Here is a 230,686-nt window from a genome sequence, read left to right as displayed (position 1 = left end):
TAACTCAAATAGAAGCCCGAAAGAATCCCCTTCGCCAGAAAATCTGTCCGATTATGCCGGAGTCGATTTGTCGTTTTTAAAAAGGGAATTTGGCCGTAAGACTATTTAAAAGATGGAAATTAAAAGAGTTGCCTCCAGTTCAGATGAAACTAGGGCAACTCTTTTGATTGTTTAGAAATTTTAATGCAAATCCGTGTTTTCACGGACTGTTCGATTCAACCGACATTAAATGTACTGGATCAAGAGATAAATTTATAAAAGTATTTTGGGAAGCGTACTCGGTCAAAACCCTTGATTATTCAGTAATTTATAGAAATACGGGATAGCACTAATTGCGCCCACAGGCTTAAAAATTAAACGAAGGGATTCTGATAAATCTATTAATTGCGCGTCGCAAAAAAACTAAATCTTGGATAAAATAAAAAAGAAAAATACAGAGCAGTAGGACGGCCTCATTCAACCTAGAGGTGATTTATCATCAAAAATGCCAGTATTCCCGCTAAAGGGGAAATGACAGTTTTTGTAGAGTGCGGTGAAATTGAGTTGAGTGATGGTGATGGACTTTTCAGAGAATATAACAAGGGGTGGAATGACGAAGACTGATCAAGGAAAGCAAAACTCTGCTTTGCAGTTACAGAGTAGATTGCTCATTTATTCGGCTTTGGGAGCACTGGGGATTGGTGCGAGTGTGGCGATCGCCAGTATTATGCCCCTGTCAGAACGACTCAAACAAGCTGAGGAACGCAATCTGGAATTTGCGGCCCAAACTCGTACCCTGGCGATCGAAGAATTCCTCTTAAGAACCCAGGATATTGGCGGACAAATTTCCAGTCGTACCCGGGCGCGGAATCAGTTAGCAGCGTATAATCAAGGGCAAGTTAAACGGAATGAATTAGTACAAGTTTCTACAGCTATTTTAACTGATGCCCTCAATCAATCCGAGGACATTAAAGGGATTATGCGCTTTGATGCCAAGGGGCAACCCGTTACTCAAATTGGATTAGCAATTCCCGAGGAATTTTGGCAAGTCATGCCTTCTGAAGGGAACCCCACGGTGTTTATGGGTCCCGTAGATATCGCTGGAATTTCTTATTTAATCGTGGGAACGTTGATTAACAATCAAACAGCCCAGGTAATTGGTAGAGATTTAGTGTTATTTGAAGTCTCTCGATTAGAAAGAATCATCCAAAATTATTCGGGACTGGGAGCAACGGGAGAGATTATTTTAGGAACGGTTAAAAATGGGAAAGTGCAACGATTTTTTCAGACCCGAAATAACACAAATCGCATCTCTATGGCGGTGGAAAATGCTATAAAAATGGCGGTTGGGGGAGAAGCGGGATTGATGCAATCTGACGCAATGAGCGATATTCCCGAAGTGATTGCCTTTAATCCGATCGCCCTCGCCAATTGGGGGTTAGCGGTGAAAATGGATCGGCAGGAACTCTATCAACCTGTGCAAAAACAGATTCTTGATACAGGGATTGCCATTGCCATTCTCACGCTGTTGGGAACGGGAGGGATGGTGATATTGCTTCGTCCTTTGACGAATAAAGCGATCGTTCAAACCGATGAGTTGGAACAACAAATCCAGGAAAAATCGGCTTTATTACAGGTAAAAACTGCGGCATTGCAAACCGAACAGCGTCAACGGAGAGCAGTTGAGGAAGCGTTACAGCAAATGAATGAATTAAAAGCTTCTTCGCGACAAGTTGCTGAAGCCTGTGCGACGGCCAATTTTGGGGTTCAAGATGCGCAAACGATCGCCACCGCAGGAACGCGATCGGTTGCGCGCACCTTGGAGGGAATGACGACGCTCAAAGACAATGTAGAAGCGATCGCCCTCCAAATTGACCATCTCCATGAAGGGGCCCGTCAGATTGGCACGATCGCCTCCCTGGTAGGAAGTTTAGCCGATCAAACCAATATGTTAGCCCTGAATGCCGCCGTTGAAGCCGTCCGTGCCGGAGATCGGGGAAAAGGCTTTTCTGTGATTGCTACAGAAATTCGCAAACTCGCCGATCGCTCTCGCCAAAGTGCGGATAAAATTAATATTTTATTAGAGGATATCCAAAGCTCAGTTGTGGCAACATCCAAAGCCACGGCAGAAGGAACAAAAACGGTCCAGGTCAATTTTGAAATCGTCCAAGAAACAGCCGTTTCCTTAACCGGAGTGCTCCAAGCGATCGAGGAAGTGACCACCAGTGCTCAGGAAATTTCCCTCGCCACCCACGAACAAGCCGTTGCTATTCAACAACTGGTGGCGGCGATCGATCTAATTCAAACTTAAAGTTGAGGGATTTTATCCCTCAGTGACCCCCCCAGGAGCAACTCCTCCTTGGGATTAATCCATCCAAGTGAGGTCCGTTGTCGAAAACGGCGGGAAAGTGGTTTGATCGGCCGTCGTCGGACGAGAGATTCTCATGGGTAAATTTTTCGGGTTGGACGCAGGCTGTTTTTGTTGAAGGTGAGTCAACTCTTTGAGGGCTTTTTCATTCGCTGCCGCCAGTTGAATGGCTGATTTTTTGGTCTCCTCTAATTCGGCACGAACTTTAGAAAGTTGCTGAACCTCTTGAGTGAGTTGTTGATTGACTTTTTTTTGTTTCTCCAACTCAGCGGTTAACTTCGTTTGGGCCGTTTTTTCCTGTTCAGCAAGTTGTTTTACAGTGCTTAATTCTGACTCTAGTTGTTTCACTTGAGTTTTTTGGTCCTGCAATTGCTGCTGCAAATTTGCATTAAGGCGACCAAATTCTTCATTACGCTGCTCGGCTTGATTGAGCTGACCCTCTAAATTTTGGATCAGACTGCGATATTGCTCCAATTCTGATTGAACCTCAGCCAGGGTACGATCCAAAGCACCATCTTTGTCCCGTGCTTCCTGTAATGCCGCTTGCAACTCAGTCACCGTAGTTTGTAACTCCGAACCGGGACTTTCTCCAGTCCCCTCAATCAGTTCCATTTGACTATTTTCCGCCAATTCTACTTCCGAATCGGTGGTTTTTTGCGCTTCATTTCTGATTAAATCGGCAATTTTTTTTCTAGGCATCAGTTTCTCCAATCACGCTGTAATTCATCAGCTACGCGACGATAATCCGCCTGAGCTTCTTTTGCATTTTTGCCACGCCATTGGGCGATCGCCACTCCATCGAGGGCCGCCCGTTCATGGGCTTTAAAGGTCCGAATAAACGCATGGCAGGTGGGGATTCCTTCTTCCATCAGCGTGTTTTGAGCCTCCAGCGCCTCCCCCAAGGACCGGGAATCCACCCGAGTCAGAACCACTCGATGCGCCACCGCCACAGGGACGATCGCCTCGCGCACGGTTTCAATGAGCGCCGCTAAATCCATCGGCGCAGGGGGAGTCGGCAACAGCACATAATCCGCCGCATTTGCTACCGCTGCTAACGCCTGCGATCGCAATGCTGGAGGAGTATCCACCACAATTAAATCGTAACCTTGAACCTGGCGTAATTGACTCAAGAGACTCGGATCCGTCTCCTGCGCCAGATCGAAAGCAAAGCCTTTTTTGCTACGCTGAACCCACCACGTTGCTGAAGCTTGAGGGTCAGCATCCACGAGAAGGATGCGCTGTTGCTCGGCAAACGTAGCAGCGAGATTGACTGAAGTCGTGGTTTTCCCTACCCCCCCCTTGCCATTAATAATTGCAAGGATTCGGGTTGCGGGAAGGTCCGGGGTTGCAGATGACGGTTTTGACAAAACGACGATTCCTCAAAAGCGCAAAGAGGCGATCGCTTTTACTATACCCCTTGATGCACCCCAAATTCATGACAGTTTGTAACAGACTGGAGGCCCTATGTCTCCAAATTGCCAATCCTATAGAATAATACTCCCATCTCCCCTATCTCCCAATTCTCCCCCATCCCCCAATTCTTCCAATTCTCCCTACTCAGAACCGAACCATGCGATCGCAACCCAACTCACCCCCCCTCGGCGCTCAACGAGATTGGATTTGGCGCGGATATCAAATCCGTTACACCTACATCCGATCGCCTCAAGCGAAAGCGAATGCCATCCCCTTAATTTTCCTACATGGATTTGGGTCTTCCTTGGGACAATGGCGGTTCAATTTAAGACCAATTAGCGAATATCATACCATTTACGCCTTAGACTTTTTAGGCTTTGGTGCTTCCGAAAAAGCCTCCGCCAATTATCGCGTCAGTTTATGGGCAGAATTAGTCTATGATTTTTGGCGGAGTTTCATTGCAAAACCCGCTGTTGTTGTCGGCCATTCGCTAGGTGCATTAATTGCTTTAACAACCGTAGCAACCTATCCCCAAATGGCCCAAGGATTAGTCATGCTCACCCTACCCGATCCGCAACCGAGACAACCCCCAGCTTGGGCGAGAGCGATCGAGCAATTTTTCTCGTCCCCCCTGCTATTATGGCCTTTATTTAAAATCGTCCGTCAACCGGGTTTATTACGGGTTGTTCTACAAAAAATCTATCAAAATCCTGGCTTGGTTGATGATGAATTAGTCGAACTCTTTGCTAACCCAGCCCGCGATCGGGGCGCATTACAAGTCTTTTATCGCCTCTCCCTCACCCGTAGCGATCCGGAATATAGTCCCATTCTCAAAGATTTGTTACCGGGATTAACACTCCCTATTTTATTACTTTGGGGAGAAGCGGACCGGATTGTTCCCTTTAGGAGTGCAATGCAAATGGCTAACTTAAATCCTAATATCCAATTGGTCACAATTCCCGATTCGGGTCATGTAGTTTATGATGAAAGTCCGGAATTTGTCAATCAAGCGATCGTCGATTGGGTAGAAAGAGCCATTGAATAAAAGAGAGCCAGAATAGACCGTTGACTTTCATTCGAGGCTCGATTCCGCCCACCCCTTTCAAAAACGCCAAGGGGCTTTTTAGGATTTTACCAAAGGGTTAATAATTCAAAGGGAAAGTAGTCAGTAATACCCACCGGATTGCTGCTAAAATCTCGGGGTTCTAAAAAAAGCAGGGCTTAAATTGTAATCCCCTCAACTCTGCTATAATCAGGGCTAACTTTAAACCAAGGAGGGCCTAGTGGGAAGAGGAAGACCGGGGGGAAACCCAGACTTTGGTAAATCACTCAGCTTTCGGACTGAGCGCAAAGAGCCGCTGAGTGCACTGATCACCATTCGCGTATCCGAACGCTTTCGCGATCGCATTAAACAAGACCCAAACTGGGCAGAAAAAGCGCGTCAAGTCCTAGCTGAAGCTTTTGGGATTGACTATGAACCCTTCCCCAAACCTTCAGAACAGTCTGACGTTTAGAACCGGGATAAGGAATTCTACTCTAAATTTTTATTCTACCGTTGCAGACCGCCAACAGCTATCAACCCAGAAGCTTGGGGTTTCTAAAAACACGAACCAGAAACCCCATTTTAGTTTTTCTGGGCTATTGTAAAAATGCGGACATTTCATCCATAATTTTCAGTGTATTAGGGTTTTAAATATTGTTATAAAAACCCTAGGGTAAAAGTGATTATTTTTTATAAAAATTCTAAATTATTATCAGTAACTTAACAACATTATTACAGATTTAGGATGCTCCAATTTGGCAGAGGTTTCCCCAGGAGTCTTCGCCCCTGTCAACCCGTCCATTTAGGTCCCCATTCCCGCGACTTTCTGGCCCATCCCCAGAGGAGAATCCAGTGGGGTCAGGAATGGTCAAAGGACCCGGGGAAGGAAGAAGGGGCCTAATTGGGATGGAGAGCGATCGCCCCAAAAAACCCGCTTCCCGTTCTAGGGCAGGAGTTTCAGCAGAGTTTGTCCAAAATTCCCACAACCGGCGGTTTGCTTTAGTAAAATAAGCATGACCTGTTGTCAGGAGCATTTCCCAACCCCAGTTGGCGAGCCCTGTGCCCACTTCTCCACTTAAAATCTCTGTATGCACTACCGATTGCCACAATTTAGCCGGAAATATTTTCTCTTGTATGGCATTCAAAAGATAAACCCGATTCCGTGATAGCTTGCGTATTTGGTCCAAACGGTTCCCATCCTCAAGATTTGCGCCCTCCTACTACAGAGGGGCGATCGCAATTGGAGTCGGCAATCATCTGACCCTCAGAATTCTGCTGACCTTACCCCCACTGCAATCAGGGTTTCCCGACACTTTTTCGGTAGGCATACATTTTCTATGAAAAGCGACCAATTCGATTTATTGCGCTCTAATGAACTCGAACCGCTGAATGGATTGCATCGCCCTTCAGCATCTCTCAGCGATGATTTATTATTAATTGAATGGTTAGAAAAAAATCCCGACTATGTGGGACTTGTTAAACGGTCCAGACGGCAAGGATGGTTTTGGAATTTATACTATTCCCTCAACCCTAAACCCCCCATTCTCTACATTTTAGGCTTTCTCCAAGCCAACCCCCGGCATTTTGATGGAGAAGCCTTTGTCCCCAGAGATGTCCGCCGAGATTCAGAAATTACCGCCGATATTGTCTCTGGTGCCACCTTAATTAATGCTATTACCAACTTTCCTATTCTGTTGTTTGCCTTTAAAGGGATAGGAAGTGTTTGGGTAGCCCCAGTCGCCGGTTTTATCTTAAACCTAATTCTCCTCAATTGGACCAACCTTGCCGGAACTGCCACCGCTGGAAACCGACCCGGTAAAAAATATTGGGCTCAGGTAGGGTTTGCCGGATTTTTACTCATGAGTATTCTGCAATCTTTCGTAGCGGGAATTGGTTCAGAACTCATTAACAACCGTCCCGCCTTAAGCTACAAACTGGCGGAAGAATTAATCGAAGAACATGACCGCAAAATTCGCCAAGTCGAACCCAATACCGACGCCTACGAACGCACCTTTGCTCAATGTCAGGAAAACCTCCAGCTTTTATCCCAAATTCCGCGTACCGATCCGCGTTGGGATTCTCTCTACGTCGAAACGAATGGGTCTGTAGCCGATCGCGAACGGGATTGGAGTCGGGTCCCGGAGGAAAACTTGCCCCTCTGTCAAAAAGCCGATCGCATCCGTAGCGAAACCTTTGCTGTTAGAGAGGACTGGGAAGAAAAGCTAAAAACTCGCAATGAACTCGGAAATGACCTGATTTTTCTCAACCGAGAATTACCCCTAATTTTTAGCCGATATTTTAATGAGTATGGGGAAATTACCTCGGGGGTTGAAGAAGTTCGCCTCGCCTCTAGTAACTTCTTCGGAAATCTAATTGCGCTCAATTTTTCCCGCCTAGGATTTTCGTTATTTTTCTTTTTCCTCTCGACAATTACGAGTCTAACCGCTTGTTATATCACCGTTGCTCATGCGCGGGGTAGAAACACCAAAATTTCTCATAATCCCGAGGTAGAAACTGCAGTAAGAGAGTGGTTAGAAATGATTCGACAAATGAATTTAAATCGCCACCGACCCAACCCCTCTAAAGAAGAACGGTATGAGGAACGCCTGATTGCTCGCTTTACCTCCCAATATCGTCAAACGGGGATTTGTGACTATCCGGTATTAGAAGGAATTGCCTATCGCGCTCATCAAGGTACTCTCTTTTTACCGGAACAACAACAATTGATTTCTGATGAAATTGACCGGACTTTGGATGATATCTACAAAGCTGTTTCCGCTTTAGAATACAAGTTCTGCGATTTACAGAAATTTGTCGCCATGAGTGACCCGGAAATCATGCAGAAGACTTTAAAGGTGGAAATGCTGATGAAGTCGGACCTGAAATTGCTATTTAAAGCCCTGCATTATTTATTGGACAAGGCCCATAAATATGCCGTCTCTAATTACGGCCAGTGGGAGTATTTAGAGAGTGATGATGCCGAAAAAGCCCGGAAATTAATCAAGCAAATTATCAAAATCCGGAAAGCGCTGAATAAAGAAGCTCATGTTAACTGGGTAATGAGCAAGCCGACGGAGTTTGGACGGAGTAGAGCTTGTCAGCGAGTCCGACAGAAATTAGATGTGTTGCCCGGATATTGTTATGAACTGGGTTACATTACGCAGCAAAAATTACTGGATAAAGTTGTGGTCAATCGTCCTTCAGTTTAAGCGAGGGGTTTTGACGTTTTGATCCGGATGAGTCGGTTGAGTTGATGTGGGTAACTCAACCGACTTTTTTCTCGGGAGAGAATTTTTTTAAGGCGCGATCGCACCTGGTAAAGAACTCCGATGAAATCCAATGGTTCCTGTTGACTTGCCAGTTTACAGACTGTCTGGATTAAGGGGATTTTTCCAGGTTATATCTTCTGGCGATCGCCCGGTGATGATTTGACCTAAATCCTGACAGCACAAGCTAATTTTGCTCTTGTTCGGGGAAATATCCAGGAAGACACCCCGACGGTGTAACAGTCACTTTAAATACTTCCACATCCCCTCCCCACTGTAGGACAATCACCCCCTACAGTCAAAGTATCAACGGTTGTCAAGATTTCATTCACCAACCGACTCTTATGAAACGAATTCTTCAGTCTGTTGTAACTCGGTCTGCTTTGTCCGTTGTGATGATCATCCCTGCACTCCTCTCCAGCAGTGCCGCTCATGCCGAAGGATTACAATCCCTCACCGGCAAGCAAGGAATGGCGGGTCACTATATCGGTGCGGGTCTCAGTGGCAACGTTCACAACTGGGATGAAGGACAAGGCAGTGAAAGCTATGGCGGTAACGTCCAAGGTCGTTATCAAGTTCCTAATTCTGCCTTATCCGTGCGCGGATCAGCCTTGATCAATAATAATGCGGCAGCATTGGTCCCGATGTTATCCCTCGATGTACCCGTGACGAATAACGCTAATTTATACTTTGGCGGCGGCTATTCCTTCATCACCGATCGCGGGGAACAAACGGCGCTGGGTAACCAAGATGCCTTAACGGTTGCCACGGGAGTGGAGGCAGTCCTTCAGGAAAACGTTGTTCTGTTTGGAGATGCCAAAGTCGCTTTTGATGCTTATCGAAATACAGATCAAGCCGCTTTTAGCCTGTTGGTGGGTGCGGGTTATCGCTTCTAATTGTTCTAATTTTGTCCCTATTTGGGCGGAGTGTGGTGTGACACTCGGTTAAATCGTCAGTGAGAAAGAGCAGTCGGGTGGGTTATACCTCCCCGACTGCTCTTTTTTGGACAATTTTTGCGATCAGAGCCCAAGCAGTTTATAAAAACCCACAGCCTAAAGGGTCTGGCGACAGGGACAAAGCCAGCGGACGCAGTGTCACAGAGAAATACTACTTTTGACAACCGGATTGGGTATTACTGGATTTTTACAGGAAATACCATTTTCCCGGTTTCTCATTTCTTCCTCTAGGTAGAGGAAATTTTATTATTTTTTATCAAAAATAAAGTCATTACTCACTAATTTTTAGCAAGTTTAAGAGATTTTTTAAGAATTTCAGGGACATTTTTTTATTGATTGTCTCTGCTGGCAGATTTTTTATCTACATCCCCGGAGCTTAACCATGTCTGAAACTAAACCCAAGCCCGTTGATTTTTCCAATGCTAAAGAACCGCCGAACTCTCTTGATTCTGCGGTGGATACAACGGCAGAAAATGCTAATTTGGACCCGAAATTTGATTTTTATAAACAACAGGACGCGCCGGACAAACAAAAGGGTACGATTTCGCCAGGGGAACGGATGATCCAGGAGACTTGGATGCGGGGAGGACGGTAAGACTATGAGGGGAGGAGGGGAAAGTTTGGGGAAGAATTGCGATCGCCGCTTGACTGGATGCTGAGTTAGATCACACCCATTTTTGGGGCGATCGCAGATTGTAGAAGTATCTAAACTTTACTCCTGATTAACTACCATGAACGGACAACAAACCCCCACAACTCACGAACCGATTCAGTCATCGGAAGAATTGGAAAAAGCCTTTCAAGAATTGGGTCGGGCCTTTACAGTTTATTGGGCCTGGAAAGCGACGGGTTTGCTCGATCGCCAGCCTTCGGACTCCAGATGTGATGATACCCCCCACCGGACCCCACCGGACCCTCCTGCTGGGGATTCGGGTTAACCCGCCAAAGGGCCGCAGGAACCTTAACTCGGCTCCCTCGGTACTCGCTGATGCTCCAAGAAGGGGTTGCTCACTTAGGCAACTCCTCTCTCCTCGATCGGGTTACTTTAAGCGCTTCAATGGAGGGGCATTGCCGTTGAAACGTGAGCGTCACTCTTCCCCTATCAAGAGAATCAACCCGAATGCAAAATTCCCAAGTAATCCTCCGAACCCCCTTAAAAAGCGGGGTTTTTTCAATTAGACAAGAACTCTAATGGTTTATAAAATGTAAATAAATATAACAGATTGACGTCAAAGCTGTCAAATTCGCTTATAACGATTCGCAAGGGTGTCCATCGAAGTTGAGCAATAAAAGGTAAAAAAGTTCATAATAGAGGCAATTCAAGCCCCGCCCTGTTTGTCTTGACCTCAAGACATTCCTAGGCGGGGTCTAGGCGGGTCTAAACAAATCATTATTCATGGGAAAATTCATCGGAAAAAAACGGTCCCTGACTACCCAGCTTACCGTCTCTGTCACGACTTTAACCCTTGTCGCGATGGCGACCATTACAGCGATCTCGATTTGGAGTCAGCAACAGACTCTCCGCAAACAACTCGAACAACAAGCCGATCAGTTACTAGAGGCAATCTCCATTAGTGTCGGCAATGCCGTGACGGGAGAAAATGAAGAGTTTCTGCAAACCCTCGTGGAAGAGAACCAGCGACGAGAAATCGCCCTTTCTACGCGGATTTATCAAACCGACGGACAAGTAATTGCCGAAGATTCTCCCCAGACGGAAGCCAGCCCAGAAGCGGACTCCTTTGTTCCACAACTGCTAGAGACCAATCGAACGCTATTTCGTTGGCAGGATAACCGTTTGATTGCGGGGAAAGCGGTTATCGTAGAAGGCAACCCAGTGGCTGCCCTGCGGATTGAGCTGTCTACGTCCCTGTTAGATCGACAAATGTTTGTAGCGATCGCCACGGGACTTCTAGCCATTCTGGTCACCGGGTTTGTGGCTGTGATTGTCGCTCGCAAGCTGGCCCAGTCGATCACCGGACCTTTGTATCAGTTGGGTTCGGCCACGGAAGGGATTGCCGAAGGGGACTTCACCCAAACCATTGAAATTCCTGCCTATGAGGAAATCGGTCTGCTGACTCACTCATTCAACACCATGAGCGATCGCCTCCGCGAGCTATTTGAAAACATGGCCGATCGCACGGCGGATCTGCATCAAAGCGAAGCTAAAAATGTAGCTTTGCTCATGGCAATTCCTGATTTAATGTTTGGATTCAGCGAAGATGGCACGTTTATTGATTACAAAGGAGGAAGAGGGGATACTATCTTAAAACCCCAAGGAGAATTGTTACAAAAAAGTGTGGAATTAGTTTTTCCACCGGAACTGGCGGATCTTTATTTAAAATATGTGAATAGCGCCTTACAAACTCGGGAGATTCAGGTTTTTGAATATGAGTGGTTTATCAACGGCAAGCGTCGCCATTTTGAAGCCCGGTTCGCGGTTTGTGGGCAAGATGAAGTGTTGGCGATTGTTCGGGATATTACCGAAGGTAAATTAGCTCAATTTGAATTGCAACAAGCTAAGGAAGCTGCCGAAGCGGCGAATTATGCCAAAAGTGTCTTCCTTGCCAATATGAGTCATGAACTGAGAACTCCTCTGAATGCCATTATTGGTTATACCGATTTGTTGGAGGAAGAGGCAGAAGAGTTAGGCTATGAAGATTTTATTTCCGACTTGGACAAAATCAGACAAGCTGGAAAAAATTTGATGGGAATTATCAGCGATGTTCTGGATATTTCCAAGTTAGAAGCGGGGAAAATGACGTTATGCTTAGAAACTTTTGATATTTCTACGTTACTGTTAGAAGTGCAAACGACCGTTTTGCCTTTAGTCCAGAAAAATGGCAATAGCTTGGAAATCCAATGCCCGCGCAATATGGGCAGTATGTATGCCGATCGCACCAAGGTTAAGCAGGTGTTGTTAAATCTGCTAAGTAATGCAGCCAAATTTACGGAATCCGGTACGATTTCCATGTCCGTGAAAAAGATTAGAAAGGAAAAACCCACCAAGGATGAGCCTACTTCCTCTCCGGTGATCTCGGCTTTGGACTCTTCCTCAGAATCGGAGGAAGTAAACGCCACTGAATATGCAATTTTTCGGGTAAAAGATACGGGAATTGGAATTACCCCAGAACAGAAGCAGCATATCTTTAAGGCATTCGCCCAAGCTGACCCCTCCACAACCCGTAAATATGGCGGGACGGGTTTGGGTTTGGCGATCGGTCAACGGTTTTGCAAGTTGATGGGGGGTAAGATTTTTGTAGATAGTCAGTCAGATACAGGCTCAACCTTCACCGTCTGTCTCCCCGTCATTGTCAAACCCCCCAAGAATGTAGCCTGGTCGGTAGAAAAGTATAATTAAGCTGAGGGGGTGTGGAAGCTAGAGCAAGGGAGTTGAGGGGAGAATCAGCCAGTCTTTTAGGGGGAGGGCAAGATTTGATCAAGGGCGAAAAAACCCCCGGTTTCCGGCTGTGCGATCGCCGTCGGTAACGATTCAGGTGCAGGGTCTTCAGTGTGATCGCTATTCTGGCGAGCGGTGCATCACCCCCATTCCTCCTGTGGATTTTACGGATGGACCCCTACCCTAAGTTTCCCCGGAGAGTTCTCCCCAGAAGGTTGCACCCGGTTTCCCTTCTATGCCAGAATTTTTAACCATTTCCTGGTATCAGATTTCAAGATTTGTAAGCAGACTTAAACTCTTTTTTAACGGCATAGCTTGAGTTTTTCTGCAATTTTTTCGGGGCCAGGAAAAAAAACTGTAACATTACGGAGGGATTGATCCCCTAGACATCGGGTCTAAGGGATTTGGTAGAATGAGCCAATAAGGTAAGTATTTTGCATCGGATGGACTTAAAAGGGCAGTCAATCTGATGGGATCCAGGGTAATCAGTGAGCAGAACTACTTGCCATCGCCCCAAAGTCAGAACGTCCAAGCTGACAGCAGATCCGGTTGATGAGCTAGGGCATCGGTACAGGATGAGATAAATGGGACAAGAAACCAGGTTTGTGGCCCAAAAAAAGTTACTCATGAGTAAAAATTTGGTGAACAAGCCCGCTTGTCTACCTCCCAGTTATAGATTCAGTTCAAGGCGCGTCTCCGGGGACCGTTTGCTTCGTCCAAACCAAACCGCCCTTTGTTGGGAAAAAACAGCGGTGGCGCTCAAACGCTCATTGAGTGGCGATCGCGCATCTATGCCCCTTTTGATTCAGGGACTCTCAATTAACCGAACCCCTATCCCTCCCCGAGGCCATAGGTCGGCGAGCATTTCATAATACCATTGAGTTCTTAATCTACCATCGCTGTGCCAACCCAAACCATAACCTCATGTTCAAAACCGACTTAAGAACAATCGCGCAGGTGAGTGCGATCGCCCCGGCGATCAAGTGGGGTTGTCCATCCGTACCCGCATCGTCCCAAAACCTCTCCCTATCCCGTATCACGAGGGTCCCGAGTACCACCGGCGATCGTCTCCTTCTCCTGGATCGAATCACCTCTCCCCACCTTGATAGACTCCACAGCCAGAAGGTCCAAGCTCAACTCCCCCAGTTTGCCGAAACTGTTCAACTTGAGAGATTGGCTCCGCCTCGATGTCAGGTCGAAATGCCGGAGTTATATGCAAGGCTAAACCCTAGGTAAGTGGCATGGTTATCTTTAACAGGAAAAAAGGTCTTTCCCTTGCCAGTAAACTAACGTTAGCCATGACCACGTTAGCCATTCTCACCGTGGGGAGCGTCACCGGGCTTTTCCTTCGCCGCACCCAACAAAATTTTCGCAGCGAACTCGAAAATCAAGCGGAGATCGTACTGACGACCTTAGCCGTGACCACTGCTCATGCACTCCAGAACCAACAGGGTGACTTTTTAGAAGAAATCCTAGAACAACTCGGCAATGAGCAAATTTTGGTTGTAGGCCGCATCTATGCGACGGATGGACGAATTGTAGCCAATATTTATAGTGATGATATTGGGCGCTACAATACTGAACCGGATGCCTTTGGCGTGATTCTGGTTAACAGTAACCAGACCGTTTTTGAATGGCAACGCGATCGCCTCATTGCAGGGAAAGCCGTCATCCGAGAAGACCAACTCCTCGGAGCCGTCAGTATTGGCCTCTCCACGGTCGAATTGTGGGAAAAAATGGCAGCAGTTCGCAATCAAGGGATCATCGCCGCCTTGAGCGCCTCCCTCGCAGGCACCCTCTTCGCCTTGTTGCTGGCGCGTTCCATCACCCGACCTCTACAGGAAATGACCGCAGCCACTGAGCGCCTTGCCGAAGGGGACCTAGATCAAACCATCGTCGTTGGCAGCCATGATGAACTATTTCTCTTGGCGGAATCCTTTAATAGCATGACCGAACAACTCAAAACCTCGATCGCCACCCTAGAGGAGCGTGCAGAAGCCCTGCACCAAAGTGAAGGCAAAAATCGCGCCCTTTTAGAAGCGATTCCAGATTTAATGTTGCAATTTAGTCAAGATGGCACCTTCATGGACTTTAAAGGCGGAAGGGGCGATACCCTCCTCCGACCTGCCGGAGACTTATTAACTCAAAATCTCGACAGTATTTTACCCCCAGGATTAGCCCGTCTCTATTTAAAATATGTCCATATTGCCCTAGAAACTAATGATATTCAGGTGTTTGAATATGATTGGTTTATTAATGAAACCCGCCGTTATTTTGAGGTCCGCATGGTGGTCAGCGGTCATCAACAAGTTTTGGCAATTATTCGAGATATTACGGGGAATAAGTTAACCCAATTAGAATTAGAACAGGCCAAAGAAGCGGCGGAAGCGGCGAGTCATGCTAAAAGTATGTTTTTAGCCACCATGAGTCATGAGTTGCGAACTCCCCTGAATGCGATTCTTGGCTATAGTGACTTGTTGCGAGATCAAGCTCAGGAAGATGGATTAGAGGAGTTTGTCTCAGATTTAGACCAAATTCATCAGTCAGGTTTGAATTTGCTCACAATTATTAGTGATATTCTGGATATTTCTAAAATTGAAGCCGGTCATACGAAGCTGTATTTAGAACGGTTTAATATGACCGCCCTGATTGCCGAAGTTCAAAGCAATACCCAAGTGTCAATTCTGAAAAATAGCAATCAATTAGAGGTTAAGTATGGAGATGACTTGGGGACGATGACTGCCGATCGCACCAAGGTAAAGCAGGTGCTACTCAATCTACTGAGTAATGCCGCTAAGTTTACCCATAATGGACAAATTACCTTTTCTGTAGACCGAATTGAGGCTGTTACTCCCAAGGGAGAACGGGACCCGAATCCCGATGCAGCTATCTTTGTCTTTACCGTGACTGATACCGGGATTGGTATGACACCCGAACAAATCGAGAAAATCTTTCAACCGTTTGTCCAAGCCGATGAGAAATATACTCGCAAATATGGCGGGACAGGTTTAGGGTTGGCGATCGGTCAAAATTTCTGTCACATGATGGGCGGTAGTATTACCGTAGAAAGTCAACCCGGAGTCGGGTCTAGTTTCACCTGCCACCTTCCCGCCGTAGTTCACAAACCCGAGGGGTGTTAGCTCAAACCGCACCCTTATGGCTTAAGGTTTTTGCTCTTCACCCATAAGGGTGTAGTAGGTTGCTGCTGGTATAGCCCTCTTCTGTCAATCTACTGGACAGTGAAAAGTTCTGTGAGATAATTAACTAGGGGCCTTCAACGGCCTAGTTCGTCTGTATATGGCTTGAAGCTTGAATGACTCTTTTACGCTGCGCTTATCTTAATAAAGACTTTTACCTAAGTATTTCTGCTTGGTTCTTAACTGGGATGCTCTGACCTAGTTCATAGTGTTTTTCAAACTATTAAAGTACATTTTGGGGGTCTAAATCCCCCTTGAAAAGGGGACTTAGGGGGAGCTTTTATAATTGGATTAGCTCAAAAACTGCTATATTATATCTCTTATCCCATCCCCTCCACCTTGAAGAGGAGGATTCAAAAATTAGAAAAAGGCTTAACCCAATGACGGGCGATCGCAGCATCTAATAGAACTCTGGCTACTGCAAACATTAAAATACTTTCAGTCGCCATCACTGCCACTGGAAACACACTATTCGGATTGCTTAATCCCACTTCAACTTGAGCCAATCCCCGTACTAATCCGAATGCAAATACCGCCCCAGATTTGAGGTGAGGATTAACATCATCCCGGATAATATAACGGTAAGTCACTCCAAACAAAAAACCTGCTACCCCCGCACTTACTGCACTCAACCATAACCGCTGCCATTCTGGGAAAATCGCCCAACTCTCAACCCCAGGAGATAACATCAACTGATTCCCCAAACTCGTCACCCCGAAGGCGACTGCTACGGAAAATCCTGCGATCGCCCCCGCCTTAATTGATTCAATCCGTTCCGTCATCAGTTCCATTTGTCCCTCTAGTCAATCCAGCATCACCTAATTCTGAGTTTATGAGATTTCTGGCAAATTTCCAAGCGATTCGCCGATTTTTAACCCACAACCTGTCCCGGTTTATGGGAACGAACACAGATAAAACCCGGCGATCGCATCAAATGTTCGTATCCCTCAGCATCCGCTATTTTAAAAGATTCTGTCGGCTGGGGTTCCAGAATTCTATCCAAACAAAATCCCGCCTGAATTAAGGGATTTAAAATTGCTTGTAACGGTCGTCGATAGGATTTAATAATCGGGTAAGGTTTACCAAACAAGCGCCATTCCATGACAAAATCTTCAATTTTGAAGTAATCTGCTGAGGTGACATTTTGGCTTTGACTATATATAAAATCTGCGGTGGGATGACCACAAGAAAAGACTAAAATTCCGTCGGACTTGAGGACCCGAAAGAACTCACAAAATACAGGATACCAGTCTAAAAGATAGTCTAACACTAAGGGACAAACTACTAAATCAAAGCTGCGATCGCCTGCAAAAGTTAGAGGCTGCTCCAAATCGGCACAATACACTTCAGCCGAATTTCCCACCCGTTGCCGAGTTATTTCCACCATTTTCGGTGTGACATCACAGGCGACTACCTCTGCACCGAGATCGAGTAACCATTGGGTGTAAATTCCCGGACCGCATCCCGCATCTAAGACGCGCAATCCTTGTACATTATTGGGCAATAAAGACAGGGTGGCGGGACGTTCATAATAGGCATTATGAGGTTTAGTTTCAATCGCTGCCGCATACCGTTCCGCAAAGTTTTGATAATTTTCTTTTCCTAAAGAGAGGGGTTGATTTTCACTCATGGTTAAAAGGGTTTCCCTAATGCGATCGCGCTAATGACCTCAACCAAATGGAGCATAAAAATGAGGAATGAACTATCACTCATAAAACAATGATTCATCCCTCATTTTTGATAGGTATCCGGTTAGGGAAAGTCATCGGTTTAAAGCCGCACTCTCCCTACGTCAAGTCTGACAATTTACAAAACCTTATGAGTGTACTCGTGTTGCTTAACGTTATCTTCAGTGCGAACAATGTTATCGGAATTCAGAACCCGCTTGCGATCGACTGAATAGTTCAAATCGCGATAAGTTGCCCCCAGGGCGATCGCCTCGCAAGCTTGAGGACGATGTTGATAGGTACGAACTGTCGAAATCGCCCGTTCTATAAAATCATCACAGAATTGAGCATCAGCGGGAAACTCGGCCAACAGTTTCGGTTGATCCCCCTCCAACACTGCACCCAGAGTAGTGGCACAAGCCATTTCATAAGAGGTCGGAATTCCCTTAAGAATCGCTTCTAAAGCGGCAGAAGGGATCGGTTCTACAATTTTGACCTGATGGACTTCCCCATCTTCTTTGAGAAAACAAGTTGCCAAACCAACGACTAAATAATCTTCGGTTGAGACATCAGGCGCGTTCGAGTAAGGAGTTGCAACGGACATGATTTATTACCAACAATTCAAGGACACGCACTATTGGCTTGCATTTTAGCAAGAATTGTGGACCACTCCTATTTCCTGCCTATTCTCGTGTCACGGTGGAGCCATGACACGAGAAAGGTTATAGAATAGGTTCCAACTCCCGCAACCCCTGAACATCGATCGCGGCAAGATGCTCATAGGCGGCGTCAATCACCCGTTTCCCGCGTAAAAAGCCCGTACTTGCCCCGGGACAGATATAGTGCAAGCTATCGGGTGTAAATCGCTCTTGCAGCGCTTTAAGGGACTGAATTTGGCGAGTCCAGTGAAACGTTTTAGAGGTTCGCAAGGGTATGGGTTCTCCCTGCGCGTTTGGTAGTAAATGCCGCCCCACAAATAGGACCCCACCATGACCCCCATAATATAAACAGGAGGACCCTGGTGAATGACCGGGCGTCCAAATTCCCTGACAATGGGGACTCAGGTTACAATCTTTCTCAAACGTCTGTAGGGTCAATTCGGGCAGTAAATAGGCTTCCCATTCTTGAATCACTACTTGACAGCCCGTTGCTTTTTGAATTTCCTTGACTTTGGAAATCCCCCCCCGATGGCTCAAAAATAGCCACTGCACGCCGCCTTGCTGAGTCAGGAATTCCGCTGTCGATTCATCCCAGGGGGGACAATCTACCAGGATATTGGCGTTGTTTTCTACAATAAGATAAGCTGTCGCGCCTAGGGTCTCTCGATTGGGAGAAAAGGCAAAAATATTATCAAAGACAGCCCGTGGTTGTTTGGGCATAGCATGATTCTCTGGTTTCTGCTTCTAGGATTCATTACATACATTATTCTGCGGCAGCGTGTGGCACACCTGACGCGCACTCCGGTTTGGGTGTTATGGTTGGCATTAATGGCCCCTGCATTCCTGTGGATGACTTGGTTAATCATTCATGGCGATCGCACTCCCTTACCCACTGAAGTTGCTCTCGGTTCCTTTGTGGTATCGCCCCTGATTTACTGGATCCTGTTTTTCTGGGGTCGCCGGGATCTTCCCCCTCCCTTAGAACAGGATTCACCGGGTGAGCCCGCCCCAGAATCTGCCGGAATCAAAGCGGTATCTCGCCTACGCCCTCCCGCCAGTGCCCAGGAATTACGGGCGCTGAATGATGGAGAAGAACAGCAACTGCGGGAATGCTTTGATTGGACGGTTTATGCCTTGCATCAGATTGATTACCGTCCGCAAGCGGTGATTTGTCGGGGTCAGTTGCGATCGCCCCCGGAGTCCGCCTATCACAAAATTCGGGCCAAAATAGAAGATAAATTCGGCGATCGCTTCTTAATTATTTTTCAGGAAGATTTAAAAGGTCAACCCTTTTTTATCCTCGTTCCCAATCCCGGACAAACCCCATCTCCCGAGGACTTAAATAAACCTCTAATCGCCCTATCCCTAGCCGCGATTACCCTGTTTACCACCAGCTTGTTCGGGACGGAACTGGCTGGGTTTTCTCTGGATCAAGTCCAATCCAATCCGAGTATATTGTTCCAGGGGCTACCCTACGCCGTCGCCCTGATGGTTATTCTCGGCATTCACGAATCGGGTCACTACTTGACCGCAGTTTTTTATAAAATCAAGACAACCCTGCCTTATTTTATTCCCTTCCCCTTTTTGTTAGGAACCTTCGGGGCGTTCATCCAAATTCGATCGCCCATGCCGAATCGAAAAGTCTTATTTGATATCAGCATCGCCGGTCCCCTGGCTGGATTCGTCGTCACCCTACCCCTCCTATGCTGGGGATTGGTTCATTCCACCGTGGTCCCCATGCCAGAGAACGCCGGAATGTTCCAAATCACTGCCCTTGACCCCAAAAGTTCCCTCATTCTTACCCTGTTGAGTAAACTCACCCTGGGATCACAACTCACCCTCACCAGTGCCATTCACTTACATCCCGTTGCCGTTGCCGGATACATTGGGTTAATCGCCACTGCCTTAAACCTGATTCCCGTGGGTCAATTGGATGGGGGACATATCATTCATGCCATGTTTGGGCAGGTGAAAGCCGCCCAAATTAGCCAAATTACCCGGTTTGCCTTCCTCGGACTCTCGTTGGTGCAACGCGGATGGATTATTTGGGCGATTCTGTTATTCTTCATGCCGATTGTGGATTCCCCGGCCCTGAATGATGTTAGCGAACTGGATAATCGCCGAGATATCTGGGGGTTACTAGCGATCGCCCTGTTATTAGCGATCGTCTTACCCGCACCCCGACTGATCACCCAGTGGTTAAATATAATTTGAAGCGCCTAGCCTCATTTCCCCTTGTTCAGGGGTGCGATCGCCCTATTGCCCAATCTCAGGAGTTCTCAGCGTGTTTATGAACGACCAACAACCCGTTACAGTCATTGGTGCCGGACTTGCAGGCACTGAAGCCGCGTGGCAAATCGCCCGCGCTGGGGTCCCCGTCGTCCTCTATGAAATGCGACCCGTGCAAATGACCCCCGCCCATCATACCGGGGAATTTGCAGAACTGGTATGCAGCAACTCCTTTGGGGCCAAAGCCAGCGATCGGGCAGCCGGATTACTTCATGAAGAACTACGCCAACTCGGGTCCCTCGTCATCGGCACCGCCGATCGCCATCAAGTCCCTGCCGGTGGTGCCCTCGCCGTCGATCGCGGCGTCTTCAGCCATGAACTTACCGAAACCCTTGCCAATCATCCCTTAATCGACCTCCGTCGCGAAGAAGCCCCGGCGATTCCCCAAGATGGCATCGTCGTCCTCACCACCGGACCCCTCACCACCCCCGCCCTCGCCGCCGACTTACAGCGCTTCACCGGCATGGAATACATGAGCTTTTTTGATGCCGCCAGTCCCATCGTTGTTGGCGACTCCATCAATTTAGATATCGCCTTCCGCGCCTCCCGGTATGACAAAGGGGACGCTGACTATATCAATTGTCCTATGAACAAAGAACAATACCTGCATTTTTGGCAGGAATTGTGCAAAGCCGAACAAGCAGAATTAAAAGACTTTGACCGAGAAACTTCCAAGTTTTTTGAAGCCTGTTTACCCATTGAAGAAATGGCAAAACGGGGAGAAGATACCATGCGCTACGGTCCCGTAAAACCCGTGGGATTAAGTGACCCCCGCTGCGAAAATCGGCCTTATGCCGTGGTGCAATTGCGCCAAGAAGACAAAGCCGGACAACTTTGGAACATGGTCGGATTTCAAACTAATTTACGCTGGGGAGAACAAAAGCGAGTTTTTCAGTTAATTCCAGGCTTGGAAAATGCCGAATTTGTCCGCATGGGAGTGATGCACCGGAATACTTTTATTAATTCCCCCCAATTGTTAGACCGCACCTTACAATTTAAAACGCGATCGACCCTCCTAGCGGCAGGACAACTCACCGGCACCGAAGGCTATACCGCTGCCACTGCTGGAGGCTGGTTAGCGGGAACCAATGCGGCGCGCGTAGCACTAGGATTAAAACCCGTGTGGCTACCTTATACAACCATGATGGGGGCCTTGTTTTCCTTTATCAGTTCCGCGTCTCCTAAACACTTCCAACCCATGCCGCCCAACTTCGGAATTTTGCCGCCGTTTCCGCAAAAAATCAAGAGTAAACCGGAACGCTACGGCAAATATCGCGATCGCTCCTTATCTCACTTAGTAAGTTGGCGCACCCGTTTAGATGTGAAAATCCCTGCCCTGACTCCATAATCCTTAGTCCTATGGGGAGGAGCTTTTTTACGCTCAGGGGGATTTTTCTCATATTAACGCTCACCTCCGGTCCCCTCCCCTTGGCAAGGGGAGGGCTAGGGTGGGGTCTTCTTGACGCCCTGAAGCGCGTCAAGAAGAAAGAGGTTGAACCAGCCAGGTGATTAAGCCGGAAACAGTGCGTGATGTGGCTCAAGCCACATCACGCGGACCCCACCCTAGCCCTCCCCTTGCCAAGGGGAGGGGACCGGAGATGCAGTTAATAGTTTTGTAAGTATCTCCCCTATCCTCCCCATCCTCCCCATCCTCCCCATCCTCCCCATCTCCCCCATCTCCCCTATCTCCCCTATCCTAAAACGCTACCTCAGCTAACCCCAAATATCTGACTCCTGCTGGAGTTAACTCAAACCGACAGGGCAAAATTTCCAATCCCTTGGAAACTGCTTCTCGTAATAACTTGCCATAGAGCGGATCGGCGGTATCTCCCGGGCCAAAAACCTCACAATCTCCACGACTAATAAAAAATAACGCCACTGCCCTTGCCGAGTGAGTCTCTATCACATCTACTAACTCTAACAAATGTTTGTGACCTCGGGTGGTGATGGCATCGGGAAATAAGGCTTTTTCTCCCTGGGCCCAAGTGACATTTTTTACCTCCAAATAGATCGGTGTTGTTCCTTCGGTGCCGGTGAGAACAAAATCTACTCGACTTTTGCGATCGCGTCCATAAACCACTTCCGGTTTGATGGTTTCATACGCACCCAATCCCGGAAACAGGTGCTCTGCCAATGCTAATTTAATGACTTGATTGGGTAAACTGGTATTCACACCCACCCATATAGTCGGATTTTCTTCCGCTGCCACTAATTCCAAACTATAGGGCAGCTTGCGCTTGAGATTGGCACTCAAAGAGACCATTACCCGACTTCCCGGGGCGGATAAGCCCAACATTTTACCCGGATTCGCACAATGTGCCGTAATTTCTTCGCCACTATCTAGTTTGATATCAGCTAGAAAGCGTTTATACCGCTTGAGTAACGTACCGGGAAATAAAGACGGATAGGTGTAAACGAACTCGCTCATGGCTGCAATGGAGACTCCGATGTGAACGAACCAGTTTATCAGAAAGAGGCACGAAGGCTGAATCTATAAGGATCTACAAGGAGAGTGTTGAAGAGGGAAAGAACCCAGGATGCGATCGCCCTCGCGAATCCCAGTTAAGTCAACATCAACGAATCTTGATTTTTAGAACGGTTTTAAAAGCAAAAACCAGATAAAGTGAACTGGGAGAACAAAATTCCCTCGGGTTAAAAGACCTAGATTAATCAGGTTTCAGGACGATCGCCCTGGGGACAAAATTGAGGAGAGTAAACGACACAAGCATTCCAGGGAAATGATAGAACCGTAAACCAAACAAACCGCTTGCAACCTTCTTGCCAAACCGATGCAGTTAGTAAATAAGATTGGGATTGAGAATCTACGGGGAGACCTATTTGGTGGTATTACCGCCGCGATCGTTGCCCTACCCCTCGCCTTAGCCTTTGGAGTCGCCTCTGGTGCGGGGGCCATTGCGGGACTCTATGGCGCAATTATCCTCGGTTTCTTTGCCGCCCTCTTTGGGGGGACACCGGCCCAAGTTTCGGGCCCCACGGGTCCGATGACGGTGATTATCACGACTGTCATTGCCTCCCTGGTGGGACGTAACCCGGATACGGGGTTAGCAATGGCATTTACCGTCGTCATCATCGGGGGACTGTTTCAAATTCTGTTCGGGTTCTTGAAACTGGGACAGTACCTCACCCTGATGTCTTACACGGTCATTTCTGGATTTATGTCTGGGATTGGGGTGATTGTGATTTTGCTGCAACTGCCGCCTCTGCTGGGCTATAAAGGCGGGGGTAGTGTGTGGGGAATTCTGCAACAACTGCCCAGCTATCTGATGCAGCCGAATTTCTACGCTTTAGGGTTAGGAGTCCTAACCTTGGCGATCGTCACCCTGGCCCCCCCGCGCCTGAACCGAATTGTTCCGGCCCCCCTGCTGGCATTGGTGATCGGAACCGGAGTTTCGGTCCTGTTGATCAGCAATGGCGATGTCCCTCGCATCGGAGTGATTCCGACTGGATTACCCCACTTACAAATGCCCCTCTTTACGGTGAGCGAATTCAGGACAATGATGCGCTATGGGTTAATCCTGGGAATTCTGGGTTCCATTGACTCCCTTCTCACTTCCCTTGTCGCGGACAACATTAGCCAAATTCATCATGACTCGGATAAAGAACTGATTGGACAAGGGATTGGCAACTGTTTCTGCGGACTCTTTGGCGGATTACCTGGAGCCGGGGCCACGATGCGGACCGTCACCAATGTTCAGGCAGGGGGTCGCACGCCGCTTTCCGGGATTATTCATGCTGGAGTGTTGCTGATCATTACCTTGGGGGCGGGTCCTATCACCACGATGATTCCTCACGCGGTACTCGCGGGACTGCTGTTAAAAGTGGGTGTTGATATCATTGATTGGAGCTTTATCCGCCGGGCACCGCGCCTCTCACCTCGGGCAACAGGATTGATGACGTTGGTACTCGTCCTCACGGTGTTTGTGGATTTAGTAACGGCAGTGGTGGTGGGGGTATTTATCGCCAATCTGCTGACGATTAAGAAGTTTACTGATGTTCAGAGCGATCGCATGAGGGCAGTCAGTGACCCCACCTTGGCAATGGGCTTAAGTGAGGAAGAGAAGGAATTACTGGCTCAATGCCAAGGGGATATTTTACTGTTTCAATTGGGGGGACCCCTAAGTTTCGGCGCGGCTAAAACCTTTTCCCGACGGATTAGCATTCTCAAAAATTATCAGGCTTTAGTCTTGGATTTGAGCGAAGTCCCCACGATGGGAGTAACCGCAGCTTTAGCAATTGAAACCATGCTGATAGATTCCGAACAATGCGATCGCCAAGTGTTTGTTGTCGTCTCTCCCGGACAGCCCCGGCGACGTCTCGGTAAACTCAATCTGGAGCGATTTTCCTGCGTTCACCTCATAGAAAGTCGCCGCGATGCCTTACAATCTGCGGCTGATTTAGTCTCGAAACATTCCCGAATTTTATAAGAGAAATGGGGGGAATTGGTCTAAAAATAATTCCCCTATTTCTTGATAACAAATCTAAATTTTAATGACAAGAGACTTCCTCAACCCTTACAGCAAACTCTAGGATTTCCCTTGTTTTTTTAATATCCATTCCAACACAATGGGATTGACCACTTCGGGGGCTTCATCTTGGGGACAATGACCTAATCCCGGTAAGGGAATAAATTGGTCTACGGTGGGGATTTGGGCAAATTCTTGGCCGAGGGTGAGGGGTTCCCAGGGGTCATCGCTGCCCCAGAGGAGGAGGGCAGGGCAAGGTAAAAGAGGCAGTAAGTCTTCCGGTAAGGGGCCTTGCGAATAGCGGGTAAAGGCGACAAAAACATCTACGGCACCGGCATCCCGGGAGGGTCCGAGAATAATCTCGACGAGTTCATCGGTGACGGCATCTGCTCGCCGATAGGCTTGCAATAAAATGGAGCGGACTGTTTTTGCGGTGGCTAATCGGCTAAAAAAGAATTGAGCAATCCACTTGACAGATAATATTTTTTGTGCAATTGGTGGGCCGATGCGTTGATACCAGGGTTTCAGGGACCGTTTGCGATCGTGCAACAGGCGCAGGGAACAGTTAATCGCGACAATGCCTTGGGCGAGTTCCGGATGATCCACCGCAGCTTGCATGATGGCAATACAGCCAATGGAATTGCCTACGAAGAAGGCAGGACCTCGGACGATTTCGCGGCAAAAATCGGCGAGTTGTTCTCCCCAGGTTTCAAAGGTATAGGCGATCGCCTCCCCGGGAGTCGGTTTCGCGGAGTAGCCAAACCCAATCAAGTCAATGGCATAGACTCGACAACCTGTGGCTAAGTCTGGAATATTTTTGCGCCAGTGTCCGCAGGAGGCTCCAAATCCGTGGACGAGCACCACTGCCGGTCCCGCCTCTCCTTGCTGTTGGTAGCATATCGGAAACCCGCGCCAGGTCCAGGTTTGGAAGGGCAAGAGGGCGCTAGGGGAAGGCGGTGAAGGGTTGGAAGGAATCAGCGTCATGATGGGGGGAGAGAGGGAATTCAGGCCGATCGCCCCTGAATATCAAGAGGTCGGCTTAACATCAGGTTACAATTTTTTCCCGCTCTTAGAAGCATCAAAATATTGCACTTGGGAATTTACGACCGGCTCTTAAAGTGCATAAACTAAGGGTAGAGCAAGCATGAAATCCCAACTGGTCGGGAAGATGCTACGACCCGATTAGGCGCTCGCTATTGTTGAATTGCTCAGTCCATACCACAGAGAACTCAGTATTTATGGAAATGATAGGGACTGCTATCGGAAGCCATGCCCCGGATTTTGAATTGCCGGGAATAGACGATCGCGTTCACCACTTAGCCCGGTATTTGGAAGAGTATCGGGGAGTGGGCGTAATTTTCTTAAGCAATCACTGTCGTTATGTCCAATCCTATCTCGATCGCCTCAAACAGATCCAGATGGATTTTAACGGCAAGGGCTTTACCCTGATTGGCATTAACTCCAACGATGCCAGCCAATATCCTGAAGATAGCTTTGAACAAATGAAGTCCTTCGCCCAGGAAAAGGACCTCAATTTTCCCTATCTGCGGGATGCCACCCAGGATGTAGCCCATTGCTTTGGGGCCACAACGACCCCCGAGGTGTTTTTGCTGGATGGGGAGGGAATTCTGCGTTATCGAGGCGGAATTGATGAACAGCCCGATCGCCCCGAAGGGGTAAAGGTTGCCTATTTGAGAGAGGCGATCATATCCCTGCTATCCGGGGAAGCGATCGCCATCGAGTCTACCGAAGCAATCGGCAGTTCCATCAAATGGCATCAGAAAGGACCCTAAACCCGAACAGTCCCTGACTCCCCTTGCCGTCTAAGGGCCATAGACCCAAAACCGCCAAGATTAGACCCCTATCCCCAGCATTTCAGGGAGCCCCCAAACAACCCCGGGATGATTTCTGGTAGAATGCGTCGAAAAATGCCGACATCCTGCTATCTTATGGGGGAGGCAAATACAGTTGGGAAAAGAGTGAGCTGATGGGGAGAGTGTACCAGCGAGTCTTACTAAAGCTGAGTGGCGAAGCATTGATGGGCGAGCTAAATTATGGCATCGATCCCATCGTGGTTGAGCAAATCGCGCAACAGTTGGCAGATCTGATAGCTGATGGCGTAGAAGTGGCAGTCGTTGTCGGTGGCGGTAACATTTTTCGCGGAGTTAAAGGCGCAGCCGCTGGCATGGATCGGGCGACTGCGGACTACATCGGCATGATCGCCACGGTGATGAATGCCATGACTTTGCAGGATTCTCTCGAACGCATGGGCGTACAGACGCGGGTGCAAACCGCGATCGCCATGCAGGAAGTGGCTGAACCCTATATTCGTCGTCGTGCCATTCGCCACCTAGAAAAAAAACGGGTGGTTATTTTTGGGGCTGGATCGGGAAATCCCTTCTTTACCACGGATACCACCGCTGCCCTCAGAGCCGCCGAAATCAATGCTGAGGTGATTTTTAAGGCCACCAAAGTCGATGGGATTTATGATAGTGACCCCCATCTTAACCCGAATGCGAAACGGTATAATAGCCTGACTTATGGTCATGTTTTAACGCACGATTTACGGGTGATGGATAGTACCGCGATCGCCCTGTGCAAAGACAATAATATCCCTATCATAGTATTTGACCTATCGGTACCGGGTAACATCCGCCGAGCGGTCTTGGGAGAAAACGTCGGAACGATTGTGGGAGGTTTTTGTGAAGTTAGCTGAAGTAGAAGATCTGATGAAAAAAGCGGTTGAGGCAACTCAACGCTCTTTTAACACTATTCGCACCGGCAGAGCGAATACCTCTTTGCTGGATAAAATCATGGTTGAATATTACGGGTCACCCACCCCATTGAAATCGTTAGCAAGCATCAATACCCCCGATGCCAGTACGATTTCAATTCAACCGTTCGATCGCAACAGTTTGGCGATTATTGAAAAAGCGATTTTAACCTCGGATTTGGGCTTAACTCCGAACAATGATGGGGCAATTATTCGCTTGAATATTCCCCAGTTAACCAGCGATCGCCGTCAGGAACTGGTGAAAGTTGCCGGAAAATACGCCGAAGAAGGTAAAGTTGCCATTCGCAATGCTCGTCGGGATGGCATTGATTCCGTCCGCAAGCAGGAAAAAAATAGCGACATCTCCCAAGATGAGTCGAGAGCGTTGCAAGATGACATTCAAAAACTGACGGATAAATACGTCGCAAAAATCGATGAAGTGCTGGCGGCTAAGGAAAAAGACATCACTACTGTCTAATTTTTCTGACCGTTTTCTCAAGCCTAGCGAGTTTGTAATCAACTAAAAAACCCAGATAATTCTTCAGGTTATCTGGGTTTTTCTGCCATCTATTCGTTACAGTTTGTCAAGGAGTCCTGGCCTTTCCTCTGCCTGATGACAGAGGCGCGATCGCCCAGGGCGTGCCATAAAATCAATTCAATTGAGACGTGAAACTTCAATCATTATGTTCGACTGCATTATTGTAGGAGCGGGTCCCGCTGGCGGCAGTGCCGCCTATCATTTAGCAAAACGAGGCCGATCGGTTTTAGTCCTAGAAAAAGAATCTTTGCCGCGATATAAACCCTGTGGAGGCGGTGTCTCTCCCGCGATCGCTCAATGGTTTGACTTTGACTTTTCCCCGGCGATTTCGATGAAAGTCGATCGCCTACGCTATACCTGGCAGGGAGAGGACCCCGTAGAGGTCCAACTGGAAACTCCTGAACCGATGTGGATGGTCCGCCGGGATATCTTTGACCAATTTCTCATCGACCAAGCTAAACAACAAGGGGCCGAAGTTCGAGACAAGAGTGCAGTCACTCAAATTGCCTTCAAAGGCGATCGCTGGCAAGTCACCACCGCTACCGACACCCTAGAAGCAAAATATCTCATCGCCGCCGATGGAGCCAAAGGGCCAATGGCGAAAATGCTAGGCTTTAAAGAGCGCGATCGTCAACCTGCCGCCGCCGTTGAAATTACTTCCCCCAACCCCAATGCTCTGATTCAGTTTGATTTTGGCCGCCTCAAAAAAGGCTACATTTGGAACTTCCCCAAAGCCGATGGTTACAGCCTCAGCATTGCCAACTTACAAGGGGGCACCAAAGAAAAGCTGGATCAAATCTTAACCGAATATGCCCAAGCCAATGGGTTCCCCCTCTCCACCCAAGTGCATCAGGATTTTCTCTGCTTATGGGAAAAAGAGCAAAAACTCCACACCCAGAATGCCATCCTCGCCGGGGAAGCTGCCTGCGTCGTTGACCCCTTAACCGCTGAAGGAATTCGGCCCTCCATGTTTAGCGGCGTTAAAGCCGCAGAATCCATCGATGCCGCCCTCGCCGGTTCCAGCAATGCCTTAGAACAATACACCCAGGTGATGAATGAAGAATGGGGAGGGCAAATGGTTTGGGCTTCCCGCGTCTCCGGTTTGTTCTACAAAATTCCCAAAATTGCTTATAAAGTAGGGATTAAGCGTCCCAGTGCCACCCAGCGCATGGTAGAGGTATTGTGTGGAGAAACCAGTTACGCTGATATTGCCAATAAGGCGATCGACCGTCTCAAGAAAAACCTGATTCCTGGTTTCGGAGGCTAGTTAGGTTTAAACCCACTTCCTAAAGCCTGGGCATAGGATGAGATCCCCAGGACAAGAAACCGGGTTTCTGGCTGAGATTGGTGATGAATGGGCCAAACTTTTGTCCAAGAACCCGGTTGTCTTCCCCCTACTATACCGACACCCTCTATACCAAGTCTTGATAGCATCCTCTGCCCATGCCCGAGGGCGCTGCTTTCACCAGATAGATAATAGAATTAAGCAGGGGGAGCCGGGTTCAAGGGATTGAGATGAGGGGATATTGAGTAAATCTTTAAGATGTTTATGCGTAAATAAACTAAACTATAGAAATGACAATTTACTTTTACAAAGTTGACGAACCCTACGGCTGTTTTTCTAATTTTTCCCCCCACGGAATTCGTAGAAAGGGCCTGCATTGGCCGACAGTCGAGCATTATTATCAAGCTCATAAATTTATTGGGGTAGAGGATGAGTCGATTATTACGGAAATCCGGAATGCGCCGACTCCCGATGAAGCAGCCAAATTAGGACGCGATCCATCTCGGACTGTTCGCTCAAACTGGGATTGGGTCAAATTGGGGATTATGCGAGAAGCGGTATTAACAAAGTTTTTGACCCATTTAGATATCCAGGCTATTCTTCTGGCAACGGAGGACCTTACCATTGTTGAGGATTCCCCGACTGATTATTTCTGGGGCTGTGGTGCCGATCGCACGGGTCTAAATCATCTCGGGCAGATGTTGATGAGTGTCCGGGAAGAAATCCGAGGACGGCTTCAGGAGAAAGAGTCCAGTTAAGTAGGCAATTTGGGAACGCGGCGTTGATTGCCTCTGGGGGTTTTCCCCGATGCGAAAGGAAACTGTACACAACATATAAAAACCAGAGGGGAGCGATCGCCCCCAAGAGAGAAATTTGGGTTGGGGATAGCGGGAATTCGCTATCTGCCGATTTCCTGGTTTTTTCTCTCCGGGGGATTTGTTCCAATCCCGAATCCCAACTCAGCCCTCGCACAGGGCGGGTCATTATATACTCTACCCTAGAATTTTTGTCAATAGCCGGAACGAGCTGAAGGCACTATAAGTCATTCCAACTCTACACCCCTGGAATATATTAAGATTTTATTGATATCATGTTGACAAAGGCATCAAGATGGGGGTTTTGCCGCTCATACCCGCCACCGGGAGAACAGGAACTCAACCCTGACCAGTGTGCTAGAAACTCATACAGGGGAGTTTTAGCAAATGTCCATCCTCATCGATCACTAAGTCAGTAAAGACTAGAGCGGGTCAGCTACCGAAAGAGGAGGCATCTAACCCTGTCTCGTTCGAGCGGGGGATTAACCAACTGGCACTCATCAGGTGACGAAATAATTCGAGTGGGTGTAGAGGACTGGGATTTGTGCCGCTCAACCCTGTAATTTTTCGAGAGCCTTAAAATCTCATTTAGTGGAAGGAGGCTTTTGAACCTTCCCGAGGTCAAAACATCTGGATTGGAAGAAGGCGAATTTTTTATGACACTCAAAAATAATAATACAAATACCGCACAACCTGTCCAACAAAGACTCGATCGCGAAGTGTTGTTGCATCGAATGCTCAACCGAATTCGCCAATCTCTCGATTTAGAGGAAATTCTCACCGCTACGGCTGCTGAAATCCGGTCCCTCTTAGGAACCGATCGCGTCATGGTCTATCAATTCAATCCCGATAGTAGTGGGAAAGTGATTGCCGAGTCCATTCATGAAAATCGCCTTCCCTCCCTCAAAGGATTAAATTTTCCCGCCGATGATATTCCAGAACGCGCTAGAGAACGGTTTACCAAAGAACGAGTCTGTTCCATCGTCGATGTTGCCAAGCAGCAAATCGGGGTGAGTTCTCGGGAGTATGCCTCTGCCGACTCAGTAGGGGCGGGCCATAGCATCCGCTATCGGCCTGTAGATGAGTGTCATTTAACCTACCTGCGAGCAATGGGAATCAACTCCTCCTTAGTGGTCCCCATCCTCCATCATCAGGAACTCTGGGGTCTGATTGTCTCCCATCATGTCGAAACGCGCCCGATTGCAGAAGACGATTTGCAGTTGGTCCAACTTTTGGCGGATCAGGTATCGATCGCGATCGCCCAGGCTACCCTCCTCCAAGCGACCCAGCAGCAACAAGCCCGAGAAGCCACGATCAATCGGGTAGCCGCCTTACTTCACGCTCAACCCAGCATCGAGGTCCAAGCGGCACTCGAAGCCACCGTCAACGCCCTGAATGGATGTGGGGGTAGGCTCTACATCGGCGCGAAACACAATTCTATGATGGGTAACCTCGATAACTCGGTCAGTCAACTGTTTACCTTCGGGGAACAACCGCTTCCCGTTAAGTCTGAATTCTCTGACATCCTGGAAGAACACCCCCTCTGGAAAAACTGGATTGAAACCGCCCATTCCAGCCCCGATTTAGAACAATCTCAGGATGGTTCTGTCAGAGCGATTCCGGATATTTATAAACCCTTTCACATTAATGGGTTTACTTCCGATTTTCGCTCCACGCGGATCCGCAGTCTGCTGGTTATGCCCCTGTTTTATCGCCAACAAAATCTCGGGTATTTAACCATTTTTCGCAATGAAATCGAAACTGAAACCTTATGGGCGGGACGCTTTAATAGTAATCTCAAGCAATTAATGCCTCGGCAATCCTTCGAGGCGTGGCGGGAACGGAAAACTGGACAAGCTCAAGACTGGAAGCCGGAAGAACTTGAAATGGCCCGAGCGATCGGCAAGCATTTTTCAATGGCGATCGAGCAGTATTTACTCTACAAAGAAGTAAATTCCTTGAATGCCAACCTAGAGCAGCAGGTCCAAGAACGCACGGAGGAACTCCAACAGTCCTTAAAATTTACCCGCATCCTCAAACAAATCACGGATCAAATTCGCAGCACTTTAGATGTCAGTACCATTCTGCAAACCATCGCCCAGCGCGTGCGAAATTTACTGAATACCGATCGCGTGGTGATTTATCAGTTTAATGACAGTGGCACGGGAGAGGTTACGGTAGAAGATTTGCGGGAAGGTTGGCAATCGGTTCGCGGGGTGCGCTGTCCCGGATGTATTCCCTCGGATGTTTCTAACTTGTATTTAAAAGGCCGGATCCGGGCAATTGATAATGTGGCAACGGCGGAATTAAGTGACTGTCATCGGGAGTTTTTAGACAGCATTGAGGTCAAAGCTAATTTAATTGTCCCGATTCGCATGGGTTCAGATTTGTGGGGATTTTTAATTGCCCATGAGTGCGAACAACCGCGCCTGTGGCAAGAGCAAGAAATTGACCTGTTGCAACAACTAGCGGATCAGGCTGCCATTGCGATCGGTCAAGCGGAACTTTATCAACAAACTCAAGCGGCGGCGGCGAAAGCCCAAGCCCAAGCGGTGGAGTTAGAACAGGCGATCGAAGATTTGCAAAATGCTCAAACCCAACTGATTCAAGGGGAAAAAATGTCCAGCCTGGGACAGCTTGTGGCTGGAATTGCTCACGAAATTAATAATCCGGTTAACTTTATCTATGGCAATCTGAATCATGCCACCCAATATGCCGAGGATTTGTTAGAGTTGCAAAAACTCTACCAATATCATATCCCGGAACCTCCGTCAGAAATTCAGGAGTTTATTGAAGAAATTGATTTAGATTTTCTGATAGAAGATTTGCCCAAAATGTTGGCTTCCATGAAGGTTGGGGCGGACCGTATCCGGTCGATTGTGCTGAGTTTACGGAATTTCTCGCGCTTGGATCAAACGGATATGAAAGCGGTGGATATTCATGATGGGATTGATAGTACCTTGATGATTTTACACCACCGATTTAAACCCAAAGGCGATCGCCCCGGAATTGAAATTGTCAAAGAATATGGGCAACTACCGCCGGTGGAATGCTTTGCCGGACAGCTTAATCAGGTGTTTATGAATCTATTGAGCAATGCCATTGATGCTTTAGAGGACTGGGATAAAGAGCGATCGCCTCAAGAACGCCATCACCACCCCAGTCGGATTACAATTCGCACCACCCTGACGGGGGAGGATGAGAAAAAAAATGCGGCGATTTGTATTTTTGATAATGGTCCGGGCATTCCTGAACATCTGCGATCGCGCATTTTTGAACCCTTTTTTACCACAAAAGAGATTGGCAAGGGAACAGGAATGGGTCTTTCTATTAGTAAACAAATTGTGGTGGATAAACACGCCGGAACCTTTAACTGTATCTCGGAACCCGGTCAGGGGACTGAATTTTGGATTGAAATTCCGATTATTCAGGGCAAACCCGCTTTGACGCCGGAAATCGAGGTATCAAACCCCACCCATCTACCCTCTTCCCGATAGCTTCCTCAACCTGATGGCCGTTTTTCCTCAAGGTGGAGGGAGGGGGAATTTTAGTTTACCCTTCCCTCTGGAATGAGGGTTGAAGGCTGAGGTTTGATAGCATAATAAAAAGTTATCTTCCCAATCAAATGAATTGATAGTTTCATTGAGAACCACTCCCGGTAACGATTAACAACGATTAACCGAAAAAATCAGGGCAGACACACCGACTCAAAACAATTAGACCTCTTATAATAAGAAATAATCAGGGAAGTTTCGGGATATCAATTGGCCTCAGAATTAGTTCGCGCATCTACTCAATTCAATCCCTAAAGGAACAGTCAGCAGGGTGGAAGAGCAGAATACAGGATGGAGTATGAGCAATGGAACGTTTACTGAGAGTCACCGCGATAGAAATGGACGTCTCGAAGCGGGGAGGTTGTTTGATGAAGTCACACCGAAGAACAGCGATCGCCCAGGGTACAACGGAACAGTACACCACTTTATCTCGAGCGATCGCCCGCATTCGAGAATCCCTGGATTTAGAAAATCTCTTTCAAGCCACCGTAACGGATCTACGGCACTTATTAGATGTGGATCGGGTGGCGGTCTTTCGCTTATGGCCCGAAGATCAGGGGAGTTGGGGACAAATTATTGCCGAAGATGTGCGATCGCCAGCCTTAGCCGCTTTAGGGACCGAATTAGGCGATCGCAGCTTGGCGGAAGACTGTAATCCCTACTATCATCTCGGGGGTATTCATGTCATCCCGGATCTTTCCCAGTGTCCTCTCCCCCTGCACTATCAGGATTGTTTAACCCAATTACAGGTCAAATCTCACCTGTGCATTCCCCTCCATCAACAAGATAGGCTCTGGGGACTCCTCTGGGTCCATCAATGTTGCGGAAAGTGTCCTTGGGAACCCAGCGAAATTGAGTTTTTGCGCCTCATGGCTTCTCACTTGGGTCTAGCCCTTGAATGGGCGGAAGAACAGGGGAAATGCCAAGCCCAAACCTCACAATTAGCCCAGGCAGCTCGCCGAGAACGAGCCTTAGCCACAACTATTGAGAAAATCCGGCGATCGCTGGATATCCATACCCTCTTCCAGACCACTACCCAAGAAGTGCGCCAACTCCTAGAGGCCGATCGCGTCGGGGTCTATCGCTTCAAACCCGATTGGAGTGGCAACTTTGTCGCGGAAGCAGTTTCCCCCGGTTGGAATCCCCTCATGGGAAACCTGCCGGATATTGCAGATACTCACCTTCAGGAAACCCAAGGCGGACGCTACCGCGAGAATCAAGCCCTCGCCGTTCATGATATCTACAATGTAGGCCATGCTCAGTGTCACATTGAACTATTAGAAACATTTCAAGCCAAAGCTTATATTATTGTTCCCATCCTCGCCGGAGAAACTTTGTGGGGATTGCTGGCGGCTTACCAAAATTCCGGGCCTCGTCATTGGTATGAGTATGAGGTGGAGTTACTCAGTCAAATCGGCGCTCAGTTTGGAGTCGCCTTGCATCAAGCTGAACTGTTCGAGCAATTGAAGCATCAAAAGGAAGAACTCTCTCTCACGTTGCATAACTTACAACAGGCCCAAAGTCAACTGGTCCAAAGTGAAAAAATGGCGAGTCTCGGTCAGTTGGTGGCGGGAGTGGCCCATGAGATTAATAATCCAGTGAATTTTATTTATGGAAATCTCACTCACGTGACGGATTATACCCGAGATTTACTGGAATTAGTCGAACAGTACCAGGAACACTATCCTAATCCCCATGAGGCGATTCAAGAATTGAGTGAAACCATTGAAGCGGACTTTTTAAAAGAAGATTTGCCGAAGATTTTAGCTTCCATGAAAGTGGGAGTGGAACGGATTCGGGGGATTGTTTTATCGTTACGAAACTTCTCCCGCTTGGATCAATCGGAGAAAAAACAGGTGAACCTTCATGAAGGGATTGATAGTACCTTATTAATTTTGCAACATCGCCTCAAGTCTAAGGGGGATCGGGCGGCCATTCATTTGATTAAAGAGTATGAGGAATTGCCCTTGGTGGAGTGTTATGCGGCACAAATCAATCAGGTTTTTATGAATATTTTGAGTAATGCGATCGATGCATTGGAAATGAGCGATCGCCACCGGACTCCGGAAGAGATTCGTGCCAATGCCAGTTGGATTAAAATTAGTAGTGAATGGGTAGAGAAGGATGCCTCTACTATCAGTCTAGGCGATCGCCCTTCTAATAGTCACAAGAAGCCAGACTTGACCCAGGAAAGCAGCGTAGTGATTCGGATTGGCGATAATGGTCCGGGAATTTCTGATGAAGTGCGATCGCGAATTTTTGATCCATTTTTTACCACGAAACCCGTCGGGTCTGGAACGGGTTTGGGCTTATCCATTAGCTATCAAATCGTAGTCGAAAAACATGGGGGTTCTTTGACCTGTCTTTCCCAACCCGGACAAGGGACCGAGTTCCGAATTGAAATCCCGATTCAGCCGCTGGCGATGACATCTCAGGCGGCATAATCTCCCGGTTCAGCCTCGATCTGCTCTGAAAGCCTCGGTTTAGTCGCAAGGGGAACCCCTGCGGCCTAAAGCCAGCGCTTCAGTCTTGATTGTATTTTATATACACAAAGCGGGTTTAATGTCAATCGCATCCTCTCGGATTTTTACCGAGCTTGGAAAAGTTATCCTCCAAATTAATTCGTAAAAATTTCTCAATAAAAATACATGATTCTTGATGTTAGAATTTTTCGGCTCAATTTTCTAGGGTTTTACTGCGATCGGCAAAATTAATCGTTCCAAATATCCGCTGAGTTGCCTAAAATTAGAATATAGACCGGCACGGGTGAACAGGGCATCGTCCCTAGAGAGGACCGCAACCACCCACCCCCAGACAGAAAGCCGCTTAACGGAACTGACCGGGACAGCAAACTAAAGACCCCATCCCATCACAAGGAGTATTGTCTGATGGTAGTATCTACCAACAAAAAACCGGCTGCCAACTTAGAAGCGAATCGTCAGCAAAAGCAGCCCCCAAAGCACAACCACTATGGCTTTCAGGATTTCTTTTCATTTCACCCCGATACCGGGATTGTCACCGACTGGAATGAGGGCCGAAATACCTTTACCAGTGAAGACTTTATTATTGGCTTAGTCGAAGGGTTAGAAGAAGAAGTCGGCAGTGCTGCCTCGGTGATTATGTACACCATTGGCTGCGAATGGGGGACCAAAGATGCCGAATTTTTCAAAAAGTGGTTTGAGAAAGAATATCAGCGGGATATCCGCCAAGCGAACCTCATGTTCCTCTTAGAAACCTGGTGGTGGCCCTTTACCGCCCAAGGGTGGGGACGTTGGGAAGTCGATCTGAGCGATCGCAAGCATGGATTTATGTTTATCAACCTCTTTGATTCTGCCGTCGCTCGCACCCTCGGCGATGTCGGCAAACCCGTCTGCTACATCTATGCCGGGCTCTTCGCCGGATTCTTCACCTGCTTGGTCAACAAACAGTTAAGCTGCATCGAACTGCAATGTTACTCAATGGGTGAAACCTATTGTAAATTTTTACTCGGCAGTCAGGATCGCATCGATGCCGCTGCCTTCTGGCAAAATGAAGGAGCCACTGCGAGGGATATTCAACAACGGTTAGAAGCCGGAGAACGCTTGCGATGAATAACGGCAAATCGTTATTACAACTTTCTGTCCAAGAGTATTTTAGTCAATGTAACTGGCAAGGACAACCCCTAACCCAAGGTTCTAACGGACAGCCAACCGACCCCGCCTCCCGGTGGACCTTGGTCGTTGCGGATTATTTCCGTCTCCTGCCTTGGGAAAGAGCCCCAGAAGTCGGTTCCTTTCCCAAACCTTCACCCTCTGCCGGGACCGCCTCCTCATCACAAGAGGAAGTAACCCTGATTGATTTACTCGAAGCCTTTTAGGTCTTTCCCCCGTGACTGAAGTTACAACTCCAAACCCCGACTTCAGTCACACTTCAGAAACAGCTTTTCTGAAAATTATCCCATCCTCAAATTCAGGTCAGAAGACAACCATGCACCCCGAGATTGCGCGACTGCTGGAGCAAGCTGAACAGCGTTATTTACAGACCAATGAACTCGAACTCTTTCGACGCTATGCGGTCTCCTTAGCGAGACGCATGGAGGCTTATGAAATCCTTCGAGACAAAGAAGAACAGATTTTTCAACCCGTCGCCGATCGCCTGGTTGCCGCCTTTCCTGATGAACGCCAGGACCTCCTAGAGCGTGCCCTTAAACATTGGCTGTTAATTAGTCGCTACTGCGGGACTGCGATGTTATTAAGTGACCCCGACTTTCTCGCCTTACGCCTGAAAGATTGGATGACGGGTTTAGTGCAAACACACCAAACTCAAACCATCGAACGCAAACTGTACGAGTTATTACTTCAAGGGGTCAAAGCCGAACTCTCCGATAAACACTTTCCCCTGATTCAACCCTTATTTGACAAAGCCAAAGCGATGTTATTGGAGGAAACTCAACCTCAGTAGTCCAGCCTTCAATTCATCGAACATATATCCCCAACCGCAAATTCCTAAGCATAACCCTATGATTTCTATTTCCAATCTGCTGAAAGAACAACAACTCCCGGGCAATTATTTTGCCTATGACGTCTATGTGAAAGGTGACTTAGAACTCGGACTCCTAGAAAATCGCCGAGGCGATCGCCTCCTTGCTATCCCCGAAACCTTAATTTCTGCCATCTATAGCGGACTCGAACATGAAACCGGATCCGCCGCCCGCCTCGTCCTCTTCAACTGCGGTAAATGGTGGGGAAAAAACTTTTATGTGAGATTTTGCGAAGAAATTTCGGATTACTATGGAAAACCCATCTCCCAAATGGAAATGGTGCAATTCATTCAATGCTTTCAACAATTTTGGAAAACAATGGGTTGGGGAAGTTTTGACTTAAATCAAGACCATTATCAAGATGGATTCTTGATCATCCTTGCTAAAAATTCCCCCTACGCCGACCAAGCCCCAAAGTGGAATCGCCCTGTCTGCTTTTTAGAAGCTGGAATATTAACCTCATTTTTCAGCCAATTAACAGGTAGAGACCTCCTCTGCCTCCAAACCACCTGTGAATCATTAGGGTCCGACAGCAACCGCTTCATCCTCGGCTTAAGCGATCGCATCAAACCCGCAGAACCCTGGGTCCTAGAAGGCCAAGACCACGAAACCATCCTCCAAAACCTCTGCAAACCCCCTCAATAACTGCGCTATTCATAGTAAAAATTTTAGTCGTTTCCTTTTTGTCCACCTTACTACTGAAGTCTTGACGTTGAATAAAGTCCTATTCTGGCTGTAAAAAGATGCCTAATCCGTTGTGGATGCGAGGGATGATGCGGGGGGGATGTTCTAGGAGTTGACCGCCTAGGAATAGGGTGGTGGAACCGCCTCCGTCTAGGTTGAGGGCGTTGACAGACCCTAACTGTTGCATGATTTGAGCCATTTCGGTGAGGGTGGGTCCAGGTCCGTTGGTGCGGTGGTGAACGATCGCAATCACTAAGCGGCCATCCTCCGTTTGACCGATCGCACTTCGGGAGGCTTTTCCTTCAATAAAGTTTTGATTGAATTGTTCCGCCTCCGGATCTAGCACAATCCAATTATTATTAAGTAAGACAGGTCCCGCCCCTAAAATGTGAGGGTAAACATCAAAATAGGAGGGGACGGTGACCCGATTAATTAGGACGGAGGTGCCGAGGGGAAGTTTAGGTAAGGCGGATGCGAAGGAGCGTAAAGTAAGTAAAAACCCAGTTTCGGGGATGGCAAAGGTATTTTCTCCGGCTTTTTCTGCTTGCAGGTGTTGGGTAACTTTGCCCCCCTCCACGACGACGATGATTTCGTTATCAATTAAGGTTGTATAGCTGTCTCCCCACTCTGGGGTATAGCGAGAAATTCCGGCTTTGACATAGCCACTATTTAAATATAAAATAGGTAAGGCTTCTCCTTGGGCTGTTGTGAGAGTTTCCTCTAAGCTGAGACGCCCGATAGTCGCGCTTCCGGAATCATTCCAGGCGATCGCCCCTCGGTTGAGAATGGGACTGGATAACCAGCGTCCATCTTCGCGGATGGCACCCAAGGGGAGTTGATTGTTGCGATTGAAAAATCCCCCGTTAATGGCAGCATGGGCACCGAGGCGACTGGCAATTTGACTGAGTTCGGCAATTCCGGGTAAACCGGGATTAGCGGTAATTGGTTTGAGAAACGTGCTGGAGGCGTTGCGATGGTTGAGTTCTAACCAGACGACGGGAAAACGGCTGTCGGCAACTTCGATGAGTTGTTGTCGCCATCGGACTCCGGATGCCCAGAGGATGTTACGCTCACTAACTACATCCGGTTGAATGTCAATCATTAAGCGGTTAGGATCGCGATCGGTCCAGACTCGGGGTCGCCACATCTGGGGAATCTGGAATCGTAATGTAGTGCGATCGCCGCTTGTCTCCATTAATCCGGCAAATCCAGTCTGTCCCAAGGTTAAAGCAATGGTTCTTTCCCCTGGGGAATCCGTCTGGGTTGTGAGATTTTCCTTAGCGATCGCCCTGGTATTGAGGAGTTCCTCGGTGAGAGTGGCATCCAGGGTAATTACAAATTCTTGTAGTGGCAAGGTAGGAGGACGATCGCCTTGCACGCCATCGGGATTTGGATCTTCGTCTTGCGGAGTCGGTTCAATCGGCGTAGAAGAAACCGTAAACAAAGGAGTACCCTTGAGGTCCAGAACGATGCGATCGCCCCAGGGTTGTTCTTCTTGTTCAATCCCTTCCACCGTCGCCCCCGGTGAGGTTACTTCCAAGATTTGTCCCGCTTCTCGCAACTGCCACCCCACTTGCTCTGCCAAAGGCGTAATATCCAGATATCGTCTGCCTTGACTCCAGACTACAGGTAGGTTCAACGGTTGCAATTCCGGGTCGGAAAACCAACGCACAGGCTGAATTCGGGCATCATCGGTATTTAAAAACTCTACCCCCATCTGTTGCATCAGGTCCGTCTCCGTAAACCCGTAGCGAATTTGGGTCGGGTTCCCATCTGGGGACCAGGCAATCCAACTCAGCGATCGCCCTTGTCCATTCCAACTCAGTTCCCTCCCCTGGCGAATTAGGCGGTGGCGATCGCCCTGTGCCACTGTAGAGACCCCTTTTTCTAAGTCAGAACTCGTTGACATCTCCTCGGGACCGGAGGAAGAAAGCACAGGGGTAGTATTTCCAACTGCGGACCCCATGAGAGACAGGGCGAGACCCAAGAACAAAGAAACCGCCAACCCCCGACCCATTTTCCGGGGGTTGCCGGGAATGGAAGATAGGGAGTCCGGAAGTTGAATTAAGCGATCGCCTTCTCTCCCAGGACGGAATAAGGACAGCAGCATGATTTCAGGGTGTTTGCGAACCACAGTTATCCTCGACAAGTAGATCCCTCGAATAGGAATTGACTCAATCCCCAATTATAGCCCCCTCGTTTCTTAGAGATGGAACGGTTAGAAACCGGATTTCTGGAGAAACGGGTTGCTGACTTGGCAACCCATTGGGTACAGAAACCTCGTTTCGGGTCCGGGTTATCTCATCCGGTCCCCATACCCGAGGTAGATTCAAACCCACCCCTGTAAAGAGAAGAAGCAGGCTATTTCTACATCATCGGATCACTGTGAACCCCTTAAACACCTAATTTATCTATTTTGCGATCGCACCTGGGGCGCTGCTGCGGCCCCATAGTTGACCCGGCAACCAATATTAAACAAACTGGAACCACATTCCAACGGCACTACCTGCCCTTGCAACATCGCACTGCAACTGACATATCCATCATTATTGGTATCCTGAATCATGCATTCAATGGGGGTCGCATTGGCACTAGAGGCCCAGGATTTCATTCCCATCTCGGCTAAGGTATGGTGCCAAAAGAACAGGAATGAGAATAAACCTAGGACTGCGAGTCCGACCACGGATCCAATCAGCCCAAATTTGAGCCGCCAATCCCCTAACAGTCTTTGGAACACATTGGGGGCAACGGGTTGCACCTCAGTGGGGTTAGTATTATTTTCTATTTGTGGTTCTTGCATAGTTGTTTCCGACAGGTTTTGCTCAATTGTCTCAATTTTATCGTGGGTTCTCAGGAAAAACCCTCCCCCCATCTCAGTGAAATGTCAAAAATACCGAAGATAATGACTGAAGTCGTTACTACAAACGAAAATCAACCCTCTCCCCCGGTTCGTCGTAACGACTTTAGTCCTCTCCCCTCCCCAACCACCGAAACGCCCGTCGCAATTCTGCCATACCATTCCTGTCATACCAGCGACCATGAGCGAGAATAATTTTATCCGGTTCCCAAGCCAACATCTGCTTAAACCCGATATGGGCTAAATCTTTCCGCCCCAAAAATGTCAGTTGCAAGTCAAACGGTGTTTTACCATCGGGGTCAACAATTCCCCCCAACCGTACCAACATTTTATACGATTTGGGTACTTTGTGTAATTCAAAATTTTCAATTAAATCGGTGAGGATTAAAGTGCGACTCCGGCGGTGAAAAAAGACCACTTCATCCATAAAGCGACTCCCCCGAACAATCACCTGATCCAGGTCATCTTTCCACTCAGGGGGTACTTCATCGCGCAAATCCGCATCAAATCTCACTTGAATGTGCTGCTGTGCCGCTCGTTCTCGCACCCCTGGGGAAGCCCAGGCGGTGGCTTCTGGATAGAGTTTGGCCCAACTTCCTATGTGAGCATAATGAATTTTATTGGGAGAAATCAGATAACGCAGGGGACCGATCGCATCGATTTCAGCCTGTAAACCCTCCGTCATGGCGATCGGGGAATGACACCATAAATCGCCATTCTGGAGACGCACTAGAGTCATCCGAGTGGGGAAGGGAATAGAATTGCCATACATCGCCATTTTAACAATGGGTCCATCAGCAATCCAGATATTTTCATGTACGGGTTTCAGGGTACTAATCGGTTCATACAGGGCAAAATCTGTCTGATTCATCTTCTAAAATAGGCGTCAGTCCTGTTGGTTTGGAAAGCTTGCTTAAAATTAGGGGGTTCAAGCGGGGGAAACGGGATTTATCGGAGTTGAATCTCAGCCCCAATTACCCGAGTGTCATCTAATTGGTTACCTACGACCCTTAAAGTTGGCGCTTGGGCGGTGTTATGAATATCATACCGCTGATTGTTTTTAAAAGTATTTTTGCCCGAAACCGTGTCGGTTCCTAAATCCGGCTGGGATTCCCCGATCGCCACCAATCCATCCCGGCTGTTGTTGGAAATTGTATTGTCTCGCAAAATCGGACGGGAAGAATGAGAAATCACTAACCCATCAATATTATTCAAAATCTGATTATTTACCACTAAGGGAGTAGAATTTCCCCCGATCGCCAAGCCAAAGCCGGTATTTTCTATTACATTATCTCGAATTTCTCCCCCGGCTTCATGGGTGAGAGAAATCCCATTACCGCCATTTTCAAAAATGCGGTTATTTTCAATTACCGGCGTTCCCGTTCCCGTGATAAATATTCCTTCGCGGCCACTTTTTGTCGCGGTACTATTGCGAATTTTGGAATGAGTGGATTCCACCCAAATTCCCGTTCCCGATTGATGAGGATTAGTGACGGTAACTCCCGCGATTTCCGTGCGATCGCCCGGGAGAAGGGTGACTTTTTGCTTCCCCCAAGTCGGACTAAGGTAATCGCCGCCTCCGATAATTGTCACCCCTTCCCCCTGCTGTCTTTCATTACCTCGGAGGGTCACTCCCGGTTTGATTTTCAACGGGAAGGTTTCCCCAGTCTCTTCACTATATTCCCCCGGCGCTAATTGGATCACCGTCCCCGGAGAGGATTGGGATAAGGCATAGGCGATCGTCCGGAAGGGTTGGGTTTCTCGCTCTCCTGCGGAAGGGGTATCAGTTCCCTGAGTTGAGTCTACATAAAGAATCTGCTTAAATGCCGGAGTGCGTTTGGGAAACGAGGCAGATTGTCTGCCAATGGAAGGATTTTCTATCTCCGGTCCTTCATTGGGCTTAACGATGAAAATACAGCCACTTAGAGACAATGCAAATAAGGCGAGGGCGATAGGTTTGACTCGATTCAACATTTTTCTTTACTTTTCCTTAAACGATTAATCAAAAATTTCAATTGACCCGATAAGCGGGGGTTATAATCTGGACTATTTTAAGAGATAAAAAGTTGCTTTCAGTGGCACTTAAGGGAGCTTTAACACGTCTGGAAAATCGGAAGGGCAAGACGAGGAAACCCGAGGGGAATCCCTAATGGCACAATCCTAGCATCAAAAAAGCGCCTGACCTTTTAGCCGTGATGGCGATCGCCCGAGCCTGTGTTGCAAATCACAGAACATTTCCGACGGCGATCGCAAGTTGAATTAGATCTCGATCGCCTAACACTCTTTAAAAAAGCTTCATAATAAAACTATGAATTGAAGGAATAAAATGCTATGCATCCCTCCATTAAACTTCTTCCCCATGCAATTTCCGAACTGATGGCTCAAGTGAGCGCCACCCGCAAAATTACCCTAGCCGATCGCTATGGATTGATGGCAGCTATCTTAGAAGAATCTCTGGAGGAGGAAGATAGATTCTCCATTGATCGACTTCTGCGGGCTTTACGGCGAGGGCGACTCCAAATCGTTGATGAAATTTCTTCTTTGCTCTGTAGTGGGTGAGGGTAGGCGATCGCCATCTAGCATTCTTGCCCTTTCCCGTTGCGGGTCATCTACCCTATCAAGTTTTAGCCTGAAACCCATCACCCCTCCGTTTATTCCACTGCTTTTTCTAACAGTTGAATTATTCCTTGATTCGCATCAATTTCCACCTCAACTCCCACAGGAATCGTAAATTTATCTTTAATATGACCGATCGCTGACCCATACCAAGCCGGAATTCCCAGGGGTCGGATCCAATCCGATAACACTTGGTTTAAAGTCAACGAAGGTTCATCGCCTTCCCCCGCTTCACAGCGAGTACATTCAGCAAAAATAAATCCCGAAATTTTATCGAGAATTCCTGCTAATTTTAATTGCGTTAACATTCGGTCGACCCGATAAATATCTTCCCCTATTTCTTCGACAAATAAAATTTTATTCTCCCAATCCGGTAAATAAGCCGACCCGACCAGTGCGCTTAAAACCGATAAATTTCCTCCCACTAATTGACCTCGGGCTTTACCTCCTGTGATGGTTTGGGGACGAGTCGAGGGAGGATTTTGCATCCGCACGGGTTCGGCATCTAGTAACAGGCGTTGAACGTAATTGATTGAAAATGGATTCCAAGCTGACGTTGCAACGGGACCATGAAAGGTAATAATGCCACTGCGAGCATAAATCGCCAGTAATAACGAAGTAATGTCACTGTAGCCCATAATAATTTTGGGGTTTGCGCGGATAAGTTCATAGTTTAATAAGGGCAAAATCCGACTACATCCCCAACCCCCGCGCATGGTTAAAAGGGCTTGAACCGAGCGATCGGCAAACATGGCATTTACATCCGCAGCGCGATCGGTATCTTGACCCGCGAGATAGCCATATTGATCGAGTAAATGGGGTGCTAACTTGACATTTAAACCCAAAGCCCGTAATTCTTTACGAGCATAATCGATATCTTCTTGTTCAATCGGACTAGAAGGATTAATCAAACCCACTGTATCCCCAACTTTTAGACGCGGGGGTTTTAGGATAGAGGGAGAGTTAGCAGTAGCAATTGTCGAACCGGGGATCGCAGAGGCGATCGCACTCAGTCCGCAGAGTGTGAGAAAATGACGGCGATTCCAAAACACTTAAAAATCCGCTCAGTTTTATAGAAGGAAAACAGATCCTGTTTATTATAAAGGATTGCGATCGCCTTCAGGGTTCAGGGTCCTTTGACCCTCGTTCCCCATCGTGATTGGCGGCTTTTTCGTGCCGGGGGACTTCAAAAATTCCGATGATAAACCACCGACTTTACCCCTTGGATCCCTCGCATATCGGGGCTAAACCCTGGGATTTTAGTACCCTTGACAGCAGCGAATGCTTGAAAATTGCGCTTTACTCTTGTCAATCATCCAGTTTCCGATTATCCTATTTTAGCTTTGAGCAATTTAAGGTAGAATAACAAGGAGGTCTCTGGGTGAATAAGTCAGTTTTTACAGAAAAATATACGCGGTTTCGGCGACTCCTAATCGAGATTCGCCAATCGAGTAAGTTAACCCAGGTGCAAGTCGCTCAACGACTGCATAAACCCCAGTCTTTCGTCTCGAAGTACGAACGTGGGGAACGCCGTTTAGATGTGGTCGAGTTTCTGGAGGTTGCCAAAGCACTAGAGGTTAATCCCTCAGAGTTGCTGACACAACTTGATCGCCCAACCGTAGAGCAAGGTTCCACAAACCTCAGTGAATTTTGAAAGCCGCGATCGGGCAGTCGCCGGACCTTAAATGAGTCACTTGTTCAATCTCTAGTCAAGTTTTCAGGGATTTGAACATCAGGAACTTTTTAAGCATAGCGATTCGGGAATGAGGCGGGGTGAAGCACAGAGGCAGCCCCAATTCCACCGGATTCTATAGAACAAGACTGAACGGCGATCGCACTTAACCTCTGCACAATCCTCACTCATTCTATAAAAGACAGAGGCGATTTTATGTTAAACCCGATTAAAAGAGTAGTTCTTCCTTCTGGAATAAAAAAATCTTACATTCTTTTATTTTTAATCCTATTTTTGAGCATATTTTCTTCTTACTCTTGTATTAATGGCTTGTGGATAGACCGGGAAATGTGCGGCGTTTGGCTGGAGGAGCTTTCTATCAACTTAATTGCTGAAGTGGCAGGAATATTACTGGTTCTATTTTCGGTCAATAAAGCGGTTAGAGAGGGGCGGGAGAAAGAAAAAAATAAATTCAAAGAAATTGCTTTTAGACAATTAAAATTTACCATTAGAAAACAAATTTATTTATTTTTTGAAATCCTGAAGGCTTCAACCCCCCAAAAACCCGACAAAGCCTATAAAAAATTAGACGATTTATTTGATGAGACATATTTTCGGGAAGTTCAAAACTTAGATCTATTAACAATGGCTCCAGTTTTAACCCCAGCCGGAGAACCGATGGACTGGCTCGATTACCTCGTTTATGAAAGCCTAAACCTCCGCAGTTCCCTCGGGCGAGTCGTCGATCGCTATGCCTTTTACTTAGAATCAGAGGTCGTTGATTTAATGGAAGAAATGACCGATGCCAGCTTTATTCGCTTCCTCACCTCCCTGTGGGAAGCGAAACGCTTAAACGGATTAACTTCTAAGGGAGATTTATTGTTTGCCTGTGAGGATATGTTCCGCGAGTATGCCGATTCTTTAGTGAAGTTAGTTCAATTTTACAATGAAAACGTCACTGGCGATCGGCAAATTATTATTGATGAGCAGCAATGGCAAGAATGGTGGAACCATAAAGGTAGACCCCAGTTAGGAGATAGCCGCATCAAAATCGAGATTCAGTAATGGGATTGCGATCGCCTCTTAACTCCCCCATCTACAAAACCTAGGGGGTATCCGTTGTAACCCTAGTCACCACAAAATCAGGGGTAGAGGAGTGGATTTGAGCAGATGCCGTGAGTAAACCGTCCTCTCGATGTCATCGGGTACTGATGCGCTGGCTTCCCAATGTAGGACCTGCTTTACTCTTGAGCAACGGATTAGGACCAGATATCCAATTTTTGGTCCTAATTAGGGACGGATAACCCAGAGTTTAAGGGGCGATCGCACCCAATGGAGTCAAAGTCATGGTGTTGACTCCAGTCCGTATCTAAGTTAGCCGTTAAAATCTGCGGCAAGTTTTTCATCGGGTTAAAATTGATACAACTTCACTTTTTTTCTGCAACTATAACTAATAGATGTCGTAGCGTTCAGGTTAGTGATATGGCCGGAGTCCTCAAGCTCGATATCCGAGAAAGTATTGAAGAACTTAAAAGCCTTCTGGCTAAACAAACCACAGCGAGAGGTCGGGAAAGAGTGCAGGCTTTATATTTATTAAAAATCGGCCAAATTAAAACCCTCAAAGAGCTTTCTATTTTATTAGGACGAGATACCGCGACTATTTATCGATGGTTTCAAAAATACAAAACCCACGGCTTACCCGGAATGCTGTCTATTAAAAAAGGCCAAGGCCGAAAACCAGCAATTCCCCCGAATACTATTGAACGATTAAGACAAAAACTCCAAGGACCTGAACGATTTAACAGTTATGGAGAAGTTAAGCGATGGCTTAAGGAAGAATGTGGGGTGGAAGCTTCCTATAAAGTCGTGCATGAAACGGTCCGTTACAAACTGAAATTTAAACTCAAACCCCAGCGCAAAAAACGCATGAAGGTATTGAATTAAAGGGATAGTTGGACCCGATTTTTATCCAAGTGACTGGCGGAGGGATGGTCGGATTATCCCTTGCCAGTCCGGGGATTTTTATCCCGTTTTAGGTGTTACCCTTCTGAATTCATCCCGGCTATAAATCCACGTCGGGCGTGCGATCGCATATTATCTTCATGGAGTTCCATCAAACAAACTAACTCATCTCCCTTCCCATAGTCCGGATTGCGGTCTAAAAAGTAGCGGACATCAGGTTTATCTTCATATCCCTCTTTAATATCCGCCCAACTTCCGCGCAGATGTCCTCGGGAGATGGGAAATCGAATGAGTCCGGTTTCTGGGTCATAATCTTGCCCAAATTTTTTCTCAGCTAAATAATCCATAAGCCGTTGTATTTCGGGAGGCGTCGGATACCGATAGGTCGGATAAAATTGATGAGCAAATAAGGGTAAATATCGATAAGTTCGGTAGCCTTTAACAATTAGAAACCAATATAAAGGGACTGTAGGCGCTTGAGCTTTAATTTGACCCGCTAATCGACACCACGCTAGAGGGAGCGTTTGTTCGCCCCAATAGTCGCGATGCACAATGGTATCCCCTGAAAAAATAGCTCGTTTAGCTTGTTCTTCAAACTGAAATTCCCAAAGCGCCACTGTAGAAAACCCCTGCAATCTTTTTTCGGCATCCCACAAGGCAATCACATAATTTTTATGATTCAAATCTTCATGAAAAATCTCGGGGCTGGTACTTTCATAATAAAGTTCATATAAGTCATACATCGTCTGGCGTAGTTTTGCATCGAGATGATGTTGGCAGATAATTTCTGCAACTAGCTTGCTCATAAGGGAGTGATTCAATAAACGATAGAAAAATAAAGCGAAAAAGCTGGGCAACTGTAGCCGGAAAAATTTAGAGTTACCTTTGATCGAGAAAGAGGCTTAATCTCCTTCAGAATGCACCCTATAAGTTTATCAAAAACCCTGGGATATGCTGGAATAGCGCGGGATAGCCGGTAAAACCCGGGGTGCGATCGCCTCCTGACTTCTCCTGGCTAGGGGACCCACTGGAAAAGGATTCCCCAAACCGGACTCCAGAGATAAGAGTAGCTGGGGAAGTTTTGGGCAAACGGCTACTCCCCTGACTCGGATTTAGGGATACAATTTAAAAGCAGCATGGAAGCCCTTAGCTTTTGCCAGAGTAGATATTCGGAATCAGGATGTGATCCACGGGGGTAGAACCCCGAAAAAGCAAAGTTGAACCGTTTCAAGGGAAGGAAAAAATCGGGCAACCCTTACCCTGAAAGAACTTGATAGAATAGTTAAAAGTTCCAGATATTGAAAAAGGGTTCAAATTGGATCAAAACGGACAAATCAGGGTGACACTGAAGAAGTTGAAAATTCAGAACTTGAAACGTCAATGAAACGGGTCGCACTACTAATCGGAATTAGTCAACATGAAGCGGGAGAGGACGAAGACCCTGGTCTACCCCCCCTGCCTACAGCGAAACAGGATGTATCCGCGATCGCCCAAGTATTGCAGCATCCCGAACAGGGCGGTTTTGCCCCTGCCGATGTCCAACAACTCATCGATCCCGACCTGCAAAGTATCCGCTGTGGCTTGGAGGTCCTGTTGCGCGATCGCCAACCCGAGGACTTGGTATTGCTGTATTTTTCCGGTCATGCGATCGCCGACTCCACGGGATCCCTGTATTTTGCCACCAAGAACACGACCTGTAAACACCTCACGAATACAGCGATCGCCGCAGAATTCTTGCAGGCACTCTTGTACACCAGCGTCGCCCAGCAACAAATTATCATCCTAGATTGCTATTTCAGTGGCGGGACTGGCTTGGTCGATGTCAAACAGCAATTGGGAGGGTATGGCAAAGCCATTCTCACGGCCTCCACCACCTTTCAATCCCTGAACCGTTGGGGCGATCGCATCGCGCATCCTAATCCCGCCATCAACTGTCTGGACTATTCCGCCAAACAGCATCATTTAGGACTCTCCATCTACACCGGCTATTTTATCGAAGGCATCGAAACCGGGGCCGGGGATCTGAATCGAGATGGTACAATTTCCCTGGAAGAATTGCACCACTATGCCAGTCAAAAAGTGCAAATCCTTGCTCCCGCCTTGCAACCGGCGATCTACGCACTCCCGGAAATCGGTGCAGTCGCCCTCGGGAAAGCCCCCAAAGATAACCCTCGCCTGACCTACCAATTAGCCGTCGAAAATTTTCTCGGACGCAGTGGCGGCACTCTTTCCTTACTCAGCCTCCGTAGCCTAGAAATTCGCCGAGAAAGCCTCGGTATTTCCGCCACCGATGCCCTAATCCTTCAAGAAAATGCCCTCAAACCCTATCGGCACTACAAAACTAAATTACAACTTTATAAAACCGTCGTTAGATCCGTGATGCAGCTTCAGGACCTCCCCCTGAGTCCCGAAATCGAGCAAGATTTGCAACATTTACGCCGGGATATCCTCGGCTTGGGCGATCTCGATGTCCGGGTCATTGAAGAACCTCTGTATCCCTCAGAACTGGAGAAAAGTTTTCCGACTTTGATGGTTGCCTGGGCGAGTATAACTCTCATCCTAGTTTTCGGCAGTTATTCTATATATAAGTACCTGACCAACCCAGTTCCCTCCCCCGCCATCTCGACCTGGCTGGAAGCGATCCCGATCCCTTCCTTTTCCCGGACGACTCCTGACCCCAGTCCCGAACCGGAACCGGAATCCCCAACTCAATCAGAAACTAAACCGGGGCGACCCCAGAACAAAAGAGTCAGACCTTTACCACCGCGTCCCCAGGCCGTCCCCTTTCAGGTCCCAACTCAGGACCCTATGGTACTCACGGGTCATGTCGGCCCGGTTCAGGGACTGGCAATCGACCCCCAAGGCCAACTCTTGATTAGTGGAAGTTGGGACAATACCCTGAATATTTGGGATTTAGAAACTGGGGTAGTCCGAGAGACCCTGAGATCCGAAAGCCCGAGTGTGATTCGAGATGTGGCCCTTGACCCCTATAGCCAACGCATTGCCAGTGCCCGGGATGACGGAACCATCGAGATTTGGCAACTCGATCGCCAAGGGTCGGATCTGAATGTAGCTTTAGAACAGCGCATTGCGGCTCATTTTGGGCCGGTTTACGCGATCGCCATCAGTCCCGACGGACTCACCCTAGCGAGTGGGTCTCAAGATAATACGATTAAAATTTGGGCTATAGAAACCGGGGATCTCCTCCATACCCTCACGGATCATCAAGGACCCGTGCGATCGCTTGCCATCACTCCTGATGGACAAACCCTGATTAGTGGTGCCGGAGATGCCACCATTAAAATTTGGAACCTGGAAACCGGAGAGTTGCAAAATACCCTCACGGATCATACGCGTTTAGTCCGAGGACTGGCGATCGCCCCCGATGGCAAAACCCTCGCCTCGGCCAGTTGGGACCGCACCCTGAAAATTTGGGATCTCACAACCGGCGAGTTACGCAATACCCTGATCGGGCATACCGATTCAGTCGTTTCTGTGGCAATTAGTCCCGACGGTTCCACCCTCGTCAGTGGCAGCGATGATGACACGATTAAACTTTGGGATTTGACCACCGGGGAAGAACGCGCTACCTTCACCAATCACCGCAGTGATGTTTTTTCCCTCGTCTTTAGTCTGAATGGCAAAACCCTCGTTTCTGCCAGTTGGGATCAAACTATCCAAGTCTGGCGATCGCCCTAAAAATAACAGAAAGCTCATACCCATCCGGTTGTTCAAAGTCGGTTTCTTTCTTAGCCTGCGTAGGCGGGCTGATACACAAAATAGATTTTTGAACTCCGGATTTGGTATGAGATGCTCCTAATCCTCTTCTATTTTCTCTCGATTTGAATCGTATTGGCGGCTAAAATTTGCTTGAATTCATTCATATCCTCTGGGGTAAAACTTCTTTTAGGCAGCGTATAAGAAGCCTTGAGTTTATGAAGAATAAAAAACACCTGGTTGGATTCAAGCACCTGCTGTACTGCACTCCATTCAATTTCGCTTTTCATCACCGCATTTTTGTAACTGAATCCTGAATCTTCTATTTGAACAAAAACAGGCTCTTTTAAAAACGGTGCAACTTTCCACATAAACCAAGTCATGGCTTTGTGCCAAACTCTAAGATTGCAGAACAGAACAAAACCGGCAGAAATCAACAAGGATTGGTCTACCCTTTTTAAAAAATAAATATCATTATTAATTAAAGCATAAACTTTTAAAAATGCCAAAAACCCAAATAATATCAGGAGAATGTAAGTCAGTAAAATTCCCAGATACCGCAAATAGGGCTTGGATTGGGTATAAATCATCAGGCTTTCTTCAAAATCTTGACGCTTTAACGTAAATTCCAGGGAAATTGCCATAAATTCACTTGATTAATGAGATAAAATTGAGGGGGTAAAGATAGACAAAAGACTCCTCAATCGATGCCTTAACTAAGCCTCAACCTTCAAGAGTCCTTCTTAAGCCAGTGGGAAGATTTTTCTAGTGTAGATCATCGGACTATAAAAAATTAGTCAGGGGTCATGGGTCGATAGAGTATTCACCCCCGTAAATTACAAATGACCAATCACCAATCACCAATGACTAATCCCTAATGACCGTGGGGAATAAGGGAGACACACCATAGATTAAAATTAATCAAACACTCATTAATAACAACATCAGGAGACATTGACCTTGGCTACACTTGGGGTTAATATTGACCACATTGCCACCATTCGACAAGCACGGGGGACCGTAGAACCGGATCCCGTAGCAGCAGCCACCTTAGTCGAACTTGCCGGTGCCGATGGGATTACGGTGCATTTGCGTGAAGACCGCAGACATATTCAAGACCGTGACGTTCGTCTGTTGCGTGAAACCGTCCGGACCCATTTAAACCTAGAAATGGCGGCGACGGACGAAATGGTAAAAATTGCTCTGGATATTAAACCTGATTATGTGACCTTGGTTCCGGAACGACGAGAAGAACTGACCACGGAAGGCGGACTGGATGTCGCTGGACAACGCGATCGCATGGAAGGAGTGGTAGATACCTTACAATCAGCAGGAATTCCCGTCAGTTTATTTATTGATGCCGATCGCGCTCAAATTGACGCCTCAGTTCAAGTCAAAGCGCAATTTATTGAACTGCATACCGGACAATATGCAGAAGCCAAAACCGAAGCCGAACGCGATCGAGAATTAGCGATTTTAAGCGAAGGTTGTAACCAGGCTATCTCTTCCGGGTTGCGTGTTAATGCCGGACATGGACTGACTTATTGGAACGTTTATCCCATCGCCCATCTATTAGGAATGGAAGAACTGAATATCGGTCATACCATTATCGCACGCGCTGTTTTAGTCGGATTAGAACGGGCGGTTCGAGAAATGAAACAAGCCATGCAAGGCCATTAATCAACCCTAGAAAACAAGCAATTTTAGGGGATTTTCCGAGATAAAGAGTAGAGATTGGGATGAAATTTGAGGGGATAATCTAATCGAGGCAAGGGGGAAAAACCCTCAGCGATCGCCCGGGGTCCGGATCCGACCTCTCACCGAACCCCGGGGATAATTTTGAGAAACTTTAGCCAGAAAATCCTCTAAGTTTAAGGTTCGGCATTGATTTTTGTTCCGCGTGAGTTACTTTAATGTTGTACGATACTCGATCGAGACTTGTACAAGCCAACAACCACCATGCAAACTTATCACTACGTTCTAGCAAGCCAAAAATTCTTATTAGAGGAAGAACCGTTTGAAGAGGTACTCAAAGAACGGACTAGACATTACCACGAAACCGAAAAAGAGATTGATTTTTGGCAAGTGAAGCAACCCGCCTTTCTGGAAGCGCCAGAAATGGCCGAAGTGAAAGCCAAATGTCCTCAACCGTCCGTAGCGGTGATTTCGACTAATCCGCAATTTATCACCTGGTTAAAATTGCGTCTGGAATATGTGCTGACCGGCCAATTTCAGGCCCCTTCTGCGTCGATTCCCGATCCATTAGCCTCCCAAGGGAGTTAAGGAATCCATTAAACTGCCTGATTAATACTTGGAGAGAGACCCGGGATCATAAACTATGCGGCTATCCCTAAGAACCTGTTTGAAGCGATCGCACTCCTGGTTGAGTCCAGCCTTCCTCGCCCTGAGTGGGTTAACCCTGTGCGCCCCTTATGGTCATGCTCAACCGACCTATCCAGCCTGTCAACCCCCCCTCCCAGACGAGTATCTGGTCCTGGTCCCAACGGCAACCCTGACGACTCAGGAAGAGATTCGGCGATTGCTTCCCGGGGCGATCGAAACCACGGTTTGTAACTATGTGAATGAAACCGTCACCCGTCTTGGGGGGTTTGGAAATGCGGACCAGGCCCAAGAATGGGCGCAGTATGTCAATTCTCAAGTTGGAATTGCCGCTTATGTCGTCCGTCCTGTCGGTGTGGCGGCTACCCCCAGTCCTCTCCCGGTCATGCCCTCAGCAGGGGCCTACAATCCGCAACCCCTGGGAAACGGTTATGCCGTCTTGGTGGATTTTTTCAGCAATCCCCAAGTTGCTGGGGAGTTGTGGCAAATCTTGAGAAGCGATATCGGCTTAGTATCCTATGGACAACGGCCTTATCTGTTAGCTGAAGTGACCCGTGAACAAGACAAGGCCAATCAGATTTTGCAAACCCTGAGCGATCGCGGTTTTTTTGCAACCGTTGTGGATGGCAGTAACGTGATTTTATTAGACAACGCCGTTCGCTTGGACTAATGCACGCCCCGGTCCCTTCCCCCAGACATCGGGGAGGGAACCGGACGTGCCTCAAACGGGTTTAATCCGCCCCATCGGTTCGGTTTATTCAATAGGTTTGACCTGCAATATAGGCAATACAAACCCCTAAAATTGCCCCGACAATCACCTGAAACGGAGTGTGACCGAGGAGTTCCTTCAAACGGGCTTCATTTAACTCGTGGTCATCACTAAAAAACTCATCCACAATTTGGTTGAGAATCCGTGCTTGCTTTCCCGCCGCTTGTCGGACTCCGGCGGCATCATACATCACGATTACCGCAAAAATTGTTGCCAGCGCAAACTCGGTACTATTCCAACCTGCCGTTTGTCCGATGCCCGTTGCTAACGCAGTTACCAAGGCAGAATGAGCACTGGGCATTCCGCCGGTTTCCACCAGAATGCGAAAATTAAACTTGCGATTTCTCGCCAATTCGATCGCTAACTTCGCTGATTGAGCGATCAAACAAGCTAGAGTTGCAACCAGCAGCACGCGGTTGTCGATGATATTGCCGATCTCCTGCATGGTGTTTTACGCCTTTTAATTATTGCGGTTGGTGATAAAATCCGCGAGGGTCAGAAGAGGTATCGCTTTCGTGCCAAAACTTGCCAGTTCTGCCTTAGCTTGCTCAATTAACGCTTGAGCCTGCCGAGTCGATTCTTCTAATCCCCAAATACTGGGATAAGTCGCCTTTTGCGCCTGCAAGTCTTTTCCGGCGGTTTTGCCCAACTCTTCCTGAGTCTTGGTAATATCGAGAATATCATCAATGATCTGAAAGGCTAACCCAATGTTTTGGGCATAGCGCGAGAGTTTTTGCAAATCTTCATCCGAAGCGCCTCCCAGAATAGCCCCACAGACTACACAGGCTTCGAGTAACGCCCCAGTTTTATGGGTATGGATAAAATGGAGAGTTTCTACCGTGGTATCTAGCTTGCCTTCGCATTGGATATCGACAACTTGACCCCCAACCACGCCATCAGCACCAAACGCATGAGCTAAGTGAGCGATCGCCTTTAAAACCCGAGGTGCCGGAACATTCTGAGTCTGGGTTGCCACCACTTCAAAGGCATACACCAACAACCCATCCCCGGCCAAAATCGCGATATCATCCCCGTAAACCTTATGATTCGTCAGCTTACCCCGACGGTAATCATCATTATCCATCGCCGGAAGGTCATCATGGATTAAGGACATGGTATGCACCATCTCCAAAGCGCAAGCGGTTGGCATCGCCATATCCACCGTACCCCCCACCAGTTCACAACTGGCTAAACACAAAATTGGACGCAGACGCTTACCACCCGCCAACAGGGAATAGCGCATCGCCTCATAAATTGTTTCCGGGGGCTTGATCGGCAGAGATTGGTCCAGTGCGGCTTCTACCAAAGCCTGCCGTTCCCCTAAATACGTTGATAAATCAAATTCGGATTGTGTCCTTACGGAATCCGTATCATTGGTTAAAACCATCCCTTCCTTCCTCGTACTTGTCTTATGAGCTGACGATTCCACCGCTGGAGGCGGTTGGTGTTGATGATGAGCTTACGCTGCTTTTGACCCCCGTTACAAGTGATCTAGGCGACGGACCCTAAACCGGGTAACCGGGGTAACTTTGGCCGCTTGCACTGCCTTGAGTCTCAACCTATTGTAAGGGTTTGAGGTATTTTTCCCACTGGAATTTTTGAGAAAAAAGATACGCGGAAAGCGGGAGTTCTGATAGGCTAATTTTTAATCAACCCCTCAAAACCCCCGCTTTCAAAATCTCGTTTTTACCCGAGTCCCAACCGCCGAATATAACTTTCTACCGTATTTTGCAGCAGGAGTGTGACCGTCATCGGTCCCACCCCTCCTGGAACTGGGGTAATAAATCCGGCAACATGGGTGGCTGAATCATAGTTCACATCTCCAGTTAGTCTAGATTTCCCTTCATAATCGGTGACTCGGTTGATGCCAACATCGATAACAACGGCACCGGGTTTGACCATATCACCAGTGATCAGTTCCGGACGTCCGACGGCGACGACTAGGATATCTGCATTGCGGGTAATTGCACCTAAATCCGGCGATCGCGAATGCGCCATTGTGACGGTGGCATCCGCTGCCAATAACATTAAGGCGATCGGTTTCCCCACTAGGATACTGCGCCCGACAATTGTCGCCTGTTTGCCTTTGGGATCAATCCCATACTCTCTGAGTAGGGCCATCACCCCAGCCGGAGTGCAACTACATAATCCCGGTTCCCCGCGCATCAACCGTCCCAAATTCACCGGGTGCAATCCATCCACATCTTTATCGGGATGGATATGATTAATGGCAGCAACCATATCCAGATGGTTCGGTAAGGGGAGTTGCACCAAAATTCCATCTACGCGATCATCTTCGTTGAGTTCGGCGATCGCCTCCATTAATTCTTCTTGAGTCGTTTCCTTGGGGAAATGCCGTCCGTATGAGGCGATTCCAACTTTCCCACAGGACCGTTCCTTATTACGAACATAAGCAGCAGAGGCAGGATTATCCCCCACCATCAGAACCGCCAACCCAGGTGGGCGACTGGCTTTCTGTACTAACGCCTCCACCTGCGATCGCAGTTGGCCTTGAATCTTTTCAGCGACGGCTTTCCCGTCTATGATAACGGCTGTTTTGGTCATGGTTAGGCTTGGGAGTTGCTCGAACACTCCGGCTACAGCGGTGAATATTGCTTTCTTGATTGTCTCATAGTCTGGATCGGGGAGATGGGGAGGTTGGGGGAGATGGGGGAGATGGGGAGGTTGGGGGAGATGGGGGAGATGGGGAGGTTGGGGGAGATGGGGAGGATGGGGGAGATGGGGAGGATGGGGAGGATGGGGAGGATGGGGGAGATGGGGGAGATGTTCGTAGTAACGACTGAAGTTGTTCTTTTCCTTTTCATAGCCCAAGAAATCTTGCATCGCACTAACTAGCAGGGTTTTAAAACCCTGCTAGTCTGCAAGACTTTTTAATTTTTATTAATCCACGCCCTCAATCGGTGCAAATCCTTGCCGCTGGACGTTTTCGCTTACATGACGGGGTTCTAAAAATTGTAACAGGTAATCCGGTCCTCCTGCTTTAGAACCCACCCCAGACAGCTTAAATCCACCAAAAGGCTGCCGCGCCACGATCGCCCCGGTAATGCCTCGGTTAATATAGAGATTGCCTACTTCAAACTCAGCGTATGCGCGTTCAATATGAGAAGGAGTCCGGGAATATAACCCGCCCGTTAGGGCAAAATTTGTCCCATTGGCAATCTCTAACGCTTCATCGAAATCTTTAGCGCGAATCACCGATAATACGGGACCAAAAATCTCTTCTTGGGCGATCGCAGCATCGGGTTTCACATTACTAAAAATCGTCGGTCCAATAAAATACCCTGTCTCAGGAACCGCCATTTCTAGGACTAATTCCGCCTCGGCTTTTCCTTTGGCAATATAACCTTGAATGCGATCGCGCGCATTGGCATCAATCACAGGTCCAACTTGGGTACTCGGTTCCTCTGCTACCCCAACATTCAGCGATCGCGTGGCTTCTACTAACCGATTCACAAAGGTTTCATAGACGGGTTCTAACACAATTACCCGTGAACAAGCGGAACATTTCTGTCCACTGTATCCAAATGCTGATTGCACTACCCCTGCCACTGCTGGATCGAGGTCCGCACTTTCATCGACAATCACGGCATTTTTGCCACCCATTTCGGCAATTACCTTTTTCAGGTGTTTTTGTCCCGGTTGCAAAATCGCCGCTTCGGCATAAATTTGACAGCCAACTTCTTGGGATCCGGTAAACACAATGGTATTGACATCCGGATGTTTCACTAAATGAGAACCCACGCTTGAACCTTTACAGGGAATATATTGAAAAACTCCCGATGGAATTCCCGCTTCCACTAAAATTTCTGCAAATTTAGCCGCGATTACCGATGAAACTTCCGCCGGTTTTAACAAGGTGCAATTTCCAGCAACTAACGAAGCAACTGTCATCCCAACGGGAATGGCAAAGGGGAAATTCCAGGGAGAAATAACAACGGTAATTCCCCGGGGTTGATAATGATAGCGGTTGGTTTCTCCGGCGACATCGTAATTCACCCCGCTATTGAGTCGTTCCATTTCATCGGCATAGTAACGACAAAAATCAATTCCTTCGGAGATTTCTGCATCACATTCCCGTAAGGGTTTGCCGACTTCTAATACCATCCAAGCGGATAATTCATGGCGGCGTTTTTCCATTAACTCTCCGGCTTTGCGAAGCAAGTTTGCCCGATCGCCTGCGGGGGTGGTACGCCATTGAGTTAAGGCGGATTTTGCAGCAGCGATCGCCTGATCCGCTTGTTCCACAGACATTAACCCAATTTTGCCAATTACTTCGCTGGGATTGGAGGGATTAACAGAGTTTACGGTATTCGGTGCATTAACGCGATCGCCATTAATTAAAGGCAAATAAATTTTACCCAATTGTTGACGAACCGAGGCTAAAGCGGCTGCTGCTTCTTGCCGTTCTTTGGTATCCGCAAAATCGCGATCGGGTGCAGCATTGGGTAAGGCTTTATTGTGAATAGCGATCGCCTCATCTCCGTTCGCTTGCGGGGGTCCGATTAAAGTTTCAATTGGGCGATCTTCCTGACTTTGCCGTACAAATGAACTATTTGCGGTATTTTCCAACAAGCGGCGAATGAGATATGCCATCCCGGGAAGTAAATCCCCATAAGGACAATAAACGCGCACTCGATATCCTTGTTGCACTAAGGCTTTTGCGAGTTTATCTCCCATCCCGTAAAGCACTTGCATTTCAAAGCGACGGCGCGGGATATTCAGAGTTTGGGCAATGGCGATCGCATGGGCTTGCGATCGGACATTATGAGACCCGATTGCGGCATACAAATAGTCATGATTTTCTAGCAGCAATTCGGTCATTTGTTCAAAATTAACATCGGTTGCTGCTTTGTCGTTATAAACAGGTTGCGGCCAATGTTTTTGAATTGCTTTAATGGTTTCCTGGTCCCAATACGCCCCTTTAACCAGACGTACCGTAACCGGATTTCCCCGTTCTTTCGCCCAGTCAATCAAGCCTTGCAAATCTTGTTTGCTATCGCGTAAATAAGCTTGCAAGGTAACTCCGATATCTGTGCGACTGCGGAATTCTTCTTCCATTAGCAATCGCTTGAGAATGGACAGGGTGAGGTCTTTATAATGATACTGTTCCATATCAAAATGGACCGCTGCCCCGACTGTTTTAGCGTGACGCAGGAGGGTCCGAATGCGATCGATAACCCGCGCTTCACTGCCCTCAGCATCAATCGGGTCAAATTGGGAATAAAATGCCGTTAATTTGACAGAAACCTGCACTTGGGGAATAGTTTCCCCATCCGCTTCATCAATTTGAGGAACTTTAGACCATTTCTTAGCTACATCGGTAAGCTGAGTCATCAAATCTAGGTAGCGTTCCAGATAAGATTGTGCCTCTGCTTCCGTAATTACCGCTTCCCCAAGCAAGTCCATTGTAAACGCCATTTTGTCTTTTCGCAGACGTTCAATGGTTTTGAGGGCTTGCTTAATATTTTCCCCAGAAATGTATTTTTGCGCCAAGGTTTCTACAGCCGTAGATACGGTGGTGGCTGCAATTTGACCCGGAACTGAGTCCCCTCCACTAAACCCAATCAGTTTTTTAAGGGTGTCAGGGAGTTCAACTTCTTCGACGGTTAAATATTCTTGTAAGTGACGGGCAATTTCTGGTTTGCTTCGTAATGCGGGGAGACAGTCAATAAAGCGAAATAGCTGGACCCGTAAACCGGGGTTGCTCATCGCCCAATCGAGTATTTTATCATCCCAACGCATTTGGTCTTGCAATTGGGCAAAAAACGAGCGCTTTTCCTGAGTTGCCGCCAGGAGTTGCTTGGCAATTTCTTGAGTTTTGGCTTCGTAGGTTGTGTTTTTGGACGCTTGTACTACCACGGCTGACTTTACCCTTTTTTGAGGCTAGATGATGGGTCAGGTCTCCGACGCGATCGCGCCTTTGACTGCCAAACTCAATATTATAGCTTTTTTTGAAGTTTTCTTCAAGAAAAATTCCAGTTGAAAGATGAATGTTTCTAGCATTTCTACTCAGGTTAGTAACGAATTTTAGCCCGATTTCATGCAATAAATTCGTGATAATTTTTGAAGATTGAAGATTATTTTTTGCAGTCCCCTAGCAAGGGACCAGAAACCGGGTTTCTTGCGGAGTTTTTGCTAATTATCACAAAGGGTAGGAAAAAACCCGGTTTTTTCAACTTGTTAGGAGGACCAAAAACCGGGTTTCTTGCGGAGTTTTTGCTAAGTGTCACAAAGGGTAGGAAGAAACCCGGTTTCTTAACTGGGTACGGGACTAAGAACCTTAAAATTCTTTGAAAGGGAGTGATTTTGTAAGAGGTTACCCCCCATATTCAAAAAGAATTTCATTGCGTTGCACGGCATCTAAATGTCCTTGACTAGAATATCCGTTAAACAGGTTGTGGACTGCTGACGGAGGAAGGAGAGTGGTATGCCAGGTCTGCAAAAATTGGGTTAAGAGTTTATCTTGTTCTTGTCGAAATCCTTCTAAATAATTGCCTCGATTGAGAATCGCAAAACAAATCCAGCCTTTATCTTGGGTGGGGAGGATTCCAGCAAGGGCGCTGACATCCCATAAAGTGCCAGTTTTCACAACTGCACCGCCTGGAATCTCTCGGTAGTCCATTGTTCCGCCATCTCGACCCGCGACGGGAAAAAGGTCACTTAAATTGAGGTTTTGCGGTTGTAAAAGTTGTTGAATTGCCATAAACATTCCACAAGCCGCCCGGGGAGAAATTTGGTTTTCTTGTCCTAAACCGGACCCATTAATCAGTTGAATTTCTGATAGGGGAACTCCGGCAGCTTCTGAGGAAAGTTTCCGAACTTGGTTGACACCGCCCAAGGCATCAGCTAACATTTGGGCCATGACATTGTTGCTATAAATATTCATTTGTTGCAACAGATCACGCAAGGGCAAGGACCGATGGCGGACTAAGAGGGTTTGGTTGGAAATGGGTTGGGAGGCGATCGCAATTTGTCCGGCGATCGCCACCTGGGGTTTCGGCGTCCCCGGTGCCATTTGCCAATAGGCATGGGCCGCCTCCTCAGTCCAGAGACTCTCATTGATTGCCTCTCGCAACATTTCAGCACTCACCTCGGGATTCTCATAAAAATTCATCGAAAAGTTGCCGGTAATAATTAAATTACCCGTCACTTGACGAATTCCCATTTGATTGAGGGTATTTCCCAGGACGATCGCCTCTTCCCAAATAAAAAAGGGGTCATCTCCTCCCGTGACAATCAAATCCCCTTGCAAGACCCCATCCACAATTTTACCCTTGGTCCCAATCAGGATTTCAAATTGGTGATCAATATCCCAAGTTAATAAAGCAGCTAAAGAGGTGGCGACTTTCGTAATTGAAGCAGCAGGGAGGGGAACAGTCCCCTGGTGATTGGCGAGGAGTTGATGACTCGATTGCACCCAGACCCCTTGACCTTCAGCCGGGAGGCCCTTGGTGACCAATCCCTGCAAGTATTGCTGTACCTGTTGTTCGGTGGGTGGATCGCCGATTTCCGCCAGAACATGGCCGGGAATCGCGGGTCCTAGGACTAACTCCACGGCATTTTCCCGAGGGAGTTTTAGCCCCGTCATATCCAACCACACCGAGAGCAAACCGGAACTAAGTAAATCCAGCATTACCACAAATTCGTAAAGCGTTCTTTATCCTTTTTACAAGGTTTTGTACGCGATACCCTAAAAAGACGCCTGAAATCATGGGGGCGATCGCCACCGGATTAAAACCCAGATTTCGCTTCTAAACTAGGATTTCTAAAGCTGCACCCCGTAGCCCCTTGCCCCCAGGAATCCCCTGAAAAAAAATTATCCCCAGAAACGATTCAGAAGAGTTATGCGATGGTTTAAGGCTTCTGGTAAAATTTGTAAGGTTTCTATGACTTCGATCAATGGGATCTTCACGGGCACGGATCGCTATAGATGCTATGGGCGGGGATAATGCCCCTGCAGCAATCGTTACGGGTGCGCTTCAAGCCGCCTCTGAGTTGGACGTAGATGTTATTTTGGTCGGCGATCCTGAAAAGATCGACTCCTGCATCAAAGAACATCAAAAAGACGCCAATTTCCCCAATCTGAATCAGGTGGAAATTATTCCGGCTGATGAAGTGGTGGAAATGCACGAGGAGCCTTTAAGCGCTTTAAAACGGAAGCGCAATGCTTCCATTCGAGTGGCTATGGAATTGGTGAAGAAAAACCAAGCTCAGGCCATTGTTTCAGCAGGGCACTCCGGTGCGGCAATGGCAGCGGCCCTATTACATTTGGGGCGGCTGCCCGGAATTGACCGGCCAGCTATTGGTGCCATTTTTCCGACTATTGTTCCCAATAAATCCGTTCTGATTTTGGATGTAGGGGCGAATGTGGACTGTCGTCCCAAGTTCCTGGAACAGTTTGCGGTAATGGGAACGATTTACAGCCAATACGTTTTGGGGGTAGACGAACCCAAGGTCGGACTCCTCAATATCGGGGAAGAACCCTCCAAGGGCAACGATCAGGCCGTTCGCACCCATCAGATGTTGGTTGACAATCCACTGGTTCCCTTTTTTGGGAATGCGGAGGGTCGCGACATTCTGTCGGGTAACTTTGATGTCATCGTCTGTGATGGCTTTGTCGGCAATGTCGTCTTGAAGTTCGCTGAAGGGCTTGGGGAAATTGTTTTAAACATTCTCAAAGAAGAGTTGACCCAGGGCATCATGGGGAAAATGGGGGTTACCCTGTTAAAACCGAGTCTGAAACGGTTTAAGCAACGGGTTGATCACGTCGAACGGGGTGGGGGCTTATTATTGGGAGTAGCCGGAATTTGCATTATTACGCATGGGAGTTCCCAAGGCCCCACGGTTTATAATGCGATTCGCTTGGCAAAGGATGCGATCGATCACAATGTGCTTGATCGGATGCAGTCTCAGTTTGAATCCCAAAAGCAGCTCACGACAGTACCCGAACCGACGGCTGAAAGTTGATGGCTGAACGTTGAGGGCACCGATCCGGCTGCGATCGCGCCTTTGGATACTCTAAACAACCGCGTATGACTCAAGAACCGACCGAGGGAGAATCAGTTTGAAAGAAATAGGGGTAGGCATTGCAATTACAGGAAGCGGTTCAGCGACTCCAGCGAACGTCCTAGACAATCAAGCGCTGTGTCAGATGGTGGAGACTTCCGATGAGTGGATTGAGTCTCGCACGGGAATTCAGGCCCGACGGGTGGCTTCTGTGACAGAATCCCTCACGGAATTGGCGACTCAGGCGGCATTCAAGGCAGTCGCCATGTCGGGTCTCCAACCCACGGACCTGGATTTGATTGTTCTGGCGACTTCGACGGCAGATGACCTGTTTGGGAGTGCTTCCAAAATTCAGGCCAATCTAGGTGCAACTCGGGCCGTCGCCTTCGACCTCACCGCTGCCTGTTCTGGGTTTCTGTTTGGGATGGTCACCGCTGCCCAATTTATCCGCACGGGGGTCTACAAAAATGTCCTCGTTATTGGGGCAGATATCCTCTCGCGCTGGGTGGATTGGGGCGATCGCCGCACCTGTATTCTCTTTGGCGATGGCGCGGGGGCTGTGGTTATGCAAGCCAATACCACTCGCGATCGCCTCCTCGGTTTTGAGTTGTGCAGTGATGGCAGTCAAAATGACTGTCTGACTCTGGCTTTCCAACCCCAGGAAAAAGCCCTCACTCCTACCCTGTCCGTCGGCCAAGGCTCCTACCAATTCATCGAAATGAACGGCAAAGAGGTCTACCGCTTCGCCGTTAAACGAGTGCCGGAAGTGATTGAAAAAGCCTTACATCGCGCCGATATCGACGTCGATCGCGTAGACTGGCTGTTGCTCCATCAAGCCAATCAACGCATTCTCGATGCCGTCGCCGTCAGACTCAAGATTCCCACTCATAAAGTCCTGGGCAATCTCGCCAACTATGGCAACACCTCCGCCGCTTCTATCCCGATCGCCTTGGATGAAGCCGTGCGCGAAGGCAAAATTAAACCCGGCGATGTCATTGCCGCTGCCGGTTTTGGTGCGGGACTGACTTGGGGTTCTGCCATTTTTGAATGGGGTTAACCGATCAAGTTCTACCCCCCACACCCAGGGTCGCGTTCCATTCGCAAAGGCTGGAGGCTTTCCTGCGAGGGGATCAGAGCGGATTAGGAGCAAACAGACTTTTAAAAACCAAATGGGGTATGAACCCAGTTCTTTACCCTACTCTTTCTTGACCTAATAACCACGAAAAATTGACGAATGACGAAAACAGCATGGGTGTTTCCGGGACAGGGTTCCCAAGCCCTAGGCATGGGTGTAGATTTAGCAAACCTACCCATTGCTCAAGAAAAATATGCCGCCGCTGAGACGATTCTCGGCTGGTCCGTTTTGGACATTTGCACCAACGCCGAAGATAAACTCAGCAGCAGTCTCTACACGCAACCGAGTCTCTATGTTGTCGAAAGCATTCTGGTTGATTTAATGCGCGATCGCCAGCAACAACCCGACCTCGTTGCCGGTCATAGTTTAGGCGAATATGTCGCCCTCTATGCTGCCGGTGTCTTTGACTTTGAAGCCGGTTTACAACTGGTCAAATATCGCGCTGAATTAATGAATACCGTCGCCGGGGGTCAAATGACGGCCCTCATAGGCTTCAACCGGGAACAGCTTGATGCTCAAATTAGTGCCACTCCCGATGTCGTCCTCGCCAATGACAACAGCGATGGACAGGTAGTCATTTCTGGGACTCCCGAAGCGGTAGAGTCCGTAATTGCCGCCATCAAAGTCAAACGGGCAGTCAAATTAAATGTCGCCGGGGCCTATCATTCCCCCTTCATGGAACCCGCACAAGCTCAATTCCAAAATGCTCTCGATGCGGTTCCCTTTACTGATGCCCTAGTTCCGGTTCTGTCCAATACTGACCCCACCCCGGAAACCAAAGCTGAGGCGTTAAAACAGCGTCTCTCCAAGCAGATGACAGGTTCGGTGCGCTGGCGGGAAATCATGTTACAACTCCCCCAAGAAGGCATCGAAAGCGTGGTCGAAATTGGACCGGGCAAGGTTTTGGCTAATTTAATCAAACGCGCCTGTTCCGATTTAGCCGTCGAGAATGTCAGCACAGCGGCTGACTTACCGGCCTAATTTCCTCCAAAACAGACGCAGTTTGTTTTAACCCGCACCCTGAAGGGTGGGGAGGAAAGCGGAGGAAGCCTGCGCAGGCGGGCTAATGGAGAAAACAGGTCTTTGACAGCCGGATTTTGTATTCATTCCTCAGTTCCCATTCCTCATTGTTGATTGCTCATTTCTTGTGGAAAAAACCCGCGAACCTGTTTCCAGCTTAATTCTGTATAACTTGTTGAAGTGGTCTGTGATTAGCCCCATGCTGCATACCTACTTTTGGGGGCGGATTTATGGCGCTCAAAATGTGCCCCTGTCCGGCCCTCTGGTGGTGGTGAGCAATCATGCCAGTGATTACGACCCTCCGATTCTGGCTAGCTGTATGAATCGTCCCGTTGCTTTTATGGCAAAGGAAGAGTTATTTCAGGTTCCGGGTTTAAAACAGGTGATTTCTTTGTATGGGGCCTATCCAGTCCGTCGAGGAGAGAGCGATCGCGCAGCCATGCGATCGGCATTATCATCCCTAGAAGACGGTTGGGCCACGGGGCTATTCTTAGACGGCACCCGTAGTCCCGATGGTCGCATTCACAACCCCAAACTCGGCGCGGCCCTGATTGCAGCTAAGGCTAAAGTCCCTATATTGCCCGTGAGTCTCTGGGGCACTCAGGCGATCGTCAAAAAAGGGAGTCTCATTCCCAAACCCGTTCCAGTGACCATCCGCATTGGCGAGGTGATCCCCGCCCCCTCTTCCACGAAGCGAGAGGAGTTGGAGGCGATCACCCAGCACTGTGTTGAAGTGATTCATGGGTTACATGATTTAGGTCGGTGAAGGGAGAAGGGGGATGGGGAGGATGGGGGAGATGCTTACAACAGTATGTTTTTTACGTGCAAGGGGATTCTCATTAGATTAATTCCATCTCCGGTCCCCTCCCCTTAGCAAGGGGAGGGTTAGGGTGGGGTCCTCCTGACGGGGCGCAGGCCCCGTCAGGAAGAATTAGTGGGTGAGGTGCTCGTGACGTGGCAAGATCCAAGTCACGAAAAAAGAGGTTGGACCAGCACCCATACAGGCACTTAATCTTTAAACAGTGCGTTATGTAGCGATCGCCCAAAAAGAACCTCACCCTAACCCTCCCCTTAGCAAGGGGAGGGGACCGGAGATGGAGTTAAATGTAAAAAACCTATTTTTGTAAGTCTCCCCCATCTCCCCCATCTCCCCCATCCTCCCCATCCTCCCCATCCTCCCCATCTCCCCCATCTCCCCCATTCCCACTAATCCTCCCCCTGGGCGGGGGCAAAACTGGCCCCGGTATAGCCAGTGGTGACCCACAAAATGGCGCGGGCACCATCGCGAATGGTTTTTTCGATGGGTTCAGGCGATCGCCCCGAGGGGACAGGTAGGGGCTTGAACGTAATTCCCCGACTCCCTAAGACAATCTCCCCAATCACTTGGGCGCGGCGCATATGATCATCTGAGGTAATCAAATACACACTATCAATCCCTTGGGACTTTAATTGGTCAACGAGGGTCGTAAAGTTGGTAACGGTATCCCGGGCTTGATAGTCTAAATGCACCCGTTCTAGGTCAATTCCCGCTTGGGAAAAGACCCATTCGGCATATTCTTGATTGCTGCCTCCAGAAACCCAGATTTCTAATTGAGGATTTTTTCGGGCAAATTCGGCGGCAAATTCTTCTCGCTCTAAAGCCCCCCCCAAGACTAACAGGGCTTGGGGGGTATCCATATAATTTCTGATTTGTTTGTAGGCGATCGCGCCTACCAGGGACAATCCCAAAAGCAGCCCTACCAAAGATCTGCCTGGGGACTGCCTCGTTTTTGCACTCCCGTGAAGTCTTCCTTTCAGACAGATCTTCAACAACATATCTCAAGTTACCAACTATTGATTCAGTAGTCACCGAACGAGCCACCCGAGTTCGTGATCCACGAACCGGGTGCAAGTTTTCGTACTATAGACTAACAGAGAACGGGACTGGCCGGATTTGAACCGGCGACCTAGCGCTTCAGATTTGTGTGAGTTTCCTCACTCTCTGGACTATTCCTTCACCTTAGACTGGAGGTCCGTAGGTGGTGGCCGTTACGTTTGAGGAGGTTTGTACTTTATAGCGTAGATTGTCGGGAACGTAAGGGGTGATGAACGCGAGAAATCGTTTTCCTTCTTGAGTACCCATTCTCAGTCGATAACCATCCGAGGTTTTACTCAGCCCCCACTTAAATCCCCAAATTTCTGAAAAATAATCAATAATGATTTCATTTTCACTTTCGGAGAAGGTGTTGTTTAAATACACTTCTAGGGCGTGAATTTTTCCATTCCTTTTTTTAAAGGACTTGGACCCTCGGTCTAAAAACCATAAAGCAATTCCAGTGGGGGTTAAGAGGTTTAGAAACTTAGCCGTAACGGTTTTAATCCCGCCGCAATAGAGTTTCTTAACCAAGACCCGAGTTAAGGGAATCAACTTCGGTTCTAAACAAAGGAGTTCCTCTCCCCGGTTGGTGGTTCGAGGTCGGATGCTAACCGGCTGTTGGGTGATTTGTTCGAGAAGTTGTTTTTTAAACCAAACGTAATTCTCTTGGGTGGCCCGATGGGAAATATAGAAATTGTTTTGATTTCTTTTTCCCTGACCCAATAACATCCCCACTAAAACGCCTCGTTGTTCTACTTTGGATGCGACATTAAAGTCCATCTCTAATGGCTCTCTCAAACCAGTCTCTGCACCTTCCTTTGACAGCTAGAATCACAGGAGGACCGGATCAAACATTAATTCTTTCCGATGTCTGCTGTTGTTTAGCCATTCAAAGGCTTGGCTCAAGATTACCTTATCTGTGCATTAGCTTTGATTGGAAAGCTGAATTCAGACTTAGGCTTTCTTGAATTTGACCACATTCACTCCTGGAGTTTCCTCCAAGGTGCCCGATGCTTCAGGAGGCGCTTGCTCTATCCAACTGAGCCACAGCCCCAAGACTAAACTAATTGTAGCAGAACTGGGGACAACTCGTCTGCTTTTTTGCGGGTTTAGAGAGTTTTACTGGGATGGGCCGATCGCCTACAAATCCTTGATTTTTCATGGATTCCAGGTCTGAACCTAGAAGCGGGCGGGGCGATCGCCTCGTCCCAGCGAGTGTCCTTGATCCCCGCCAATCCCCTCCCCAAGGAGGAAGAAATCTGGGTCGATGGGAAGGTAACAAGGGATGGGGTTGCGATCGGCATCACATCACGAGTTTGGTTTCGTCACCTGAAAACGGGAAAACGCCTCACTACCCAGGGGAGGAAACATCACATAAATCAGGAAATACTCGTCACTGAGAAGCTTTGAGCAAAAGGCGATACTACAGTCATCAAAGGAAAGAAGAGGGAACCTGACTATGATTCGTATCCGGGACATCGTGCAACAAGCCTTGACAATGGGTTATCTGACCATAGAAGCTGAAGATCAGCTTAGAGATCTGCTGAGTACCAAATATGATTTGGAAGACTTGAATGCCTTTATGACCCTACAGCACGCCAGTATGTCCGGGCGAATTAAGCAGCAGTCTAGGGTGATCCGCTACAAGACCACCGCTGAGGATAGGATAAACCAGGCATCTCGGCAGGCAGGATAACCGATAGGGTTCCGCCCTATTTGGGGGCGGCGTTGATTTCTGAGTGCAAAAACTCGGCTGATAAAAATTGCTAATTAAGGATTGCAGATTTGCCAGAATCGCCACATCAAGGGATCCGGTCAGGGTGAAGCGGCGATCGCCACCCCTGGAAGTTTCCTTAAACTGGATATGCTATCATTTTTAGAATTTTTTAAGGAATCCGGCTAGAGCAGCTTGATATTGGAGATTGCTCTAAAATTCCGGACCCCAGTGCCATCGGTGGTGTCTTGTGGAAAAAAATCCAGTAAGGGGTAAAACCCCCAAAGGATTAGACCCATCACCCCCTATAATACCGGGGATAACCGAGGGGCTTATTCGTCCTAGCGTGCATCAAACTCAGGAGAACTCACGGCATGGCATATATCATCTCAACCATCAATATGAAGGGGGGCGTCGGAAAAACAACCCTAACCGTTAACTTAGCCGCCTGTTTAGCCAAATATTATCACAAACGAGTATTAGTCGTGGACTTGGATACTCAAATTAGCGCCACCCTCAGTTTAGTTGCTCCTCACGACTTTTCTAAACTGCGGAAAGAAAAACGGACTTTAAAGCATTTGGTCAATGATTTTATTCAACCTCTTGACCAAAAATCTTTGCCCATTCAAGATATTATTAAACCCTATATTGGCACCGTTAAAGGATTAGATTTACTGCCCGGAGACCTGGAAATTTATGATGATTTTATGGTATCCGAAGTTCTCCATCGCAAAGCCTTGCGTCTGGGAAAAGATAATTTTGAAGAAGTCTGGACTAAATTAGAGCAAATCTTAGTCCGAGGAATTTTGGAGCCGGTCATGAAAGATTATGATTTCATTATCCTAGACTGCGCCCCCGGTTATAACTTATTGACGCGCAGCGCCTTAGTTGCCAGTGATTACTATCTTCTCCCCGCCAAACCCGAACCCCTCTCTCTGATTGGAATTCAGTTATTAGAAAGAAGAATTAACCAACTCCGAGAAATTTACAAAAACGAGAATCCCCTCGATTTAGAAATGGTCGGAATTGTCTTTACGATGTCTGGGAATTTACTCACCGGGAGATATTACCGGCAAGTGATGCGCCGGGTCCATGATGATTTTGGAGAAACCAAAATTTTTAAAACGAGAATCCCAATGGATGTCAATGTCTCAAAAGCAGTGGATAGTTTCCTCCCCGTTTTGCTCACCCATCCCACTTCCATTGGGGCAAAATCTTTTTCGCAATTAACCGATGAGTTTATGCAAAAACTTCAAATCATTGTGGAGATGAAGGAGCAAAAAAATAAATTAAACTTAGTCAATTTAGACTAAATTCATGAATTTGAAAACTGCGTTTTTGGCTGGAGTTGTTCTTGCTATCTGGGTGCTGATGCCTGCCTTTTCCCTTGTTTTCCAGTAGTTCTGTTTTTGGGAATGGCCTATCCTTACCGCGATGAAAGCTCCCAAATAATGGCCTAAATCGAAACCGTAATTCACCTCTAGCGATTCCCAAAGTTATTCTACAATTTTGGGAGTGCGAGGAAAATGATCGCACGCCTCTGGTGGCGCTTATCCCCAAATTATATCAAGTCCGTTAGATTACCCTAAAAAAATAGTTCTTCTTCTCCCCCTTCCCTTGCAGGGAAGGGGGCTGGGGGGTTAGGTCCCTGTGCGTGAGCAAGCCAATAGGATATTTTTATACTAAATTCCACCCTAAAAAGTCGTTTTTTTATATTAAGTCCGCCCAGGTAGATTTTAATTATATAATTGCACGCTTAAGGGTAAGAGTTGGTGCAACAACCTGATTTCTCACCTTGAGATAATGGCCTAGGACTAGAAACAGGGGTTTTTGAGATCATCTTGGTCCCGTGGTCAGAATTAGGATTACTATCTCTCTCGGGGCGATAAATCTGGTAAAGTAAAGTGACCCTAACAGAATGCAACTATCAGATGAACATTCGGATTGGCAATGGTTATGACATCCATCAACTCGTGAGCGATCGCCCGTTAATTCTCGGGGGCGTCAGGATTCCCCATGAATTGGGATTACTCGGTCATAGCGATGCGGATGTGCTGACTCATGCGATTATGGATGCCATGCTTGGGGCCTTGAGTTTAGGGGATATTGGACTGTACTTTCCCCCCAGTGACCCCCAATGGGCGGGGGCAGATAGTTTAAAATTATTAGCGCAAGTTCATCAACTGATTCGAGAACGGGGATGGGAAGTGGGGAATATTGATTCGGTTGTCGTAGCGGAACGACCCAAATTAAAACCCCATATTTCCGCTATGCGCGATCGCCTCGCTCAAGTCTTGAATATCGAAGGCGATCGCATCGGAATTAAGGCCACCACCAACGAAAAACTAGGCCCCGTGGGACGAGAAGAAGGCATTGCTGCTTATGCCGTCACCTTATTAGTCACTCAAGCCTAAACCAATCGCTACAATAAAACATAACCCGAAATTCTTAAAATACTGCCGAGGAGAACGTCTCAATTATGGTTAAAAAATATTGGCAACAGGGAGTGGCGATCGCCCTGACTATTTTACTCGGAATTTCTTTATCCTCCTGCAATCCAGCCCAATTAAAAACCTCCGCCGCTCAAACTCCCTTAGTATTGAGTATTCTTAGCGACCCCAAAACCTTTAACTACGCCCTGAGTGAAGAATCGCCTAATATTTTTGGATATACTTACGAAGGGTTAGTCACTGAAGATCCGATCACCGGAGAAGTCGAACCCATTCTGGCGGAATCCTGGAAAATTTCCCCCAATGGATTGCAAATTATCTTTACCTTAAGAGAAAATTTGCGATGGTCTGATGGTCAACCTTTGACCGTTGATGATGTGGTTTTTACTTATAACGATATTTACTTTAATGAGAAAATTCCCAGCAGTACCGCTGACGTCCTACGGATTGGCGAAAGTCGGGCCTTTCCCACTGTCCGAAAACTCGACGATCGCCGGGTAGAATTTACTGTCGTCGAACCCTTTGCCCCCTTCCTGAGAGCCGCCGGATTAGCCATTTTGCCCGCCCATGCACTGCGGGAATCCGTGGAAACCTTAGATCGAGAAGGAAATCCCGTCTTTCTCTCCACTTGGGGCATTAATACTCCCCCAGAGGAAATTATTGTTAATGGTCCTTATAAACTTGCTACTTACCGGCCTAGTGAACGAGTTTTCTTTGAAAAAAACCCCTATTATTGGCGTAATCCTCAGCCTTATATTGAGCGAATTTCTTGGGAAGTAGTGGAATCTCAAGATACTGGGGTTGTCCAATTTTTATCAGGAATTTTAGATAGTATTTCCGTCAGACCGGAAGATTTTTCATTACTGAAAAAGCAAGAAGAACGTAATAATTTTAAAATTTTATATGAATTAGAACCGGCTCCGGGAATCACCTTTATGACCTTTAACTTGAATAAAGGTCGGTTGGAGGATAGCAATCGTCCCGTAGTGGACCCGATTAAATCCCGCTGGTTCAATTCTGTGAAATTCCGGCAGGCGATCGCCTATGCAACGGACCGAGAAACGATGATTGAGAATACCTTCCAAGGTCTCGGCAGACCGATCAATTCTCAGATTTCTGTCCAAAGTCCTTACTATCTTTCCCCCGAAGAAGGTTTAAAAGTTTACGATTACAACGTAGAAAAAGCTCGCCAACTTTTGGAAGAAGATGGATTTACTTATAACAACAGAGGCGAACTCTTAGATTCTGATGGCAACCGGGTCCGCTTTACCTTAATTACCAATGCCGGGAATAAAATTCGGGAAGCAATGGGCGCTCAAATCAAGCAAAATTTGAGGCAAATCGGAATTCAAGTGGATTTTCAACCCCTCGCTTGGAACGCCGTAATTACCAAATTATCTGATTCTCTGGATTGGGAAGCCCTGATCATTGGATTTGGAGGCGGAACCGAACCCCATTGGTCCTCGAATTTATGGTTACCGGAAGGGCGACTTCATATGTTTAATCAACCTCGCCAAGTCGGGCAAACCCCGTTAGTCGGACGAGAAATTGCCGATTGGGAACGACGCCTGGGGAATCTTTATATTCAAGCTTCTCAGGAAATTGATGAAGCCAAACGCAAAGAACTCTATGTCGAAACCCAGCGGATTACTCAAGAATATTTACCCGTGATTCAGTTAGTCAATCAACTGTCAATCACAGCCGTGCGGAATCGGGTGAAAGGGGTGAAATATTCTAGCCTAGGGGGAGCATTTTGGAATATTTATGAATTGCAACTGGAGGAATAGTTGTCTGGTAAAATGGCAGTTCTTAGGGCAAAAACCCTTAACTCAATCGCACCGCACGCTTAACACCCACCCATGAATCCCGAAACGCTCCAATCCTTATTAGAAGCCGTTGCAGCCGGTCAAGTGAGTCCATCCACTGCGGTAGAAGAGTTAAAATATCTCGGATTTGAGCCGGTGGGGGATTTTGCCCGCATCGATCGCCATCGGGCTTTGCGAACCGGCTTTCCAGAAACCATTTGGGGTCCAGGGAAAACACCGGAACAAATCGCCGATATTATACTTTCCATGCGGGAACATCATCCCGTAGTGATGGCAACCCGAATTACTCCGGAGGTATTTGCAGAGATTGAGGACCGGGTACATGGGTTGTATTATTATCCCACGGCTCGGATCTGTTCCACAGCGATCGCCTCCGCCACGGCGAAATATCCGGGCAAAATCGGCATTCTCTGTGCTGGGACAGCGGACCTCCCCGTCGCCGAAGAAGCGGCGATCGTTGCCGAACTTTCGGGGTTTGAAGTCAAACGGTATTGGGATGTGGGAGTTGCCGGAATTCATCGGTTACTCGCCAGTTGGCGGGCGATCGCTGAGGCAGATGTTCTGATCGTCGTCGCCGGGATGGAAGGCGCATTACCCAGCGTCGTGGCAGGTTTAGCCAATGCACCCACCATCGCTGTTCCCACCAGTATCGGCTATGGAGCCAGTTTTAATGGATTAGCGCCCTTGTTAACCATGCTCAATTCTTGTGCCGCCGGTGTCGGAGTGGTTAATATTGATAATGGCTATGGTGCCGCTATTTTAGCGGGACAAATCCTGCGAACCGCACAACGAGTAACCGAAAATAACAATCCTTGAAACAGGACCAGAAACCGGGTTTTTGCATGAAGTTAATGCAACTTAGCAGAAACTTGGAAAAAACCTGGTTTCTAACCCTCACTGTACTGGCGTGATTTGATACACCTTAAATCCTGAACCTCTAGGCAAGGGATTTCCCTCGATATCTGTAGGATAAGATTCCATTGGACTTTCTGGGACATAAGGTTGAGCCGCTATATATTCCCCCGAAACTTCCACAGGACGGCCCACAAATTCCTCAAATTGTGCCAATGATACGGCATCAGAAGGACGGAGAATGACCCCTTCCTCTGCCGAGCGATCGCCAATTTGGGTATCTCCCACATCTAACACATAATAATCCCCACCGCCAGCATTCCAAGATTCAATATTTTTTGTCCAAGGCTTTTTAATCACCACCCCAGATAGGGTTACGCTGTCTGACCTTTGTTCCTTACTCATGCCGATGGTTACCGCTTGGGTTTCCTCCAGTCCAGTCCCAACACAACCGGCGAGAGGAAGCAGTAAGACGAGGGAAAATCCGACGAGCGATCGCATCTTAAAGCTCTGAATTTTACTAAAGATTAGTAATCTGTTGAGCGAACCATTGAGCCGCTGTGCCATTGGTTTCGTGAGTTAAGCGTTCTAGGGTTTGGGATAATAAGGCGATCGGTAATCCCTCAAGGGCTAATGATTCATTCACTTGTTCATACTTGCCATTTTCCTGTAAGCAAAAGGCAATCACCCGGTTTCCTTGAATATCGATCGCCCAATATTCGGGAATTTTTAAAGCCGCATAAAGCTGTTTTTTTTCATCCAAATCCGTTGCCAACGTGGAATCGGAAACTTCACCCACTAAATCGGGAACCCGCCAGACATCCAGATTAATCCGACGTCGTTCCCCGGCTTGCCATTGGGGAGATCCAGCCCCAATATAAACCAGGCGATCGGGTGCGGCCCCTTGCTGGTGCGGTTTTTCCAAAACACAGCCGCCTAAATCATCCCAAATTTGCCCGCGCTGAGAAAACCAGAGAAAAAATAGCATGGCAAATAGATTATTGACTCTGGCATGATCAATGCCTTCATTCCCCATATCAATCCACAGATACCCTTGATGATAAAAAGCTCGCCCGTCCTCAAAATTGTCAGCATCACAATAGGCTAAATAGTCCTCCCAGGTGGCGGGTTGCCACTTGGGAAGATCAGAGTTTAAATAGGATGAACTTAAAATTGCAGGATTCATGTATATCCGAGAGTTTATCCCTACTTTCTCTTAATTTAACAGCCATAAAAATAGCCCGCAAGGGCGGGCGAGGGTTGGGGTAGTGCCACACCAAAACAGGGCGGTTATCTTAGGCCCACTGCGTCACCGGCAAGGGGCGCTCTTGTAAAATCTCTTGATACATCAGTTCCAACTGGGAAATATTGCGACTCAGGGTATAGCGATCGAGGACGCGCTGACGAGCTTTTCGACCCAGGTGGGTGATAAATTCTGGTTGGTCCTTAAACAGAGGGAGGAGAGTTTTGAGCTGAGTGGTCACTCCTTGAGCAGACAACACCACCCCAGCCCCCTCAGCAAGCACTTCTCCATCGGCACCCACATCGGTGGCAATACAGGCTAAACCACAGGCCATTGCTTCCAGTAGGGACAGGGAAAGTCCTTCCACTAAAGAGGGCAAAATAAACACATCTGCCCCTTGCAAAATCTCAATGCGGCGCTGTTCATCCGCCACATATCCCAACCAAATCACATTGTGTTCAGCCCCTGCATAGGCTTGTAACGAGGGAGCCAGGGGACCATCCCCAACGATCGCCAACTTGCAACTCGGACCGAGGTCAGCTTGCTTCCACGCCTTCAGAAGCGCTTCCACATTTTTTTCCATTGCGATCCGGCCCTGGTAGACAAACAGACGCTCGGCGTTGAGTTCAGACTTAATCTGAGAATATCCTGGGGAATACTTCTGGACATCCACCCCATTGGGAATCACCGCCACTTGGTGACTGGGGACCCCGAGTTTACCGAGTAACTCCCGCTGAAGCTGGGAAAACACGATGGTTTTGTCGTAGTTCGGCAGAAATGGTGCGTACAGTTGATAGGTTAGATGTTGCAGATGCTGCCGTCCCGATCGCAAGGAGCGGTGGTGCGCAAAGGGTGGATGAAACGTTGCCACCAACGGCAAATTTAACTCTTCACAAATCTCCGGCAGGACAAAATCTAGCGGGGACAGGGTAAGGGAAGCATGAACCAAATCCGGTCTAAGGTCCCGTAATGCCTGCGTCAACACCTTCCGAGATTTGGGAGTCGGAATCGTGTAGATCGTGGACTTATAAAGACAAGGTAACGAGACTTCACAGGCGGCAACCGGCCAGCCATTCCCAGCCTTGAGGGCCAGATTTGACTCCAATTGATGCAGGTTTTCCGCCTCTTCTACCGCTTCTTGTTGAGCGAAATGGAAAAAACTAACCTGATGTCCTCGATCTAGGAGGGCATTGGTGACTTCACGAGAGTAAGTAACATTGCCACAGAAAGGGGTTTTTTTTCCAAGCCAAGCGATATGCATTTGGGTCTGGGGATTAACGATTAGTGTTAAAGTTAGCAGCTAATGGTGAGAAAGCCGATCGCCCTCGGGGAATGAACCCAATACTCTCCCTAACCTTTAGCCCGTCGCTAACCGCTTTATTCCGGGTGTTGGTTGGAAGGATGGGGTTCTGTTTCGGAAATATACCAGCTTAGGACGCCTCCGGCTATGGCGATCGCCCCCAAACTTAACAGCACCACTTTTAACCCAAACATGGCTTCCGCAACTCCCGCCAGGGCCAAAGGCAGGGTTAGGGCAATATTAATGGCATTATTCTGTAAGCCAAACACCTTACCCCGCATTTCTTCTGGGGTTTCTGCCTGAATTGTCGTTTGCATGGGGACTCCGACAAAGGAGGCAAAAACTCCCAATACGGTAATCAACCCTAATGCTGCCCAAAGTTGGGAACCGAACAGGGAGAGACCCCCCAAAGACAGGGCCATCCCAATTGAACCAAACAAACTTAACCGCCGATGGGAAATATGCTGTCCAAAATGGCCGAGAAGGGCAGCACCGGCCCCCATTCCCGCCCCGGCTGCCGCCAGTAAGAACCCAAACTGATCCGTACGCAGGGTGGGAATAATTTCTGCGAGACGGACGGCTAACACCGCAAGGGCTGCAAAGATGGAAAATAAAATAACAAGCTGAATTAGAGCACTCTTGATCCGCTGATGATTACTTAGATAATGCCACCCATCGCGGATATCTTCAAAAACATGGGGATATTCGGTATCCGGGGGATTGGGTTTTTCTCCCGTTTTCATCATTAATAACAGCAGTCCAGCAATACAATAACTGCCGCCTACAAGTAGTTCTTTCCCAATGCCGAGTCCATGCCCAATCTGAGCAAAGGTGCGATCGGCGATCGCCAACAGGGGTTCTCCTACGGCAAATCCCACAATGACCGAAGCCATCATAGTAGTGGTGTAGAGAGAATTCGCCGGGAGCAACAACTGTCGTTCTAAAATCAGAGGAATGACCGCTTGTTCGGCAGGGGCAAAAAATTGGGTGAGGGTGGAGACACAAAATGTCACCATCAGCATTAAAGCAAATCCCAAGGGGACCGTTCCCAAATGGAATCCTTCAGATAAAAACAACAGGAGTGGCAGGGATAAAACGAAAATTCCCCGCACTATATTGGTCGAAACCAATATTCCTTTTTTGGACCAGCGGTCAGTTAAAGCACCGGCGAGGGAGCCTAATAAAACCGCTGGAATTGTAAAGGCAACCATAATCGCGGAGACCCATCCGCTAATGCTTTGACCCTCGGCTTGAAAGCGACTCGCCACTAAGCCAATCATCAGAACTAAATACACTTTATCCGCTAACTGGGAGAAGACCTGACCACTCCAGAGCACTAAAAAGTTGCGGTTTTTTAAGACCGGCATAAACCCACGTTCCGGTTCTGGCGGTGAAGGGGGTTGAACATTTTTTTCCATTGGGCCAGAACCATTTTGAGAGAGATGATGTTCCAATTCTGGCGGTTGTGATGTCACAGGGGGACGAGGTTTACCTGGGGAGTTAGGCGATCGGCCATTGCTATGCCCCGGTTGGCGGTTGTTGCGGTCAATTTCCTCTAGTTTTTCCGCCTGAACCGGACGGCGATAGTGGTTTTGATGATGACTTCCTCCCCGTTGGCTGTTATTTTTTTGAGGAGAACTTGAGGGATTCCAGTGGGGAACCTGTGTTTCTAAATTTGAATCAGATAATGGCATTATGGGTAAAGTTAAAATCGGCTATCTTGAAGGCTTAATCTCAGGGACAAATGTTTATGAGTTCAGGGATTAACGGGCAAGTTAAAAACTCCCCTTTGATGAATGGATATAGGTATCCATTAAGGTAGCAGAGCGGATGGATTGACCATAATGATACTGGGCATAATGCCGTAACAAATGTTCAATCGAAACCCACACTTGATCAACCGATGGCCGCTCACCCATCATGCCTTGTATCTGTAAATTTAGGTAGGTTTCTGGAGGGAGTTCGGCAGCGGTCAGTTGTTGGAGAATGGCTAACTCGACAGCATTTAATTGGCGATCGACTTTTCGGGGGAGAGTCTGAGCCTGTACTGCGGGAGATGAGCGAGAACTGGGTTCTGATTTAGGTCCAACACCCGAATTTGAAGGACGATGCTCGTTGGCTAAAATCACCGTTCCCCCGGCACTGATACTAAACCCAACTCGCCAGTTTAAAGATTGAAAATCTGGAGTCAGAGGGCGTTGAGTCAGGCAACAAGCATGAACTTGGGGAGCAATTCCCCCTAAAGCCAATAAGTGATAAATGCCCTGGGTGAGTAAGGGAAGAACTTGCGTGGTACTGGGCCGATCGCCAGTCATGAGCAACCCCTCAATTCGACTTAAATGTTCACTAAGTAAACTAAATAATTCTTCTTGGGGGTGGTCACTGAGGGCTTGGCAGAGTGCTAATTCTGCCAAATACTGCCCAGCGGTCAATTTACCCAAATCTTTGCTCAATCCGGGATAGGATTCCAAGGTGTCCGCTTGGGTGATGCGATCGAGCGATCGCCCCTGAGTGAGTACCAACTCGTTCACCACAAATAATCCCGCCCGTCCCCCTAACTTAGATTTGGGTTTCCGAACTCCCGGTGCCACTGCCCGAATCAAACCACATTCCCGAGTCAAAATCGTTAGAATCCGGTCGGATTCACCCAAGGGAATACTTTTGAGATTGATACCTGTGGCTTTGTACGTTCGACTCATGTTGTTTGCTTCTCGTTAGAGGGACCTGAGTTGGGCAGGGGCGATCGGTCATCGGTCCTCGTTTGACTCTGCATCCCCTGGGGAGGATAAACCCAAAAAGTGAGGACCCCAAGAAGTCCCTAAGCGAGTCGCACCGGCAATGATTAAATCAATCGCTTGGTCTACGGTACGGATTCCTCCCGAAGCTTTAACTCCCACCTGTCCTCGACCAATTTTCTTGAGCAGTTCCACATCAGCAACGGTAGCGCCACCGGCAAATCCCGTACAGGTTTTTAAATAGGCAACCCCGGCATCCATGCAAATCTCCGCCGCTACTCGCTTCTCTTCATCAGTCAGCAGGTTCGTTTCCAGAATCGCTTTCACGGGTCGATCCGTCTTGTCACAAATCGCCGCAATCTCATCGTGAACGTCGTTATTTTTACCCGCTTTGAGCCAGCCAATATTGATCACCACATCCAGTTCGGTGGCTCCATTATCTACGGCTTCTTGGGCTTCATAAAGCTTCGTGGCTGAAGTGCTGCCTCCGGTGGGAAAGCCAATCACGGTGCAAACTTTGGGACTCTTGCCATGAAGGTAGTCGGTGGCTTGACGAACGTAGGCGGGATACACGCAAACCGAGGCAAATTTGAATCGGTCTGCTTCTTCACACCACTGTTCTACCTGTTTTGGGGTAGCGGTGGGATTCAGTAGGGAATGATCGATAAGCGGAGCAATATCAATATCTCCCTGATTGACAGCCATTACGGTTTCTCCCTGGTATGTCTGTAACTATTGTAAACTTTTATCAGAATTTTCATGAAACTTAAACATTCTGAGGGTAGAATCATGCTAAATCTGGCTCTCCTCAGTAAAAACCCCCAGCAAAAATCCGCACCCGCACCCTAAAGGGTGGGGAAAAAAGCGGACCAAGCCTGCCTCCGCAAGGCTAGTCAATATCAAGTATTACCAGAAACCCGGTTTCTGACCCCTACCTCATACGGAATCCGGTTGTGATAGGTCTATAAAAACCCACACCCTTTAGGGTGCGGGTTAAAATTTAACGATTGGTGCGGACATAATTTAAGATGCCCCGGGCGATCGCCTCCGCCATCTGGGTTCGTTGTCCCGCATCAGACAAAATCCGGGCATCGTCTGCACCTGTCACAAACCCAACTTCCACCAAAACCGCAGGCATATTAGTATGGCGCAACACATAGAACCGCGCCTGTTTAACTCCCCGGTTTGGCATGGAGGAGAAATCCTGGAGAATACTACTTTGAATCGCCTGGGCCAAATTGCTGCCACTGGCATAATAGTAAGTTTCTACTCCATTGACTTCTGGACGGGCTCCATTGACTGCATTAGCATGAATGCTGACAAATAAATTAGCATTGACCCGATTGGCTAATTGGACCCGAGGGGCGAGGTCAATGGTGCGATCGTCCTGCCGCGTCATAATGGCGGTAATTCCCTCTCGTTCCAGAATCTCGGAAACTTGACGGGAGATATCTAGGATCACCTCTTTCTCTTGCAGTCCCCCAATGCCGACGGCACCGGGGTCACTCCCCCCATGTCCGGGATCGATGACCACTGCAATTCGTCCAGCAGGGATAGGCGGAATTTCAGGCTGAAGCTGATTTTCGGGGGATACGGATGGGCTAGAGTCTGGATCGCTGAGGGGACTCAACGCCGCGTTAGGATCCGTGGTGACCATCTCGGTGGATTCTAACTGGATCGCGAGGCGATCGCCGGATTGTTGCTGCACCCCCGAAACTCTTACCCCGGCAGCGGGTTGGACCAAAACCACAACGGTTTCCGGGTCTTCCTGAGTGGGACGCACCCATAATACCGAAGAACCCCGTTCCGGTTGTAAGCGGTTGACATCATTCCCTAGGAGGGAGGAGTACAAAGTCAACCGATAGGCGAGGGTTTTTTGGTCCCATTCGGTGTTGTATTTCAGAGTGCGATCGGCCTTCACGACGACTTGATTATCAACCAGTTCGATGCCGTGAATGGTGGCTAATCCTGATGTCGCTTGAGCAGTAACTTCGGGAGGCTCTTCCCCCCGAGGACCGGATGAACCCGGGGCGACTGGGGATCCGGAGACCTGGGGGTCCGGTAATTGGACGGTCCATTGGTTCGAGGAATTGCCCTTAACTTCAACTTGTTCGGGGTCAAGGGTGTAACCAGCGGCCAATTCCACTACAATTCGGCTGTTTTGATTATTAACTTGCCCAACGCGAATTTCCCGAATCGTTCCCCCTACCGGCTGAGTCACGCTCTGACGCCCTAGGGTCGTCCCGGGTAGATCTATCACTAATCGCGTTGGATTTGACAACAGTTGAGCGGTGGGTTGCACCCCGCCTGTAGTTGTAAAAGAGAGTTGGTTGCGATCGGACTCAAACTGCCAGGTTTCTAGTTGAGCAGCTTCCACAGGGGGAGCAGCCAACAGAAATGCACTGATCAGACTCGGGAGTATCCAGTTGTGGAGTTTAGCTTTTCTCAATGGGCTGTTTTGACGATAGGGGAAATCGATGGTTTGGGTCACTTTCATACTCTGCTTGCCAACTCTACGCCTGATTTGAGGCTCCCTCGCTATCCTTGAAAGCATTGCACCCATAACTATTTCTTGAGCAGGTTTGGTGCGGGGAGCCAGACCTTAATTGTCATGACATTTGTCGCTATCTTAACAAAAGTTAAGAATGTCCGAAGTATAGCATAGGCTGTTACAAAATATGAAAGCCCTGATTTATTTTTTCAGCCCCTGGATTTACGCCTTTTGCAGTTTAGCGACCCTCTCGAATATACTGTAAGATTCCTTGGGCGATCGCCTCGGCCATGCGCGATCGCTCTGTTGGATTAGCAAGCATTCGGGCATCATCGCGACCTGTGACAAACCCGGTTTCTACTAAAACTGCGGGCATATTGGTATGACGCAACACATAAAATCTCGCTCGTCGGACGCCGCGATCGCGCATATTAGTAAATGACCGCAACATACTCCGGTGAATGGTCTGCGCTAACCGCTGCCCGCTATTGAAATAATAAGTCTCTAACCCATTCACATCGGGACGGGACATACTAATTGCATTGGCATGAATGCTGACAAATAAATTAGCATTGATGCGATTTGCCAATTGGGTTCTGGGGGCTAAATCAATGGTGCGATCGTCTTGGCGTGTCATCACAACGGTGACCCCATTTCGCTCTAAAATTTGCGAGACTTGTCGGGCAATATCTAAGACAACTTCTTTCTCCCGCAATCCGCCAATGCCGACGGCACCAGGATCACTGCCTCCATGTCCAGCATCAATGACGACGACTCGGCGGCTGGTGGGTACTCGGGGAGTTGAAGGGGCGGGAGTTTGGGGCGCAGGGGCAGCCGTTTGGGTGGCGGGGGGTGGAACGGCGATCGGCACACTCCTTTCCCCGACGGCAACGGTTGGGGGAGTCTGCACTGGGGCCTCCGGAATGCTCTCCGGTTGCAACTGCACCATGAGTCGTTTCCCCGAGGGTTGACTGATTTCCCCGACTCGAATCCCTGCGGCGGGTTGCACAAGGACGACGACAGTTTCTGGGTCCTCTTCAACGGTCCGCACCCATAACAGGGAGGATGGGGAGGGGGTTCTTAATTCCCGAGGGGCTTGGGCCAGTTGGGATGAAAAGAGGGTGATTTTATAAGCGAGGGTCTCGATATCCCATTCGGTTTTGTACCCAACGGGGCGATCGCTATTGACGACAACGGAGGTCCCATCATTCGCCAGTTCCACGGAGTTAATCGTTGCTAATGAGGGGAGACTGGAGGAACTGGGGGGGGTCTGACCTTGGGGCCAAATCACGATTTCACCCAAATCAGTAACTTGAGCTTGCCAGTTGCGACGGGTGTCGTTTAAGTTCAACAACACGCGGGATAACAGGGGGGAATCGGAGACTTGAATTGCTTCTAAGCGGTTGACCCCAAGGCGATCGACGCTCTTTACCCGTTCTGTGATGTCGGGAGAGAGTTTCACGCCAGGAAGGTCCAGGGTTACCCAGGTGCGATCGGTACTCCATCGCAGGTCAATTTCCGGAGTGGGTCCCGAGGTGCGCAAAATAAACCCTTCATCCAGGACCTCAATTCCTTGAAGTAGGGTGCTATTGACGGTAACCGCTGGAGGTGCAGGGATGGGGGTTTGAGTCGGTGAAATGGCGACTTCCCGCTGTGGGGTAGGGAGTTGCACCGTCCACTGACTGGGGGAACTGCCTCGAAATTGGACTTGATCCGGGTTGAGGGTATAGCCTTCGGCGAGTTCGACCACAATTCGACTGGTTTGACGCTCAAACTGCCCGACTCGAATTTCTCGAATGCTGCCCCCAACCTGTTGTCGGACAGTAGTTCGGCCTAATGTGGTCCCGGGTAGGTCAATAATTAACCGGGTGGGATTAGACAGGAGTTGGGCTTTGGGTTGGACGTTTCCGCTGGTTCTAAAGTTGAGTTGGTTGCGATCGCGCTCAAACCGCCAGGAGTCTAATCGGGCGGCGACGGCAGGGGATGCGGCAAAAATCGAAGCGGCGATCGCTAAAATCACCAGCATAAACCGCAATTTTCCGGTTCTGTTCGCACGGTTTGGACTCGGACTAAAATCTAATTGTTGGGTCACCTTAGTAATCTCTAGCAAACGACAGTACGCAGGTTTCTGATGCCCCCACTCCCCTACCGGGAAAGAATCAATGTTGTAACTTGTTGAATTTTTAACCCGGTAGGTAGTTGGTATAGAATGCAGTTGATATCCCCGATGTTTCCCAGGCTGATGCCCTAGAAATTAAAGGATTCCTTTTTATGTTTTTTTAGCTAGGGAAATTGATTTTGGGCAGAATAAATCCGTCATGCTGTTACCAACAATTTAAAAGCAAATCCTCTATACAATCTTTCTATTTTGCGGGTATGGAGGGTAATAAATAAGTCTAAAAACCCGCATAATGGTTCCAATTATTAGCCAAAATTTTAGGGAAAAGGATGGAAAATCAAAAATTTACCCCGAAATTTTAAGTGCAAATACAGAGCAACTTGGGATAATTGGATCCATAAAATACCGGCAAAATAGAATAGTTTAGGACTGTACGATTGTTGAAAACCCTGATCAGGATTAGAAAATAGATGGGTTAGAAATAGACCGATCGCTGTTGAAATCCCGGATCAGCAGGGTGTTCCCTGATACTCAATCAGCTTGCGTGCGATCGTCTCTTGCCCTTCCGGGTTAAAAAATTTAAAATCCTACAACCCTACGGTGTAAAATACTGAAAATTCTTCCACAAAAGGACACAATAGAATCATTTCTTTTTTATATTAGGGAAAAATAACCCCTGAAAGTTTACCCGGAGAAAAAACCCATGAGTCATCACCCAGTTCAGGTAGCTCTCGCAATCCTGCATCAAGAGGGTCAGTTTCTCTTGCAACTGCGAGATAATATACCCGGTATCGTTTATCCAGGATATTGGGGTTTATTTGGAGGACATCTTGAACCCGGAGAACTCCCGATCGAAACCTTGCAGCGCGAATTACAGGAAGAAATTACTTATGAAGCGAAACAGGTATCTGAATTCGGGTGTTTTGAAACTCCAGAAGTCGTGCGTCATGTGTTTAATGTTCCCCTGACTGTGGATATTGGGGAGTTGGTTCTTCATGAAGGATGGGATATGGGATTTTGGACCCCGGAGGATATTCGTCGGGGTAGTCGCTATTCGGAAAAAGCTGGTGAAGTCCGCCCTCTGGGAGAGCCTCATCAACAAATCTTTTTAAAGTTTATGGCACAGGGATTATTGTAAGCGTATCCGGGGCAGTTAAACTAGATTGACCCCTTATTATTGATTCCGAGAAACATGAGCGATCGCCCTATAACCACCGTAGTTCTTGCCATGAGTGCCGATGGCAAAATTTCCGACTCCCTGCGATCGCCCCTCCTGTTCGGTTCCCCTGCCGATAAAAACCATTTAGAACAACAAGTCGCCGCTGCCGATGCCGTAATCACAGGTGCCGGAACCTTCCGAGTCAAAGACACCGCTATGAGAGTGGTGAATCCGGACCGAATTAACCAACGAGAAGAAGCCGGAAAACCCCCGCAACCCGTGCAAATCGTCGCCTCTGCCACCGGCAACCTGCCGCGCCATATCCCCCTATTCCAACAACCCGTTCCGCGCTGGTTAGTCACCACTCGCGCCGGTGCCGAACCCTGGTACAACGATTCCGGCTTTGATAAAATTCTGGTCAGCGAAACCCCCGCTGGTGGCGTAGACTGGCAAAATGCGTTCCAGCAAATCGCCACCCTAGGCATTAAAAAATTAGCCGTGCTCGGCGGAGGAAACCTAGTCGCCTCCTTACTCGCAGAGGACCTCATCGATGAACTCTGGCTCACCATCTGCCCCCTCCTCATCGGTGGCACCAACGCCCCCACCCCCCTAGACGGAAACGGATTTTCCACGCAAACCGCACCCCGCCTAGAACTCTTAGAGGTCAAAACCATTGACGCCGAGGTATTCTTACACTACCGCCTCCGCAGACTAGAAAATTCTACCTCCCCCAGTTCGTAGTAACGCCTTCAGGGGTTTCCCCAAATTCCCATCCACCCATCCAAAGTCCCTCCCACAGCATCCCAAGAATCGATTACCCTAGGAAAGTGAACGCTCTACCCTCAACGGTTGGTAATGGTGGAACAGCTTAAGCCTCAAATCTCTGTTGCCTGGATCGACAACATCGCCGAAGTCCCCCAATCCGCGTGGGATGCTCTCGCCATCCCCTTGCAAACCCCATTTTTTGAATGGAACTGGTTGCACAATATGGAAGCTTCCGGCAGTGCAACGGCAAAAACGGGATGGTTGCCGAATCATTTAACTGTGTGGCGACAAGGAGAACTCATCGGTGTTGCACCGATGTATCTGAAAGGACATTCTCGGGGAGAGTTTGTCTTTGATCACCAATGGGCGGATTTAGCCTATCGCCTGGGTGTGGAATATTATCCCAAACTGTTGGGGATGAGTCCAGTCACGCCGGTAACGGGATATCGGTTTTTGATTGCACCGGGAGAAGATGAGGAAGAAATTACAGGAATTATGGTTCATGCGATCGATGAATTTTGCGATCGCCACAATATTTCCTGCTGTAATTTCCTGTATGTGGATCCAGACTGGCGATCGCTGATGGAACGCCTCGGTTATACACCCTGGTTACACCACAGTTATATTTGGCAAAATACCGGATTTAATACCTTTGATGATTACCTAAACGTCTTCAATGCTAATCAGCGCCGCAACATCAAACGGGAACGCAAAGCCGTCGCTACAGCCGGGATTGAAGTCAAGGCATTACATGGGGATGATATCCCCCATACTTTGTTACTGAAAATGTATCAATTTTATAGCGACCATTGCGATCGCTTTGGCTGGTGGGGGAGTAAATATTTAACCAAACAGTTTTTTGAACAACTCTATCACAATTTTCGCGATCGGGTCTTACTGATTGCCGCCTATCCCGAAGGCAATGATATTCGCCATCCCGTCGCCATGTCCTTTTGCCTCACCAAAGGCGAACAACTCTATGGCCGATATTGGGGGTGCAATTACGATATCGACTCCCTCCATTTCGAGGCTTGCTATTACAAACCCATCGAATGGGGAATCGAACATGGTATTCAATCCTTCGACCCCGGTGCCGGAGGACAACACAAAAAACGCCGAGGCTTCCCGGCAACTCCCAATCACAGTTTACATCGCTTTTACAATCAGCGTTTTGGGCAAATCCTTCGCCCTTATTTGAAAGAAGTAAACCTGATGGAAGAACAACAAATCGATGCCATTAATGAGGGATTACCCTTCAAGGAAACCCTGCCCGAGTTGAAGATGTAAGATTGAGCCGCCCGGTTTCAACCGGGCGTTATAGGATGAATGGGGCTGTTTGTTGACTTTAATTGAGCGTTAAGAATTGCTCTGGAATGGTCTTTCGTAATTATCAAGGCTAATGAAGTTTCTTGGCTCAAACCCTTCGAGACCCCTGCGGATCGCCTGTTGCTGGTCCTCGGGTAAGTCGGTAAACTTGACAATCTGCTCAGAATCCTCTGTTGGGGCGTACCAGCAGATAGTTGCATTCGTTGCATTAATTTTATGAAGTTCTGTTTTGGCACGGTCCCTAATTTCCCGGGGGGTCAAGACTTTTGGGGAAATTTCCAGGGTGGTTAGTTCCATTAATTGTGCCGCTTAAACTCTACTTTCTGGTTTTTGCCTTGGATTAGGTATCTTGACGTGAACCTGATAATCAAATTACAATAAACAGCAAGAGCACCTGGGAGAAATCCCCCAGGTGTTCTACTCATAGCGGGTTGCTTAAACTACCCACGCCATGAGCATATCCTCTTTATTATTAAGGAGATAAAAGTCATGGCGAAACTCTATCAGTTTCTGGCTATCATTTTGACTTGCTACCGCGTTGTGTCTGAGGGGCCTGACGCCATCACAGACGAGGCCACCATTTTGATCATCGCGACCCTATCTCTGATTCCGCCCGCTCCCCCTTCGGGAGGTCAGCGGACATCCAGCCATCCCCGGCTACCCCGGAAATAAGTAGCAGTCCCATCCTAATTGATTCACGTTTAGTTTTAGGGTTAGCCGCGCGGCAACGCTGCTGCCCTTTTTTATGGCTAGGAAAGTGGGGTCTAAGTTTGGTTTCTCAGAAGACGCGGCATCTTTGAGCCAGGTTATGTCTCTAGGATGCAGTGCCCAGGTGACACATGGCTATGGGTAGTCACCCAAACTTAGAGTACGCAAACCCACATTGATAATACGCAGTGACAAGTTTTGCGGTATCCTAGAAGGTATGAATTACCAGCAGTTCATTCAGACACTCGAAAAGTTGAAACGTGCACCGAAGCGCGAAGCGGTGTTGTGGATGCTGCTGCGTGGACTGACGGCTGAGGAGATTGCGGATGAGATGGGAACCCATCATGGAACCGTGCGGAAGCAAATCTCCACACTGTATAAGGACTTCGGTCTGAGTAGCAATGACCTCCCCGGCGATCGCTCCCGCAAACGCGACGATCTGATCGACTTATTTAAGAAGTACAAACCGGAGTGGGTGGAGAACATCACCCCCGATTCAGTGAAAATCCAACCCCTGACCGGAATTGTGCCGTTGGATTCGCCACTGTACCTACCTAGGGATGCAGATGAGATATGTCGTGAAGTTCTGACGGCAGATCGCAGAGATCGCGGTTCTTTGCCGTTCATTCGGATTAAGGGATCCAGTGGCATGGGCAAATCTTCCCTGCTCGTGAGACTGCGCTATTTTTTGGAGCGAGAGGAAAATCAGGTGGTGGGTTTTGTGGATCTAGCGGATTTAGCAATGGATCCAGAAATCTTTGAGGATCTTAACCTGCTGCTCAAGCGGTTTACTCAGGCGATCGCTGATACCTTTAGGGAGTCAGTGGACAAACTGAACCCAGCGCCTTTAGAAAAGAATTGGCAGAAGGAACGATCAAGTGGATTGAACTGCACCAATTATCTCGAAGATTTTATTTTTACTCCCATCCAGCAGCCAAAAACGCTGCTGATTGATGGGATTGATGAAATTTTAGGCCCAGATAAACCGCAGAATCCATTTTTAAAGCTGCTGCGATCATGGAACGAAAAACGGATGAAGGTGGTAAGTCAGTCGCCGATTGTCTGGCCGAGTATGGCGATCGCCTACTCCACTGAACCCTATCCCGAATTGGATATCAAAGGCTCTATCCTGCAAAATGTGGGATTGGAGGTGGAGTTACCTGAATTTAATGCCGAAGAAATCCTCAAACTGTCGAGGAGATACCGCTTGGAGTGGAGCCTAGAGCAAGTGCAGCCGCTGATGGAACTGATTGGTGGTCATCCCACCTTAGTTAATCAGGCGCTCTACAAAATCAGTCAAGAACAGATGAGTTGGTCGGAACTGGAGTCTCAAGCGACTTTACCAACTGGACCATTTGGAGACCACCTCCTGAAAAAATTCTCGATCGTTTACGAAAATACAGATTTGAAGCTCTGCTTTGACCAACTTTTGCGAGGAGGCACCTGTAATGATGAGATCGCTAAATTTCAGCTTGAAAAGGCAGGATTAATTAAAATTGACAATGCCGGAGTTCAAGTTCGATTTAAGTTATATCAAAAATATTTTACGAATACTTTGCAATCTTAGGAGAATTCCTAAAGAGGAGGCTATGTCTATTGTTAACTCTAAGAGTTTCTATCAAACCGAGGGCGGCACCTTGCCCCTGGACGCACTCACTTATGTGGAGCGCGAAGCAGACCAGCAACTCTATCAATTTGCCCGTTCCACTGAGGGAAATAGCCGGGTTTGTTTTGTGCTGGCTCCTCGTCAAACTGGCAAGTCTAGCTTGATGGTGAGGACCGCCAAACGCCTTATGGAAGAAAATTTAATCTGTGCGCGGATCAATATCCATGAATTCGCAGGCGTTGAGTCTGAGCGGGTGTTGTGGTTTAGCCTTCTGGATGAAATTTGCAAACAACTTCCCCTACCGGAACTCAACTTACCCGAGTGCCTCAAGAAATTGTGGAATCGAAAGACTGATCTAGCGCCGGGGTTGCAATTTAAAAACTTTTTGCTTGAGGAAATTCTCAGCAAAATGGCAGCAGAAAAGTTAGTGATTTTTATCGATGAGATCCAGGATTTAGTAGATTTAAAGCTCCAGAATGTATTTTTTGGCGTAATCCGAAACCTGTCAGACCAGACGGACAAACCAGAACTTAAGAAATTAGCGTTTGTGTTGCTGGGAGTCGCCAAACCATCGGACTTGCTGACCAGCACCAGTTATACTCTCAACTTAGGCGATCGCATCGAACTGGGAAGACTAACCACAGAGCAATGTAGACCCCTGCTTCTCGGTCTGGAAAAAGTCACCACCGCTCCAGCCGCTACCCTAACGCGGATTCTGCATTGGACGGGAGGTCAACCTTTCTTGACTCAAGTTATTTGCCATTTGGTCGCTACAGGGAACAGAATCGAAGATAGCGCTCAAATTGAGGCGCAGGTTGACCGTGTAGTAACTGAGAAAATTATCACCGACTGGAGGCGACAGGATAGACAATCCCATTTACAGGAGATTGAAAACTGGTTCACTAAAGTGGAGAACAGCCGCAAGCCCGAAAAGCTAAAGACCCTCGGACTTTACCGGGAAATTCTCGCCCAAAGCCCCATAGACTTTTGGCAGAATGACCCAAGGCACTGGGATTTGTTAATTTCGGGTCTCGTGACAAAAGAAGAAAATCGATTACAAGTTGCCAACCAAATTTACACCCAAGTCTTTGATCGCAATTGGATTACCAAAACAGAAACTTTACTGGAGGATAATATGCCTGAGCCATTTTCCACTATCTACGATCGCGATGTGTTCATTTTAATCGACCAAAGTGCATCTATGAGGCTCAGAGATGCGGATACCGAAGACCAAACTCGTTACGAGTATTTGAAAGAAGTGATCATGAGTCATGTAGGCGCAATCCTTTCAGAGCAAAGTCCAGAGAATCGAAATCAAGCTATTTGCGATGAAGTAACAGCGTACTTTTTTAGCAGCAAAAGAAATATAGTGGGGCCATATTCAGTAAGGAATGTTGAGCGCGTGAAAAGCTTATTTTTGGAAAATCCACCAAAAATGAAAACTTTTATTGCACCCACCCTTGAAAAGTGTATTGACACTTGGGTTCAAAAGGGTAAGCCTGCGGGTCGGGGAGCATTCTTCATCATCTACACCGATGGCCTGTTTGACGATGAGAGAGAATTCATTGAGTGCATTAGCCAAGCTTGCCAAAACATCAACTCTCATAAACAAGCGAAATTTATAGTTTTAGGATTGGGTCAAGAAATAGACAAATTTAATTTTTTAAATCTAGATTTCAACACAAACAATGCTTTACCTTTTAATGTCTTGGTTTTTGACTTAATTAACGAAATAGAAGATGGAATAATTGAGTGTTTAGAACGTCAATTAAGAGAGGATCCAATTGATGCGGACCGAGTTCCAGAATGGGTCAAAATGGAGTTTCCCGACTTCGTGGAAAAACTCAAGCAGGTTCGCAGTCAAAACGCTTGATGCAGAAGTGAGGATGTGGAGGTGCTAATTTAGAGGAGAAGGGGCGATTGGAGGAAAGACCGATCGCCCTCTGTCATTTCAAACCAAGCGATCGCCTCCCCTCATTCCCAGACGCGATCGCCTGTTATTGACTCAAGGCGATGGGAAGCGATCGCCTAAACAGTTTCGGTTCCGGTAAGGTTTCTCCGTTGGCGATCGCGGATTCTATCAACAGTTCCAACACTTCTTCCGCATTATTTAACGCCTCTTCATCGCTAGATCCATGCGTGTGGCACAACTCGCCCCACTCCGGCAAACTGACCACAAAACACTCATCTTCGTCAGACCACTGAATGACTATCGTATAATGAGATTTCATCGGTTTGAACTCTTGAGTGCATCGGCAAAGGTGCAATACTATTTTAGCTTACCCCTTGGAGGCGATCGCATCTCTACAATCTAATGCGCCTCCCTTATCTGTGCCTCTCCAGTAGCGCAGGTTTATCGGGATAAAATTCTCCGATTTCCTGGGGTAATTCTATCTTTTCCCCATTGTACGCCTGTGCCGTCAGTTTGTACAAGACTTGCGCCAAATGTTGATTAAATTGAAATAAATCCCAGAAAATTTTGTCGCCGTTAATCACATTAATTTGGCGATCGGCTATTTTGTCCGTTTCCCCTGTCATGGCAAACTCATGGCAATTGTCTCCAATTGACACCACCAGTTTAAATTTTCCAGGCTTTGGCTTCGGTTCTATCGAAAGCAGTTTTGCGTTCATTGCCTCCTCCAGTAAACACCTGTCAGGTTTCAGTATCGCCGAAAGTCCTCTCTGCTCATTCTATACCTCGTCCTCTCCCAAGGATGGCGAATTAGAAGGCTGCTGCTTTAATTTTTGGACTTCCTCAAGGCTTAAGCCAGTGGTTTGGGCGATCGCCTCTTCATCTAATAAATTCAGCAACCGTTTCGCAATTTCTCGCTGCTCCTCATTCCTGGCTTGTGACACGGCTTGTGACACGGCTTTTTGAATCGCATTTCGCTGGTCGTGGATAAACATTTCTCGATGTTCTAAGTCCTCTAATTCTTCTCGGCTCAGATTCGCTTGACTAGCGATCGCAAAGGCTTGCTCAATTTCGGGGACGGCGCTCATGGTTTCGGGTACGGTGTCTAAACTACGACCCTTTTTCATAAAGTAGAGCCACTTATCTGTGAGGGTCTCTAACTCTTCCAGTTCTTTGGTGAATTTGGGTAACTCTACAAAGACTAATTCTAAATCATAACTCAAATAATCCACCAGATAATCTTTCTCTTTCAAAACGAAGTGGGAAATCACCGAGTCAAATTCTGAAAACATTTCAAAATCAACAATGGTCAACGCAATCACTGGATTTAATAATTGGTAATCTTCTCCAACATCTAGTTGAATGGAATAGGATTTAGCGGCGTTATAGAGGATACGCTTTTCAAAACCCGCTACATTCAACACTTGCATTTCAACGATCGCTGTTTTGTTGCCGGTGATTTTGGCTTTGATATCTAGGTAAGTTTCTTTGACTCCTCGGATGCGGGGAGCAAAATAGGGGTTGAGGATTTCTAAATCTTCTATAATGGGCTGGCCTTCATAGAGCATCGCATTTAAAAAACTGATTAAAATCTCTTTACTCTGTTCAGACCCAAAGATTTTCTTAAAAGCAATGTCGGTCTTGGGATTAATAAATCTCATGGATTTGCCTCCTCAATTATGCTCTGATTTTACCCCATTGTATCGACAAGGCAGAAAAAGCAGTCGCTGTTCTAATTATACTCAAAAAATCATCAACGGTAGAGGCCATTTACAGATTGCCTCTACCGTTGATAATTGGTGAATTGCGCTTAGGTGGTAGCTTGTTCCCAACATTCCAAGGATTGACCGACGGCGATGCGGGGTAGGCGATGTTTGAATCCGCACAGGATTTCCCAGGAAATGGTTCCTAATTTGTCGGCCCAATCGTCTGCGGTGATTGAGGTGTTGCCATCTTGTCCGAGCAAGGTGACGACTTCTCCGAGTTCCAAGTCGGGAATGTTACTCACATCTAACATCATTTGGTCCATTGTAATGGAGCCAATTTGTCTCACTTGCTTTCCCCGGATCAGGACTTGCATTTGGTTGGAGAGGTTGCGGGGTACGCCGTCGGCATAGCCAATGCCGATCGCCGCGATTCTCATGTCCCGATCGGCAATATAACGATGACCGTAACTGACGCCGGTTCCGGCTGCGATCGCCTTAATGTGAGTGACTCGGGCTTTGACTTGGAGTGCCGGTTGTAATTTCAGGCGCGATCGCAGATGTGGGGCAGGATATAATCCGTATATGCCTAATCCCACTCGCACCATATCGTAATGCAACTGGCGATCGCTTAAAGTTGCGGCAGAATTAGCAAAGTGCAGGCGGGGTAAAGCGATGCCCGTTTCCTGAACTTGCCGAATTGACGTCTGGAAGCGCTGATGTTGCAGTTGCATTACCGTGGGGTCTTCACTATCCGCTGTAGCTAAATGGGAATAAATGCTAGACAATTCCAAATGAGGCAGGCGATCGACTAATTTTACGAACTCTGCCGCCTCTTGCCACGGTGCGCCCAATCGTGACATTCCGGTATCAATTTTCACATGAACCGGCACGGAATACGCATGATCACTCAGGGTTTCTGAAAACACGAACGCTTGTTTTGGGGTGCAAAGGGTGGGTTCCAACCGCCAGCGAACCATTGCCCGGATTTGGTCCGGGGTGTAGGTTGCCCCTAAAACTTGCACGGGGGCCGTAATTCCCGCTTCCCGGAGTTCGATGCCTTCGGGAATGGTGGCGACTCCCAACCATTTCGCCCCTGCCTGTAATACCGTTTGGGCGACGGTAACGGCCCCATGTCCGTAAGCATCGGCTTTAATCACTGCCATGAGGTCAGTTTTTGGGGATAACAGACGCTGAATTTCGCGGACATTCTGGGCGATCGCCCCAATATCCACCTCTACCCAGGCGCGATCGCATCGCATTGATGAAATACTCTGACTTTCCTCCCAACTCAGCATTTCTACGCACTCCTCAAGTCACTCACACCACAATTGAACTATAAATCGAACCCTGACTCCGGAGATTTCCCTAAAGTTCAACCGAATTTAGATTTGCCAGGGAGTATTTAGAATAAAAACAGGGCTAAATCTCGATCGGGCAATCTGACATCGGGTGATTTTTGGCAAAATCCAGAGAACAAAAAATGAAGCCTTCCAGAACGTTCTGGGCCCTTCATTTTTCCCAGTCCTCAACTGACCACTTCCCAGCCTGACCTATCAATTCCAGAAGAGAAGGTGTCCCAACCCATGTCTCAACCGCCTAAATCCCTGAAACTCCCCTTCCCTTCCTTCGGACTGAGGGGACAAATCCTGCCGATTATTGGGGCCACTTTAATGGGTTTATTGGGGGTCATCTATCTCTCTTCCTCTACCCTGTTGCTGGCTGGATTTGCGAAATTTGAGCAGCAAGATACCGCCCGCAATGTTAAACGGGCGGTGGATGTGTTATCCGATGAAATCGCCAAATTGAGCTTCACGGCGAACGATTGGGCTGCCTGGGATGACACCTATGCCTTCATTGAAGATGAGAACCCGGACTATATCCAAACCAATCTCAATGATGCGACGATCGCCCGTTTGCGGTTGGATATGATGCTGTACATCCATCGCAGTGGGCGAATTGTTTTTGGGCAAAAATTCAACCCGGAAACAGGAGAACGAGTCCCGGTGGAGAAAAATACCGAGGCGATCGCCTCCTTACGTCACTACCTAACTCCCGATAGTCTCCTTGTCAATCATCCCGAAACCACCAGTCTGATTGAAGGCATCCTCCAGCTTCCGGAAGGCCCTATGGTAGTGGTCTCCCGCCCCATTCTCACGGGAGAAGCGGAAGGACCCATTCGCGGGACCTTGATTATGGGGCGCTATCTCAGTGTTGAGGAAATCAAGCGTCTTGGGGAACTCACCCAATTATCGATTACCGTCCAGGAGTGGGATTCCGCTGAACTTCCCCCAGATTTCGCCGCGATTCGCCAGGGGATTAAGGAAGATCCGCCCCTCGAACCTGCGTTACTGCTACCGGACGAAACTGGAATTTTTGTTAAAGCATGGGATTCCCAAACCATTGCCGGTTATACTTTAGTGAAGGATGTTTATAAAAAGCCCGCTTTGTTGTTGCGAGTGGAACTCCCGCGTGAGATTTACCAACAAGGTCAACGAACGGCTAACTTTATCCTCTGGGTGGTACTCGTCGTTGGGGTGGCGTTTTTAGTTCTCACTTTGCTGCTGTTGGAAAAAGTGGTGCTGTCTCGACTTTCCCAGTTGAGTCAGGATGTTAATCACATTGGTAGCGATCGCGATTTGGCCGTTCGTCTCCCAGTGCAAGGGGTGGATGAACTCTCCCAACTGGCTACCCGCATTAATGAAATGTTGGATGCGTTAGATCATTCGCAGCAAGTGCGCCATGAAAGCGAACAGCGATATCGGGCTGTCATTGAACAAACCTCAGAAAGTATCTTTCTGATTGAACCCACAACCCAACGGATTATCGAGTCTAATACCGCCTTTCAAAAGCTGTTGGGTTATGACAGTGAAGAAATTCTCTCCCTGACTTTGGGAGATTTTATTGATCATGAATCCGAAAGTATTGCTTATAATATTCAACGCACTTTATCGGCCCAATCTTACCATCTCGGAGAACGCCGTTACCGTCGTAAAGATGGCTCGCTTGTGGAGGTAGAAGTGAGTGCTAATAAGATTTATTATGGGCAACGAACTGCCATTTCTGCTGTGGTTCGTGATATTACCGAACGCAAGCAAGTTGAACGAGAACTCTACCAAGCCAAAGTGACAGCAGAATTGGCGAATAAGTCTAAAAGCCAATTTTTAGCCAATATGAGTCATGAATTGCGAACGCCTTTGAATGCGATTATTGGGTATAGTGAGATTTTGCAGGAAGAAGCAGAAGAACTAGAACCGGAGGAGTTAAATGCTGATCTAGGAAAGATTGAATCTGCTGGTAGGCACTTGTTAGGACTGATTAACGATATCCTGGACCTGTCTAAAATTGAGGCGGGAAAAATGGAGTTATATTTAGAGTTTTTTCAAGTCCCGGATACCCTTCAGGAGATTGTCTTTACGGTGCAACCCTTGCTACAAAAAAATGGGAATCAGTTACAAGTAGACTGTGAACCTGAGATTGGAGAAATGTATGCCGATGTAACAAAAGTGCGTCAAATTTTATTCAATCTGTTAGGGAATGCCTGTAAGTTTACTAATCAGGGTACAATTTTTCTGCGGGTTTGTCAGAAAGAAGGAGAAATGATTATCTTTGAGGTGAGAGATACGGGGATTGGGATGACTCCCGAACAGCTTGATAAGCTCTTTCAACCCTTCACCCAGGCGGATACTTCCACCACGCGCAAATATGGGGGAACTGGGTTGGGATTGGCGATCGCCAAACAATTCTGTCAAATGATGGGGGGTGATATTACCGTTGATAGTGAACTCGGCAAGGGTTCAACTTTCACCATCCACCTTCCCCTAACGGTACGCCTCTCGACTCCGGAGTTAGTATCTGAGTCCATTCAATCCTAAAGGAGTGAAGTCGTTACGACAAACAGTCGGTAGAACTCACAAAAAATAGAGTGACTCATTCCTCTCCAGGTTTTGTTACTCTAAGTTTATAGGGAAACCTTCCGAGTCGATTGAATATCTGGGATTGGGACCAGCATCTTGGCATCAGGGTCAGTTGTTGGGGGAGAATGGGAACAGCACAGGGGTTGCCCTCCTCAAAACTCCCATCCTCCATGCTTTATCTTTTGGGAAAGGGTGCGATCGCCTGCTTGCTGCTGTTATATCGGGTGCTATCTGAATTCTCCTAAATTGTTTTAAACACAACGGATAAATCGATGCTTAATGGATTCACCTCTATGTTCAATTTGCTCAACGCTCGTTTATCGCGTCGCATTGCTTTATGGGTATTTATTAGCATTGTTGTGGTGGAAGCCCTGATTTTACTCCCTTCCGCTTATCGCCGTGAACAGGAACTCATTCAACATTTAGAAGATGTTGGAGTCGCCACTATTTCTCCCTTACTGCGGTTGTGTGGAACCCAAATTACCGCTCCCAAAATTCACCAAGTCGCACAGCAGTTAATGTTAGAATCTCGAGTGGCTGGCGGTCACGTTTATACCCAGGAAGGTGAGGCGATCGCCTCCTTTGGTGAATCCCCGGAGTTGAACTTTAATAATGTCATGAATACTCCTGCTGTGCGCCTCCGTACAGCCGATGGCAACCGTTATGAAATGGCGATGTGGACCCAAGCCCAAGGAAATCCCTATCTGGTCATTGTTCGCCTTGATTCTTCTCAAATCAAGACCGAAATTAAAGCCTTTATTATCCGAATTTTCGGCCTAGTCATTCTGATTTGTATTTTTGTCACCCTGGCGACTTTAGCAGCCCTCGCACCGGCGGTTATTGCTCCTATTTTGAAACTGCGGAAGGCGTTGATTGCGGTGGGAGAATCACCCGGAGCAGTTAGGGGAGATTTGGATTGTCTGGCCCTCGCCAAAAATCGTCAAGATGAATTAGGGGATGTGCTGATTGATTTTAACCGGATGAATCACCAAATCAATCAATATTTCCAAGAACTTCAAGAAAACAAAAAAGAACTAGAAAATTTAGTAACCGAGGTAGAAATTGCCCGAGACAAATCGGAAGAACTTCTATTAAATATTCTCCCTCCTACCATTGCGCAACAATTAAAACAGGGAGCGTATCCGATTGCTGAAAGTTTTCCCAATGCTACGGTTTTGTTTGCTGACTTGGTGGGATTTACTCAGCTTTCCACGGAAGTTCCGGCGGTAGAAGTGGTGGAATTACTCAATAAAATATTTTCCATTTTTGACCAACTTGCGGAACTGTATGCGGTGGAAAAAATCAAGACCATTGGCGATGCTTATATGGTGGTGGGAGGACTTCCACAACCGCACCCTGATTGCGCCAAGGCGATCGCCCAAATGGCCCTGGATATGCAGCAAGAGGTTCGCCAACTCGCCGCAGAAACCGGCATACCCTTAACGATTCGCATCGGCATCAACAATGGTCCCGTGGTTGCTGGGGTGATTGGCATTAAAAAATTTATTTATGATTTGTGGGGGGATACGGTCAATACCGCTTCCCGTATGGAATCTCATGGCATTCCCGGCCAAATTCAAGTCTCTGAGGTCACCTATTTCCTCCTACGCGATCGCTTCCAATTCGAGTCTCGCGGGGCGATTAACGTCAAGGGCAAGGGAATGATGAAAACCTATCTCCTCCTCGGGTTGAAGGAGGAACCCACACAGGAGATCAAGGTCACCGCTTCATCCTCAACGGGATCAGCTGATACCGCCTCCAGTTCTCAAGGCCCTTAAGTTTCCCAAAAAAACATTGAGGAATTTTACACAGTCTGGTCAAGCTGTGCTAACATCTGTAAAAATCTTCTTTTTATATAGAGACGCAATGGGCAAGGTTCTAGTCCTTAACGCCTCCTACGAACCGCTCAACATTACGAGCTGGAGGAGGGCCATCGTGCTATTGCTGAAAGGGAAAGCCGAGCAGGTCGAACACAACGGGAAGTTTATCTATTCCGATGTTCCCCTGCCTACGGTGATTCGGCTTCGGCATTATGTCCGCATCCCGTATCATGAAATTCCTTTGACCCGGAGAAACATCCTACATCGTGACAGCCATACTTGTCAATACTGTGGTTATTCCGGAGATGAATTGACTTTAGATCATGTCATTCCGCGATCGCGAGGGGGTCCCGAGAGTTGGGAAAATCTCGTCTCTGCCTGCGTCCGCTGCAATGTCAAAAAAGGAAACCGAACTCCGGAGGAAAGTAAAATGCCCCTAGCCAGAATACCTCGCCGACCCTACAGCAGCCTTTATTTTGAGGTGAGTAAGCATCTCAAAAGCGGGCTACATCAAGAGTGGCAAAAATATGTAATTGGTGCTTAAAACCCCTTGTAGTTGGTTCAACTATGAGGGGTTTTTGCCAAGAGTTCCTGACCTGGGCGATCGCTTACGGCACTCGAAGCGCTATCGTAGAGTTATTCTATAAACGCAGGCAATAACCTCAAAACGGTTAGTCGTCTGCGATTGGCCGTACAGTGGATGCACCGAATTGAGGGGAAAATTAGTGGAGGAATCGAACACCGACCTCGGTCCAATAGCCGTTCGGGATGGAACATTACCGATCCTTTCTGGCGATAGTAAGCAATGGCTAGATCCTCTAAGCGCCACGAAAGCCGAAGCACTGCGGCAGGTTTTGCAGCAGCATGGCGGCGATCGGCACTTAGTGGTTCTCCAAGACTTCCCGGACCCCGACGCTATGTCTTGTGCTTGGGCTTACAAATTAATTGCTGCCCAGTATGATATAGAATGCGATATTGTCTATGCCGGAGCGCTTAGTCACCAGGAAAATATTGCCTTGGTGAAACTCACGGGATTGCCTGTGCAGCGCCTGCCTTTAGAAATCGCTAAAACCAAGGATTGGTCTATCTACAACGGCTGCGTGTTGATTGACAATCAGGGAACGACTTCTCAGCTCTTTTCCCTGTTAAAAACCGCAAATATTCCCTTGATTGTGGCGATCGACCATCATACGATTCAGGATGAATTAAGCGCCAAATTTCTGGATATTCGCCCTCATATTCGAGCCACGGCCACCATTTTTACTCAATATTTGATGGCCGAATTGCTCCGCCTAGATATTAACGTCAGCGATCATGTCAAATGTGCCACGGCGTTGATGCATGGGTTGCGATCGGACACGAATCAACTGCGCCAAGCCCGGGAAGATGATTTCATGGCAGCGGCTTATTTAAGCCGATTTTATGATAGTCAATTGATTAGTTCAGTCTTACAAGCCTCTCGGTCAAAACGGGTGATGGATGTCATCGAGCGATCGCTGAAAAATAGAATCGTTCAAAATAATTTCTGTATTGCGGGTGTCGGATACCTGCGTTACGATGACCGGGATGCTATCCCCCAAGCGGCAGATTTTCTCGTCACCGAAGAAAACGTTCATACCGCCGTTGTCTATGGCATCGTTCATGATGAAGACGACGATATTGAATTAGTTACCGGGTCTTTAAGAACCAATAAATTAACGTTAGATCCAGATGAATTTATCAAAGAAGCCTTTGGGAAAGATGCTCAAGGGCGCTTCTTTGGCGGAGGGCGATCGCAAGCAGGCGGATTTGAAATACCAATGGGATTCCTGTCCGGCAGCAACGATAGCAAAGATTTTGCCCGCATGAAATGGGAAGTCTTTGACCTTCAAATCAAACAAAAGCTGCTAAAATTAGTCAGCCCCAAAGATGATTTAATTCATAGCACTAATTAACATCAGTGGGATTAGATAACCAACTCTAAATTCCATGAGAAAACCCATCATCGGCATCATGGGTCCCGGTTCTCATGCGACAGAAGCCGACCTAAACCATGCCTATCAACTCGGAAAACTCATTGCCGAACAGGGGTGGATTCTATTAACTGGCGGTAGAAAAGCCGGAGTCATGGATGCCGCCAGTCAAGGAGCAAAATCCGCCAAGGGATTAACCCTTGGCATCCTCCCGGGAGAAGATAAAACCGGCATATCTGATGCCATTGATATTGCTATTCTAACCGGCATCGGTAGCGCCCGAAATAATATTAATGTCCTAACGAGCGATGTCGTCATTGCCTGCGGAATAGGAACCGGAACGGCTTCAGAAATTGCCCTAGCATTGAAGGCGGGTAAACCAGTTATCTTATTAAATGATAGCCGAGAAAGTCATCAATTTTTCAGCTATTTAGAGCCGGAACAAGTGATAATTGTGCAGAGTCCAGAGGAGGCTATATCCCGAGTTAGGGAAATTGTATCGCGTCAGGACTGCTAAACTAGAGAAAAATTTAGCAACTGCCATTACACACTATGAAGTAATAGAGGGCGATCTAACCGATCGCATCCAAATCAATCCCCAACGCCGCCAGTTGTTCCGTAGAGAGCGATCGCAGTTTCTCTTGCAACTCTTGCCGCTTTCGCCGTTCCAATTCCTTTTCTTGTCGTTCTTTCTGCGCTTCTTCCTGACCGATAAGCAACAAATTCCCCTCTAAATCCCACCAGCGCAACCATTTTGGGGTTTGATTTTGATAGCTTCCTTCCCAAACTCCTAACTCTACTTGCATCGGCGGAATAGGATAATGGCCGCGCTCGTTTGGTGTCATCTGCTGATAGAATCCATCAACGTGGTGATACACCTCCAAACTGCTATCTCGGATCGAAAAAATCCCATAATAAGGTGCCCGAATAATCTGCTCGTACACCCAAAACTTACCGGGTTTTGTCACCGCTCCCTCGTCACTCCGATATAATGGGGTGCGATCGCGTTCCTCACTGCCATCTCCGGACGCAAATTCTAACACGATTCTCGGCGCAATATGTTCTCGCCAAATCACATAAGAACGCCGATACTGTCCCTGTAATTTTGGGGGAACATTGCCCACGTAAAACCAATCGGGAGCCTCGGCACCCTTTTCCGGGGGTTCGGTTTCACGCCAATAAATCCCGCAATCTTGACCAATGCAATAATATCCATCGGGATGCAGGCGTTGGAGGGTGGAAGTTAGGGAGTCCGTGAGCAGCAGACTTTGGGGATGTTCTTGAAAATTCTTCACAAACGTACCATCAGATTCGGGTAATTGGGTGTGGTCTGGGAAAAAGGGTGGTAAATCGGTTTTGGTTACTGTCTCAGTCATAATATTTTTTCATAAATTTGTGTTGATTTTGATTATAACTCATACTAATTGACTAAGGGGAGAATTAGTATTCAATGATGTCATCCCCTTGAAATTCTCGCCATTCTACCGGACTTTCTTGGAAATAGATATTCAACACATCTGTTTCGGGATTGTAACTAATGTTCATTGTTCTACCCCAGAAAGTTTGCGTGATATTTTCCTCGGGTTTGGGAACCCGAACTACCGATCGCAATCGCTCTAGGTTTAGCCCTCTCTTCCCTGCGATCGCCCAATGCTGCCAACGGTTTGGCCTGACTTTCCTCCATTTTATCCCCCAGGGTTGCCAAAAGCGATCGCTCAGAAGGAACGCCTCGGAGAAAGTTGCAGTTAGGGCGATCGCCCCTGCAAAACTGCGATCGCCCTAACTGTAACCCATGCAAACTCAACCCAAACATCGGCACAAATTCTGCAATTTGCCCTGTCGTCTTCTGTTGCTAAGGGTCACGCGGCATCAGATTTAACCCAGCAAAATAGCGCTACCATCCGCCCAGGAAAGGCTATAAACTAATCAAAAAAAAATGCATGATTAAATCTTACCCTGCTTTTTAAGCTCAGACAAGGCATTTTCAGCCGCTTGCTTTTCAGCCTCTTTCTTGCCACAAGCTTTGCCTTTTCCATAGGGTTCATCATTGACCGACACTATAGATTGATATTCCGGTGCATGATCGGGACCTCCGATCCGTTTTGTGGTGTATTTGGGCAATATTGAGCCAAAAGTTGTTTGGACATACTCTTGCAGCCTATTTTTGGAATCAATGTTAGAGCGAAGTTCAACAATTGTGGGAGATACCGAAACAAATAACTCCTCGATAATGGGACGAAGTACCTCCATCTTGCGATCGCAGTCTAAATAATAGGCTCCAACCACCGCTTCAAAGGTACTACTCAATAAATTAGGACTTTGATAACCCCCATTCCGAATCATCCCTTGACCCAGACGCATCCGAAAGGTTAACCCCACTTCAGTGGCAAATTTGGCAAGTTGCTTTTCATCCACTAAAGCCGATCGCCGTCGAGTCATTTCATCTTCTGCCATTTCCGGATGCCGACAGTACAGGTATTCGCCACTAATAAAGGTCAGGATAGCATCCCCTAAAAACTCTAGGCGTTCATTATGCAATTCGCCCGAATTTTCATTAGCATAAGAACGATGAGTCAATGCCTGTAGCAAGAGCTTTTCATTGGTGAATTTCAATAACTTATGGTCCATTTGTCTGAGTCTCTAAATTATTTTTACGGGCCAATATTATAGCATTTTTATGCCTGTGAAAAAAGAAAAAGGCGAATTAATTTTCGCCTTTTACAAATTGATTACATAACTTTTAGCTATGAATTAATGAAGCTATTAAATTTCAAATTATGAGCTTCCAAATTCTCGCTCAATGTAATCTAAAAAGTAAACTTTATCGACTATTTTTTGTAGCCTCACACTGGTATTTTTCTCGGAACGACTTATCAACATTACTTGGATGCCTCGCACTTTTAGCTTTCGGACCAAGGGAATAAAATCCCCGTCTCCTGAAACCAAAACTACTGTAGATGTATCGGGGTCAGGGAGAATATATTGCTCGCAGTCAGCGTTGATTTTCTTGTCTGCATCATTTTTATGAAATCGAGACTCTTGAACCCAACGACATTCAATACCAAATTTGTCCAGAATAATAGCCGATTTTTTCAGTTCTCTGAACCCAGCGTATGCCTTTACATAGGACGGGTTTCCAAATTCTGTAGCAAATTGCAATAAAGCTCCAACTTGCTGTTCGGACTGAAAGGGTACATTCTGAGTATCACAAAAAATCGCTACTTTACCAAGAGACACTTGACTAGACATTTTTTACCTCAGTTGTTACTTGAGGCAGCTTTATGAGATATATCTGTACAGTAAAACTACAGATACATTCTGGAACTGTTAGCTCTATTCGGTCGGTTGTCGTCTTAATATCACAGGACCCTTGTACGTTGAATCATTATAAAGTTATTACATTGCTCTCGTATCAAACTTAGCCAGACACTCAGCGTGAAGAGATGAACAGGAGTTGAAATGAATGCCTTTAAATCAGGTATTCATCACTTCGTATCTCTTACCTGAAAGGCTGGCTAAATTTGATACCAGACCAAGGTAATAACTTGATGATGAGTCAATGTACAGGGGTGCTGCTCATAAGACGAGAACCCAAGCGTAGTGCTTGCGTTGTTCTCTGAGCTGCTTAACATTCATTGATACCACAGCCTTGGGGTTTTTGTCAAGGAATTTTGCAAAATTTCTTGATCCGCCCCTCATCACTTGCTAGAGTCCCGAGGGCCTATACCCATTTTCCCATACCTAGCCTCCCTGGGCGGGCTACTCTGCACCGAAGCGGCTGGGACCTCTACGTTCATGGAGCCAGACCCTTCCGGGTCTCAGTCAACATCACCGGCATCGGTAGGGCCCGAAATAATATTAATATCCTAACTCAAGAACGACTAACTGGAAAAATTTTGAGAAGGGCGATCTTCTAATGCAATCCGCCGCTGAATTGCCTCCTCAGAAATGCGGATGGTTTCTTCAGTTAAAGGTGCCGGATACCAGGTGGCCTCCGAATCAGAACTGCGACGATTCACTAAAGCATCTAATGCTTCTAAATCATCTCGATGAGCTAAGAGGTAGGCTTTTAATTCCTCGCGGGACATTAGGTCAAATTTCGGGTTCATAAATAAACCTCCATTCTCCACTGTTGGTAACAATCACTTCTAAATTATTCCCGACCAAAATGTACACATATCCCTTTTGCGGGTTATATCGAAATAAATGGATATCCCTAAATCCATTCGATAACATTTGGCAAACTCTCAGACAGGCTTGGGCTTGCTCGTTTGTTGGGTTAATCGCAGTTTCCTCCATTATGACATAAAGGCTAGGATAGCAGAGCTGGGGATATGGGGACACCGCAATATCTGCCAGAGGAACTGGGCGATCGCCTTTTCCAGGAAGAAGATTCCTGCCTTGTAGAGAGTACCTGGACTCCATGCTGAATCAGTGAATTGCGATCGCCTCCCCGCTTCACCCCTCCAACAGCCAACTACTCCAAACCCTTCCTAATTTACAGCCTCCAACTAGACACCAGGATAAAAATGATTTAAACTAGGGATTAGCCTAAAAAATACCATGAGTAAATCCTTGAATAAGGAGCCATTCCAATGAGCCAGCCCTTCGCAAAACAATTAGGTTTTGATGAAGTTTTGGAGGTAGTAGAAACTTTATCCACCTCAGACCAAGAAGTGTTAATTGACCTGGTTAAAAAACGTCTAGCGCAAAAACGCCGAGAGGAAATTGCGGCCAATATTGTGGAGGCCACAGCGGAATACAAAGCGGGCAAGGCTCGACGGCTAACCGTTGACGAATTCATGACAGAGTTAGAAGAGTTATGAATTTAATTTTCGCCTCATCTTCGATAAATACCTAGGTAAATTCGCTTCCTGAGTCTATTAGATAAAATGGGCGCGCCTAGTCTAAATACTTCCGCACAATTTCTACGATTTTTTCTGACGCATGACCATCGCCAAAGGGATTGACGGCAGTTGCCATTTTTTGATAGGAATCCTTGTCTTTTAACAAGGCACTGGCGGCTGTAAAAATCTCCAGGGAGTCGGTGCCGACTAATTTGGCTGTTCCGGCGTCGATCGCCTCGGGACGTTCTGTGGTTTCTCTTAACACCAAAACAGGTTTCCCTAATGCCGGTGCTTCTTCTTGCAATCCGCCGGAATCCGTTAGTAACAAATAGCATCGTTGCATCGCCCCGACTAATTCCGCATAGTCTAATGGTTCGGTTAAAAACACTCGGGGATGATTGCCTAACATGGCTTGTAATGGTTCCCGCACGGTGGGATTTTTATGCAGGGGTAACAGCAAGGCAGTATCGGGAAATTCATCCAAGGTTTTGAGAAATCCTTGGGCAATTCCGGTTAGGAGTTCTCCCCAATTTTCGCGGCGGTGAACTGTGGCGAGGAGCACGCGATATTGTTGCCAATCTAATCCGGGGATGGGACAGTCAGGATGGCGCGAGGCAACGGAGAGTAAGGCATCGATGACAGTGTTTCCGGTGAGGTGAATCTCTCCGGTGACGCCCGATCGCTCTAAATTTTCTACCGCTTTTGTGGTGGGGGCAAAATGCAGTTGCGCCAGTTGGGAAATTAACCGGCGATTGGCTTCTTCGGGATAGGGATTGAATAGCTCATCGGTCCTTAAACCGGCTTCAACGTGACCGATCGCAATTTTTTGATAAAACGCAGCTAAAGCGCCAGCAAAGGCGGTGGTAGTATCCCCTTGGACGATCAACAAATTCGGGGTCGTCTCTTGCAAAAACCCTTCAAGTCCCTGTAAACTCCCACAGGTGATATCCGTAAGGGTTTGCTGATGTTTCATAATACCCAGGTCGCAGTCGGCTTGCAAGTCGAACAGATGCATAACTTGCTCGACCATCTCCCGATGTTGGCCGGTTAAAATAACTTGGGTCGTGAAATCGGGCGATCGCCGGAATGCCTGGATCACCGGGGCCAGTTTAATCGCTTCAGGACGGGTTCCCAGGGCAATCAAAATTTTCAGGGGAGCGTTTAGCATGGGGCGCTTTATCAGCAGGTGAACAACAGGCGGAACCCACCCATTCTGTTAAAAGATGTCAAGTTTTGGGAAAACTCTGACAAAGATAGGGGTGAGTTAGATCTATCTTATTAGAATACATCCACGATAGATAGACCTGCGCGATCGCCTGGATTCCCCATTCCCTAGACTGACCCAACTGCGCAATTTTTAATCCCTGTTCGTTAAAGAGAGAGAGTCATGACCCAATCTCAGCGTCCACCTATTCCACCACCGCCCCCACCGCCACCGGGTCGGCCCCCAGCAGCCCGCGCCCCTGGAAGTCCTCCGATGCCACCACCGCCCCCGCCACCAGGTCGGCCTCCAGGTCCCCCGGCGGGTGCAGCCCCTGCCGCCCAACCGGCAACTCCGGCGGCCCCCGCAGCCCCCAAAGGTCCTGGCCCGAGTCCTGGACATCCGACCTTGCGGGACCTCGTGGTGCAAGCCAATGAAGAAGGGATTTCCGATATTCATCTGGGCGTGAATGAACTGCCGCGCTTCCGCAAGCGGGGGGATATTACCGAAGCGGGCTATCCCGTTACGGATCTGAATACGTTTATGAGCTGGTTGCGGGAGTGCATGAGCACCGAAGAAATCCAGCAGTTTCAGGAAAACCTAGACTTTGACGGGGCGTTTGATTTTGGCTTTGTGCGGGTCCGGATCAGTGCGTTTGACTCTTTGGCGGGTCCAGCAATGGTGTTGCGACTGATTGCGGCCAAAATCTTGACAATGGAGCAATTGGGTTTACCCGAAGTATTTAAAAAAGTCTGCCATTATCACAAGGGTTTGGTGTTGGTGACGGGACCGACGGGTTCGGGTAAGTCTACCACAATGGCGGCGATGATTGACTACATGAATAAGAATTTCGCCTATCACATGATCACCATTGAGGATCCGGTGGAATTCGTTCATGAAAGTAAGAAATCCCTGATTAAACACCGGGAAGTGGGTCGGCACACCCTGAAGTTTTTCAATGCGCTCAAAGGAGCATTGCGGCAAGACCCGGATATGATGTTGGTGGGAGAAATTCGGGACAAGGAGACGGTCGGGATTGCCATTAAAGCGGCCTCGACGGGTCACTTAGTTATGGGAACTTTGCACACGAATAGTGCTGTTAAAACCCTAACTCGGATTCTGGATATGTTCTCAGCCGAAGAACAAATTTCAATTCGGGTTTCGCTCTCAGAAATTTTGGTTTCGATTATTGCTCAGTTGTTGTGTAAAACAACCGATGGAAAACGAGCGGCGTTCCATGATATTATGATTAATACGGACGTCATCAAGGAATATATCCTCAAAGAACAGTATGAAGAGATTCAACAAATCATGCTGAAAGATACTTATGAGGGGATGACAACGATGAACCGATCGCTCTATGAGTTGTATCAAGAAGGGCGAATTACGGAAGAGATTGCCTTAGAACAGTCGCCAACTCCGAACGAAATGGCTCAAATGCTCCGAGGTCGCATTTAAAGGTTCAGATACTCAGGTTTTGATGTGATGCGAACAGTTATGAATGTTAAGGGGTCCAAACTGGGCGATTGCTTACCCTTCATAACTGGGGTTTCCCACGGTGGGTTTCGTCCTGTACGGTTTCTCAATCGCCTATAGCAACCCTCAATGAGTGGTGTCATGGAGCCAAAGTTAAAAGCCTTGTAGCCTGTCAAACCTAAGCCATCGATTTGCTTAATGCTTTTTCCTGCCGTGGGAGCATCACATCTGGCTCACTTGGTTTGTTACAGTAGGACAAGCATCTTGCTCCCTTGGTTTGTTACACAAGATTTAGGACTGCTATATTCCCCCTCTAATATCCAATCGATCGCGATTTGTTGAAAAACCCATCCTCTTCTCTTCCTCCCTTATTTAAAGGGATTGCTCTGTTTACTCCTGGTGGAGATCTAATTTACTGTATTGACCCGAGCAAAAAAAATCGGTGGCATCTGAATTTATGTGCGGTCCTCCAAGAATGGCTGGGGCTAATTGAACCCCCCCATTTCCTAGTTCCTTGTTATACCGCAACGGTGGACCGCTGGCTTGATCCCTATACTGGACAAGTCCAAACCTCCGCGATCGCCTCGGCTTCAGTCCTGCGCTATCAAGCCTTGCTGAATGCTATCTTTGAAATGGAAGACGTGACTTGGGCGATCGCGCCTTGGTCCGAAGAGTTATGTCATCCAATGGTGTTAGCCACCTATCGTCAGCAGTTTCCCCAACTTTGGGAAAATCATGAGCTGATTGTCCGCTTGGAATCAACCGCAGACGAGGGCAGCGTTCACCCCCCGAATTTATCCCCGAAGTTGAGGTTTACTTTGTCCGAACAAACCCCGACTCAAGGATATGTGCTCCGGTTATTTGTTTCGGGTCATACAGGAGCAACGGAGAGAACCCTTAAGACCTTGCACCAGCTTTTGGAAGAGTCTTTAGGCTATCCCTATACCTTGAAAGTGATTGATGTTTCTAAACATCCAGAACAGGCAGAACAGGCTCATGTTTCCGCTACACCTACCCTGGTCAAAATGTGGCCCTTGCCCGTGCGCCGCATTGTCGGAAATTTAGAAGATCAAGATAAAATTCTGAATCTACTGGGCTGTCTGAAATCTTAAGTTGATCCGATAAAAATTAGGGATGAGTGAGGGAAATTTTAACCTCGCTTCATCCCGGGTGAGTGATTAAAAAGGGCGCACCCTGTGCGCCCCCTTGTTTTGCTAAGGGTTGGGTGAGGGGTTGGGGGTGAGGGGTTCGAGGGTCTCGAATAATAAGGCGATCGCCGGTTCAAGCTTAGAAGCAGCCACATCCGTTGCGGAAATGAGCAACACATAGACACTGCGATCGCGCTGACGGACCAAAATTGTCCCCTGCATCGGCGTCTTATTATTGAAAATCCCGGTCCAAGGGACGAGCACCTCTCCCGAGGCGATCGGTCTAAACTCATCGGGGCTAAATCCTTCCCCGCGCTTAAATTCCTCAATGGCAATTTCTGCCAACTCCTCATTACTCAAAGTTCGGGCTGTCGCCAGGGGTTGAACAATCACCGTATAGGCTAAATTTCCATCAGGAGATTCGATTAACGGAATCCCCGCTGAAGACCCGATTTTATAGGGTTGCAAAGGTCCTCTTTCCGCCGTTTCCTCTTCTTCATTGTCCGCTGGTAAATATTCTGCCAGCAGTCCCACCGTAAACCGTCCCCCGGGGTCTTTATAGGGTTCTTCACTCAACTGGACCGGACTCGCCTCTCGTTCTTCCTCAGAGAGACTCGGGGCCGCAGTCGGAGTGGGGGCCGATTGGCGAGAGGGGGAAGCGGGGGAAGATTGTCGAGAGGGGGGGGTTTGAGCGCTTCTTTGAGCAACTTGAATCCCCTTCAAAGGAGCCTCTGCTGCGCGAGCATTCAACTGTAAATTCGAGAGACCCACTTGGGACTGTAGGGGAATGGCCCGATCGTCGGCCATCATCAGGGTTAGGGCCGTTAACAGCCCCAAACCGAGCAGCCAAAGCCGCTTTCGTTTCATGTTGAGCATCCTCGTTTTGATATGAGAGTGATTATCCAGGAAATAGGCGATCGCCCAGGGTATCGATACCCGATGGGTTAGAAACTGGGTTTTTGCAAAACAATAGGAGTTAATCAATCCCCCCGCAAGAGCGAGCCAACCCAGTTTCTTATCCCCGTGACGATACCCACCTTCTAGCGGCCTAAAACAGCAGCGTTACCGATATCAAATAACCCCGCCATACATCCGGTCATTAATGTAGCTAAAGTACCTGCCCAAAGCGCTTTAAAGCCCAAGGAGGCGACTTCATTGCGACGTTCAGGGATCAACCCGGATAACCCTCCTATAAAAATGCCGTAGGAGGCAAAATGGGTAAACCCACAAAGCACATAGCTGACGATTAACAGGGCGCGATCGCTGATTTCCCCAGTCTGGGAAAACACCCCGAGGGCTTGATAGGGGGGAATATTGGTTTCAAACAGCCTGCGGCCAATCAACAGAGAACAAGTCCACAATTCCTGCCAATCGAGGGAGACCCCGGTTAAAAAGGTCAGGGGTAAAAATAACATTCCCAGGAGATTGGCGAGAGGATTAGCAAAGAACTCGGTCACCAAAGAAGTGTCACCCGCTGGAGAGGCTCCCAGTACGAGAGTGGAGATTCCACTAAAAACCGCATTAATTAGGGCAACCATTCCCAGAATGGCAATAATTGCAGCAGCAATTCCCACGGCCATTTTCACCCCATCCAAGGCCCCGCCAATTAAACTATCCATTGGGTTGGCACGTTTAGAGGAGTCACCGGTTTTGTCGTCAGGAATGTGACCGAGGGTTTTCGGTTCGCCGGTTTCGGGGATTAACAGTTTAGAAATCACGAAACAAGCGGGAATGGTCATAATCGAAGCGGAGACCAAGTGACCGGCAATGGAGGGAAAAGTTGGGCGCAATAAACCGGCATACAGGGCCAAGACTGAAGAAGCGATCGAGCCAAAGCAACTGGTTAAAACCGCGCAAAGTTCGCTTCGGGTCATATCTAACAAAAAGGGTTTGATGGCGATCGCCGATTCAATCCCTACAAAAATATTAGCGGCCCCTGCCACCGCTTCAGCCCCACTGATTCTCATGGTTTTTTGGAAAATGACCGCAAACCACTTCACCACCGGCTGAATAATATTCAGACGATACATGAGACTGACCAAACCCGAAAAGAAAATAACTTGCGGCAAGGCGCGAAAGGCCAGAATATAAGCAAAACCGGGATTGAGGTTATCTGGACTGAGGCGATCGCCCGCCACCGCAACGAAGGGATTGCCTACAGTTCGAGCAATCCAGCGACCCGCTGGCCCTGGACCTGCGGCAAAATTGGGGTCTGCTACCAACATCGAAGCCGGTCCTCCAAAGAGGAATTGCGCCCCAGCTTCCGAGGCATCCAAGACCACATTGAGCAAGTCACTCAGTCCTTCAACGAGATTGCTCCCCAAGCCAAACACAATTAATCCCACAACCATTTGTAGGCCAATTCCCCAAAAGATAACCTTCCAAGGAATAATGCGACGATCTTCGGAACCCAGCCATGCAATAAAGCATAGCCCCACGATTCCGAGTAATGAGAGTAAATTTAATATCGGGTTCATTTTCGATTGACGTCTCCCGCACGGTAAACGGTGTGGTGATCCACTGTAAGCCAACTGGACTGGTTGAATGCTCCCCCATTCCAACCGTTTGGAATCAGAGGAGGTGGGTGCGTTTTGTCCACTTCTCTTGAGGGGTAGCCAACTGGGTTTGAACCTTTAAGAAAAAAGTTGACTCAAACCTATAACTGTTGACTCTTTATATCAAATGCGAAAGTGAATTTCAATTTAGACGTCCCGGGCCAAATTCTAACGTTATCTGGGCAGTCCTGTCTAGTTCTGCCCTCAAAAAATTTTTTTAATTCTCTGGGTGTCGGGATAAAAAATAAAATCCCCTTTTGGGGAGGTTATTTCGGGGTTTTATTGACTGGGCTTCAGACCGCCTGTCCCTTTTTTTGAAGCAATCTGAGCCTTGTGCTATAGTAGTTAATCTTTAGCTGAATTCTCAGGAATACACAACCCCGGGGCACATAATCCAGTCAACTCTAGGGTGGTGACAGTTAAAGTATCTAAAGTGACCCGTCGGATGCGATGGTTATTGGTATCAGCAATATAAAGGATACCTGCATTAATACTTAAACCCCCGGGTTCAAAAAACCGGGTAGCGGTATTTTTCCCGTCTAATAATCCTGGGGTTCCATCTCCTAGAACCGTTTTGCACGCTCCCGTTTGAGGATTGACCGTTTTAATTTTATGGTTGTAGGTATCTGCCACCCACAGCACTCCCTCACCATAATCAATCCCGAGACAATGTTGAAATAGGGCCTCTTCTGCCGTCCCATCGCGATCGCCAAATCCAAACAAATCCCCACTGCCGCAGAGGGTGCGGACCCGGGGTTCATCCCCTAACCCAATTCCCCGAATCGAACTAATTTCACTATCGGCCACGAACAGTTCCTCATCATCGGTGGTCATGCCGCTAGGTTGCGCAAATGCTGCCTCGTCGAGTTCTCCATCCATGCCAGCTTCTGCACCGATGCCACTGTAGGTCCCCACTGTACTATCCATCAAATCCAGCGCCCAAATTTGGTGGGACCCGGCCATTGCAATGAATAACACTTCCCCACCAATCAGTTCTAAATCCCAAGGGGAATTTAAGGGCGTCTCTAACCCATGACCTCCTTGAGGACCCAAGGTGCGATTTTGTTCACCCGTTCCGGCGAGGGTTTGCACCTGTTCCGTGGTGAAATCGATTTGCCGAATGGCATGGTTTTCGGTATCCGCTACATAGAGACACTGACTCTGAGCATTCCAAGTCATGCCTTGAGGTCCAAAAAATTGGACTTCAGAAAAAGCCCCATCGGTGAATCCTGGGGTGCCATTGCCGATGATGGATTGTACGATGCCATCGAGGGTGGTGACAATGATGCGATGATGTCCCGAGTCGGCAATAAATAGGCGACTGCTGGCGGCATCCGCGAGGACTTTTCCAGGAAAGGCTAAGGGGGTCAGTAAAGGATTTTTCTGTTTTTCTAGGACCGGGTTGAGATGGGGAATTGAGACTGAGCCTTGAGCTTGCTGCTGGGCGATTAATTGAGCGATCGCCTGATCTAATTCCCCCCGTTTCCCTTCTCCTGAAACCATTCGCACTACATATCCAAGAGGGTCAATTAAAATTAAAGTCGGCCATGCACGCACCGCATAGTGTTGCCAAATTTCAAACTCCTGATCCACAATCACTGGGTGTTCAATATCGTACCGGAGAATCGCTTGTCGAATATTTTCTGTTTCCTTTTCGTTCTCGAATTTAGCGGAATGAACACCGATTACAGTGAGATGTTCAGGATATTTTTGCTCTAAGTATTTTAAATCCGGTAAAATATGCAGGCAGTTAATACAGCAATAGGTCCAAAAGTCTAGTAAAACAATTCGGCCTCTTAATTGGCGGAGGGATAAGGGGCGATCGCAATTTAACCAAGGTTGATGGGAAGGAAATTCTGGCGCTCTCACCCGAGGAAGATTCATAAGATTCACTTTAAGAAATTTACTAAATTATTTTAGTAGGCGTTGGGGCAAAAAATATCGCAGAAACCAGGTTTCTGCGATATTTTTTCGGGGGGTAAGAAACCCGGTTTCTTTGATCCATTTAGGCAATGAAACAACAATTGTTGCAGAAATGAGGGTACGGGGTAAGATGTCACAACGATCGCGATCGCACAATTGAGGAGAGGATACTCGCGCTCACATTTAATCCAACTCCTCAGCCAGCGCCTCTGCTTCGGCTTTTCGTGCGGCTTTCAGAGCTTCTTCCGCCTCCGAGAGAATGGCACTCGCTTCCGCATCCCGCTTGGCTAACTTGAGTGCTGTACCCACATGATTCAGCGCTTCCCCTCGATAACCATCACCACGGATGGAGTAGGCCAATGCCGTGGCCTCAGATAACTGTCCACAACGAGCCTGCGCTGCCACAATTTCACAGAGGGCCTTTTCCTGCCAACCCCCATAGCGCATGGAGCGCGCGGTTTCTATGGCCTCAGAAAAACGTCCCCGTTGTGTGAGTGCCGGTGCCAGGTACTTGAAACTATTCTCTCGCTGCACCTCATCGCCAAGAGAATAGGCGATCGTTTTTGCTTCAGTCAAAACGGCATCGGCTTCCTTGGGTCGGTTTACTTGCTCCAGCGTTGTCACCACATCAAGTAGAGAATAAACCTGCAAAAAGTTCAAAGAACGAGCCACAGAGGCGGCTTCGGCGAATATAGCGCTGGCTTCATCGAGGCGATCGCCACTCTCCAATGCTACGGCCAACTCTAAAAACGCACTGACTCGCTGACTACCTTTGGTAATCGAACGAATCACATTTGCTGCTTCCTCAAAGTGTCCTGCTTGAGTCAAGGCCGTTGCCAAAGTCCGCAGCGCCTTGATGGACGCTTGTTCCCCTTTCAAAGAAGCAGCAATAGAGCCAGCTTCACTAAACTGTCCTGTTTGCGCCAACGCTGCCACTAGCTCACTCAGAACATTTTCTTGACTAGAAGCAGGCCAAAGGGACTGAACAATGTGGGGGACTTCGGCAAACAGAGCCTGTGCTTCATCATGACGGTTGGCTCGGTGAAATGCTGCGCCTAACTCGCACAACGCAATGGCTCGACTGGACATTTTACGAATAGCGCGAGTCGCTGCAGTTGCCTCGACAAAAACTGCACTCGCTTCACTGTGACGATTGGCGATCGCCAACTCTACAGCGCGATCGCTCAATTCTTTGGCTCGTTTAGTCTCTACAAAGTGCATACAAGAGGCCACCTCCATGACCGATTGAGAATGCTGAAATGTCTATTTAATCTTAATTATCAAGATGAAACATCCAGACTTAAGCTAAACCTAATACCAAATCTCTAGCCAATATTTAGACCTCTTGTCAAATTCCGGATTGATCCCCCTCCCGTCCCCCTTAAAAAGGGGGAGGCCAGAGGAATCAATGCTGACTTGTTGGGGGAAGCCAAAGAAATCAATGTTTATTAGACCTCTTGCAAAATTCTTTAAAGCCCCCCTTAATAAGAGGGGTTGGGGGGATCAATCCTTAAAGCCCCCCTTAATAAGGGGCTTGGGGGGATCAATCCTTTTTTTTGCAAGAGGTCTATTTAACGGGGGAATCCAGAGGAATGAATGTCTATTGATCGGGGGACTTAAGACAATTCTGCAAGAAGTCTATTAATGCAATTGGTATTAAGCAATGGAAGAACAAGGGTCGCAGAAACCAGGTTTCTGGGTTTGGGGTAGGGGGATGAAATTTTACCGAGTCGTTGCGTACCAATCAACAATTCCATCAGCAAGGGTTTTGGCTAATTTTTTTTGTTCCTGTTCATCTACAATCCACTCAAACTCAACAGGATTAATCATAAACCCGAGTTCTAGTAAAATAGATGGAGCAATCGTGGGACGAGTTAAGGCTAAATTATTCCAAAACACGCCATAGGAGGGGCGGTCTAATTTCTGCACTAAATAGTTATGCAAAAACACCGATAAATCATGCGCTTGGGGATGATACCAAAACATCCCAATTCCAGCGGTATTGATGGCATCACCGAAGTCAGGTAAGGCATTATAATGGACGCTGAGGGCGAGGTGGGGTTCGTTTTCTTCGATTTGTTCCACGCGATCGTGCGGCCATAAATCTTCATCTCCTTCTCGGGTCATTAACACTGTAGCGCCGCGCTGTTGTAGCTCCTCTCGCAGGAGTTTGGAGACAATTAAGGTAACATCTTTTTCGGGATACCCGTTGGGTCCGCGAGCACCAAGGTCCTCGCTGCTGCCATGTCCTGCGTCTAGGAGAATTCTCATCCCTGCTAAGGGTTGATTGCGACTGCCGGTGACGGTGGGGGGATGACGCAGGGAGAGAATGAGGGTTGTGCCTTCATAGCGCAATTTATATCCCCATTGATGTGAGGGTTTGAAGTGAAATGTATATTCTACCCGATCGCTGCCCAAGGGTTGCCAGTCCATGCGTTCTACTAGGCGATCGTCATTGAAAGCGATGGTATCGGTTTGAGCGGTAGTATTATGCAATGTGAGAACGAGGTTGCGATCGCCCTGGGTAACGGTAACGGGTACAGCGGTTTGTAGGGGAAATCGCACTTCGGTCCAGCCGGGAATCTGTTGCGATCGCACACCGCGAATCGCCGATCGCGGAGGAATCCCGGCTGATAAAATTTGGGCTTCCTCGGCTTTAATCCAAGCCCCGTAATCTAACCGAATCCATTCGCCCTCTCGTCCCGTTACGGTGGCGCGAGTCCCCTTGGGTAACGGTGTGAGACGGGAATGGTTGGTACTGGGTCCGGTGCGGGCTGTCGCGGCCTCGGCAGTCACCTCAGCCACTGTAATTTGACTGGGGGAAACAATCTCAATCTTACCCGCTGCCATTTGGGTTGTTGTTTGTCCATTCAGGGACAATTGATAACGCGGTTGACCCCAATTGGCTGGATTTTGCGGTGCAGTAGTACAGCCTTCAAAATTACCCGCTTCCCGAGAAACATTCGGCTCGGTAGTTCCGGTTAAAACTGCTAAATTAGAAGGTAAAGACACCGATTCTCGATTGAGCATCAACGGAATCGTGCGATCGCCAACTTGCACAGAAACGGTTGCATTCGGTGGCGCAATTGCTCCAAAACAAATCAACTCTCCGGGCATTCTAGCAATATCAACCGTCGGCGTTAGAGAACTCTCCACAAAGGCCATCCCTTCAGGAACCGGAGGCAAGCTAGACTCTCGGGTAACCTTGATTTGGAGTTGTTGGTTTTGATGGGTTAAGGTAAAAACATTTTCCCCTAATTCTAACGGAAAACTTGGCGCAAAATGTCCAGCAGGACTGCGGTCAATTCGTTCACCATTGACTAAAACTTCCCCATTCGGTGCAGAGGTTCCAATTAAGAAAATGCGGTCCGAGGTCGTTTTGTGTTCTGGGGGTGGATAAGCAACAAAAAGCTGTTGTTCGGCAGCGGCAGGAGTGGTGACCATAATAGATGCAAGGGCCGTGGACAGAAAAATGTTTCGCATGGGTTTAAGTCGAATCTAACTCGAAATTCTTCCAGAATTCCAAAGGAAATTGACCGGATAAATTTAGTCAATTTCCCTTGTAATCCTTTACAAAGAAGGTAAGGTATCCGGGCGTGCAGGCCGGGTATCTAGGGGACGGGCGACAATAATGCCAATTTGACCGTCCACCGCTTGGACATAGGATTGTAAATCCGGAGAAACGGTGACTTGTCCACTGGGAGAAGCATGAATAAATCCCATTTTCCCATCTTTCGATTGATAAACCAATCCCGTATGGGTGACATCGAGTCCTTCGATATCCGTAGCGGTGGCGATGATGTCGCCCGGTTGCAGGCGATCGTAAACGGTAGAAATTTGGTCTTGGGGAATATAGGTGAGAGATACGTCCTTGAGCTTGGCTTCCACTTGCCGAATGCAGTTGTAATTCTCATCATCGGCGAGTTGGGGATAACTTTGACGATTTTCCGTCATAAAGTTTAAGGTTTGATTCAGCGGAATTCCGCCGAGGGATTGGGTGATATTTTCAACGAGGCCGCGTTTGCTATTATCATAAATCCAGTCTGAGAAATAGTGGAGACGACTACAGTAGTCGGTGAGTTTGCCATCACGATAGCGTTGTTCTTCAACGCGCTTTTCTAATCCCTGGTAGGTGTAATCCTGCACCGCAATTCCTCGGGCGATCGCCAGGACAGTTTCTATAAATAATACACAGTCAAAGCCAGCGAGGGAAATCACCAGGGTTTCATCGGAGGATTGATCTAATAAACCAGCAACGTAAGGAGTGCCGATAAATTGTTCCGCTACCACGGAGATAATCTCACTTAGAGGGCGACGGCTCAAATTTTTGGAACGGGCCCCTTGCATGATTTGTTCAAACTTCAGGTCCTCGGATACAGAATCAACCGGGTCCTGGAGTTGACCCTCAATCGGGTCATCCGCATTGGGATCAATCAGGGGTAATTCCCGAGGTTCCTGAGTCTCCTGGGCGATCGGGACCTCAGCAACCTGGGGAATAAAAGTCAACAGGGTTTTAGGCGTTGTACCCCCAGTTACAGTCCCCCCAAGGGTCCCAAATGTGGGAAACACCGTCAGAGATCCAATAATGACCAGGGGTAAGAGTTTCGGTCGATTGCTAGACTTTTCCATGTACTGTTCTATTTGCTCATACCCATCAATAATGTTCACGATGGGGACACTCCATAGAAGGACTCACTCCAACAGGATTCTCTCCCTCAACTTGTCCCCATCATTCCCCTGCACCCTAGCACCGAAAGTCCTGGGTTTGAACCTCGATTGTGCCAGGGTAACATCTGCCCTGAATTGTTCAAGTTTAATAGACACAACAGCAAAATACCGGATTGATCCCCCCGCCCCCAATTCAAGGGGGACTGTTTAGAATGTTGCCAGAAGTCTGAATCATGGGGTTTAAATCCTCACGGTAGAATCAGTTGGGCATGATCCGTCCGACGGTTTCCGATCCAAGGATGTCCGATGACCTGAACAGAAAAAGGGGCATTCTCTGCTTAAGCGTTAGGATTCAAGGTTCTAGGACTCAGATCAAGGGTACTCCTGCCGTAAAATGTGGCACAATGAACCCAGGATATAGGCGCGTAAATCAGAGCGTTGGGTAAATTTTATGACTAAGTTTGTGTTTGTAACGGGTGGGGTGGTTTCCAGTATCGGAAAAGGGATCGTCGCCGCGAGTCTGGGACGTTTGCTTAAGTCCCGGGATTATTCCGTCTCCATTTTGAAACTGGACCCTTATATTAATGTTGACCCGGGTACCATGAGTCCCTTTCAGCATGGTGAAGTTTTTGTTACCGAAGATGGCGCTGAAACCGATTTAGACTTAGGACATTATGAACGCTTCACCGATACGTCCATGTCTTGTCTCAATAGCGTGACTCAAGGTTCGATTTATCAGGCAGTCCTGAATAAAGAACGGCGCGGGGATTATCAGGGGGGAACGGTTCAGGTGATTCCCCATATTACGAATGAAATCAAAGAACGTATCAAACGGGTGGCTAAAAATACCAATCCGGATGTAGTGATTACGGAAATTGGCGGGACTGTGGGGGATATTGAATCCCAACCCTTTTTGGAAGCGATTCGGCAGTTTCGCAAGGAAGTCGGGCGCAATAATGTTTTGTACATTCATGTCACCCTTGTGCCTTGGATTAGTGCTGCTGGAGAGATGAAGACGAAACCCACCCAGCACTCGGTAAAGGAACTTAGAGCGATCGGGATCCAACCGGATATTTTAGTCTGTCGATGCGATCGCCCTCTGCCTGCGGGACTCAAGGAAAAAATGTCAGAGTTCTGTGACGTTCCGGTGCAATGCGTGATTACCTCGCCCGATGCCAGCAGTATTTATGAAGTTCCCCTGATTTTAGAGCGGGAAGGACTGGCTGAACAAGCCTTAGATTTACTGCGACTCGATCGCCGTCAACCGGACCTCAAACAATGGCAAATTCTGGTAGAACGGTTGTATGGAAAGGGTAAACCCATTGATATTGCGATCGTTGGGAAATATGTCCGGCTGAGTGATGCGTATCTCTCGGTGATTGAAGCGATTAAACACGCGGCGATCGCCTTTGGGGCTGAAGTGAACCTGCGGTGGATCAATTCCGAAGATATCGAAGCTTATGGACCTGAAAAATTTCTCAAAGATGTCCAAGGGGTCTTGGTTCCCGGGGGGTTTGGTATTCGCGGCGTGGATGGCAAAATTGCGGCGATTCAATATGCCCGAGAACAGCAGATTCCCTTCCTGGGGTTATGTTTAGGAATGCAGTGCGCGGCGATCGAATGGGCGCGTCACGTTGCTAAATTAGCCGATGCCAACAGCGCAGAATTCGACCCGGATACCAATAATCCCATTATCAACCTCCTCCCTGAACAACAAGACGTAGTTGATTTGGGTGGAACTATGCGGTTGGGATTATATCCCTGTCGATTAATTCCGGATACCCTCGCTGCCTCGGTTTATCAACAAGAGGTCATTTACGAACGCCATCGCCATCGCTATGAGTTCAATAATGCTTATCGCAACCTGTTTATTGAAACGGGATATGTGGTGAGTGGAACTTCCCCCGATGGACGACTGGTAGAAATTATCGAACTGCCTTCTCATCCCTTTTTCATTGCTACCCAATTCCATCCTGAGTTTCAATCTCGACCCAGTAACCCCCATCCCTTGTTTAAAGGCTTTATCCAAGCGGCATTAGGGTCCCTATCTGATGATGATGCCGAATCCTCGGTTTCATCGGAGATTTCGACTGCCATCACTCCTGGGCGATCGTAACGGGTAACTGGGCTGTAAAGGGGATTGAATTGCCGAGTGAGGAGGTTTTGTGGCGTATTGGGTCAAATTCATTTATGACAGAGAGACATACGTCGTCGATTTAGCGCGGATCGGGGCTTTTTGTCGATCGCCAAACGGAAAGATTGCCTTTTGGTTGCCTCAAAGTCGCACTCCTGTTGTTATTCATCCTCAGAGTAATACCGAGGCTTATCAAACTGTGGTCAATTTCATCAACAAAACCGTACAATACTCTCTCGGCTCTCATTGGGTTAAAATTCATTACGAGCGCGAAGAATACGATATCGATTTGAATCGAATTAGTTCGTTTTGTTGCGCTCCCGGTAATGGAAAAATTTCATTTTTCTTACCGGATAGTGGGATGAGAATTATCATCCATCCTCAAAGTAATCCGGATGATTATCAGAAGGTAGTAGACTACATTGAACAAACCACAGGTCATGATTTAAACGGATAGAAAGGCTGTTCCCCGTGACGAAACCTTTGCCAAGTAGATGATTCAGCTTTCGTCACGAGAGCAATCCTCAAAGCCTAAAGTTTTAAAGGTTATCCTCTAGGGTTTGCCATGCTAATTTAGCTGCCCCTACCATACCGGCTTTGTTGCCTAATTCAGCGACTAAAACTTGCAAATTGGGACGACAAACCGGCAGGACGCGACGTTCAATTTCTGCGATCGCCGCTGGAATAAAAAATTCCGCACTCGCACTAATTCCGCCGCCAATAATAATCGCCTCTGGGGTCAGCACATAAATTAAACTGGCTAATCCCGCCCCCAGGTGATGTCCATACCCTTCCCAAAACTCCAACGCCTGCCGGTTGCCCGATCGCGCCGCATGACCAATTTCTTCTGGAGTCGTCCGAGTCGCCCGTTGAATCGCTTGCACTGAAGCATACTGCTCTAACGAGCCTTTATTGCCACTATTACAGTCAGGACCATACAAATTAATCGTAATTAATCCTAACTCCCCGGCGGCCCCGGTATGGCCGGTAAACAACTTACCATCCAGGATAATAGCACCGCCAACCCCGGTCCCTAGGGTGAGCAAAATCAGATTGCGAAACTGACGCCCGGACCCTAACCACGCTTCTCCCAATCCAGCGCAATTGGCATCATTGGCGAGAATCACAGGTTTCCCGGTTTTTTGGGATAACCATGAACCCAGAGGGACATCCTGCCATCCATCCAAATTAATGGCAACTTTGGCAATTTGACCCGTAGCATCCACCGGACCCGGTGTCCCCACCCCGACTGCCCGACATTGATTCTCTGGGTCCACTTGAGCGATCGCCTCCAGAAGCACTTGTAAAACTGCCTCGGGGGTCGCCGGTTTTGGGGTGTCTACAGACCAAGATTCATTACAGGTCCCATCCGCTTCAAATCGTCCTAATTTAATCGCCGTCCCACCTAAATCAATCCCGATGACGAAGGGATTATTGTCATTGGTCATTTGTTCTGTATCCTTGGTCATTTATTCTGGTTCGCCGAAAAATCGGGCTATTCCTTCCGCATTTTTGGATTCACAAATTCGTTTAATCCTTCTCCCAAGAGGGACAATCCCACCACCATTAAGGTCATGGTACAACCGGGGAAAAAGGCAGTCCACCAAATGCCTGTTGGTAAGGCATCAAGGGCTTGACGGAGGTCATTTCCCCATTCGGGCACTTGTTCAGGTAGTCCTAATCCCAGGAAGCCTAATCCGCCCAGGATCAAGATGGCATCAGCGGCATTGAGGGTAAAGAGGACGGGGACGCTTTGAATCACGTTTAAAAACAGGTAGCGGGAGAGGACGCGCCAGGTTGAGGCCCCCATTGCTTGGGCGGCTTCGATAAACAGTTCGGTTTTAACGCTGACGGTGTGATTGCGGACGACGCGATAATACTGGGGAACATAGGCAATACTCAGGGCGATCGCCGCATTAAAGATGCCTCTGCCAACAACAAAAGCTAAGGTAATTGACAGCAACAATCCCGGCAAGGTGTAGATTGTGTCCATTAAGAATAAGAGGGTCCGGTCTAATTTACCCCCTAAATAGCCACTGACTAATCCCAGGGGAACCCCGATCGCCATACTCAAAGCGGTGGCTAAAATCACGACTTGCCAAGCGACGCGAGACCCCATCAAGGTCCGACTGAACACATCATATCCAAGGCGATTGGTGCCAAACCAATGGTCCCAGGAGGGGGCATCATGCATGGGATGGCTGAGAAATTCTGTGGGGTCTGTTAGCCATCCCCAGGAGATCAACAGGGGAGAGAATAGGGCAATTAAGACGAACATCAAGGTAATCCCTAATCCCACTCCCATCATTTTCATGGATAAGTTGGGACCGTGGGACGATTGCATGAATCGAGGCAGTCGAAGTTTCTGGGTTGTCATGAATGAGAGTGGATGGGTAACGGAAGGGGGACTGTAAGGGGTTGTATTTTTTACGCTTAACCGTATGTATCTCCGGTCCCCTGCCCTTGGCAAGGGGAGGGTTAGGGTGGGGTCTCCGGTGAGTTGGCTTACGCCACCTCACGCACTTCCCTACGGGATAGCGCCGCTTACCGCGCCTGTATGGAGGCTGGAGAAACCTCTTTCTTCGTGACGTGGCGATCGCCACGTTAGAAGAACCCCACCCTAACCCTCCCCTTGCCAAGGGCAGGGGACCGGAAGTAGGGGGGCGTTAAAACTCAAACCGCTGGCGATCGCTGGACCAACGTTGCAAGTTGTACCCATTGCTCCCTTCTACCACTAAGACGGGGAGTCCGCCAGTGGGTAGATCGGCAATGCCGGTAATTGCTTGGCTGTCTGCGGTGGAGAGTTCACTGTAAATCAGCGCCCCTTGGTCATCAAAAATTAAAGTACGGGTCCGGTAGGCGGCATGGGAAAATCCGGGGGAGGGCACTAAAGCATCACTGCGCAGGGTAATCACAGCATCGGGCCAGTTATTTCCGGTGAGGTCCGTGGATTGGACGAACCATCCGCCCAGTTGGGTCAGCATTTGTGCCGTGGAGGGAACGACACCCTGGGGGACCTGTCCAGTAGTTTGCAACTCCTGCCACAAGGAAGGCAGTAGCATCTCGACCCATTCCGGATCATCCTGGTGCAATTGTTTGAGGGTTTGGGGTGCAGGCGATCGCCATTGTAAAGCAGCCGCTGTCAAACTCAAGGGTTTAGACACCCCTGACCCAATTTCTGGGGTGGGAATCGCATCGCTGGTGGTCAGCAGGAGTAAGTTTCCCCCGACTAACCGCAATCCCTTGACGGTCCCTACGGTGGTTTTTTGCTCGCCATTCGGCATCCAAACGCCGATTTGAATCTGAGGGTCGTTGTGTAATCCCAACTCTTTCCACAGATGATTTCCCAGGGCGGATTTGGGGAGATTAATATCTTTGAACGGGGCTTGTCGCCAGCGACGGGAGTCGTTAAACCCACTGACTTGCACTTGATACCACACTTGTCCCGATTGCAGTTCTAAGGGTGGGCTGGCTTGGGGGAGAATCCAGTCCTGGGGATTGACTTGGGACAGCATGGAGGCAGTCCCGATGATTTGACTTTTATGGGTTTTGAGTTTTGCGGCGTAGGTACTGGCATTGGCGCGGGCATCGAGCAAATTATAAATGCGATCGCGCAGTTGGGCCGTATTTTGGGCTTGTTCTTCAAACCAGGCAACGGCTTCGCTGTCATTGTAGCGGGCGGCTAAGACCAATGCCCCCCAGGCTTTAGCGTCAGCTTGGCCGGGGTTGACTTGAACGGCGGTTTCGATGCGATTCCACAAGATAACTTTCTCATCGGTGAGCAAGCTTGCCATTTCATCCCCCATTTTAAGCTGTAACTCATATACCTCAAGGGCTTTTTTCCAGTTGCCATCCATCAAGGCGGTGAGGATTTGCTGGGGGGGTTCCATCCCGGTGGCGTTGGCTTGGTGTTGGGTGATTTGGGCATGATATCGGATTACATCCAGTTGGGCTTGGGCGGCTTGGGGCCAGCTTGAACCGGAACTGTCTTGTTTGAGGGAAGCCATTAATTCCCAGGCGGCAGACCATAAGCCACTTCTGGCTAGGAGGAGGGCGTCTCGGTAGGCGCGAGACGAGAGGACAGGTTCAATCAGGGAGATTTCCTCTAGGCGGATGGGGTTGAGGAAAAATTGGACAGGTTTGATTTGATAGATTTGGAACTGGGGTTCCATGCCGATGGTGCGATCGATGACCAGTTCGGGTTCCTCATCTGCGCTGATGTCCTCCCAGGAGGGGAAATGACCTTCGGGACTGACCCATTCGGTCATTTCGCTGAGGTGAAAGGTTTCGGGGTTGTAGTGAATGATTTTCCCATAAGCGATTTTGCGCTTGCCAACGGTGCGATCGCTATGTAAATTAAACCAATTTCCCAGTTCTGGCGACTTTTCAAAGGCGTCTAATCGGGTCAGGGGTTGGGGACCCACGCTGAAGGTGGCGGCTTCACTGTCGGTTAAGGTGGGAACGATCGCCGAGGGGTCGGGTCCGCTGACTTCCAGCTTGTTGAGGAGTTGATAGTAAGGCTGGGGGTCACTGGGATTGTCGGGATTAAAGACGGGGCGATACACCCGGAGTTCGGCCACCGCTTGACAAGGGGCGGCATTGGCTTCTGGAGTCCCAGGACAGGGGATTTCCATCATCACCGGCATCAGCAGTTGTTGTTGGGTTTTGGAAGGGGTCAGACTTAAGGTCTGGGGTGGGGGATCCAGGGAGAGGGTGGCTGCGGGAATCAGTCCAGCTTCTCGAATTTGATCGGTGATTGCTTGGAGGGTTTGAGGCGCTTCTTTGTTGGCGATCGGGACTTGGGAGGCGGCAGGTAACCAGGATTGCACCCAGTTGATGGAGGCCGGATCAACAATGAGGCGAATGCTCAACCAGGCCCCGCAGAAGAATAAGGTTGTACTGCCGGTGATAGCGGCGATCGCACTCAATCCATTCCCGGGTTTGGGTTCCGGGGGGCGATCGCGCTTCTGCGATCGAGAGACTTGGGGCGGTTGCTGAGGCGGCGACACCCGATCGCTGCCATTGGGTCGCGTTCGCGATTTCCCAGCAGGCGCTACAGGCACTGGTTTGCGCGTTGGCCGGTTCGCGGTGGCCGGACTCAAAGGTGCTCGCTTGCGAATAGGGTTGTTCATCCGAGATCTCAAAGGTAAGGGGGATAGGTTTCTAGGACGCTGGATAGACCCAATCTGAATTGAAGGTGTTGCTATCCTATCAGGATTTGCTGGCGGATAACTCGCTCAATAAGCTGGAGTAGCGACTTCCGGCCACGTCCCAGGTATAGTCCCGTTCTACGAGTCGTCGGGCATTTATCGATAATTGGTCTCGCAGACGTCGATCTTCAAATAAACGACCAATTTCCGCCACATATTCGGTGACTTCGTTGGCCCGTAATGCGCGTAAGGGGACATTGGGTCCCTCTACGGTTAATCCTTCTAATCCGCGATCGCTGGCAACCACTGGGGTTCCTGCGGCCATTGCCTCTAGGGTTTTATTTTTAATCCCATATCCCGTTCGCATTGGAATCACGCAGACAGTCGCTTGGTGCAAATATTCGGCAACGGAAGGGACTTGACCTGTGACGGTTACTCCGGGCTGATTTGCGAGTTCTTGGACTTCGGGTACAGGTCGGGACCCCACGAGGGCCAGGGTGGCATCAGGATACCGGAGGCGGACTAAGGGAAAGACCTCTAAGGCTAAAAATCTGACCGCATCAATATTAGCTAATATATCCATTGCCCCCACAAAGACGAGGCGATGTCCCCCGGGATCGATCTCGCGAACCGGAAACATTTCTAAATCCACGCCATTGGGGATAACAGAAATGTTGGCATCGGGAGTTAATTCTTGGATTTGCTGTTGGTCATCTTCGGTGGTGACAACAACCCCAGAGAATTTAGAACAATAGCGTTGTTCATACTTTTGCAAAAGAGGCAATTGCAGGCGATCGCGCAAGGTATTTTCTGAGGTATTGGTTTCCAGCAACTGCCGACAGGTCCCGTAAACGGAACTATGGATATCTACCACACTGGCGATCGCCTCGGACCACTCCGGACGGACATAAATCTCGTTTACACTATGCTCGCAGGTAATGGCAAATTCTGAATTCTGACCTTTAGCCATCACCGATTCGACGTAATGATCGACCCAATGCTGCATTTTGGCCGAATACCGGGACAGGACGTTCGGGGGGGTTCCTTGGCCCAGAAATTTAGCAAAGCGCTTCACTTTTCCTAACTTTCCCTGTCCTCCAGTTGAACCGGGAGAGGGAAAAATCGCCACATCTTGCACCCACTCGCGCAACCGTTCCACCTCGGCATCGGTGACATCGGGCGATCGCTGGGTCACTAAGATGACATGATGGTGCTGACTTAAATATTTCATTAAGTTAAAGGTCCTCACATGGGTTCCCCCGAGTGTGGGTGGATAGGGAAAGGTGCAAGATATCATTAAAATTTTCATACCATCATGAACCCTTAATCCGGTAAACTACTATAATAATCAAACGATAACATGGGTTATTCTCAATCTTCCTTTGCTTGGGTTTATTCTGAAATTCGGCTCTCCATGCAGCTAAGGTAAGGGTATCGGCATTAAACCGATTGGTTGATTATAGCGAGTCTCAATCCTTCCGGTTAGTAAACTTTCCAAATGACCCTTAATATTCTCCCTAAAAAGACTGTTCCCGAATTATCCCACTGATTGAGCCTCGTTATCCTAGTCCGGAGGTACTTCATGGGGAAGACAGTCCAGTTTGTTGACAAACCCTGTAGAAATCCTCCCTAACTATCTATAAATCTAGGATCGCACCCCAGTTTTTTCTCCCTTTTATGGAATACTACTGTACACCTCCATTTACCCAGGCAACCTTCTCTACAAGCTGGAAAATTTTGCCCTCAATTAAGCAGTAAATCCTCCATCAATCACTAATTCTGCTCCGGTTACAAATTGCGATTCATCCGAGGCTAAATACACAATGGCTAAAGCAATTTCCTCGGGCTTTGCAAACCGTTTTAAGGGGGTATCAGCGGCTAATTTTTCCCATAATTCGGCTTCTCCTCCCGCTTGTTCTTTAAAGCTTTCCCACCCTTCCATACTCGACCAAAGGGGTGTCATGACGCCCCCGGGTAGCACGGTATTTACCCGAATCCGGGGTTCAGTTTGCGCCGCTTCTAAGGCGGCACATTTGGAAAATAACCGGACTCCGGCCTTACTGGTAGAATAGGCTGACGCACCGGGGGTCGCTTTCAGTCCCGAGGCGGATGAAACGTTGATAATACTGCCCCCCTTGCCCTGCTTCATGGCGATTATCCCATATTTTGTCCCCAAAAAGATGCCATCTAAATTGACAGACATCACTTGCCGCCATCGGGCTAAGTTCATGTCAGTAATAGATTGGGCAACAGATATCCCAGCATTATTTACTAAAACATCTAATTGACCCCATTCTGTTAGAATTAAATCTAAGCCCTGTTGCCACTGATTTTCATCGGTAACATCCAGTTTAAATGACAGGGTTGAATATCCTTTTTCCCTCATTTCTGTTGCGGTTTCGGCTGCTTTTTCTCCCTCAATATCGGTGACAGCAACCCTTGCACCTTCTTGTCCCAAGGCGATCGCTGTTGCCCGTCCAATTCCCGAACCCCCGCCCGTAACCCAAGCCACTTTGTCCGCCACTCTACCGCTATTTCCACGATTTGTCATCTCTCCTTCCTCCTTGTTTATCATCTCCCCATCCTCCCCATCTCCCCCATCCTCCCCATCTCCCCCATCATCATTTCCCCTTCCCTTCCGGGAACATCGGACGATTTTGATAGGGCATTGGAATATACTGAACCGTGGGACGGGCTACTTTAGCTTGGGGATATAAATCCATTAACTCATAAATAGAATAAGGTAAACCAACAGTTATGGGTAAACCCATTTCTGTTGCTTCTTCTACGGTAATGGGATAATCATGCGTCACTTGACCTGTGGTGAGTTTCTCAATGATGGTATCAATATCTTCTGGGTTGATTTTTTGGACGGGAATATTATCTTCTAAAAGGGTGCGAACAAACCGCTGGACTTGGGCGATCGCCTTGCGGGCAATATCGGCCATAATCAGGGTTTGGTCATCAATTTCTGATATGGGTTTTTCTTCTAAAACTTTGAGAATACTGGCCGCTGGTGAGGTTCCCAATTGTGGATCAACGGGACCGAGGACGGCATTTTCATCCATAACAATTTCATCGGATGCCAGGGCCAGCATAGTCCCCCCACTCATGGCATAATGAGGAACAAATACGCTAACTTTTCCCTGATGCCGTATTAAAGCCCGGGCAATTTGTTCGGTGGCTAAAACCAGTCCCCCTGGAGTATGTAAGATTAAATCGATGGGAACATTGGGGGGAGTCATGCGAATCGCCCTCAAAATTTGTTCGGAGTCTTCAATGCTGATATAGCGTGACAACGGAATTCCTAACAAACTAATGGATTCTTGGCGGTGAATTAGGAGAATGACCCGGCTATTTCGTTGCCGTTCAAATTCGGATATGGCTTGATAGCGGCGGGTTTCAATCTGACGTTTTTGCCAGAGAGGTTGCAAGGAAGCGAGTAAGACAAATATCCAAATAAAATCTAGGAAATTAAAGTCCATATTCATGAATAAAACCCTTAAAATAAGCTGCTCTTACTGGTATTTTAGTGTAAATGCTGAAAAATGCGACCCGTGGGGCGATCGCCCTCTTGGAGTCGGGTTTGAAATTATCACCAGTTTGGATGGGATGATAGATGGGTAAGGGTTCCAGGCGGTTATTTCCCCTGGGAGGCGATCGCCAAGACCATTCTCGCAGTTTTCTGGGTCTCCCTGCAATTTAAACTGGTATTAGACGTTTTGTCCTTTATTGTCGTTGCCAATCCAGTTAGGGGGAGCACATGGAAGTGCAGGAGCTCAAGTTTCTGCTAGATTTACTAGGGTTTCCCGATTATCGGGCAGCCATCACCCAGATTAAACCGAATCCGAAAACCAAGGCGGCGGAACGCGATAGCATCTGTCGTACACTCGCCGATCGCGAGTTAGTCGGATATGCGGAGGAGATTTTGACCTTTGCAATTTCTCCGGCAGGAAAGTCGCTGCTGCAACTCGATCCCACCCGATTGCCGATCGCCGAGACGGAAGTGGCTATCTTAAGGGCTTGTGCTGAGTCTACCATCACTCCGGCACAAACCAACCTAGCACCAACTGGGCAATCTGTGATTCAAGGGTTAGCAGAAAAGGGGTTAATTAAGGCGGAAAAAACCCAAATTACCGAGGTCTGGTTGACCTCCCGAGGGCAGGAATATCTCCGGGAAGAGTACAATCCCAGTGGAACGTTACCTGTTGTTAGTTTGGATATGCTAACGAATTATTTGCGCTTTTTGCGGAAATCGTTGCGATCGCCTGAAGAGTCTGTACCCCCCCATTCTTCCCCCACAATACCCCCTCCGTCATCCTCGGAAGTTATGGTATCTCAACCCTTATCCGATGATGAAATTGTGCGTCTAATTCAGCAGTTAGATCGAGAATTAGCAACCGATAACTATTTGCCGATTTTTCATCTCCGGCAAAAGTTACAACCGCCCTTGTCCCGGGAAGAGTTTGACCGCACACTCTATCGCTTACAACGCAACGATCGCATTGAGTTAAGTTCTTTACAAGAGGCCATTTCTTACAGTCCGGACCAAATAGAATTGGGCATTCCCCAAGATATTGGCGGTCCTTTGTTTTTTATTATTGTAACTCAATAACCCGAAAACAAACCCATTTTTCATCCTTCATTTTTCTATTGAGGAACTCTTATGGCAACACTCGAACAAATTATTCAGCGTGAACCGAATCCTTTTGATGCCGAAACTTTTTGGTCTGGCAACTTTTGGCAGGAAAAACAAAATCCGTCTTTTACCGTTGATTCCATTCACCAAGAGGCCATTTCCCAAATCGAAACCTTACTCAATCAGGTGGCGGAAGACCATCGCACGCGGACTGTTTTATTAGAAGGAGAAACTGGATCCGGCAAGTCCTATTTATTAGGCAGAATCAAGCGAATTCTTAATCGTAAAGCTTTTTTTGTGTATATCGAACCCTTTACCGCCAGTGACTATATTTGGCGGCATATTCTTCGGTACACGGTAGATAGTTTGCTGGAAGTTCCCGAGGGCGAACAAGATTCTCAATTGATTTTGTGGCTGAAAGGGTTATCGGAGTTTGAACATCGCAGTATCATGGATATGATTCGTGGCGATCGCCAGGTGTTTATCCGGAATCTTAGAGATAACTATCCCACGGGAATCTATAACGCTAATGAGTTTTTTGGCGTCCTCTATGACTTGACCAATCCTAAATTTTCTAGTCTTGCCTGCGAGTGGTTACGCGGGGATGATTTAGATGAAGAAAGTCTCAAACTCCTCCGAGTGCAACATTCCATCGATAGCGAAGATGCCGCCCAAAAAATCCTCGCTAACTTTGGCCGAATTTCCGCTGAAACTCTCCCGATTGTTCTGTGTTTTGACCAATTAGATAATATTGCCCGATTAGCCGATGGTTCGATTGATTTACCCAGTTTATTTGGGGTAAACTCCGTTATTCATACCCAAAAATTAAAAAACTTTCTGGTGATGATTAGCATCATTACTGATACTTGGAAACAAAATGCGTTTCGCATCCAAGCAACAGATAGAGACAGACTTGATGCGATCGTTCAACTCAAACAAATTAGTTTGTATCAAGGGGAAGCACTTTGGGCGAGTCGTTTGTCTATTTTGCATCGGCAATCTGCCACCCAACCCCCTTCTAATTTGTATCCCCTTACCCGAGAAAAGTTAGAAGATAAGTTTCCTGGGGGAAAAACTCGTCCTCGGAATGTCCTGATGTTAGGAAGACAGTTATTTCAGGACCATAAATTAGAATTAATGCGCGATCGCCAGGACTATATTGATGTAGCATATACCCAAGTGCTGGATCAACAATCCTCCCATTCTCCTGAACCTGCGATCAATGTCTCAGAAGTGCCAACTTTACCCTCAACTGCTGAACCCAAAGCAGATTTATTGGCGGCGTTCAAGTTGTTATGGTTGCGGAAATTTACGCAAACTCAGGAGAGAATTTCCCGAATTCGACAGTTTTCTTCCCCGGAATTAATCGCCATGTTAGGGGAAGCATTAGAAGCATTATCCGTCCCCGAGGTTCAGCTTCGCTTTTTGGATAGTCGGACTTATAGCAGTTATTCCCTAAGCTATCAATTCCCCGGAACTTCCGAAACCGTAGCAGTGGCATGGAGTGAAGATGCAAACCTGACGAAATTCTGCAATTTTATGAAAGTTTGCCAAGAGGCGATCGCGGCGAAACACTGTCACAGGTTGCATCTGATTCGCGAAGAAAGTATCGGTAATCCCAATAATACCGGATACCGAATCTATAACGATATTTACCGAAATTCTCGTCATCAGCATCTCAAACCGGACTTGATATCTATTCATTATTTAGTCACTTATCATAGTTTAGTCAATGATGCCTGTGGCGGAGATTTAATTGTCGGCAATGCTACCCCCAATTTAACCGAACTGCAAACCCTGATTCGGGAATCTAAAATTTTACAATACTGTCCCTTGTTGCAAGAATTAGAACTGGTCCCGAGTCTTCCCATCGGCGAAGCAACGCGGGAATTGTGGCAACCCGTGGAGGATTTTTTGTTAAATCGGGCCATCAGTCAACAATGTATGGCCCGCCAACGGTTATCCCAAGAAGCCATTTTGCAATTTTCCCATATTAACGAATCCCAAGTTCATCATTTAATTGAACATCTTTGTGAAAATTATCCTGAAGTTGCCATCCTGAATCCTGATGCAAAACTGGAAGATCAGTTAGTCTATTTGGTGAACACCAAGCGATAACTCCACTTGCGATCGCCTAGAAAATTGCGATCGCCTCTGGACGAAATTGCAACCCTATTACCCCCTGTATTCTCTCACTGAGGAGTCCGCCGTGGCATCTATTGACCGCTTGATTCAAGAATCCGTTAACCCCTTCGATTCCACCACCTTTAGACCGGGCAATTTTTGGCAAGAAGACCAAAATTCCGCCTTTACCGTCGATTCCATTCATCAAGAAGTCTTAACTGAAATTACCTCTGTTGTTGAACAGGTTACCCAAGACCATCGAACTCGCACAATTCTCCTTTCCGGAGATTCGGGTTCGGGGAAAAGTTATCTCTTAGGACGGATTAAAAGTACCCTGAATTCTAAAGGATTTTTTGCCTATATCGGACCTTGGCCGGAAAGCGAATTTATTTGGCGGCATACCCTCCGCAATACCGTCGATAGTTTGATGTATATTCCCCAGGGTCAAACCGAATCTCAACTGTTACTCTGGTTAAAAGAATTAGCCGCTTTTCAAGATAAAAGTCTCATGAAACGGGTATTTGGGGAACGGCAACTGTTTATTCATAAATTAAAAGGAACCTATCCCGCTGGAATCTATAATGCGAATGAGTTCTTTGGCGTTCTCTATGACTTAACCAATCCCAAATTATATCCCCTCGCTTGTGAATGGCTGAAAGGGGATGATTTGGACGAATCCAGTTTAAAACTATTGCGGGTCAAACGGTCCATTGATTCCGAAAATGCTGCCCAGCAAATTTTATCTAATTTTGGTAAAATTGCCTCGGCCACTCAGCCGATGGTTTTATGCTTTGATAATTTAGATAATATTGACCGAGGCATCGATGGATTAATTAATTTACAGGCATTATTTAACGTTAATTCTATTATTCATAACCAAAAACTGAAAAACTTTGTTATTATTATTAGTATCATCACCAACACATGGCAGCAAAACTATAAACGCATTCAACCGGCAGATTTAGCCCGAATTGATACAAAAATTCGCCTGAGTGCGATCGACCTCCATCAAGCTGCTGGATTATTGGCAATGCGATTGTATCCCTTACACCAACTCTCCCAAACTCCACCCCTATCCCCCATCTATCCCATCACCGAACAAGATTTAGAGGCGAAATTCCCCGGGGGAAAAACCTTACCTCGGTTTACACTCCTCCTCGGTAGACAACTGTTCCAAGAGGCGAAACAGCAGGAGGGAACAAGAACCGAAACAGTCATCTCACCTTCCCCCAACGAAGTCACTGCTGCCTTTCACCTCGTTTGGGTGAAAGAATTTAATAAAACCCAGGATAAAATTACCCGCCTGCGCCAATTTTCTGCCCCAGAATTGATGCAAATGGTCCGAGAAGCCCTGGAAGCATTAAATGTGAGTGGGATTCAACAAAAACTCTTACCCAGTGCCACCTATGCCAGTTATTCTCTCAGCTATCACCTGCCTGCACAACTGGGAAGAATTGGGATTGTCTGGACAGAAGACCCCAATCTAGTCAGCTTTTATCATATCATGAAAGCCTGTGAAAAAGCCCTAACCATGCAACGCTGTAAAACCCTCTATTTAATTCGCGGCGAACGCTTAGGAACGCGCAAAAACCTGGGCAATAAACTCTACTCCGAAATTTTTACAGGACATCCCCATCGCCACATTTTACCGGATATGGTATCCGTACATTATTTAGTAACCTATCATAGCTTAGTCAACGCCGCTTGTGCTGGTGAATTAGTCGTGGGAAGTCTCACCCCTAATTTAAAAGAATTACAAGAAATGATTCGTCATGCCCAAATTTTAGAAGACTGTCCAGTATTACAAACTTTGGGAGTATTTGCCGGATATACCCGCATCATCGGAGTCAGCGATAATAAACCCAAACAACTCGGACCCGCAGGCGATCGCAGCAAAGCCTTAAAGCAAGCCAAAGAGTATTTACTCGCCTTAGTTCGTACTCAACAAATCATGGGCCGAACTGTGTTAATTCAGAATACCTTAGACCAGTTTAATGATGTCCAAGAGTATCAAGTTAAAGAGTTACTCTTTCAGCTTTGCACGGAAAATAAACTATTTATTTTAGATGAAACAGTACCCGAATCTGCCCAGTTAGTTTGTGTGTTAGAAGCTTTTGGCAAGAAGGCTAAACTTTAGTTTTTTACAAGAAAATTTCACCCCTGTGCAGGCTAATTATGACCGGAGTTTTTAGTTAGAGAATTTACTATGGATGACTTGATTGAGTTTTTGCCTGTTCAATGATATTTATGAGTTCACCTTTGTTCATTTTTGTGATACCTTTCAACCCCATATTTTTTGCTATGTCCCTTAGCTGTTTTACAGTGGGTCCGCTATTTTTCGTATTTTCAGATACTGAACGTTTAGCGCTTGTCTTAGCTTTCCCAATCTTTAACTCTTGCTGAAGTCCTTTAAATTGCTGCTGCAATAGCGCTTCAATGGCAAGTATCGGATCTTTTTCTTGCAATCGTTCAATTTTCCGGGTTAAACCATCTACCCGACTGTTTAAATTGCTTTCTAACGTCTGAATAACACTTTTAAGTTGTTTAATTTCTTCCGTTAAGGGGGTAAGTTCTAGGGTAGGGTCGATAGGTTGCCGATCGCCTTCGGGTTTTGACAAGACGGGTATCGGATTTACAGCAGGTTCAGCGGGAGGATTCAGGGGAATCACCGCCTGATTTCCTACCTGTCTCAATAGTTTGACTTGTTCGAGTAAGACTTCCTCATTCTCCGGTTCCAGAAGAAATGCTGGAATCATTTCTCCTTTCATCGGTTCTAGTTCTTTCGCTTTGACTGCTGCATAATATTCAAAATGTCCATCGACAACTTCATAGGATTGCATACTGGTTCTACGAAGCACAATGGGATTAATTAACCCACTTGCCTCTAAACTCAGTTTCCCCAACTGTTCTAACTTCAATTCTGAGAAACTTTCGCGAGGAACTGAAGAGGTAATTTTTTTTACTGCTACTAGAGAAGGTAATAACTTTTTCATCAGTTCATTCCAATCCGATTTAAAACTTCTAAAGCCAAATCTTCAAATTCTTGTGCGGCTAATGAATCTGGTTTAAAATCAAGGACAGACATAGGATCCGGTACTTCAATATCTCCGACTATTTGTATCTGTTCGGCACATTTTGCTAGATCGTCTCTGTCATAAATAACACTGTTCATCACCTGAAGCCCATAGCGACTGGGAATTAAATTTTTTCGCTTTTTAAAAGTGGATTGCACAAATCGAGCATTGGTGGAGATTTTACAAGGCAATACCCCGAGAACTTCTAAAGGAACTTTGTTAATTTGTCGCCGAAATCCATCAATAATTTTAATGAAATTTTTTACATTATTTAATCCTTGATTGGCGAAAGGTTTTAAGTCGGAAGGGATTAACACATAATCCGAAGCAATTAAAGCGATACGAGCATAAAAATTTAAAGCCGGAGGAGTATCAATTAAAACTATATCATATTGATTTTTTACTGCATTAAGTTTATCTACTAAAATTAATCGACTATAATCGAGTTGATTTAGTTCAGTTTCATATTGCATTAAATCAATATGAGCCGGAACTACATCGACCTCTGGGCTATTATAAGCAGAACTTCTAGCCACTTCGGAAATTGAGTAATAGTCTTCCGATTGTAACACTTGCAGAATGTTACAATCTTTAATATCGTCTAATTCTTCATCATCAAATTTTACTAATCCTAGAGCAAAAGTCGTGTTAGCTTGACTATCTAAATCAATCACTAATACGCGTTTTCCTTTTTTTCTTAAAGCGGCGGCTAGATTGGTTACTGTAGTGGTTTTTCCGACACCGCCTTTGTTGTGATAAACTGAAATGATTTTCACTATAGATTTCCTCTCGGTATTAGAATTTGGTTTGACAATAGGTTCGGGAAGCGGTGGCGTAGGAGGGAATAGTTCCTCGGGAAACTCGATAGATAACGGGATTGTTTCTTCTGCTGTTTCAGGAATTGACTCCTTCTTAATTTGAGGAAGATTAGAATCGAACTCCGCTGAATCCAGGGTTTGTCTATGTTGACTACTTTCTTTGCCAATTAAGGCATTTATTTCTTCAATTTGTGTCTCAATTTCTTGTCCTAAACATTGAAAGACTAGCTGTATGTCCTCCCCCACTCGTTCATAAATTCGCATTTCTTTACCATTCGTCAGGACCCCATATTTAACTTGTAGTTTCGTTAAATATCGCTTAAACTTTCTCAAGTGTCGGTCTAGGTTTTGTTTGGGACTTTTTGCCTCCATCACGACACTCAGGGGGGAATTGGCATCGAGGACGAAGGGAACGGCTTGGATGGCGAAGGCTAAGAAATCTAAACGGATGCTACTAAAGGCCACTTCTTGATGCCAACTGTCTGGGGTGTACCCTAATGCTGGCAACAAGTAACTGACGATTAGTTTGCTTTCGACTTCGCTTTCGTTTCGGCAAAGGTCTGGATGGAAACTCAACGTTTTACCCGGATTATCCGGTGCCTTACGGAATCGTTTTATATCTTACCTGACCCCAGGTAAAACTGGAACAATATCTTAATATTTTTTAACAAAAAAAAACAATTGCCACTGAATGAAAAGGGTGCGTTACTGTAGATTGTCGCGCACCCGATGATCATTGCGCTAACTATTTTCAATTTGCCGATCGCTCTTTAGCACCGGAAAAACTCTCTTTCAACTTGGCGATCGCCCCTTGGATAAAATTCGGCTGTTTTTCTGGAGGACGGACTGCTAATTCGATGGGATCTTCCGCATATTCTTTCCCTTTTAAGCGATACCCATATTCCAAATTCTGTTGATTTTTTCGCAGAATGGGGAACAAGCGAAATCCGCCTTCTCGTAAGTCTTCCTCTGTATCAAAAATCGCTTGATTAATCTTACTGGTTCGATTCACCATTAAGGAACCCACGGGAAACCAGTTTTTTTTGCCTTGTATCCGCATAAAAATATGAAATTCGGGCATATCCCCTTCTTTCATTTTCTCATACTTCTGTGCTGCCTCTTCCCGCTTGGCGGTGCCTTTGCCAGTTTTTTTGCGCGGTTGCACGTTCCCAAATCCCTGTTGTGTCGTCACTTTGGCTTTCTCCTGGGTGGTATTTACAAAAGTTTACAGTATTTCTCAGAATTCTGCAATGCTTTTTGTTGTTTGTCCTTGGTTGTTCATCCTTGGTCCTTCTGGGTTGCTTGCAGAGGGGGACCCCACCCTAACCCTCCCCTTGGCAAGGGGAGGGGACCGGAGATGCCGTCAATTGCTAAATGTAGGGTTGATTCGCGAATCAACCCTACAGTTTGGAGGACTCAGGTGGGCTAGAATTATTCATCCTCCGGGGGAAGGATTTTTAACTGCACGGTTTCCGAGGTTTCAACGGACATGGGGAGGCGATCGCTGACGGCATCCAACTGAGTTCGCATTTCCTTTGTCAGAGTGAGGACACAATCAAAATCTAGCTGTTCCTCTTGCACCAGTTTCGCCAATTCTGAAAACGGCGTTTTATACGTTGATCGCTCATAGCTGGAGAACTTAACCCGATCCATTTGCTTGACCCGTTGAGCTTGCATCGCCGATTTGAGGCGATGTTCCACATAACTCAATTCCGACTCCAGTAACGCTACTTCGTGCTTTAATCGGGTATATTCTGCCGCCAGGACTTGGACGTTATCCGTTGCGGGATCGCGCTGAGTCATGCGTTCAATCTCCATCAGACGGCGATGCACATAAGCTAAATAAATCGGGTCGAGGGTGGCATATCGGATTTGAGTCTCACTTAGGGGGCGGATTCCCCAGTCACTTTGTTGCTCTGAACTATCCGGATGGGGTAAACCGCACAATTCACAAGCTAAGGTTTTCAGTTGAAAATTGGAGGTGTCCACCATAAACAAGGGCAAGCTTTTCGCCAAAACTAAGGTACAAGTTACATTTTTAGCTTGGCTTTTTCCTAAAAACCTCAGATCATAACTGGCATTGTGAAACACTTTTTCAATGGCCGAGTTAGTCATGATAGTTTTGATAAATTCGGCAGTTAATTGGGGGAGATTCAGCACATCTAAGAGATAAACCCGGTTCATTAACAGGTCCAGGGAGTTCGGGAAATCGCCGGTGAAGTCCGGCAAAATCTGAATCAAAGAAAGTCGGGGATTTTTGGTGCGATAATCTGCCACTTCTGTATCCACCCAAAGGCGTTGAACTTGGGTACAGGTGGCGATCGCATCTTTAATATCCGTGGGATCCGTTAAATAGGGCATCGTGCTAACTTGGGGTGATTATTCTTTATGGAGGTTAAATCTACAGGGTACTAGGAATTTAACCCCGAGTGAAGGGTAACTCATCTTGGAAATCATGACTTAGCTGATTTAAGCTATCTTTGAAAGAGTCGAACTCTTAAAATGTTAAACAATAGACGGCGAACTCATTTATGAAAAAAGCGCTCATTTGTGGAATTTCTGGTCAAGATGGAGCCTATCTAGCCCAATTACTCCTCTCCAAGGGCTATACGGTTTGTGGCACCTCCCGAGACGCGCAAATGTCATCCTTTCGCAATTTGACCCGCTTAGGCATTCGCGAACAAGTCAAGTTAGAATCTATGTCTTTAAATGACTTTCGCAGTGTGTTACAAATTTTGACAAAAATTGAACCCGATGAGGTGTACAATCTAGCGGGACAAAGTTCTGTGGGGTTATCCTTCGATCAACCTGTGGAAACTTTAGAAAGTATTGCCACCGGGACACTGAACTTGTTGGAAGCGATTCGATTTACGGGAAAAACGATTAGATTTTATAATGCGGGGTCCAGCGAATGTTTTGGGGATACGGGCGATCGCGCGGCGGATGAAACCACCCCATTTCGGCCCCGCAGTCCCTACGCTGTCGCCAAAGCTACCGCCTTTTGGGAAGTCGCCAACTATCGGGAAGCTTACGGATTATTTGCCTGTTCTGGAATTTTGTATAACCATGAGTCTGCCCTAAGACCCGAACGGTTTGTCACCCAAAAAATTATTGCGGCTGCCTGCCGGATTGCCGGGGGGAGTCGCGAAAAAGTAAACCTCGGGAATATTTCTGTGCAACGGGACTGGGGTTACGCGCCGGAATATGTAGAGGCGATGTATTTGATGTTACAGCACCCAGACCCGGATGATTATGTGATTGCCACCGGGGAAACCCATCGGTTAGAGGATTTTGTTGCGATCGCGTTTTCTAGTGTGGGATTGGATTGGCAGGAGTGGGTCAATATTGACACCAGTTTATATCGACCCACCGATATTGCGATCGGTCGAGGTAATCCAGGGAAGGCGAAAACAAAGCTGGGATGGGAGGCACGGTCAAAAATGCCCGAGGTAGTTCGACAGATGGTGGAGGCAAAAAGGCAAGGGATTTAAGCCGCAATAACCGGCGGGTTTTAAACCTGAGCCGGTTGTTGCCTTCAAATGTCAGGGTTTTGTAACAGGTGGATACTCAATTGGCGACTTTTGCTCCCCCTGAGATTGAAGACAAAAATCGACGTGAAATTTAACATTTGAACCCCACAAAATTTGACAAAATAACAATGCCACCAATCTAGCCTGAACACGTTGTTGTCTAGGCAAGAATCATTATGTAAATTGGAGATGAGATCGTGGCTATTGCCAGTATCAACCCGCTGACGGGAGAAACGATACAAACCTTTACCGCCCTAACCGATGCCGAAATTCAGGCTAAACTGGAAAAATCGCAACAGGCTTTTGAAAAATATCGGCGGATTCCCCTGGACCAACGGGCGGTATGGATGAATGCTGCAGCGGATATTTTGGAAAAAAATAAAGCGCACTACGGGAAAATCATGACCCTGGAAATGGGTAAAACCCTTGCTTCGGCGATCGCAGAGGCGGAAAAAAGTGCAGTGGGTTGTCGGTATTATGCAGAGAATGCCGCCCAATTCCTTGCAGATGTTCCCGGAAAAACCGACGCCAGTACCAGCTTTGTGCGCTACCAACCCATCGGCCCCGTTTTGGCGGTGATGCCCTGGAATTTTCCATTTTGGCAAGTGTTTCGCTTTGCGGCCCCGGCACTGATGGCAGGAAATGTGGGTCTACTCAAACACGCTTCCAATGTACCGCAATGTGCCCTTGCCATTGAAGAGATTTTTACCGAGGCGGGATTTCCCGAGGGTGTGTTTCAAACTTTGTTAATAGGTGCTGACAAAGTAGGGGACGTGATCGCCGATGATCGGGTTCAAGCGGCAGCTTTAACGGGATCGGAGTTTGCAGGTTCTAGTTTAGCGGAAAAAGCCGGGAAATATATCAAGAAAACTGTCCTAGAATTAGGAGGGAGTGATCCGTTTATTGTGATGAAGAGCGCGGATCTGGAAGTTGCCGCAGCAACGGCAACCACAGCGCGAATGATTAATAATGGACAATCTTGTATCGCCGCAAAACGCTTTATTGTTGAAGAAGCGATCGCCGATGAGTTTGAGCAACGCTTGATTCAGCATTTCAAAGCATTACGGGTGGGAGACCCAATGGATGCGGCAACGGATATCGGACCGCTGGCAACCCGCTCAATCCTAGAGGAATTACACCAACAAGTGTTAGCTTGTGTGGAAAGTGGAGCCAAAGCAGTGACTGGGGGCATTCCTTTAATGGATCGTCCGGGAAACTTTTATCCTCCGACGCTCATCACCGATATTCCCCTCGGAATACCGGCAGAACGGGAAGAATTTTTTGGACCCGTTGCCTTGTTATTTCGGGTTGCCAATATTGACGAAGCGATCGCCCGGGCGAACGATATTCCCTTTGGTTTGGGTGCTTCTGCTTGGACAAACGAACCCCAAGAACGCGATCGCTTTATTGAAGAACTCGAAGCAGGTGCTGTCTTTATTAATGGCTTAGTCAAATCCGACCCGCGCCTGCCCTTTGGTGGTATCAAACGCTCCGGATATGGACGCGAATTAAGTATTCAAGGCATTCACGAATTCGTCAACATCAAAACCGTTTGGGTCAAATAAACCCTAACCTTACCCCGACCGATTGTCATCGGTTCTAAACTCATTGAACCTTTCGGGAATCCTCAAAGGTTCACATTTTTCCGACCATCATTAACCCAGCATTTCTCTGAGGTAACACAAGATTATGGGTGAACTTAACACCGCTGAATTATTAGTTCGTTGTCTGGAAAATGAAGGTGTTCAATACATTTTTGGACTCCCTGGAGAAGAAAACCTCGCCGTTTTAAAAGCGCTGAGTAACTCTTCTATTCAATTTATTACCACCCGTCACGAACAAGGCGCGGCATTCATGGCCGATGTTTATGGACGCTTGACTGGAAAAGCCGGAGTCTGCCTCTCCACCTTGGGTCCCGGTGCCACCAACTTAATGACAGGGGTTGCCGATGCCAACTTAGATGGTGCTCCCCTTGTCGCCATTACGGGACAAGTGGGGACCGATCGGATGCATATTGAATCCCATCAATATTTAGACTTAGTGGCAATGTTTGAACCTGTCACAAAATGGAACGCGCAAATTGTCCGTCCCAGCATCACCCCGGAAATTGTTCGGAAAGCGTTTAAACGGGCCCAAACTGAAAAACCTGGGGCGGTTCATATCGATTTACCGGAAAATATTGCCGCTATGTCCGTTGTCGGTGAACCCTTGAGAAAAGATAAGCAAGAAAAAAGCTATGCATCTTATCAAGGATTAAATGAAGCCGCTGCCGCCATTTCTCGGGCGAATAATCCGCTCATTTTAGTGGGAAATGGCGCAATTCGCGCTCATGCTGGGTCTGTGTTAACTGAATTTGCCACTCGCCTGCATATTCCAGTTACCAATACCTTTATGGGGAAAGGCGTCATTCCCTATACTCATCCTCTCGCTTTATGGACCACCGGATTGCAACAGCGGGATTATATTACCTGTGCGTTTGAGGAAACGGATCTGGTGATTGCTGTTGGCTATGATTTGATTGAATATTCCCCGAAAAAATGGAATCCAGAGGGAAAGATTCCCATCATTCATATTAATGCCACTCCGTCAGAAATTGATAGTAGTTATATCCCGATTGTCGAAGTAGTGGGGGATATTTCTGATTCCTTAATGGAAATTTTGCATCGCGCCGATCGCCAGAGTAAACCCACCCCTCATGCTTGCGAACTGCGCGCCGATATTCGCGCCGATTATGAACAGTATGCTACGGATGATGGATTTCCTATCAAACCGCAAAAACTGATTTATGATTTGCGGCAGGTGATGGGACCGGATGATATTGTTATCTCCGATGTGGGTGCGCATAAGATGTGGATTGCCCGTCACTACCATTGCGATCGGCCCAATACTTGTTTGATTTCCAATGGATTTGCAGCAATGGGAATCGCCATTCCCGGCGCATTAGCCGCTAAATTAGTCTATCCTGATCGCAAAATTGTGGCCGTAACTGGCGACGGCGGATTCATGATGAACTGCCAAGAATTAGAAACCGCTTTGCGCGTCGGAACTGCCTTCGTAACGATTATCTTTAACGATGGCGGATATGGACTCATCGAGTGGAAACAACAGAACCACTATGGCGAATCTGCCTTCATCAAATTCACCAATCCTGACTTTGTGAAATTTGCAGAAAGTATGGGATTAAAAGGCTATCGGATCGCATCCGCAGCGGATTTAATTCCCACCCTAAAAGAAGCCCTCGCCCAAGATGTTCCAGCAGTGATTGACTGTCCCATCGACTACAGCGAAAATATCCGCTTTAGTCAAAAATCAGGCGGATTGAACTGCACTATCTAAATTAGCAGGAGTTAGGAGTTAAGGAATAGACTTCTTGCAAACTTCTGAAAAGCCCCCCTTAAAAAGGGGGGTTGGGGGGATCTCTCCAGTATTTTGGAAGCGGTCTAATGAGGCAAAATGCGGTACAATTAACCCCTCATCCTTAATTCCTAACCCATGAAGATAGCGACCTGGAACGTTAACTCGATTAGAACTCGATTAGAACAAGTAACCGACTGGTTACAAACCAACCCCGTTGATGTATTGTGCTTGCAAGAAACAAAGGTAGTGGATGCAGATTTTCCGCGATCGCCCTTAGAAGCATTAGGCTATCACCTTTATATCTCCGGCCAAAAATCCTACAACGGGGTTGCTTTATTCAGTAAAATTCCCCTAACCGACGTCACCATCGGTTTCACCCCAATTCTGGGTCCAGAAATGACCGAATTAGACGAACAAAAGCGCGTCATTACCGGAGTTTTCGGGGATATTCGCATCCTCAATCTCTATGTCCCTAATGGTTCATCCGTCGGCAGCGATAAATTTAGTTATAAACTAACCTGGCTGAAAACCCTAGAAAATTATCTTAAAATCATTCTTGACAAAACCGATAAATTATGTATTTGCGGTGACTTTAATATCGCCTTAGAAGCGATAGATATTCATCGAAAAACTACCCCAAATGATATCATGGCCTCCCCCGCAGAACGGGCCGCCTTAACCAACATTTTAGAACTGGGTTTAACCGATGCCTTCCGCCTCTTTAATCAAGAAGCGGGACAGTTTAGCTGGTGGGATTATCGCGCCGGTGCCTTCGCTCGAAATCGCGGCTGGCGCATCGATCATCATTATGTCACCCCGAAGCTGAAAGAACGGGCGATCGCCTGTACCATCGACACGGAACCCCGTAAGTTGCCCAAACCCAGTGATCACACTCCAGTTATTTTAGAATTAGGGTAAATTTAGGCTATCATACCGGCCTAACCTAGGTACGGTATGATAAAATTGAAGAGTGTTCTAAGAAATGCCTGTTTAGGAATCATCCTAACTAGAGAATGGACAAGAGGTGGGACGCCATTATTGAATCGATTTGTGCCCAATGTCTAATTTGTGGAGGGCTAATTCCTGCGGGTTTGCCCATTCCAGAATCCGGTCGAAAGAGCATTTAGAGTGATAGAATTATAAAACTTGAAGCGGAAGCTATTTAACTAAAAAGTAAGCGTAAATGCCCATCCCGTCAGAAATTCAAGCCCTAATTGCCAGACTCAACCAAGAGTTAGAGGAGACTGAACAAGATGCACTTTATGGACTGAACTTAGTTAGCCAAAGGTTAGATCTTTTTCCGGAAAACGAAATATTGATGCAGTTTTTCGGTGCATTGAGCAATCTTCTTTTTTTCGTGGAGATTACCCGAAGTCGAATTCACAATATTATTGATAGACTTGCACCGGATAATGTACCTGCTCAAATTATTCAAGAAGCTGGTGAAGATTTAGGATTTATTTTGGGAAGGGTATTAGAAGCTAAAATGAATGCGGGTCAACTTAAAAATCGTTTGGAGGACTAACCGTGGTACAACACCCCTCTATGAGTGACGACGAATTAGCCAAAATGACAGAACTGCTCGAATTGGCTAAAATTACAGAACAACAGATGAAAGAGTTAGCTGATTTAACTTTGGAGATAGACCAAAAATATGAAAAACGTTTAGCTGAAATTAGAGTGGCCGAAAAAATGCAAACCCTGGGGATTAAATAGCAGAAAATAGGGGGACCCTACCCCCGACAATAGTTTAATATCGCCTTAGAAGCGATAGATATTCATCAAAAAATTACCCCGAACGATATCATGGCCTCCCCCGCAGAACGGGCCGCCTTAACCAACATTTTAGAACTGGGATTAACCGATGCCTTCCGCCTCTTTAATCAAGAAGCGGGACAGTTTAGCTGGTGGGATTATCGCGCCGGTGGCTTCGCCCGAAATCGCGGCTGACGCATCGATCATCGTTATGTCACACCGAAGCTGAAAGAACGGGCGATCGCCTGTACCATCGACACGGAACCGAGGAAGTTACCCAAACCCAGTGATCACACTCCAGTTATTTTAGAATTAGACTGATTATCAGGTTGTAGGGTTGGCAACCTGTTGAGGATTGAATTCAGTTACATTAGCGGACTAGAAACTCGCACTAACAACAGTTTGGGTTAAATTACTGCCCAATTTAGATGTTGTTTTTCTCTTTGGCTCGTAGCTAGAAGTTCAGTGGTTTTAAATTTTCGCCTAATAATGGAGGCATAAACGACTGAACTCCTTGCTACAAAATAAGTAGAAAATGAAACTCGAAATGACTGTAGTCATTACTACAAACTTGGATAATAACTTAGGTTGAAGGTGGATTTTAGGGATGGGGAGGGTTTTCCGTCCCTCCCTTTTCGGGAGAACAAGCTAAAATTGCAGAGAGACTGATTCATTTACCCATAAATAAAGATGTTCTTAGTCACTGGAGCAACGGGAAGTTTAGGACGGCGTGTGGTGCGGGTTTTGACTGCGAGACAAGCACCTGTAAGGGCTTTTGTGCGGTTGAGTTCAGACTACAGCGAGTTAGAAAATCGAGGTGCAGAGATATTCATTGGCGACTTGAAACGGGAGCGTGATATACAAAAAGCCTGTGAAGGGGTTAAGTATATCATCAGCACTCATGGCGGGAAGGAAACTGGAGGTGCACAGGCGATCGACTATCGGGCGAATATTGACTTGATTGATTACGGGAAAGCAGCAAGAGTCGAGCATTTTGTCTTGATTTCTGTCCTGGGTTGCGATCGCGGTTATGTGGATTCCCCAGTGTTTAAAGCTAAACGCGAAGTCGAAAAATATTTAGAAAAAAGTGGTTTGACTTACACCATTTTACGTCCTTCTGCTTTTGATTCGGCTTTAATTCCTTTTGCACAACGATTCAAAGAAACGGGGATTTATTTAAGTCTTGGAGACTTGAAAAATCGCACCTCCCCGGTGAGTACCGATGACTTAGCTAAAATCGCAGCAGATTCGGTTTTAGTCTCCGGTGCAGCGAATCAAATTTTCCCGGTGGGAGGTCCAGAAATTCTCTCCCGCGTAGAGATTCCCCAGATTTTTGGCCGCATTTTTAATCGAGAACCTCTGATTATCAACCCCCCGATGATGGTCTTTGATGGGGTCCGTAATGCGTTGGGATTGGTGAATCCCAGTTTACAGAAATCTCTAGGAACTGTGCGAGTCTTGGTTTCTAATGAGTTTTTCTGCACTGTGCAAGAGATAGAAACCTTAGAGTCAACCTTTGGGATGAAAATGGAGTCTTTAGAAAGTTTTATTCGCCGGTATGTGAGTGCGTGAGTAAAGGGTTTCCCAAAATTATAGCGGTTCCCACAGCTATTCATACCTCATAAGTCCAGGAATCTCTATAAATCAAAAGGGGGTGTCTGGATAAGACACCCCCTTTGTTACTGAGTAATATTCAGTTGTCAGATTTATTAATTTTTGCTGCATTTAAGCTTTTCCCTGGCTTACTAGATTTAACCCGTGTATGAAGCGAATTGAAACGATTAAGCGCTACGTTTGAGGGAACCATCGGAGTATAATTCCATTGGTACTAATTCTAATTTTCCGTTGACTTGCACTTTCGAGTAAACCATTTTGACGAATTGCGCGGTGTGGGTCCGATAGCGAGGTAACATGATTTTGTCCTCCGATTTGCTTCTTCTTTTCTTATACTCCCATTATCTCTCGGTTCAGGATAAATGGGGGTGATATCAAGCTGAACGGATGGTGATAGATTTCTGACCCAGAGGCGATCGCCCTCATCGGTGGCAGTGATTTTAAACACAGTTTTGGATGAGGACGAAGGAGTCTAAATTACTAAGAATTAAATCTCCTATTGTTAATCAGGGATTCAGTATAAATTTGACCCGTCTCCCTAAGAAACTTCCCCATTACTCCCCCGAGAAGGACGATGAACCATAAAGGTTAGAACGGTTTCATCAATGCCCTTTAATTGCAGGGAACCGAACTTAACAATTTCATCATCATGAAGATAATCGGCCACCGCTGCCGACACCAGAATTGTACCCGGGTCCGCAGCTTCTTGCAAGCGGGAAGCAATATTTACACTAGGACCGATCGCCGTATAATCCGATCGCAAATTGCCGCCAAACATCCCCACCACAGCGGTTCCTTGATGAATCCCGCAGCGGAACTGGACCCGAGGTAAACCTTGTTCCTCCCAGTTCTCATTTAAGCGATCTAGGGCTTGTAACATTTGTCGGGCGGTGGCGATCGCCCGTCTCACTTGTTCATTCGGGGTCAAATCCTCTGGTGCACCAAACATCGCCACGATCGCATCCCCGACAAACTTATCTACTGTGCCGCCATTGTCAAACACCGCCTGAGTCATTTCCGTTAAATATTGATTCAACACTTCCGCCACCCGGCGCGATCGCAACGTATTCGCCAACTGAGTAAACCCAACGATATCGCTAAACAAAATCGTAATCAACCGAGGTTCCGGACGTAAATCCAGAGATAACTCCCCAGAGGCCGCTTTTTGGACCATCCCAGGGGGTAAAAAGCGCCGGAGGACTGATTCGGTTAAGTAAGTATTCAACTGGGCTACCCGGCGCTCATTTTCCTTAAGGGCGAGTAAATTTCTCACTTCTGCTAATAACTCGCGATCGTTAAAGGGTTTCGCTAGATAGGCATCCGCGCCCTTTTCCGCGCCTTCAATGCGCGTATCCTCATTCACTTTTGCCGTGAGCAAAATAATCGGTGTTCCCCGTAACGACTCATCCTCTCGAATCATCTGGATCATATCCAAACCCGAGACTAACGGCATCATCAAATCCGTAACAATTAACTGGGGACGATGGTTAATCACCACATCAAATCCTTCCGCCCCATTCCGGGCCAAAATGACGCGATATCCTTCTTTTGTGAGAATGCCGGAAACATAATTTCGTAAATCTGGATTGTCATCCACCACGACAATTGTCGGGTGGAGGGTGTGAATGGTTGAGGGTTGTGCTGGTTGCACCAACCCTCCGGGACCGATAAACCCGACCCCATCCTCTTCCATCTGCACATCGGCCAATTCTACCGAAGCCCGGGCCGGTTCTACCCCGGTGGGTACTTCAATAATTTGGTCCGGGGGTAAGTGAGAATTGCCCAGGGGTAACCAGACCATAAAAACCGAACCTTCCCCATAATTCGACTCAACGGCGATGGTTCCCCCATGTAGTTCGACCAATTCTTTGGCTAAGGCTAACCCTAACCCACTGCCTTCATACGAGCGATTCGCAGACCCTTCGGCTTGACGAAAGCGCTCAAATAAGTGGGGAATTTGATCCGTGCGAATGCCAATTCCGGTATCTTTAACTTGGAGTAAAGAATAATCCCCCGCCTGTTCCAAGGAAACCATAATTTTACCGCCAGAAGCGGTAAATTTCATGGCATTGGACAGGAGATTGTAGAGGACTTTATCAAACTTTTCCAAGTCCAAATAAAGGGAAGGACAAGCTTGCAAATCCGTGGTGATTTCTATACCTTTTTTCTCGCAATAGGGGCGAAAAATTTCTACAGTTTGGGAGACAAAGGCGAGTAAATCGCAGGGACGAAAGGTGGGCTGCATCCGACCAGCATCGAGGCGTTGCAAGTCCAAGAGTTGATTGACCAATCGCAGGAGGCGGCGGGTATTGCGCAGGGCGATCGCCGCTTGTTCCAAGGGTAAATCTTGGTGATGTTCCACCGCCGATTCCAAAGGACCCATCATCAGGGTTAAGGGCGTGCGGAACTCGTGGGAAATATTTTGGAAAAATTCCGTTTTCAGGCGGTTAAGTTCCAAGAGTCGTTCCGCCTGCTGCCGAGTTTTTTGGTAAAGACGAGATTGATGAACGGCGATCGCCCCTTGTGCCGCCACCGCTTGGGCGAGATCAATTTCCGAGGGGTGCCAGCGGCGGGGGGATCGGACTTGGCGCAGGGTAATGCTGCCGATAATTTCGCCATCGGAGATTAAAGGCACGAGTAATAAAGCCCGCGCAGGCGATCGCAGGGGTAAATCCATGACATTCCATTCCGGCTGCTGTTCCAAGTCATCCACCACCACCGGAGCCCGAGTGGTGAGGAGTTCTTGCAACACCGGATTCCCGGCGATCGGCACCACCGATCGCGGCAATTCCCCGGAATTCAAGCGAGGTTCCCCTTTGACTTCCAGGAAGGGATGGGGAGAAGACATTCCCCCCGGTTGAGAGTCTTCATCCTGCAGTTGTTCTCCCTCCGAAGCTTCCACCGCTTGTAAGGCGGCATCATACAATCCAACACACTGAACATACTCATCTTCCTCAGTCCATAACGACAGGGCACAACCGTCCGCCTGTAACGCTTGGCCGAGTTGTTGGGCGATCGCTGCAAAAATATCTTTCGGATTCAGACTCGACCGAATCGCCGTAGTAATCGTATTCACCAGGGCCTCACGCTTGGCGAGGGCCTGCATTTGTTCATACGCGCGGGCCTGGGACAGGGACAACACCGCCTGATCCGCCACCATAAACACCAGTTGCACCTCATCATCCTGCCACTCCCGCCCGGATCCACATTGGTGTAAGGCCAAAACGGCCATGAGTTCCAAGCGAAACATCAGGGGAACCACTAAACTCGACTGAATATCTGCCGCTTTTAACATCTGTCGCCGTTGCTGGAGTTGAGGCGTCTTTCCCTGTAACCGTTCATCGGTTTCCACATCATGGATCACCTCAATATCATGGGTTTCCCAAACCGTTTGGGCCAACCCTAGGGGTTCGGAAATCGGACCCGAGGGAGCAACAGGCAGTTTTGGCCCTTGACCATTGGACTTGATCGTGCCCAGTTCCCGCTTTTGATACATAAACCATTCATCAATAAAGCGGCCATCCTGATAGGGACGGAGAATGCAATAACTCACTTCAAACATTTGGCCGAGGGTATCGACAATGGTCTGCAAAATCTGCGCCTCAGTCGTGCGCGATCGAATGGTATTCGTAATGGCATTAAGCAACGATTCCTGACGCAGGGTGCGGCACAGTTCCCTTGTCCGCGCCTTCAAAACATTGTGGGTATCTAATGCTTGTGCGACCAATGCCTTGAGTTCATCGGCATCCCAGGGTTTGGTGACATATTTAAAAACCTTCCCTGCATTGATAGCATCCACCAGGTCCTCGACATCGGTGTAAGCCGTCAAGATAATCCGGATCGCATCGGGGTACTGAGTCGCCGTCAGACTGAGTAACTCAGTCCCACTCATTTTGGGCATCCGCTGATCGGAGATAATCACCGCCACATCCCCCTCCTTTGCCAGAAGCTCTAACGCTTGCGAGGCATTTTCTGCCGTCAGCACGTTATAGTCCCGATAAAAAGTGCGATAGAGCAAGTCGAGGTTATCTGGTTCGTCGTCAACGACCAGAAGTTTCGGCTTACTATATGTTTCGATACTCATGCACCGCGCTCCTACAATCAGGGGGAGTTATATCCAATTTCTTATGATTCTTGCGACTGGTTTTTAGGGTGACCGAACCAACGAGGCAGACTTAACCCCTCCCCAGGTTCGTGAGTAGGGGTTATTCTGAATGTACACTACTTAACATAATCCCGATGGGTTAGGGGTCAGGGATGAATATCACGCGCCTCATGAACCCTAGCAGACTCGCCCCTTAATTTGCATCCTGATGTAAAAATTGCTGAGGGCGATCGCCCGTCGAAGGGGTCGGAATTATTGGGAATAATGACGATATTCTACTGGCAACCGTCGGATCCTGCATGAGAAATTTCACCGATTCAGAATCGCGGTCCTTCGTTCTGGTTTCAGTCAGGGTTTCCTGGGATGGAAATTTTCCTTGTTCAAAGGTCCTGTTTTAACAGATATTGGGGGTCCAAAAAGAGCCTGCTTCGGGTTTTCCCCTCCAGAATTGGCTTCTGATTGTTATTAACGGGTCAGGGAAGGTTGAGCGGATCTCGGGTGGATTGGGTCTTTAGAAATAACAGGTAACTCAATAATAAATTCGCATCCCCCTTCCGGTAGATTTTCAAAACTCAAGCGGCCATGATGTCGGTCTACGATAATTTTATAGGCGATCGCTAACCCTAATCCTTTGCCAGTCCCCACAGGTTTCGTGGTAAAAAACGGGTCAAAAATTTTAGTTTGATGTTGGGAGAGAATGCCACATCCCGTATCTCGAATCCGAATTTGCACCCACTCTCCGGGAGATAGGTTAGGGGTTTGAGGGGGGAGGGGGGTATCCAAGGGGAAATGAGCTTGAGCAATCACTTTAGTGGTGATGGTAATTTGCCGATCGCCCAAATGATTCACCGGGAAATTTGCCCCAATAACCCCTCCATCCGGCGGTTCAATGGCATCGATCGCATTGGAAAACAAATTCATAAACACCTGATTGAGTTGTCCCGGATAGCAACAGAATCTAGGAAGATTGCCATAGGATTTAATCACCTCGATATCATGGAGACGATGGGCTAATAAAATCAGGCTACTATCAATCCCTTCATGAAGATCCACCCATTTTAATTCAGCTTCGTCCAAGCGAGAAAAGTTGCGTAAAGTCACCACAATTTGCCGCACCCGTTCCGCCCCTTCTTTCATAGAATGAAGGATTTTTGTTAAATCGGTCTGAATAAAATTTATATCAATTTCCGCTTCAAATGCAGCAATGGATTGGGGAACCGGGTTTAACTGTTCCCGATAGCGCTCTAGGAGTTCTAAAAGCTCATAGCTATAGTTGGCAATGTGAGGAAGATTGCCATAAATGAAATTAATCGGATTATTAATTTCATGGGCAACCCCAGCAACCAATTGACCTAAACTAGACATTTTTTCGCTTTGAACCAATTGAAATTGAGTGTCATGAAGCGAAGCAATTAATTTAGTTTTTTCATCCAGGGCTTTTTTGAGTTGTTTAGCTTGCGATCGCGCTTGGCGCGCTTGGTCCTGGGTACGTTGATATAACTGCGCCTGAGTAATCGCGATTCCTAGGTGTAACGAAATCGATTCCATTGCGGAAATTTCATCTTCATTCCAATCATAAGGTTGAGGTTTGATAGCCGAAACATGACCTAATAAGCTTTCACGATGCCAAATCGGAACACTTAATAAGCTCCCCACTTGTAATTGTTGAAATAGGGTGCGATCGCGTTCTCCAAAATCAGAATTTTGAGTATTAGAAATAGCCGTTACTTCTTGTCCCAATAAACTTTGAATCAACCCAGATTCAAACTGAAAAAGCTTAATTTCTATCCCCACACCGAGAGGATGTTCATCTAAGAAACTGGATTGACTGGGGCGACAGACTCGGTGAGTAATGCGCAGCGATCGGCAAAGGTGATGGATACTTTCTATTAAAGAAGTCGGGATGGAAAATAAGATTAAATCCGCTTGGGTGAGAGTTAATAACTCCAATAATGCCGTTTCAATCGTGCGATCCAGATTTAAAGAAGTGCGAATTCTTCCCGCAATTCGGTTAAGAATTTGTTCCCGTTGGGCGTGTTTTTGGGCTTGGATATAATGCCTGATATTTCCTAGGGCGACTGCACCCTGTTGGGCCACCATTTCCGCAAATTTCATTTCTACCGAGGTCCACAAATGACAAACCCCGGTATAACTCAAATAAACCGTCGCGATCGCTTCATTGTGGTAGAGAAGGGGCACCATTAAGGTAGATTGTAATCCGGCATCCAACAACAGCAAGCGTTCTACCTCGGGCATTACTGCTGTTTCTATATCCCCTACCACCCAAGGACTTTTTTGCGATCGCAACGTATTCCACTCTTTTAATCCCTCCACTCGCAAAGGCACACCCATCGCCCGAGGGTGAAGCGGTGACGCTGAAGATGCCTCCAAGGGATGATAAACCACTCTTTCTATCAAAGTTTGTCCCTGGAGATCATGGAAAATTAACCCGGCACAGTCTGCCTGAAAGACATCACACAATTGCTGGACGATCGCCTCATAAATCTCCGTTTCATTCAAGGACTGATGAATAACCTTGGCGATCGCATTTAAACCCTGTGGCGAGAGCACCTGTTCGCCCTCCCCGGCAAATTCTTCAGGGCGATCGCAATTTTTTTCAGCAAGATTTCGAGGCGCTTGTGGGGATTTTATTTTTTCAGAAATTGCTTTTAGGAATGGAAAATTTTCTAGTTTACTCTTCCTTTCACCCCCTGTATTTTTATGGAGAGATCCAGAGGTAGAAATCTCCTCCCAGCGGGATTGTCTTTTTTCATAACAAAGTTGCTTGACTCTAGCAACTGTCCCTCGGTCGATTTGGCCCAAAAACTCTAAACAATCCAGCCAACCGGCAGTCCATGCGGCATTTTCAGCCTCGTTATCCCCTCGGTGCAACTCAGTTTGTCGCCCCAGGAGTTCGGCGATCGCCACTCGTCGCGATGTTCGGTTCGGAGAACCGAGCTCATGGGGGTCAAATGGAAAAATATCTGCATTCATCAGGATTTTACCTCATGCTATCATTGATAATGATTATTTATGTTGTGCTGCTTTTTGTCCACTTTATATTTATTTTATATTTGAGCCCCCTCATCAGGTTATGTTATAAGAAGAGAGGGTTCCCTTCATGTCAAAACCCATCCGTTTCAAACCCTCTTAATGTGAATCCCTCGTGAACTCCTCTTTCACGTCCCCAACCCATCGTGATACCCCTGCCTCTGAGCCATCCTCGGGAGGTGCATCTCGCTTTTCCATTCGGGCCGCCCAAGGCAAAGATCTCAGCAGCCTTGCCGAGATTTTAGTCGATAGCTTTCATTCCCGCGAAGGAATCGGGGCTTGGCTGTACCCGATCGTACGCCTCGGCATTTATGAAGATTTGCGCGTGCGACTGCGATCAAACTCGACCCATTCTATCTGCTTGGTGGCTGTCGTTTCCCAATCCGAACCGCCTTCCTGCTATGAATCCGCCCTGGACTCCCCAGAGGGGAATTGCGTGATTGTAGGTACGGTAGAAATGGCCTTGCGCTGTATCAACCCTTGGACCTTCGGTATGACTCAGTTTCCTTACTTGTCCAATTTAGCCATCGGTGACCTTTATCGCCGCCAAGGGGGAGCCCGTCAATTGCTACAAGCTTGCGAAGGCATCGCCCTAGATTGGGGCTTTCAGGACCTATACCTGCACGTTCTGGAAAATAACCGACCGGCAAGACGACTTTATTACAAAGCAGGCTATCGCATTCATTCCATTGAGTCAGGTTGGGGTCCTTGGTGTTTCGGGCAACCCAAACGAATGCTGTTGCACAAGGCACTCCATCGCAGTTGAGGGCAGGCGATCGCTTCATTCTTCATTAAAGATCACCCATCAGAAGTGGGAAGACAACTGGATTTTTGCCCACAATCTATCAGGATTAGCAACCATTCTGGACAAACAACCCGGTTTCTACGCCTAGAGAGTGATAGCAAATCGGGTACCGCTAGGTTTGCAAAAACTCAGGGCAACTCAAGGGTGTGGCTATCCAGAGCAAACTGAAGGTGTCATGACTCCGCCTTGCTGATTAAAAAATTGGGCTTTGACATCCTGATTGAGGAGGAATTTTCTACCCCAGTCCTCGTGAATCAATGCCTTTCCTATTTTGAGTAAACTGGAAGCAGACTTTAATCCCCTCATTTAAAAAATTCCAACCTGAGCGAGTTTATCTTGTTTTTCCGGCGCTCCCCGGCCTGTTTTTGAATAAGGAGACTAAGGCTTTTCAATCGGTAACACTATTTTGAACGCCTTGAAACTGACTTTTGAATAGAAAAGCACGTTTATCTGTGCCACCCGGGAATAATAAACTTGGGGAAAATTTATTCCTTAAATTTGGGGAGTTTTCTAACCCCCTCTTGTAGTCAGGAGTTGCCCGGTTTAGATGTAGTGATTTTCGGCATGAGAAGAGAACCCTCAAATGACTCAACACAAACATGAGGACCGGAACCAAAATCGAGAGGCCCAAGGATATCATCCCTTGGGTCCCCTTCCGTCTGACTGTCCCGATCGCCCCACAGCCAAGGGCGAGACGGGCAATCCTTCTCGTGCCTTGATTAAATATGCCCATAGTGCTCAAATCTTGACCCAACTCAATAGCGGTCAATTGTTTGTGGTGGACAGTCGCCGACGCTGTGGATTGATTGTCTACAAGCGCTTTCATGCGGAATTCGTGGGTCCCGGGGCCGCCGTTGGAGGCATTTTTGATATTGAGTGTCAGCAAACGATTCCCGTGGGGGATCTGGTGTTGCTCTATCCGGAAAGCTACGAGGAACGGCAAAAAGCCTTTGCCATTCGCCGCCATTGGATTCGATTAATGGAACAGCTTACAGTCCAGCCGGTATCCTTGCACCGGACCCAAATGCTGCTCACTCAGTTTCAGCATTATTTCGATCGCGAAACCGTGATCCGACTCCCCGATGAGGCGATCGCCCGATTGGTTGGGGTCCTGCCTCAAACTGTGCGGACCATCCGACGTTTAGAAAAGAAGTCCCCGGTTAAGGTGGCGGCAGTTTAAGACGGAATCCGCTTGTAAAAGTCTCCAAAACCCGCACCCTGTTCGCGTAGCGTTCCGTAAGGAAAGGGTGGGGCTACAGGGACTAAGCCCGCCTGCGCGGGCTCAAGAGAAAATCGACTTTTAGCAACCGGATTGGGATCTAATCTCCAAAATTGAATTCCTGCAAGCGGGATAAGGTGCGGTGATTTTCCTCCGGTGTGCCGAGGGTAATTCTTAAACCGCCTCCCGTGTGACGAATCAGGGTCCCTTGGGCCTTGAGTTCCTCCGTGATGCGAGTCAGGGTAGGGCCGATCGCCGATGGGTCCTGGAGATTCGGGCGCAGGTAAATAAAGTTAGCTGCACTCCCCCACAGGCGAAATTTTTGTAAGGGTTGCAATTGTTCCAGGAAGCGATCGCGCTCGGTTAAAATTTCGGGAATAGTGCTGAGGAGTTCCTGACGATGGGCGATCGCCAGGGATGCGGCAATTTGGGAGAACGCCGGGAGATTGTACGGTAGGCGGACTTTTTCCAGGGTAGCGGTGAGTTCCGGATGGGCGATCGCATAGCCCACCCGCAGGGCCGCCAAGCGAAAAGCTTTGGAAAAGGTCCGCATAATCACCCAATTCGGATGCTGGAGTAACTCACTCACCACACTGGTTTGACTAAATTCAAAATACGCCTCATCGATCGCCACCAAAATATTCGGGGGCAAACTGCGGATCCAATCGAGTTCAGCCGAAGTTAAAGCATTGGCGGTGGGGGAGTTGGGATGAACCACAAACACCACCCGAATCGGGGGATTTTGGGTATTGGCGACTGCCGCCTGTGCGGCGGGGATGTCGATTTCAAAGTTCGTTTCGTTGCGCCCGACTTCCACCACAGGAATGCCCAGGGTTTGGGCTAAAATCCCATACATAGAAAAGGTAGGATGGGCGACCAAAACCGACCCTTCACCACCGAGACAGGTAGCAATGAGTAAAGAACGAATCAGTTCATCGGAACCATTGCCGAGGGAAATATGGCTGGCGGTGATAGGGGAATCAGGGAGTTGGGCTGATTCGTTCACATATTCCGCGATCGCTTGCTTTAAGGAGGCATGACTCCCGTCAGGATAGCGATTGGTTTCGATCTCCTGTTGATAGGTCCATGCCAGCTTTTCTTTAAGGGCCGCAGGTAAGTCGTAGGGACTTTCATTCGTATCCACCCGATCAATTTGGGCAGGTTTCCCCCCAGGGGAATCGATAGTGCCCCCCGGGTGGGGAGTATAAGCAATCAGTTGAGCCAAATCTGAGCGAATAAAACTCAGCATAGAATTGTAGAACCATTACAAAGCCGCAATTGGGTGACAAGCACCACTGTCTTTAGTATGGGTGTTTGGGTCTACTTCGGGCAATAGGCTTTTTTGCATCAGGGGTATTTTGGGGTCTGGATCAGGCAGTGGAGGCGATCGCCTCCATTGGGGAACTCCTATCTGGGTTGTTTTAATATTTCAGGGCATCAATCAGTTAGGGGAAAGGGTATGGAATCATTCCGCAGTTCACAATCCTTGCATAAATACTCTAAAATGTTCAGGAAATAGCAAAAGGCTATTCTCTGAGGATGGAGGGTTATGGATCCGGTCTACCCAACCGGGGCTGGGCTAACCCTGATCAAGACAAAGCTGGTTGGAGAGAACAACTTCGGAGGCAGCCCGGTTAACCCCCCTGATTTTCCCTCCGTTAGTTATGTTATTGTTAACGTTGACAATTTCGACAAATGCAAGTACACGAGACGGGGACTGATTGTGGAAAAAATTAAACTAGCGATCGTAGGCGTTGGTAACTGTGCTAGCTCCTTGGTACAGGGAATTTACTTTTATAAAGATAAGACTTCTGAAGAAGCGATCGGCTTAATGCACTGGGATATTGGCGGTTATAAACCGAACGATATTGATGTGGTTGCAGCTTTCGATATCGACCGTCGAAAAGTCGGCCAAGATATCTCTAAAGCGATCTTTGCTGAACCCAATTGTACGACAGTTTTCTGCCAAGACATTCCCGAAATTGGCACGAAAGTCAGCATGGGAAGAATCTTAGATGGGGTCTCCGAACATTTAGTCAATTATGCAGACAAATATACCTTCATCCCGAGCGATGCCCCCGAACCAACCCGAGATGATGTCATTGCTATTTTAAAAGAATCCCGCGCTCAGGTCCTCGTGAATTATCTCCCAGTGGGGTCGGAAGAAGCAACGAGTTTTTATGCTGAATGCTGCCTAGAAGCAGGGGTTGCTTTTGTCAATTGCATTCCGGTCTTTATTGCTAGTAATCAGTTGTGGGCGGATAAATTTGAGTCGCGCAATATTCCCATCGTCGGTGATGATATTAAATCCCAGCTTGGGGCGACAATTGTTCACCGGATGATTACTGACCTGGCGAAAAAAAGAGGGGTCAAAATCGAACGGACTTATCAACTCAATACCGCAGGAAATACGGATTTCTTGAATATGTTAAATCGCACCCGCTTAAAGTCTAAAAAAGAATCGAAGACGGAAGCGGTTCAGTCGGTTTGTGAAACTAGACTGGAGGATGAGGATATTCATGTGGGACCGAGTGATTATGTCCCCTGGCAGAAAGATAATAAAGTTTGTTTTATTCGCGTGGAAGGCAAACTCTTCGGGGATGTGCCGATGAACATTGAAATGCGCCTGTCTGTGGAGGATTCACCCAACTCCGCCGGGGTGGCGATCGATGCGATTCGCTGCTGTAAATTGGCCCTCGATCGCGGTAAAGGCGGCGTACTCTTTTCTCCCTCTTCCTACTTTATGAAGCATCCGCCCAAGCAATATCCCGATGGAGATGCCTACCGGATGACCGAGGAATTTATTAACGGATTTAGAGAGTATTAATCAACTCCCCATCGCCTCATTCTTGACGAGTGAGGCGATAATTTTTGGAAAAATTCCCTAGTTTAAGCCTAAATTTTTTACTTCCCGGTCTTACCCCAATCTTGTCTAAATTGTCGAATGTTTGATGTTTGTGTCATCGGTCATGTGACCCAGGACCGGATTAAAATTGATGGAAAAATTGTCCAAGAAATGGCGGGAGGAACAGCGATTTATACGGCCATCGCCTTAAAAACTTTGGGGTTAAATGTGGCAGTATTAACCAAAACCTCTGCTTCAGACCGGAGTCCTCTGTTAGAAGAATTAAAAAATCGGGGCATTGCTGTTTTTTGGCTTGAAAGCCCCGAAACTACCCAGTTTGAAAATAGTTATCAGCGCGATCGCCTGGATAGTCGGCAACAACGAGTCCAGGCTATTGCTTCCCCCTTCACTCCCCCAGACTTAGGCCAAATTCCAGCCCGCCTCTTTCATTTAGGCGCACTCACTAATCAGGAGATGTCCCTGGAATTTCTGCAAGCAGTTTTTGCAACCCAAGCTTTAATTTCTTTAGATGGACAAGGATTTTTACGGCAAGTCATTCATCAAAAGGTCCAGGCAATGGACTGGGCCGAAAAAGTCTCTGGACTCGCTGGGGTTCATATTTTGAAAGTGGATATCGAAGAAGCACAACTGCTATCGGGAAAAACAGACCTAGAAGCAGCGGCGATCGCCCTGAATCAATGGGGAGTTCGAGAAGTTTTAATCACCGCTGGAAGTCGAGGATCTTGGGTTTATCAATCCGGTACTCTGGAGCAAATTCCGGCCTTTGCACCGACTACCTCCGTTGATCCAACTGGCTGCGGAGATACCTACATCGCCGGTTATTTATATTCTCGATTAACCGGAGAACCTTGTCATCTTGCTGCCCGATTTGCCGCCCAAGTTGCCACTCGCAAACTCGAACAGTTCGGTCCCCTGCGGGAGTGGCAAACTCCCCAATCAATCCCGAGTTCATAATAGTTGGGGGATTAATAAACCGACAGATCGGCTGATCTGTCGGTTTATTAATTCCTACGAAATCGGCATTTCTGAGGAGTCCTCTACGGGATGGGTGACCCGATAAACATGAATAATCCGCTGTAAACTGGTCAATAAACTAGCGATCGCCAGGACCGACAACGCGACAGGCAACTGATCCACAATTAACCCCACTGCCATTATAATCACCCGAGGCAGTCGCGGAAACCACCCCACCTTGCACTCAATTTTCAATCCTTCCGCCCGGGCCCGGGTATAACTGACCATCTGTGACCCCAGCAGGGCTAACAAACAAATCGGAATTGAGGGATACTCTTGACGGTGAATCAATAAAATCGTAATGCCAATTAAAATGGCCCCTTCAGAAAATCGGTCTAAGACCGAATCAAAAAACGCCCCAAACGCATTCTGTTGATTGAGTAATCGGGCAACGGCCCCATCGATCGCATCTAGGGGCATCGCGATCAATCCCATTAACAATCCCCCCCACAACGGTTGATCATTGGCGATTACCCCTGCCGCCAAAATATTTAACAACAAACTCAACAGCGTAATCGTATTGGCAGAAATGCCCAGTTTGGCAATCCCCTTGGCAATGGGTTCAACGATAAATTTCGTGCGATCGCGCGCCCAAGTCTCCACAACTACTTACCCTTTAGACTGAATTTTGATTTAGTTATGTTAACCTTCCCGACGAAATTCCGGCGAAAATGAGGACGGATAAATCAACACCCGTTGCAAGGGTAAGTTTTTTACGCTTAAGATCACGTCCGGTCCCCTCCCCTTGGCAAGGGGAGGGTTAGGGTGGGGTTCTTCTTGGGCGTCACTCATTAGGGTGGGGTTCTTCTTGGGCGTCACTCATAATGAGGCGATCGCGCCTGTACGAGAACTCTCCACCCACTCATTCCTCAAGAGGTGCGATCGCACCTCTTGAGGACCCCACCCTAACCCTCCCCTTGCTAAGGGGAGGGGACCGGACGTAAAAACCTACTTTTGGAAGTAACCCCCACCCCCCATCCAATCAAAACCGATCGCGTTTACCCTAGATACTTGACTCAACCCTCAAACCGGATCATGACTCAAACGAATCCGATTGTTTCTGCCGAATGGCTATTTCAACACCTAGACGATCCACAAATTGCGATCGCCGATTGTCGCTTTTCCCTCGCTGATCCTGAACTGGGACAACAACAGTACCTCCATAACCATATTCCCGGTGCTCACTATCTGCACCTCAATCGCGATTTATCCTCTCCAGTCCAACGACATGGCGGACGACATCCCCTCCCAGATCCCGAACTATTCGCCCAAAAATTAGGGGCCGTCGGTGTCACCTCTCCAGAGGTGTTACTCGTGGTTTATGATGATTCCCGATTTGCCTTTGCCTCCCGACTCTGGTGGTTAATGCGCTATCTGGGACACGATCGCGTTGCCATTTTAGAAGGCGGATTTAAAGGGTGGCAAGCTGCCGGATATCCCCTCACCGATGCCATTCCCAGACCCAGCGAAGGCACCTTTATCCCCCAAATCCGGGCCGATCGCCTGGTAGATATCGAAACAGTCAAAACCCGGTCCCCCTTGCCTGAAGTCGCCCTCATCGACTCCCGAGAACGCGATCGCTACCTCGGGAACCATGAACCCATCGACCCGATCGCGGGACACATTCCCGGTGCACTCAACTATCCCTGGCAAGAAGTCACCGACGAGAATGCCCTAGTTAGACCCCACAGCGACCAAGTGCAACGCTGGGCGGATATTGCCGGGTCCGATGAAATTATCGTCTATTGCGGGTCCGGGGTCACCGCCTGCGTGAATCTCCTCTCCCTGGAAATGGCAGGAATCTCCAACGCCAAACTCTACGCCGGGAGTTGGAGTGATTGGTGTTCCTATCAGGTTGAAGACTCATCCCCCAACCCGTAAACCTCCCCTGCCTCTGGTGTCTTGCACCAGGGAATGTCAAAATAAAGCTAAATTAGCCTCAAAACTGAACTGAATTATGACCATGATTCCTGCTTTAGACCGTGCCTTTCAACAAGGACGTGCCTTAAAAATTATCACCGGATTGACCAACTTTGACGCCGATCGCGTTGCTACCGTGGTTCGGGCCGCCGATCGCGGGGGCGCAACCTTTATCGATATTGCTGCCGATCCGGCTTTAGTCAAATTAGCCAAACAGTTGACCGATTTACCGATTTGTGTGTCTGCCGTTGAACCGGAAAAATTTGTAGCCTGTGTAGAAGCGGGTGCAGATTTAATCGAAATTGGTAACTTTGATGCCTTCTATGCAATGGGTCGGCGTTTTGAAGCCGCTGAAGTGCTGCAACTGACGCGGGAAACCCGCGCCTTACTGCCGAATATCGTGCTTTCCGTCACTGTTCCCCATATTTTGGAACTGGATCAGCAAGTGGATTTAGCCGAGGAATTGGTGAAAGCGGGTGCAGATATTATCCAAACCGAAGGCGGGACCAGCAGCAATCCCGTACACGCTGGTATCTTAGGGGCGATCGAAAAAGCAGCACCCACGTTGGCGGCTGCCTCCGCCATTTCCCGGGCAGTTTCTGTGCCGGTTCTGTGCGCCTCGGGGATTTCCACCATCACGGCACCGATGGCGATCGCCGCTGGGGCCGCTGGAGTGGGCGTTGGTTCCGCGATTAACCGCCTGGATAACGAACTCGCGGCGATCGCTGGGGTCAAGAGTCTCGTTGAAGCCTTATCCACCGTTAGTCGTTCCACCATCCACGCCTAATTCTGGATTGAGTTGGGTTAGTTACGATAACTCCTAAAGAAACGACTGAAGTCGTTACTACAAACCTCAGATAACGACTAAAGTCGTTTCTTTCGTTCGTAGTAACGACTTCAGTCGTTATCCGATGTCCGCGCTAAATATCCACTACAGTTGGTTTGGGTTAGAACTGAGTTAAAACCACAGGGTGATCGGCTTGAAATGTCAAACACTTTACATTTAAAATCCGCCCCATGCTTACCGAGTCCTCTCCAGCCCCCATCCCGCCATCCATGAACCCGATTCCCTTGAGTCGCCCTTGGTTCCAATCCCTAGGAAAATTTCGCCTTCGCACGGTTTTGGTGGTTCCGTTTATTATTCCCGTCTTACTCTCAACGGGACTGGTGGGGTGGCTGTCCTTTCGCAGTGGACAGCGAACGGTGAATGAACTTGCCAGTCAACTGCGCGGAGAAATTGCCCAGCGCGTGCAAGAAGAGGTGCAGCGTTATTTAGATCGACCTCATTTGGTGCATCACCTAAATGCCCAAGTGTTTCGCCAAAATGGAATTGACCGAGAGGACCCGGACGTGCTACTGGAGTATTTTTGGGAACAAAGTCGTGAATTTTTGGACCTGGGGACGATCGCCTATGCCAATGAACGGGGGGAGTTGGTAGGGGTCAACCCTTTAGAACATTATCTCGTGTTGTCTACTGAGCAAACCGGGAGGAGTTTGCGGCGCTATGCTCGGGGGGATGATGGGAAACCGGGGGAATTGCTTCGGGAACGCCCTAACTATGATTCCCGAACTCGCGGTTGGTATCAACAGGCGGTGCAGGAGGGGAGGCCAATTTGGACAGGAATTGAACCGAGTGCGATCGGGCAACGGCTGGATGTTTCTGCGGTGTATCCTGTGTATGACCGCGATCGCCGTTTCCTGGGGGTGCTCTTATGGGATGTCCCCCTCTCGGGAATCAACCAGTTTTTAGAAACGCTCAAAATTGGCAAAACTGGAGAGGCATTTATCCTCGAACGCAATGGGTTACTCGTTGCCACCTCCACCCAAAAACCAACTTTGATTCCAGGACTTAATGGGGAGGAACCTCAACGTCTGCCTGCCACTGAGAGTCAAAATCCGCGCTTAAATGCGGCCCTCAATGCGTTAACCGATCAGTTTGGGTCTTTGGAGAATATTAAGCAATCCCAAGGGGTAGAATTTTTCCTGGAAGGCGCAAAACATTTTCTGCAAGTGATGCCTTTTGAGGACGATCGCGGAATTGATTGGCTGATTTTAGTGGGGATACCGGAAGCGGATTTCATGGAGGAAATTCATGAAAATACTCAGCAGACGGTGGTGCTCTGTTTCCTAGCCCTAATGGTTTCAATTTCCTGTGGGGTGGCGATCGCTCAATGGATTTTACGGCCTATTCTGCGAGTGACGCAATCCTCAGAAGAAATCGCGAAGGGCCAACTGGATCGCCCGGTTTATGCCCGAGGCATTATTGAACTGGAAAAACTGGCGGATTCTTTTAACCAGATGGTCGATCAGCTTAAAACCTCATTTAGGGCGTTAGAACAGGCAAACCAAGACTTGATCCATCATGAACAAGAATTAGCCGCCTCTAAAGAACAGCTTGAGGCGGTTTTAAATGCGGTTCCCGGTTCCATTTCTTGGATTAATTCCCGTGGAACTTATCTGGGGGTGAACCGTTATCTGGCCGATAGCCTAAATTTAAAGCCCGAAGAAATGGTCGGTCAACAAATTGGGTTCGCGCAAAATAGTCATGAATATGCTGATTTTATGCAGCAGTTTCTCAACAGTTCAGACCTCGGGGCTTCCCAGGAAATTAGAATTTTTGTGAAGGGGAAGCCTCGGTATTACTTAATGGTGGTTCAGAAATATCAGCAAGGGACGGCGACTGTATCCGTGGGGATTGATATTAGCGAATGGCGCTATGCTCAACAAGAGAGCGATAAGCTCAAAGGGGAAAATATCCGGATGAGTGCCGAACTGGAAGTCACTCAACAACTTCAAAAAATGCTGTTACCCCAACCGGAGGAATTAACCGCTATTGAAGGGTTAGAAATTGCGGCTTTTATGGAAAGTGCAGAGGAAGTTGGGGGAGATTATTATGATGTGCTCAATTATGATGGGGTGGGAACGATCGCCATTGGTGATGTGACTGGACATGGACTGGAAAGCGGGATCCTGATGGTGATGACTCAAACAGCGGTCCGCACCCTCAAAGAGAGTAGGGAAACCGATCCAGTGAGGTTTTTAGACACCCTTAACCGGACGATTTATCAGAACGTCCAGCGCATGAAAACGGATAAGAATCTCACTTTAGCTGTGTTAAACTATAACCAGGGCCAAGTGAGTATCAGCGGACAACATGAGGAAATTCTGGTGGTCCGTGGGGGTGGTCACATTGAGCGGGTGGATACAATAGATTTAGGGCTACCCATCGGATTAGATGAAGACATTACAGAGTTTATTGCTCAGATTTGTGTGAAACTCAAATCGGGAGATGGCATTGTTCTTTATACCGATGGAATTACGGAAGCCAAGAATAGACAAAAGCAACGATATGGCGTGAATCAATTGTGTGACATTATCAGTCAGCATTGGCACCAATCCGTTGAAGAAATCCAACAAGTGGCGATCGCTGATGTCCAACGGTACATCGATGGTCAAAAAATGCTGGATGATATGACTTTGGTGGTCATTAAGCAAAAATAGGTTAGAGAAGGAGTTCAGACGGTCATGAGTGAAATATTTGGAGACTTTATTCACGATTTACCTCCCGGGCATGATTATTTAGATATTGGCTTTTCGGCTAACTCTCGCCCGATTAAAGACCGCTGGCGGAATAATTTATTATCGGCTTATTTTGTAGCCGATTATCTGGCTACTTTTTTGCCTATTGACGATAATGACCCCCAGGCTAAACGGCGTCTAAAAGATTACAAGGGTTCAGTCAGCTATGTTGCCAATGAACTGTTAGAAAATACAATGAAATTTCATAGCCCTTCGGATGAATATCCGGTGAGATTTGGAATTCATTTTATTGAAGGTCCGAAAAAGACAATTGTTTTAATGTCCAGAAATACGGTGACCCTAGAATCAGGCGATCGCTTTAAAGCCTTTATTGAAGAACTGCTTTCTTCAGACCCGCAAGAGTTATATATGAAACGGGTGGAAGAAAACGAGGAAGATTCCGGACTGGGATTTCTCACCATGATTATTGACTACTCCGCAAAATTAGGATGGAAATTTGATCCCATCCCCAATACTCCCAATCTCATGCTGGCAACGACCCTCGTTCAACTGGTTTTATAAAGTGAGGGATTGATTTTAACCGTCATGAGTCCAGTTCAGGTAAACTTTAACCAGAGCACCTGCTCCGGAGGCAATAGAACATGAATTTTCAAGAAATCAAAGGTGAAGACTACCGCGTGCATTACGTTCCGGAATCGGTAACGGTTAAAATTGAAGGGGAACTCAGTCTCACGGGCTCAGCGGATTATGCTCCGATCGCCCAGTTACTTAACGAGGTTGCGGAACTCAATCCCCCCACTATGACCCTAGACCTTAAAAAGCTGGAGTTTCTAAATAGTTCGGGGATTAGTATGCTCTCTAAGTTTGCGATCGCCATGCGAAAAAAGAACACCATTCAACTGGCTATCATCGGTTCTGATGAAATTTCGTGGCAACGCAAGTCGCTACAAAATTTTCTGAAACTTTGTCCTAACTTACAGTTAACCCTAGAATAACCCCTATTTTTTGGAAAAAATACCCTCAGCTTTTATGTCGAACAATTCAGAAAATAAAACCCGCTTTAGCGGGTTTTGTTCTCTCAAGGGGTCACATAGACTGCATACTTTCATTCCGAGAGAGATTCCCCTCCCATTCACAATTTTAAGGGGGAAGCCAGAGGAATAAATGTTAGTTACCTAACCCTCCCGTCTCCCTTAAAATCGCGGAATCCAGAGGAATAAACCTCTTGCCTAAATCTCTTAAGCCCCCCTTATCAAGGGGGGTTGGGGGGATCAATCTGGAAATTTTTAAGAGGTCTAATCAATGTTAGTGAGATCCCCCTCCCGTCCCCGTTAGATCCCCCTCCCGTCCCCCTTAAGAAGGGGGAAGCCAGAGGAATAAATGTTGACTTAACGGGGGAAGCTAGAGGAATAAATGTTGACTTAACGGGGGAAGTCAGAGGAATAATGGAAACTTACCCCATTATTTGGTTTTCGCTTCCAAATGTTCCAACCGACTGCGAAGTTCTTGATTTTCTTTCTTAATCTGATCCAGTTCTTGGCGTAATTGCTTCACTGCTTTATCAGATCCGATATTTTTCTCAACCTTAGAAACTGCTTCTTCAGCAACGCGACGGACTCGGCCATCGGGGGTGGCATCGGCTAAACTTTGTAGAATAGCGATCGCCTTGGGTGTTTCCATTTGTCCCAAGGCGGAGGCAACCGCAACTTGCGTCAAGAAAAAGGTTTCTGCGGATAAGTCTGAAAGACGGTCCAAAATTCGCTCTAAATTGCCTGGAGTTTGACCTGTCGAAATGCCACCCAGGGCGCGAATTGCCGCTAATCGCAAGGGTTGGGGGACACCATTGCCGGTATAATCCAGAATGATATCGAGGGCATCTTCTGAAGTTTTGAGCTTACTTAAGCCGGAAATTGCACCACTGCGAACCACTTCATTCCATCCGGCGCGTTCATTTAAAACCTTTTGCAATCGGGCGATCGCATCTTTTTCGTCCAGGGGTTCATTCCGTTTTCCGGCACAGATTGAGGCGACTGCTCTTGCCGCTGCCGCTTCCACATTATAACTCGCATCTCCCTGTTCCAAAACTTGGGCGATCGCCTGATAGCTTTCGTGGGTTTTATGCTGTGCTAATGTTTCCACCACCGCATATCGAACCCGCGCATCTTCATCCGCTAACCCGACGATTAATTCGTCAAAGGCTTGATCTAATTTAATCTTACCGAGTTGTTTCGCAACTTCTAAGCGCACTCCCCAAAACCGTTCGGTTTTTAAGGCAGAACCGAGGGCTTTCACCGCTTCTAATCCGCCTTTTTTTGCCAAGGCAACAGCAGCATAAATCCGCGATACGGGGTCTAGATCGTACTGTAACTGGGCTTTCAATTCAGCGATTGGATATTCTAAATGGACCGTTTTGAGGGTGGCATTTCCCACATCAAAGCTGATATAACTCGGCTTTTCCCCAACGGCGAAGTAGAAACTTTGTTCGCGCTGATTCACACGCACCGTAAAGGTTTTCAGAGGTTCGCCAGTCTTGTACCCAAATCCAATGGGAATTTTAAGGTCAAATAACTCTTTCTCATTCCCTTTTTCCCCGGTGGTTTTGACATGACTTTGGGTAATGGTCACTTTGGCTAGTTTGCTATCTCCATCCCAGTTGTAAGAGACTTTATAATCGGGATGACCGCCGCGATAGACATATTGGTCAAACAAAAACATCAAATTTCGACCTGTGGCCTTTTCAATGGCCCGCAGTAAGTCCACAGTCTCTACAGTTTGATGGGCATTATCATTAACAAAAGTATGAATTGCTTTAAAAAACAATTCATCCCCTAACTCCGCCCGAATCATGTGATAAACGCAAGCGCCTTTTTCATACAAGTGGCGGTCATAAAGCTCGATCGCCTCCCGATAAACGTGAGTGACAATCGGTCGCCGATAGCGGGTTTTATCTTCATTCAAATAACTGCGTGCTTCATTGAGTAAATAATAAGCCGCATCTTCTGGACCATATTCTTCATCAGTCCATAACACCTCGGAATAAGAAGCCATTCCTTCTTTAATCCAGGCATGAGACCAATGTTTAATCACGACTAAATCCCCAAACCATTGGTGGGCAAGTTCATGGGCAACTAAACTTTCGGTCCGTTGGTTATCTAGTTGGGCGCGTTCATCTAATAGACAGCGATCGGTCAGTAGGGTAGTTGAGGTATTTTCCATGCCGCCGAAGATAAAATCTTCGACGCAAACTTGGGCATATTTAGGATAAGGATAAGCATAGCCAAACGCTTGACTAAAATATTCCATCATGCGCGGGGTTTTGCCCATGCTGCGACGGGCATCTTCTTCGCGACCTTTTTCTACATAATAAACTACAGGTTTGCCGTTCCATTCATCACAAATTTCGGCAAAATCTCCCACGGCTAAGGTCATTAAATAGGTGGGATGTACCTGTTTTTGGAACCAATGATAAATTTTATCGCTGCCTTCTTCTTCGGTGGAAATCAGTTCCCCATTAGAAATGGCGAGGTAGGGTTTAGGAACTCGAACGCGAATTTCTGAGGTGGCGAGTTGTCCGGGGTAGTCAAAACAAGGAAACCAGAAGCGGGAATCTTCATCTTCCCCTTGGGTCCAAACTTGGACAGATTTTTGGGGATAGTGGGCATCTGGGGCGATAAAATAGATGCCACGCTGGGGCTGTTCGACCCCGTAGGTGATTACGAGGGTGAGGGGATGTTCTGCTTCCGTGGGTTGGGTGAGGTGAATTTCTAACCGTTCCCCATCATAATCAAAGGGTTGGGGGGTATTGCTGATGGTGACGTCATGAAGATTCAGGTTGACGGCATCTAACGTCAGGCGATCGATGCCGGTTCTCACGGGCATCAGGCGAATGCTGCAAGTCCCTTGATAGCTTTGATTTGCCAAGTCAAGGGCCAAATCTAAGCAGATATGTTCGACTTGTCCGGGGCGATCGGGATTGTAATGCGGTTTGGCCCCCGGAAGTTCAAAGGTTTTATGACCGTTGTTTTCTGTATCAAAATAAGAGTATTGGTTTGACATGGTGATGAATCTATCTTTAAGACTGAATTTCAGCAATTGAGCTCATGAACGCTATCTTATACAGGGTAACGTTTTGCGGTGATAATCACCACCCTGGATAGATGGCAGTAGGGGTAACCCGGGTATTGTCGCGACTCGGGGGCGGGGAGTTTTTGCGCCGGTGGCGGTGGGTTGTGGATATCAGGTTAGGGGGTTAAGAATTGGGAATGAGGGATGGGATAAGGGATTCAGAGTTTAACGATAGCACAGACTGGGTGTTGGGCATTGATGGGGGAGGGACCAAGACTGTTTGCCTGGTGATGGATGAAACCGGGACGATCGCCGGACGGGGTGAGGCAGGTCCCTCGAATTATCAAACCATTGGGTTGGCGGCAGCATCAGAGTCCATCTCACAGGCGATCGCCTCAGCGGTGAAGGAACTCCCAGGGGTAGCGATCGCCGGAATTGGCGTGGGATTAGCGGGGGTGGGCCGTCCGGCAGATGTCCAGGTGGTGCAAGGTTTGGTGGTGGAGTTGTACCAGGAAAGTCCCCTACCAATTCGCTGGAAGGTGGATTCATCAGGGGTGGTGGTGACTCATGACTGTGCGATCGCCTTGGTGGGAGGGACGGGATCCGCTTCTGGGGTGGCGATCGTGGCGGGTACGGGTTCGATCGCTTATGGGTGCAATTCCCAGGGAGAGAGTAAACGCGCAGGCGGTTGGGGATATCGATTTGGAGATGAAGGCAGCGGGTATCAGATTGCGATCGCCGGGTTAAGGGCGGCGGCGAGATCGCAGGATGGGCGAGGACCCAAAACCTTACTCACGGATGCTTTCCGAGAGTCTCTCAATTTGAACCAGTTAGAAGATTTAATCGAAGTCATCTATCGCCGGGGATGGGGGGTGACGGAAATTGCCGCATTATCTCCTCTCGTCGATCGCACTGCTGCTGCCGGAGATGCGATCGCCCTGCAGATTCTGGAGGATGCAGCAGGGGAATTGGTCCTGATGACTCAAACCGTTGCCTCGGCCCTCTTTACCCCAGAACAGGCATTTGAGGTGGTTACCATTGGCGGAGTCTGGCGCAGTGTCTGCCATTTGGGCGATCGGTTCAGGGAGTCCCTTCGCACCCAATTTCCTCGGGTTCAAGTCATCTCCCCTCGCCATGAACCCGCCTATGGTGCCGGTTTATTGGCCCTGGAACGACTCGGCAAGCGGGTACTATAGCATTTATTCAGGGATTGAGGTCCACTTATTATCGGATCACAGTCCCCCTTAGAAAGGGGGATTTAGGGGGATCGTTCGCCGTTCAGGCGATCGCAAACCGCTATATCCTCTGCACAAGGGTAAATGTTGATCAGGCGTCTTGCAGGCCGTTTGTCATCACAAAAGCGAGTAAGATTGGATGCCTAGGGCATAGCTGATAAGGAATCTAGGTTTTATAGACCTTTCAAAACCCGGCCAACGGGAGTGGGGTTTAAAATAACACTTAAACTACGTTTCCCACTCTGGATTGGGTTGAACATGAACCTAGAACGAGATTCTAAAGCGGTGTATCGACAGATTCGGAATTATCTCGTGGGTCGCTTCTTAGGTGCAACTCGGGATGAAACTTTGCTGCAAGAAACGATTAAATGCTTATTTTGCAAGCTGTATTTTCAGCAAAATCCGTCTTTATTTGAGCCAATTCGTGACCCAACAAGTGTCGAGGCGATCGCCCGTCGATATCAGCAATCTTTTGCCCAATTGTGTCTACTTTTGCCGACCCTTTTTCCCCCATATCAAGGCTTGCTTCTTGACCCTCAAAGTTTAGCTCAAATTGATAGTCTACTGAATAAAGCTGACTTGGATACTCCGGTTCATGACCCCTTTGGGGATATTTATGAAGTGTTTATGGGTTCCCAGATTCGCGGCCAGGAAGGGCAGTTTTTTACGCCGCTGAATGCGATCGCCTTATTGGTGGCTTTAGTCAATCCCCGTCCTGGAGAAACTCTGATTGATCCAGCTTGTGGGGCGGGTGGATTTTTAAGTGTGGCGGCTCGTCATTTAAAAGCATCCGGAGCCTCGGTTGACCAAATCCTTGCCACCGTTTTTGGCCTGGATAAAGACCGCTATCTCGCGGGATTAGCCTCGACCCGTTTATCTTTATTGACCCTCAAATCGGCCCAGGTCTTTTGTGCAGATTCTCTCGCTTGGAAACTAGAATCTTCTCCTCCCCTTTTTGCCCCGGATCCTGATAAAAATTCATTGAATTCCCCGACTTTACCCTTACAAACTCAGGCCGGTGAATTTGATATTGTTTTGACAAATCCGCCCTTTGGCAGTCGCATTGTGGCCGCATCTCCCCAGGTCCAGGCTACATTTGAACTGGGATATCGCTGGCGCTTAGAAAAAAATAGTCAATCTTTTGAAAAACTCCCTAAATTACAACCGTCCGTACCGCCCCAGGTGCTATTTATGGAACGATGTTTATCTCTAGTTCGGCCCGGAGGTCGGATTGGGATGGTGGTTCCTGAAAGTTTGATTTCTAGCAAAACCTATCGGTATGTGGTTGATTATATCCAAGCTCATTCTATCATTAAAGCCGTGATTGGAATGCCCGATGTATTATTTAAAATCTCGGGAAAAGGGGGAACTCATACCAAAACTTGCCTCTTGTTATTACAAAAAAAATTGGGTCCAAGAGTAGAAGATGAAAGCAATCTATCTATTTTTATGGCGGAAGCTCAATGGTGCGGACGGGATAGCCGGGGACGCCCGATTGACCGGGATGATTTACCGGAAATTGCCGCCCACTACCGAGACTATGAACAAGGACGTTTAACCAAACCGAGTCAGTTAGGGTATTGGATGAGTTGCGATCGCATCCAAAATGGCATTTTAGCCCCGCATTATTACAACCCCGCAGCTATTTCCGAATTAGGGTATCTCCAAAATAGTCACGACTTTATTTCTATGGGAGATTTGATATCGTCCGGGATGATAGAGGTCAGCAGTGGTGATGAAGTGGGAAAGTTAGCCTACGGGACGGGAAATATCCCCTTTGTGCGCACTTCGGATATTTCTAATTGGGAAATTAAGGCAGATCCAAAACATTCGGTGAGTGAAGAAATTTATCACTCTTTAGCGGAAAAACAGGACCTGCGAGAAGGGGATATTTTGATGGTACGCGATGGCACTTATTTAATTGGAAGTTGTGCGTTGATTACTGCCGATGATACCCGGATTCTTTATCAAAGTCATTTCTATAAATTGCGTGTTCGGGAAACCTGTCCTTTTGGGTGTTATTTGTTGTTGGCGGCCTTGAGTTCTGAACTGGTTCAAAAACAAATCTTGGCAAAGCGCTTGACTCAGGATATTATTGATTCGCTGGGGAATCGAATTCAGGAGTTAATTTTACCGATTCCCAAGGATAGAGCGCGTCGGGAGAACATCGCGCAGATGGTTAAGCAGACCATTCAACACCGAATAGAAGCTAGAAAATTGGCCCGCCAAGCTTGTGTAGAAATAGTTGCCGGAGGTGACCCCGATTTATGGCAGAAATGATGCCTTTGACGCCTCAAGAGACCTCCGATGGGTCTTTTACGTTTTATTCACCGGAATTTGGGGAACTGTTTCATTCGTACCACGGGGCGCGCCAAGAGGCGCAGTGTAAATTTGTAGAACCCACGGAGTTAGCCCAAAAAGCTGAAAAACCCCGGCTGCGATTGCTTGACTTGTGTTATGGATTGGGTTACAATACCGCATCAGCATTAGAAACGATTTGGTCAATTAATCCAACTTGTTGGGTGGAGTGGGTCGGGTTGGAATTAGATGCCGCTATTCCCCAAGCGGCGATCGCCCAAGGGTTACTGAACCGTTGGCAATCGCCTATTCCCGAACTTCTAGCCGGACTGGTTAGCCCGGAGGCAGACGGTGAACCTATTTTCCCGAGAGTCGATCCCTCGGTCCTGGAAGGGCAGGGCAAATCTATCCGATCAAAAACTTTGACGAGTCCCCAGTTCCAAGGGACCTTATGGCTAGGAGATGCCCGAAAAACCATTCAACAGGTGGTCAATCAAGGGTTTCAAGTTGATGCCATATTTTTAGACCCTTTTTCTCCTCCCAATTGTCCGCAACTGTGGACGGTTGAATTTTTAGGGTGGGTGGCGCGCTGTTTGAGTCCGACGGGAAGATTGGCAACTTATTCTTGTTCGGCTTCGGTGAGAACGGCTTTAATGGCTGCGGGATTAAAACTTGGGGCCACTGCGCCGGTAGGACGGCGATCGCCAGGAACGGTAGCGAGTTTTTGCGATCGCGATTTACCACCCCTTTCCCCCCAAGAACAGGAGCATCTACAAACTCGGGCGGCGACTCCCTATCGAGACCCCAACCTGTCGGATTCCGCTGAGGAAATTCGGCAACGCCGTCAACAAGAACAAGACTTATCCCCCTTAGAACCGACTTCTAGTTGGAAAAAAAGATGGGCCAGTATTGCAGAAAAATAGCCAGGGATCAGCGATGGGGGAGGCGATCGCTTTAAAGGGGCAGATCCTCAGCCGGTTAGGTAAGCCAGCCCTAGCTCAACCTCATCGGTCAGCTATAATCAAGAGGGTGATGAAGCTCAAATTTCATCTTAAGTCAATGAGAGAAACTTTACATTTTTTAAAAAAGATGGGCCCGACCGGAAAAACTCCGGCATCCTTTATAAAGTCTGTGTAAAACACAGACTTTTTTAAACAAACCCGGTCCAAATAATGTAAAGATAGTCAGAGATAGTACAAAAAGCGATTAATTTACTCAGTCGCTTGACGCAGAACTAGCTAATAGAAATACTCAGAGCAAGGTGTTTGTCTGTGAACTTCCTTGATGCAGAACAGTCCAAAATTCTCGTCGTAGACGATCATCCAGCCAGCCGGATGACGGCAGTGGCTCTTTTGTCCGTAGAAGGGTATGAAATTCTGGAAGCTGACAGCGGCCCTAGTGCCCTGGCTTGCGTGAAAGAAACCCAGCCCGATTTAATTCTGCTGGATGTGATGATGCCTGGAATGGATGGATTTGAGGTATGCCGCCATCTGAAACAAGATGAGCAAACCCGCCTGATTCCCATCATTTTCGTGACCGCACTCAACGATCGGCGATCGCGGATCCGGGGGATTGAAGCTGGAGGTGATGACTTCCTGACTAAACCCTTTGATCATCTCGAACTCGCCGCCCGAGTCAAATCCCTGGTCCGCCAAAAACGGCTCAATGAGGACCTCGACCATGCGGAACAAGTCCTCTTTTCCATTGCCCGGACTGTGGAAAGTCGAGACCCGAATACTGGGGATCACTGCGAACGTTTAGTCTCTCGGGGACAAGCGTTTGGTGAATTTCTCCACCTCTCCCGCAATGAAATCCGCGATCTAATGTGGGGGGGATACCTCCATGACATCGGCAAAGTGGGGATTCCCGATGCGGTATTACTCAAAACCGGAAAACTCACGGCCCAAGAGTGGGAAATTATGAAACAGCACGTGGTGATTGGGGAGAAAATTTGTCTACCCCTGCGAACCATGCGCGGCGTCCGTCCCCTGATTCGCCATCATCACGAACGATGGGATGGGACAGGATATCCCGATGGGTTGGTGGGGGATGAAATTCCCTACATTGCCCAAGTGTTTCAAGTGGTGGATATTTATGACGCCCTGACCAGCGAACGGCCCTATAAACAGGCATTTACTTCAGAAAAAGCCCTGGAAATTATGGCGGAAGAAACGGTCAAGGGATGGCGTAATCCCCACCTGGTAGAACAATTTACGACTTTTATTCGGACGAGGGAGATGGGAGAACCGGCAAAGGCTGTCAATCGCATCCACCTGATTGAATCCGAGGAACCCGCTGCGATCGCCGGAAGTTGGCGCATTGCCAATGGCTAGGCCCCGGTTTTTCCCGGGGCGATCGCCCGTCAATTGTGGCGATCGGGAGGTCATTGTGGATGAATTTTCTTCAATAAGAGCGGAAACCGCGCTATACTCCGTTGAGATTAACGGGCTGAAAGAAAATGGTAGCAGTAGCGATTTTAGCCGCTGGACGCGGGACACGCATGAAATCAGACCTACCCAAGGTCTTACATCCTTTGGGGGGGCGATCGCTGGTTGAACGGGTACTCGATAGTCTCTCGGCAATTCAACCTTCCCGACGTTTAATTATCGTCGGCTATCGAGGGGAACTCGTCCAAAACGAACTGATCCAACGATTCTCTAATTTAGAATTTGTCGAACAAACGGAGCAATTAGGCACGGGTCACGCCGTCCAACAAGTCATTCCCTATTTACAAGACTTTACCGGGGATTTGTTGGTCTTGAATGGCGATGTCCCTCTCTTACGACCTGAAACAATTAAGGGGCTGCTGAATACCCACAAAGAACAAGGGAATGCCGCCACCATTCTGACCGCGCAACTGCCCGATCCTAAAGGGTATGGTCGGGTCTTTTGTGACAATGAAAACCTGCTCAAGGAAATAGTTGAAGACCGGGATTGTACCGCCACTCAAAAGCAGAATCGGCGCATTAATGCCGGGGTTTATTGTTTCCATTGGCCGGATTTAGCCCAGGTTTTACCCCAATTAAAATCGGAAAACGATCAGGCAGAATATTATCTGACTGATGCGGTGAATTACTTAAATCCTGTGCGGATTTTAGATGTGGAGGATTACCAGGAAATTCTCGGCATCAACGATCGCAAGCAATTATCAAAAGCTTATCAAATTTTGCAAACTCGGGTCAAAGATGATTGGATGGCCGCTGGAGTCACTCTGATAGACCCGGATAGCATTACCATTGATGATACGGTCACCCTCGCCCCGAATACCATCATCGAACCCCAAACCCACCTGCGCGGCCAAACCACCATCGGTTCTGGTTCTCGCATCGGTCCCGGGACGCTAATTGAAAATAGTCAGATTGGGGATCAGACAACGGTTTTATACTCAGTCATCACGGATAGTACCGTAGCTTCTGGAACCCGAGTTGGACCTTATGCTCACTTACGGGGTCAAGCTCAGGTGGGAGAAGGCTGCCGGATTGGTAACTTTGTAGAATTAAAGAATACAAAGTTAGGTAACCGCAGCAATGTATCTCACTTATCCTATTTAGGGGATACCACCACCGGCGATCGCGTGAACATCGGGGCGGGAACCATTACCGCCAATTACGACGGTGTAAACAAACATCCCACAGAAATCGGCAGTGGGACGAAAACGGGTTCTAATAGCGTCTTAGTTGCGCCCGTCAAAATTGGTGAAAATGTCACCATTGCCGCCGGTTCGACGATTACCGAAGATGTGGAAGATAACACTTTGGCGATCGCCCGTGCCCGACAAGTTACCAAAAAAGGCTGGAAACTGAAGGCGAAAGAGTAGGCAACCCGATACCCAACGAGAAAAAACAAAGTAGAGACGTGAATTTTTGCGTCTCTACCCCCTGCGGTTGTTCACCCCGGGCGGGCATTAGGGAACCCCCAAACTATTGTTTTCTATAGTCGATTCCACCAGTTGTACGCGATTGCTATCATTGGATAAGTGGATAAACTCGTTGTTAGCGATCGTGCTATTTTCCACGACGATTGAAGTACCTTCGTCCCCAAACCAAAAGAAATAATTATTATCAGCATTGTAATCGGTGATGCGGTTTTCAAAAAATTGACAGGTTTTAAACCGCACATCCCCCCGGAGATTTGTTGCCCTCAGCATCGCATCATAGGATTCATTATGATAAAATTGGCAATCCTCCACTAAAAGATTCGTGAGGGATTGTAGCGCCATAATTCCATAGGTGCATTCTTTAATTGTAGACCCTTTTACCTGGAAATTGCTGCTATTTTGTGCCAAAATCCCATAGATTCCGCATCCAAAGAGAATACATCGGTCTAGGATGATATTGTCACAATCCACGAAGCTAAAAACGCTGCCACTACAAAAAGATTTTTTAGGCCAATGTCCCGATTCTATATTCGTTATCGTAATATTTCGGCAATTTCTGAACGTGATTACATGGGGATAACCCGCTTCAAGACTAATCAAAGAAGCGGTGGGATTGACTCCAATTAAATTCAGATTTTCTACGCCCGAAATCACCAATCCATATCCATCAAAATCCTCTTCCATAAAGGCATTCGCCCAATTTAACTCCGGACTAAGTTCTGATAAATTGTAGTGAAGTGAGATGAACTTCAAGGTCCGGTTAGACCCGATGTTTCTAAAAAATGCTTCGGGGTTACTCACTTCGATTTCACGCCGGACTTGGGCGGTTGTCTGTTGCCCTTGTACCATTGCCCCAGTCACCCCCATTAAACCTAATAACCCAGAGAAAAACTTACGCCGTTTAACTGTTCCCATCTGAATTTGAACCTGAATGGTAATATTTTTCTAGTAAGCTAACACGACGATTAGAGTTCTGCCAACTGGATCAACTTCGAGACCCTGATTTGAGGAGATCCGATGGAGGGACAGGAAGTGATAAACCCGAGGAGTTAGTAAAGTGGGTGAGGCGATCGCCAAGTCTTCATCACGCTGAGGGTCCAGATACCCAACATCCCGAGAAACTCGATACACTAGAAAAGGGCCTATTGTCTTTATTCTGGAGTCACATCATGGTTTGGTTATTCTCGCTCTTTTTTGTTCTCCTGTTAATTTCTGCAACCCCCTTACTGGGAACCTTAAAGGTTAAATGGTCCTTTGAAATTATGGTGGGATTGTTCGCCTTTTTTGCTGTGGCAGGTTGGGCACTGTTTTTGGGGTATTCTCTGTTGTTTCAGTAACCCCCACTTAATCATAATCCCGCCAGAGAAACTCTGACGGGACTGATTCGTATAATTGGTTCTCTATAAGGTATCCAGACCTTCTGTCAATTTAAGATGACAGCTTACTCGGTCGGTCTGAAGTTCAGCACCCAACTTTGTTTTGATGCGCTTGAATCTATATATCTACTGTAGCGAATCTGTCCGCCGCAGTGGTCTGTCTGAGGGGGGAACTGTCTCTCTACCTTCTGTGAGAACTCGCGGAGTAGATTGCTCTACTCATTGATAGAGAGAGATTCCTTGTGGGAATATTCCGGTCTCAGATTTCGATATATATGGGCGCACACACTCCCATTTTTTTATGGTACGTCAAGATGCTACGATTGTCAACACTTCAAAGCGAGATTTTTTGGCAACCACAGTTTCTAGTCGCCTTCAACTCACCTAGGCAATGCCAACCCCCATTTCTGGACTCATTTCCAAGGCATCACCGATGCGATCGCCGGTGTGATAGGCAGCGAGAATCACCTCACAAGTTTTACCCCACGCGATCGCACCTGTGGCATCAATCCCGATCGCCCCAAAATCTCGCTTATTCCGTTCCGCTTCTGCAAACGATCGCTCAAAGGCATTCATTAACGATAATCCATCTGTCACACGCACCACAATTCGCGCCGCGAGACACTCATCGATAATATCTTCCCCAATCCCCGTACAACTAATTCCCGCCTTGGGATTGGCGTAATTTCCCGCAGGCATTGCCGAATCACTAACGCGCCCGATCCGTTCAAATCCTTTCCCTCCCGTAGAGGTTCCTGCGGCAATTTTCCCCTCGCGATCGAGTACCACCACCCCAATCGTTCCCCGTCCCGAGGATTCTGCAACCACATTCGCCATAGTGCGGGAAAAATTATCCTTGCGTTCCTCCATCCACTCCTGCAACCGCTTATCCGTCAGGGGATTATGAATCGGCAGTTGTAATTCGCGCAACAATTCTGCTGAACCCACATCCGACAACACGCGATCGGGAGACTTTTGTAAAAATAGAGCTAAATCGATGGGATTTTTAACCCGAGATACATTAATCGTGCCGCTAAAGCGTTGCAACGTGCCATCCATTAACGCCGCACTCATCCGAATTTGTCCATCCGATTGCAACACCGAACCTGTCCCCGCATTAAAACGCGGTTCATCTTCCAGGAGGTGGCATCCATGTACCACCGCTTCTGTAGCAGAGGCCCCTTGCATTAACATCCCATACACTTCTTCTATAATGGCATGGAGGGAGCCGCGCACCGCTTCAAGTCCACCTTTGTCTTTAAGAGAGCTACCCGCGCCACCGTGAATGATCAGCTTGGGTTTTACCGCACCCGTTGTCATGAATTCAGCCTCTGCCTTCGGTTAATATCCAATCTTTCATGGTAGCCCAAAAGGTACTCTTTGCCAGCCACTAATTGGGGCATTTTTGAGAAATTCCCCGGGTTATTCGATGGGTTGAGCTTGGGAACGGCGACGGCGACAGCGTTCCGAGCAATATTTTACTTCATCCCAACAATCCGCCCATTTTTTCCGCCAGGTAAAGGGGCGTTGACAGACGGGGCAGATTTTTTCTGGAAAGTCAGCTTTGGCTCGGACGCGGCCCATATAGGTTCATACTTACGGAGGTTTGAAGTTGTATTATAAGCGATTTTTCCCGGCTAGAAAAGCCGAGTCAGACTTAAGGCAGAGTAAGAGAGCGATCGCCTGAATTTACCACCATTCAATCCCTTTAAAATTAGACTATCTTTCGCCCCTACCTTCAGATGGATATTTTCGGTGATTCCCGGCATAAATTCAACAAAATGTATTTTTTGATTCAGCCTGCTGGTAGAGGGCTTTTATTTGAAACTTTGATTTAATTGAATCTATTGTAAAAACTCAGTAAATTAGGAGAATTAATGATGGCTTACCAAACCCGAGAAGATTTGCCCAATGATGTAAAAGAAAAACTACCTGAAGGCGCGCAAAATATTTTCTTCACTGCTTATAATAGTGCTTCCTCCAATGGAATGAGCGATAGTGGAGCTCTGGATGTGGCTTGGAATTCCCTGCGGAGTAGCTATGAGGAAGGAAGTGATGGTAAATGGCATCCGCGTCCCCAAGTTGGTGCTCATCGCAGCCCCACGGGAACTATGCCCGGAGCCTAAACTCGGAATTTAGAGCGACTCAATTACGGATGCGATCGCCTGATCGCAATTAGGTTTTCATAAAGGAAGGACAGGGGAATGCCCTGTCCTTTTTTACAATTTTATGGAGGTGTAATACCAAGCTCGATCCAGGTGCAATTTAAGGAGTTTCTATGATTTGTGGTACTTTTATTTTCAATACATTTTGACAGTTGAGAGGGTGAGAAAAATCAAAGGGAACCTTCAAGGTTTCCTGAGCTTTCGCGCAGATTTAATGACTCTGCGGTGATTGCTACAATTCCGCCTTATTTTTGTCGGATTTTATTTGAATCGGTAATGGACTCTAACCCGATTGGCAATGGGGCCTTCCCTTCTATGGATCCATTGCAACCGACAAGGATTCAATCCATGCGAATAAACACTCAACACTCAGGGAATCAGCCAGTGGTTGCCCATAGGAGGGTTCATAAATCGTGATATCATATCACCAAATCAAACTAACAGGGCCTGATTGCTCGGAATTATTCTATATATAGTATTGTAGATAAGTTAATATACTATATATGGAGAGAAAAAATATAAATGTGTTTACCCTGGGGCTTCCGAAACACCCTTAAGTTTATTATTCCTTGTAGTCCACTTGCCCTATAATGACAACATGGTGATCGAGTTCAGGCCAGTCTGACTAGGTACTTGAGTCGAAGCTAGAGGGGTTAAAGTTAAGATAAAATACTGATCCCCGACTATTAAGACCTCCATTCCCTTATATAGCGACCCTAAATGAATTTGACATAAAGATAGCGAGCAAGATGCTCGCACTCCAAGACTTTCAGTCTGGGAGCCATTGTCAAACTGATTTAGACTAGCTATATTGGGGCATTTTGTTTCTAAATCGCCACTGTCCGAATCTCCTTCTACTTAATCTACATTATGATGCTAAAAGATTTGCCGACTCTCAGTAGCGAAAAAATCATCCACCTGACTGAAGTTGCTGTTACTAACTTTCCAGTTTCTAGCCGCTATAAATACAAATGCAGGGTGCAGATCACCCCTCACAATGAGGAGGTTATTTTAGAAAAAGAATTGTTTGCCCGGATGCAACCGAGTTGGTTGGTAGAGTTAAAAATAGCGGAGACTGCACGCTCGCCATCACGCTCTGTTACCGGGAAGGAGATATTAGTAATCCCTGGCAGGATGTGGCAACGGTGGAAGCTAATACAGCACACTGTTTAAATGGCGAACTCAATGCCGACTTGGAGTTTCCAATCACGACATGGATCCAAGCGCCACAGCTTAAATTAAAACTCCGTCTAACCCAAAGTAGCAGTGAGGGTTCTTGCAACAAGATTACCCTATTTAACCCCCAAAATACGGTGCATCGGCAGACTAACAGCACCGCAGAACAAGCAGAATTTACGCCGCCTCCCCTGATATGCCTGACCCCACAGGAGGAAGTAATTGTCAAAGATGTCTGGAACAAGGTGCGGGGGTTTAAAGAACTGCAAATGGAAAAATTCTTCAAGCGGTTGCTCCTGGATGAGCCAGAATTAGAGTATCTGTTTGGAGAAGCGATCGACAGCATGAGCGACTTCTTTTATGGGCTTTTTGACTGTGCAGTTCACCAGCTTCAACCTCACACTCAAATTATCCTAGCCGAAATGTTAACCGGAGTTCCCCCGGAACCCGAATATGGGTTTAAAACGGTTTCGGAATATGCCCGTTTCTTTGCCGATACGGGAATGCGTCCCCGTCATTGGATTAAGATAAGGCAAGTCTGGATGTGGGCGATCGCCTCTACTCCCTTAGACGAATACGATTACGAAGATTTGAGCAAAGGCGAAAATTCGGCCTTCTATAAGTTCTTTAATAGCCATATAATTTTACCGATGATCGAGGCAGTGCAGCAATATGAAGCAGCTTTGCCACGGGAATTGGTAGAAGAAATGGCGGCTTGCTGGGATGATTTTAACCAGAGTAAGCAACAAATGGGCCGGGAATTTTATCAACTTCTTTTTGAAAAATATCCCTTTGTTCTGCCCCTTTTCGGACGGTCTGATATGGATTATCTATCCCTCCATTTATTTCAGGCATTGGAATTTTTGGTGGGCTGTTTGAAAAGTGGCAGCAGTGAAGAAATGTTGCAATCCCTGCGTTTTTTGGGACAGATTCATAGCTTTGCTGATGTGCCCACCTGTGCATATCCGGCGATGGCAGATACCCTGTTTATCTTATTTGAGCGTTACCTGCCCAACTTTACCCCAGAGTTAAAACAGGGGTGGAAAATTTTGCTCGATCGCGTGGTTAACGTGATCAAAATGCCCATGCTCAATCACGAACGGGTGCTCAAAAAAGCTAAGGAATTCCTGGATGTCATTTCCTCCGAACAAGTTTGGGAACCGGAAGACAAAGAGCGTCGCTGGAAAGAAATTAAGGATGAAGTAAAAGCGACGGGAACCTATACGCATACTTACGAAGAACTGGCCTATGGGACTCAAGTAGCATGGCGCAATGCCTCCAAATGTGTGGGACGGATTGCCTGGAATAACATGGTGGTGCGCGATCGCCGTCATGTGAGTGAACCTGATGAGATGTTCCGCGAACTTCAGGAACACGCCCAATTTGCCGCTAATGGGGGTAACCTCCAAATCACGATGACCGTGTTTCGGCCCAAACTGCCCAAGGAACGCTGGGGACCGCGCATTTGGAACTCTCAACTCTTCCGCTATGCGGCCTATACCCAGCCCGATGGCAGTATTTTGGGAGATCCGGCCAATCTGGATCTGACCAACGCTATTATCAAATTAGGCTGGCAACCTCCGCAACTGCCAACAGCGTATGACATTCTGCCCGTCGTGATAGAAGTTCCCGGTCAAGCCCCCCAGATGTATCACTGGCAGCGTGAGGAAGTGCTAGAAGTAGAAATTGAACATCCCACAGTTCCGGAGTTCAAAGCTATTGGAATGCGCTGGTATGCCATTCCCGCCATTAGCAACTTCTCGGTTCACATTGGCGGTGTGACTTATGGCTGTATGCCGTTTAATGGCTGGTATATGGATACCGAAATCATGCGGGATTTCCTGGATGAAACTCGCTATAACAAAATGGAGGAGATTGCCCAGGTCCTGAAACTGGATACCAGTAGTGAGCAAACCTTGTGGCGCGATCGCGTCGCCTTGGAACTCAACATCGCCATCCTCCACTCCTTCCAAAAAGCAAAGGTGACAATGGTGGATCACCAAACCGCCTCTCGTCAATTTCTCACTCATGATTTGCGCGAAAAGAAAGCAGGACGGGAATGCCCCAGCGAGTGGGCCTGGGTGGTTCCCGCTTCCGGTGGCAGCACTTGTCCCGTGTGGCATCATGGGATGCGAGACTTCTACCTCGAACCTGCCTATCATCTTGCGGCTGACCGTTGGGCCGTCGAAGATGGATTAGATTTAGCACAACAGATGGCCCTAGTGGATGAAGATGGGGAAAAACAAGACCGAATTCTCATTCTGTATGCCTCTGAAACCGGCACTGCGGAGGGATTTGCTCGGAAAGCTGCCCGTCAACTCAGCCGGTACCGGCCCCAAGTGATGGCGTTAGATGAATATAACACCAGCACCCTAGCTTCGGAAAAGCTGTTGCTAGTCGTTACTTCGACCTTTGGCAATGGTGAGATGCCCAGCAATGGGAAGCGATTTCTCCAATGGTTACAGCAACAGCCCAAAGGTTCTTTTACGGGATTGAATTTCTCGGTTTTGGGAATTGGTAGCACGGTGTATGAACACTTTTGCGCGGCGGGAATTTTAATCGAAAAAGCCCTCAAAAAAGCCGGTGCAAATTCTATTGTTCCCCTGCATAAAGGGGATGAAATCAAAGGACAAGCGGATACCTTTAAGCAATGGTTGGGCTTAGTTTCTCGGGTGTTGGGAGACGATACAACGGCGGGGAGTACCGCAACGACTACCCCCAAACTAACGGTTACTTTCTTGGAAGCAGCAACCCTTCCTCCGGCTTCTCGCGATCGCGGTATCCCGGTTCCCGTTACGGCCAATCAAGAACTACTGCAAGATATGATTCCCGGGAGTCGTTCTACACGCTTTATTACCTTAGATCTGGCTCAGACCGAACTACACTATGAAACCGGCGATCATGTTGCCATTTATCCTTGCAATTCACCGGAGTTGGTGCAGCGATTATGCGATCGCCTCAACTTGGACCCGGAGACTTACTTTACTGCTCAATATGCCCTGTCTAGCGGGGAATTGTTGGAAGATTCTCCTCCCATTGCTGTACCGGCGATCGTCCGTCAAGTCTTTGCAGAAGAACTGGATCTCGCCTTGCGAGAACCCTTTAATGAACTGCTGACTTATCTATATTCAGTTACCGAAAATCTTCCGGAAAAACAGCGCCTAGAAACCTGGGTAGAAATTTTGCGCCTGGGAGATGAACAGCCCGATAGTATCGCCCTCAAAAAGATGATTCTCGATAACTTCATCACTGTGGTGGATTTGTTTGAAGAATTTCCTTCAGCGGCGATCGCCCTTGCACCTTTGCTAGAACTCCTTCCCAAACAAAAACCCCGTTTATACTCCATCTCTTCCTGTCCTCTCTTGCATCCCCGGGAGATTCAAATTACCGTAGGGGTGCTACAAATTAACACCGATAGCGGGAAAGTCCGCCCCGGAGTCTGTTCTAATTATCTGGCAGGATTACAAGTCGGTTCCTCTGTTCGGATTGGAGTTCGGACTTCTACCTTCCGCCCTCCCACCGATTCCCTCGCCCCGATTTTGATGGTAGGACCAGGAACAGGTGTTTCTCCTTTAATTGCCTTTCTACAGCATCGAGAAGCCCTCCAAAACCAAGGAATCCCTTTGGGTGAAGCAAGCTTATATTTCGGCTGTCGCAATCACAGTGATTTTCTCTATCAGCAGCCGTTGCAGGAATGGCGCGATCGTCAGATTCTCACCGGACTCGAAGTGGCTTTTTCTCGGATGGGAGAACCCAAACAATATCTGCAACACCTGATGGAACAGCAACCCGAAAAAGTCTGGGCAATGCTCAGTCATCCCCAGTGTTATTATTATGTTTGTGGGGATGCTAAAATGGCCGATGATGTCTTGACGACAATGAAGGCGATCGCCCAGAAACAAGGGAACCTAACTCATGACGAAATGGTGCAATTCTTTGACCGGATGAAACAGGAAAAGCGCTTAGTTAGCGATGTCTGGGGGGTAACACTCAACTTCAAAGAATCGATTCAGCAGGTTCAAAAAGCCAACTATTCCAAAGCAGCAGTCTGGCTTGAACGTCTCAAAGATTCCGAAAAAATCCACAACACAGAGCAACCCCAACTCGTCAATCAAACCTGATTTAAGGGTTTGTAAAGGAGTCGCGACTGATTCCGCGATTCCTCCGGCATCAGTCGAGGGTTTTGACAAAGACGCGCATTCCATCAACCTTGAGGAAATGCCGGTTTCCTCCTCTTAAGCAAGGGGAGGAAACTAGAACAACTGACAAGAAAAAGGGGTGAACCCAATTAACGAAATTTTTGGACTTATCCCGCTTTAATTTGGTTCAACAAATCATAAAAGGGCTGCCAATTATCCTCCTGCGCGATCGGTTCCCAGATGGCCTCAATTTTGGGTCGGAGTATCACCCTTTCTGGATTATATTTAGCCATCCGTTCTCGCATTCCCTCTAAATCCCCTGTTCCCACAAACTGTAATAAATGGAAATAGGCTCGCTGCCAAGATACAAACAATTCAGAATCGGTTTCCATCGGACCAAAAATAGAATCACTGTTTTCCCGCCACTCCGGAGAAAACTGCTGTCTGAGTTGCCAAAAGAACTCCGGATACTCTACCTGAGACTCACCCAAGAGTTGCAAAGTTAATTGCACCAACTCAGTTGCTGCCTCTTCCGGCATTTCTTCCCCAAATCCCAACTTACTCAGCATCAGTTGGCGATATTCTCGGTTATAATGGTCATAATATTCCTCTAAGGCAGCTTCCATGTCCGCCTCATTAATCATCGCTTTTAACGGAACTTGCAACATTTGCAGATTCCAACGACAGATGGCGGGTTGATTGCCGTAACTGTAGCGACCATAATAGTCAAAATAGGCGGCTGTAAACTTTAAGTTGTAAGTAGGAATAAAGGCAAAAGGCCCATAATCGAAACTTTCTCCCGTTATGGACATATTGTCAGTATTTAACACCGCATGACAAAATCCGGCTGCCATCCATTGTGCCGTTAAGGTAGCCACCCGCTGCACCAGTTCTTGATAAAATCGGGCATATTTCTCTTTCGGGTTTCCGGTACCCGAGGAAATCAAGGGCGGTAGGGTATCATTGAGATGCGGATAATAATGAGTAATAACCCAATCTAAGAGTTTTTCGATTAAATCTTTTCGCCCTAAATAGTGCAATCGTTCAAACGTGCCAAATCGAATATGAGATTCACTAAAACGGATCATCACCGATGATCGCGTCGGAGAGGGTTCATCACCTCGCCACAATTGTTCGCCGGTTTCAACTAAGCTTAAACAGCGAGAAGTTCTAACTCCCATCCGATTCAACATTTCCGCTGCTAAAACTTCTCTAACCCCTCCTTTCAGGGTTAACCGTCCATCGGCATGACGAGAATAAGGGGTTCTGCCACTACCTTTGGTCCCGAAGTCATAAAGTTTCCCATCAGTCCCTCGCACTTGCGCATAAATAAAGCCCCGTCCATCGCCTAAATTGGGGTTATATTCTCCAAATTGATAGCCATGATAGCGCAGCGCTAAAAACGGACGCACGCCCTGAAAATAACCAAAAGCTTCAATAAAATCTTCATCAGTTACAGTGGAGGGATGTAACCCTAATTGGGTTAATAATTCGTTATTACGAAACCGGAGAATATGCTGAGGAAATTCAGCAGCCGCCACAATATCATAGTAGTCTTCCCCCAAAGATTCTAGGGCTGTTTCCAGGTTGAGAGACAGAAATGGATTAGTGCGTTTGGGTGCTTGAGCGGAGTCAATAACAGTCATAAAAGCAATGGCTCTTTACAGGGTCTTATTTTATTTTAATCTATTTTAATATTTTGGAATAATAAATGAGGTGCAGTCCCAATGAAAGGCTATCGAGGCATCGTTTTTGGGGAGGTGAAACCTTTTGCAATAAAGTGTTACGGTTATTTACACCCCCAAGGTGGGGTGGTCAAGCTACAATACAACTATGAGGTTTGCTCGAAGGAATCGACTAGAGTCGGATGCTTGAGAAACCTATTAATTTTTGGATGAGGTAATCCGTCATGGCTCAAGTTTTAACTAGAAACCAAAGGCTCGCAAATACCCGGAATCATGGGTCAAATTCCGAGGGGAATCAAAGCAACTTCATCCCCCTGAGCCTACGCATTGAAATGGCACGGGACGAAGCCAGGGCGATCGCAGCAGCCAAAGGCATTGAATCTCCCGAAAGCGCAGTAGCGTGGGATATTGTCGAGGAACTCCTCAGCGTCGCAGCACACAGAAGAACCCAAGAACCGAAATCGGCTTTTGAACGCTACTGTTTAGAGCATCCAGGTGCTTCTGAAGCACGGATTTACGAGGTTTAATGTTTCACTAAAATAGTTGATTTAGTAGCCTCATCCTACTCTAAGGATTGGGCTTTTTTCTGGGGATTTTTTGATTAAAAATTATTACAATTTTGTACATTTAGCCCGAAATGCGGTATGGAGGCATAGCTTTTGGCCTCAACTGCTGGAAACTCTGTTGTCAGCGATCGCCATCGAAGTAAAGTATGATCTCGATCGCAGGGTACCCTTGAAGGCGATCGCACCCAAATTCCACCCTTGCCGCCAGAATTGAAAGAATTATTTACTAACTCTCTTTAACCGTTATGAAAAATTTGGATATCAAGCATCCCAAACCGCTGGAAGAATTATTTGGTGATATCTTGTTCTCTGGCAAGATGACTCGGAGCGATCGCTATCGTCTGCGGATGGCAATCTTACGCAACTCTCTGAGTGAGGAACATCAAGATATAATCAATCGCTTGATCTACAGCACTAAACGCGGCAGACTTCGCATGATGGATTAGTCAAAGTCTCACAGTTCAATAATTCCGATATCAGTTTCTAAGTTTGTAGTAACGACTTCAGGGGTTATCCAGCGGAACTCAGGTGCATCAGAGAATCAGTTGAGCAATGGAATAAGTGAGTGATCCATCTGGCGCACCTTGCCGCTTTCGGTTTATGTTTACACTTGCACTTATTCAGTTGGTTTTTCAGGGATCTCGGGAACTGGGTCATATCCTCCCGGATGTAAGGGATGACAGCGCAACAGACGGCGCAGTGCCATCCATCCCCCCCGCCTGGGTCCAAAACGGTCGATCGCTTCTATTGCATATTGGGAACAAGTGGGCTGAAATCGACAAGTAGGCGGAAATAAGGGAGAAATTAATACTCGATATCCTCGAATTAAGCGAATCATCAGCCATTTCATAACTTAACCGAATAGGGAATTACAAAGGTTTATTTATTGTGACTTGTTCGGGGACTCACAGGCAAATTTTTAATTCTTTCCTTGGATAGGTCAAAATTTGGGTTCTTCTCCTCATCGCGGCAATAAAAACCCGGTTTCTTCCTCAAATCTAGGCTCAAACCCTCAAATTTGGACTAAAAACCCGGTTTCTTGTCCTCAATCCCGGTAAGTCCTAAATTTTTTACAGATGGACGATCGCCCGATGCCCGGAATCCCCTACACTCAGAGAAACCTTTAAGATGTTTTAGTCATTGAATTCTGTGTTAACTTCTTTATTCCAATTAGAATCTATTTTACCCCTGGGGTTACAAGTCGCAGCCGTTGGTTTATGGTTAGGGTTGCTACTGATTTTTGCTGAGGGGTTGCATCGTTTTACCCAAACTGATTCCGAAGTGGTTCGCAAGGTTGTTCATATGGGCACCGGCAATGTGATTTTGTTGGCATGGTGGCTACATATTCCCGGTTGGGTGGCGATCGCTGCTTCTATTATAGCCGGGGCGATTGCCCTGATTTCTTACAAGTTTCCGATTCTCCCGGGAATTAATAGTGTGGGACGCCAAAGTTTAGGAACGTTTTTTTATGCCATTAGTATTGGTATTTTGGTGGCCTGGTTTTGGCCGTTAGAACTTCCTCAATATGCGGTTATCGGAATTTTAATCATGACTTATGGCGATGGTTTAGCCGCTTTAGTCGGTCAGCGATTTGGTCAGCATCCCTATCAATTTTGGGGAGAAAAGAAGAGTTGGGAAGGGTCTGCTACAATGGCTGTGGTTAGTTTTATCGTCACAGTTTCTATCTTAGCTCTTGTAGAGGGAAATCTATGGAATATTGGGTTGATTGCCCTGGGGGTAGCTGGGGTGGCAACGGTCTTAGAAGCGTTTTCTAAACTGGGAATTGATAATCTGACGGTTCCTATTGGAAGTGCAGCCTTCTGCTTTTTCTTGCATCAAATTTTATAAGAGTTTTTCTTGGAAACTCTTCTTCGATTGGAGAAGTTTATTGGTAAAATTTTTCATAACAAGAACCCCATCGGGATCGATAGGGTAGGGATGGGGTTCTTTTTAGGTATTTCAACTAATTTCAACACTCAGGTTTTTTTTACACTCCTGTCTTACTAAGACCTATGACCATTCTTCTCCTCGGTTGGGCTCGCCGTCAAAGGGTTGAACCCCGGTTTCTGGATATTTGTCATCGTTAGGTCCAAAGATTCGAGCGGCTGCTTCTGAGACGTGTTGGAAAAAGTCACCAATGGTTTTTGAAAGATTCATGATAAAACTCCTCATCAGGTTCATTTAGGTTAACCGAGTCAGCGATCGCAATCCCTAAACCTCGTTACTTTTTACTTTACCTGAGTTCCCTAGGGAGCGGTCACTTTTGCAATATTTTTTAGGATAACTTATTAGTTCGCAATAGTTGAATCCCGGAATTAACGGCAATGGGGCGCAGGGATGAGTTTACAATTTGTTACGATTTAAACTCAGTACAAATCCGCATTAAATTATAGCATATTTGTTGTTAATCCAGTCTGGTTCTCTCAATCCAGCTCAGAGGAATGCCCTCGGTAAAAATATTGGAGCGGAGATTTTTAATGAATTCCACCATAACCCCGGGGTAAAAATTGCCGAAAATACCGGAAACTGTAGCCGATCGCCGACCTCAATCGGAGGATTTCTATCCGGACCTCGTGACAAATTTTGGTAAATGCTACTATAATTAGACAAACCCCTTTCAGCAAGGAAGCTGGCACATGGCAACTGCCACTGAACCCAATGATCTCAATCCGCAACCCCTTTCCCAAGCGGGTAAAGACGGATCAGAACTGACTGTTGTCCCAGAGGACTATAGTCTGTTGACTGATCTCTATCAATTGACAATGGCCGCCTGTTACACCGGGGAAGGTCTGGACGGCAGAACCGCCAGCTTTGAGCTGTTTGTTCGCAAACTTCCTGAAGGCTTTGGTTATTTAATTGCAATGGGGTTGGCTCAAGTCTTTGAGTACCTAGAGCAATTCCGATTTACCGAGGTGCAGATTGCCAGTTTGCAGGCTACTGGAATTTTTTCTAGGGCCTCTGATAAATTTTGGTCACTCCTGGCCGATGGACGGTTTCAGGGTAATGTTTGGGCGGTTCCCGAGGGAACAGCGGTGTTTGCCAATGAACCTTTGCTGCGGGTGGAAGCGCCCCTGTGGCAAGCTCAAATTGTCGAAACCTATTTACTGAATACGATTAATTATCAGACCCTTGTCGCGACGCGATCGGCGCGCATTCGTGATGTCGCCGGTCCCGAAGCCTCCATTTTGGAGTTTGGTACTCGACGAGCCTTTAGTCCTCAAGCCTCGGTGTGGGCCGCCCGAGCGGCTTTGGCCGCTGGAATGGATGCCACCTCCAATGTGTTGGCGGCACTTAAATTAGGTCGGAAACCTTCGGGAACAATGGCTCACGCCCTGGTGATGGCCCTCTCAGCAACAGAAGGGAGTGAGATGCAGGCGTTTCGAGCGTTTCAGCATTATTTTCCCGGTTCTCCCTTACTCATTGATACTTATGATCCCATTGAAGCGGCCCGGAAAATCGCCGATCGCCTCCAAGCGGGAGAAATGGAAGTCGGAGGAGTACGCCTGGATTCTGGGGATTTAGTCCAATTGTCTAAACAGGTCCAAGAACTGCTTCCCGATGTCCCGATTTTTGTGAGTGGGGATTTGGATGAGTGGAAAATTGCCGACTTGAAAGCCTCCGGTTGTCCGATTGATGGCTTTGGCATCGGGACTAAGTTAGTAACCGGATCTCCGGTGAATGGGGTTTATAAAATTGTAGATATTGATGGCGTGCCGGTGATGAAAAATTCGAGTGGCAAAGTTAGCTATCCCGGACAGAAGCAGATTTTCCGACGCTATCAGGAGGGACAGATTGTGGGCGATCGCCTGGGATTGGTCAGTGAGGCCATTCAACCCGGTGAAGTGCCCATGATGCAGCTTTTGTTCAAAGAGGGAAAGCGGGTTCATCCTCCAGAAATGTTAGAGGCGATCGCGGAAAGAACCAGGCATTCCGTGGAGTCTCTTCCCCCAGAAATTCGCCGGATCAATCGACCCAGTGGCGCATCGGTAGAGATTTCCACTCCCTTACAAACCCTGACGGCGGAAACCTTACAAAATTATAAAATGTGAGTCAGTTTTGTGATCGCCCACTTGTTTAAACCGTCTGGGTGCACTATCGGCGAATTTTGCCTTAACCCTCAATTTCTGTTTTTCTCCGGGAGTGTTGAGGAATGTCTTCATCCACTCGGGTGACTTGCAAACTTAGCACTCTAGCCTTGATAGATTTTGATTTTGTCGTTCTCACCCCCTCATCTAAACATGATTACCCTTGCACTCTTTGGTACCAGTGCCGACCCCCCGACCAAAGCCCATGAAGAGATAGTCAGTTGGCTGTCTCAAGAGTTTGATGCCGTGGCGATTTGGGCGTCAGACAATCCGTTTAAGTCTCACCAAACTCCCTTGTGCCATCGATCGCAGATGTTGCAGTTGCTCATTGAAAACCCGGACAATCCTCGGGATAATCTCTACTTTGATGCCGAACTCAGCCAACCCCGGACCTTAGAAACGGTGCGAATTGCCCGCCAAAAATGGCCCGAGGCTGAACTGTATCTCGTCATCGGGTCAGACTTAATCCCCCAATTACCTCGGTGGTATCAGGTGGAGGAATTGCTCTCTCAAGTCAATCTGTTGGTTGTCCCCCGACCCGGAGCACCCATCCAAGAAGCAGAACTAGACCGACTCCGGGAACTGGGTGCATCCGTGGCGATCGCAGACTTGCATCTTCCGGATGTTTCCTCCACCGTTTATCGTCAAACCCAAACCTCACAAGTTCTCACGCCCCCGGTCGCCCGTTATATTCAACGGGAAAACTTATACGCCTATCAGGATGTGAGCTAAACCAATGGCAGCGTCTTTGGGCCTTCCACTCAACTTTAAAGTGGGAGTCGATAATGCAATTTTCTCAGTCGATCCCGCACAAAATCGCTTGCTGGTTCTCCTGGTCATGCGGGAAAGTGAACCCTTTCTGGGGCAATGGAGTTTACCCGGTACTTTAGTTCGTCACGGGGAATCCCTGGAAGATGCGGCCTATCGGATTTTATCGGAAAAAATCCAAGTGCAGAATCTCTACCTAGAGCAACTGTACACCTTTGCTGGACCGGGACGCGACCCCCGGGAACTTTCCGACTCTCAACCCTTGCGCTATCTGTCGGTGAGCTATTTTGCCTTAGTCCGGTTTGAAGAAGCTCAACTGATGGGAACTGGAGTCCGGGGGATTGCCTGGTATCCCCTGGATGAAGTGCCGCATCTGGCTTTTGATCACAATCGCATGGTTGAATATGGTCATCGCCGCTTACGAAACAAACTGGAATATAGCCCGATCGCCTTTGATGTGCTGCCGGAATTATTTACATTAAGTGAACTGTATCAACTCTATGCAACCGTTTTAGGGGAAAATTTCTCGGATTATTCTAATTTTCGGGCCAAAATTCTCAAACTAGGATTTTTATCCGATACAAAAATGAAAGTATCTCGGGGTGCAGGGCGGCCCGCCGCCCTTTACCGCTTTGATGCCGAGGCATTTGCTCCATTGAAAGATAAACCTTTAGTGTTTATTTAGGGAGACTTTTAACCTCCTATTTTACTCATTTATCCCCTAATTATTTCCTCACTTGTATGAAAATTGCGATCGCTCAACTCAATCCCACCATTGGAGATCTCCGAGGCAATTCCCAACTGATTCTGCAAGCGGCTACCCAAGCTGCCGCCCAGGGAATTGACCTGATGCTGACTCCAGAACTCTCTTTGTGCGGTTATCCCCCTCGGGATTTGCTCTTGCGTCCAAGTTTTATTGAAGCCATGTCCTGGCAATTACAACAACTGGCCCGGGAATTACCTCCGGCGATCGCGGTCTTAGTCGGAACTGTGGAAACTCATACCCTCGCCCCGACTACTGGAGGCAAATCTTTATATAATAGTATTGCTTTACTCTTCAATGGGAAAATTCAACAATATTTCCATAAACGTTTGTTGCCCACCTACGATGTATTTGATGAAAATCGCTATTTTGAACCCTCCTATGTGAGTAATTATTTTAATTTAGGAGAATTCGGCATTCCCGCTAATCCCGAGGTTTCCACCCCCATCCGCATCGGGGTAACGATTTGTGAAGACTTATGGAATGATGAAGAGTTTTGGGGAAAACGGCAATACCCGAGTAATCCTATTGCCAACTTAGTCGAAGAAGGGGCCGATATTATTATTAATTTATCCGCCTCTCCCTACAGTGTAGGGAAACAAAAACTCCGAGAAGCCATGCTTAATCATGTTGCCGTCCGGTATCACAAACCGATTATCTATGCAAACCAAGTCGGTGGCAATGATGACTTGATTTTTGATGGATATAGCGTTGCTTTTAATAGTGTGGGAGAACGGGTCGCCCTCGCAGCAGGATTTCAAGCGGATTTAGTCGCAGTGGAGTTAGACGAACAAACCCGAGAATTACGTCCGCTTTCCTTCAACAGTGGGGGGATAAAACCTGTCACCCCACCCCCGGCAAAACCCTTGAGTCAAGCGGAAGAAATCTGGTCCGCCTTGGTGTTAGGTGTGCGAGATTATACCCGCAAATGTGGATTTTCTAAAGTGGTGATTGGGTTAAGTGGCGGGATTGATTCGTCCCTCGTAGCAGCGATCGCCAGTGAGGCGATCGGACCCGAAAATGTGTTCGGCGTCCTCATGTCTTCCCCCCATACCTCCCAACAATCGGTAATCGATGCACTGGAACTGGCTGAAAACTTGGGCATGAAAACCTACTCCCTTCCCATTGCCGATTTAATGGAAGGGTATGACAAAACCCTAGAAGAGTTGTTTGCCGACTCCCCCCGGGATGTCACGGAAGAAAACCTGCAAGCGCGGATTCGGGGCAATTTATTAATGGCAATCTCCAATAAATTTGGATATCTGCTGATTTCCACTGGAAATAAATCAGAAATGGCGGTGGGATATTGTACGTTGTATGGCGATATGAATGGCGGATTAGCCGCTATATCTGATGTGCCAAAAACTCAAGTGTATGCCATTTGCCAATGGCTCAATTCCCGCGAACCCGGGAAAATTATTATTCCTGAAAGTGTTCTCAGTAAACCCCCGAGTGCCGAACTCAAACCGGGACAAATTGACCAAGATTCCCTACCGCCTTATGACATTTTGGATGATATTCTCGATCGCCTGATTCACAATCATGAATCGATTCCCCAAATTGTCGCTGCCGGATATGAACCCGCCTTAGTCCAGCGGGTGGTGAAGTTGTTAAATGGGGCGGAATTTAAGCGCCGACAAGCCCCCCCAGGATTGAAAGTCACCGATCGCGCCTTTGGCACAGGGTGGCGAATGCCGATCGCCGCCAAGGTGCCCCAGCTTCCCCTCCTGGGGGAATAACGAAAAACCGACAACCGGCAAGGGTTCAAACCCTTGTCGGTCTTGTTTTATTGATCCGCCAAGTCTACAGACACCCCCAGGATGGAGCGAGAATTGGGGTGGGAGAGGGCGTGATGATGGATAGGAGCAGTCTACGGTGTTTCTTCTGGGATAAAAATTTGTAAAAGTAGATGCACGAGCGTAGATGCAATCAACTCGATGGCAGAGTTATTTAATAACCATCACTAGGGGTTCTCGGGCTCCCAGGTTCGATGGATGAGAATGCCGTTGCGGGGCAAAATGGTCAGAACCGCTGGCAAAAACACTGAGTATTAATGTAATGATCACCGATAAAAATAGTTTTTCCCACATGATTGGCTCACCTTCCTTGTCAATGGCCGATTCAACTCCTCTATTAGTAGAATCCCTGATTACCCAGCACCCGTGAGTGATTCAGATCGCACAGGATGGGTGAGATTTGAGCAAATGGGAATGCGATCGCGATCGCACTCCCTGCGTAAATTCACCCAAAATGAGCAATCCCAAGCCGGGGATCGCCCAGTGTGCGGTAAATTCGAGTTATTTACCCCTAGGCTGGTCAACTCCAAAAGCTCACTATCATCCACAAAGTTTAAGCTGTTGAGCATTTCAATTAGGTACTTCTAGCCAAGCTCAATGCTCACACTCCCCGAGTTTCCTAATTTTCTGCTTTCCAAGTTCGAGAGTGAACCACCTATAACATTAATCGGAGCAACAGAACCCCCATTGAACCGACAAACCGCATAAAACCGCCCCCCCCTGCCTCGGCTTCTTCTGGATTTTGAGCCGCTTCAATTTGAGCAAGTAGGACTTCTGTGGCTTCAAAAGCCTGAGTATTGTTTTGAATGGCAAACAATTGTTTTGCATATTCTGCATCCCCCTGAGCACCGGAGAAATCTCCCGTATCCGCACGAACGATACTGCGTGCGAGATAGGCTGGGGCAAATTCCGGATCCAGGACTAATGCCTGATTGAAATAGGCGATCGCCTTCTTATGATTATTGCGCTGGGCTTCAGCAACGCCCCAGTTATAAACATCCTCGACCGCTAAGGCAGTCCTAGGAGCCCCGATCGCCCCTTGGAGATTTGCCCCATCCAATTGTGCGCCGGTTAAGTTCACATCCACAAGATACGCCTCGCGCAAATCGGCACCCCTGAGATCCGCACCCTGGAGATTTACCCCCATCAAGTTTGCCCCAAACAAAGATGCCCCTTGGAGGTTCGCACCACTGAGGTCCGCCCCAGTTAGTTGCGCACGACTCAGATTCGCCCGGACCAAATTAGCCCCACTCAGTTGAGCATTCGCCAGATTTGCCATAACCAAACCCGCATTACTGAGGTCACACTGGGGACATTGCTTGGTAGAAAGCAGTTGTTGAGTATGTTGAACATTTTCAGCAGTGGCAACACTTGTCAAGCACAGAGTGCTGAATAAGACGGCAGGAAGGAGAAATTTTCGGTTCATAGTCGATCCTTAATGGCTACAGAAACACAGGAATCTCGCCCTGGGAAAAACCCGTGGAATCAATGCTGGAATCAACACCTTGACCCCAGAGGTCACTTGCTTATTTTAAAGGGTTTGGGGAGTTGCCAACGGGTCAATCCCGGGGATCGTCGGGGTGGCGGTGGGTGTCTCTCCCGGTAGCCCTGCGATCGCCCTCACTGAGTTTGGTAGATTTCAGTCACAGGTTACACCCAGGCGGACTCACAGGACCCCTCGCCTGCGATCGCTGCATCAGGAAAACTTTTCAGCAATATTAGTTATATTAATGATTGGGAAATAGCTATGTCACCTTCGCCTTACTCCGGCCAATCCCCAGACCCCAAGCCGCTGTGCGATTTGAAAACCCGTTTGCTCCACACCGTGGGCAACGAGTTTCTGGCCCCCTTAGAAATCGTGCAACAGTCTACTTATTTATTAGCCTGTTTTGGCAATACTTGGGAAATCACGACCTGTATTCAACATTTGCATCGCATTCAAGAGGCAGTTGAACAAATGAATACTGTATTAGAAAAATGTCTGGAGACTGAGAGAAAAGGGGACTGAATTCAAGCGATCGCGATCGCTATTTTTTTGAACTTTCTTCTACTTTGTATTCAATTTAAGCCTTGGCCGTTGCTTTCTACTTAGCTATCTTTCTAATTTTTTATTCCCGGGATCAGCATCCCATTCAATGTTTTATGAGCCAGACCTCGGGGTGTTGGCTGGCTCTCTCTTTTGGATTGATGACTCTTAAAGCCCAAGACCGATCCAGCTCGGGGATCAAGTGAGTTAACTCTTTTAAAAGCAGTGACGTTGCTGAATCAGCAAGGCTTGTAAACCCGTTTAATGATTTTCAAGAATTTAATTCCCGATTCCTTTCACTATTTGAGCCTTTTAGTGTGTAAATCTTAGGATAAAATTAGAGATAAGCCGTTGCCTCTCTAAATTGGAGATAAGAAGATTCTGAAACCCTTAGAGTGTAAGCATCTGGTTCGCAATCAGCCTCCAGTTTAAAGACTCAACAGCTTATACTTCTGCGGTCAAATGCAGTTGAAACCCTGATCCCTCGTTGCCTGAAACGACGCCAAATCGTCATTCTGCCTTAAAGTGACAGATAGAGGAAGAGATGGAATGTTGCCGATCGCCTTTAGGACAGCCCTAAGACGACATTGCATCAATCGACCCTAAACAAAACTATCCCTGGAAAATTTCATGGAGAATCCGTGACCTAACTTTTAGCAACCCAGTGGTACGCTTAAAAAGGCAACGGTAAACACCGCCCTAGACCAGGCGGTGATGCAGGAGACCAAGATCAGTTCCTGTGGAGCTATTTGCTAAAGTCCCAGAGGCGATCGCATTGTGTTGAGCGCCCAGGAGAAGTAACCGCGATCCCCAGTTCATGTCGCATTTGCAAGGCGATCGCCACGGGATCGGTATGGGTTCCCTGGCACAACCCTAAGCTAGGACCTGATCCCCAGACCCTCCCAGAGTTCCTCAATGGGAGATCCCAAGGCGATCGCACGGGTTGAGATCCCAGTCAGCACTTCTGAAAGAGTCCCTCATCAGGGAAATAAGTTAAGAAGGTCCGGCGATCGCATCATTCAGGCGATCGTCTCAAAAAGTAGACTCAATCTCTCTTCGCAGATCTCCCCATCAAAGCTCAATTCAAAGATACCTGGCTCCGGCAAACCCTCCCGATCTTGATAGCCTCAATCGGTACTATTTTAATAAACCTTGGGGCGTAATCTTTTTTCTCGTTCTCGTTATTTACCTGCATTATTATAGACGGGCATCTCATGAAACCTAAGTGGCTGTTTTTTTTAGCAATATTAACCCTCTTTTTCTTGGGAGTTCGCGAGGTGACCCCAGTCCAAAAAGACGGGATTCCCCCTGCCCCTGTCGCCACAGAAACAGAGCGCATTGATTTTCCCTTGGTTCCAGGAAGTTACTGGGTTTATGAAGGAATCACTCAGTGGATGCCCACCAATTCAGATCAAGTCAACCAAACCGCGATTACCTGGAAAATGGAAGTGGTAGATACCTTTGAACGCGGACCTTTGAAAGTTGGAATTTTAAAAGGATATCCCGCTGATGTCGCTTGGTATAGTGAAGGAAAAGAACGGGGAGAGCATCTAATTATTGAAGTATCGCCGGGAAAATATTATTTAGTTAGTGATGAAAGAGCCAGACTGGTCTTACAACGGTTAACCGATGAGGCAGATGTGTTAGTCAACCTACTGGAAGATGTAGAACTATTGCTAGATTTGCCCTTAATTCCGGGGAAAGTATTTGGTTCTTCAGAACAAATTACGCGCCTAGATGGGGGATATCGATGGAACGTTGAGACAGCGGAGCAGGTGGGATTAGAGGCGGCGGGAATTTCATCAACAGAGAGTCATATTCAGTATCATTTAACCTTCCGAACTGCACCGGATATGATGAGTCTTGATTTTGTTCCCGGCATTGGTATTACTCGATATCAATATCAACATCACGGGGCGATCGCCGAAACCGACCTAAAATTAATTGAATATTATCCGGGAAATTAAGGAGCTTTAGAAGGCCAGAATCACCATTAAGTTTAGGCGGTGCGATCGCCTTCATATTAAAGCCGTTTTCAGCGGGATATCGGGGCAAAACCCATTGATATCCATCGGGACGGCCTTTTTTTTGTGGTAATACCGTGATTTTTGCAGAATTTAGAAGTTCAGAAATTGAAGCTGATTCTTAACTTGGGTTGAGTTAACTGAGGCCAGATTTCTCAAGAGGCTAGACTAGCTGACTGCGGGAGCAGCGACCAACTGGGTTACCCCTCTACTCATTTTATAACCGTGGGATTGACTCGGAGAGACTGAAAGTTCATTGACGCGCTGAATCACATCTAAAAAATCTTTGACCTCGGATGGAGTCCGCAGAATAAACACGCGTTTATCTCCACAACATTCATCAATTTTTTCACGGACTAAGGAACGCTCTTGTTTCATATAGTTCCAAGTCTGCATCACCCCTTGTAAAAACCCATATTCCTGGATATTTCCCGGGTAATTACTTAAGAAAAACTTCCTCAATCTACCCTCGGGTTGAACCAATCTTTTTAACAGTCTCCAGACACAAACAGTCTGGGGCAAGTCTAACCATATAATTGTATCAGCCGCAGCAAAACGCTGCTCGTAAATAAACTCTGGATTCGTAGGATCTCCATCTCCTTCTATAATCCAAGCCGGTTGCTGGAGATAGCTCTCTAAACGGGTTTTCCCCTGAAATTCATTGGTTCCACTCTGGCCCGACTGACCCAGGATGGCATCGGCATGAATGACCTCTACATTCACAATTGAACAGAGGTGATGAGCGAGGGTGGTTTTTCCCGATCCTTTAGGCCCGATAATTGCTATCTTTTTCATATTTCTATTATTGTTCATGAATTGGGTAGTTGCCTCAGCTATTAACTTTAAGTTTAGTTTAAGATTTAGGAAAGGATGCTCTACCTAACAGCATAGATTTTTTGAGTCAGTTTGAACGAATCGGTGAAAGGGTAGATAGTTCAAAAAATCTATTTGAAATTAAGTTAGGACAGTTATTAGGACTCCATTCCCATGAATTAACCTTCGGAATGAGCGAGTTATAGTCTACTAACTTCATGAATCCTGACCTATAGGATTAGGAAGACTTAAAGTTTTTTCCTCCTCTTAAACTAGGGTAAAAACCTGTCAATTTAGATACAAAACTTAGAAGATTTTGAGACCGGAGGAAGAACGGGCTGCCCCCTGGCGTCTGAAACCCCAGTTGATAGGTATGTTAAAGCCTATTTTGGTATTTTGAAATCTACCCAAATATATATCTCAGTATATTCCGCAGGTTGTGGCTACAAGTCGGAATACTCCAGTTAGTCACAAGTCTTTTAGAGTCGAAGGGACGGGTTTCTCTCCTAGTCATCTAGGTTTCAGGGACTTTGACCCGGATACCATTGGGAGCTCTGTTTTGGGATCTGTCTCTGGAGTTAGCTTAACCGACCCAGCTAGTCTTATGAATCTGTCGGATTGTAGATTTGTTAAGATATCTGTATTTTTACGGAGTTTAGCGCCAGAGAGAACAAGGGGAAGGCAAGTCCAGATTTTTGACCCCGACTCTGCTGATTGAGATACCTCCGGTCCCTTCTTCTGTGTCTTAAGGAGGGCGATCGCATCCCAAACTATCCCCAAACTCTCCTCAAACTATCCCACCCAGACGAGTATGATGAACAAGACTGGCGATAAGGACTCCCAGGGGGAGTTCATAAAATTTAACAATCAGTCGATCGCGATTGGGGAGAATGTTGGAAAGGTAGCGGGTATTGATGACGATCGCCCCGGGGATCGAGAAACCCCAAAGCGGAACTGCGATCGCCTGCGATCGGCCAAAGCCTTCCCACCGGAATTACCCCAGACAACCCAAGGATTTTGTCCCCGTGACCCCAGCAATTGCAGCGATCCCCACCGCCAATTCCAGGCAAGTAGTGCGGTAGTCTATATTGAAGTACCGTATTCGGCATAAGCCACTCTACCTCAAGATTATGAACTCTACTGTTTCCGGTCCTCCCCTCACGGTTCATATTGGATCGAGAAAAAGCCAATTGGCTTTAGTGCAAACCCATTGGGTGCAAGAACAACTCCAAAAACATTTTCCCGATCGCCGGTTTGAAGTTCATACCATGAGCACTCAAGGGGACATCATCCTCGATGTCGCCCTTGCCAAAATTGGAGATAAAGGACTGTTCACCAAAGAATTAGAAGTCGGAATGCTACAGCGAGAAACCGATCTCGCCGTACATTCCCTCAAGGACCTTCCCACCAATCTACCGGAAGGACTAATCCTCGGATGCGTCACCGAACGGGAAAATCCTGCTGATGCGCTGGTGGTCCATGAGAAACACAAAGATAAACAACTCGAAACCCTACCCGCAGGGGCCGTGATTGGGACCTCTTCCCTGAGACGTTTAGCGCAATTGCGCCATCACTATCCCCATTTGGAATTTAAAGACATTCGGGGAAATCTCAACACCCGATTAGCCAAACTGGATGAAGGACAGTATGACGCCATTATCCTCGCCTTCGCAGGATTACACCGCCTGGGAATGAGCGATCGCATTCATCAAGTCATTCCCCCTGAAATCTCCCTTCATGCCGTCGGACAAGGTGCCCTCGGCATCGAATGCCGCGCCAATGACCCGGAAATCCTGGACCTGATCAAAGTCCTGGAACATCAGGAAACCGCGCAACGCTGTCATGCAGAACGGGCTTTTTTACGCAGATTGGAAGGCGGTTGCCAAGTCCCGATCGGGGTTAATACCCAGATTCAAGACAACACCCTCACCTTAACCGGCATGGTTGCCAGTCTCGATGGCAAGCGACTCCTGAAAGAGAAAGTAACGGGTCCTGCCACCGACGCGGAACAACTCGGCATCCAACTCGCCGAAACCTTGCGTCAAATGGGTGCCCAGGAAATCCTTGATGAAATCTTTGCTCAAATTCAGCGCAGTTAATCCAGGTAAGGGAGAAATTTTATCGGGAGAGTACGGGTCAGTACCTTAACCGAGTGAATTTTAGTAGAGACGCTACTCTTGAATGCGTCTCTACTTCACCCTTGCGATCGGAGTACCCAAGACGTCAAATGACTCATTCCAATAACCCGTTTGCTACTGCGCTACAGTTTACCCTCAAATGGGAAGGCGGGACCGGACACCCGCAGGACCTCGCGGGTGCCGTCAATCGCGGAATTAGCCAAGATACCTATGATACCTATCGTCATAACAAAGGCTTATCGGTTCAATCGGTCCGTTTGCTGACTGACTCAGAACTGGAAGAGATTTATTTTCACAGTTACTGGAAACGGTCCAAAGCAGATTTGATGTGTTTGCCCTTGAGTATTGTGCACTTCGATACTGCCGTCAATTTTCATGTTCCTGGCAGTATTGAATTTTTACAAGAAGCGATCGGGGGGTTAAGCATTGACGGCAAATTTGGCCCGAATACCCAACGCGCTTTGGAGAAATATAACAATCTGGAAACCGCTAAACGGTATTGTCATAGTCGGATTGCCTATCGTCATCAGCGGGTTAAAGCCGATCCCAGTCAGGACATATTTTTAGAGGGATGGTTACGCCGCGATCGCGATTTACTCGCTTATATTGAGCAATTGTCTCAATCCGCCACCGAGACGCCATCGGAGAAATCTCCCATCTTATCCTCCCTCCCCCCATTGCCGGAGATAACCCCAGGGGAGGAACCTCCAAACCCGACAACATCGGAGCAAAAATCAGAAGAAGTCTTCAAAAAACTTCAGCAGGCGATCGCCTTGCTGCAAGATGTCGTCGATACCCTCAAAACTACCCGATAGCCGTCATTCGCCAAGGGCCACCCCGGAAGCATTGACTTCCTCGCCATCCCGTTTTTCATCCAAACATCTCTTCCCTGTCCCAGATTTACGATACCCCTCCACAGGTATGATGGCGGTACGGATAATTTAAGGGAACTACGCGAGTGAAGTTAAAAATATTATTTGTTGCCGCAGAAGCGGCTCCCATTGCTAAAGTGGGTGGCATGGCAGATGTCGTCGGATCCTTGCCTAAAATTCTCAGAAAGATGGGACATGACGTCCGCATCTTTCTTCCCTACTACGGCTTTCTCCCGGATAAAATGGACATTCCCGAGGACCCCATCTGGTCCGGCTATGCCATGTTCCAGGATTTTTCCGTCTATGAAAGCGTCCTCCCCGGAACCGATGTCCCCTTGTATTTATTTGGACATCCCTCGTTTATGCCTCGGCGGATTTATGCCGGGGAAGATGAAGAGTGGCGGTTTACCCTGTTTTCCAATGGTGCAGCAGAATTTGCCTGGAACTACTGGAAACCGGATTTAATCCATTGCCACGATTGGCATACCGGCATGATTCCAGTTTGGATGAATCAATCCCCAGATATTGCCACCGCCTTCACGATTCATAACTTAGCCTATCAAGGACCTTGGCGCTGGAAGTTAGAGCAAATGACCTGGTGTCCTTGGTATATGCAAGGTCATAATACAATGGCCGCAGCGGTGCAATATGCCAATCTGGTTAATACCGTTTCTCCCACCTATGCCGAGCAAATTAAGACCCCGGCTTATGGCGAAACCCTAGAAGGGTTAATGTCTTTTATCAGCAGTAAATTGGTTGGTATTGTCAACGGGATTGATACCGATTCTTATAATCCCGAAACGGATAAGTATCTGGAACAAAATTTCACCGCTGAAACCATCGAAAAACGGAAGGCCAATAAAATTGCTCTGCAAGAAGAAGTCGGTCTGGAAGTCAATAAAAAAGCTTTCTTAATTGGGATGGTGACCCGATTAGTCGAGCAAAAGGGTTTGGATTTAACAATTCAGATTCTAGATCGATTTATGGCTTATACGGATTCCCAGTTTATTTTGCTGGGGACTGGCGATCGCAACTATGAAACCCAAATGTGGCAACTGGCGACCCGCTATCCCGGACGCATGGCAACCTATTTACTCTACAATGATTCCCTGTCACGTCGCATCTATGGCGGAAGTGATGCCTTCCTGATGCCGAGTCGCTTTGAACCCTGTGGAATCAGCCAACTCTTAGCCATGCGCTATGGTTGTGTTCCCATTGTTCGTCGCACTGGGGGTTTAGTGGATACGGTCAGTCACCATGACCCCGTGAATAAACAAGGGACAGGTTACTGTTTCGATCGCTATGAAACCTTAGACCTATTTACCTGCATGATTCGCGCCTGGGAAGGCTATCGTTATCAGGACTATTGGCAACAACTCCAAATCCGAGGGATGCAGCAGGACTTTAGTTGGAATAAATCGGCGAAAGAGTATGTCAAGATGTATCATTCCATCTATGGCATTACCGAAGAACCCGACGCCCTAGAAGCAGCAGAAACCGCTTAATCTTAGGCGATGATGACCTGATGATAAAGTCATGACCAGAAGCCGGGTTTCTCTTCCTAATTTAGGGCGGTTCTTGCCAAATTTTTGGCAAAAACCCGGCTTCTAACGGTTCCCTTATCGATTAAATCCTAGAGCATTTGAGAGATTACCGCCCTAAAATTTGAGCGCGGATGAAATCTTCGGGATTTTCTGCCACCCATCCCTCCTCAGACGTGGCGCGAACTTCAAAATGAAGATGGGGTTCAGTGCTGTCCGGATTGCCGGTGTAACCAACCCGGCCAATTTGTTGAGACTGTCGCACCTGTTCACCCACTGTAACAGCGATTTCATTCAAATGGGCGTACCGAGTTTGCTTACCCCCAGCATGATTAATCACGATCAGATTGCCATAGGCACCGCGATCGCCAGCAAAAACAACTACCCCATCATCCCCCGCTAAGACTGGAGTGCCGATCGCCGCCTTGTAATCAATCCCCGAATGAAACTTCGGGTCTCCACTGCCTGAATTTAACCGAGTATAGCCAAATCTTAACATCGGTTCCGCTTCTACCGGCAGGGGATAACCGGGAATAGGTTTTGCCGTCGGGTCCACAACAGATGTCACCGTTCCAGACCCTTCGGGATTGGTACTGGACCAGATGACTCCCGGCACAAAAACCACCAGCGGAGGAGACACTAAACAGCCATTATTATCAAAAATTGCGGCTGCGGGTATCTTATAAATGGCTTCTAAGTCGTTCCAACTTTGTCCCGGTTGTACCCGCACCTCTATCCCATCAAAAGGCGCAATCCGAATGGATGTTCCTACCGGCGCTAAACCGCTTTGTAGCGGCGGATTCATTCCCATCAGGGTTTCTGGTTTAAGTTCATATTGGGCGGCAATACTTTCCACCGTTTCACCGTTCGCAATCTGATGACGTTGAATGCGATCGAGTGCCGGAAGTCCCAACATGGCAGGACAATTATTCGTCTGGGGTTCAGTATTAGCGGTGGCACTCCAGGGAGTCAAGGTTAAGGAGAGAAGGGTAGGCAATAAAATCAGCCAACGGGATAACGTCATAGCAATTCCAGGGTAATAATTGAGAGTGAACCCTATCTCAAAGTTCAGGCTAATTTTGGAAAATCAAGGTTTTTGGCTCGATTTTAACATGATTTTTCAGGCATGGCATTCCCCCAGTCGGTTCCCATTCCCCCACTTCTGTTCTTGATAACCCATCAACACCATTATTTTCTGACCCTTGGAAAAGGTTAAAAACTAAGCTGTTTCAATCGGCCCAAATACTAACAATCCCGTCTGAATAACTCAAACGGGATTGTCTCTTATATAGATTATTAAAAAGGCCAACGGCCTGTCTTATGAACACCTGAAACGGTGCGGTTTGTTATTGTTCTACTGTATCTGAATCCTGGGGTGAAGATTATCCCCCTTTGGATAGAACTGCTGGAACCAGGAGAGAGAGACTTATTGGAGAAGGTCCCTGGATTGTTGCTAGTAAAGGACTGGATTTAGCCTAAAATCCCGGCAATCATGCCCGCGAGTAAGACAAATCCGATCCACACATTTTGACCAAAAATCTGGCCGTAAGTGCTTCGGGGAATGTCTTTTTGGCGCAGTTGCAGATATTCCCAACTCCACAGCACAACGGCGATCGCCACGGCAATCCAGAAGGGTAAGGTCAGATTTAACCGGATCCCCTCCCAAATCAATAATCCAGCCGTTGCCAAAAAGAACAAAGCAACCGCTTCAGCGGCCCGATCGCCAAAAAATAAGGCGCTAGAGTTGACCCCCAAGCGGCGATCATCCTCGCGATCGCTCATGGCATACACGGTATCAAAGCCCAAGGTCCATAACACCGTAGCCCCCCATAAAATCCAAGTGGCGGTCTCTAAGTGAGATGCCGCTGCACTCCAGCTAATCAGTACCGCAAATCCCCAAGCAATGGACAAAACCAACTGAGGAACGGGAAACACTCGTTTTGCCAGCGGATAGCCAATAATCACCGGAACTGCCGCCACGGACAAGCCAAAACTGAGGGGATTGAGATACAGTGCCAAAATCCCTGCACAGGCAAAAGCAACGATCGCGACCACAATCCCAATTTTGATAGACAGTTCCCGGGATGCCAACGGGCGATCGCGCGTGCGTTCCACTTGCGGATCAATATCCCGATCCCACAGATCATTGACCACGCAACCGGCGGCACTGGTTGCCAAAGACCCTAAAATAATCACCCCAACAAGCAGTACCGGGGGCGTTCCTTCCGCCGCTAAAAATACGGCCCACAGCGCCGGAATCATTAAAATCAGGCGTCCGGCTGGTTTATTCCACCGTAACAGCCGGATAACAGCTTGCCAAGTCGGTTCGCTTGGGTTGGGTTGTGACGTCACCATTACATTTACTTAAATTAATTCGCGAGATGTTTCATTAATACGATATCGTTATCTTGGGTTCAACAGTGGAATCGATCCCTAACCCCGGGATATCGGTTGGATGCATTCTCGTCATCCAGAGCGAAAATTTGTCAATGCCTTAATTAGCAACCTCCGGGTGAGTTAAGCCAATCCAACACAAAGAATGCAACAGTTGCCTCTTTGACCGGAGATATTCCTCAATTCCGGTTCGATTCCGGCTTGCACCCCAGCTTTAGTCACGCGATCGCCGCCTTAATTTCCTGGAGGGAAAAACAATGACCTTGAGCCAATCCGTTCCCCTTGTGAGGATTCCGGATCCCGATATCGGGAAACACCCTATTCTCGCTGCGATCGATATGGGAACGAACTCCCTGCACATGGTGGTTGTCAAAATTGACCCAACCTTACCCGCTTTTACGATCATGACCCGGGAAAAAGAAACCGTGCGTCTGGGCGATCGCGACCTCAAAACCGGCAACCTCAAACCGGAAGTCATGGCACGCACCCTCTCAGCGTTGCGACGCTTCCAGAAACGCGCCGAGAGTCTCAATGCAGAACAAGTGGTTGCGGTTGCCACCTCCGCCATGCGTGAAGCCCCCAATGGACGGGACTTTCTCAAAGAAATCGAAACCGAACTCGGACTCCGAGTCAGTTTAATTTCAGGACCGGAAGAGGCGCGACGCATCTACCTCGGTGTTCTCTCGGGAATGGACTTGAACGAAGAACCCCATATCATTATTGATATTGGGGGCGGTTCTACGGAACTCATTTTAGGGGATGGTCATGAACCCCGGTCCCTGAGTAGTACGAAAATTGGGGCGGTGCGTCTGACGAGCGAATTTATTACCACGGACCCGATTAGTAACAGTGAGTTTGACTTTTTGCAAGCCTACATTCGCGGGATGTTAGAGCGTCCCGTCGAGGAGTTGCAAGCGCAGTTGTACTTGGATGAACTGCCTCGGTTGGTGGGGACTTCGGGAACTATCGAAACCCTCGCCGTGGCGATCGCCCGGGAAAAACAGGGACTTGAACCCTCTCCCCTGACCGGCTATCAATTCAAATTAAAAGACTTATCCGATTTTGTCCAACGCTTGCGGAAACTCTCCTACCATCAACGGTTAGCCATTCCGGGGATGTCGGACAAGCGCGCCGAAATTATCCTGCCGGGGGCTTTAATTTTGCTCGAAGCGATGACCTTGTTAAAGATGGACTCCCTCACAGTCTGCGAGCGATCGCTACGAGAAGGCGTCATCGTCGATTGGATGCTTACCCACGGGTTAATTGAGGACCGTCTGCGCTACCAGAGTTCGATCCGGCAACGCAGTACCCTCAAAATTGCCCAAAAATACCACGTTAATCTCGACTCTGCCGAACGAATTGCGGGATTTGTTTTGACCCTATTCGATCGCACCCAAGGGGTACTCCATGACTGGGGTTTAAATGAACGAGAATTACTCTGGGCAGCAGCAATTTTGCACAACTGCGGCATTCATATTAGTCATTCAGCGCACCACAAACATTCCTATTATCTGATTCGGAATGGGGAGTTGCTGGGATATACCGATACTGAGGTAGAAATCATCGCCAATCTCGCCCGCTATCACCGTCAGAGTGCACCGAAGAAAAAGCATGATAATTATCGAAATTTGACCAGTAAGCAACATCGCAAGATGGTGAGTCAATTAAGTGCCTTTTTACGGTTGGCGGTTGCCCTGGACCGCCGCCAAGTTGGGGCGATCGCTCAACTCGGTTGCCGCTATTTCCCCAACACCAAACAACTCCATTTAATCCTCCATCCCAGCGAACCCGATGACCCCTGCGTATTAGAACTCTGGAGTCTCGATCAGAAAAAAGTCGTATTTGAAGAAGAATATGATATTCAAGTCATCCCCAAATTAGAAGCAGTTCCCGTTCCCTTACGTTAATCGTTTTATAGCCTTTCTCTTGTGGGTGAACTACATTAGAGATCCCCCTAAATCCCCCTTAAAAAGGGGGACTTTCCAGATTTCCCACTTTCCCAGGTAGGAGGGACTTTCCAGATTTCCCACTTTCCCAGGTAGGGGGGACTTTCCAGATTTCCCACTTTCCCAGGTAGGAGGGACTTTCCAGATTCCCCCCTTTTCAAGGGGGGCTAGGGGGGATCGAATCGATGGAGATCATGAATATAAAAATTGCGATAGTCCTTCATTTTGCTAACCCTTGAATCCGGTGTCTGCAAGCTATGAATCTTTCTTTTTTCCCCCGGTATCTTCACAGCTTAAATCGGTATAAATGGATCGTTCTGGCCCTGCTGACTGCCGGATTGGGCATCGGAGGTGTCATGGCTTTGCAGATAGAACCCATTCCCAAATATATCGCTACGGGTTCTTTACGGGGGAATGAACCGACGGATTCATTATCGGAAACAACTCGGCAAATTATTAATCAAGGACAGCAATTTTCTCAGCCCGAAGAATTGGTCCGGTTGCTGTTGGCAGATAATGTGATTCAAGCGGTAGCAGATAATGTGAAACTGTCCCCGGTGGAAGTTCGCGATCGCCTATTATTGAAACTTCCCAGTGCTGAAACTGCCGGATCTCTCCGGGTGATGTACCGCGATAATAATTCCCAACGCGCCCTCCAAACTGCATCGGGACTAATGGAAGCAATGGTCCAGCAGAGTCAATTGATTAATACAGCGCGTCTCAATGGCGTGGTGGAACAGCTCAATCTCCGCCTCTCCCAAGCGCGTCAAGAACTCCAGTCCGCCCAACAAAATTTGGATGAGTATTATGGAGTGGATGAGGCCGAGCGATCGCAACTGCAACAAGAAGTAACCCTTAAACAAGAAAGACTGACTCAAATCCAAACCGCCGTGACGGAAGCAACCCAGGCAAAAGGGGAAATGATCAGCAGTTTGAAGATCGCCGAATCCCCCCACGTTGCCGAAACCAACGCTAATCAACCATTTATTCAAACCTTGGCCCTCGGTGCGATCGGTGGATTAGCCCTCAGTGCTCTGGTGATTTTAGTCTTAGCTTTAGTCACGAACCCACTCCATTACAAAGCCTTTCGCCGTCAGTTATTGGCCGCTTATAAAGGACGATGCCCCATTACTGGCTGTGATGTAGAAGCGGCCCTGGAAGTGGTTCATCTCGACCCCAATCAGCTAACCCGTTCTAGTGATATCTGGAATGGCTTAATTTTACGGGCGGATATTCAACGCTTATTCACCGCCAAACAAATCGCGATCGAACCGGGAACGTTACAAGTCCTACTTTCTCCCGAATTGGGCAAAACCAACTATGGCAAATTAGCGGGACGGCGGCTGACTGTCCCCGAGGAGGAAGCGGATCAACCCAACCTAGATGCCCTTGATGCCCATTATCGTCAATGTCCGTGGATTACAGGTTTTACTCCACCACCGAAAGAAACCGACGATTTAAAATCAGTTTAAATCCGGGGATATATTCTCGGTAATTCCACGCATAAAATCCCTACTTTGCGGGTTCTTAATGATTGAGTTGTGTGCCGTTCATGTCAACTATTTTTGTAAAGAAAAACCTAGAAACTGCCAAAACTTTATCAAAACTTCATACAATTCGGGAACTCTTTAAAAATAAAATGCCCCCTGACTTCCCGGCCAGATAAAAAGTTCAATCTTTTTAAAATTGGGGGGTGTAAAGGGGGATTGAATGCAAAAAATAAAGGGATAAAATGGTCTGAAAACCTTCTGTATTCCTGCCTTCTGGAGGCACAGACCCGACCCATCTTAACCCCCTACAAAAACAATTTATTTTTTCTATCTTTCTTGTCCAGATAGAGCATAAGGAATGCGTATTAGGGAATATCAGTTATCCTAGGCAATTCCTTTATGCGCCTCTCTACTATTCTTGTTCTCTCTACCCTCTTATTTGCCAATCTTGCTCCTAGTGCCAAGTCTTACTCGGTAGACCATTTGCCGACCTCCAGTGAGGGTTCCTTTTCTCATGCCTCATTAGGACGCTTCACCTTACCCTCGGAAAACAGCCAGATTAACCCCTGCGAAACCGAAGATAGCAAACCAGGTTGCAGCCGCCGGGACTTCCGCGCTTCTGGAGGAGAACAGTCCCCAACGGATACCATCCTGCTGGCACAAAAGCTCATCAATTCTAGCCAAGCTGAACCGAACTGTCCGATGATGAAAACTCATCACCAAGTTGGGCGCGGTAGTGGGCGATGCGAACCCTAAATCACGAACAGACTTTTCCCTCACCGCAAACATTCCTATCCATTAGCCTTTTCCTCTTTGGTGTAGCAATGTTTGAGTCCCCCCATTAAAAGCCGGTAGTTACGTTGAGTGCTACCGGCTTTTGATTTGGGAGATGGGGAGATGGGGGAGATGGGGAGGATGGGGGAGATGGAGGGTTTATTCGGGTCCCCGGAGGTTTTGATAGCGGTATAAGGCATAGGCATCAAATAAGACTCCGACTACGCTACAGGTGAGCCCAATAACAATGGCCCCTTGGAGGGGATGACCACTGCCAAAGGTTGCTAAAAATTGTAACAACTGCTTAACAGCAGATTTACCTAGGTTGGTCAATCCGGGAAGGTGGGCGATCGCCTCGGCAAGGGCTAATCCACCGGCCAAGGTTAGCGTCGGGACGGCAAAACTTAGTAAACTGGTTAATAATAGCGATCGCAGAAAATGAGGAAAACTATTCATAAAATCAAAACGGGATACCGATAAACTGTCGAAATCGCCTGAATCTGAAACGCATTTGATTTATAAGATAGGCCCGATCGCAGCCCTCAAACAGTTCTGTCACAAATATTAAATTTTGATTAAAAAAGTTGTTTAAAATTTGTAAACAACTCCTCCCTCCCCTGTCGTCACCCCCCTCAACACTCCTTTGACTCAAACTAAGTCAACCTCCAACTTAAGCCAGTGGTTTCAACGATTGCTCTCGGCAGTCGTTCTCGCTGGACAGGTCATCTTTCACCTCGTTTCTGGAAAAATCCACCGACGGAACACCATCGAACAAATGGCCCTAGTCGGGCCCGATTCCCTCTTTATCGCCCTCCTCACCGCCAGCTTTGTCGGCATGGTGTTCACCATCCAGGTGGCGCGGGAGTTTCTCAACTTTGGGGCTGGAAGCGCCGTCGGTGGGGTGCTGGCGATCGCCTTGGCGCGGGAACTGGCCCCGGTTTTAACCGCGATCGTTCTCGCAGGACGCGTCGGTTCCGCCTTTGCCGCAGAAATTGGCACCATGCAAGTCACCGAACAAATCGACGCCCTCTATATCCTCAAAACCGACCCCATTGATTACCTCGTTATTCCCCGAGTCCTCGCCTGCTGTATCATGCTACCCGTGTTGACCCTCCTCTCTTTCGCCACGGGAATGATCGGGGGAATGCTGATCGCCACCAATTTCTATCCCATTTCCCAAACCGTCTTTCTCGATTCCGTCCGGAGCTTAGTGCAAACCTGGGATTTAATCACCGCCTCGATTAAAGCCTTATGCTTTGGCGGATTAATCGGCGTCATTGGCTGTAGCTGGGGCTTGACCACCACCGGAGGGGCCAAAGGCGTGGGACAATCCACGACAACTGCAGTCGTCACTTCCCTTCTCGCCATCTTTACTTCCAACTTTTTTCTCTCTTGGCTCATGTTTCGCGGCATGGGGAGTGGCGTCTTCTAATCGGATTCCGTGACTGAGCCTCTAAAATAGAAACATTCAATTCTTGATTAGCCTCGATCGCAATACAGGGTACTGTTGTGACCACACCAATTTCCACCTCAAAAACCACCTCAACCTCAACCTCAACCCAAGAACTGGCTCCCAGTTACGTCCTGCCTTGGGCCTTTATCATCGGCAGTATTCCGCTGTTGGCGGTGCAACCTTTGGCGAGTTTACCCCTAGCCGCCTTCGGGTTATTTTTAATGGTCCAAGCGGCAACCATTCGCCTGCAATTTACCCCGAAGGCATTAGATGTTTATCGCTCAGGAAACTTGATTCGATGCTTTCCTTACGCCGAATGGATCAATTGGCGAATTTTCTGGCCTGGAGTTCCAATTTTGTTTTACTTTAAGGAAGTGAAAAGCATCCATTTTCTACCCGTTTTGTTCGATCCCAAACAACTTCAAGCCTGTTTGGAAGAACGCTGTCCCCGGATTTAAGAGCGATCGCCCTCCTGATGCCACCCCTTCTTTTACCCCCAGAAAACCCACCTTATCCCCCCACCTAGGGCTAGAGGTGCGATCGGGCCCTTGAATGGTTCATTGACAGCACAGATCCCCGCCTTCCTAACTCCCTGATCGGCTCTGGGTCATCTCTAAAGTTTAAAATATTTTGCCATGAATGCAGACGAAACCAACAATCCAGAACCCTTAGAAACTCAGGACCAATCCGACTCCTCAGAGCCGTTTGAGGCTTCCTCCTCCGAATCAGTCTCAGCGGATTCCACTCAGGGGATCAATCCCTCAGAAGACCTCTGGAAAGAACCCGAACCCTATGTCCCCGATGAAGCGGTATCCCCTCTCCCGGAGTTGACCCTAAAAGAGCCGGAGTCCCCGACAACCTGGGAACCGGCAGCCGAACTCCCCGTGGAACCCTCCGAACAACCGGCAGAGGAACAACCGGCGGAAGAATTCACGGCTGAAGAACGACCAATGGATGAGAGGGTGTCTCCCCCGTTGGCGATTGAGGATGAAGCGGTATCCTTGGGGCGACGGGTGGCGCAATTACAGGAGCAAGAACGGGAACTCAAAGCCGCTATTGTGCAATTGCAAGCGAATCGTGCGGAACTCCTGCAAGAACAGACGGAAACCCAAGCGGCGATCGGTCGTTTGGTTCAAGATGCCTTAACCGAATTGGAACAGCGCAAGCACAATTTACAAATCTCCGTCGAACAACTCGAACGCCGCCAAGAACGCATCCGCACGGAAATGCGCACCACCTTTGCTGGAGTGTCTCAAGACCTGGCGATTCGGGTTCAGGGCTTTAAGGACTATCTGGCGGGCAGTTTGCAGGATTTGGTCAATTCCGTGGAACAACTGGAGTTAACCCCTCCGGAACCGGAACCGGCGAAGATGCCCCCTAAAGCCGCCGCAAAAGGCGGCGATCGCACGGGCGCACCGACTCCAACCTTTGCGGAACAGCCGTTTCAAGACCGGGCGAAACAGATTCGCCGGTTGTTGGATAAATATCGCACAATGCCGGATTATTATGGTCCTCCGTGGCAAGTTCGGCGCACCTTTGAACCCGTACACGCCGAACGGCTTTCCAACTGGTTTTTTAGCCAAGGTGCAAGAGGCGCAGTCCGAACCTTGGGGAGTCGCTTACAAAATATTTTGGTAGCATCGGCAGCCATTTCGGTCCTGAAGGCCCTCTATGGCGATCGCCTCCGCACCCTGGTTCTCGCCAATTCTCCCGAACGTCTCGGCGAATGGCGCAGGGGTTTACAAGACTGCCTCGGCATTTCTCGGATTGATTTTGGTCCAGAAGGCGGCGTAGTTTTATTTGAGGCTCCCGAAGCCCTCTCCCAAAAAGCGGACCGCTTGCTCAAACAGAAGCAAGTTCCGCTAATTTTGATTGATGAAACAGAAAACCAAATCAACCTTTCCCTACTTCAATTCCCCCTCTGGTTAGCATTTGCTGCTGACCCGGAATTGCCTACCCTTTAACCCTTTGGGTCTTTGGTCCTTATTTAAGGACCAACCCCAACTTGACTTTAAATAGCTGAAAACTGAGGATAAAAGTTTATGACTTTGTGGCTACTTTTAAATGGGCTGTTGTTACTTGCTGCCTACCTCTTTGGTTCATTCCCTACAGGTTATATTGTGGCTCGACAGTTGAAGGGAGTTGATATTCGGGAAGAAGGGTCAGGGTCCACCGGGGCCACTAATGTGCTGAGGACGGTGGGGAAAGGACCGGCGCTGGTGGTGTTTCTGGTGGATATTTTAAAAGGGATGGCGGCGATCGCCTTGATGCGTTTCGCTTACGCTTTGCCAGCGGTCCAGGAACTCGCCGCCAATCTCGGACCCGCTACCCGTTGGTTGCCTTGGATGGTCATCCTCGCTGGATTAGGGGCGCTACTCGGTCATACCAAATCAGTCTGGATTAATTTCAAAGGTGGAAAGGCGGTTGCCACCAGTCTAGGGGTGCTATTTGCCCTTAATTGGCCGATCGCCCTCGCCGGGTTTGGCGTCTTTGGAATTGTCCTCGCCTTTACCCGCATTGTCTCTCTCAGTTCTATGTTAGCCGCCCTCGCCCTACCGGGGATCATGTTTGCCCTACATCAACCCCTGTCCTATCAAATTTTTATGTTAGCCGCTTCGATGTATGTCATCTGGTTACACCGCAGCAATATCAAACGCTTACTTTCAGGCACCGAACCCCGCATCGGCCAAAAGTTACCGCAACCCTCGGAAAGTATTCCCTCTTAGGATGGGGTATTGGGAGCCAGAAAACGACGGGATTGGTTTACAAAAATGCGGGTAATTGGCAATAAATTCCGTTGTTAAAATTCGGTTTCTTGTGTATCTAATCCTATTAAAATGTCCTAGGAATGGATAAAATTTTAGTGAGTTCCAAAGAACAAGAAACCGGATTTCTGACAAAGATTGGTGACGAATTGCCACAGATTGTCTCCAGAAACCCGGTTTCTAACCGCTAGGTTACTCCGAGACTAGACGCAGATGCCTAGTTCATTTAGCTTCCCAGTTGGCGCGATCGCTCCGTTGCTGCTTGGACGGCTTCGATGCAGGCGGACCGAAATCCGGCTTTTTCTAATTGAGCGACTCCGGCAATGGTGGTGCCTCCAGGACTCGTTACTCGGTCTTTCAGTTCTGCTGGGTGGAGTTGGCTCTCTTGAATCAGGGTCGCTGTTCCCAATACAGTTTGTAAGGCGAGTTGGGCGGCAATGGCTCGGGGTAGACCCGCACGAACACCGCCATCTGTCAAGGCTTCAATAAAAATTGCGACATAAGCGGGTCCAGAACCTGAGAGGCCGGTGACGGCATCCATCAGGGACTCGGGAACCTGAACCACATCCCCCACGGCTTGTAACACGGTTTTGGCCCGGTCGAGGTGTTCGGGTTGGACCTGAGTTCCCGGGGCGATCGCCGAAATCCCCGCGCCGACAGTAGCGGGAGTATTCGGCATAGATCGGACAATCGGGGCACCGGGAAAAGCCCGTTCTAATTTACTTAAGGGGACTCCGGCTAAAATAGACAGAATGACTGGCACTTGACCATTCTGGCCGAGGGAGGGTAAGGCAGCGGTGACGGACTCGAAGACTTGGGGTTTGATAGCAAGGAGCAAGACTTCTGTAGCTGCCGCCACTTCTGAATTGTCGGCGGTGACGCCTACTCCATACTGTTGTGCTAAAAACTCGCGGCGCTGCTGCACGGGATCGCTAATCAAAATTTCCCCAGGCTGGTAAGCGGCACGAGCAATTAGGCGGGATAGGAGCGCTTCTCCCATGACCCCGCCTCCAATAATTCCTAGTTTTACCAACAACGGTCGTTAATTTCCTGTAAAGGGTTTCCAGGTCCTTGGTCAACTTGGCTATAAGGGCGATCGCTGACCAAGAACGGTTTATTTACTGGGCCATCCGGACTTGTTCCGGGGTCCAGCTTGTTTGAACAGAGGGGGGACGGGCGGTCCGTAGGTGGGGTTGCAGGACATCGTGAACCACACCGCTTTGAGTGCTGACTTGAACACAGCTGGGGGTAAACAGGAAGATGCTTTCCCCAATTCGTTCTTGATGCCCATCTAAGGCATAAGTCCCACCAGCAATAAAATCAACGGCTCTTTGAGCTTGGTCCGGATCCATCATCGTCAGATTGAGGACGACGGATTTGCGTTCCCGCAGGGCTTGAATGGCTTGAGGCATTTCCTCAAAGGATTTCGGCTCCATTACCACCACTTCAGAAATGCCGTTGGCGGCTCCAGGTAGACCGATCACGTTATTGATAGCATTCATACTTGATCCCATTGCGCTTTCTGCTCCCACCATTCCCATTCCGGTTGGGGTCGTCCGCAAAGGGGGGCGATTCCGGCGCGCTTCTGCTTCGGGAGAGGCTGCGGGTTGGTCCTGGTAAAGGTTTTGGTATCCTTCTCCTTCTATTTCGTCGTACTCATACTCGTAATCCACGGATTCGTTGAGTCCGACCATATCTCGTAGCTTAGAAAAAATCGTATTCACGGTTTTTGCTCCATCAAAACTAGGGTAACATCAGGGCATTCTCTCTAAAATCCCCATTCCAGCCCAAATCAATTTTGGATGTTAGTTCGGTATAGACTCAGGTTCCGACTCAATCAACCCCTAATTCAGGGTGGAGTTCCAACGACTGAGTGCGGCTTAACCCTTGGCTCCCGCTTCGGTTATAGATGCCCTTGAGCGTGACTGAGCGCCGGGGTAAACCCCGTTGAGGAAGGAACTCTCTCCTAATAGGAAATGCACTCCATTCGCCATGCCCAACCCTACCCAAGTTATCAGTTTATTGTATATTGCCATAAGTTGCCGATTATGCCCAAAATTTTCCAGACTTTTTGTCGGGAATTTGGTGCAATCGGGGGCGGTGGTTGATCACTATAATTGAAAACTGGATTTGAACGGGATTTGAATGGGATTTTTGGGGGGTGGAATCCGGAGAAAAGCCGATCGCGATTGGACCTGGACTAACGCGGGTAAGGGAGAATGATTCGTCCATCTTTTCCTCAATTCTAACGGTCCAAGGCTGGATTTTACGGCGATCGCTCTCCAAATAGGATTGTCCCTAGTCTGACCATTGTGGACCCGGCTTGAACAGCTAAATGATAATCCCCTGACATTCCCATTGATAATTCCTGCATGGAAATCTGAGTCCAATTTTGGGCCTGGATTTCTTGCGCGAGTTGACGAGCACGCTCGAACAGGGCCAGGGTTTTTGCTTCATCCAATCCCAAGGGAGGAATGGTCATTAATCCTTTGATTTCTAAGTTTTTACACTGATTTAGGGTCGCTAAATCCTCGATGAGTTCAGGAATCTGCCAACCCGATTTGTTGGCGTCGGGTAGGATTTTTACTTGGAGACAGACTTTTGGCTTAACTTCGAGTCCTTCCGCCAAGCGATCGACCCGTTGCGCTAATTTCAAACTATCAATAGAATGGAGCCAGTGAAAGTGGTCTAAAGCGGGTTTAACTTTATTACTTTGCAGGTGTCCAATCAGGTGCCAGGTTAGACCGGGCAGGTCCCCGAGTTGCTCCGATTTCGCTTGGGCTTCCTGAATACGACTTTCCCCAAAATCTCGAATTCCCGCCTGATAAGCTTGCATCATGGCATCCACCGACACCTGTTTGGTGACGGCAATCAGTCGGACTGATTCGGGTAAGTGGGTGCGGATCTGAGCAATCCGTTGGGCGATCGTCATTGAAACGTGCGTTTGTGAATGAGCTGAAGTTCCGCAAATTCCTGAGTTTGCCCCATTCGTCTGAGCAATCGCAAGCGGTTTTCAACGAGGAGGCGAGCATCGGCACGGGTCAGCGGCTCAAATCTTAACCCTTCTAAGCCAGAAAGCGCTAAAAAAAATAGGCGTTGGGCATAGAGGGTCGTGAACAACTCCTGATTTTGTTCGATCAGACACACCCGATAGAGCAGACCAAAAGTAGGATGATTTAAGTAAGTTTCAGTGTTCATTCAGGTTCAGATGAGTACCGTTAATCATAACGGTTATAGAGTCACTAAGGTCCCCCTGGCGGAGTCAGCTCCTATGGAGTTTCGGGATGTGACCCGGTTCCCCCCTAAGTTTTTGCCGCAAGCTTGGACGGGGACAATTTTATCAGAAATCGCGGAAATCCCCATGCTCTTAGGCTAGGGACCGATCATAAATTTGATGATTCTTCCCTGGAGTGGCAGTGTCTCGTTTTCTGCTAATCATCACCGAGGGAGATGCTCCCTCTCCTCAATTTTCTAGTCTAACTGCTGCCCAATGATTTATATTCCTGTTTTAATCAGGCACTCGATTCTCATCTTTGGCATAGCCTTCAAATGGAAGCGATTGCTATATTAATCATGAGCATTTTTATAACAGAGGGAGCAAGCGATCGCCCCGGTTATGAACCTTCCCGGACTGCGATCGCCATCTGCAATGCCGCAAGTTGGGCGCGGGCTTTATCTAGGGACTCATACCATTCTTTTTCCGGTTCACTATCGGCAACAATTCCGGCCCCCACTTGTCCCCAAACTCGATAGGTTTTCCCCTCATTTTTGGCCGTTCCTACTGTCTCAGGCGCGAATAATAAGGTCCGAATCAAAATATTCAAATCAAGCTGCCCTCGCCAATCTAAATAGCCACAGGAACCATAAAACAGACTGCGGCGCACAGGTTCTAATTCTTCAATAATTTCCATGCATCGCACTTTGGGACAGCCGGTAATGGTGCCACCGGGAAAGGTGGCGCGAATTAAATCAATACTATCGCGATCGCCCCGGAGAGTACCCAAGGCATTACTCACCAAGTGCATGACATGACTGTACCGTTCAATGGTCAATAATTCGTTAACTTGTACCGTTCCCCATTCACAAACTCTCCCTAAATCATTCCGTTCCAAATCCACCAACATAATATGTTCGGCCCGTTCTTTCCGGTTGCCAAGTAATTCAGTAGCGAGTTGTTCATCTTGTTCTGGTGTTTTCCCTCTAGCACGAGTTCCAGCAATCGGACGAGTCTGGGCAGTTTTTCCTTGTAATTGTACCAATCTTTCCGGAGAACAACTCACCACATCTCCCCAGGGAGTTCGCCAATAACTGGCAAAGGGAGAGGGATTAATCGCCCGCAAGGTTTGATAAACATCCCAACTTTCCTGCGGAGTTGTCGTTTCAAATCTCAAGGATAAATTGGCTTGAAAAATATCCCCGGCTGTGATATATTTTTGGGCTTTTCTGACCCGTTCTTCATAGTCAAATTGCGACAAATGAAACTGGGGATAAGGGGGAATAAACCCCTCAGTTTCCGGTAATTTTTGAGGAGAATTTGCCCGGATACAAGAGCTTTCTAATTTCTGTTCTAGGATATCCAATTCAGCGCGATCGCTACTGGCAATCCACAACTGTTGTTGATGATGATCCAGGATCGCAAAGTTGGCGGGTTCATACCAGTAACTCACCGGAAAGGGTAGGGGATCATCGTTCAAATCGGGGAGTTTTTCAATTTCCCAGGCTAAATCATACCCCAACCATCCTAACCATCCGCCGGTGAAAGGAAGCGCATCCCAGTTAATCCGTTGCAGGGTGGCAAGTTCTTGAATCGGTTCGGGTTGTTCGGGCTGTTTTCGCTTAAGCAATTGCCGCAAACTAGGCAGAATTTCTCCAACTTCTGGAGTCCACAATTGAGGGTGGTTGTCAATCCATCTCGGTGCACCAGCACAGATAGAATATCTCGCTTCAGGAATGGGGGTGGGAGTTGGATAAGGACTTTCTAGGAGGGTGGCGATCGCCGCTTCCGGTTGCTTATTTTCAGCTTCAGGAATCAGAAACAATGCCTCAAATATTTGAGTACCCGTCCGCTGTTTTAACGGTAGCGATCGCCAATACCAAGGGGCGACGGGTTGCTGATTAACTTGGTTCACACTTGCCATCCCCAGATGAAACGCATCCCCCAAAATCCCACCAAAATGGCGATCGCCACCCAGTCTCCATTTCTCAGTTTTAATGGATGCCATTGCACCCGATGGGTATTCGGGCTAGTAAATCCTCTCACCTGCATCCCTCCCGCAATTTGTTGCGCACGCAATAGCAAATTTTCTAAAAGTCTTTCTACTACAGAAAACCATACTTTTGTTGTTCCTCGCAAGCCCAATTTTTTCCAATTAATAGCCCGAGTTCTCACAGAACGAATTAAGTTTTGAACTTCTTCTAATACTAAAGGGATAAACCGCAGGGAGAGGGTTAAAGTCAAGGCAATTTCTATGGTGGGAATATTAAACCGTCTCAGGGGACTCATTAAATCTTCAATTCCCGCAGCAATCTCTTCCGGGGCCGTAGTTAGGAGGTAGAGATTGGTGCTATAAATTAAGGTAAAAAATAAAGTACCAATCCGGATTCCTAAATCGAGAGAACGACGGGTAACCGTAAACCGCCCTTGCTCAAAGAGAACATAACGGTAATCGGTTGGTTGGGGGAGTTCACTCTCAATTGCCTCCTCGGGTTCGGGAGTTTCTTGACCCCAGCCCAAAGGATTGTACCACGGATTTCTGATGGGTGTGGGAGGGAGGGTGAGGGGTTGGCGATCAAAGGTGAGTTCTTGAGAAGGAAGGCGGGGTTGGTGTTCCACCGGGAGTCCATCAGGTGCGATCGCTGTAATTAGGCAAACTAACAGAGAGAGGCTTAACAACCACCCCATTTGTTTGCGCCAGACTCGCAGGGGAATCAAGGCACTAATGGTAATCAAAATGAGCAGAAAAACCAATGCAATCCGCCAGATTGGATTCGCTAAGACGGGCGCAATTAAAAAGCTCATCAACCACAGCAGTTTGACTCGCGCATCTAAGCCATGTAACCAGGTAATAGGTTGTTCTAAATACAAGCCGATAGGCAGCGATCGCAATAAATCCATCGGATTCGAGAAAGTAAATGTCCAAAGCGTCTAAAACCGCTGTCCCAGGGGTTCGGGTTCACCCTGTCTTTTTTGTAGGGGAATTTCATCAATTACCCCCACGTCGAATACCCAGTTATTGGAATAACCTAAACCTTAACGGCTCGATTGGTGGTATTATTGTCCTCAAAGTCCCGAGCTTTTTTCCCACGCCATAGCAACCGTAATGGACTCCCCGTAAATCCCAGTTGTTCACGGAATTGACGCTCGATATAACGGCGATAATTATCGTTAAATCGTTTCGGGTCATTCACAAATAAGGCAATAGTCGGAGGTTGACTGGTAACCTGCGTCCCATAATAAATTTTTCCCTGTTTTCCTTGACGACTGGTCGGAGGACTATGCCAATGCAAGGCATCTTTTAGCACTTCATTAATCACTGAAGTAGAAACTCGCCGACGATGTTCTTCCGCCGATTTATCGACTAAATCCAGGATATTTTCTACGCGTTTTCCGGTGACGGCACTCACAAAAATTGCTTCTGCCCATTCTAAGAAATAGAGGCGACTTTTGATATCGCGTTCATAGTCATAAATGGTATAGGAATCTTTCTCGATCGCATCCCATTTATTAATCACCATGACACAGGCACGTCCATCTTCTTCAATGCGTCCCGCCAGTTTTTGGTCCTGTTCCGTTACCCCATCCACTGCATCAATGACCAACAGCACCACATCCGCCCGACGAATCGCTTTAAACGCCCGGTTTATCCCAAAAAATTCAGGTCCATATTCGACATTTTTCTTTTTCCGAATGCCTGCGGTATCGATAATTCGATAGCTTTTTCCGTTCCGTTCCACAAAGGTATCGATACTATCGCGAGTCGTTCCCGAAATTGGACTGACAATCGCCCGTTTTTCTCCCAGAAAGGCATTGAGTAAGCTGGATTTGCCAACATTAGGACGTCCAACGATCGCCACTTTAATTTCCGGCATTTCTTCAATTTCGGAAGTCGGCGGCAAGTGGGTAATGACGAGATCTAATAAATCCCCGGTTCCACTGCCATGAATGGCAGAAATGGGATAAGGTTCACCCATGCCTAATTCCCAAAATTCTGCCGCTTGGGTTAATCCTTCCATTAAGGATTCACATTTATTCACGGCGAGTACAACGGGGACTTTTTGATGACGCAACCAGTTAGCAATTTCGCGATCGGCTTCCGTGACCCCTTGTTGTCCATCTACCACAAATAGCGCAACGCTTGATTCAGAAAGCGCTGTCATGACTTGTTCTCGAATTAAGGGTAAAAATTCGGTATCATCATCAAAGACTAATCCGCCCGTATCAACGATCTGAAAGTCTCGGTCTTGCCAGAAGGCATTTCGATAGGTGCGATCGCGGGTGACTCCCGGTTCATCATGGACGATCGCCTGTTTACCCCCAGCAATCCGATTGACAAGGGTTGATTTGCCCACGTTAGGGCGTCCGATAATAGCAACTATAGGTAAAGCCATAGAGGTGAAGGTTCCTGGGATTGAGCGAAGCAATCATATCTGTTTATTTTTTTATTATAGCGAACCGAGGCGATCGGCACGCTCATTAATTAGCCCACATTTTTACCCGGGGGCTTCCCCTCTCCAGCTAACTCGGAGTCTTTAATGGCTTTTCGTCTTACCGACAGGTCAAACTTTCATTCACCGCCGCAAAATCTTGGCTGCTTTCTTTATCAATCAGTCGCTTATAGTGTGCTGGGTTTTGAATCAATATGACTCGGGCCGTATCTAAGTCCGTATTTCGATAGGTTAACTCTCGTCTCCCTGAGAGTTCAATCGTCTGATCTAGCATTTCACTTGGGTCCGGTTGATAAGTAAAAACCGTATTTCCCTCTTGTTCTCGAACCTTGAAACTCGCTTGTTCCCCTAATGGGTTGGGTTGGCCCGCAGCCGGTGTATATTCGCAAATTCTGCCCGTTGTCTGTTGAGTACAGCCGATCAGTCCGATTAGGGATAATAAGCTCAAACCCTGGAATATTGGATTGATTTTCATGAGTATTTTGAGAGGTCTAACTTTATACTTTTACAGTTTCTTATTATATCACATACAAACGGTCTAATTAATTATTAACTTCACAAAAATCCACCAATTCCAAAGTCTATCTGCGGAAAAATTTTGATAAGGTAGGATTCATCTAAAAGTAAGGATGTATCATGGAATTTCGGTTCAATCGAAGTTTTGAATAAAAAAGCGCTCCCAATCGGGATCCCTTTGGGTTTGTGGATTCATACAGATGCACGGGCGATCGCCTTAGATATCCTCCTCCGCATCCGGGTCAATTCCTAGCGATCGCAGGCATTCTGCTAATCTGCCACTTTGCTTTCTGCCGCTTCTGCTCGCTGCTTTTCCTCTTCAGAGCGTTTTGAACCAATCAAGAACAGATTCCCTTCCAAATCCCACCCGCGTAACCACAATAGGTTTTGATTTTGATAGGTCCCCTGCCATAATCCCAACTCTACTCCCATCTACTCCTGGGAGTTGCGTATGCTCAGGGAATGGGGCTGAGCGATCAATATCAGTTACTCCTTCGCTGATCAAAAAATTTTCCCTTAGCTTTGATTGGTTATCCCAACTTTTGGGGACTGGCGGTTCTCTACCCAAGCCCACCTATGTATAGAAAAGAGTAAATAAGTCATGCTTATCAGACGTATCAGAATTGCTGTGGTCTCAACCCCTTTACAAATCGTTACAAAGCCGTTAATCTAAAAACATCATAACTACCTCGACAAACCAATAGCAATCATAAAACTATGACCACCACATTACAGCAGCGCGAGAGCGCCAATCTGTGGGACCGCTTCTGCGAATGGGTCGCTTCTACCGAAAACCGCCTCTACATCGGCTGGTTCGGTGTGTTGATGATCCCCACCCTCTTAAGCGCCACTGTCTGCTACATCATCGCCTTCATCGCCGCTCCTCCTGTGGACATCGATGGAATCCGCGAACCCGTTGCCGGTTCTTTGCTGTACGGAAACAACATCATCTCTGGTGCGGTTGTTCCTTCTTCTAATGCCATCGGTCTTCACTTCTACCCCATCTGGGAAGCAGCCAGCTTGGATGAGTGGCTCTACAATGGTGGCCCTTACCAGCTCGTGATTTTCCACTTCCTCATCGGCATCTTCTGCTACATGGGTCGTGAGTGGGAACTCTCTTACCGCTTAGGGATGCGTCCTTGGATCTGCGTTGCTTACTCTGCACCTGTTGCAGCCGCTTCGGCAGTGTTCTTGATCTACCCGATCGGTCAAGGTTCTTTCTCTGATGGTATGCCTTTGGGTATCTCTGGAACCTTTAACTTCATGTTAGTGTTCCAAGCTGAGCACAATATCCTGATGCACCCCTTCCATATGTTGGGTGTTGCCGGTGTGTTCGGTGGTTCCTTGTTCAGTGCGATGCACGGATCTTTGGTGACCTCCAGCTTAGTTCGTGAGACCTCTGAAACCGAATCTCAAAACTACGGTTACAAGTTCGGTCAAGAAGAAGAAACCTACAACATTGTGGCCGCTCACGGTTACTTTGGTCGTTTAATCTTCCAATATGCTTCGTTCAACAACAGCCGTTCTTTGCACTTCTTCTTAGCTGCTTGGCCGGTTGTGGGGATCTGGTTCACCGCTTTGGGTGTGTCCACGATGGCTTTCAACTTGAACGGATTTAACTTTAACCAGTCCATCATTGACTCGACTGGTCGTGTTGTGAATACCTGGGCTGATGTGATTAACCGCGCTAACCTGGGTATGGAAGTGATGCACGAGCGTAATGCTCACAACTTCCCCCTCGATTTGGCTGCTGGTGAAGCAACTCCCGTTGCTTTGACTGCTCCTTCTATCAATGGTTAATCTGATAAAAGATTAAAAAAAGCGCCTCCAATTTGGGGGCGCTTTTTGTTTGGGGCTAGACAGAGTTAGGTTGAATCACTTATTCACCCACCAATCTCGGGACTAATCCAAGAAATGTTAAACTTTGGCCGGATTAGTTTTGCTGGCGATCGCCGCTGCTTTGCCGTTTTTGGTGTTACCATTGCCATTGCGGGGCTGGAGAACGCCGTAACCGCCGTGGTTGCGTTCGTAAATCACATTAATTTCACCCGTGTCGGCATTGCGGAACATATAGAAGTCATGATCCACGAGTTGGAGTTGTTCCAAGGCTTCGAGAACACTCATCGGAGGCATGGCAAAATATTTGGTTCGCACCACTTCCCCTGGAAGTTCGGGGGTGCGTTCGCCGATCAGATCCTCGACAAGGGGTTGCTCTTCGAGAAGTGCTTCATTGAGCGTGTCTGGCGCTTGAACTTTCTGAGCGTGACGTTTTTCTTTGTACTTACGCAGTTGGCGAGCGATTTTATCAGCGACTAAATCGATGCTTGCGTACAGATTTTCACTGCTCTCCTCAGCGCGAATGATCGTACCATTTGCAAAAATGGTGACTTCAGCAGTTTGTTTAGAATTGTTCCGAGGATTTTTTGCCACGGACAGATGAACGTCTACTTCTGTGGTCAAATTTTGAAAGTGACTCACTGCTTTTTCAACCTTTTGGTTGACGTACTCGCGAATGGCCTCGGTTATTTCAATATTTTTGCCGTGGATAACAAGCTTCATATCAATCTTCCCACTGAAGACTCCATCGTATTAAGGTTTTAGATGTTAGGGTTTGGAGGGGTGATCAAAAAAGCGAAATACGCATCTCCAAGCCTGATTTCTAAGAAAATAGACGGAGGGAAAGCGGGGCGGGTAATGCCGCTTTCCTAACATTAGTTCTTTTGCCCGTTTTTGGCGTTTCGCTCGCTTAAGAACGGAGCCAAAACTTATCAAGGTTGACTACGCTTGAAAGGGTGGAATTACTCTGCCCTGAGTTGCCCCGAGATTACGGCAGCTCTTTCAGGGATCGCGGTTGGGAATTGGGTAGAACGATCGCCTTTCAGTCACCGGAGTCACCTGGGACTGTGGATCACTCGTCATCAACTGCGATGGCACGAGCTTTAAAGTCTAATGTGCCAGTTGGTGAGCAGGTTCTGTCCATAATTGAAGATGATTATAGCAATCAAGATCCAAAATTGTAAGTTTTGGAGACTTGAGTGGGAGGATTCCAGAAATCTTGTCCTCGGGGACAAGGCCACTTAGCCTACGGGAACAGTCAACTCAATGGTGTTGTAGGTTCTATAAATAGATGGCTGTTGGGAAACCTCTCCTGTGCTGCAATTCAACTCCTTACCTTTCACACTACCACCTTGTATTGAGAATTACACCGAATTTTGTTATCTCTTTAAAATTCGTTGCAATACGTTACGCAATGACAATCCCGCTACCCTGGGCTATAGTAGTTGTCCGGATTCCAAACCTGATATTTGTCTAAATTTCTACCAAAAACCCCTTGCTTTTTTGGATGATATATAGTAAAAGTCTAGCCAATCCTGTTGAAATCAGTTCCCCTCGGCGGCGTTGTGGGTTCTATAATCTCGATCGCCTCCCTTATCAGGAAGCTTGGGCCTGGCAGCAGTCTTTAGTGAGTGCCCGAAGGTCAAACCCAGATTTAGAGGATGTCTTCATTTTGTTGGAACATCCTCCGGTTTATACCTTGGGAAAAGGGGCGAGTTTAGAATTTCTCAAGTTTGACCCCACTTGTAGCGAGGTGGAATTGCATCGGGTGGAGCGTGGGGGTGAGGTTACCTATCATTGTCCCGGTCAAATCGTGGGTTATCCAATTTTGAATCTACGATATTACCAGATGGACTTGCACTGGTATTTACGGCAGCTTGAAGGGGTGATTCTTCAGGTGTTGGCAGAGTATGGGTTAAAGGGCGATCGCATTCCGGGGTTGACCGGAGTTTGGCTGGAGGGGCGAAAAATAGCGGCGATCGGTATTAAAGTCAGTCGATGGATTACCATGCACGGTTTTGCGCTCAATGTTTGCCCGGATTTGAAAGGGTTCGAGCAAATTGTCCCCTGTGGAATTGCCAACAAACCCGTGGGGAGCTTGGCGGAATTTGTAGAGGGGATTAACCCCGATCGCGTGCGTCAGCAAATCGCCACAGCGTTTGCGGATACTTTTGCCGTTGAATTGAGTGAGTTAAAATTGCCTACACAGGCCGAGCAGATTTAAAAGAGATCGACACAGAACGAGTGCGATCGCTCTTTTTAGGGGTGCATCAACACAAAAAACTCAGAGAGGATAAGCGAAAAGCGACATTTATCCATCCAGTCCGAGGCGGCGGCATCGTCAAAGCCAGGTTACCCGGGGAGCGATCGCCTGTTCCCCGAGAGCTGATGATCGCGCTTTAAACATTAAGAAAGGATAAAGAATTCCCCAGCCGATCAACCGGGTTGTCATTCCGATTGCCAATGACTGCCTATGATTGTCGCTCCCTCTCTTGAGCCACTCTCCCATCAGTTTGATTGCACATCCGCGCACCTGATTCAGGGTAAGCGCGGGAATTTTAAAATCCCTTCCCCAACTATGAGTTCATCTACCAACTCCAGGGATCCCTTTCTCGCCCAACTCATTGAATTTAGTAAAAAGGCCGCAGTCTCAAAACCATCCAGAACATGGCGGGATTTTTTACCGAGCCAAATTCAAACCCTAGCCGACCTCAATAGCCCGAGATCTGATTTTACCGCCCATTCCTTTGATTTCTTCACCGAGGCAGCCGAACCCTTGTCTGCCCTCAAAGAACGAGATACTCAAGCCTTAGCCGAACTCTTCGAGGACGAAGAGATCGAAGCCATCCAAGCGGATGTTCTTCTTTGTTTGAGCTTCCTCTCTCCCGCACCCTGTTGGGATGAGCAAGCCTTTGAGTTTTTAAAAGAATTCCTTTAGACCCCAGATTTTTTGCGTTATAATAGCAAGATAAAGCATTAAATCAAACCCCAATCCCCAACTACCGGGGCGATCGCCAAGCGATCGCCCTATAACCTAATTCCTAATATTCCCCCCAGTCAAAAGCAATGTCCTTTATCAAACCTTGACCCCACTCCGAACAATCGATTCCAGTGAAAAGACTGAAAACCAATTCACCCTCCGCCAGAAAGAATGGGTAGCACTTCCTCCAGTTCACGACTACAATAACAAACAAGCCGAGGGATTTCTAAATCATCAACCCTTAAGTAAGGAATAGCCACTTTGCCCTAAATAGATTTAACCCCCAGGGAACAAAGAAAAAGAAATTTAGACTTCTCCATTCACAATTTACCGAGAAAATTTCTTTATTCTCTCTTTCCATCCCCCATCCTCGGTTACTCAACCCCCGTTACCTAACCCTTGTTTATCATCATTCTTTTGATATGCCTTCAATAGCCCGAAAAAACCTATTTGAAGATCTGCCGCGCTTTTTGGTCGCTCAAGCAGGCATCATGTTTGCCGTCAGTTTGATTACCATCCAAACTGGCATCTTCAAAGGGGTCATGCGCTCAACCGCCCTACTGGTGGACTATTCTCCAGCGGATATTTGGGTCAGTTCGCAGGATATGGAAACCTTAGAAATGACCCTCCATATGCCCTACAAGCGATTGAGTGAGGCTCAAAAGGTTGAAGGGGTCGCCCAGGCGGAAGCGCTGATCGTTCAGGGGACCTTGTGGCGAGATTCAACCGGGCATATCAATCATGTTCGGGTGTTTGGATTTGACCCAGATGCGGAACTCTTTGTACCAGGGCAGATGGTCAGAGGCAGCTTAAGCGACCTCGAAAAACCCTACACCATGTTTGTGGATGAAGCGAGCTTTGATACCCTCAAGGTCTCATGGCTCGGGGACAAAGTGGAAGTCGGGGCTTTTTCCGCCACGGTAGTGGGATTCACCCATGACACTCAATCAATTGTGGCGAGTCCCTATATTTTCTCTTCTTTAGATAATGCCAATGCCTTCACCACGACTCGTCCTAGTGAGGAGGCGGCTTCGGAAGAACAAGAGGCTCCCAAACCCTTAAGAGAGGATGATCCCATCACCTATATTTTGGTGAAAGCTGAACCGGGAGAAAATTTGCAGGAACTCAAAGAGAGACTGCAAGATGCATTGCCCTATACCCGCGCTTATACCCAGGAAGAAATGGCCCAACTCAACCGCGTTTATTGGCAAGAACGGACGGGAATTGGCTTTGTGCTGAGTTTGGGGGCCGGGGTGGGGGTGATGGTCGGTATGGTGGTTGTCGGACAGATTCTGTACGCTTCCGTCTCGGATCACATTAAAGAATTTGGAACTCTGAAGGCAATGGGTGCTTCCCAGAGCGTGATTTATGGGGTGATTATTGAACAGGCGCTGTGGATGGCTGTGTTAGGATACCTGCCAGGAATGCTGCTGTGCTGGGGGATCCAATCGTGGGCGCTGGCGGCGCAAGGAT

The 230,686-nt window shown here is 47.7% G+C and carries 201 protein-coding genes (2 of these 201 only partly in view); 111 read left to right on the top strand and 90 right to left on the bottom strand.

From position 1 onward, the window contains the following. On the top strand, positions 1–80 hold the end of the coding sequence (locus NG796_RS01260) for a leucine-rich repeat domain-containing protein (RefSeq protein WP_261204098.1). The gene continues 1,015 nt to the left of window position 1, outside the view; only the last 80 of its 1,095 coding nucleotides appear in the window; the start codon falls outside the window, past its left edge; it ends in the stop codon at positions 78–80. 509 nt (positions 81–589) lie between these two features. After that, a complete protein-coding gene (locus NG796_RS01255; protein WP_261204097.1) occupies positions 590–2,290 on the top strand; it encodes a methyl-accepting chemotaxis protein in 1,701 nt (566 codons plus the stop codon). A gap of 54 nt (positions 2,291–2,344) precedes the next feature. Here the strand turns inward: NG796_RS01255 and NG796_RS01250 are convergent, their stop codons facing one another. Together NG796_RS01250 and NG796_RS01245 are read right to left on the bottom strand one after the other, a co-directional pair. After that, on the bottom strand, positions 2,345–3,046 hold the full coding sequence (locus tag NG796_RS01250; protein WP_261204096.1) for a hypothetical protein: 702 nt from the start codon (positions 3,044–3,046) through the stop codon (positions 2,345–2,347). Beyond that, positions 3,046–3,714, bottom strand: a complete 669-nt coding sequence (locus NG796_RS01245; RefSeq protein ID WP_261204095.1) for a ParA family protein — start codon at positions 3,712–3,714, stop codon at positions 3,046–3,048. The genes NG796_RS01250 and NG796_RS01245 overlap by 1 nt, the downstream gene beginning before the upstream one ends. A 203-nt stretch (positions 3,715–3,917) precedes the next feature. On the opposite strand from NG796_RS01245, the gene NG796_RS01240 reads away from it, so the two are divergent. Both NG796_RS01240 and NG796_RS01235 read left to right on the top strand, forming a co-directional pair. After that, a complete protein-coding gene (locus NG796_RS01240; RefSeq protein WP_261204094.1) occupies positions 3,918–4,805 on the top strand; it encodes an alpha/beta fold hydrolase in 888 nt (295 codons plus the stop codon). 238 nt (positions 4,806–5,043) lie between these two features. Further along, positions 5,044–5,274: a hypothetical protein gene (locus tag NG796_RS01235; protein WP_261204093.1), complete on the top strand. Its 231-nt coding sequence runs from the start codon at positions 5,044–5,046 to the stop codon at positions 5,272–5,274. A 268-nt stretch (positions 5,275–5,542) separates the two neighbouring features. Here the strand turns inward: NG796_RS01235 and NG796_RS01230 are convergent, their stop codons facing one another. Beyond that, complete coding sequence (locus NG796_RS01230) at positions 5,543–5,947, bottom strand: hypothetical protein (RefSeq protein ID WP_261204092.1); 405 nt, start codon at positions 5,945–5,947, stop codon at positions 5,543–5,545. Between the two features lie 192 nt (positions 5,948–6,139). On the opposite strand from NG796_RS01230, the gene NG796_RS01225 reads away from it, so the two are divergent. The 5 genes from NG796_RS01225 (at position 6,140) to NG796_RS01205 (ending at position 12,382) form a co-directional block, all read left to right on the top strand. Continuing rightward, a complete protein-coding gene (locus tag NG796_RS01225) occupies positions 6,140–8,011 on the top strand; it encodes a hypothetical protein (protein ID WP_261204091.1) in 1,872 nt (623 codons plus the stop codon). Positions 8,012–8,412: 401 nt separating this feature from the next. After that, complete coding sequence (locus NG796_RS01220) at positions 8,413–8,964, top strand: porin family protein (protein ID WP_261204090.1); 552 nt, start codon at positions 8,413–8,415, stop codon at positions 8,962–8,964. A gap of 442 nt (positions 8,965–9,406) precedes the next feature. Then, entirely contained in the window at positions 9,407–9,619 is a 213-nt protein-coding gene (locus NG796_RS01215; RefSeq protein WP_261204089.1) for a hypothetical protein, read from the top strand. Positions 9,620–9,755: 136 nt separating this feature from the next. Next, positions 9,756–9,962, top strand: a complete 207-nt coding sequence (locus NG796_RS01210) for a hypothetical protein (protein WP_261204088.1) — start codon at positions 9,756–9,758, stop codon at positions 9,960–9,962. Between the two features lie 458 nt (positions 9,963–10,420). Next, positions 10,421–12,382 (top strand): ATP-binding protein, encoded by a 1,962-nt coding sequence (locus NG796_RS01205; protein WP_261204087.1) that lies wholly within the window; start codon positions 10,421–10,423, stop codon positions 12,380–12,382. Between the two features lie 929 nt (positions 12,383–13,311). Here the strand turns inward: NG796_RS01205 and NG796_RS01200 are convergent. Further along, positions 13,312–13,512, bottom strand: coding sequence for a hypothetical protein (locus NG796_RS01200; protein WP_261204086.1), 201 nt, complete (start codon positions 13,510–13,512; stop codon positions 13,312–13,314). 150 nt (positions 13,513–13,662) lie between these two features. Between NG796_RS01200 and NG796_RS01195 the strand changes: the two genes are divergently transcribed. Then, positions 13,663–15,561 carry an ATP-binding protein gene (locus NG796_RS01195; protein ID WP_261204085.1) on the top strand — a complete coding sequence of 633 codons (1,899 nt, stop codon included), beginning with the start codon at positions 13,663–13,665 and terminating at the stop codon, positions 15,559–15,561. A gap of 410 nt (positions 15,562–15,971) precedes the next feature. Here NG796_RS01195 and NG796_RS01190 read toward each other — a convergent pair whose 3' ends face one another. The 4 genes from NG796_RS01190 to NG796_RS01175 all read right to left on the bottom strand — a co-directional run bounded on the left by NG796_RS01190 (position 15,972) and on the right by NG796_RS01175 (position 18,664). Continuing rightward, entirely contained in the window at positions 15,972–16,409 is a 438-nt protein-coding gene (locus tag NG796_RS01190; RefSeq protein WP_261204084.1) for a hypothetical protein, read from the bottom strand. A gap of 80 nt (positions 16,410–16,489) precedes the next feature. Then, positions 16,490–17,248 (bottom strand): class I SAM-dependent methyltransferase, encoded by a 759-nt coding sequence (locus NG796_RS01185; protein WP_261204083.1) that lies wholly within the window; start codon positions 17,246–17,248, stop codon positions 16,490–16,492. Positions 17,249–17,424: 176 nt separating this feature from the next. Beyond that, positions 17,425–17,889, bottom strand: a complete 465-nt coding sequence (locus tag NG796_RS01180) for a hypothetical protein (protein ID WP_261204082.1) — start codon at positions 17,887–17,889, stop codon at positions 17,425–17,427. A 118-nt stretch (positions 17,890–18,007) separates the two neighbouring features. Further along, positions 18,008–18,664 (bottom strand): MBL fold metallo-hydrolase, encoded by a 657-nt coding sequence (locus NG796_RS01175; protein WP_261204081.1) that lies wholly within the window; start codon positions 18,662–18,664, stop codon positions 18,008–18,010. 3 nt (positions 18,665–18,667) lie between these two features. Here NG796_RS01175 and NG796_RS01170 point away from each other — a divergent pair, with 3 nt between their 5' ends. Then, a complete protein-coding gene (locus NG796_RS01170) occupies positions 18,668–20,158 on the top strand; it encodes a site-2 protease family protein (protein ID WP_261204080.1) in 1,491 nt (496 codons plus the stop codon). 76 nt (positions 20,159–20,234) lie between these two features. After that, positions 20,235–21,581 (top strand): FADH(2)-oxidizing methylenetetrahydrofolate--tRNA-(uracil(54)-C(5))-methyltransferase TrmFO, encoded by a 1,347-nt coding sequence (trmFO, locus tag NG796_RS01165; protein WP_261204079.1) that lies wholly within the window; start codon positions 20,235–20,237, stop codon positions 21,579–21,581. A gap of 348 nt (positions 21,582–21,929) precedes the next feature. On the opposite strand, the gene sfsA is transcribed toward trmFO, so the two are convergent. Then, on the bottom strand, positions 21,930–22,661 hold the full coding sequence (sfsA, locus tag NG796_RS01160; protein ID WP_261204078.1) for a DNA/RNA nuclease SfsA: 732 nt from the start codon (positions 22,659–22,661) through the stop codon (positions 21,930–21,932). A gap of 361 nt (positions 22,662–23,022) precedes the next feature. Here sfsA and NG796_RS01155 point away from each other — a divergent pair, with 361 nt between their 5' ends. Next, positions 23,023–24,678 (top strand): SulP family inorganic anion transporter, encoded by a 1,656-nt coding sequence (locus tag NG796_RS01155; protein WP_261204077.1) that lies wholly within the window; start codon positions 23,023–23,025, stop codon positions 24,676–24,678. A gap of 99 nt (positions 24,679–24,777) precedes the next feature. Here NG796_RS01155 and NG796_RS01150 read toward each other — a convergent pair whose 3' ends face one another. Beyond that, a complete protein-coding gene (locus NG796_RS01150) occupies positions 24,778–25,701 on the bottom strand; it encodes an alpha/beta fold hydrolase (RefSeq protein ID WP_261204076.1) in 924 nt (307 codons plus the stop codon). A gap of 260 nt (positions 25,702–25,961) precedes the next feature. Here NG796_RS01150 and NG796_RS01145 point away from each other — a divergent pair, with 260 nt between their 5' ends. The 11 genes from NG796_RS01145 (at position 25,962) to NG796_RS01095 (ending at position 38,846) form a co-directional block, all read left to right on the top strand. After that, entirely contained in the window at positions 25,962–26,510 is a 549-nt protein-coding gene (locus NG796_RS01145; protein ID WP_261204155.1) for a thioredoxin family protein, read from the top strand. A gap of 194 nt (positions 26,511–26,704) precedes the next feature. Continuing rightward, positions 26,705–27,433: a UMP kinase gene (pyrH, locus tag NG796_RS01140; protein WP_261204075.1), complete on the top strand. Its 729-nt coding sequence runs from the start codon at positions 26,705–26,707 to the stop codon at positions 27,431–27,433. Next, positions 27,420–27,968, top strand: a complete 549-nt coding sequence (gene frr, locus NG796_RS01135) for a ribosome recycling factor (protein WP_261204074.1) — start codon at positions 27,420–27,422, stop codon at positions 27,966–27,968. Before pyrH ends, frr begins: the two co-directional genes overlap by 14 nt. Positions 27,969–28,173: 205 nt before the next feature. Continuing rightward, entirely contained in the window at positions 28,174–29,295 is a 1,122-nt protein-coding gene (locus tag NG796_RS01130) for a geranylgeranyl reductase family protein (RefSeq protein ID WP_261204073.1), read from the top strand. A 308-nt stretch (positions 29,296–29,603) separates the two neighbouring features. Then, positions 29,604–30,071, top strand: coding sequence for an NADAR family protein (locus NG796_RS01125; protein ID WP_261204072.1), 468 nt, complete (start codon positions 29,604–29,606; stop codon positions 30,069–30,071). Between the two features lie 713 nt (positions 30,072–30,784). Continuing rightward, positions 30,785–33,625, top strand: a complete 2,841-nt coding sequence (locus NG796_RS01120; protein WP_261204071.1) for a GAF domain-containing protein — start codon at positions 30,785–30,787, stop codon at positions 33,623–33,625. Between the two features lie 362 nt (positions 33,626–33,987). Next, on the top strand, positions 33,988–36,126 hold the full coding sequence (locus NG796_RS01115; protein WP_411268779.1) for a GAF domain-containing protein: 2,139 nt from the start codon (positions 33,988–33,990) through the stop codon (positions 36,124–36,126). A gap of 444 nt (positions 36,127–36,570) precedes the next feature. Continuing rightward, positions 36,571–37,272, top strand: coding sequence for a V4R domain-containing protein (locus NG796_RS01110; protein ID WP_261204069.1), 702 nt, complete (start codon positions 36,571–36,573; stop codon positions 37,270–37,272). Then, positions 37,269–37,538, top strand: coding sequence for a hypothetical protein (locus tag NG796_RS01105; RefSeq protein WP_261204068.1), 270 nt, complete (start codon positions 37,269–37,271; stop codon positions 37,536–37,538). The genes NG796_RS01110 and NG796_RS01105 overlap by 4 nt, the downstream gene beginning before the upstream one ends. A gap of 110 nt (positions 37,539–37,648) precedes the next feature. Beyond that, positions 37,649–38,122: a phycobilisome protein gene (locus tag NG796_RS01100; protein ID WP_261204067.1), complete on the top strand. Its 474-nt coding sequence runs from the start codon at positions 37,649–37,651 to the stop codon at positions 38,120–38,122. Positions 38,123–38,180: 58 nt separating this feature from the next. Then, complete coding sequence (locus NG796_RS01095; protein WP_261204066.1) at positions 38,181–38,846, top strand: V4R domain-containing protein; 666 nt, start codon at positions 38,181–38,183, stop codon at positions 38,844–38,846. 79 nt (positions 38,847–38,925) lie between these two features. On the opposite strand, the gene NG796_RS26385 is transcribed toward NG796_RS01095, so the two are convergent. From NG796_RS26385 to NG796_RS01075, 4 genes are all read right to left on the bottom strand, one after another. Beyond that, positions 38,926–41,019, bottom strand: coding sequence for a phosphodiester glycosidase family protein (locus tag NG796_RS26385; RefSeq protein WP_261204065.1), 2,094 nt, complete (start codon positions 41,017–41,019; stop codon positions 38,926–38,928). 273 nt (positions 41,020–41,292) lie between these two features. Further along, positions 41,293–41,685, bottom strand: a complete 393-nt coding sequence (locus NG796_RS01085) for a hypothetical protein (RefSeq protein ID WP_261204064.1) — start codon at positions 41,683–41,685, stop codon at positions 41,293–41,295. A gap of 163 nt (positions 41,686–41,848) precedes the next feature. Continuing rightward, positions 41,849–42,613 (bottom strand): DUF4336 domain-containing protein, encoded by a 765-nt coding sequence (locus NG796_RS01080; protein ID WP_261204063.1) that lies wholly within the window; start codon positions 42,611–42,613, stop codon positions 41,849–41,851. A gap of 77 nt (positions 42,614–42,690) precedes the next feature. Beyond that, the gene (locus NG796_RS01075; RefSeq protein WP_261204062.1) at positions 42,691–43,716 is read right to left on the bottom strand and encodes a DUF1565 domain-containing protein; all 1,026 of its coding nucleotides are present in this window, start codon (positions 43,714–43,716) and stop codon (positions 42,691–42,693) included. 357 nt (positions 43,717–44,073) lie between these two features. Between NG796_RS01075 and NG796_RS01070 the strand changes: the two genes are divergently transcribed. Continuing rightward, the gene (locus NG796_RS01070) at positions 44,074–44,301 is read left to right on the top strand and encodes a hypothetical protein (RefSeq protein WP_261204061.1); all 228 of its coding nucleotides are present in this window, start codon (positions 44,074–44,076) and stop codon (positions 44,299–44,301) included. A gap of 92 nt (positions 44,302–44,393) precedes the next feature. Here the strand turns inward: NG796_RS01070 and NG796_RS01065 are convergent, their stop codons facing one another. Beyond that, positions 44,394–45,410 carry an LD-carboxypeptidase gene (locus NG796_RS01065; RefSeq protein WP_261204060.1) on the bottom strand — a complete coding sequence of 339 codons (1,017 nt, stop codon included), beginning with the start codon at positions 45,408–45,410 and terminating at the stop codon, positions 44,394–44,396. Positions 45,411–45,739: 329 nt separating this feature from the next. On the opposite strand from NG796_RS01065, the gene NG796_RS01060 reads away from it, so the two are divergent. The 3 genes from NG796_RS01060 to NG796_RS01050 all read left to right on the top strand — a co-directional run bounded on the left by NG796_RS01060 (position 45,740) and on the right by NG796_RS01050 (position 47,974). Further along, complete coding sequence (locus tag NG796_RS01060) at positions 45,740–46,012, top strand: helix-turn-helix domain-containing protein (RefSeq protein ID WP_261204059.1); 273 nt, start codon at positions 45,740–45,742, stop codon at positions 46,010–46,012. A 312-nt stretch (positions 46,013–46,324) separates the two neighbouring features. Beyond that, entirely contained in the window at positions 46,325–47,095 is a 771-nt protein-coding gene (locus NG796_RS01055) for a hypothetical protein (RefSeq protein WP_261204058.1), read from the top strand. A 417-nt stretch (positions 47,096–47,512) separates the two neighbouring features. Then, positions 47,513–47,974 (top strand): helix-turn-helix domain-containing protein, encoded by a 462-nt coding sequence (locus NG796_RS01050; RefSeq protein WP_261204057.1) that lies wholly within the window; start codon positions 47,513–47,515, stop codon positions 47,972–47,974. Positions 47,975–48,069: 95 nt separating this feature from the next. Here NG796_RS01050 and NG796_RS01045 read toward each other — a convergent pair whose 3' ends face one another. Further along, on the bottom strand, positions 48,070–48,798 hold the full coding sequence (locus NG796_RS01045) for a hypothetical protein (protein ID WP_261204056.1): 729 nt from the start codon (positions 48,796–48,798) through the stop codon (positions 48,070–48,072). A gap of 574 nt (positions 48,799–49,372) precedes the next feature. On the opposite strand from NG796_RS01045, the gene NG796_RS01040 reads away from it, so the two are divergent. Then, positions 49,373–51,691 carry a caspase family protein gene (locus tag NG796_RS01040; protein ID WP_261204055.1) on the top strand — a complete coding sequence of 773 codons (2,319 nt, stop codon included), beginning with the start codon at positions 49,373–49,375 and terminating at the stop codon, positions 51,689–51,691. A 128-nt stretch (positions 51,692–51,819) separates the two neighbouring features. Here the strand turns inward: NG796_RS01040 and NG796_RS01035 are convergent, their stop codons facing one another. Continuing rightward, entirely contained in the window at positions 51,820–52,353 is a 534-nt protein-coding gene (locus NG796_RS01035) for a YcxB family protein (protein ID WP_261204054.1), read from the bottom strand. Between the two features lie 316 nt (positions 52,354–52,669). Here NG796_RS01035 and NG796_RS01030 point away from each other — a divergent pair, with 316 nt between their 5' ends. The 3 genes from NG796_RS01030 (at position 52,670) to NG796_RS01020 (ending at position 54,719) form a co-directional block, all read left to right on the top strand. Beyond that, positions 52,670–53,389, top strand: a complete 720-nt coding sequence (locus NG796_RS01030; protein ID WP_261204053.1) for a pyridoxine 5'-phosphate synthase — start codon at positions 52,670–52,672, stop codon at positions 53,387–53,389. 279 nt (positions 53,390–53,668) lie between these two features. Continuing rightward, a complete protein-coding gene (locus NG796_RS01025; protein ID WP_261204154.1) occupies positions 53,669–53,992 on the top strand; it encodes an MgPME-cyclase complex family protein in 324 nt (107 codons plus the stop codon). A gap of 55 nt (positions 53,993–54,047) precedes the next feature. Further along, positions 54,048–54,719: a hypothetical protein gene (locus NG796_RS01020; RefSeq protein ID WP_261204052.1), complete on the top strand. Its 672-nt coding sequence runs from the start codon at positions 54,048–54,050 to the stop codon at positions 54,717–54,719. Positions 54,720–54,807: 88 nt separating this feature from the next. Here NG796_RS01020 and NG796_RS01015 read toward each other — a convergent pair whose 3' ends face one another. The 5 genes from NG796_RS01015 to NG796_RS00995 form a co-directional block, all read right to left on the bottom strand. Beyond that, on the bottom strand, positions 54,808–55,263 hold the full coding sequence (locus tag NG796_RS01015) for a divergent PAP2 family protein (protein WP_261204051.1): 456 nt from the start codon (positions 55,261–55,263) through the stop codon (positions 54,808–54,810). Positions 55,264–55,278: 15 nt separating this feature from the next. Continuing rightward, entirely contained in the window at positions 55,279–56,205 is a 927-nt protein-coding gene (gene crtE, locus NG796_RS01010) for a geranylgeranyl diphosphate synthase CrtE (protein WP_261204050.1), read from the bottom strand. Between the two features lie 299 nt (positions 56,206–56,504). Then, the gene (gene folD / locus NG796_RS01005) at positions 56,505–57,383 is read right to left on the bottom strand and encodes a bifunctional methylenetetrahydrofolate dehydrogenase/methenyltetrahydrofolate cyclohydrolase FolD (RefSeq protein ID WP_261204153.1); all 879 of its coding nucleotides are present in this window, start codon (positions 57,381–57,383) and stop codon (positions 56,505–56,507) included. 336 nt (positions 57,384–57,719) lie between these two features. Further along, positions 57,720–60,698, bottom strand: a complete 2,979-nt coding sequence (gene pruA, locus NG796_RS01000) for an L-glutamate gamma-semialdehyde dehydrogenase (protein WP_261204049.1) — start codon at positions 60,696–60,698, stop codon at positions 57,720–57,722. 457 nt (positions 60,699–61,155) lie between these two features. Beyond that, on the bottom strand, positions 61,156–62,472 hold the full coding sequence (locus NG796_RS00995) for a D-alanyl-D-alanine carboxypeptidase (RefSeq protein WP_261204048.1): 1,317 nt from the start codon (positions 62,470–62,472) through the stop codon (positions 61,156–61,158). A 266-nt stretch (positions 62,473–62,738) separates the two neighbouring features. On the opposite strand from NG796_RS00995, the gene plsX reads away from it, so the two are divergent. From plsX to NG796_RS00975, 4 genes are all read left to right on the top strand, one after another. After that, positions 62,739–63,806: a phosphate acyltransferase PlsX gene (gene plsX / locus NG796_RS00990; protein ID WP_261204047.1), complete on the top strand. Its 1,068-nt coding sequence runs from the start codon at positions 62,739–62,741 to the stop codon at positions 63,804–63,806. A 97-nt stretch (positions 63,807–63,903) separates the two neighbouring features. Beyond that, positions 63,904–64,902, top strand: coding sequence for a beta-ketoacyl-ACP synthase III (locus NG796_RS00985; RefSeq protein WP_261204046.1), 999 nt, complete (start codon positions 63,904–63,906; stop codon positions 64,900–64,902). Between the two features lie 177 nt (positions 64,903–65,079). Then, positions 65,080–65,961: an ACP S-malonyltransferase gene (fabD, locus tag NG796_RS00980; RefSeq protein WP_261204045.1), complete on the top strand. Its 882-nt coding sequence runs from the start codon at positions 65,080–65,082 to the stop codon at positions 65,959–65,961. A gap of 166 nt (positions 65,962–66,127) precedes the next feature. After that, the gene (locus NG796_RS00975; protein WP_261204044.1) at positions 66,128–66,766 is read left to right on the top strand and encodes a lysophospholipid acyltransferase family protein; all 639 of its coding nucleotides are present in this window, start codon (positions 66,128–66,130) and stop codon (positions 66,764–66,766) included. Positions 66,767–67,206: 440 nt separating this feature from the next. Here the strand turns inward: NG796_RS00975 and NG796_RS00970 are convergent, their stop codons facing one another. Together NG796_RS00970 and NG796_RS00965 are read right to left on the bottom strand one after the other, a co-directional pair. Further along, on the bottom strand, positions 67,207–67,815 hold the full coding sequence (locus tag NG796_RS00970; protein WP_261204043.1) for a YdcF family protein: 609 nt from the start codon (positions 67,813–67,815) through the stop codon (positions 67,207–67,209). Positions 67,816–67,999: 184 nt separating this feature from the next. Then, a complete protein-coding gene (locus NG796_RS00965) occupies positions 68,000–68,635 on the bottom strand; it encodes an LAGLIDADG endonuclease (protein WP_261204042.1) in 636 nt (211 codons plus the stop codon). Between the two features lie 679 nt (positions 68,636–69,314). On the opposite strand from NG796_RS00965, the gene NG796_RS00960 reads away from it, so the two are divergent. The 5 genes from NG796_RS00960 (at position 69,315) to larB (ending at position 74,661) form a co-directional block, all read left to right on the top strand. Beyond that, positions 69,315–69,551, top strand: coding sequence for a hypothetical protein (locus tag NG796_RS00960; RefSeq protein WP_261204041.1), 237 nt, complete (start codon positions 69,315–69,317; stop codon positions 69,549–69,551). A gap of 392 nt (positions 69,552–69,943) precedes the next feature. Continuing rightward, positions 69,944–70,882, top strand: coding sequence for a ParA family protein (locus tag NG796_RS00955; RefSeq protein ID WP_261204040.1), 939 nt, complete (start codon positions 69,944–69,946; stop codon positions 70,880–70,882). 618 nt (positions 70,883–71,500) lie between these two features. Continuing rightward, on the top strand, positions 71,501–71,983 hold the full coding sequence (gene ispF, locus NG796_RS00950) for a 2-C-methyl-D-erythritol 2,4-cyclodiphosphate synthase (protein ID WP_261204152.1): 483 nt from the start codon (positions 71,501–71,503) through the stop codon (positions 71,981–71,983). Between the two features lie 65 nt (positions 71,984–72,048). After that, complete coding sequence (locus NG796_RS00945; RefSeq protein WP_261204039.1) at positions 72,049–73,806, top strand: ABC transporter substrate-binding protein; 1,758 nt, start codon at positions 72,049–72,051, stop codon at positions 73,804–73,806. Positions 73,807–73,878: 72 nt separating this feature from the next. Next, on the top strand, positions 73,879–74,661 hold the full coding sequence (gene larB / locus NG796_RS00940; RefSeq protein WP_261204038.1) for a nickel pincer cofactor biosynthesis protein LarB: 783 nt from the start codon (positions 73,879–73,881) through the stop codon (positions 74,659–74,661). Positions 74,662–74,739: 78 nt separating this feature from the next. Here larB and NG796_RS00935 read toward each other — a convergent pair whose 3' ends face one another. The 8 genes from NG796_RS00935 to NG796_RS00900 form a co-directional block, all read right to left on the bottom strand. Continuing rightward, positions 74,740–75,198 carry a hypothetical protein gene (locus NG796_RS00935; protein WP_261204037.1) on the bottom strand — a complete coding sequence of 153 codons (459 nt, stop codon included), beginning with the start codon at positions 75,196–75,198 and terminating at the stop codon, positions 74,740–74,742. A 19-nt stretch (positions 75,199–75,217) separates the two neighbouring features. After that, on the bottom strand, positions 75,218–75,883 hold the full coding sequence (locus NG796_RS00930; protein ID WP_261204036.1) for a Uma2 family endonuclease: 666 nt from the start codon (positions 75,881–75,883) through the stop codon (positions 75,218–75,220). Between the two features lie 109 nt (positions 75,884–75,992). Next, positions 75,993–77,201 carry a glycosyltransferase family 4 protein gene (locus tag NG796_RS00925; RefSeq protein ID WP_261204035.1) on the bottom strand — a complete coding sequence of 403 codons (1,209 nt, stop codon included), beginning with the start codon at positions 77,199–77,201 and terminating at the stop codon, positions 75,993–75,995. A 116-nt stretch (positions 77,202–77,317) separates the two neighbouring features. Beyond that, the gene (locus tag NG796_RS00920; RefSeq protein ID WP_261204034.1) at positions 77,318–78,934 is read right to left on the bottom strand and encodes an MFS transporter; all 1,617 of its coding nucleotides are present in this window, start codon (positions 78,932–78,934) and stop codon (positions 77,318–77,320) included. An 81-nt stretch (positions 78,935–79,015) separates the two neighbouring features. Then, on the bottom strand, positions 79,016–79,939 hold the full coding sequence (recO, locus tag NG796_RS00915; RefSeq protein WP_261204033.1) for a DNA repair protein RecO: 924 nt from the start codon (positions 79,937–79,939) through the stop codon (positions 79,016–79,018). 48 nt (positions 79,940–79,987) lie between these two features. After that, positions 79,988–80,680, bottom strand: coding sequence for a deoxyribose-phosphate aldolase (gene deoC / locus NG796_RS00910; RefSeq protein ID WP_261204032.1), 693 nt, complete (start codon positions 80,678–80,680; stop codon positions 79,988–79,990). Between the two features lie 295 nt (positions 80,681–80,975). Then, a complete protein-coding gene (locus NG796_RS00905) occupies positions 80,976–82,472 on the bottom strand; it encodes an N-acetylmuramoyl-L-alanine amidase (protein ID WP_261204031.1) in 1,497 nt (498 codons plus the stop codon). A gap of 232 nt (positions 82,473–82,704) precedes the next feature. Then, the gene (locus NG796_RS00900; protein ID WP_261204030.1) at positions 82,705–84,558 is read right to left on the bottom strand and encodes an N-acetylmuramoyl-L-alanine amidase; all 1,854 of its coding nucleotides are present in this window, start codon (positions 84,556–84,558) and stop codon (positions 82,705–82,707) included. 730 nt (positions 84,559–85,288) lie between these two features. Between NG796_RS00900 and NG796_RS00895 the strand changes: the two genes are divergently transcribed. The 3 genes from NG796_RS00895 (at position 85,289) to NG796_RS00885 (ending at position 87,796) form a co-directional block, all read left to right on the top strand. Further along, positions 85,289–85,723 (top strand): NUDIX hydrolase, encoded by a 435-nt coding sequence (locus NG796_RS00895; RefSeq protein ID WP_261204029.1) that lies wholly within the window; start codon positions 85,289–85,291, stop codon positions 85,721–85,723. Positions 85,724–85,777: 54 nt separating this feature from the next. Beyond that, positions 85,778–86,485, top strand: a complete 708-nt coding sequence (locus NG796_RS00890) for a RibD family protein (protein ID WP_261204028.1) — start codon at positions 85,778–85,780, stop codon at positions 86,483–86,485. 114 nt (positions 86,486–86,599) lie between these two features. Next, the gene (locus NG796_RS00885) at positions 86,600–87,796 is read left to right on the top strand and encodes a GNAT family N-acetyltransferase (RefSeq protein WP_261204027.1); all 1,197 of its coding nucleotides are present in this window, start codon (positions 86,600–86,602) and stop codon (positions 87,794–87,796) included. Positions 87,797–87,865: 69 nt separating this feature from the next. On the opposite strand, the gene NG796_RS00880 is transcribed toward NG796_RS00885, so the two are convergent. Further along, a complete protein-coding gene (locus tag NG796_RS00880) occupies positions 87,866–88,132 on the bottom strand; it encodes a hypothetical protein (protein WP_261204026.1) in 267 nt (88 codons plus the stop codon). 628 nt (positions 88,133–88,760) lie between these two features. Between NG796_RS00880 and NG796_RS00875 the strand changes: the two genes are divergently transcribed. Both NG796_RS00875 and NG796_RS00870 read left to right on the top strand, forming a co-directional pair. Continuing rightward, positions 88,761–90,110: an AAA-like domain-containing protein gene (locus tag NG796_RS00875; RefSeq protein WP_261204025.1), complete on the top strand. Its 1,350-nt coding sequence runs from the start codon at positions 88,761–88,763 to the stop codon at positions 90,108–90,110. Positions 90,111–90,132: 22 nt separating this feature from the next. Continuing rightward, on the top strand, positions 90,133–92,022 hold the full coding sequence (locus NG796_RS00870; RefSeq protein ID WP_261204024.1) for an AAA-like domain-containing protein: 1,890 nt from the start codon (positions 90,133–90,135) through the stop codon (positions 92,020–92,022). Between the two features lie 124 nt (positions 92,023–92,146). On the opposite strand, the gene NG796_RS00865 is transcribed toward NG796_RS00870, so the two are convergent. The 4 genes from NG796_RS00865 to alr form a co-directional block, all read right to left on the bottom strand. Beyond that, entirely contained in the window at positions 92,147–92,380 is a 234-nt protein-coding gene (locus NG796_RS00865) for a type II toxin-antitoxin system HicB family antitoxin (protein WP_261204023.1), read from the bottom strand. Between the two features lie 94 nt (positions 92,381–92,474). After that, positions 92,475–92,780 (bottom strand): hypothetical protein, encoded by a 306-nt coding sequence (locus NG796_RS00860; protein WP_261204022.1) that lies wholly within the window; start codon positions 92,778–92,780, stop codon positions 92,475–92,477. Between the two features lie 60 nt (positions 92,781–92,840). Then, positions 92,841–93,722 (bottom strand): Rpn family recombination-promoting nuclease/putative transposase, encoded by an 882-nt coding sequence (locus NG796_RS00855; protein ID WP_261204021.1) that lies wholly within the window; start codon positions 93,720–93,722, stop codon positions 92,841–92,843. 149 nt (positions 93,723–93,871) lie between these two features. Then, positions 93,872–95,062 (bottom strand): alanine racemase, encoded by a 1,191-nt coding sequence (alr, locus tag NG796_RS00850; protein WP_261204020.1) that lies wholly within the window; start codon positions 95,060–95,062, stop codon positions 93,872–93,874. A 288-nt stretch (positions 95,063–95,350) separates the two neighbouring features. On the opposite strand from alr, the gene NG796_RS00845 reads away from it, so the two are divergent. The 6 genes from NG796_RS00845 to NG796_RS00820 all read left to right on the top strand — a co-directional run bounded on the left by NG796_RS00845 (position 95,351) and on the right by NG796_RS00820 (position 101,970). Continuing rightward, positions 95,351–97,639: a CHASE4 domain-containing protein gene (locus NG796_RS00845; RefSeq protein WP_261204019.1), complete on the top strand. Its 2,289-nt coding sequence runs from the start codon at positions 95,351–95,353 to the stop codon at positions 97,637–97,639. 124 nt (positions 97,640–97,763) lie between these two features. Continuing rightward, positions 97,764–97,916, top strand: a complete 153-nt coding sequence (locus NG796_RS00840; protein WP_261204018.1) for a hypothetical protein — start codon at positions 97,764–97,766, stop codon at positions 97,914–97,916. 58 nt (positions 97,917–97,974) lie between these two features. After that, positions 97,975–99,459, top strand: coding sequence for an adenylate/guanylate cyclase domain-containing protein (locus NG796_RS00835; protein WP_261204017.1), 1,485 nt, complete (start codon positions 97,975–97,977; stop codon positions 99,457–99,459). Positions 99,460–99,547: 88 nt separating this feature from the next. Further along, a complete protein-coding gene (locus NG796_RS00830; RefSeq protein WP_261204016.1) occupies positions 99,548–100,045 on the top strand; it encodes an HNH endonuclease in 498 nt (165 codons plus the stop codon). 181 nt (positions 100,046–100,226) lie between these two features. Next, entirely contained in the window at positions 100,227–101,435 is a 1,209-nt protein-coding gene (locus tag NG796_RS00825; protein WP_411268778.1) for a DHH family phosphoesterase, read from the top strand. A gap of 34 nt (positions 101,436–101,469) precedes the next feature. Next, a complete protein-coding gene (locus NG796_RS00820) occupies positions 101,470–101,970 on the top strand; it encodes a TIGR00725 family protein (RefSeq protein WP_261204015.1) in 501 nt (166 codons plus the stop codon). A 55-nt stretch (positions 101,971–102,025) separates the two neighbouring features. Here NG796_RS00820 and NG796_RS00815 read toward each other — a convergent pair whose 3' ends face one another. From NG796_RS00815 to NG796_RS26535, 6 genes are all read right to left on the bottom strand, one after another. Beyond that, complete coding sequence (locus tag NG796_RS00815) at positions 102,026–102,829, bottom strand: Uma2 family endonuclease (RefSeq protein WP_261204014.1); 804 nt, start codon at positions 102,827–102,829, stop codon at positions 102,026–102,028. Positions 102,830–103,002: 173 nt separating this feature from the next. After that, positions 103,003–103,266: a hypothetical protein gene (locus NG796_RS00810; RefSeq protein ID WP_261204013.1), complete on the bottom strand. Its 264-nt coding sequence runs from the start codon at positions 103,264–103,266 to the stop codon at positions 103,003–103,005. Between the two features lie 131 nt (positions 103,267–103,397). After that, on the bottom strand, positions 103,398–104,081 hold the full coding sequence (gene rnc, locus NG796_RS00805; protein ID WP_261204012.1) for a ribonuclease III: 684 nt from the start codon (positions 104,079–104,081) through the stop codon (positions 103,398–103,400). Between the two features lie 147 nt (positions 104,082–104,228). After that, positions 104,229–104,702 carry an NYN domain-containing protein gene (locus tag NG796_RS00800; RefSeq protein WP_261204011.1) on the bottom strand — a complete coding sequence of 158 codons (474 nt, stop codon included), beginning with the start codon at positions 104,700–104,702 and terminating at the stop codon, positions 104,229–104,231. Positions 104,703–105,334: 632 nt separating this feature from the next. After that, a complete protein-coding gene (locus NG796_RS00795) occupies positions 105,335–105,562 on the bottom strand; it encodes a DUF6887 family protein (protein WP_261204010.1) in 228 nt (75 codons plus the stop codon). Beyond that, the gene (locus tag NG796_RS26535) at positions 105,546–105,752 is read right to left on the bottom strand and encodes a DUF6888 family protein (RefSeq protein WP_411268781.1); all 207 of its coding nucleotides are present in this window, start codon (positions 105,750–105,752) and stop codon (positions 105,546–105,548) included. The genes NG796_RS00795 and NG796_RS26535 overlap by 17 nt, the downstream gene beginning before the upstream one ends. 296 nt (positions 105,753–106,048) lie before the next feature. Between NG796_RS26535 and NG796_RS00790 the strand changes: the two genes are divergently transcribed. Then, positions 106,049–106,279, top strand: coding sequence for a hypothetical protein (locus NG796_RS00790; protein ID WP_261204009.1), 231 nt, complete (start codon positions 106,049–106,051; stop codon positions 106,277–106,279). A 76-nt stretch (positions 106,280–106,355) separates the two neighbouring features. Here NG796_RS00790 and wecB read toward each other — a convergent pair whose 3' ends face one another. Continuing rightward, entirely contained in the window at positions 106,356–107,468 is a 1,113-nt protein-coding gene (wecB, locus tag NG796_RS00785; RefSeq protein ID WP_261204008.1) for a non-hydrolyzing UDP-N-acetylglucosamine 2-epimerase, read from the bottom strand. A 219-nt stretch (positions 107,469–107,687) separates the two neighbouring features. Between wecB and NG796_RS00780 the strand changes: the two genes are divergently transcribed. Both NG796_RS00780 and NG796_RS00775 read left to right on the top strand, forming a co-directional pair. Beyond that, positions 107,688–108,959: a type IV pilus twitching motility protein PilT gene (locus NG796_RS00780; RefSeq protein WP_261204007.1), complete on the top strand. Its 1,272-nt coding sequence runs from the start codon at positions 107,688–107,690 to the stop codon at positions 108,957–108,959. A gap of 356 nt (positions 108,960–109,315) precedes the next feature. Continuing rightward, the gene (locus tag NG796_RS00775; protein WP_261204006.1) at positions 109,316–110,089 is read left to right on the top strand and encodes a circadian clock KaiB family protein; all 774 of its coding nucleotides are present in this window, start codon (positions 109,316–109,318) and stop codon (positions 110,087–110,089) included. A gap of 102 nt (positions 110,090–110,191) precedes the next feature. On the opposite strand, the gene NG796_RS00770 is transcribed toward NG796_RS00775, so the two are convergent. The 6 genes from NG796_RS00770 to NG796_RS00745 form a co-directional block, all read right to left on the bottom strand. Further along, complete coding sequence (locus NG796_RS00770; RefSeq protein ID WP_261204005.1) at positions 110,192–110,992, bottom strand: hypothetical protein; 801 nt, start codon at positions 110,990–110,992, stop codon at positions 110,192–110,194. A 173-nt stretch (positions 110,993–111,165) separates the two neighbouring features. Next, the gene (locus NG796_RS00765) at positions 111,166–112,602 is read right to left on the bottom strand and encodes a NupC/NupG family nucleoside CNT transporter (RefSeq protein ID WP_261204004.1); all 1,437 of its coding nucleotides are present in this window, start codon (positions 112,600–112,602) and stop codon (positions 111,166–111,168) included. Between the two features lie 423 nt (positions 112,603–113,025). Next, the gene (locus tag NG796_RS00760; RefSeq protein ID WP_261204003.1) at positions 113,026–114,564 is read right to left on the bottom strand and encodes a thioredoxin-like domain-containing protein; all 1,539 of its coding nucleotides are present in this window, start codon (positions 114,562–114,564) and stop codon (positions 113,026–113,028) included. 222 nt (positions 114,565–114,786) lie between these two features. Next, positions 114,787–115,824: a hypothetical protein gene (locus tag NG796_RS00755; protein WP_261204002.1), complete on the bottom strand. Its 1,038-nt coding sequence runs from the start codon at positions 115,822–115,824 to the stop codon at positions 114,787–114,789. 501 nt (positions 115,825–116,325) lie between these two features. After that, on the bottom strand, positions 116,326–118,086 hold the full coding sequence (locus tag NG796_RS00750) for an N-acetylmuramoyl-L-alanine amidase (protein ID WP_261204001.1): 1,761 nt from the start codon (positions 118,084–118,086) through the stop codon (positions 116,326–116,328). Positions 118,087–118,173: 87 nt separating this feature from the next. After that, the gene (locus NG796_RS00745; protein ID WP_261204000.1) at positions 118,174–119,271 is read right to left on the bottom strand and encodes a DUF1460 domain-containing protein; all 1,098 of its coding nucleotides are present in this window, start codon (positions 119,269–119,271) and stop codon (positions 118,174–118,176) included. Between the two features lie 451 nt (positions 119,272–119,722). Between NG796_RS00745 and NG796_RS00740 the strand changes: the two genes are divergently transcribed. Next, positions 119,723–121,387, top strand: coding sequence for a CTP synthase (locus NG796_RS00740; protein WP_261203999.1), 1,665 nt, complete (start codon positions 119,723–119,725; stop codon positions 121,385–121,387). Positions 121,388–121,436: 49 nt separating this feature from the next. Next, on the top strand, positions 121,437–121,862 hold the full coding sequence (locus tag NG796_RS00735) for a hypothetical protein (protein WP_261203998.1): 426 nt from the start codon (positions 121,437–121,439) through the stop codon (positions 121,860–121,862). Positions 121,863–121,944: 82 nt separating this feature from the next. Here NG796_RS00735 and NG796_RS00730 read toward each other — a convergent pair whose 3' ends face one another. The 6 genes from NG796_RS00730 to NG796_RS00705 form a co-directional block, all read right to left on the bottom strand. Beyond that, the gene (locus NG796_RS00730; protein ID WP_261204150.1) at positions 121,945–122,853 is read right to left on the bottom strand and encodes an ROK family protein; all 909 of its coding nucleotides are present in this window, start codon (positions 122,851–122,853) and stop codon (positions 121,945–121,947) included. Positions 122,854–122,900: 47 nt separating this feature from the next. Continuing rightward, positions 122,901–123,782, bottom strand: coding sequence for an ABC transporter permease (locus tag NG796_RS00725; RefSeq protein WP_261203997.1), 882 nt, complete (start codon positions 123,780–123,782; stop codon positions 122,901–122,903). A 289-nt stretch (positions 123,783–124,071) separates the two neighbouring features. After that, positions 124,072–126,537 (bottom strand): hypothetical protein, encoded by a 2,466-nt coding sequence (locus NG796_RS00720; protein WP_261203996.1) that lies wholly within the window; start codon positions 126,535–126,537, stop codon positions 124,072–124,074. Between the two features lie 79 nt (positions 126,538–126,616). Further along, complete coding sequence (locus NG796_RS00715) at positions 126,617–127,864, bottom strand: glycosyltransferase family 4 protein (RefSeq protein WP_261203995.1); 1,248 nt, start codon at positions 127,862–127,864, stop codon at positions 126,617–126,619. Positions 127,865–128,302: 438 nt separating this feature from the next. Further along, on the bottom strand, positions 128,303–129,106 hold the full coding sequence (locus NG796_RS00710) for an SDR family NAD(P)-dependent oxidoreductase (RefSeq protein ID WP_261203994.1): 804 nt from the start codon (positions 129,104–129,106) through the stop codon (positions 128,303–128,305). Positions 129,107–129,176: 70 nt separating this feature from the next. Next, positions 129,177–130,046, bottom strand: coding sequence for an SDH family Clp fold serine proteinase (locus tag NG796_RS00705; protein ID WP_317619249.1), 870 nt, complete (start codon positions 130,044–130,046; stop codon positions 129,177–129,179). On the opposite strand from NG796_RS00705, the gene NG796_RS00700 reads away from it, so the two are divergent. From NG796_RS00700 to NG796_RS00685, 4 genes are all read left to right on the top strand, one after another. Next, complete coding sequence (locus NG796_RS00700) at positions 130,045–130,182, top strand: hypothetical protein (RefSeq protein ID WP_261203993.1); 138 nt, start codon at positions 130,045–130,047, stop codon at positions 130,180–130,182. The genes NG796_RS00705 and NG796_RS00700 overlap by 2 nt on opposite strands. 136 nt (positions 130,183–130,318) lie before the next feature. Further along, entirely contained in the window at positions 130,319–131,170 is an 852-nt protein-coding gene (locus NG796_RS00695; RefSeq protein ID WP_261203992.1) for a hypothetical protein, read from the top strand. 51 nt (positions 131,171–131,221) lie between these two features. After that, on the top strand, positions 131,222–133,312 hold the full coding sequence (locus NG796_RS00690) for an ATP-binding protein (protein WP_261203991.1): 2,091 nt from the start codon (positions 131,222–131,224) through the stop codon (positions 133,310–133,312). Positions 133,313–133,403: 91 nt separating this feature from the next. Next, complete coding sequence (locus NG796_RS00685) at positions 133,404–135,455, top strand: ATP-binding protein (RefSeq protein ID WP_261203990.1); 2,052 nt, start codon at positions 133,404–133,406, stop codon at positions 135,453–135,455. A 67-nt stretch (positions 135,456–135,522) separates the two neighbouring features. Here NG796_RS00685 and NG796_RS00680 read toward each other — a convergent pair whose 3' ends face one another. From NG796_RS00680 to NG796_RS00665, 4 genes are all read right to left on the bottom strand, one after another. Then, complete coding sequence (locus tag NG796_RS00680; RefSeq protein ID WP_261203989.1) at positions 135,523–136,311, bottom strand: Rho termination factor N-terminal domain-containing protein; 789 nt, start codon at positions 136,309–136,311, stop codon at positions 135,523–135,525. After that, positions 136,311–137,786, bottom strand: coding sequence for an AAA family ATPase (locus tag NG796_RS00675; protein WP_261203988.1), 1,476 nt, complete (start codon positions 137,784–137,786; stop codon positions 136,311–136,313). The genes NG796_RS00680 and NG796_RS00675 overlap by 1 nt, the downstream gene beginning before the upstream one ends. Positions 137,787–137,961: 175 nt before the next feature. Further along, positions 137,962–138,402 (bottom strand): HHL1-like protein, encoded by a 441-nt coding sequence (locus NG796_RS00670; protein WP_261203987.1) that lies wholly within the window; start codon positions 138,400–138,402, stop codon positions 137,962–137,964. 239 nt (positions 138,403–138,641) lie between these two features. Then, on the bottom strand, positions 138,642–139,571 hold the full coding sequence (locus tag NG796_RS00665; protein WP_261203986.1) for a ribonuclease D: 930 nt from the start codon (positions 139,569–139,571) through the stop codon (positions 138,642–138,644). Positions 139,572–139,741: 170 nt separating this feature from the next. Between NG796_RS00665 and NG796_RS00660 the strand changes: the two genes are divergently transcribed. From NG796_RS00660 to NG796_RS00625, 8 genes are all read left to right on the top strand, one after another. Beyond that, on the top strand, positions 139,742–140,701 hold the full coding sequence (locus NG796_RS00660; protein ID WP_261203985.1) for a GDP-mannose 4,6-dehydratase: 960 nt from the start codon (positions 139,742–139,744) through the stop codon (positions 140,699–140,701). A 236-nt stretch (positions 140,702–140,937) separates the two neighbouring features. Next, positions 140,938–142,305, top strand: coding sequence for an NAD-dependent succinate-semialdehyde dehydrogenase (locus NG796_RS00655; RefSeq protein WP_261203984.1), 1,368 nt, complete (start codon positions 140,938–140,940; stop codon positions 142,303–142,305). Between the two features lie 124 nt (positions 142,306–142,429). Next, positions 142,430–144,076 (top strand): acetolactate synthase large subunit, encoded by a 1,647-nt coding sequence (locus NG796_RS00650; RefSeq protein ID WP_261203983.1) that lies wholly within the window; start codon positions 142,430–142,432, stop codon positions 144,074–144,076. Between the two features lie 156 nt (positions 144,077–144,232). Next, entirely contained in the window at positions 144,233–145,015 is a 783-nt protein-coding gene (gene xth / locus NG796_RS00645; RefSeq protein ID WP_261203982.1) for an exodeoxyribonuclease III, read from the top strand. 265 nt (positions 145,016–145,280) lie between these two features. Next, positions 145,281–145,622, top strand: a complete 342-nt coding sequence (locus NG796_RS00640) for a hypothetical protein (RefSeq protein ID WP_261203981.1) — start codon at positions 145,281–145,283, stop codon at positions 145,620–145,622. 20 nt (positions 145,623–145,642) lie between these two features. After that, positions 145,643–145,813 (top strand): hypothetical protein, encoded by a 171-nt coding sequence (locus NG796_RS00635; protein ID WP_261203980.1) that lies wholly within the window; start codon positions 145,643–145,645, stop codon positions 145,811–145,813. A 90-nt stretch (positions 145,814–145,903) separates the two neighbouring features. Continuing rightward, positions 145,904–146,047 (top strand): hypothetical protein, encoded by a 144-nt coding sequence (locus NG796_RS26380; protein ID WP_317619248.1) that lies wholly within the window; start codon positions 145,904–145,906, stop codon positions 146,045–146,047. Between the two features lie 495 nt (positions 146,048–146,542). Continuing rightward, positions 146,543–147,424, top strand: coding sequence for an SDR family oxidoreductase (locus NG796_RS00625; RefSeq protein ID WP_261203979.1), 882 nt, complete (start codon positions 146,543–146,545; stop codon positions 147,422–147,424). A 209-nt stretch (positions 147,425–147,633) separates the two neighbouring features. Here the strand turns inward: NG796_RS00625 and NG796_RS00620 are convergent, their stop codons facing one another. The 3 genes from NG796_RS00620 to NG796_RS00610 all read right to left on the bottom strand — a co-directional run bounded on the left by NG796_RS00620 (position 147,634) and on the right by NG796_RS00610 (position 154,565). Next, the gene (locus NG796_RS00620) at positions 147,634–147,765 is read right to left on the bottom strand and encodes a hypothetical protein (RefSeq protein ID WP_261203978.1); all 132 of its coding nucleotides are present in this window, start codon (positions 147,763–147,765) and stop codon (positions 147,634–147,636) included. 239 nt (positions 147,766–148,004) lie between these two features. Then, positions 148,005–151,550: a response regulator gene (locus tag NG796_RS00615; protein ID WP_261203977.1), complete on the bottom strand. Its 3,546-nt coding sequence runs from the start codon at positions 151,548–151,550 to the stop codon at positions 148,005–148,007. A gap of 486 nt (positions 151,551–152,036) precedes the next feature. Continuing rightward, positions 152,037–154,565, bottom strand: coding sequence for a GAF domain-containing protein (locus NG796_RS00610; protein WP_261203976.1), 2,529 nt, complete (start codon positions 154,563–154,565; stop codon positions 152,037–152,039). A gap of 172 nt (positions 154,566–154,737) precedes the next feature. Between NG796_RS00610 and NG796_RS26375 the strand changes: the two genes are divergently transcribed. Together NG796_RS26375 and NG796_RS00600 are read left to right on the top strand one after the other, a co-directional pair. After that, positions 154,738–155,388 carry a GNAT family N-acetyltransferase gene (locus NG796_RS26375; RefSeq protein ID WP_261203975.1) on the top strand — a complete coding sequence of 217 codons (651 nt, stop codon included), beginning with the start codon at positions 154,738–154,740 and terminating at the stop codon, positions 155,386–155,388. Between the two features lie 622 nt (positions 155,389–156,010). Beyond that, positions 156,011–156,607, top strand: a complete 597-nt coding sequence (locus tag NG796_RS00600) for a hypothetical protein (protein WP_261203974.1) — start codon at positions 156,011–156,013, stop codon at positions 156,605–156,607. A gap of 139 nt (positions 156,608–156,746) precedes the next feature. Here the strand turns inward: NG796_RS00600 and NG796_RS00595 are convergent, their stop codons facing one another. Beyond that, positions 156,747–157,895 carry a histidinol-phosphate transaminase gene (locus NG796_RS00595; protein WP_261203973.1) on the bottom strand — a complete coding sequence of 383 codons (1,149 nt, stop codon included), beginning with the start codon at positions 157,893–157,895 and terminating at the stop codon, positions 156,747–156,749. 474 nt (positions 157,896–158,369) lie between these two features. On the opposite strand from NG796_RS00595, the gene NG796_RS00590 reads away from it, so the two are divergent. Continuing rightward, positions 158,370–159,473, top strand: a complete 1,104-nt coding sequence (locus NG796_RS00590; protein WP_261203972.1) for an inositol-3-phosphate synthase — start codon at positions 158,370–158,372, stop codon at positions 159,471–159,473. Positions 159,474–159,590: 117 nt separating this feature from the next. Then, on the top strand, positions 159,591–160,466 hold the full coding sequence (locus tag NG796_RS00585) for a PfkB family carbohydrate kinase (RefSeq protein WP_261203971.1): 876 nt from the start codon (positions 159,591–159,593) through the stop codon (positions 160,464–160,466). Between the two features lie 54 nt (positions 160,467–160,520). Here NG796_RS00585 and NG796_RS00580 read toward each other — a convergent pair whose 3' ends face one another. After that, entirely contained in the window at positions 160,521–161,129 is a 609-nt protein-coding gene (locus tag NG796_RS00580; protein ID WP_261203970.1) for a CDP-alcohol phosphatidyltransferase family protein, read from the bottom strand. Between the two features lie 432 nt (positions 161,130–161,561). On the opposite strand from NG796_RS00580, the gene NG796_RS00575 reads away from it, so the two are divergent. From NG796_RS00575 to NG796_RS00555, 5 genes are all read left to right on the top strand, one after another. After that, positions 161,562–162,407 carry a sulfurtransferase gene (locus tag NG796_RS00575; RefSeq protein WP_261203969.1) on the top strand — a complete coding sequence of 282 codons (846 nt, stop codon included), beginning with the start codon at positions 161,562–161,564 and terminating at the stop codon, positions 162,405–162,407. Positions 162,408–162,483: 76 nt separating this feature from the next. Further along, complete coding sequence (locus tag NG796_RS00570) at positions 162,484–163,233, top strand: DUF561 domain-containing protein (protein WP_261203968.1); 750 nt, start codon at positions 162,484–162,486, stop codon at positions 163,231–163,233. A 230-nt stretch (positions 163,234–163,463) separates the two neighbouring features. Further along, positions 163,464–165,947 (top strand): SpoIIE family protein phosphatase, encoded by a 2,484-nt coding sequence (locus NG796_RS00565; RefSeq protein ID WP_261203967.1) that lies wholly within the window; start codon positions 163,464–163,466, stop codon positions 165,945–165,947. 24 nt (positions 165,948–165,971) lie between these two features. Then, positions 165,972–166,547: a DUF6272 family protein gene (locus tag NG796_RS00560; RefSeq protein WP_261203966.1), complete on the top strand. Its 576-nt coding sequence runs from the start codon at positions 165,972–165,974 to the stop codon at positions 166,545–166,547. Positions 166,548–166,627: 80 nt separating this feature from the next. After that, complete coding sequence (locus NG796_RS00555) at positions 166,628–166,981, top strand: slr1659 superfamily regulator (RefSeq protein ID WP_261203965.1); 354 nt, start codon at positions 166,628–166,630, stop codon at positions 166,979–166,981. Positions 166,982–167,447: 466 nt separating this feature from the next. Here the strand turns inward: NG796_RS00555 and NG796_RS00550 are convergent, their stop codons facing one another. Continuing rightward, the gene (locus NG796_RS00550) at positions 167,448–170,042 is read right to left on the bottom strand and encodes a M1 family metallopeptidase (protein ID WP_261203964.1); all 2,595 of its coding nucleotides are present in this window, start codon (positions 170,040–170,042) and stop codon (positions 167,448–167,450) included. Between the two features lie 206 nt (positions 170,043–170,248). Here NG796_RS00550 and NG796_RS00545 point away from each other — a divergent pair, with 206 nt between their 5' ends. The 5 genes from NG796_RS00545 (at position 170,249) to glmU (ending at position 177,401) form a co-directional block, all read left to right on the top strand. Continuing rightward, a complete protein-coding gene (locus NG796_RS00545; RefSeq protein WP_261203963.1) occupies positions 170,249–171,247 on the top strand; it encodes an N-acetylglucosamine kinase in 999 nt (332 codons plus the stop codon). A 297-nt stretch (positions 171,248–171,544) separates the two neighbouring features. Beyond that, positions 171,545–173,566, top strand: coding sequence for an N-6 DNA methylase (locus tag NG796_RS00540; protein ID WP_261203962.1), 2,022 nt, complete (start codon positions 171,545–171,547; stop codon positions 173,564–173,566). Next, positions 173,554–174,507, top strand: a complete 954-nt coding sequence (locus tag NG796_RS00535) for a tRNA (5-methylaminomethyl-2-thiouridine)(34)-methyltransferase MnmD (RefSeq protein ID WP_261203961.1) — start codon at positions 173,554–173,556, stop codon at positions 174,505–174,507. Before NG796_RS00540 ends, NG796_RS00535 begins: the two co-directional genes overlap by 13 nt. Positions 174,508–174,855: 348 nt before the next feature. Further along, positions 174,856–175,917: a two-component system response regulator gene (locus NG796_RS00530; RefSeq protein ID WP_261203960.1), complete on the top strand. Its 1,062-nt coding sequence runs from the start codon at positions 174,856–174,858 to the stop codon at positions 175,915–175,917. Between the two features lie 125 nt (positions 175,918–176,042). Beyond that, on the top strand, positions 176,043–177,401 hold the full coding sequence (gene glmU / locus NG796_RS00525) for a bifunctional UDP-N-acetylglucosamine diphosphorylase/glucosamine-1-phosphate N-acetyltransferase GlmU (RefSeq protein ID WP_261203959.1): 1,359 nt from the start codon (positions 176,043–176,045) through the stop codon (positions 177,399–177,401). A gap of 87 nt (positions 177,402–177,488) precedes the next feature. On the opposite strand, the gene NG796_RS00520 is transcribed toward glmU, so the two are convergent. Next, a complete protein-coding gene (locus NG796_RS00520; protein WP_261203958.1) occupies positions 177,489–178,376 on the bottom strand; it encodes a right-handed parallel beta-helix repeat-containing protein in 888 nt (295 codons plus the stop codon). Positions 178,377–178,406: 30 nt separating this feature from the next. After that, on the bottom strand, positions 178,407–178,592 hold the full coding sequence (locus NG796_RS00515; protein WP_261203957.1) for a hypothetical protein: 186 nt from the start codon (positions 178,590–178,592) through the stop codon (positions 178,407–178,409). A 38-nt stretch (positions 178,593–178,630) separates the two neighbouring features. On the opposite strand from NG796_RS00515, the gene NG796_RS00510 reads away from it, so the two are divergent. After that, on the top strand, positions 178,631–178,798 hold the full coding sequence (locus NG796_RS00510) for a hypothetical protein (RefSeq protein ID WP_261197151.1): 168 nt from the start codon (positions 178,631–178,633) through the stop codon (positions 178,796–178,798). Between the two features lie 423 nt (positions 178,799–179,221). Here NG796_RS00510 and NG796_RS00505 read toward each other — a convergent pair whose 3' ends face one another. Both NG796_RS00505 and NG796_RS00500 read right to left on the bottom strand, forming a co-directional pair. Further along, complete coding sequence (locus NG796_RS00505; protein ID WP_261203956.1) at positions 179,222–180,157, bottom strand: isoaspartyl peptidase/L-asparaginase; 936 nt, start codon at positions 180,155–180,157, stop codon at positions 179,222–179,224. A gap of 102 nt (positions 180,158–180,259) precedes the next feature. Continuing rightward, positions 180,260–180,421 (bottom strand): DUF2256 domain-containing protein, encoded by a 162-nt coding sequence (locus NG796_RS00500; protein ID WP_261203955.1) that lies wholly within the window; start codon positions 180,419–180,421, stop codon positions 180,260–180,262. 293 nt (positions 180,422–180,714) lie between these two features. Here NG796_RS00500 and NG796_RS00495 point away from each other — a divergent pair, with 293 nt between their 5' ends. After that, positions 180,715–180,963, top strand: coding sequence for a ChaB family protein (locus NG796_RS00495; protein ID WP_261203954.1), 249 nt, complete (start codon positions 180,715–180,717; stop codon positions 180,961–180,963). Positions 180,964–182,048: 1,085 nt separating this feature from the next. Further along, positions 182,049–186,299 carry a nitric oxide synthase oxygenase gene (locus NG796_RS00490; protein WP_261203953.1) on the top strand — a complete coding sequence of 1,417 codons (4,251 nt, stop codon included), beginning with the start codon at positions 182,049–182,051 and terminating at the stop codon, positions 186,297–186,299. A gap of 185 nt (positions 186,300–186,484) precedes the next feature. On the opposite strand, the gene NG796_RS00485 is transcribed toward NG796_RS00490, so the two are convergent. Further along, entirely contained in the window at positions 186,485–187,963 is a 1,479-nt protein-coding gene (locus NG796_RS00485) for a protein adenylyltransferase SelO (RefSeq protein WP_261203952.1), read from the bottom strand. 263 nt (positions 187,964–188,226) lie between these two features. Here NG796_RS00485 and NG796_RS00480 point away from each other — a divergent pair, with 263 nt between their 5' ends. From NG796_RS00480 to NG796_RS00470, 3 genes are all read left to right on the top strand, one after another. Further along, positions 188,227–188,529, top strand: a complete 303-nt coding sequence (locus tag NG796_RS00480; protein WP_261203951.1) for a Calvin cycle protein CP12 — start codon at positions 188,227–188,229, stop codon at positions 188,527–188,529. Between the two features lie 70 nt (positions 188,530–188,599). Further along, positions 188,600–188,782, top strand: coding sequence for a hypothetical protein (locus tag NG796_RS00475; protein WP_261203950.1), 183 nt, complete (start codon positions 188,600–188,602; stop codon positions 188,780–188,782). A 31-nt stretch (positions 188,783–188,813) separates the two neighbouring features. Next, positions 188,814–189,014, top strand: coding sequence for a hypothetical protein (locus tag NG796_RS00470; protein ID WP_261203949.1), 201 nt, complete (start codon positions 188,814–188,816; stop codon positions 189,012–189,014). A 170-nt stretch (positions 189,015–189,184) separates the two neighbouring features. Here NG796_RS00470 and yidD read toward each other — a convergent pair whose 3' ends face one another. Then, positions 189,185–189,418, bottom strand: coding sequence for a membrane protein insertion efficiency factor YidD (gene yidD / locus NG796_RS00465; RefSeq protein ID WP_261203948.1), 234 nt, complete (start codon positions 189,416–189,418; stop codon positions 189,185–189,187). 299 nt (positions 189,419–189,717) lie between these two features. On the opposite strand from yidD, the gene NG796_RS00460 reads away from it, so the two are divergent. Beyond that, the gene (locus tag NG796_RS00460; protein ID WP_261203947.1) at positions 189,718–190,416 is read left to right on the top strand and encodes a diacylglycerol/polyprenol kinase family protein; all 699 of its coding nucleotides are present in this window, start codon (positions 189,718–189,720) and stop codon (positions 190,414–190,416) included. A gap of 162 nt (positions 190,417–190,578) precedes the next feature. Here the strand turns inward: NG796_RS00460 and NG796_RS00455 are convergent, their stop codons facing one another. Next, positions 190,579–190,725, bottom strand: a complete 147-nt coding sequence (locus tag NG796_RS00455; RefSeq protein ID WP_261203946.1) for an isochorismate synthase — start codon at positions 190,723–190,725, stop codon at positions 190,579–190,581. A 479-nt stretch (positions 190,726–191,204) separates the two neighbouring features. On the opposite strand from NG796_RS00455, the gene NG796_RS00450 reads away from it, so the two are divergent. The 4 genes from NG796_RS00450 (at position 191,205) to NG796_RS00435 (ending at position 195,923) form a co-directional block, all read left to right on the top strand. Continuing rightward, positions 191,205–192,617, top strand: coding sequence for a nicotinate phosphoribosyltransferase (locus NG796_RS00450; RefSeq protein ID WP_261203945.1), 1,413 nt, complete (start codon positions 191,205–191,207; stop codon positions 192,615–192,617). 189 nt (positions 192,618–192,806) lie between these two features. Next, complete coding sequence (locus NG796_RS00445) at positions 192,807–193,385, top strand: nicotinate-nucleotide adenylyltransferase (protein ID WP_261203944.1); 579 nt, start codon at positions 192,807–192,809, stop codon at positions 193,383–193,385. A 4-nt stretch (positions 193,386–193,389) separates the two neighbouring features. After that, positions 193,390–194,106, top strand: coding sequence for an NUDIX hydrolase (locus tag NG796_RS00440; RefSeq protein ID WP_261203943.1), 717 nt, complete (start codon positions 193,390–193,392; stop codon positions 194,104–194,106). A gap of 56 nt (positions 194,107–194,162) precedes the next feature. Next, complete coding sequence (locus NG796_RS00435; protein ID WP_261203942.1) at positions 194,163–195,923, top strand: NAD+ synthase; 1,761 nt, start codon at positions 194,163–194,165, stop codon at positions 195,921–195,923. 410 nt (positions 195,924–196,333) lie between these two features. On the opposite strand, the gene NG796_RS00430 is transcribed toward NG796_RS00435, so the two are convergent. Then, positions 196,334–196,549 (bottom strand): hypothetical protein, encoded by a 216-nt coding sequence (locus tag NG796_RS00430; protein WP_261203941.1) that lies wholly within the window; start codon positions 196,547–196,549, stop codon positions 196,334–196,336. A gap of 86 nt (positions 196,550–196,635) precedes the next feature. Continuing rightward, entirely contained in the window at positions 196,636–197,406 is a 771-nt protein-coding gene (locus NG796_RS00425) for a pentapeptide repeat-containing protein (RefSeq protein ID WP_261203940.1), read from the bottom strand. 321 nt (positions 197,407–197,727) lie between these two features. On the opposite strand from NG796_RS00425, the gene NG796_RS00420 reads away from it, so the two are divergent. Continuing rightward, entirely contained in the window at positions 197,728–197,988 is a 261-nt protein-coding gene (locus NG796_RS00420) for a hypothetical protein (protein WP_261203939.1), read from the top strand. Positions 197,989–198,751: 763 nt separating this feature from the next. On the opposite strand, the gene NG796_RS00415 is transcribed toward NG796_RS00420, so the two are convergent. Beyond that, entirely contained in the window at positions 198,752–198,877 is a 126-nt protein-coding gene (locus NG796_RS00415; protein ID WP_261203938.1) for a hypothetical protein, read from the bottom strand. 406 nt (positions 198,878–199,283) lie between these two features. Here NG796_RS00415 and NG796_RS00410 point away from each other — a divergent pair, with 406 nt between their 5' ends. Then, on the top strand, positions 199,284–199,973 hold the full coding sequence (locus NG796_RS00410) for a hypothetical protein (RefSeq protein ID WP_261203937.1): 690 nt from the start codon (positions 199,284–199,286) through the stop codon (positions 199,971–199,973). A gap of 225 nt (positions 199,974–200,198) precedes the next feature. Here the strand turns inward: NG796_RS00410 and NG796_RS00405 are convergent, their stop codons facing one another. Beyond that, entirely contained in the window at positions 200,199–200,825 is a 627-nt protein-coding gene (locus tag NG796_RS00405) for a hypothetical protein (protein ID WP_261203936.1), read from the bottom strand. An 829-nt stretch (positions 200,826–201,654) separates the two neighbouring features. Here NG796_RS00405 and NG796_RS00400 point away from each other — a divergent pair. The 4 genes from NG796_RS00400 to glgA all read left to right on the top strand — a co-directional run bounded on the left by NG796_RS00400 (position 201,655) and on the right by glgA (position 205,358). Continuing rightward, on the top strand, positions 201,655–201,954 hold the full coding sequence (locus NG796_RS00400) for a hypothetical protein (RefSeq protein ID WP_261203935.1): 300 nt from the start codon (positions 201,655–201,657) through the stop codon (positions 201,952–201,954). Between the two features lie 19 nt (positions 201,955–201,973). Then, positions 201,974–202,942 carry a hydroxymethylbilane synthase gene (hemC, locus tag NG796_RS00395; RefSeq protein ID WP_261203934.1) on the top strand — a complete coding sequence of 323 codons (969 nt, stop codon included), beginning with the start codon at positions 201,974–201,976 and terminating at the stop codon, positions 202,940–202,942. A 128-nt stretch (positions 202,943–203,070) separates the two neighbouring features. Beyond that, positions 203,071–203,796, top strand: a complete 726-nt coding sequence (locus NG796_RS00390) for a glycoside hydrolase family 108 protein (RefSeq protein ID WP_261203933.1) — start codon at positions 203,071–203,073, stop codon at positions 203,794–203,796. Positions 203,797–203,939: 143 nt separating this feature from the next. After that, positions 203,940–205,358 (top strand): glycogen synthase GlgA, encoded by a 1,419-nt coding sequence (glgA, locus tag NG796_RS00385; protein ID WP_261203932.1) that lies wholly within the window; start codon positions 203,940–203,942, stop codon positions 205,356–205,358. Between the two features lie 145 nt (positions 205,359–205,503). Here glgA and NG796_RS00380 read toward each other — a convergent pair whose 3' ends face one another. Then, a complete protein-coding gene (locus tag NG796_RS00380) occupies positions 205,504–206,418 on the bottom strand; it encodes a peptidoglycan DD-metalloendopeptidase family protein (RefSeq protein ID WP_261203931.1) in 915 nt (304 codons plus the stop codon). Positions 206,419–206,864: 446 nt separating this feature from the next. Next, complete coding sequence (locus NG796_RS00375; RefSeq protein WP_261203930.1) at positions 206,865–207,749, bottom strand: 4-hydroxybenzoate solanesyltransferase; 885 nt, start codon at positions 207,747–207,749, stop codon at positions 206,865–206,867. A gap of 296 nt (positions 207,750–208,045) precedes the next feature. On the opposite strand from NG796_RS00375, the gene NG796_RS00370 reads away from it, so the two are divergent. The 3 genes from NG796_RS00370 to NG796_RS00360 all read left to right on the top strand — a co-directional run bounded on the left by NG796_RS00370 (position 208,046) and on the right by NG796_RS00360 (position 211,980). Next, entirely contained in the window at positions 208,046–209,695 is a 1,650-nt protein-coding gene (locus NG796_RS00370) for a Ppx/GppA phosphatase family protein (RefSeq protein WP_261203929.1), read from the top strand. 296 nt (positions 209,696–209,991) lie between these two features. Continuing rightward, positions 209,992–211,206, top strand: coding sequence for an HNH endonuclease (locus tag NG796_RS00365; RefSeq protein WP_261203928.1), 1,215 nt, complete (start codon positions 209,992–209,994; stop codon positions 211,204–211,206). 417 nt (positions 211,207–211,623) lie between these two features. Further along, the gene (locus NG796_RS00360; RefSeq protein WP_261203927.1) at positions 211,624–211,980 is read left to right on the top strand and encodes a hypothetical protein; all 357 of its coding nucleotides are present in this window, start codon (positions 211,624–211,626) and stop codon (positions 211,978–211,980) included. A gap of 177 nt (positions 211,981–212,157) precedes the next feature. Here NG796_RS00360 and NG796_RS00355 read toward each other — a convergent pair whose 3' ends face one another. Beyond that, positions 212,158–212,454, bottom strand: coding sequence for a hypothetical protein (locus NG796_RS00355; RefSeq protein WP_261203926.1), 297 nt, complete (start codon positions 212,452–212,454; stop codon positions 212,158–212,160). A gap of 187 nt (positions 212,455–212,641) precedes the next feature. Here NG796_RS00355 and NG796_RS00350 point away from each other — a divergent pair, with 187 nt between their 5' ends. The 4 genes from NG796_RS00350 to plsY all read left to right on the top strand — a co-directional run bounded on the left by NG796_RS00350 (position 212,642) and on the right by plsY (position 216,177). After that, a complete protein-coding gene (locus NG796_RS00350; protein ID WP_261203925.1) occupies positions 212,642–213,430 on the top strand; it encodes an MlaE family lipid ABC transporter permease subunit in 789 nt (262 codons plus the stop codon). Positions 213,431–213,507: 77 nt separating this feature from the next. Further along, a complete protein-coding gene (locus tag NG796_RS00345) occupies positions 213,508–213,909 on the top strand; it encodes a DUF3119 family protein (RefSeq protein ID WP_261203924.1) in 402 nt (133 codons plus the stop codon). 177 nt (positions 213,910–214,086) lie between these two features. Then, positions 214,087–215,415: a DUF3086 domain-containing protein gene (locus NG796_RS00340; protein ID WP_261203923.1), complete on the top strand. Its 1,329-nt coding sequence runs from the start codon at positions 214,087–214,089 to the stop codon at positions 215,413–215,415. Positions 215,416–215,493: 78 nt separating this feature from the next. Continuing rightward, positions 215,494–216,177, top strand: coding sequence for a glycerol-3-phosphate 1-O-acyltransferase PlsY (gene plsY / locus NG796_RS00335; protein ID WP_261203922.1), 684 nt, complete (start codon positions 215,494–215,496; stop codon positions 216,175–216,177). 265 nt (positions 216,178–216,442) lie between these two features. Here plsY and proC read toward each other — a convergent pair whose 3' ends face one another. The 9 genes from proC to NG796_RS00290 form a co-directional block, all read right to left on the bottom strand. Beyond that, positions 216,443–217,252 (bottom strand): pyrroline-5-carboxylate reductase, encoded by an 810-nt coding sequence (gene proC / locus NG796_RS00330; protein WP_261203921.1) that lies wholly within the window; start codon positions 217,250–217,252, stop codon positions 216,443–216,445. Positions 217,253–217,334: 82 nt separating this feature from the next. Then, positions 217,335–217,940 (bottom strand): cell division protein SepF, encoded by a 606-nt coding sequence (locus NG796_RS00325; protein ID WP_261203920.1) that lies wholly within the window; start codon positions 217,938–217,940, stop codon positions 217,335–217,337. A gap of 542 nt (positions 217,941–218,482) precedes the next feature. Then, positions 218,483–219,148 (bottom strand): YggS family pyridoxal phosphate-dependent enzyme, encoded by a 666-nt coding sequence (locus NG796_RS00320; RefSeq protein ID WP_261203919.1) that lies wholly within the window; start codon positions 219,146–219,148, stop codon positions 218,483–218,485. Continuing rightward, entirely contained in the window at positions 219,145–219,414 is a 270-nt protein-coding gene (gene pipX, locus NG796_RS00315; protein WP_261203918.1) for a transcriptional coactivator PipX, read from the bottom strand. The genes NG796_RS00320 and pipX overlap by 4 nt, the downstream gene beginning before the upstream one ends. A 416-nt stretch (positions 219,415–219,830) precedes the next feature. Beyond that, positions 219,831–221,438: an anthranilate synthase component I gene (locus NG796_RS00310; protein WP_317619247.1), complete on the bottom strand. Its 1,608-nt coding sequence runs from the start codon at positions 221,436–221,438 to the stop codon at positions 219,831–219,833. Continuing rightward, positions 221,342–222,331, bottom strand: a complete 990-nt coding sequence (locus tag NG796_RS00305; RefSeq protein ID WP_261203917.1) for an energy-coupling factor transporter transmembrane component T family protein — start codon at positions 222,329–222,331, stop codon at positions 221,342–221,344. Before NG796_RS00305 ends, NG796_RS00310 begins: the two co-directional genes overlap by 97 nt. 128 nt (positions 222,332–222,459) lie before the next feature. After that, positions 222,460–223,824 (bottom strand): ribosome biogenesis GTPase Der, encoded by a 1,365-nt coding sequence (gene der, locus NG796_RS00300; protein WP_261203916.1) that lies wholly within the window; start codon positions 223,822–223,824, stop codon positions 222,460–222,462. 157 nt (positions 223,825–223,981) lie between these two features. Beyond that, on the bottom strand, positions 223,982–224,356 hold the full coding sequence (locus tag NG796_RS00295) for a hypothetical protein (protein WP_261203915.1): 375 nt from the start codon (positions 224,354–224,356) through the stop codon (positions 223,982–223,984). 311 nt (positions 224,357–224,667) lie between these two features. After that, a complete protein-coding gene (locus NG796_RS00290; RefSeq protein ID WP_317619246.1) occupies positions 224,668–224,829 on the bottom strand; it encodes a hypothetical protein in 162 nt (53 codons plus the stop codon). Positions 224,830–225,114: 285 nt separating this feature from the next. On the opposite strand from NG796_RS00290, the gene psbA reads away from it, so the two are divergent. Then, on the top strand, positions 225,115–226,197 hold the full coding sequence (gene psbA / locus NG796_RS00285) for a photosystem II q(b) protein (RefSeq protein WP_015149763.1): 1,083 nt from the start codon (positions 225,115–225,117) through the stop codon (positions 226,195–226,197). Between the two features lie 117 nt (positions 226,198–226,314). On the opposite strand, the gene hpf is transcribed toward psbA, so the two are convergent. Further along, the gene (gene hpf / locus NG796_RS00280; RefSeq protein ID WP_261203914.1) at positions 226,315–226,956 is read right to left on the bottom strand and encodes a ribosome hibernation-promoting factor, HPF/YfiA family; all 642 of its coding nucleotides are present in this window, start codon (positions 226,954–226,956) and stop codon (positions 226,315–226,317) included. A gap of 784 nt (positions 226,957–227,740) precedes the next feature. Between hpf and lipB the strand changes: the two genes are divergently transcribed. From lipB to NG796_RS00265, 3 genes are all read left to right on the top strand, one after another. After that, complete coding sequence (lipB, locus tag NG796_RS00275) at positions 227,741–228,457, top strand: lipoyl(octanoyl) transferase LipB (RefSeq protein ID WP_261203913.1); 717 nt, start codon at positions 227,741–227,743, stop codon at positions 228,455–228,457. A 354-nt stretch (positions 228,458–228,811) separates the two neighbouring features. Further along, entirely contained in the window at positions 228,812–229,171 is a 360-nt protein-coding gene (locus NG796_RS00270) for a hypothetical protein (protein ID WP_261203912.1), read from the top strand. A 464-nt stretch (positions 229,172–229,635) separates the two neighbouring features. After that, on the top strand, positions 229,636–230,686 hold the 5' portion of the coding sequence (locus NG796_RS00265) for an FtsX-like permease family protein (protein WP_261203911.1). Its footprint extends 131 nt past the window's final position; only the first 1,051 of its 1,182 coding nucleotides appear in the window; the start codon lies at positions 229,636–229,638; the stop codon falls past the right edge of the window.

The sequence above is a fragment of the Laspinema sp. D2d genome, from assembly GCF_025370755.1.
Taxonomy (GTDB): Bacteria; Cyanobacteriota; Cyanobacteriia; order Cyanobacteriales; family Laspinemataceae; genus Laspinema.
This window is presented reverse-complemented; position numbering and strand designations above follow the sequence as displayed.

Excerpts from the sequence above, each read along its gene's own strand:
- NG796_RS01255 (WP_261204097.1), top strand. The coding sequence starts at position 590 with ATGACGAAGACTGATCAAGGAAAGCAAAACTCTGCTTTGCAGTTACAG.
- NG796_RS01250 (WP_261204096.1), bottom strand. The coding sequence starts at position 3,046 with ATGCCTAGAAAAAAAATTGCCGATTTAATCAGAAATGAAGCGCAAAAA.
- NG796_RS01240 (WP_261204094.1), top strand. The coding sequence starts at position 3,918 with ATGCGATCGCAACCCAACTCACCCCCCCTCGGCGCTCAACGAGATTGG.
- NG796_RS01225 (WP_261204091.1), top strand. The coding sequence starts at position 6,140 with ATGAAAAGCGACCAATTCGATTTATTGCGCTCTAATGAACTCGAACCG.
- NG796_RS01220 (WP_261204090.1), top strand. The coding sequence starts at position 8,413 with ATGAAACGAATTCTTCAGTCTGTTGTAACTCGGTCTGCTTTGTCCGTT.
- NG796_RS01215 (WP_261204089.1), top strand. The coding sequence starts at position 9,407 with ATGTCTGAAACTAAACCCAAGCCCGTTGATTTTTCCAATGCTAAAGAA.
- NG796_RS01210 (WP_261204088.1), top strand. The coding sequence starts at position 9,756 with ATGAACGGACAACAAACCCCCACAACTCACGAACCGATTCAGTCATCG.
- NG796_RS01205 (WP_261204087.1), top strand. The coding sequence starts at position 10,421 with ATGGGAAAATTCATCGGAAAAAAACGGTCCCTGACTACCCAGCTTACC.
- NG796_RS01195 (WP_261204085.1), top strand. The coding sequence starts at position 13,663 with ATGGTTATCTTTAACAGGAAAAAAGGTCTTTCCCTTGCCAGTAAACTA.
- NG796_RS01190 (WP_261204084.1), bottom strand. The coding sequence starts at position 16,409 with ATGGAACTGATGACGGAACGGATTGAATCAATTAAGGCGGGGGCGATC.
- NG796_RS01185 (WP_261204083.1), bottom strand. The coding sequence starts at position 17,248 with ATGAGTGAAAATCAACCCCTCTCTTTAGGAAAAGAAAATTATCAAAAC.
- NG796_RS01180 (WP_261204082.1), bottom strand. The coding sequence starts at position 17,889 with ATGTCCGTTGCAACTCCTTACTCGAACGCGCCTGATGTCTCAACCGAA.
- NG796_RS01175 (WP_261204081.1), bottom strand. The coding sequence starts at position 18,664 with ATGCCCAAACAACCACGGGCTGTCTTTGATAATATTTTTGCCTTTTCT.
- NG796_RS01170 (WP_261204080.1), top strand. The coding sequence starts at position 18,668 with ATGATTCTCTGGTTTCTGCTTCTAGGATTCATTACATACATTATTCTG.
- trmFO (WP_261204079.1), top strand. The coding sequence starts at position 20,235 with ATGAACGACCAACAACCCGTTACAGTCATTGGTGCCGGACTTGCAGGC.
- sfsA (WP_261204078.1), bottom strand. The coding sequence starts at position 22,661 with ATGAGCGAGTTCGTTTACACCTATCCGTCTTTATTTCCCGGTACGTTA.
- NG796_RS01155 (WP_261204077.1), top strand. The coding sequence starts at position 23,023 with ATGCAGTTAGTAAATAAGATTGGGATTGAGAATCTACGGGGAGACCTA.
- NG796_RS01150 (WP_261204076.1), bottom strand. The coding sequence starts at position 25,701 with ATGACGCTGATTCCTTCCAACCCTTCACCGCCTTCCCCTAGCGCCCTC.
- NG796_RS01145 (WP_261204155.1), top strand. The coding sequence starts at position 25,962 with ATGATAGGGACTGCTATCGGAAGCCATGCCCCGGATTTTGAATTGCCG.
- pyrH (WP_261204075.1), top strand. The coding sequence starts at position 26,705 with ATGGGGAGAGTGTACCAGCGAGTCTTACTAAAGCTGAGTGGCGAAGCA.
- NG796_RS01130 (WP_261204073.1), top strand. The coding sequence starts at position 28,174 with ATGTTCGACTGCATTATTGTAGGAGCGGGTCCCGCTGGCGGCAGTGCC.
- NG796_RS01125 (WP_261204072.1), top strand. The coding sequence starts at position 29,604 with ATGACAATTTACTTTTACAAAGTTGACGAACCCTACGGCTGTTTTTCT.
- NG796_RS01120 (WP_261204071.1), top strand. The coding sequence starts at position 30,785 with ATGACACTCAAAAATAATAATACAAATACCGCACAACCTGTCCAACAA.
- NG796_RS01115 (WP_411268779.1), top strand. The coding sequence starts at position 33,988 with ATGGAACGTTTACTGAGAGTCACCGCGATAGAAATGGACGTCTCGAAG.
- NG796_RS01110 (WP_261204069.1), top strand. The coding sequence starts at position 36,571 with ATGGTAGTATCTACCAACAAAAAACCGGCTGCCAACTTAGAAGCGAAT.
- NG796_RS01105 (WP_261204068.1), top strand. The coding sequence starts at position 37,269 with ATGAATAACGGCAAATCGTTATTACAACTTTCTGTCCAAGAGTATTTT.
- NG796_RS01100 (WP_261204067.1), top strand. The coding sequence starts at position 37,649 with ATGCACCCCGAGATTGCGCGACTGCTGGAGCAAGCTGAACAGCGTTAT.
- NG796_RS01095 (WP_261204066.1), top strand. The coding sequence starts at position 38,181 with ATGATTTCTATTTCCAATCTGCTGAAAGAACAACAACTCCCGGGCAAT.
- NG796_RS01085 (WP_261204064.1), bottom strand. The coding sequence starts at position 41,685 with ATGCAAGAACCACAAATAGAAAATAATACTAACCCCACTGAGGTGCAA.
- NG796_RS01080 (WP_261204063.1), bottom strand. The coding sequence starts at position 42,613 with ATGAATCAGACAGATTTTGCCCTGTATGAACCGATTAGTACCCTGAAA.
- NG796_RS01075 (WP_261204062.1), bottom strand. The coding sequence starts at position 43,716 with ATGTTGAATCGAGTCAAACCTATCGCCCTCGCCTTATTTGCATTGTCT.
- NG796_RS01070 (WP_261204061.1), top strand. The coding sequence starts at position 44,074 with ATGCATCCCTCCATTAAACTTCTTCCCCATGCAATTTCCGAACTGATG.
- NG796_RS01050 (WP_261204057.1), top strand. The coding sequence starts at position 47,513 with ATGGCCGGAGTCCTCAAGCTCGATATCCGAGAAAGTATTGAAGAACTT.
- NG796_RS01045 (WP_261204056.1), bottom strand. The coding sequence starts at position 48,798 with ATGAGCAAGCTAGTTGCAGAAATTATCTGCCAACATCATCTCGATGCA.
- NG796_RS01040 (WP_261204055.1), top strand. The coding sequence starts at position 49,373 with ATGAAACGGGTCGCACTACTAATCGGAATTAGTCAACATGAAGCGGGA.
- NG796_RS01035 (WP_261204054.1), bottom strand. The coding sequence starts at position 52,353 with ATGGCAATTTCCCTGGAATTTACGTTAAAGCGTCAAGATTTTGAAGAA.
- NG796_RS01025 (WP_261204154.1), top strand. The coding sequence starts at position 53,669 with ATGCAAACTTATCACTACGTTCTAGCAAGCCAAAAATTCTTATTAGAG.
- NG796_RS01020 (WP_261204052.1), top strand. The coding sequence starts at position 54,048 with ATGCGGCTATCCCTAAGAACCTGTTTGAAGCGATCGCACTCCTGGTTG.
- NG796_RS01015 (WP_261204051.1), bottom strand. The coding sequence starts at position 55,263 with ATGCAGGAGATCGGCAATATCATCGACAACCGCGTGCTGCTGGTTGCA.
- crtE (WP_261204050.1), bottom strand. The coding sequence starts at position 56,205 with ATGGTTTTAACCAATGATACGGATTCCGTAAGGACACAATCCGAATTT.
- folD (WP_261204153.1), bottom strand. The coding sequence starts at position 57,383 with ATGACCAAAACAGCCGTTATCATAGACGGGAAAGCCGTCGCTGAAAAG.
- NG796_RS00995 (WP_261204048.1), bottom strand. The coding sequence starts at position 62,472 with ATGCTGGATTTACTTAGTTCCGGTTTGCTCTCGGTGTGGTTGGATATG.
- plsX (WP_261204047.1), top strand. The coding sequence starts at position 62,739 with ATGGGATCTTCACGGGCACGGATCGCTATAGATGCTATGGGCGGGGAT.
- fabD (WP_261204045.1), top strand. The coding sequence starts at position 65,080 with ATGACGAAAACAGCATGGGTGTTTCCGGGACAGGGTTCCCAAGCCCTA.
- NG796_RS00970 (WP_261204043.1), bottom strand. The coding sequence starts at position 67,815 with ATGTTGTTGAAGATCTGTCTGAAAGGAAGACTTCACGGGAGTGCAAAA.
- NG796_RS00965 (WP_261204042.1), bottom strand. The coding sequence starts at position 68,635 with ATGGACTTTAATGTCGCATCCAAAGTAGAACAACGAGGCGTTTTAGTG.
- NG796_RS00960 (WP_261204041.1), top strand. The coding sequence starts at position 69,315 with ATGATTCGTATCCGGGACATCGTGCAACAAGCCTTGACAATGGGTTAT.
- NG796_RS00955 (WP_261204040.1), top strand. The coding sequence starts at position 69,944 with ATGGCATATATCATCTCAACCATCAATATGAAGGGGGGCGTCGGAAAA.
- ispF (WP_261204152.1), top strand. The coding sequence starts at position 71,501 with ATGAACATTCGGATTGGCAATGGTTATGACATCCATCAACTCGTGAGC.
- NG796_RS00945 (WP_261204039.1), top strand. The coding sequence starts at position 72,049 with ATGGTTAAAAAATATTGGCAACAGGGAGTGGCGATCGCCCTGACTATT.
- larB (WP_261204038.1), top strand. The coding sequence starts at position 73,879 with ATGAATCCCGAAACGCTCCAATCCTTATTAGAAGCCGTTGCAGCCGGT.
- NG796_RS00935 (WP_261204037.1), bottom strand. The coding sequence starts at position 75,198 with ATGCGATCGCTCGTCGGATTTTCCCTCGTCTTACTGCTTCCTCTCGCC.
- NG796_RS00930 (WP_261204036.1), bottom strand. The coding sequence starts at position 75,883 with ATGAATCCTGCAATTTTAAGTTCATCCTATTTAAACTCTGATCTTCCC.
- NG796_RS00925 (WP_261204035.1), bottom strand. The coding sequence starts at position 77,201 with ATGCATATCGCTTGGCTTGGAAAAAAAACCCCTTTCTGTGGCAATGTT.
- NG796_RS00920 (WP_261204034.1), bottom strand. The coding sequence starts at position 78,934 with ATGCCATTATCTGATTCAAATTTAGAAACACAGGTTCCCCACTGGAAT.
- recO (WP_261204033.1), bottom strand. The coding sequence starts at position 79,939 with ATGAGTCGAACGTACAAAGCCACAGGTATCAATCTCAAAAGTATTCCC.
- deoC (WP_261204032.1), bottom strand. The coding sequence starts at position 80,680 with ATGGCTGTCAATCAGGGAGATATTGATATTGCTCCGCTTATCGATCAT.
- NG796_RS00905 (WP_261204031.1), bottom strand. The coding sequence starts at position 82,472 with ATGAAAGTGACCCAAACCATCGATTTCCCCTATCGTCAAAACAGCCCA.
- NG796_RS00895 (WP_261204029.1), top strand. The coding sequence starts at position 85,289 with ATGAGTCATCACCCAGTTCAGGTAGCTCTCGCAATCCTGCATCAAGAG.
- NG796_RS00890 (WP_261204028.1), top strand. The coding sequence starts at position 85,778 with ATGAGCGATCGCCCTATAACCACCGTAGTTCTTGCCATGAGTGCCGAT.
- NG796_RS00885 (WP_261204027.1), top strand. The coding sequence starts at position 86,600 with ATGGTGGAACAGCTTAAGCCTCAAATCTCTGTTGCCTGGATCGACAAC.
- NG796_RS00880 (WP_261204026.1), bottom strand. The coding sequence starts at position 88,132 with ATGGAACTAACCACCCTGGAAATTTCCCCAAAAGTCTTGACCCCCCGG.
- NG796_RS00875 (WP_261204025.1), top strand. The coding sequence starts at position 88,761 with ATGAATTACCAGCAGTTCATTCAGACACTCGAAAAGTTGAAACGTGCA.
- NG796_RS00870 (WP_261204024.1), top strand. The coding sequence starts at position 90,133 with ATGTCTATTGTTAACTCTAAGAGTTTCTATCAAACCGAGGGCGGCACC.
- NG796_RS00865 (WP_261204023.1), bottom strand. The coding sequence starts at position 92,380 with ATGAAATCTCATTATACGATAGTCATTCAGTGGTCTGACGAAGATGAG.
- NG796_RS00860 (WP_261204022.1), bottom strand. The coding sequence starts at position 92,780 with ATGAACGCAAAACTGCTTTCGATAGAACCGAAGCCAAAGCCTGGAAAA.
- NG796_RS00855 (WP_261204021.1), bottom strand. The coding sequence starts at position 93,722 with ATGAGATTTATTAATCCCAAGACCGACATTGCTTTTAAGAAAATCTTT.
- alr (WP_261204020.1), bottom strand. The coding sequence starts at position 95,062 with ATGCTGAGTTGGGAGGAAAGTCAGAGTATTTCATCAATGCGATGCGAT.
- NG796_RS00845 (WP_261204019.1), top strand. The coding sequence starts at position 95,351 with ATGTCTCAACCGCCTAAATCCCTGAAACTCCCCTTCCCTTCCTTCGGA.
- NG796_RS00835 (WP_261204017.1), top strand. The coding sequence starts at position 97,975 with ATGTTCAATTTGCTCAACGCTCGTTTATCGCGTCGCATTGCTTTATGG.
- NG796_RS00830 (WP_261204016.1), top strand. The coding sequence starts at position 99,548 with ATGGGCAAGGTTCTAGTCCTTAACGCCTCCTACGAACCGCTCAACATT.
- NG796_RS00820 (WP_261204015.1), top strand. The coding sequence starts at position 101,470 with ATGAGAAAACCCATCATCGGCATCATGGGTCCCGGTTCTCATGCGACA.
- NG796_RS00815 (WP_261204014.1), bottom strand. The coding sequence starts at position 102,829 with ATGACTGAGACAGTAACCAAAACCGATTTACCACCCTTTTTCCCAGAC.
- NG796_RS00810 (WP_261204013.1), bottom strand. The coding sequence starts at position 103,266 with ATGTTTGGGTTGAGTTTGCATGGGTTACAGTTAGGGCGATCGCAGTTT.
- rnc (WP_261204012.1), bottom strand. The coding sequence starts at position 104,081 with ATGGACCATAAGTTATTGAAATTCACCAATGAAAAGCTCTTGCTACAG.
- NG796_RS00800 (WP_261204011.1), bottom strand. The coding sequence starts at position 104,702 with ATGTCTAGTCAAGTGTCTCTTGGTAAAGTAGCGATTTTTTGTGATACT.
- NG796_RS00795 (WP_261204010.1), bottom strand. The coding sequence starts at position 105,562 with ATGAACCCGAAATTTGACCTAATGTCCCGCGAGGAATTAAAAGCCTAC.
- NG796_RS26535 (WP_411268781.1), bottom strand. The coding sequence starts at position 105,752 with ATGGAGGAAACTGCGATTAACCCAACAAACGAGCAAGCCCAAGCCTGT.
- NG796_RS00790 (WP_261204009.1), top strand. The coding sequence starts at position 106,049 with ATGAGCCAGCCCTTCGCAAAACAATTAGGTTTTGATGAAGTTTTGGAG.
- wecB (WP_261204008.1), bottom strand. The coding sequence starts at position 107,468 with ATGCTAAACGCTCCCCTGAAAATTTTGATTGCCCTGGGAACCCGTCCT.
- NG796_RS00780 (WP_261204007.1), top strand. The coding sequence starts at position 107,688 with ATGACCCAATCTCAGCGTCCACCTATTCCACCACCGCCCCCACCGCCA.
- NG796_RS00770 (WP_261204005.1), bottom strand. The coding sequence starts at position 110,992 with ATGAAACGAAAGCGGCTTTGGCTGCTCGGTTTGGGGCTGTTAACGGCC.
- NG796_RS00765 (WP_261204004.1), bottom strand. The coding sequence starts at position 112,602 with ATGAACCCGATATTAAATTTACTCTCATTACTCGGAATCGTGGGGCTA.
- NG796_RS00760 (WP_261204003.1), bottom strand. The coding sequence starts at position 114,564 with ATGAATCTTCCTCGGGTGAGAGCGCCAGAATTTCCTTCCCATCAACCT.
- NG796_RS00755 (WP_261204002.1), bottom strand. The coding sequence starts at position 115,824 with ATGCACTTTGTAGAGACTAAACGAGCCAAAGAATTGAGCGATCGCGCT.
- NG796_RS00750 (WP_261204001.1), bottom strand. The coding sequence starts at position 118,086 with ATGCGAAACATTTTTCTGTCCACGGCCCTTGCATCTATTATGGTCACC.
- NG796_RS00740 (WP_261203999.1), top strand. The coding sequence starts at position 119,723 with ATGACTAAGTTTGTGTTTGTAACGGGTGGGGTGGTTTCCAGTATCGGA.
- NG796_RS00730 (WP_261204150.1), bottom strand. The coding sequence starts at position 122,853 with ATGACCAATGACAATAATCCCTTCGTCATCGGGATTGATTTAGGTGGG.
- NG796_RS00725 (WP_261203997.1), bottom strand. The coding sequence starts at position 123,782 with ATGACAACCCAGAAACTTCGACTGCCTCGATTCATGCAATCGTCCCAC.
- NG796_RS00720 (WP_261203996.1), bottom strand. The coding sequence starts at position 126,537 with ATGAACAACCCTATTCGCAAGCGAGCACCTTTGAGTCCGGCCACCGCG.
- NG796_RS00715 (WP_261203995.1), bottom strand. The coding sequence starts at position 127,864 with ATGAAAATTTTAATGATATCTTGCACCTTTCCCTATCCACCCACACTC.
- NG796_RS00710 (WP_261203994.1), bottom strand. The coding sequence starts at position 129,106 with ATGACAAATCGTGGAAATAGCGGTAGAGTGGCGGACAAAGTGGCTTGG.
- NG796_RS00700 (WP_261203993.1), top strand. The coding sequence starts at position 130,045 with ATGAATAAAACCCTTAAAATAAGCTGCTCTTACTGGTATTTTAGTGTA.
- NG796_RS00705 (WP_317619249.1), bottom strand. The coding sequence starts at position 130,046 with ATGAATATGGACTTTAATTTCCTAGATTTTATTTGGATATTTGTCTTA.
- NG796_RS00695 (WP_261203992.1), top strand. The coding sequence starts at position 130,319 with ATGGAAGTGCAGGAGCTCAAGTTTCTGCTAGATTTACTAGGGTTTCCC.
- NG796_RS00690 (WP_261203991.1), top strand. The coding sequence starts at position 131,222 with ATGGCAACACTCGAACAAATTATTCAGCGTGAACCGAATCCTTTTGAT.
- NG796_RS00680 (WP_261203989.1), bottom strand. The coding sequence starts at position 136,311 with ATGAAAAAGTTATTACCTTCTCTAGTAGCAGTAAAAAAAATTACCTCT.
- NG796_RS00665 (WP_261203986.1), bottom strand. The coding sequence starts at position 139,571 with ATGCCCTATTTAACGGATCCCACGGATATTAAAGATGCGATCGCCACC.
- NG796_RS00660 (WP_261203985.1), top strand. The coding sequence starts at position 139,742 with ATGAAAAAAGCGCTCATTTGTGGAATTTCTGGTCAAGATGGAGCCTAT.
- NG796_RS00650 (WP_261203983.1), top strand. The coding sequence starts at position 142,430 with ATGGGTGAACTTAACACCGCTGAATTATTAGTTCGTTGTCTGGAAAAT.
- xth (WP_261203982.1), top strand. The coding sequence starts at position 144,233 with ATGAAGATAGCGACCTGGAACGTTAACTCGATTAGAACTCGATTAGAA.
- NG796_RS00640 (WP_261203981.1), top strand. The coding sequence starts at position 145,281 with ATGCCCATCCCGTCAGAAATTCAAGCCCTAATTGCCAGACTCAACCAA.
- NG796_RS00635 (WP_261203980.1), top strand. The coding sequence starts at position 145,643 with ATGAGTGACGACGAATTAGCCAAAATGACAGAACTGCTCGAATTGGCT.
- NG796_RS26380 (WP_317619248.1), top strand. The coding sequence starts at position 145,904 with ATGGCCTCCCCCGCAGAACGGGCCGCCTTAACCAACATTTTAGAACTG.
- NG796_RS00625 (WP_261203979.1), top strand. The coding sequence starts at position 146,543 with ATGTTCTTAGTCACTGGAGCAACGGGAAGTTTAGGACGGCGTGTGGTG.
- NG796_RS00620 (WP_261203978.1), bottom strand. The coding sequence starts at position 147,765 with ATGTTACCTCGCTATCGGACCCACACCGCGCAATTCGTCAAAATGGTT.
- NG796_RS00615 (WP_261203977.1), bottom strand. The coding sequence starts at position 151,550 with ATGAGTATCGAAACATATAGTAAGCCGAAACTTCTGGTCGTTGACGAC.
- NG796_RS00610 (WP_261203976.1), bottom strand. The coding sequence starts at position 154,565 with ATGAATGCAGATATTTTTCCATTTGACCCCCATGAGCTCGGTTCTCCG.
- NG796_RS00600 (WP_261203974.1), top strand. The coding sequence starts at position 156,011 with ATGACTCAACACAAACATGAGGACCGGAACCAAAATCGAGAGGCCCAA.
- NG796_RS00595 (WP_261203973.1), bottom strand. The coding sequence starts at position 157,895 with ATGCTGAGTTTTATTCGCTCAGATTTGGCTCAACTGATTGCTTATACT.
- NG796_RS00585 (WP_261203971.1), top strand. The coding sequence starts at position 159,591 with ATGTTTGATGTTTGTGTCATCGGTCATGTGACCCAGGACCGGATTAAA.
- NG796_RS00575 (WP_261203969.1), top strand. The coding sequence starts at position 161,562 with ATGACTCAAACGAATCCGATTGTTTCTGCCGAATGGCTATTTCAACAC.
- NG796_RS00570 (WP_261203968.1), top strand. The coding sequence starts at position 162,484 with ATGACCATGATTCCTGCTTTAGACCGTGCCTTTCAACAAGGACGTGCC.
- NG796_RS00565 (WP_261203967.1), top strand. The coding sequence starts at position 163,464 with ATGCTTACCGAGTCCTCTCCAGCCCCCATCCCGCCATCCATGAACCCG.
- NG796_RS00560 (WP_261203966.1), top strand. The coding sequence starts at position 165,972 with ATGAGTGAAATATTTGGAGACTTTATTCACGATTTACCTCCCGGGCAT.
- NG796_RS00555 (WP_261203965.1), top strand. The coding sequence starts at position 166,628 with ATGAATTTTCAAGAAATCAAAGGTGAAGACTACCGCGTGCATTACGTT.
- NG796_RS00550 (WP_261203964.1), bottom strand. The coding sequence starts at position 170,042 with ATGTCAAACCAATACTCTTATTTTGATACAGAAAACAACGGTCATAAA.
- NG796_RS00545 (WP_261203963.1), top strand. The coding sequence starts at position 170,249 with ATGAGGGATGGGATAAGGGATTCAGAGTTTAACGATAGCACAGACTGG.
- NG796_RS00540 (WP_261203962.1), top strand. The coding sequence starts at position 171,545 with ATGAACCTAGAACGAGATTCTAAAGCGGTGTATCGACAGATTCGGAAT.
- NG796_RS00535 (WP_261203961.1), top strand. The coding sequence starts at position 173,554 with ATGGCAGAAATGATGCCTTTGACGCCTCAAGAGACCTCCGATGGGTCT.
- glmU (WP_261203959.1), top strand. The coding sequence starts at position 176,043 with ATGGTAGCAGTAGCGATTTTAGCCGCTGGACGCGGGACACGCATGAAA.
- NG796_RS00520 (WP_261203958.1), bottom strand. The coding sequence starts at position 178,376 with ATGGGAACAGTTAAACGGCGTAAGTTTTTCTCTGGGTTATTAGGTTTA.
- NG796_RS00510 (WP_261197151.1), top strand. The coding sequence starts at position 178,631 with ATGGTTTGGTTATTCTCGCTCTTTTTTGTTCTCCTGTTAATTTCTGCA.
- NG796_RS00505 (WP_261203956.1), bottom strand. The coding sequence starts at position 180,157 with ATGACAACGGGTGCGGTAAAACCCAAGCTGATCATTCACGGTGGCGCG.
- NG796_RS00500 (WP_261203955.1), bottom strand. The coding sequence starts at position 180,421 with ATGGGCCGCGTCCGAGCCAAAGCTGACTTTCCAGAAAAAATCTGCCCC.
- NG796_RS00495 (WP_261203954.1), top strand. The coding sequence starts at position 180,715 with ATGATGGCTTACCAAACCCGAGAAGATTTGCCCAATGATGTAAAAGAA.
- NG796_RS00485 (WP_261203952.1), bottom strand. The coding sequence starts at position 187,963 with ATGACTGTTATTGACTCCGCTCAAGCACCCAAACGCACTAATCCATTT.
- NG796_RS00480 (WP_261203951.1), top strand. The coding sequence starts at position 188,227 with ATGGCTCAAGTTTTAACTAGAAACCAAAGGCTCGCAAATACCCGGAAT.
- NG796_RS00470 (WP_261203949.1), top strand. The coding sequence starts at position 188,814 with ATGAAAAATTTGGATATCAAGCATCCCAAACCGCTGGAAGAATTATTT.
- yidD (WP_261203948.1), bottom strand. The coding sequence starts at position 189,418 with ATGAAATGGCTGATGATTCGCTTAATTCGAGGATATCGAGTATTAATT.
- NG796_RS00455 (WP_261203946.1), bottom strand. The coding sequence starts at position 190,725 with ATGAATCTTTCAAAAACCATTGGTGACTTTTTCCAACACGTCTCAGAA.
- NG796_RS00450 (WP_261203945.1), top strand. The coding sequence starts at position 191,205 with ATGGCAACTGCCACTGAACCCAATGATCTCAATCCGCAACCCCTTTCC.
- NG796_RS00445 (WP_261203944.1), top strand. The coding sequence starts at position 192,807 with ATGATTACCCTTGCACTCTTTGGTACCAGTGCCGACCCCCCGACCAAA.
- NG796_RS00440 (WP_261203943.1), top strand. The coding sequence starts at position 193,390 with ATGGCAGCGTCTTTGGGCCTTCCACTCAACTTTAAAGTGGGAGTCGAT.
- NG796_RS00435 (WP_261203942.1), top strand. The coding sequence starts at position 194,163 with ATGAAAATTGCGATCGCTCAACTCAATCCCACCATTGGAGATCTCCGA.
- NG796_RS00430 (WP_261203941.1), bottom strand. The coding sequence starts at position 196,549 with ATGCTCAACAGCTTAAACTTTGTGGATGATAGTGAGCTTTTGGAGTTG.
- NG796_RS00425 (WP_261203940.1), bottom strand. The coding sequence starts at position 197,406 with ATGAACCGAAAATTTCTCCTTCCTGCCGTCTTATTCAGCACTCTGTGC.
- NG796_RS00420 (WP_261203939.1), top strand. The coding sequence starts at position 197,728 with ATGTCACCTTCGCCTTACTCCGGCCAATCCCCAGACCCCAAGCCGCTG.
- NG796_RS00405 (WP_261203936.1), bottom strand. The coding sequence starts at position 200,825 with ATGAAAAAGATAGCAATTATCGGGCCTAAAGGATCGGGAAAAACCACC.
- NG796_RS00400 (WP_261203935.1), top strand. The coding sequence starts at position 201,655 with ATGATGAACAAGACTGGCGATAAGGACTCCCAGGGGGAGTTCATAAAA.
- hemC (WP_261203934.1), top strand. The coding sequence starts at position 201,974 with ATGAACTCTACTGTTTCCGGTCCTCCCCTCACGGTTCATATTGGATCG.
- NG796_RS00390 (WP_261203933.1), top strand. The coding sequence starts at position 203,071 with ATGACTCATTCCAATAACCCGTTTGCTACTGCGCTACAGTTTACCCTC.
- NG796_RS00380 (WP_261203931.1), bottom strand. The coding sequence starts at position 206,418 with ATGACGTTATCCCGTTGGCTGATTTTATTGCCTACCCTTCTCTCCTTA.
- NG796_RS00375 (WP_261203930.1), bottom strand. The coding sequence starts at position 207,749 with ATGGTGACGTCACAACCCAACCCAAGCGAACCGACTTGGCAAGCTGTT.
- NG796_RS00370 (WP_261203929.1), top strand. The coding sequence starts at position 208,046 with ATGACCTTGAGCCAATCCGTTCCCCTTGTGAGGATTCCGGATCCCGAT.
- NG796_RS00365 (WP_261203928.1), top strand. The coding sequence starts at position 209,992 with ATGAATCTTTCTTTTTTCCCCCGGTATCTTCACAGCTTAAATCGGTAT.
- NG796_RS00360 (WP_261203927.1), top strand. The coding sequence starts at position 211,624 with ATGCGCCTCTCTACTATTCTTGTTCTCTCTACCCTCTTATTTGCCAAT.
- NG796_RS00355 (WP_261203926.1), bottom strand. The coding sequence starts at position 212,454 with ATGAATAGTTTTCCTCATTTTCTGCGATCGCTATTATTAACCAGTTTA.
- NG796_RS00340 (WP_261203923.1), top strand. The coding sequence starts at position 214,087 with ATGAATGCAGACGAAACCAACAATCCAGAACCCTTAGAAACTCAGGAC.
- plsY (WP_261203922.1), top strand. The coding sequence starts at position 215,494 with ATGACTTTGTGGCTACTTTTAAATGGGCTGTTGTTACTTGCTGCCTAC.
- NG796_RS00320 (WP_261203919.1), bottom strand. The coding sequence starts at position 219,148 with ATGACGATCGCCCAACGGATTGCTCAGATCCGCACCCACTTACCCGAA.
- pipX (WP_261203918.1), bottom strand. The coding sequence starts at position 219,414 with ATGAACACTGAAACTTACTTAAATCATCCTACTTTTGGTCTGCTCTAT.
- NG796_RS00310 (WP_317619247.1), bottom strand. The coding sequence starts at position 221,438 with ATGGCATCCATTAAAACTGAGAAATGGAGACTGGGTGGCGATCGCCAT.
- NG796_RS00305 (WP_261203917.1), bottom strand. The coding sequence starts at position 222,331 with ATGGATTTATTGCGATCGCTGCCTATCGGCTTGTATTTAGAACAACCT.
- der (WP_261203916.1), bottom strand. The coding sequence starts at position 223,824 with ATGGCTTTACCTATAGTTGCTATTATCGGACGCCCTAACGTGGGCAAA.
- NG796_RS00295 (WP_261203915.1), bottom strand. The coding sequence starts at position 224,356 with ATGAAAATCAATCCAATATTCCAGGGTTTGAGCTTATTATCCCTAATC.
- NG796_RS00290 (WP_317619246.1), bottom strand. The coding sequence starts at position 224,829 with ATGGGAGTAGAGTTGGGATTATGGCAGGGGACCTATCAAAATCAAAAC.
- psbA (WP_015149763.1), top strand. The coding sequence starts at position 225,115 with ATGACCACCACATTACAGCAGCGCGAGAGCGCCAATCTGTGGGACCGC.
- hpf (WP_261203914.1), bottom strand. The coding sequence starts at position 226,956 with ATGAAGCTTGTTATCCACGGCAAAAATATTGAAATAACCGAGGCCATT.
- lipB (WP_261203913.1), top strand. The coding sequence starts at position 227,741 with ATGATATATAGTAAAAGTCTAGCCAATCCTGTTGAAATCAGTTCCCCT.
- NG796_RS00270 (WP_261203912.1), top strand. The coding sequence starts at position 228,812 with ATGAGTTCATCTACCAACTCCAGGGATCCCTTTCTCGCCCAACTCATT.